Raw genomic sequence first — 230686 nt, 5'->3', positions numbered from 1 at the left:
AATACGACGTCAATCGCTTCTTCATCTGTGCCTGGCTGTCCAGGGAACATGTCGCGGTTCAGCGCTGCCGGAGAAAAAGTCCGCCCCGTCTGTTCAAATTGAAGCATTTTCACGTTTGAAACGGTTTCTGTCAGCTGAGGGCCTCTCACCCACTCGCCTTTTTCTGTAATGTAAATCGGATGTATATCAAACTTTTCTGTATCTAGCGCTTTCGTAACGGCTAATGCAGTTTGCAGGGACACGTTATGCTCCGCAGATTTTCCGCCGTATACCAATCCTAATCTTGTCTTCAATTCGTACTCCCCCCACTGAATTCATCTTTACTATCTTATCACTTTCCCGGGAAAATGATCTAATGATTTTAGAGCAGCCTGAAAAAAAGCATTTATATGTAATTCCATCTCATTTTATATTAAAATGGCATTGAAAAGGAGAGATGGCAATTGAAAAAAATCACTACTGAAGCACAATTTAATGAACTCATCCAATCCGATAAAGAAATCATCGTCAAATTTTACGCAGACTGGTGCCCTGACTGCACCCGCATGAACATGTTTATCGGGGACATTCTCGACGCCTACAAGGACAACGAATGGTATGAACTGAACAGAGACGACCTTCCGGAGCTTGCAGATCAATATCAGGTTATGGGCATTCCAAGCCTTTTGATTTTCAAAAACGGAGAAAAAACCGGACATCTTCACAGTGCCAATGCCAAAACACCTGAAGAAGTGACTGAATTTCTATCAGAACATATAAGTTAATTCGTTTCAAGGCTGCTTTTTATGTCTTTTGGCATGGACAGATTCTGAGTCCATGCCTTATTACTATCATATAAAAGACGGATCCGAACCTGCATTTGTTTCGACAAATAGTATTTCCCGGGAAACCTTAGGTGTCAAAAAAGTGCTTGATTCGATCATTAAATTCGGGTAGAATGTGTTTTGTTCCTATTTTGCAATTATTTTTTCTAGTTGTGTGAAGCCCTTGTCGGCTTCTTTTTTTGCGCGTTTAATTGGATAATAATTCATATTATGGTTTTTTGTTCAATATTCTTTAGGGGATGCCGCTTTACACGGCGCAAGCTGGTTTTGTATAATATTAATAATTGATAATGATTATCAATATCATATAGAATCTGTGAGAGGTGAAGATATGTGCCCCCACAAATGGAAGAACGAAAAATGCAGCTGATACAGCGGTTCATTCAGCTTGGCATATACAAAAAAGCAGAACGCCATCTTTACGAATTGTCTTTGAACGAGCTTGAAAGCGAATACGAATCCATTAAGCTAAGAAAGGCGGAACACCATGTCAAAACGGAAGACTAAAACCTATCATCAGCTTGTCGAAGAATATAAAAAAGAAATCGCCCGAAGCGAGAAGGAAATGGATATGATTTACGACCGCATCGACCGCAAGCATGAGAACAGGCCGCTTGCCGTTGCTAAAGAAAAGCGGTCATAACAATAAGCCGGACGTTAGTCCGGCTTTTCTAGTTTTCGCCAAACGCAATTCCTGCAAGCTTGGCGATTATTGCGTCATCCATCGGCGGGTTGTGAAGCCCGGCTCTGACGTCTCGGTAATATCGCTGAAGCGGATTGGTTCCTGCGAGACTTTTCGCTCCGACGACCCGCATCGCTTTGTCGACAACAGCGATCGCTGTATTTGTGACCGCGTGTTTGACGGCGCCGAGCTCTCCGCCCAAAAGGCCGCGGCGTTTTGGATCATCATAAAGACCGGCGACGTGGTACAAGAAATGACGGGCTTTCATCAGCTCCAAATCGATTTCCCCGATATGCCGCTGAACAGCCGGCACGTCTTTGATCGGCCCTTTCAAACTGTTTGGCGAGTAGGCATTTGCAAAATCAACGGCATAATCCCGCGCCGCTTGGGCGATTCCGAGATAGACGGCCGGTATATGCAAAAGCCAGCCGTTGATTTTATCCGTCCGTTTCCCTGTTTGAAGCTCCACAAGCATTGAATCGTCAAGGCGGACATCTTGCAGCACAAGATCGTGGCTTCCCGTTCCTCTCATCGCGATCATATCCCACGTTTCCTCAATTGACACGCCGTCTGCGTCCTTATGAATCAAAAAGACGCCGATCGTCTGCTTTTCTTCGATCCAAGCGGTGACAAGAAAATAATCAAGGACAGGGGACATCGTCGTAAAGGTTTTTCGTCCGTTTACGATCCAGCCGCCCTCATGTCTTGCGGCATTTGTACCCGGGCGTCCGCCTCTCGTCGGACTGCCGGTCTGCGCTTCGCTGGCCGCCCTGTTGATCAGCGCTCCCTTAAGCGCTTCTTGTGACACTTTCTTAAACACTTCTGGATCCCAGCTGTTTCCTTCAGCCAATTCCCCCATGACGCTCAAATGCCAGCCGATGCTGAGAGCGGTCGGCCCGTCTCCCTTTGCCAGCCTTTCCTGAAACAAAAGCATGTCATACAGCGAAATGCCTTCACCGCCAAGGTTTTTCGCAACGGTCAGCGCTGTATAGCCGGATTCTCGCAATCGCCGAATATTGTCTTCCGGAAAAAGAGCATGTTCATCATAATAAGCGGCCGTTTTCGCAAATTCATCAGCCAGTTTCCCGATCTTACTGAGCCATTCCTGCTGTTTTTCGTTTTTTACAAATAGTGAGCACACACGGCAACCTCCTGACATAATTCCGATCAATTTAATATGATTATAGTTTGAGAAAAGCCGATCTGCAACCGATAACCGCCAGACATCAAAAAAAGCGCGCTCTCAAGGGCGAGGCGCACTTTTCGGTTTATGCGGTTTGACCGCCGCGTCCGTCCGTCTTCATTCCGAGATATATCAGCATGTATGTCAAGTACCCCATCGTGATGACAAGACCGCCGAAGAAAAAGTCGGAGAATAGCGGTTCTTCATAAGCGGCGATGCCGGCAAGCGCGATCCAGCTTGCATACAGATAGCCGATAAAAAAGCGGACGCCGTTTTTTAATTTATACAACATCAACAAACCTGCAAGCGAAAACAATCCGAGTGCAAGCCTAAAATAGACAAGGTGGTCAAAATGAAAAGCAAACGTGACAAATGAAAATGACAGCAGCAGAATTATCGGTAATGCTGTAATGAATTTTCGCATCGTCTGTTCAACTCCTATTTCCTTATTATAAGAAAAATAGGAAAATTAATCTGTACACGCGACATTTTTCACAAAAATGTCATGTCTGCCGTCACATATTTGACAAAGTTCTTATATTTTCACATCCCGCTTACAGAAGCTCCACCAGGCCACACCGATAAAAAACACAAAATGAATGATGATGATAATGACCGAAAACAGCGGTGTCATTCCTGCAAAAACAGATTTTGCGTGTTCGCCGTATTGCGTGAAATCGGTGTTGGCAAACAGCAAAAATTTCCCCCACGGATTTTGCAAATACGCCATGATCGTGACAAGCGCTTTGGCCCCGTACAGCACGACGATCGAAACCATGATGCTGAGCGCGCTGCTTCTGAACAAGGCAGAGCATAAAAACGCAAAGGAAACCATCATAAAAACCTCAAGCCACTGTGAACCGATGATTTGCAACGTATTCAGAAATAACGGCTTTGCCGCCGGATCAAGCTTAATGCCGAAAAAGACGAGTCCGTAAAGCAGTGAAAAGCCGTAATAGACGACAAAGAGCCAAATGCTTGCAAGGACGCTTGTCAAAAACTTGGAAATCAGGATTTTTTCCCTGCTGACCGGTCGGATCAGCAGAAATTTGATCGTCTTTTTGTCGTATTCAAATGAAATAATCGAAGCTGCCACCGCAACCGAAAGCCCCTGCAGGAGTATGTTGAGGTTCGGCGCAAAGGAAAAATAGCCGATGAAATGGTCTTCAGCGCCGGCGCCCGCCAATATCCTTTTCGTTACCAGCGCAAACAGAAATTGAAACGCAGCGATCAGCACCAGCGACACAAACGTTACCCTTCGCTTCAGCAGCTTGACATGCTCATTTTTGATGAGTCTGAACATCAAAATCCCCCTCCTCTTCCATGGCAGCCGTTAACGTCATGTATTCATCCTCCAGCGACTGCTTAAACGGAGCAATCGAATATACATCGATATCGTTCATGACAAGCTGTTTATTTAAAGACGGAATTTTTCTTTTCTCGACTTTAACGGCTACGAGCCCTTTTTCCGTCCAGGCTTCATAGCCGTTCCCTTTCAGCCATTGAAGTGCTTTCTCCTCAGGCTGCACTTCCAAAAGCGCTTTTTCAAGCTTTTCTTCCGCCCCATGTAAGGTGACTGTCGATTTGACTCTTCCATTTTGAAGGATGACGACCCGATCGCACAAATCTTCGACTTCCTTCAACAAGTGGGTTGCAAACAAGATGACAGTTCCTTCCTCTTTGGCCAGCTCGCGAAGGTGGTCGCGGAAATCCTTCATTCCCGCAGGGTCGAGACCGTTTGTCGGTTCGTCCAATATCAGCAGCTTCGGACGGTGCAGGATCGCCTGGGCAATGCCGAGGCGCTGCCTCATGCCGAGCGAGTATGTTTTGACTTTATCATCGATCGCATCTTCAAGGCCGACGCGTTCGACCACCTCATCGAGCCGCTCCTGCGTGATATCTTTGTGCATATTTGCATAATGGATAAGGTTTTCATAGCCTGTGAGGTACGAATAAAATTCCGGGTTTTCCACGATCGCACCCACGGCCTGAATCGCTTTTTCGAATTGGCGGTCAATCGGAAAACCGTTAATGATGATCGATCCGCTGCTCTGTTTGATCAAGCCCGTCATCAATTTGATAAGGGTCGTTTTTCCGGAACCGTTCGGACCAAGCAGGCCGATGATTTCCCCCTTGTTCGCCTCGAGATTGATGTTTTTCAGGATCGTCTTGCCGTCAATGATTTTATCGACGCCTTCTATATGTAAAACAGGTGTCATGGAGGTCCCTCCTTTTGTACAAAAATAAACAGTGCCAAAAGGCACTGTTTGATTATAGCATTTTTCACCGTGTTACACAGACACTTCCGGATGCGGCGCTTCGATATTACCGTGCTTTTTCTCGGTCTCGGTGACAATGACGGCGCATGCCGCATCTCCCGTAGTGTTGACAGCCGTTCTGATCATATCCAGAAGTCGGTCAATTCCCAATATTGAGGCAATTCCAGCGACAGGAAGGTTTACAGATTGAAGCACCATCGCCAACATGATCAGGCCGACACCCGGGACTCCCGCCGTTCCGACGCTGGCCAGCACGGCTGTTAAAACGACCATTAACAGCTGCGGAATCGTCAGTTCAACTCCGTAGACCTGGGCGATAAAGATCGTTGCCACCCCTTGCATGATCGCCGTCCCATCCATATTGATCGTCGCTCCGAGCGGCTGAACGAAACTGCTGATCGGCTTCGGCACTTTCAGTTTTCTTTGCGCCACATCCATGGAAACCGGTAGCGTCGCATTGCTGCTTGACGTACTGAACGCTACGATCATCACTTCTGAGAAGTCATTAAAGAACGTAATTGGGTTCCGCTTTGCAAATAATGCAATCGTCGAACCGTAAGTGACGATCGTGTGTATGACAAGCGCCAATATGACGACGATCATGTACAGTCCCATCGCTTTGATCGCGTTCCATCCCTGGCTGCCGATTGACGTCGCGATCAAACCGAACCTCCCGTACGGTTGACGAGGTACATCATCAATTCGTTGCCTTGCTCAACCACTTTTAGGAGAGCGTCCGCTTTTTTCCCGAGTATCGTAATGCAGAGTCCGACCAGGATCGAGAAAGCGATGATCTGCAGCATATTTCCCTCAGCCATCGCCTGAACCGGATTCGTCGGAATGATGTTCAGCAGCGTATCCGCAATGCTCGGTGCTTCCTCGGCCTTATATTGCGCGGAGCTCGTATCGTAGCTTCCGATTTCACCGGGCTTAATGACCAAAGCCAAAATAAGTCCGATGATGATGGCGACCGCTGTTGTCGATAAAAAGTACGCGATCGTTTCCGCACCGATTCTGCCGAGTTTTTTCGGATCTCCCAGACCTGCTACCCCTAAAGTCAGAGAAAAGAATACAATCGGGACGACCAGCATCTTAATGAGGTTTAAAAAAATTGTCCCAAGCGGTCCGAATACAAACGTGTTAAGCTTCGAGAACAGGTCCGGCGACGTAAGGTTCAGCACAATGCCGACGGATCAAGCCAATGATAATTTTCGTTGCCAGCTTCAATAAAATTCTCCCCTTTCTGAAAAAAAAGTCCATGAGAGAGGTCTCCCATGGACTTTTACAATTTCGTCTGGTTCCACATGACTCTCTTCACGTCGATGAGGTTAGCTGACGGGTTCGGACGAAGAGATGTCCGTTTTTCCGCTAAAACGGAAAAATTCACCCCAAAAGATCGGGTCCCCCACTCCTACTAAAGGATTAAACGCGTGGCGTTATTTCGTTACATTACATTTATACCTGATAATTCGAAATAATTTACAATTTCTTACTTAGAATCAGGCTCTGCGGCCCGTTTTTCGTCCCGGTTTGTCACATCGAGAACATCAAGCAGGAACACAAAAATCGGAATCCCGATAATCAGGCCCCAAATGCCCATGAAATGCTCGGAGAAAATCAGCACGATAAACGTGAAGAATATCGGCAGTTCCGTCTTGGCTGACATCAATTTCGGATTGAGGAAGTATGTTTCAATCGCATGAACGATCAAGATGACGAGCACTAAAGAGACGATGTATGCCATCCCTCCGATGCTGTATGCTATGAAACTTAAAGGAATAAGCGAAATCACAACACCGGCGACAGGAACCAATCCGAGGAAAAATACCATGACCGCAAGGCCGAAAAGCTGAGGAAAACCCATGATTCCGAGGGCAATGGTCGTCAACGCGCAGTTCACGGAAGCGATGATGAACTGCGCTTCAAGCACCTTGCCGAACGTTCGCGTAAACTTCTTTCCGAAAAACGCAATCTCCTCATAAAAAACAGCGACTTTGCTCGTTTTGAATTTATCCATCAATTTCATGACTTTATCTTTTTCTATCAAGAAAAACATACTGAGAATTAAGGACATAATCACCTGGATGCTGAATGTGCCGATGTCCGTGATATATGTATAGATAAAGTTAAGCCCTTTTTCCAAATATGATGTCAGGTTGATATCCCCGAACATGCCGGTGACCATATCGAGAAAAGGAATACTGTCTGGATGAGAAGCAATATATTTGCCCTGTTTAATCAGCTGCTGAATCTGCTTGACGATAACGGGATAGTACACCGCCCCGCCGATCGAAAGACCAAGGACAAGCGCAGCGTATAAACAGGATATAATCAGCCTTTGGCTGACTTTGATAAAACGGTTTAAAAAACTTCTGATCACATTTTCCAAACGATTCATTAAAAACGTAAAAATAAATGTGAGCAGTATCAAATTCATCATGCTGCGGAAAAAGTATAAAACCCCCGCTAAAACAACAAAAACAAAAAAGCGCCTGACCCCAGGATGCTGAAAAAATTTAATCAACGCTGCCATTCGTGCACACTCCCACCAGTACTTTAGTCCTTAACTTTTAGCATATTCACGCTGTATATTTATAAGATGATGTATCATCTGTAAATTATATAACAAAAAAGCGCAGAAATCTCTTTCTGCGGCTTAAATAAATCTTAAAAAATTTTATTTTTCAAAACGTTTTTCAAATGCGAAAGGCGCCGGTTCTCCGGCGCCCCTTTGTTAAACGGCAGTCTTCATCTTTTTCATCTGAGATACGGCTTCCACGCTTTTTTCTTCGTCGAATTCTTTCTCGCTTTTTGCTACCACGATAGTCGCGATTCCGTTTCCGATCAGATTGACGATCGCCCTTCCTTCGCTCATAAAGCGATCGACCCCGAGCAGGAGCGCCAGGCCTTCAAGCGGAATGACCTGAAGGGCGGAAAGGGTTGACGCCAGCACGATAAATCCGCTTCCGGTCACGCCGGCAGCTCCTTTTGACGTCAGCATCAAAACGAGAATGATCGTAATCTGCTGGCCGATCGATAAATCGATGCCAAATACTTGCGCAAGGAAGACGACGGCCATCGATAAATAGATGGAAGTGCCGTCAAGGTTAAAGGAATAGCCCGTCGGAATAACGAGGCCGACCACCGACTTCGAGCAGCCATAGCGCTCCATCTTATCCATCATTCGCGGAAGCACGGATTCAGAAGAGCTTGTGCCGAGAACGATCAGCAGCTCGTCTTTAATAAAGCGCAAATAATTCCATAAACTAAAACCGTACATTCTGCAAATGATGTTCAATACGACAAACACGAATATAAACATCGTCAAGTAAACGGACAGCATCAGCTTTGCCAGCGGCTGCATGGATGCGAGCCCGAAATGTCCGATTGTATAAGCAATGGCGCCGAATGCGCCGATCGGAGCAGCCCTCATAATATAGCCGATAATTTTGAAGAAAACCTGTGATAATTTATCAAAAAAATCGATGATGCTCTGCCCTTTTTTTCCCAATGCGGCAAGGCCGGTTCCGAAAAGAATGGAGAAAAATAAGACTTGCAGAATATCCCCTTTTGCAAAAGCGTCGACCATATTTGACGGCACGATATGCGTGACGAATTCCACCCAGTCTATGCCCTGGCCGCCGTTTTGGGTGTATTGTGAGACATCCCCTTTTTCAAGCTTGCTGTAATCAAGGCCGGCTCCCGGTTTGATAAGGTTGACGACAAAGAGCCCGACAATGAGCGCAAGCGTTGTCACCACTTCAAAATAAATGAATGCCTTCCCTCCGACTTTGCTGACCTTTTTCATATCCCCCATTTTGGCAATGCCGAGGACAATCGTGAAGAAAATGATCGGCGCAATGACCATCTTCACGGCATTAATAAATGTATCACCAAGCGGTTTCATTTGTTTCCCGGCGTCAGGCCATAGGACGCCGACCAATACCCCTAGCAAAACCGCGGTGATGACTTGAAACGTCAAGTTTTTTAATAGTTTTGACAGTTTCATGTTCTCATCCCCCGTTTCGTTGAAAGCTGCTTAAGACTTTCCTGCCATAATGGTAGCGCTTTCAACTGAATGAGAGAAGATTATGGTCATATCGGACATTTTGGTCTTTTTGGTCACGGATTTAATATGTTGCGATATAGCGGTTGACAGGACGGCCTATGCCGCCATATTGGACATCCAGCTTAACCCTCCCTTCTTTTTCTAAAAAGTCCAGGTACCGTCTTGCCGTCACCCTTGCGATGCCGAGCGCGTTTGCGACCTCTTCGGCAGAGTTCGGCTCTGTCTGCCGATTCATATATGCCATTATTTCCTTCAGCGTGAACATATTCAGCCCTTTTGGCAGCTCCTTGACCGGCTCCCTTTCGCCGCTGATATTCAGCATCGCATCAAGCTTTTCCTGCGAAAATGTCTCCGTCTCATGAAGCTTTTGCTTAAACAGTTTGTATTTTTCCAAAGACTTTCTGATCCTTTCCATTTTAAACGGCTTTAAAATGTAGTCGACCGCTCCGTTTTGCAGCATGAGGGCGATCGTTTCTTGATCCTTTGCCGCCGTGACGACGATGCAATCCGTCTCCAGTTTTTGCTTCCTGATCTCCTGCAGCGTTTTGATTCCGTCCTTTTTCGGCATATATACATCCAAAATCACGAGATCCGGCCGCACCTCTTTGATCAGCTTGATCCCTTCTTCGCCGTTTCCCGCCAGAGCCGCAACTTCAAAACCGCTGACGCCTGAGATAAACTCTTTATTTACCTCCTGAACCATCGGGTCATCCTCGATCAGCAAAACACGAATGACATCTTTAGCCGTCATATTGGTCCCCCCTTTATTCCATTGGAATCAAAATTGAAAACGATGTTCCCTGCCCCGGGTGTGATGCTGCGTCGATCTGTCCCATCCCTTTGTCGACGATTTGCTTCACTAAGTAAAGTCCGTACCCCGTTCCGTCCTCTTTATTCATTGTAAATCCCTTTTCATAAATACGGGGAAGATATGCTTCTTCCATTCCGCAGCCATTGTCTTCTATTAAAATCGCCAGCACGTCTTCAGACTGTTCAATGCTGATATCGATCCGTTTCTCTTCCCTTGAAACAGATTCAAAGGAAGCGAAGGCATTCTCGATTAAATTTCCGAGCAGCACGACGATATCATGCTGGTCGATTTTCTTCGGAAAGCGGCGGAGGCTGCTGTTGGCATCGATGTTGACGCTGATGCCGAGCTCTTTTCCCCTCGTGATTTTGCTTAACAGCAGGCCTGCCGCCGCGTCGTTTTGAATCGCTTTGTTTAAAAAACGCGACGCATGTTCCTGTTCCGTCGTCGCCTGAAAAGCCAAATCAAGCGCCTGGTCCGCCTTTCCCAATTGAATCAGGCCGGCGATAGTGTGAAGCTTGTTCATATGCTCGTGATTTTGCACCCTCAGTGCATCGATAAAGTTTTTCACGCCTGTCAGCTCTTCGGCAAGTTTCGCCGCTTCTGTCCGGTCCTGAAAAATCGCGACGGCACCGATCACCTTTTTCTTCATGACGATCGGAATCCGGCTGCTCATGATCACTTTTCCGCTGACCTGGATTTCCTCATTGTAAACGGGCCGGTTTTGATCAACGATCTCAGGAAGCCGCGTATCTGCTAGTACATCAAAGATCAGCCGTCCGACGACGTCTCCGCTCACATTGAAAATCCGTTTTGCCTTATCGTTAAAAATCGTAATGATGTATTGATTGTCAATCGCGATGACGCCTTCATTGATCGAGTGGAAGGTGGCCGTCCGTTCCTCAAGCATTCTGACGATCTCATGGGGCTCCATCTTGAACATTTGCTTTTTGATATGCCTGGCCAATAAAAACGAGCCGACAAGCCCAAAAATCAACGTTAAAAAGACGACGGCCAAAATATCTTTCTTTAAATCTGCTAAAATATCGAAAATGCCCGGCAATGTTCTGCCGACGAGCACGACGCCGATCTGGTTCAGGTTTTCATCCTTGACTGGATAAAACGCGCGAACGGCAGGACCAAGCTCCCCCTCCGCTTCAGAGAAATAAATATGCTCGGCAAACGCCGCTTCCTCATCTTCTCCCAGTGATCGCTTCCCGATCGCCCCTGAGACGGGATGCGAATAGCGAATATGGTTCATGTCCATGACAACGATATAATCCGCTTCATTAATGATCCGTATATCTTCAACAACATCGTTGAGAGAACGGGGACCGGAGTGCTCCAAAGCATTCTTGACGTCAGAGAGCTCTGCGACCGTTCTCGCCGTGTTCATCAGCCTTTTTTTCAACTCGCGTTCTTCCGTCTGCTGAATGTTTCCGATTAAGACGATACCGCCGATACTCAAGGAGAAAATCACAACCAAATACGATAAAATCGTAATTTTCCAGCGGATCGATATCCGATTGATTTTCATTTTTTCCTCCTTCATGGAAAACCTTCATCTTTACGAGCCGTCACCTGAAACAGTATGCTTATCATAGCGGACTTTAGAAAGAGGAGGTTTTAAATGAAAAGCTTGCTTGCATTTTTAAGTATGCTTGTGTTCGGTATTGCAACCGCTTTATATATAGGCTTTCATGACAATTTCCCCAGCCGCGACCGCATATACGATGATGAGCAGGAGGGGCTGAAAGAGCTGGTTGTGTTCAAGTTCAGCCATGTCGTCGCGGAAAATACGCCGAAAGGGCTCGCCGCAAAAAAATTCGCCCAATTGGTCAATGAAAAATCAGCTGGAAAAATAAAAATTGAGGTTTTTCCAAACGGAAGCCTCTATTCCGATATAGAAGAAATCAAAGCCTTAAAAGAAGGCGATGTTCAGTTTATCGCGCCTTCGACTTCAAAGCTCGGCATGCTTTCACCAGATTGGTTCGTTTTGGATCTGCCTTACGCCTTTGCGGATTATGATGCAGTAAGAGAAGGCCTGCACGGGAAAATCGGAGACCAGCTGTTTGCATCGCTGCAAAAAGACCGGATCAAAGGCCTTGCTTATTGGACAAACGGCTTTAAGCAGATTACCTCCAATAAAGGCCCGGTCAAAAACCCGGATGACCTGAAAGGCCAAACTTTGCGCATCATGCAGAGCAATGTCATCGAGGACCAGTTTAAGCTGCTTCATGCGAAAGGCCGGCAGGATTCCTTCAATTCCACCTTTCAGCTTCTCGAATCGAAAAAAGTCGACGGAGAAGAAAATACGATTTCAAATATCTATTCTAAAAAATTTTATAATGTCCAGAACTATATGACAATAAGCAATCACGGATACCTCGGCTATGCCGTCATGACGGATCAGACATGGTGGAACAGCCTGCCAAAGGAGACGAAGCGGATTTTATCAGAGGCGATGAAGGAGACGACCGAATGGAATGAAAAGCACGCCGCCAAGATGAACAAAGATCAGCTTCAACAAATCAGGGAGCATTCGCCCATCCTCATCCATGAATTAACGGATGAGGAGCGAAAAGCATGGATGAAGCGGCTCGATCCCGTCTACGATCAATACAAACCGATCATCGGGGAACACCTGATTCAACAGGTAAGAGACTTACAGAAACAACACTTCACGTCAAACGGGCAGTAAAAAAGAGAAGGACTCAAGGCTCTTGAGTCCTTCTCTTTGTCTTGTTAACCGCTTCTTCTTTGGCGTCCGCCTTTTTCACCGATCTCCCGGTAAAAATCTTTATCATGGTTTTTGCTTGTCGCTTCCCCGCCTTTTTCACCGATTTCCTGGTAAAACTCTTTATCATGGGTTTCGCTTGTTTGCTCTCCGCCTTTTCGGCCGATCTCTTGGTAGAATTCCTTATCATGGTTTTTGCTTGTTGCTTCTCCGCCTTTTTGGCCGATCTCCTGGTAGAATTCCTTATCGTGGTTTTTGCTTGTCGCTTCTCCGCCTTTTTCACCGATCTCCTGGTAGAAATCTTTATCGTGGTTTTTGCTTGTCGCTTCTCCGCCTTTTCGGCCTGCTTCCTCGCGGCTCATTTTGTGATCATTGTTGTTTGCCATTTTGAATTCCTCCTTTTGAAGTGTTTGGTTTATACATTCCACATCTGAAAAAGAGTAAACAAAAATAGCACATTCGCGTGGAGAGCCGGAGAATATTCGGGCTGTTCACGCCCTGCCGTCGACCATCCATCCAGGTTCAGAAACCGTGCAATTGCTTTTCAATGCCTGATTGATCTCTGCCGCGCCTTCGATGAGCGCAACTTCGATTGCTTGAAACGTGCCTGTCTGATTCGTTTTTTCAAAGATCGCATCATGGTCATGCTCCATAAAATTCAAATAATCGTGTTTCGACTCCCACAGCGCCATGATCACGGCCTCCCATCCGTCTTCAGACTGCCGAAAGCCGCCCCATTGCCTGATGAAGCCTTTTACGTTTTGAAGCGGGCTCCATTTCGCCTGCGCTTCGCTGAACGGCTGTTTATGCAGTTCATCTGTTTTGCAGCAAATCAGCTTCAGCACATTTCCTTCGTTAAACATCACGGTTTCCGCGCTCGTTTGTTCCATACACAGATTGACGGTCCTTGCGTTTGCGCGGGTCCGATGAATCACGCCTTTCGGGATGAGCAGCGTATCGTTCGGCTTCAGCACCTCTGTGCCGCGGTCCTTAAAGTCGATGAGAAGCTCCCCCTCCAATACGATAAACAGCTCATCTGTATCGGGGTGGAAATGCCACACGTACTCGCCCTCCAAGACTGCGATCCGCAAGCAGTGGACGTTCACCTCCGATACGATGAAATTGGCATGTTTCTCCTTGATCCCCTTCGTCAAAGAGGAAAAATTCATTTTGTTCATCCGTTTCACCCTTTGAATTTGACATTCTTTTCAACTTATTTTACCATTTGACTTTTGTGCATTCGCCTTTTAAAGTGTTGAATATTGATGAAAAAAGGAGTTTATCGAATGATGCAAACACAAAACGGAAAGGCCTACGGGCTTTTGCCGCTCTTCTTATTTGTCTGTTTATTCGTAGGATCAGGGCTTATCACCGGCGATTTCTACAGCCTGCCGATCGTTTGCGCCGCCCTGATCGCAGCGGTTTTTTCACTCGCCATGAACCGAAAAGAGACGCTGAACCAAAAGATGGAGTGGTTCGCAAAAGGCGCGGGACACCCCGATATTATGATCATGATTATGATCTTCATTTTAGCCGGGGCTTTTTCCTCTGCGACGAAAGCGATGGGAGCGGTCGATTCGACCGTGCATCTGGCGCTGTCGCTCATTCCTGGGCAGTTCATGGTCGCGGGTCTGTTTGTCATCGCCGCTTTTATTTCGATTTCCCTGGGGACTTCGATGGGAACGATAGCGGCTCTCGCTCCGATCGGCGCAGGGATAAGCGGAGAAATCGGGATTTCCGCCTCGATCACGGCGGCTGCTGTCGTCGGGGGAGCGATGTTCGGCGATAACTTGTCCTTTATATCTGACACAACTATCGCGGCAGTCCGCACGCAAAAAACGAAAATGACCGACAAGTTCAAAACGAATTTTCTGATCATCCTGCCCGCCGCGGTTATCACGATTATCCTATTTATGATCTTCACTTCAGGAGGCCATCCAGGGGTTCAGTCAGAGTCGTACAGCTTGGTGAAGGTGCTTCCGTATCTCTGTGTGCTGATTTTTGCGCTTCTCGGGTTTAACGTGATGGCCGTCATCCTTGCCGGAATCGTTTTGGCCGGAATCATCGGAATCGCCGACGGCAGCCTGACCGTACACACCTATTTGACAGCCGTCACCGAAGGAATCAGCGGCATGTCCGAGCTGATCATCTTATCACTTTTGATCGGCGGAATGGCGGAAATGATGAAACGAAACGGCGGAATCGCCTTCCTGCTTGGCTTCGTGTCCCGCCGAATTCGGTCGAAAAAAGGCGCGGAAGCCGGAATTGCCGGGATTGTCAGCACCACAAACCTGGCCACGGCCAACAACACGATCGCGATTATCACATCAGGGCCTCTTGCCAAAGATTTGTCAGATCAATACGGCATTGATCGTCGCAAGTCGGCGAGTATCCTTGATATTTTCTCATGCGCGGTTCAAGGGCTGATTCCGTATGGCGCACAACTCTTGTCAGCGGCGCAGATTGCGAAAATATCACCGATCAGCATCCTGCCTTATTCCTTCTATCCGATTTTAATCGGCGTCTGCGGGATCTGCGCGATTATATTCGGTTTACCAAGATTTACGGAACGGAAAAGCTGACGAGCATAAGCCCTCATACTTGAGGGCTTCATTTTTTTCCGTGTATGTACCATCTTGATAGACTTTGTATAATCCAACGTTTTTCCGTAATGACTTTGATGTTAATTCAATTGTGTAGAAAGAACCATTGCTGTCTGTCTCCAACTCTCCCTCCATATCATCAAATACGATATCATCCTGGTTTTCCATTTTTAATTTACTTTTTAAGTACTCAATGGCAGAACTTCCGGACGTAATGTTAGCGCGATTGGATTGTGAGGAGCTCGATTTTTGATCATCTGAGTCCGTATCTCTGTTCGTTTTTGATGACGCCGGCGATTTCTGGTCGCTGCTGCCGTTTGCCGATGATGTTGAGGAGCTTTGATCATCGCTGCTTGTTATTGTCTGATGATCCCCCGAATTTGAATCGCCTGTTGAAGCATCCTGTTTTTGATCAGTATAAGAAGAATTTGTTTCAGAAGATTTTGTTTTAGCACTTGTATGTTCTGATGATGTCGAAGTCGCCGAATGATTATTGCATCCCGCTGCCATGAATAAAAACACAGCCGGCAAAACGAAAAACACGATTTTTTTCACAAATTTTCCCCCCTTCTCCTTATCATTCTATAACCCGGCTGTCATATAGGGCAAACGGAATCAACATGAATAGAAAAAACCCGCGAAAAATCACAGGTCTTTTTGGTCAGAACGATTTTGCCGTTATCTCTCATCGGCGGGATCTGAGGTCTCCGGATTATTCTTCATATCCTCAAGCCGCTCCAATATCCTCCGCTTCTTATACATCATCATTCCTGCTTCCGCTACACCGTTTATCATCGAACGGTTTGTGACAGCGCCAAACAAAATGCCGGCCACGGGCACCATTTGAAACAGCTTTTTCCAGCCGAAAGAATCGCGGTATGTATAAACGACTTCCCGCCATCCCTGAATCTGCGAAATCATGTTTTGGCGTGCGTCGGGCTGCTTGTGGTATTGGCTGAGCTCCCCGATGATCGCTTTTTTTCCGACGATGTCCGCGGCACTGAGCTGAAGGCATTTGATGATGAACATCCGCTCCGCTTTATCTTTCGGATCGTATCCGTATGATACCGCGATATCTTGCAATGTTTTCAGCGAAAGGCCGAGGATGGCCGGAATATCGATGGCAAGGGTAAACAAACCGCCGACGCCCGTCGTCGCTCCTTGAACGGCCGCCGTGTTCGCCCTGTTTTTCCCCAGTTCTTCGCAAATATGGTCCATGACGGAGATCGGAGCTTTTTTGATATCGTCAATCGATTGAATCGATTCATCCGGAAGTTCTTTTTGAAACTTTCGAATCAGATGTTTTTCAGATGTTAAATATTGGCCTCCGTTTTGAATAAAACCTCCGATTTCATCAAGCAAAAGGCCGATTTTATCTTGGATAAACGCCGGCGTAAGCTTGTCCAGCACTTTAAACGGAATCCGGCCGATTCTTTCCCAAAACCATACTTTTTGCTGCTCTTTTTCCCATTTTTCGATGTCTTTCAGCTGGGCCTCTAAATCCGACTGTTCATTATGCATAGGACGTCTGTCCTCCTTACCGTTTTTTATAGTATACAATGAATCGCCGTTTTTTTAACCGCATGAAACGGGTATGACAAAACCAATAGCGAAAAAGGGGGTATAAAAAGGATGCCTTGGACAATGGAGGACTATCCTGCTTCACTGAAAAATCTGGACAAGCCGGTCAGAAAAAAAGCGATCGAAATAGCAAACGCGATGATTGACGAAGGCTATGAGGAAGGCCGCGCGATTCCGATCGCGACGAGCCAAGCGAAAGAGTGGGCCGAAAACAGAAGCGAACGCGAGATCAACGCGTTTTTGGAAAACGGCCATGAAACAACGCGGGATGGCGGCGATTCGAATCTGGCTGAAAAGTGCGAGCATGTCGTAAAGCATGAAAAAGGCTGGGCTGTAAAGGCCGAAGATGCAAAACGCGCAAGCGATGTAAAGGAGACAAAGGCTGAGGCGGTTAAACGGGCAAAGGAAATCGCCCGGAACAAGGGAAGCTCCGTCATCGTCCATCAAAAGGACGGCAGCGTTCAAAAAAAGATACGGATGAGCTAAAAAAATGACGCTCCGGTATTGGAGCGTCTCATTTTTGCGGGACGAGGCCGAAAATGGCGTCCGCCGCCCGTTTGTAACCGCCGGCATCCCTTAGCGACCGGCCGATGTCCGCGGCGCTTGCAGCATAGGAACTGTTATTGATGATCTCTTTTATTTTTTGCCGCAATACGCTTGAGGAAAGCTCTTTTTTGTCAAGCTTCAGCCCGGCTCCTGTCTTCTCGACCTGAGAGGCGACAAGAAATTGATCTCCTCCCATCGGAATGACGAGAAGCGGCGTGTCGAAATAGAGCCCTTCATTTGTGCTGTTCATTCCTCCGTGCGTGACGAATAAATCGGCGACTTTCAATAGTTCCAGCTGCGGTATATACGGCCTTACGATAAAATGTGAGGGGATCTGGTCAAGATCGGCCGGGTCCGTATATTTGCCGATTGACATCACCACTTTGCCGTCAAAATCTTTTAAGGCTTCAATGCACATATTGTACACCTCTTGTTGGCGATTAAAAATCGTTCCCATCGAAATGACGATGACTTTTTCGCCTTCCAGTTCGGCGAACGGAAAATCGGCAGACTCCTGCCGGCTGGTAACGGACGGTCCCACAAACAAATAATCGTCTCCAAACTGATCCGCCTGCGGCTGGAATTCTCTTGAAGTGAAGACGATCGTGATATCCCCCGGACAGAGGAAAACATCAAACGGATCGTCAAGGCTGATTGGATACCTGTCGTTTAACTCCGCCATCATCTCTTTGAATTTTTCAAAATAAGGCGAGCTTTCGAAGTCACCCTGCCTGTCTTTAAACGACATGCTCATGTCTTTATTAATCGCAAACGTCGTGCACAATGAAATGCCCGGAAGCCCGAGCATCTCCGCAATGATTTTTCCTGCCAAAAAGTGATGGTCAAAAATAACATAGTCGTACGTTTCATGGCGGACTTCCTCATATATTAGGTCAACGATGTCGCCCGCCTTTTTTGCCATGTTGTACATCATTTCGGCGTAGTCCTTGTTTTCATCGCCTGTCATGTTTTTTCCGAAGGATAACGTCTCTCTGAAGTCCGGGTACAAACGGACTTCAGCCCCTGTTTTTTTGATTTTTTCCGCGTATTCTTCGACGGCATAATAAACGATCGTCTCTCCCCTGCTTTGAAGCTCCTTCGTCACACCTAAAGAGGGGTTGATGTGCCCTTCGCCCGGGAAGTTGATCATCAGCGCTTTTCCCATCGTGATCTTCCTTTCGTTTGAAAATTTATAAAGGACTTTACTACAAAAAAGCGGGATCGTAAAGTATTTAATTAAGTTAATAATAAATAAACATAACTATTTTACTATTTATTTTCTCTTTGCATATGTTTCCTTAAAAATCCTCCAGCATGCAAATAAGCGGATATGATTAAGAAAAAGGGCTTTTTATTTCTTGACAGATTCCGTTTCCAAGCCGATTTTACTTTTTTTTCGTTCAAAAACTAAAACCAGGTGAATCGTGACACACTACAGGATAAGAAACACATTACGGAGGGTCTGACACATGGAAGAGAAAACAACCCGGATTGAAAAAGATTTTTTAGGCGAAAAAGAAGTCCCGGCTGACGCTTATTACGGCGTACAGACGATGCGGGCCGTTGAGAACTTTCCGATTACCGGCTACCAGATCGACGAAGAGCTGATTAAAGCATTGGCGATGGTGAAAAAAGCGGCAGCTCTTTCCAATATGGAAATTAAGCGGCTGTACAAAGGCCTTGGCGAGGTGATCGTTCAAGCGGCCGGAGAAATCGTCGACGGCCTCTGGCATGATCATTTCATCGTCGATCCCATTCAGGGCGGGGCCGGAACGTCGATGAATATGAATACAAATGAAGTTATCGCAAACAGGGGATTGGAGCTGTTAGGAAAAGAAAAAGGCGATTATTTCCATTTAAGCCCGAATACGCACGTCAATATGGCTCAATCGACGAATGACGTATTTCCGACAGCCATACACCTGGCAACCTTGAATCATCTGAAAAAACTGCTGGCGACCATGGGGGATATGCTGGATGCCTTCCGAAAAAAAGCTGCCGAATTCGATTTCGTCATCAAAATGGGACGGACTCATCTTCAAGACGCCGTCCCGATCCGCCTCGGACAGGAATTTGAAGCGTATTCGCGCGTGATCGAGCGGGACATCGAGCGGATTAAACAATCCCGGCACCACCTGTATGAAGTCAATATGGGTGCGACGGCGGTGGGAACCGGGCTGAACGCTGACCCGCGATATATTAAAAACGTCGTCAAACATTTATCTGAGATCAGCGGATACGAGCTGACCGGCGCAGATCACCTTGTCGACGCCACCCAAAATACGGATGCTTACACGGAAGTCTCCGCCGCCTTAAAGGTAGGAATGATGAACATGTCGAAGATCGCCAATGATCTTCGGCTGATGGCATCAGGACCAAGAGCAGGCCTTGCCGAGATCAGGCTCCCTCCCCGCCAGCCCGGCTCATCTATTATGCCCGGCAAAGTAAATCCGGTGATGCCAGAAGTCATGAATCAGATCGCGTTCCAGGTCATCGGCAATGATCATACGATCTGCCTTGCATCAGAAGCCGGCCAGCTCGAATTAAACGTCATGGAGCCTGTCCTTGTCTTCAATCTGCTGCAATCGATCAAGATCATGAACAACGGCTTCCGCGTATTCACAGACTATTGCGTGAAGGGGATTGAAGCGAATGAGATCAGGCTGAAAGAATTCGTCGAGAAAAGCGTCGGCGTCATTACGGCGGTCAACCCTCATCTTGGCTATGAGGCCGCCGCGCGGATTGCGAAAGAAGCGATCGCCACCGGCAGATCGGTCCGTGAACTCTGCCTGCTGCACGGCGTATTGACAGAAGAAGAGCTTGACTTGATTCTCGATCCTTATGAGATGACCCATCCAGGCATCGCCGGCGCTTCATTGCTCGAAGATTAGCACCCGATGCGCTTTCAAATGTTTATGTAACTCCCAAGGAGGCTAAACACATAATACAAATCATTTGAAAGAGGGGGAAAAAACAATGTTAGGATTTCTCGTTTCTGTCGTCGTCGCCATTGTGATCGGACTGATCGGGGGAGCCATCGGAGGAAACGGCGCTCCTGGAGGCATCATCGGCTCGATGGTCGTCGGTTTTATCGGCGCCTGGATCGGCCACGGGCTGTTTGGCACATGGGGGCCTGATATTGCGGGCTTTGCCATCATTCCGGCTATCATCGGGGCCGCGATTCTCGTCTTTATATTAAGCTTGATCTTCCGCGGAAGAATGGGATCTGAAGCATAAGCGGCCACGCACGCACGCCAGCATCGTGTCAAAACGATGCTGGTTTTTGTTTGCGTGAAACACTTCCTGCATACACTATAAAATCAAACGGTTGACATTTTATGATGGCAGGCATATGATTAAATTACATTTTGCGCTAAGGAAACTTTTGTGCACAAGGAAAAACAACAGAGAATCTAGGTGAATCAGATGGTCAGTAATGACATGTCCAGACACACTCAAATATCAAAAGAAGCTCAAGACGCATTAGACGGAAAAAGCAGAGGCTTTAAAAGGCTGCTTCCCTTTTTAGGCCCCGCTTTCATAGCGGCCATCGCCTATATTGATCCCGGGAACTTTGCCACGAATATCGCCGCCGGTTCCAAGTACGGGTATTTGCTTTTATGGGTTATTCTTTTTTCAAATATCATGGCGCTTCTCATCCAATCATTATCCGCCAAGCTCGGGATTGCTACGGGGAAAAACCTGCCTGAAGTCGCAAGAGAAGAGTTTCCAAAACCGGTTTCTGTCGGCCTGTGGATTCAAGGGGAGCTCGTCGTCATCGCGACCGATCTAGCCGAATTCATCGGAGCCGCGCTCGGGCTTTACCTGTTGTTCGGCATTCCGCTTCTTGAAGCTTCCCTCATCGCAGCTGTGGGATCGTTTGCGATTTTGGAGCTGCAAAGACGCGGCTTCCGCCCGCTGGAAGCGGCGATTACGGGAATGCTGTTTATCGTCGTGATCGCTTTTGCGCTTCAGACGTTTTTTGCAAAGCCTGATCCAGCTGCGGTGCTTCAAGGTATGCTCATCCCCCGCTTTCACGGGGCTGACAGCATTCTCCTGGCGGCAGGAATCCTGGGAGCGACGGTTATGCCCCATGCGATTTACCTTCACTCCGCCCTCACGCAGCGCAGAGTGGTAGGCAAAACGGAAGCGGAAAAGAAAAAGATTTTTCGCTTTGAATTCATTGATATATTAATCGCAATGCTCATTGCCGGAGCGATCAACGCCAGCATGCTGATCGTCGCCGCTGCCCTGTTCTTCAAAAACGGCATTTTCGTAGAAGACCTGGATGTAGCTTTTCATCATTTCAGCAGCATGGTCAGTCCCCTATCTGCCGTACTGTTCGGCGTCGGGCTTTTGATTGCGGGCTTGTCAAGCTCTTCTGTCGGAACACTGTCAGGGGATATTATCATGCAGGGCTTTATCAATTTCAGGATTCCGCTTTATGTCAGACGGTTCATTACGATTCTGCCGCCTATCGCGATCATCGCATCAGGCGTCAATCCGACGACCGCTCTCGTCCTAAGCCAGGTCGTCCTGTCTTTCGGCATCGCTTTTGCCCTCGTTCCGCTCATTTTGTTTACAAGCAGCGGGCGGATTATGGGAAGCTTGAAAAACGCGAAGTGGGTGACGGCCGTATCCTGGATCATCACGGCGCTTATCGTCTCGCTCAACATCTTCCTTATATTTGATACATTATTTGGTTAAAAAAGCTGACGTATGTCGGCTTTTTTATATTATACTGTTGAAAAAGGAGGATTCTGGATGTTTACACTTACCGTTCATGATGGCTTGTATTTAAAATTGCTTGAACCGAAGGATGCCCGCGCCGTCTACATGCTCATCCAGCAATCGAAAAATCATTTAAGAAAATGGCTGTTTTGGGTCGACGGAACGAAGAAGCTCGAAGACAGCGAAGCCTTTATTGAAGAAAGCATGAAGCAGCAAGCGGCAAACAACGGGTTTCAGGCGGGGATCTGGTATCAAGGCGAGTTTGCCGGCATCATCGGTCTCCACTATATCAACTGGATTAACCGGACGACTTCTATCGGCTACTGGCTCGGGGAACCGTTTCAAGGGAAAGGCATTATGACGGATGCATGCCGCGCGCTGATCGATCAGCTGTTCAATGAATACGAATTAAACCGGATCGAAATCAGGGCGGCCGTAAAAAATGTCAAAAGCCAGGCCATCCCTGAAAGACTCGGCTTTACGAAAGAAGGCTGCCTCAGACAATGCGAGTGGCTCCACGACCATTTTGCCGACCATTTCGTCTACGGGCTTCTGCGTGAAGAATACGCAGCTGCGCAAAGAAAGAGTTAAGGATTTGTCACACGCATTTTCCGCCTCAATCTGGTATGATAGATATCAAAAAATATGGAGTTTTTGGCTATGAAAATTTTATTATTGTTTTATCTATGGATCATTCCTCTTATTGTCGGATTAATCTTTTTCCTTATTGCCCAAAAGGCAAGCTTTCAAAAAAGATTTTATCCGGCTTACACGATGATCGGCCTGGCCGCCCTCGTATTTGCCGTCTGCTACTTGATCGGACAGCCTTATCTCGGCAATTTTTTCGGCGGCACGATGCTGTTCGGAACGGTTCTTCCGTTCACGGCCGCGGGGATGAAGAAAAAGAAATGATCCGATCCGTCATAGATAAAAGCCTGACTTCCGAGCGTTGCGGAAGCAGGCTTTTTTTGATGTTACAGCTCAAACGGCGGGATTCTCCTGCCGTCTATATCCGTAAAATCGTATTCTTCCGCCAAATCGCCGGCTCTCAGCACTTTGCCGCTTTTCTTTAAAATATTCGGGTCGCCGGCCAGACAGACGGCGGCCCGCCCGACATAATAAGGCGTTTCCGACCGCTTTAATTCCTCTATTTCGTGCCAGTGCGCCTCATCTGTACGAAACTCCCGAAGGACAAGCTCCGTTCTCATAAAACCCGGGGACAGCCCCAAAACGGCGATACCGTCCCGCTTGAGCTCTGAAGAGAGACCGTACGCCATCCGGTTCAGTGCATTCTTAGCCAAGTCATAGTAAAAATTCCCGATATACTTGTCCCTGTCCCAAAACGTTGTATGAATGATCACGCCCGCGCCATTCAGGCGTAAGAGCGGAATCGCATAATAATTGGTCATGAGCTGTGCGCGGACACCGGCTGTAAACATATTGTCCCAGTGTCCCTTAGGCTGCTCCCAAAAAGGCTTTGATTCAATTTTCCGCTCGTTACCGCCCCACACGTTGTTGACGAGGATATCGAGGCGCCCTTGTTCCGCCCTGATTCTGTCGATGAGATGCTTCGTTTCTTGATCATTCGTATGGTCGCACACCGCGCCAATCGCTTTTCCACCTGCTTCTTTGATTTGCGATACGGTACCGTCAACAGAGCCCGGCCACCCATTTGTCGTGTTTCCTTTCGCGCTTCGTCCGCTGACATATACCGTTGCCCCGGCCTTTCCCAATTCCTCGGCAATCGCCCGGCCTGCTCCCCTGGATGCTCCCGTTACGAGCGCAATTTTTCCTTTTAATGTTTCCATTGATTTCATCCCTTTCTCATTGTTTGATTCCCAGTATATCCGCTTAATCTTGACACCTTTTGTCATGTTTTATTTAATGAAAGAAATAACACATGAGAAGGTGATCTTTATTGAGAGGAGACCGGCTGATGTCGATCGTTTTGCTGTTGCAGTCCTACGGGCGGATGTCAGCGAAAGCGCTGGCTGAACAGCTCGAAGTATCAGAGCGTACGATTCACAGGGATATGGAGGCGCTGAGCGGTGCTGGAATCCCCGTTTACGCGGAGCGCGGAAAAAATGGCGGATGGCGGCTGATGGAGGACTATCAAACGAAGCTGACCGGTTTAAAAGAACAGGAAATCCGCTCGCTTTTTGTTTCTCCTTCTGCGCAATTGCTGGAAGATTTGGGGCTCTCCCGGCCTTCGCGTGCAGCGCGAACGAAATTAATGGCCTCCCTCCCTCCCGCTTACAGGGAACAGGCGAAAGAAGTATGGCGCCGGATTCACATTGATACAAGCACTTGGCGAAACCAAACAGTAAAAATCGCCGCTTTTGCCGTTCTTCAAGAGGCCATCTGGAAGGAAAACAAGCTCCGGATCACCTATGAACGGGCAGACGGAAAAACGAACACCCGGATTGTGTGTCCGCTCGGTTTGGCTGCGAAAGGGCATGTCTGGTATTTCATCGCATCACACGGCGAAAACATCAGAAACTACAGAGCTTCACGCATCCACTCTGCACAATCGCTTGACGAAACGTTTACAAGGCCTGACGATTTCAATCTTGCACAGTATTGGGAAGCGTCGACGAAATCGTTCATCGACAATCTGCCGGCATACGAAGTGCGCGCATTAGCCGCGCCGTCCATTTTTCCGAGACTGATGTTTACGGGACGGTTCGTAAAAATCGCCCGAAAAGAGGCTGCCGGGGAAGATGGCTGGATTCCGGTTACGTTTTCCTTCAATGCGGAAAAGGAGGCGCTGGAGTATTTGCTCGGGTTTGCCGATCAGATCAAAGTGCTGGAACCCCGCGAAATGCGCAAAGCCCTTTTAAAAGCCGCAGAGGCGGCGGTCGATTTTTACAGACGGGAATACGATTGAAAAACATCACCCCCTTTTGGAACAGAGGTGATGTTTTCAATGCTAAAACAGCCTTCGCAAGTTTTTCTTTAACGGAGGCAAATCGAGTTCTTGCTTCTCAAAGAATTTTTTCATCATATATTTGCTGAAGTTTGCCGCCTGCATGTAAGAGATTTTTCCCGGGAGCGGCGGTTCGTCTTCGATGGCCACATCGATGACGGCAGGTTTTTGCAACGCAAATGCATTTTTCAGCGCAGGGATGAGCTCTTCGTGTTTTTTCACGCTGAAGCCTTTTCCTCCGCACGCTTCCGCAAATACGGCATAATCGACATTTTCAAGCTTTGTGGCGTATTCAATATGGCCTTTTTCCTGCTGTTCATATTGAATCATGCCCAGGTTTTGATTATTTAAGATAACGACGACAATGGGGAGACCGTATTTGACCGCAGTCGGAAAATCGTGCATAGACATGCTGAAGCCGCCGTCTCCGCACACGGCCACCACCTGGCGTTCAGGATATGACAGCTTGGCGGCAATCGCTCCGGGCAGACCGCAGCCCATCGTACCGAGCCAGCTTGAAATGATAAAATCCTGATTGGTCATGTCAAAATGGCGGGCCATCCATACTGTCACATTTCCGACGTCAACAGATAAAACTGCATCGTCCGCAGCCGCATCCTGCAGCCTTGCGATCACTTGCTGCGGCTTGAGCGGGGAAGTCGCCCGCTGTTCGTCCTTTTCGACATGATACCGCCACTTTTTCATATGATCCGTACAGCTCTCCAAAAACGAACGGTTTGCTTTCCGTTCAATGGTCTTTGTCAGCTCTGCCAAGCCTGTTTTTGCGTCGCAGACGAGCCCTGCGGTGACCGGGTAGCGCTTCCCGATTTTCGCCGGATCGTTATCAAGCTGAATCGCAGGCGTATCTTCCGGCAGGTACTCCCGGTAAGGAAACGACGTCGCAAGCATGATCAACAGATCGCATTCTTCCATCGCTTCATAAGCGGGCTTTGTGCCGATATGACCGAGATTTCCGAGAACATGAGGGTGACGGTCGGGAACGGCTCCTTTCGCCGGAAGCGTAATAACGATCGGCGCCGCCGCTTTATCGGCAAATTCCAAAAGCTCCTCCTTCGCCGTTTTCATTCCTCTTCCCGCCAAAATCACCGGTTTTTTCGCTTCGTTGATCAGTTGGGCGCACTGCAAAAGCTGGCTTTTTTTCGGATGCAGCCCGCCCTCGATATAAAGCGCCGACGTATAGGCCGGCTTCCGCTTGATTTTTTCCGCAAACAGGTCGTCCGATACGGTGAGGACGGCGACCCCTTTTTGGCTGTAAGCTGCCCGGATCGCCTGATTTAAAAGGTCGGGGAGCGCCTCGGCCGAATGCACCTGCTGATTAAAAACGGACACATCCTCAAACATTCTTTCGAGACCGATTTCCTGAAACGCATCCCTGCCGATTTGGCTTGAAGCTACCTGCCCCGCAATGGCGAGCACAGGCACGCCGTCTGCTTTTGCATCATAAAGCCCGTTGAGCAGATGAACGGCTCCCGGACCTGCTATTGAAAGGCAGACGCCGATTTTGCCCGTCAATTTTGCTTCAGCGGATGCGGCAAGGGCTGCGGTTTCTTCGTGACGCACCTGAATGAAGCGGAGGCTGTTTCGTTCATGCCGCAATTCGTTGATGAATTCGTTGATGCTGTCTCCCGGCATGCCGTAAATATGATCAATATTCCATTCCTCCAGCAGTTCTGCTGCTATTTTTCCTGCGGTTTTGTTTGCCATGTCACGTCCTCCTTTTTCTGTCTGGTTACCACCTCCCTTTTCTGTTCAAACGTTCCGCGGCATATTGCAGGCAAAAAAAGCTTGCAGAGGTTCATGCTCTGCAAGCTTTTTACTTTTTAAAATGGTATGGGAGCGTGGCGATGACGATGTCTTTTTTCCACAGCAGCCTCAAGCGCAGCAAAAATGCTGACTGATTGTGAAGAATATTGTGCCAGCTTTTTTTCGGAATGAACTGCGGAACGAGAACCATGACAGAATAGTTGTAGCTCGCCGCTTTCGCTTCCACCGTTTCCAGGAATTTTTCCAAAGGATGAATTAAGCTTCGGTATGAGGAGTGCAGGGTAACGAGTCTGACGCCGTTTTGCAGCTCCTCCCATTTTTTTTCGATCTTTTTCTCTTCTTCTTTGTCAAACGATACGTGAACCGCGATGACCTGGTCTGACAACGTTTTGGCGTATTGGATCGACTTTTCGACGACGTGCGTCACACCGGCGACAGGGACGATGACGACGTTCCCTTCGATCGGCTCCAAAGGCTTGCCTGTCATTCTAAGCTGTTCGCCGACGGCATCATAGTGCCTTTTGACCGCATAGAAGATCCAGATGACGATCGGCATGAAGACGACGATCGGCCATACAACCTGAAACTTCGTGATAAACAGAATGAGCAAAACAACTGCAGAGATCGCCGTGCCTGTTGCATTAATGATCATTTTCAATACCCAGCCTTCCGGCTTTTGTCTGATCCATTTCAGGCACATACCCGTTTGAGAAAGCGTAAACGGGATGAACACGCCGACCGCGTATAAAGGAATTAAATGTTCTGTCTGTCCGTTAAACAAAAGAATCAGCAAAATCGAAGCAAAGCCGAGAAAGATGATTCCGTTTGAATAGCCTAAGCGGTCTCCTCTGACCGTAAACATTCTCGGCATGTATTTATCACGGGCCAGGTTAAACGCAAGCTGCGGGAAGGCTGAAAATCCGGTGTTGGCGGCCAATACTAAAATCATCGACGTCGTTCCCTGTATGAAAAAGTAAAGGAATGAGCGCCCGAACGTTTCCGATGCGATCTGGGACACGACCGTTTCTTCGCCTTTCGGCATGATGCCGTAGCCGAAGGCGAGCACCGTAATTCCCGAAAACAGAACGGCAAGCAGGATTCCCATCATCAAAAGCGTGTTTGCGGCGTTTTTCGGCGCCGGATCCCTGAAAGCCGGGATCGCGTTTGAGATCGCCTCAACCCCGGTCAAAGCTGAACAGCCTGATGAAAAAGCTTTGAGCAGCAAAAACAGGGACAATCCGGCGACAGGCGTCCCGATTGCCGCATGCTCAGCGGGTTCAACTTGTCCGGTCATCAATTTAAAAATCCCTACCCCGATGAGAATCAAGAGAGCCGCGACAAACAAGTAAACCGGATAGGCCAAGATCGAAGCCGATTCCGTTAACCCGCGCAAATTTAATATCATGATGAATAGAACAAGGACGACCGCGATGATCAGGTGGTACGGATGCAGAGACGGAAGCGCCGATGTGATGGCATCTGTTCCCGCCGACACGCTGACCGCTACCGTCAGAATGTAATCGACGAGCAGGGACCCGCCTGCGATAAGCCCCGGATTTACCCCAAGGTTTTCCCTTGAAACGACATACGCCCCTCCACCATGCGGATAAGAAAATATAATCTGCCGGTAGGAAAGGATCAAAGCCGTCAAAAGAATCAAAACGCCCACCGCTATCGGCAGCGAATACCATAGAGCAGCCGTGCTGACGGCAGCCAACACGATCAAAATTTGCTCTGTACCGTAAGCGACAGAAGACAAGGCATCAGAAGACAATAAAGCAAGGGCCTTCGTCTTTGTGATCTTTTGTTCTCCCAGCTCTTTTGATTTCAATGGTTTACCGATTAAAAACCGCTTTATTGTACTGTACATGATTTTAACTTCTCCTTTTTACTGTTAATTTCCATATTTTCCCGCACAAAAAAGCACAGAGGCAAAAGCCCCTGCGGAATCGGATTTTATTCCCAGGTTATCTCCCTCTCTCTTAACGCTTACGAGGTTAGCTGACGGATTCGGGCTCACGAGAGTTTGCCCTACCTTTAAAAGGATTCACCCCTAGAGGCAATGTTATGCCCCAAAATGGTTCCCCCGCTCTGATACAGACTAAGCGAATTTGAAATATACGTTTTATAGAGAGATCATACTCCCGTTTACGAGCATTGTAAATACTTTTTTAATATAAAAAAACCGTCGGAAGACAGGCATTCTGACCTATTGATTGTACATCATTCCTTTTCTTAAACCCGGCAGAGCTAAAGAGAAAATCGAGATATCATGCTTCGTGTTCCCAGCCGTGCTCGTCTCGCTTAATATCTCCCCCACCACACTGCTGAACTTGAAGCAGCGCCCGGAAAATCCGAATCGAAACATGAGGATATTCCGGATGATGATCAATGATGAAATCTTCGTCAGCCGTTCTTGTATAAAGGCCGACTCCGCCTTTTGAAAATCGTCCCACACCTTATGGCAAGTAGGTCTGAATGGATTGTTGAATATCTTATTCGTCAGACGGATATGCCCCAAAGCTCCGATTGATCATATCCGGATCTGTCGTTAGGCCTCCGTCTTGGCAGCGATTTTGATTCCGCTCCCTCCGAGGCTCGTATTCCATAGTAAAATGGCCCTCCAAGTTCAAAAAAGAATGCCGGTTTTCATAAAGTAATTCTTCTGCTTCAAACCATCCGATCCTAAACACCACTCATGTAAACCTGCCGCTCATTTTGATATGACCCCAAAAATCAGACAATAAAACGTCATGAAGCAGTTTGCCTGGCATGAATCCGGTATTGTACTGGATTCATGCCTTTTCATTTGATCTTGATCCGTTTGTGATTGAGGTAATCCAAATACTCTGCGAGTTCTTTTTAAAAATATTCGGTCCCCAGTAATAATACGTACTGCACGGTATTCGAGCCGGTTGAAGCAGCGCTGTTAGATGGTGTCCTGGGGTGCAGTTCATTCACACAAGTGTTGAAACTTTTTTAATATTTTAATTGTTATTATTTAGGTTTGAAGTTATAATTTAACAGAAAAACAAACCGAATTTTCATAACTTCAATCCAAGTTAAGGGTTGTTAAATCCTTCGTCAAACACAGGGGTGTTCGTGGCGACACTTTTTTATAATCTTCTTTTATAAAATCGAGCATCACAGGTGTAATCTCGCGGCTGTTGCTCCATATCACTGGATTATTCATCCAATGAGCCTGCACTGATTGGATAGCAGTGCTCGTGCGGAGGTGATTTAACACCTGATGTTCACGAGGATGCTGTCATTGTAGAAATAGTTGATTTGGATATTGCGGTTACACCATTGAACGACTCTGGCATGGCGTTATTCCGTTTGTTTGCATACTTCAACCTGTCATGCGGCAGTGTACAAGGTTGCTCCATTTTAGAAGGACAAGCCGGTCTATCTATTAATGTAGATACCATGACAATCTTAACCCACTTGTTGAGTCTCCTCACACACTAGGAATTCATAATGCTGTAAATTGTCAAGTGCTACGGAAGCCATCTACCTTCGAGATTCGGTTGTTGCGATCTGCAGGTATTTTCACTGAAACTATAGTCGATACACTAAGAATCTTCTTATCTTATGAGTCTTATCCTTAATAACCCTTAATTGTCTAAATTTTGGGCGGAAAGGGGATACACGGATCGTCAAGAGGTAAAGTCCCTCTCTTTTATCAAAAGAATTTAGAATTGGAGGTAATTTACATGTTATCAGAAATTGAAAAGGGGCTTGAGGGCCTGCGTACAAAACTTGATCGTATTGATGAACAATTGTTGGATACATTGAAAGCACGTTTAGAATGCTGCATTAGGATTGGGTTGTACAAACGCGAGTATAATATTCCGATGATGCAGCCGCACCGAATTAACTTTGTCCAGGAACGAGCAGCCCGATACGCTGACGAGAATGGTTTAAGTAAAGAGTTTTTGCGTAACCTTTATGAGCTCATTATTTCTGAAACGTGCAGGGTTGAGGATATAGTAATTGACAATTCAGAAAATCGCAGGCAAGAAATTTCTTCAAGCTTGGTCGGACCAAAAAGGAAAAAGGGAGGAATTGTTTAATGGGGGCAGGGATACAAACACTTCTAATTGACAACTATGACTCATTTACTTACAACCTCTATCAATTGATCGGTGAAGTAAATGGCCGACCGCCAATAGTTGTCCGTAATGATGTAGACTGGTCACAAGTACCGATTGATGAGATTGACAACATCGTGATCTCCCCAGGCCCCGGTCGACCGGAACGGGTTGAGGACTTTGGTATTAATGCAACTGTTATCCTAGAATCTAAGTTGCCAGTCCTCGGGGTCTGCCTTGGACATCAAGGTATAGCTCATTTGTTTGGCGGAAAGGTGAACCACGCTTCTGAGCCCATGCATGGACGATCATCAGTCATACACCATTCAGGGATCGATATCTTTGACGGGCTTCCTCCTGAGTTCTCTGTCGTACGCTATCACTCCCTTATAGTTACTGAATTGGGTGATGATGTGGAAGCGATAGCGTGGACTAAAGATGGTTTGATTATGGGGCTTCGACACCGCAATCTGCCGATTTGGGGTGTGCAATTCCACCCCGAGTCAATCTGTAGTCATTATGGGCACGAGTTGCTTGCCAACTTTCGAGACCTAACTCCGAAGCGCACTAGACGATCAAGACAGTCTCCCAAATTAGAGGAGCCTTCTAATCCTAAAAATGATTTCTACCAGATCCATTTTCGAAAATTATCGGGATTTCCTGACGCACAGTCAAGTTACCAGGCACTATTTGCTGATGCACCTCATGGATTCTGGCTTGACAGTAGCAGTGTCATCGAAGGCTTGTCGCGATTTTCATATCTCGGCGATGGTACCGGAGAGAATGCTGAATATATTACGTATAGCGTAGCAGAAGGTGTTGTAAAAGTACAACGTTCGGGTCAAGAGACGGAGTTCATTCAACAGTCATTTTATGATTATCTTGATGAGCAAATCCGCCGCCGAGCAACATCTACTCCGGAAGGCCTTCCCTTTGACTTCAATCTCGGCTATGTGGGTTATCTTGGCTATGAGCTAAAAGCTGAAACTTGCGGGAGTAACCGGTATCAATCTGAGATTCCGGATGCGGCCTTGCTTTTCGTTGACCGCATGCTTGTTTTTGATCACCTTGAACAGGAAGCCTATCTGTTGTGTCTTTCGACTGGGGATGAGGATAAGCAAGCAATCAACTGGCTAAATGCTACAGAGCAAATCTTGAATGAAATTCCTGTTGCAGCAAATGATTTTGACATGGATTCAGTACTTACGTCCGTGCCAGACCACAATATCCCAATCGAGTTTCGTCATATGCGGCCATCTTATCTTCAACTGATCAACGATTGCTTAGAAGAAATTCGTAATGGGGAATCTTATGAGATATGCTTGACTAATTCCGCCACTGTTTATACCCCTATAGATCCTTGGAATACTTATACACACCTGCGGCGAATCAGTCCGGTTCCCTATGGGGCATTTTTAAACTTTTCGGATGTGGCAGTACTAAGTGCCTCTCCGGAACGGTTCCTCTCAATTGGTACTGATCGTATCGTTGAGTCCAAACCGATCAAGGGTACCCGTATGAGAGGCAGGACTTCTGCTGAAGATCATCAACTACGAAATGAGTTACTAAGTGATGAAAAAGATCTCGCAGAGAACTTAATGATCGTTGACTTAGTCAGAAATGACCTTAACACTGTTTGTGAAATAGGATCTGTTCATGTCCCTAAGCTGTTCGATGTAGAAACATATGCACCAGTCCACCAGTTGATCTCGACGATTCGCGGCACTATACGTCCGGACAAATCAACGGTTGATTGCGTCCGTGCTGCTTTTCCAGGCGGTTCGATGACCGGTGCTCCGAAAATTCGGACGATGGAAATCATAGACCGGCTTGAGAGTGGCCCTCGCGGTGTCTACTCGGGCAGCCTTGGCTGGTTTGGACTGAGTGGCGCCGCGGATCTTAGCATTGTTATTCGTACAGTTGTTGTTACCGATGACAAGGCGACTTTTGGTGTCGGAGGAGCGATCGTAGCATTGTCAGATCCAGAAGAGGAGTTCGAAGAAACTCAGGTTAAAGCGCGAGCTATGGTCTCAGCTATCGCAGCAGCGGAAGTCTCTGCAGTGGGAGGTTCAAGATGAGTCAGGAAATAAGGCAGTGTGTGATTGTGGGGGGATCTGGCGGTGTTGGCGGGATGTTTGCAGACCTCCTTGAAAGATCTGGTGTTGAAGTATGTATTATCGATAAGAATCCTCCTTCCGTTAGTCGACAATTCAAGAAGTGTGACATCACGGTTCCGACTCCGCAGGCCAAAGATATGATCCAGAAGGCGGACATGGTGATGCTCGCTTTACCAGAGAATGCGGCTCTTCAAGCAGTAAAAGTTGTCGGGTCGTTAATGAAGCCTGATTCTCTCTTTGCGCACACTCTTTCTGTACAATCACCCATATTTAAAAAAATACACTCTTTAGGTTTGCCTTTCGAAAGCATAGGCCTTAACCCTATGTTTGCTCCCAGTCTTAGTATCGTGGGTAGACCGGTAGCTGTCATCGTCCAAAACGATGGGCCTAAAGGAAGTCATTTGATTCAGATGATCTTAGATTGGAAAGGACGTCCGGTGCTATTAGAAGCTGAGGAGCATGATCAATTGGTCGCGGCTATGCAGGCACTCACTCATTCGGCGATACTCGCCTTCGGATTGGCGCTCGCAGAATTAGATGTTGACATTGCAAAACTCAGTTCTCTTGCACCCCCTCCGCATGCAACTATGCTTGCACTACTAGCACGGATTAGTTCTGGAACACCGGATGTGTATTGGGACGTCCAATCCGTGAACCACCAAGCAATGACGGCTCGTGCTGCACTAGCTGAAGCAGTTGCATCGTTGGACGAATCGGTGAGGGATAAGTCCGTATTCATCGAACTATTGCGCAAATCCCGAGAGGTATTTGGAAATGAAATAGCCCTTTATCAAGATCTCTGTACTAGTATCTTTGAAGGTCCACTAGCACAACTTAGGACAAGCAATAAAGGAGGAAAGCATAGCCAAACTAACCAACCCGGTTAATTGTGTAGAATCAGGAATTTCGAAAACAACCGATTCCTTTGATCAGGCGATTAAAGAGTGAGGAACTTAACACGTTTTTACATATAGAGGGATAGAAAAAGATTCATCCCTGAGGACAGAGAGGAAGCTGCCCGAGTTTGTTTCTTGCTCATACTTAGGGTCTAGAGGTACATTCTGAGCTTGTAAAGGCTTCAAAAGAGGCGGTGGACAAATTTGGCGTTCTCTTTTTTTTTTCAACAAAGGGATTGCACCAAACATTGATGGATTCACTAGTTGAATATCAATCGATTGATAGAAAGCGTTTTTATTATCATTCCTATCATGAACAGCCAATATCACATGGTATCCTTGGCGGGATTTTGGCCAATTTGCTATGATTTCCCGCTTGAGTATAAGGGTATTTTTCCGCGCGGTGAATCTTCTTCGATCGTCATAACAGCTAGTTTTTGTGATATTTGGTCAAATTAAAACAGCCTGCCGTCCCCGGCAGGCTTCCTGTTTTATTGATCAAGCTTCAGCTTCTTCAGCTGTTCGGCGAGCGCGTTGTTGATCGGCTCATCCTTGTTTTGCTTTTTCATGTAGGAATGTACATCGCGTTTTGACGCTTTTGAATTTTTGTCTTTTGTCCTGCGCTTTTCGAAAACAGAGAGCTTTTCGCGATGGCCGCAGACGCAGGCGAATGTCTGGCCTTCCCCATGGCCGCGCAGCTCCATGCGCTTGTGGCAGACTGGACAGCGGGCGTTCGTCTGTTTGGCGACCGTTTTCCGGTGGCCGCATTCCCTGTCCTGGCAGACGAGCATCGTACCGCGCTTACCGTTGACTTTCAGCATCAGCTTGCCGCAGTCCGGACAGTGTGTGCCCGTGATATTGTCATGTTTGAATGTTTGATTGCTGCTTTTGATTTCCTTGATCGTCTGCTGCGTGTATTCTTTCATTTCCTTGATGAAAGTAGAAGACTTCAACTTGCCTTTTGCGATTCCTGACAGCTTCTGCTCCCATTCGGCGGTCAGCGCCGGAGATTTTAAGTCTGACGGGACAAGCTCAAGGAGCTGTTTGCCTTTTGAGGTAATGAAAATCTCTTTTCCCTTTTTCTCGATCAAAAACGTATTGAACAGCTTTTCAATAATGTCGGCACGGGTTGCGACCGTTCCGAGGCCGCCCGTCTCACCAAGGGTTTTGACGAGGTTTTTTTCCTCGCCCTGCATAAATGCAGCGGGGTTTTCCATCGCGGACAAGAGCGTTCCTTCATTGAAGCGGGCCGGCGGTTTCGTTTCCCCCTTCGTCTCCGTCAATGAACGGACGGAGAGCGCATCGCCTTTTGCGAGCTTTGGAAGGGTCTGGTCCTTTTCTTCCTCATCATCGTCTTCATCAAAATAGTCATAGACGGCTTTCCAGCCTTGAGACTGAACGGTTTTCCCTTTTGCGGTAAACGTTTCGCCTCCGATTTCGGCAATGACCTTTGTTTCCTCATATTCAAACGGCGGCATGAGTACCGCGAGAAAACGCTTCGCAATCAGGTCGTACAGCTTTCTTTCTTTATCGCTTAAAGCGCCGAGCGCAAGCGGCTCTTCCGTCGGAATGATCGCATGGTGATCGGATACCTTTGCATCGTTGACAAAGCTTTTGTTCGCTTTTATGCCGCGCTGCAAAATCCGGGTGACATGCTGGGCGTACGGCTTGACCTGCATCCCTTCCAAACGGTCTTTTAACGTCGGGACGATGTCGTGCGAGAGAAATCTTGAATCCGTCCGCGGATACGTAACCAGCTTGTGCTGTTCATAAAGCTTTTGCAGGACGGACAGCGTTTCCTTCGCGGAAAAGCCGAAGCGTTTGTGGGCATCCCTTTGCAGTTCTGTTAAATCATAAAGGCCAGGTGCAAAGCTCTTTTTCGCCGTTTTTTTCAGATCGGCGATCACGGCCTGCTTGCCTTGGAGCGCTCGTGCAAGCTGCGAGGTAACAGATGCGTTGAATGTCCGGGTCTGCTTCGTTTTTTTGTCCTGCCACGACAGCGTCATGCCGTCAACGGCGGCGCGCAGGCCGTAGTAAGGGACCGGCTTAAAGTTTTTGATATCTTCCTCCCGTTTGGCGATCATCGCCAATGTCGGCGTCTGCACGCGACCGCAGGAAAGCTGTGCGTTGAATTTCGTCGTCAGCGCCCTCGTCGCGTTAATGCCGACGATCCAGTCCGCTTCCGCGCGCGCCACCGCAGAATGGTAGAGGTTTTCAAATTCTTTGCCGTTCTTTAAGTTTTTAAATCCGTCTTTAATCGCTTTATCTGTGACAGATGAAATCCATAAGCGCTTCAAGGGTTTCGTAACCTTTGCCTTGTCGATGATCCAGCGGGCGACAAGCTCGCCTTCACGTCCGGCGTCTGTAGCAATCACGATATCTTTGACGTCTTTTCTGACAAGCTGCGATTTGACTGCCTGGAATTGCTTTCCCGTCTTTTTAATGACGACGAGCTTTAAAGGCTCAGGGATGATCGGCAGGTCTTCAAGGCGCCATGATTGATACTCTTTTCCATAGCCTTCAGGGTCCGCCAATGTGACCAAATGGCCGAGCGCCCATGTCACGATGTAGCGGTCCCCTTCGAGGTATCCGTTTCCTTTTTTATGACACTTCAGGACGCGGGCCAAATCCCGGCCGACTGAAGGTTTTTCTGCTAAAACGACTGTTTTTGCCAAGTCCATCACTTCACTTTCTTATTCATCCATCCTTTTATTATAACAGATGACAAGGGTTCGTCTCTAACGTTCGAAATCCTTCGTTTTGATTTCTGAAAAAATGACATGCGTTACAGTCTGGGCGTAAGGCGATGTTCGATTGATAAACGCTTCAACCTCTTCAAGATTTGCGGCGTTTATTTTCAGCATATAGCATGCCGCCCCTGCGATCCGGTAGCAAAATTCGATATTCGGAAGGCGTTCAATATATGCTTTAAACCTTTCGTATTCCCCGTTTTTCACCGTCGCTTCAATGATGCAGGAGACGGGGAGGCCGATTTTCTGATAATCGATGTCCAATGTGTACCGCTTAATGACGCCGAACGCTTCAAGCCGCCTCACCCTCTCGGTCACAGACGGAGCGGAGAGGGTGATCTTTCTGCCGAGCTCTCTCATCGACAAACGGCTGTCTTTCTTTAATTCTTCTATGATTTTAAAATCGAGCTCATCTATATTCATTTGCAAAGCACCGCTCCTTTTTTCGTTTCATTTTTCAAATATTTTCAGATATATATTTACAAACGAAATTCCTATTTTCGTATCATTTAGATACTATTATGGAGAGGTGATCAGAATATGACAAGAATTAACCCTTCTACAAAAGGAGAGACTCCGTTTCAGCGGCTGCTGGGGCATTCCGATTCCATTCTGTCAGCCTGGACGGCTTTGGCAGACGAGCTTGCCGGGGACGGTTTGTTATCAAAGGAGCTGAAGGAGCAGGTGCGCAGAGTGCTTGCCCAGGGGAACGGCTGCGAATATTGCAAAGCGAAAGGAAAACCTGAGGCTTCAAATCTGGAAAAAACAAGTCTTGCCATGGGGTTTGCAGAAGTATTTCTATCGGAGAGGGACCGGGTCGGAGACAGCCAGTTTAAGGTGTTGAAAGAGATGTTTTCCGACGAAGAGATCTCAGAGCTTATAGCATTTATCTGCTTTACGACGGCACAGCAATATTTCGGGGCTTTAATGAAAATTCCGGCCGAAAAATAAACGCCGGCCTGTTCTATTTGTCCTTTTTTGGTCTATATTATAGAGGTAAAGATTGGACAAAAGGAGGTATTTCATGCTGCAAACGCCGATTGGCCGCCTTCGAGCGATGGGGTTCATCGAGGGCATGTCACTGCTTTTCCTGCTTTTTGTCGCTATGCCTCTTAAATATTGGGCGGGCTACCCGATGGCTGTCACGATTGCCGGCTCGCTTCACGGCGGATTTTTCATCCTTTATCTCATGGTCCTGTTGTATGCGACATTTGCCGTGAAGTGGTCGCTGAAATGGCCTGCCGCAGGGCTTCTCGCCGCATTTGTTCCGTTCGGGAACTTTTTGTACGACCGCGGCCTAAAAACGTATGATCAAAAATAAGATCCGCCGTGTTATTCGGCGGATCACTCGTCAAGAAATTGCTGCAGTGCTTCTTTGTTTTTTTCAAGATCCAAATCCAATACCGCGCCGTACGTCGGGACCGTTTTGTTCGTGAACGACCCGTCGACAGGCAGCCTAAAGCTTTTCGTTTCCTTTGTGTCTCCCAACAAGAAATCTTTACCGACTGAAAAGATGACGCCGTTTGGAAGGTTTGTTTCGACATACGGGTCGACAAGGCCCAAAATCTTCGGAAGCCGCGCGATATTTCCGATATTCACCGCTTCTTTTTCCAGCTTTCCAAAGACTTCCTGCTGCCTTCTCACCCGTCCAAAGTCGCTTTCCCTGTCATGTCTGAAACGGACATATCCGAGCAGTTTGTCGCCGTGCAAAACCTGCTTGCCGGGCTCCAGTGTCATGCCGATTCCGTATGACATCTTTTTCGGCACATTGACTTCAATGCCGTCAGGGGCCACCGCATCGACGATTTTGGCAAACCCTTTAAAATCGAGGACGGCGTAGTAGTTGATGTTCAAACCGAAATTTTCCTTAAGTGTTTTGCGGACAAGCTCAGGGCCGCCGAATGCATATGCTGCATTGATCTTTTGCTTGGGATGCCCCGGTATATCGACATAGCTGTCCCTCATGATCGAAATCAATTTAGGCTGTTTTTGTTTTTTATCATAATGAATGACCATCATCGAATCCGATCTTGAATGCTCTTCCCCTCTGGAATCGATTCCGAGCACGAGAACGTTCACTTCGTCCAAATCCGAGCCTTCTCCGTTGAACTCGAACTGACCGTCATTTTTAAAACTTCCGTCAGACTCTGCTAAGCCTTGTTGATATTCGTATATGCTGTATCCCGTAACAGCAATGATAAGCAGCACAATGAACAGCAGCAGCAGTTTGATGATTTTTCGCCGTTTTTTCTTCTTCTTTTTTACCCTTACTCTTACTCTTTTCACATTATCCACTTTTATCACCGCCACAAATAGACTACCACAGGATGACGCAGCCGACAATTAATAAAAGAAAGCTATAAAAGCATATTCCATCCGAAATATTATTCTCTATTCCACCCTGACTTACAAAACGAAATATTTTGATGCGTTTTTTGATCTTTTCGTTTCATAACACCTACATCCATTTGGTCATCCATGCGATATAGTAAGATGCAGGTATAAACAAAAGCTGTGCGAGAACCGTGCCGGTTACCCTGGATACCGCCATTGTGACAGAGGCCCATTTCAAATAAACATAGCTCCGTTTCCCTTTGGCCACATCATCGGCCAGCACCGAAACCTTCGGATCGACAAACAGCGCAAGGAGCATTGTCGCCACCCCGTTGACAAGACCTGATGCCATCACGGCCGTTGTATGCCTTTCAGGAACGAGAACCCCGGCATAAAGAGCGGCGAGGACTCCGATCGTATAAATCGCGGTAATGACCATGTTTAAGACAAACAGCCGTTTCGGAATATAGCGGAGTTGAAAGCCTTTCATATAATGGACGGACGGTTTTTTCACGTATTGCCTGATGTTTTTCAGGCTGCTTTTTGTCAGCCCTTTCCGAAACATGTGCAGAACGGAGCCGTTTTCCCCTGCCAAATGAACGATCGCCCTCGAAAAAACGGCCACAAATGTCGGCAAGAGCAGCATGCCGCAGATCGTGCCGACCGTCGAGCCGAAGATTAAAAACCGAAACTGCTGCCCCACGAGCGAAAGCGCATGAGCGCCCGCAACATCGACGAGCTTTCCTGTGACGGGCTGCTGGATCATGTTGGACATTCTCGAAACGATTACCATTACGTTAAACAGAGACAAAGCCGATGCGATAAACCCTACCCTTGCCCCGGACAGCCGCGCCGCATATGCCAATGTCTCGATCGAGTGAATCAACAGCAAAAAAAAGAAAATCAAAAGCACTTTAGATGTCAAAAAATCCATTTTCGATTCCTCCAGTCTACAAGTAAGACTGTCTATCGAAGAAAAATGTTTCGCCAATTTAAAAACCGCTTCAGCAAAAGCCGAAGCGGTCCCATTCATTTTATTTTTGAGCAAATAATATATATCTATCATCATAAGATGACATTAGCATCTATCGTTCCGTATGAAAGTAAACACCATGGAATTTCTGAAACCAAGACAACGAAAGCCCTACCTCTCAATCGTCCTTGCGGCTCCGAAGCCGCGCCAGTGTGAATTGTGAAACAAAAAGTCTTTTTTCCCTCTATCCTGTTAAGGGCGGTCAGAGGAAGAAAAACAAGCATCTTCTAAGAAAGAAAAAAGAAGTTTACTTTCCTTTTATTTGCTCCTTAGGCGCTGTCTTGTATTATACTACAGTTCCTCTCATTTGACAAACTGTTCGATTCAGGGATTACAGATCGAGCGTTACCGGCGTGCTTTCCCCCTCATTCATGAGCCTGATTTCTGAAGGATGAATTTCGAGAACGGTTAAGTTCGGATCGTCTTTTCCTTCAAACCAGCGGCTGAGCCGTTCATTCCACATTTGACCTTTCAATTCTTTCGAGCCGTTCAGCTTTGCCGTCCCTTCGATTTCAAGATAGGCGTCGCCAAAGCCGTCGCCGTCATAGCCGAGCAGCACGTGGACATTCGGATTGTTTTCGATTTCCTCGGCTTTATGCGTCTCAACGCTTGTCGGGGTATAAAGCGTCAGCCCGTCGTGGAAAAAGGTCATATAGCGGGAATGAGGCTTGCCGCCTTCTACCGTTGCCAGCGATCCGACTTTGTGATGGTCGAGAATATTCAGCACCTTTTGTTTGATTTGTTCCTGATCCATGTCAGGGTCCCTCCTTTTTATCGTATCCATTGTTACTTTTCCACATCGTCTTGAATATTAAACAATAAACAGGGGGGGCTGATGGACCTGAACATCTTGATTGCATACGACGCAGTAGCGGATATGGGCTGTATATCTTTACTGAACTTCTTTCGGCTGATATCGATCACGATAACCGGATGATCGGCACCGGAAATTGCGAGGCTTGGAAGCTTAACCGGAAAAAAACGAAAGCTTGAACCGGTTTTTTCAGACGGAAAGCGCGGAAAATGAAATATTCATGTCCGGCATCCGGTTTTATTTTGCCGATCGCACCTGCCGTATTCAGCTGTGAAGAAAAAAGCGAATGAGAGCATCTCCCATTCGCTAAATTCTTGGATCTGTAAAAATATCGTGTTCGTCTGTGCTTGTTGATGAAAACTCAGTAATAACCGCGCCATCCTTTCCGGCTTTGAACCAATGCTTTGTATTTGGCGGAATGGTATATTGCTCTCCGGGCGAGAGCCGGATTTCATGCCAGACGGTAAAATGCCCGATGTCTTCGCGGGGCGGAAGAACGGAGGGAGCGCATGTTTTTTCTCCTTCAACATATAGATAGACGCTCCCGTACCTGCATCTGAACGTTTCTTCTTTTCCCTTTTCTCCGTTTACGGGCGGATGGCGGTGTTCAGGACACGTTTGTTCAGGAAATAAAACGAGCTCCTTGGCGCAGTAGCGGTCTGTATTGACGTAGACGAAGAGCTGAAGCCCAAGCTCATCCAGCCTGCCTAAGCCGTAGTCCATGATCTGGATTCGCTCCTTTTCGTCTTCCGTCAGCACGATTCCCGCTTTTTGATAATATTGATTGACCGCTTCCTTTGTTACCTTCACTCTCGCTTCCCTCCTCTTATGTCGAAATGAAGTCTCCTCCGTTTACATGCAGGGTTTGCCCCGTCATATAAGAGGAATCGTCCGAAGCGAGGAGCACGTAGCAGCCGACATGATCGGCCGGCTGTCCCGGACGCCCCATCGGTGTATCCGTGCCGAATGATGCGACTTTCTCTGCTGAAAAGGTCGACGGGATAAGCGGCGTCCAAATCGGCCCAGGAGCAACCGCATTGACGCGGATACCGTCTTTTACAAGCGCCATCGCCATTGACCGTGTAAAGGCATTGATCGCGCCTTTCGTCGCCGTATAGTCGATCAGTTGCGGGTTTCCGCGGTACGGATTGATCGATGTCGTATTGATGATCGCGCTCCCCGGCTCTAAGTAGTCAATTGCTTTTTTTGTAAAATGGAAATACGAATAGAAATTGGTTCGAAACGTTCGTTCGAGCTGCTCGGTGGAAATTTCTTTAATGCTGTTTTTCGGATGCTGTTCAGCCGCATTGTTGACGAGGATGTCGAGCTTTCCCAATTCGTTGACCGTCCGTTCGACCGCATCGCTGCAGAATGCCTCATCCCCGACATCACCGGGAAGCAGCAGGCATTTGACGCCTTCCTTTTCAACTCTTGCTTTCGTCTCCTGGGCATCCTCATGCTCATTCAAGTATACGATCGCAATGTCCGCTCCTTCTTTCGCATAAGCGACTGCGACAGCTCTTCCGATTCCGCTGTCGCCACCCGTGATGAGCGCGACTTTCCCTTTAAGCTTATCCGTTCCGATATGGTTTTCATTTTCGTAGACAGGACGCGGGTTCATCGCGCTTTCGATTCCGGGCTGGCGATCTTGCGTTTGCGCCGGCTGCCCTTCTGTCTGCCGGTTGCGTAAATCCATGATACATTCCTCCTTTTTGATGGTGCTACTACACCATTAACCGCACGAGGCTGTGAATAAACATGCGCGTATGCCAAATAAAAAAACCCGGATCACTTGGTCCGGGCGTCTTCACCATTTTTTATCCTGAAGGAATGTGTGAAACAGAATGTTCAGCCTTCTGTAGAGCAGGTCGGTGTCACCTGTTTCATATGCGGCCAGGCTGTCATCGCTCTCAATGATCGAGGAGCTGATCGAGCTTAAAAGCTCCGCTCCTTCCGGCGAAATATCAGCGGGTGCAAGCATGATGAGCATCCTCATCATCTTGACGGTGCTGCCGTCCATGCCCTTGATGTTATACGGCGCAGTTAAGTCGACGGCTTTGAAAACAGGAACGATTGCCGCTTCCGTTTTTAAATGAAACAGTGCGAACGATGTGCCGGGTATACCGAGGCCCCCCAGTGCTTCGCGCTTCAGAAGTCCCTCAGTCAAATCGCCGGCATCAGTGATCAAGCCTTGATCTTTCAGACGTGCGCACAGGCGTTTAACCGTCTGTTCATGGCTCTCCGCCGTCTCCAGCACATCGACGGAAAAATGGCTTAGGATATGCTGGATCGCCGTCGCATACTGATTGATTTTAGCGGCGGTTCGGAGCATATCCGGGAATGGCGCGGGCTCTTTTTGCCCGGCCCGTTTTTTCTGAAGAATGAGCGGAATTTTCCGGGTGAGCTGGTGCTTGACGTGTTTGACGTCTTCTTCGTCAAGGAGCGGGCTGACGATGACGTAGTCGATCCCATCGTACGGAATCGGCACGGTCGACACGATGATGTCATAAGCGCCGGCATCCTTCGTTTTCAGCTCCATCACCGAAGAGATGTCAAAAGATGCGATTTCAGGAAGCTCTTTTTTCAGCCTTGACGCAAGCATCTTTGATGAACCGATTCCGCTTGAACAAATGACGAGCGCATTGATGTGTATTTTTTCTTTGTTCATTTCGAGCGCAGAGCCGAAGTGGAGGACGATAAACGCAATCTCTTCATCCGGAAAATGCATTTCCGGAAAGAATCGTTCGACGCCTTCTTCGATGGCCATGAATAAAAGGAAATAGTCTTTTTTAATCTGCTCTTGTAAAGGGTTGTGAATCGTCATTTTTTCTTTGATCCGGACGATGGCAGGCTCAAGATGGGCGATCAGCCCTTCATAGAGCGATTGATTGTCATTTAGATTCAGCCCCGTTTTTTCGGATATGAAATCAATCAGCTTTTTCGTGCGCAGGGCGGTGTCAAGCTCGATGTCTTCCGCCCTGTAGTCCTTTTTATAGCTTCGGTTGGCGCTTCTGAGGTGCATCGTAATATAGCCGGCCTCTGCATCGGGTATCTTGACATGGAACGCTTCTTCGAGCGCTTCGGCAATCGCGAGGGCGAGCTCAAATTCTTTCGTGCTTTTCAGCTCCGCCAGTTCCTCTTCGTTCATATTGATGACTTCGCCAAGCTCGATTCGCTCGATTGCAAACGTCAAGTGAACGACGAGGGCGATGTACGCGCTGTCAGAAAGCGAGAGGCCGTGCTGTTCTTTGGCCCGGGACAGCACTTTTTCCGCCTTGAGCAATTTTCCCCTGCTGACGACTCCGAATATTTTTTCCGACGTCTGGTTCTTGCCCTTAATATTCATTTCAACCGTTTCTAAAAATTGCTGTACATCGAGCTTGTCCGCTATTAAATTGCCGACAATTTTTCGCTTGGCATCTTCAGGTCCCCTCAGTTCAATCCCGTAGCCTCTCTTTCTGATCAAGGAAAGGCCGAACGGGGCGATCCATTTCTCCAGCTCATCGAGGTCGTGGCTGATCGTCGCGGCGGTTACCTGCAAATCGTTGGCGATCGTATACAGCTTGATCGGCTCTCCTGATTCAAGCATCGCGCACAAAATCAGGAGCTTTCGTTCATCAGAGGTGTATTCCACACGGCTGTCATGTGAGAGGGCATTTAACAGCCTCTGTTTATCGCGGGAAGAGCCGACGAGCTTCAAGCCTTTGCCCGGCTGTTTATCAAGCTTGAGCTGATATTCTTCAATGACTGATTTAACCGCTTTCAGCTCACGGTGGACGGTGCGCGTGCTGACTTCAATGTAATCGGCGATGTCACCGACCTTTACATAGCGGTTTTGGTGTAACAGATATTTAATGAGTTTTTGTTCCCTTGCTGTCATGTACATAAAGCGCCGCCTCCGGTGATTATCGTTTTCGCGTGCAAGTGGATCACGGGAATGCTGCCGGGGAGAATGACTACCTTATCATAAATCGCTTACAGAAAATCTTCAATTCAAACTAATTAAATTTTTGATAACGGTAAATGGAAGCATCGGCGATGACGATGCTTCCAGGTTAGGCTGTGTATTTTTCCATCTCTTGATGCAGACCCGGCGTGTTCGCAACCCGTCACTATTTCTCCAAATGCTTCAAGATCAGCGGCACCAATGGATCTTCCGCTGCAAGCCCGCACACTTCGCCGAGAACGCCCCTATAGCCTTTTTCACGAATCATGTTTTGGAGCTGGACGGCTTCCTGATCATCCGCGAAATCAAATTGCAGCGCCCGGGCGATTCCTTCGGCTAAATGAACCGCCTTCACATTCAGGCTGCTGAGCTTTCGGGCGGGGCGGATCAGACGGTCGTGTTCGCCAAGCTTGCGAAGCGGCGATCTTGCCACACGGGTGATGTCGTCTGATATAAACTCATTTTCAAAGCGGCCGATGATTTTTTTGATATAGCTCTGATGCTCTTCTTCCGAAAAGCCGTATGTTTGGATCAGATACTGCCCTGTTTCTTCGAGCGCCCCGGTCAGCGTCTCGCGGACTTCAGGATCGCAGACGGCGTCTCTGATCGTTTTAAAGCCCCTTTGATAACCGGCATATGCTGCGATGGCGTGCCCGGTATTTACGGTAAACAGTTTTCTTTCAATATAAGGAGCAAGGTCTGATACATACGTCACTCCTTCTATATCAGGCACTTCACCGGCAAATGCGGTTTTATCGACCGCCCATTCAAAGAAGGGCTCGACAGACACTTTCAGCGGATCATCGTGCTGCTGAACCGGCACGATCCGGTCTACCGCGGAGTTCGGAAATCCGACAAGTACGCTGAGCGCCTCCTGCTCTTCTTCAGCCAAATAAGAGAAAACCGCTTCTTTTAAATGGTCGCTTCCGCCGATCATGTTTTCACAGGCTATGATATTTAAAGTTTTTTTGTTTTTGCTGAGGCGTCTTTTCAGCCCTTCTGCCAAGGACCCGGCAATCAGTTTCAGCACTGAAGGCCCAACGGCTGTCGTCACAAGGTCGGCCTTGGTGATCCATTCGTATAATTCTTCAGTCTGTTTGCCGCTGTTAATCGCCTGTACTGGGCCGATCGTTTCCGTTTGCCTTGATGCATCGGCGAGCTCGACAGGATAGCGGCGTTTTTCGTTCAGTTCATTGATCACCGCTTCGTTCACATCTGCAAAAACGACGTCATACCCCGATTTTGTAAGCAGGGCTCCGATAAAGCCGCGGCCGATGTTACCTGCACCGAAATGCAAGGCGATCATAGCTGGTCACCTTCTTCAAAAACCGCTATCAGGTCAGCTTCGTCTTTCGCATTGATCAGTCGTTCGACGTTGTCGGCGTCAGAGCAGACGATCGCAATCTTTGAAAGAATGTCAAGGTGTTCGTCATTTTTCCCGGCAATGCCGAATACAACTTTCGCAATGTTTCCTTCGCCGTATTCGACGCCTTCAGGAATTTGAATGACCGAAATTCCGGAGTGAAGCACTTCCTGCTTCCCATCCTCCGTGCCGTGCGGAATGGCAATCGCGTTGCCCATATAAGTGGAGGATACTTCCTCTCTCGCAAACATTTTTTCTATATAATCAGCCGTGACATAGCCGTTTTCGACGAGGGCCTCTCCGGCAAGACGGATCGCGTCCTTTTGGGAAGCGGTAGATTGATTTAAGCGAATGTTTTCTTTTGCAAGTACTGGTTTCATTGGGACATCACTCTCTTTCGTACATGTTGTGTGAGAACAGGCTCACGAATTTATTTGCTCAGTTGATCGATTAATTCGTCGTATTTTGGACTATTGAGAAAATTTTCCACCGAGATGTGTTTTGCGTTTGGAAGCTTGGCCTTCGCACGATCTGTCAAATCCTTATGGGTGATGACGATGTCTGCATCATCCGGGAGATTGTTGATCGACGTATTGGTCACTTCTATATCCAGTCCGGCTTTTTTCACTTTATTTCGCAAAATGGATGCGCCCATTGCGCTTGAGCCCATTCCGGCATCGCACGCAAAGATGACTTTGCTGACGTCTTCCGCATCGATTCGCGGCTCTTCAGCTTGCTCTTTTTCGGCATTTGTCAAGGCGGAAACGGCTTGGCTCTTCTTTCCTTTCATCTGCTGCATTTTTTCTGCGGCCGCTGTTAAATCTTCTTCTTCGGCAGCTTTGGATGTCTTTAAAATGAGTGATGCGACGATGAATGAGACAGCTGTTGCCACAATCACGCCCAAGACGATGCCGATGTGATTTCCTTTCGGCGTCATCGCCAGAACCGCGATAATGCTTCCCGGAGAAGGAACGGCGGCAAGACCTGCGTTAAAAATAGAGAATGTCAGAACGCCGCTGGCGCCCCCTGCAATCGCTGCCAAAATCAAAAGCGGTTTCATCAAAATATAAGGGAAGTAGATTTCGTGAATCCCCCCGAGAAAATGGATGATCGCAGCACCAGGGGCAGTTTGTTTTGATGCGCCCCTGCCGAAAATCATGTAAGCCAAGAGAATGCCGAGCCCAGGTCCTGGATTGGCTTCAAGCAGGAACAGAATCGATTTCCCCGTTTTTGCGGCTTCTTCAATTCCAATCGGGCTTAAAATACCGTGGTTGATCGCGTTATTTAAAAACAGAACCTTTGCCGGTTCGACAAATATGCTCGCCAGCGGCAGCAAATTCGCATGTACGATCACTTCAACACCTGCGGCCAATGTTTTATTCAAACCGAGCACGACCGGACCGATCGCCATAAATGCGAGTGCCGTCAGAATAAATCCGACGATTCCTGCCGTAAAGTTGTTAATGAGCATCTCAAATCCGGAACGAACCTTATCTTTAAAGAGCTTGTCTGTCTGTTTGATCAAATAACCGCCGAGCGGCCCCATGATCATGGCGCCGAGAAACATCGGAATATCGGCTCCGACGATGACCCCGATCGCTGCCGTCGCCCCGACGACGCCCCCGCGGTGGTCGTACACCATCTTACCGCCGGTGTATGCGATCAGAAGCGGCAGCAAATACTTAATCATCGGGTCTACCAATGTAGCAAGCGCTTCATTTGGTATCCAGCCTGACGGGATAAATAAGGCGGTAATAATCCCCCATGCGATAAATGCGCCGATATTCGGCATGATCATGCCGCTCAAATGGCTCCCGAACCGCTGAATTTTCACCTTTGCATCTGATTGTTGTTTGTTTTGCATTGCATAACCCTCCTTTATTGTCCTTTCATGGCGTTAAAAAATAATGTCGAATAATGTCGGCCTACTTTTATGTTAAAACGCTTACACCCCTTGGCTCAATTGAAAGAAAGCGCTACTTTGGCATGGGCGGTGTGACAAAATTTAAGAAGCTTTTAAAACAAGCTCCCGGCGGGCGCATAAAAAAAAGACCTTCTTTGTATAGAAGGCCTTTCTTTAACATTCTTCAATTTTCAGCGGTTTATAACCGGATGCTCTCAGCTTTTCCGCAATCGCCTCGTATCCCGCGCTGTTCGGGTGAACTTTGTCAAATGATAAGTATTCCGACTCATGTCCTTTAAAAACCGAATGGATGTCGACAATCTTGACATAAGGTGTCGCTTGCAGCTGTTGTAAATGACCGTTAAAACCGGAAATCCATTTTTCCGCTAATTCGATTTCCGGAAACGGATTGTATAAGTTGAGCAGCCGGATAAAGTACCTCTCATTTTTCTCTTTTAATTCCCTGATCTTTTTCAGCATCGCTGAATAGTTTTTCTGACAGTGTGAGGAAGCTTCCAAAAAAACGTGCTGATCCTTTTCTCTTTTATAAGCTTCGAGAGATTGGATCAGATCGTTTCCGCAGCCCGTTATCGTGATGGCATCCGCTTTTTCGATGTAGTTCCTGATGAAAGGGCGGTCGAGCATGCTGAGAATTTCGGCTGTTGTAAGACCCGATTTAGCGAAGACCGCTAACGTAACGTTCTGCTTCAAATCTTCTTCCATTTTCCTTTTGTAGCGCGGTACGAATCCCGGTTGAAAAAAGCCGGCACCGACTCCGACGGTTAAGGAATCGCCGAGAGCGGTATATACAATTGCCATATCCTTTTCCCCCTCTGATTTTGCCGCATCTGCCGCGGCAGCTACGATATATGTACTCATAGGCGGGTGAAAAGGATACTGCTTTTTCTTTAAAAACCCAATTTCCTTGAAATCTCAAGCGCAGCCTGCCTGACCCTTTCCGTCAAATACGGAAGCCGGTCGTTTTGAAAGCGGGCTTCAAATCCGGCAATGCTGATGCCTGCTGCGATCTGGCGTTTATTGTTAAAAATCGGTGCAGCGATGGCGGAAGTGTAGTCTTCAAGCTCCGAATGACTGACGGTAAAGCCGTTCCGGTACGATTCATCCAGGACGCGTCCAAGCTCGTCCTTATCGCGGATCGTTCCAGAGGCGATCGGCACCAAATCGGTTTTCTTGATATACTCCTCCCGCTCCTCCCGCGGAAGAAACGTCAGGATGCTCCTTGCACAGGCTCCGGCATACAGCGGTGACCGCCTTCCGATTGCCGTGTAGAGGCGGACCGTATGCGTTCCTTCTATTTTTTCTATGTACATCGCTTCATCGCCCTCTCTGACGATTAAATGGACGGCTTCATCGACTTCATCGCGCAGTTTTTTCATGATGGGCAAAGCGATTTTCCGGATATCAAGCCTGTCGGAGACGAGCTGGCCGTACTGCAGAAACAGCAGCCCCAACGCATACATCCCGTCTTCATCCCGGTCAAGAAATCCCATGTCTTCAAGCGAACGGACCATACGGTAAACAGACGTTTTCGGCATGCCTGTAAGCTCAATCATGTCATTGAGAGAGAGCTTTTCCCTCGTCAAAAATAGATTGAGCAGAGTCATGGCTTTGACAACCGTTTTATTCTTGCTTTCCATCCCTTCCCCTCCTGAGATACATCATACCATGTATTCAAGCTTTATTCTGGCAGCAAGTTCAACGATTTTTGTCTCTCTTTCAATGAACAGGCGCTCCGCTTTCTCAAGCGCAACCGGCTGAAATTGCAGCTGCTCTCCCGGCATCAGCTGTGTAACGGCTGAACGGTCGGCAGAAATCACATGGGCGATTCGCGGATAACCGCCGGCCGTCTGCCTGTCTGCAAGCAGAACAATCGGATTGCCGTCAGGCGGTACCTGAACCGTTCCGAAAGATACGGCTTCAGAAATCATTTCAAGGGGACTTTTCAATTCAAGCGGATCCCCTTCAAGACGATATCCCATCCGGTCTGATTTTGCCGTCACTCGGAACGTGCCGGACATCAATCGCTCCTGTGAAGCATCTGTAAACTGATCAAACTGTTCGCCTTTGATGACACGGATCACCGGGCTCTTCTTCAGCGGCAGAAAATAGCGGTGATCGACAGACCAGTTCGGTGCGGCAAATCCGCGGGTTTGGCGGTTAGATGCAAGCCGTTCTTTGATTTTTTCCGCTAAAGGCGTGATCTCCCCGGCCGTTAAGCAGTCGCCTTTTTGCAGCGCTCTTCCTTCAAATCCGCCGATTCCGGCCTTCACGTATGTGCTTTTGCTGTCCATGACGGACGGGACGTCGATTCCGCCGGCAATCGCCATATAAGCGCGGCTGCCCCGCTTCGTCATTCCGAAGTTCAGAACGCTTCCTTCCTCAACGAGGATCGGTCGCCACAGAGGAACTTCTTTATCATTCACCATCAGCGAAAAATCGGCTCCCGCCACCGCTATCAACGTCGTTTCGGCAAAGCGGAGAGACGGCCCCGGCCCCATCAGCGTCACTTCAAGCGCCGCTTCATTCCCGCCGTTTCCAGCCAGGAGATTGGCGATGCGCAGTGAGTCCGCATCCATCGCTCCGCCGACGATTACGCCGTATTTTTGAAATCCGGTGCGCCCGAGGTCCTGAACCGTCGTCATAAGACCGGGCTTCAGCACTTCTATGCTCACGATTCTCCCTCCTTTAATTTGTCGTACTCTTCTTCCGTCACGCGGACAAATTTGACAATATCCCCGGCTCTCAGAAGGGTCGGCGGCTGTTCGAGAGGCCTGAACAGATCAAGAGGCGTATTGCCGATAAGCTGCCAGCCGCCCGGTGTTGACAGCGGATAAACGCCGGTCTGCATGCCTGCTATTCCTACAGAACCGGCCGGAATAGCCGTCCGCGGGGAAGAACGCCGCGGAGCCGCTATTTTTTCAGACATCCCGCCTAAATAAGGAAAACCCGGTGCAAAACCAAGCATATACACGAGATATTCCCCCGCTGTATGGATGTCGATGACGTCTTCAGGAGTCAGGCCGTTGATCCGGGCCACTTCCTCCAAATCCGGGCCGAAGCTGCCTCCGTAGCACACGGGGATTTCGACCGTCCGGCTTTCGGTTTCTTCCTCAGCGGTCATCTCTTCGAGACATTTTTGGATAAAGGCTTTTACTTTTTCATACGGAGAATCTGATGCGGGGCCGTCTTTCATCTGCTGATAGACTTCAAATGGATGATAAAAAACAGTCACGCTCGTAAAGGCCGGTACACATTCAATAAAGCCCGGAAACGGATGATGTTCAATATGTTTTGTTAATGCGCTTACCAGCTGGTGTGTCCGTTCATTGATTTCCGTTCCAAGCTGAATGAGGAGCGCCGCATCCCCGAGCGGTGCCGTTTTAACGTCAGATCGATTGTTCAATTTTACATCACCTTGCCTTTCCTCCCCAAAATCAAAAATCAATACAGAAGCATCGTCCTGTATTGATTGTAAACATGTTATAAAACGCCAAACTGCTCATCCCGAATATCCGTAATCAGCATATGCCCGGGCGCATGCGTGATCACAAGCTCCGGCTTGACATGCATTGCCACAGCCTGAGGCGTGACACCGCATGCCCAAAACACCGGAACTTCCCCTTCTTTGATCGTCACCGCATCGCCGAAGTCAGGATGTGCAATGTTTTTTATACCTATGGCTTCAGGATTTCCGATATGGACCGGACCGCCGTGGACAGCGGGAAACCTTGACGTGACCTGAACGGCCCGCACCACCTGTTCTTCCGGGATCGGTCTCATGCTGACGACCATCGGACCTTGAAACCGCCCGGCTTTGACACAAGGAATATTCGTTTGATACATCGGAACGTTTCGGTTTTCTTCAATGTGTCTGACAGGAATTCCGTTATTGAGTAAAGCTTGTTCAAACGTAAAGCTGCAGCCGATCAAAAAGCCGACCATGTCATCCTCCCATAAGGACGTAATATCTGTCACCTCATCCGTCAGTTCGCCCCGCCTGTAGACGCGGTATCTTGGAAAATCGGTCCGGATATCGGCGCCGGGCGCAACGATGGCCGGAACGGGAGAACCCGGTTCGGTCACATCGAGTATCGGGCACGGCTTTTGATTCCGATGACAAAATAGAAGAAATTCAAACGCCAGCTCTTTTTTTAAAATAACCAAATTGGCCTGGGTGTAGCCTCCGGCCATGCCGGCCGTCGGTTCTGAAAGCTTGCCTGTACGGATCAAGCCGCGGATTTCTTCAGGCTGCATCATTTGTAAAAGTTTCAATTGATCATCCCCATAATTTTGGAATTTCAGTGACCAGTGTATAGCCGCCCATAACTGCCATGATGATCACGACGATAATCCCGGGAACCGTAAGCCAAATCGGATGTCTGTAATCTCCGACAATGTTCTTTTTATAAGCGCCGATTAAAAGAGCGCCGAGTGCGATCGGCAAAATCAAACCGTTCAAAGCTCCGGCAAGCACCAGCAGGTTGACTGGTTTTCCGATTGTTATAAAGCAAAGCGTGGAAATGACAATAAACCCGATGATAATGCTGCGCGAATTCTTTTCGATTTTAGGTGAAAATGTTTTGAAAAAGGATACAGAGGTGTAGGCTGCCCCGACAACTGATGTAACGGCGGCGGCCCACATAACGATCCCGAACATTTTATAGCCGATATTTCCCGCGGCCAGCTGAAAAACTGAAGCAGGCGGATTGTCAGGGTTGATATGCAGTCCCTTTGATACGACGCCGAGAACGGCCAAAAAGAGTGCAATCCTCATAACCGTAGTAATTAAAATACCGGAAATAGAGCTTTTCGTTACTTGAGGAATCGAATCCTTTCCTTTGACGCCTGCATCAAGGAGACGGTGTCCTCCGGCAAATGTGATATAGCCTCCGACAGTTCCGCCGACGAGCGTTACAATCGAAAGGATGTCGATATGATCCGGAACTACCGTTTTCACAAGCGCCTCTCCGGCCGGCGGGTTTGTCGTAATGGCCACATAAACGGTCAGCAGAATCATGACGGCCCCCGCTATCAACGTAAAGCGGTCCATCGCTTTTCCTGCTTCTTTAATTACAAAAATCAGAATCGCGATGACGGCGCTGATGAGCGCTCCTGTCTGCGGAGAAACCCCGAATAATACCTGCAGCCCGAGTCCGGCGCCGCCGATATTCCCGATATTAAAGGCTAGTCCGCCCAAAACGACGAGGACCGCTACAAAATAGCCGAGGCCCGGAAAGACGAGGTTGGCGATTTCCTGTCCCCGTTTTTCAGAAGCTGCGATAATTCTCCATACATTCGTTTGTGCGATAATATCTAAAATAACGGAAATTAAAATGACAAAACCAAAGCTTGCGGCCAAGCTTTGTGTAAATACCGTCGTTTGCGTTAAAAATCCGGGTCCGATTGCAGATGTGGCCATCAAAAAAGCCGCACCTAATAATAATGTCCAGTTGCTTGAAGCTGATTTTGTTTTTTTATTTTGCTCCAATTCGCATTCCTCCTTATGCCATCATCATGTTGAAAAAGCTTTAATTGTAATGTCCGCCTGTTCGAGCTCTTTGCGGATCTTTTTCGCAAATTGCAGGGCGTGTGCCCCGTCGCCGTGGATGCATACCGTATCGGCTTTGAGATTGACATCGGTTCCCTGGCGGCTGCGGACTTTCCCTTCCTTAACCATCCGGATCACCTGGCTGACAGCTTCATCATCATCATGAATCAGCGCATCACCCTGCGTACGCGGAGTCAGCGTCCCGTCTTCCTGGTATGTACGGTCGGCGAACACTTCATGAGCGGTTTTCAGGCCGGCTCTTTCCCCGGCTCGGACGAGCTCGCTCCCTGCCAGGCCGAACAGGATCAGCTCAGAATCTGTATTGTATACCGCTTGAGCAATCGCATCCGCTAATTCTCTGCTTTTTGCCGCCATATTGTAAAGCGCCCCATGAGGCTTTACATGCTGCATTTTGATGCCTTCCGCTTTTAAAAATCCAAAAAGCGCGCCAATTTGATAAACAACGAGATCATAAGCTTCCTGAGGCGTGATCGCCATATTGCGCCGACCGAATCCGGCTAAATCCGGAAGTCCGGGGTGTGCGCCGATTTGAACGCCTTTTTCCGCCGCCATTGCGACGGTTTTCCTCATCACGCTTGGATCTCCGGCATGAAACCCGCAAGCGATGTTAGCCGATGTGACAAACGCCAGGATATCTTTGTCCAAACCGATTTGATAGGCGCCGAAGCTTTCTCCCAGATCGCAGTTCAAATCAACATGATTCATCAAATCCCCCCTATTGATTCGCACAATTCGTCGAAATGTTGTATTTTCCCCTTTTTGTTCCGATTTTCGGAACGTTAATTCCGAATAATCAAACTTAATATTGATTATAACAGGGATTAGCTTTCTTGGCATCACATTGTCAGAAAAGCTCACATAAAATAAATCGTTTTTACTACGCAACATTCCGTCCGAAGAACCGTTTCTTCCGGCGTGTTTGCTTATTTTATACGGAATTCGTTTTTTTAACATGCTCAATAAAAAAAGAGCCGTTTTTCGGCTCTTTTTTATCGTTATCTCAGCACCCAATGCCTGATCGCTTTCGCGACGCCATGTTCTGTATTTGTATCCGTAATCCAGTCCGCCGTCTCTTTGACGATATCCTGTGCATTGCCCATTGCTACGCCCAACCCTGCTTCTTTAATCATGGCGATGTCATTTAAGCTGTCGCCTACCGCCATCACATTATCCATCGTAAAGCCGAGACGCTCGGACACTTTTGCCAAAGCCGCCGCTTTATTGATGCCGATCGCATTGACTTCGATGTTCGTCGGGCTGGAATTGGTGACTTCGAGCTCTTTGTTCTTTTTCAGCTCCTCCAATACCCGGTTCCTCACCTCGTTATCCGGAATGTCAAACCCGAATTTCAGCCATTCATACGAATGGATATCTTCAGGAAATTCCCCTCTCCATACTTTATCAACGCTCGCCGCCCAAAAGTCGGTGTTATGCAGATTCCTTAACTCCCACATCATTTTCACATGATCAGGATGGAGCAGCTGTCGTTCGACCAGCTGAAAGGAGGAATCCCAGATTTCGCTTCCGTTTGCCGTGATCAGGAAAGAAGACAGCTCCAGCGATTCCGCGAATTCACGGCACGTCATCAGCGTCCGTCCGGTGCTGAGCACGACATAAACCCCTTTTTCCTCGGCTTCTTTTATCGCTTTCCGATTTTCTTCCGAAATGGTCTGTTCATCATTCAACAGCGTCCCGTCCATATCCAATGCAACAAGCTTTACATCTACTCGATCTTTTTGACTAACTGCCACGATATAAGATACCTCCACTTTTTTTAGGCTCCTTATATTCTAATATAAAAATCGCCCAGGACAAAGAAATCGTGACAAAAGTCTCTCTCATAGTATATGATCGCGTTTTTGTTGCATGATTGTTAGGCTGACGTTATAAGAAGAGACCGAGTAATAGCCGCATTTCAGATCACCAACATGAAGATCAAAACTTTACTTCATACCTGAAAATACTATTTTGTAAATATTTTGTCATTTTATCTTGATCACCCCATTCCAAAAAACGGTATAATTACTGTCGAGAGTATAATGATTCCATATGAAAAGAGGGAATTTTGTTGAAAAAATGGTTGATGGCAAGTGCGGCAGGTGCAGCGGTTCTTTTCGGTACATTTTCAGCGGGCATTCCAGGCCTTCCCGGTGCAGATGCTCAAGTGGCAGAAGCGGCTTCAAAGCTTCCTAAAGGAATCGGCGGGCGCGCCTATTTGAACAGTACAGGCTCTGTTTTTACGGCTAAGATCCAGCTTCCGAGCAATATTGAAGTTGCAAACGCGACTGCTTATATTTATTCAGGATTCAGCGCAAAAAATGGAACCGAGTCAGATATCGGCCTTCAATACAGCCCCACCTACAAAGTCTGGAAGCCGCTCATGAAAGTCGGTTCAAAAAATGAGGAAACGTATATCGAAGGAAAAGAGCAATTCACATATACGAAAGGCTTCCGCCCCGGAAGCACGGTACAGATGACGATTTATAAAAACCTGAACGGCAATACGCGTGCAACCTTCTGGGGAACGAACAATGACGGCTATACCGGGCGCATCATTATGGAAATTCAAGGAACGAACATCGGCACTCTTTTAAGATGGAAAACGCTTGCCACCGCCGCGGTATCGTCTGAAAGTCAGCGCGATGCCATTAGAGCAAACTTTTCAGCCACTTTTAACAGCATTACAATCGACAATAAAGCGGTCACGCCTGTCGTGGATACGCAGGACTTCGCAACAGTTGCCCCTTCCGGAAACAATGTCACGATCTCTGTCAAAAAATAAAAAAAGGCCGCCGGCAATACCCGGCGGCCTTTCCTGTTATGTTCCGCTCTCCATATAAATCCCCAGTTCGGCTTCTGCAACCTTTTGGCCGTTTACAGACGCCAGTCCTTTCCCGAATAAAAATCCGCGTTTATAGCGGAGCACTTCAAAATAAAGGTCAAGCTTGTCGCCCGGAACCGCCCGGCCGAAGCATTCCGCCTTTTTTACAGAAGAAAGAAAGCCGATTTCCGTACCTTCCGTCAAGGCTGTGAACGCGGCGGTCTGGGCCAGCGCTTCGATGACGATCGAAAACGGCATCTCCTTTTGCGTTTCCGTGATGTACCAGTCATTTTCCGATATTAATTTGTATCCTTTCGCCGATTTCCCCGGCTCATGTTCAACGACGCGGTCTACGAATAAAAAGGGGTATCGATGCGGCAGCGCGCTCATATTCACAGTTATCATCCTTTTTATCTCATTATACCGCTTTTTCTCTCATTCTCCCACGATTTCGGGTATACTAAGTCAAAAGGAGGAGACTGCATGAAAAGCGCAAATCCCTATCTCTTTATAGACGGCTGTAAAGAAGCTATCGCATTTTATCAGGACGCCCTCGGCGGAGAAGTTCAAAACGTTCAGCTGGCCGACGGAATCGAGTCGTTCAAAGGACACGAAGGAAAATATCTGCATGCCGAACTTCATCTCGGAGACAGCGTCATCCATTTTTCTGACGTTTTTGGAAAAGTGACAAAAGGTGACCATGTCAGTGTCACATTGGAGTGTGAAAGCGAGGAAGAAATCCGCCGGGCATACGAAGCGCTGAAAAGCGGAGGACAAGCATCCCTTGAACTGCAAAAAACGTTTTGGGGCGCGCTTCACGCAAATGTAACGGACAAATATGGCGTGAAATGGCTGCTGAACTATCAAATGCCGAAAAGCTGACGTTCTGTTTTCAAAAACAGAACGTCAGCTCTCTATCCGTCAATGCTGCTCCTGAAACACCCGTTTTGCAACGTTCACCGCGTTCAACACACGCGGAAATCCTGTATAAGGAACGCACTGCAGCATCGTTTCTGTTATTTGGAGAGGCGTCAGCCCGACATTCAGCCCGGCATTGATATGGACATGAAGCTGCGCCTCACAGCCCCCTTGAGCGGTCAAAGCCGAAATCGTGATCAGCTCGGGTTCTTTCAGAGTCAAGCCTTCCCGCGAATAAATATCCCCGAATGCGAATTCAACAATATATCGTCCAAGATCAGGCGCTATGTCCTTCAACGAATCGATCACCTTCTTTCCGCCTTCTCCATCAATGGCACGTAAATTTTCAATTCCGCGTGTATATCTTTCTTGATCCATATTGATCCCTCCCTGATATGAATCCTACACGTTAGAGCGCGCTCTAAGGCAAGCTTTTTTAGTATAATAGGGAACATGGATAAAACATTTACTATTCAACAGACTGCACAATTGACAAAGCTTTCGGCCCATACGCTGCGATATTATGAAAAAATCGGCCTTCTTCCAGATATTCGGCGCGACCAAAACGGCAACCGCGAATATACAGAATCAGATATTTCCTGGGTTCATTTTTTGCTTCGCCTGCGGGAAACGGGGATGCCGATCGAAAACATGAAAACATTCTCATCCCTGCGCAGCCAAGGAAATGAAACAGCCGAAAAACGGAGAGACATGCTGAAAATCCACCGCCGGAAAATCGCGGAGGATATCGGTAAACTGCAAGCCAATTTAGAAAAGATCGATGGCAAAATCGATTATTACGAATCTCTTGTGAAAGCTGGGGATCTGAACACTTGAAAAAAGCAGGGGAATGCCCCCTGCTTTTTCTGTTCATTGGCTTTGCAAAACCTCATGATGTTCAAAGTCTTCAAGCGACACAGCTTGCCCCGGGGCACGAACGTGGCGGAATCCGCAGTCTTTTGCCGCTTTTTCCGCCTCTCTGCTGAGGCAGACGGCGAGAATGCGCTTTGCCGCCGTTTCGGGAGACATGCCGATGCTTTCAGCCTCTTTCATAAATAGTTCGACACACTCTCCCGCAGAAAACAAGATCGTATCGATGGGAAACTCTTGGATTTCGCGTTTTATGATTGCAGTGAAACGGGTATCGATCGTTTGGTCGTGCGTTGTGAGTGTTTCACATTGCGGATGCGGTTTGTTTTGTACCGCCCGGCGGCTGCCCACGATCAAGCACGGACCTGAAAGCGGTACGCCTTGCTGTAAATAGGCGAAAAATCCCCGCTCCTCAAGTGCTTCTTTTACCGAAGAATCGGAAGCATAGAGCGTACCCCGTACTTCTCTAATGTCGACCTTCAGGAATGCGAGACGGCTGAAAAACTCATCCGCCGATCTCCTCGACGTGAACAGGACGCTGTCAAAGGTTTCGATCCGTTTTAACAGCGCATCATCCTGAATCGATTTTAGCGGTTTCCACTTTGGCCATTCAATGACTTCAGCGCCTTGTTCCCTCAGTTCGTCTGCCGGCAGGCTTTTTTCCCCGCTTTGAACGGCAAGGATGTTCCGCCCGATCAGCGGCTTTTCCTCAAACCAGCTGCGGCGCCGGAAAGACACGATATTCCCGATGACGATGATCGCGGGATTTTTGATATGATGCTCCGTTATTTTTTGCCGGATATCCTGAAGCGTTCCTTTTACGCTCCGCTGCCTGCCCCATGTGCCCCATTGGATGACCATAACGGGGACGAGGGGAGATTTGCCGTGTTTGACCAGCTGCTCGCATATATAGTCGAGATTTTTGATGCCCATATAAAATACGAGAGTTTGAACGCTTCTGGCAAGCCCTTCCCAGTCCATATCAGGTTTACCTGATTTATCGTGGGCAGTGATCACGGCAAAAGATGAAGCAAAATCGCGGTGGGTCACCGGCAGCCCGGCGTAAAGGGGCGCCGCGATTCCGGAAGTAATGCCGGGCACCATTTCATACGGGATGCCGTATTCGCTGATGGCGGCGGCTTCTTCTCCGACTCTGCCGAATACGCTCGGATCTCCCCCTTTGAGCCGGACGACAGTGAGACCTTTTAAGCCCTTCTCGATCAGAAATGCATTGATTTCATCCTGTTTCATATAATGCCGGTTTGGCAGCTTCCCGCAATAGATGAATTCGCACGAATCTTTCGCATGTTCAAGCAGCCGGGCATTGACCAGCCTGTCATACAAAATGACATCCGCTTTCTCAATCAATGCTTTTCCTTTCAGCGTAATGAGTCCTGAGTCTCCCGGTCCGGCCCCTACAAAAAATACTTTTCCATTCCCCATCAACTGTCATCCTTCCATCTGCCGATTCTGTGAATGCCTTAGCGGTTTAAAAAATGAAGAGGATCACGCGAAATCTGATCCCATGAAGCTCTCAATAAACGATAAACAGGTCTTCCCCGTCAACCACCGTTTCATAGGTTTTGATGCAGCCTGTATCAGGCTCTTGTACTTTTCCGTCTACAAGGCTGATTTTCCAATCGTGCATCGGGCAAAATACGAATTCGCCGCTTACCATTCCTTCGGCAAGCACGCCCCCTTTGTGGGGGCAGCGGTTTTCAACCGCGCGGACGCCGCCGTTCGAAAGCTTGAATACCGCAATTTCCTTATCGTCGACCATCACTGTCTTTCCCAGCCGATCCGGTAGATCGCCGATTTTCGCGACGAAGACCTTTGTCAAATCTTTGTTCACCATGTGAATTCCTCCTCAAAGTGGTTTCCGCTTGCCTTAAGATGTGACAACACTTTCAAACAATTGCTTTGTTGTCTTTTCGTCTTTCAAAAAGTTCCTCCACGGATCTTTGTGGACAGACAGCGCTTCATCCATGCGTTCATTCAATTCTTTGCGCTTCGCTTCATCGTTCAATACGGATTGGACGTGGGACAGGCCGACCCGTTCAAGCCATGCGGAAGTGCGTTCTAAATAGTTGGCCGTTTCCCTGTAATATTGAAGGTAAGCGCCCGTTACTTCGAAAACTTCTTCCTTCGTTTTTACTTTCATCAAAAGATCTCCGGCGCGCAGATGCGTACCGCCGTTTCCGCCGACATAGATTTCCCAGCCTCCGTCGATGCCGACGATGCCGACGTCTTTAATGCCCGATTCAGCGCAGTTTCTCGGACAGGCGGAAACTGCCATTTTGATTTTATGAGGTGCGTAAAGCCCTTCGAATTTTTTCTCAAGCTCGATTCCGAGAGCCATCGAATCCTGTGTGCCGAAGCGGCAGAATTGTTCGCCAACGCACGTTTTGACCGTTCTGAGCGTTTTGCCGTAAGCAAAGCCGGACGGCATGTCGAGGTCTTCCCAAACTTTCGGAAGGTCTTCTTTTTTGACGCCGATCAGGTCGATCCGCTGACCTCCCGTCATTTTCACAAGAGGAATCTCGTATTTGTCGACGACATCGGCAATGCGGCGCAGATCGTTTGCATTGGTGACGCCGCCATACATCCGCGGTACGACGGAATATGTGCCGTCTTTTTGAATGTTGGCATGCATCCGTTCGTTTACAAAGCGCGACTCCCTTTCATCATGGTATTCTTTCGGATTGATCATGCCGAGATAGTAGTTGAGAGCCGGGCGGCATTTTGAACAGCCTTCCTCCGTTTTCCAGCCGAGCACATTCATGACTTCTCTCGTATGCGTAAGGCCCTTTTCCCTGATTTCGGCGACCACTTCATCTCTTGAAAGGTCGGTGCAGCCGCAGATTGCCTCTTTTTGCGCGGATGCGTCAAATTCAGAGCCCAGCGTATGCTGGAGGATTTCCGCAACGAGCGGTTTACAGCCTCCGCAGGAACGGGAAGCTCCCGTACAAGCCTTGATTTCATCGGTTGACGTACAGCCCTGCTCTTTGATGGCCTGAATGATCATGCCTTTTGAGACGCCGTTGCAGCCGCACACGATCTCATCGTCGCTCATCGCGGCCGTAATGCTCATGCCTTCCTCCTGATTCAAAGGCTGCAGGATTGACACTTTCGACGTTTCCGTGATGTCCGCTCCTTTTTGTATCATGGAGAACAATCTGTTGCCGTCGCTGCTGTCGCCGAACAATACGGCGCCGATCACCTGGTTGCCGCGAAGAACGACCTTTTTATAGATCCCATCCTGATCATCAAACACTTTGATCGCTTTTTTGCCTTCATCGTCATCTTCGTTAAAATCGCCTGCAGAAAAGACCTCAACACCCGAAACCTTTAATTGGGTCGATAAAACAGAGCCTTCATACGGCTTCGTCTCTATGCCGCAAATTTTCTTCGCAAGCACCTTCGCCTGTTCATAAAGAGGCGCGACAAGCCCGTATGCGATTCCCCTGTGTTCGGCGCATTCGCCGACGGCATAAATATGAGGGTTTTCCGTCTGCATGTAATCATCAACGATGATGCCCCTGTTCACCGGAAGGCCGCAGTCTTTGCCAAGCTGAACGTTCGGCTTGATTCCGACGGCCATGACGACCAGATCGGCGTCTAGCGTTGTGCCGTCTTTGAATTTTAAACCTTCTACACGTTCGTTTCCGAAAATTTCTTCCGTCTGCTTTTCAAGAAAGAATGTCATGCCCTGCTTTTCGAGCTCTTTTTGCAGAAGACGGCCAGCCGTCGCGTCAAGCTGGCGCTCCATCAAGTACGGAGCAAGGTGGATGACGCTGACGTCCATCCCGAGGTTGAGAAGTCCGCGCGCGGCTTCCAGCCCGAGCAGTCCGCCGCCGATGACGGCCGCTTTTTTATACGTTTTGGAAGCTTCGAGCATCACATCCGTATCCTTGATGTCGCGAAAACCCGTGACGCCTTCTTTATCAGCGCCGGGCAGCGGCAGAATAAAAGGGAGAGAACCTGTCGCCAAAATCAGCTCATCATACGGCTGAATCCTTCCTGAGTCCGTCGTCACCGTTTTGTTTTCCGGGTCGACTTTGACGACTTCTTCACCCGTATAAAGCTGAATGCCGTTTTCTTCATACCAGTTCCAATCGTTCAATGTAATGTCTTGAATGTCCGTATCACCTTGCAGCACTTTGGAAAGAAGAATCCGGTTGTAATTCGGATGCGGTTCTTTTCCGAAAATCGTGATCTGGAACTGTTCGTCTGACACTTTAAGTATTTCTTCAATGGCCCTTACCCCGGCCATTCCGTTCCCTATAAGGACTAGCTGCTTTTTTTCCACTATGATCCTCCCCTTTTCAAAGAGATTTACAAACTCGCTCAAAAGATGTATTTATTTTACATGTTTTAAGTTATCACAAAATATATTTAATTTTGTAAACTTTTTATGACACTTTATGACAGTTTATTCACAATTTTGTCATCTAAGGGGCTTATGCGGACTGCACACACCTTAAAACCCGGCATTTTGCAGGAGGGATCCAAGTCTTCGGCAATGAGGCTATTCACATTTTGCGAATCCGCCCAATGCATCGGAACGAAAACGGTGTCCGGCCTGATCGACTCGGACCATTTGCTTCTGACGATAATTCTTCCCCTTTTCGATTCGATTTTGACTAAGACGCGGTCTGCAATCTGATATTTTGCCGCCGTATTCGGATGGATTTCCACAAATGATTCAAAATGCCGCGCCGCGAGTGAAGCGCTCCTCCTTGTCTGGACGCCTGTTAAATAGTGTGGCATCACTCTCCCCGTCGTTAAATACAGCGGATATTCTTCTGTCGGCCGGTCTTTTTTGACAGCCGGCTCATTGGGAACGGCGCACATTTTCGCTTTTTGATCCGGGTGGGCGAATTCCGTTTCAAACAAACGCTCTGTTCCCGGATGCTCCGTTTCGGGGCACGGCCACAAAATGCCGCCTTCCTTTCTGAGGCGCTTATACGTGATTCCGGAATAATCGGCGATTCCCCCGCGGCTTGCTTTCCTCAGCTCTTGAAAAATCTCCTCCGCGGATTCGTATCGGAAAAAACGGCCTTTGCCGAGCGCGTCTGCAATATCGCAGATGATTTTCCAGTCGTGCCGCGCTTCACCCGGGCACGGTCTTGACGCTTCCCTCAGAGTAACCCTGCCTTCCACGTTCGTCATCGTTCCTTCATCTTCAAGGTACGATGATGCCGGCAAAATGACATCGGCAAGCCTTGCCGTTTCGGATATAAACAAATCGATCACTGCAAAAAACTTCAATTTTTTTAAAGCCGCTTTGACAAAATGGGCGTTCGGGTTGGATACGGCAGGGTTTGAACACATCAGAAACATCCCGGTAATCTCCCCTTCATGAACCTTCTTGATCATTTCATAGGCGGAAACGCCTTTTTTCGGCAGCTCCTCTTCCGCAATTCCCCAGACATCCGCAATATAGGCGCGGTCCCTTTCGTTTTCGATCGACCGATATCCCGGAAGCTGATCGGCTTTCTGACCGTGCTCTCTTGCTCCCTGTCCGTTTCCCTGGCCTGTGATCGCCCCGTACCCGCATGCGAACTTTCCGATTTTCCCAACTGATATTAGAATATTCAGTAAATTTCTGACAGCCGCTGTCCCGTCCGTCTGCTGCTCGACGCCTCTCGCAGTAAACAGCATCCCCGTGTCTTCCTTGGCGAATTTGACGGCGGCTTTTCGTATCTGTTCAATCGGCACGCCCGTCTGCTCAGAAATCTCTTCAAGGCTAAGTGACGCGACATGGCGCTTGACGTCTTCAAAGCCCGCAGCCCGCTGTTTGATGAAAGCTTCATCCGTCAGCCGCTTTTCGATGATGATTTTCAGCATGCCGTTTGCAAGGGCAGCATCTGTTCCGGGCTTTAGCTTCAAGTGGAGATCGGCGATGTTCGCCGTCGCCGTTTCACGCGGGTCAATCACGATGATGTATGCGCCGTTTTCCTTAGCCTCTTCAAAGTACGGCATCATCGTCGGCTGGCATTCGGCGATATTCGTTCCCGCAAGCATGATCACCCTGGTTTTCGGAATCTCCGTGAGCGCATTTGTGAACCCGCGGTCCATCCCAAAGGTTTGATTGGCCGCTGTGGCTGCTGCCGACATGCAAAGCCGTCCATTGTAGTCAATGTGCTTCGTTTTCAGGGCGACACGGGCGAATTTCCCGAGCAGATAGGCTTCCTCGTTTGTGATCGACGCACTCCCGTAAACCGCCACTGCGTCATGGCCGTTTTCAACCTGAATGCTCATCACCCGTTCTTTGATGAACCGAAGCGCCTCATCCCAGGATACGCGGACAAATTCACCGTTTTTTTTCAAGAGCGGATGCGTGATTCGCTCTGAATGAAGCGCATGCTGATGGGCATTCATCCCTTTCATGCACAAGCGGCCTTTTGTCGTCGGATTATCTTTTCCGACAGCCGTATACTTCTTTCTCGTGACAATCGTTTGTTCGATCAGCTGCATTTTGCATTGCATGCTGCAAAATGGACATTGCGTGTCATACGTTTTCTCGGATTGTACTTCTTTTTGCTTTGTGCGAAAGTATTTCAGCAGCAATTCTGTCACATCACATCAGCCCTTTTATCGTTTCTTTCACAAGCAGCCTCTGCTCTTTTTCAAGCCGTTCCAACAGCTGCCCGCGGAGATCGTTGTCAAATAAAACCTCCCTGATATGAATGATGCCGGCACGGTTGATCCACTGCCCGACCCCTTCAAGGTAATTTGCTGTCTCGCGGTAGTATTGAAGAAATCCTTTGATATATTCTCCGGCTTTCTTAAGCGTCTCAGCCACGGAAAACAGCTCTCCGGCCCGGGCGTTTTGCCCGCCGCGCCCGCCGGCGTACAGCTCCCAGCCCCTGCCTGCCTTTAGGACTCCGATATCGTGCACAGTACAATAGACGCAGTCATCCGTGCAGGCAGAAATAGCGATAGAGGTCCTAGCCGGCATGATGAGGGTTTCCGTTTCTTTCTCCAGCTCGACGGCGATGGCCTGAACGCAATCCAGGTTTGTGCACGCGCACGTTTTGATCGGACCGACCGTATGCTTATGAACGGCACAGATCGGCATTTGCAGGTTTTCCTTGACGCTTTGCCCAACTCCCGGGATCTTCAATCGCTGGCCGGGCGTCAAAACGGCGTGCGGTATGCCGTATTTTTCAATCGCATCGGCAATTCTCCTCAGCTCATCAGCTTTTATCAGTCCTCCGTACGTTTGCGGAACGATTGTGCAGCCGCCGTCTTCATGCAACAACGGTTCGGCTGCTGTCACACCCGGTCTGATCATCCTTAAATAGTAATGAATCGCCGGCGCGCATACGGAGCACCCGCTTCCAGTCTTCCACCCTAATTGCGATATGACGTCTTGAACGGAAGAAAGCTGTCTCATTTGGATTTGTTCGACGACTTCGTCTTCCGTTAATGAAGTGCATGAGCACATCGCTTGTGCGCCCGCGGGCTTTTCATATTCGTGTTCAGCGGCATGGATCAGCAGCTCTTCGATGAGCGGCCTGCATCCCCCGCAGGAGCCGGAGGCTTTTGTACAGCGTTTCACATCTTCAGCCGTTTTTAAATCGTGCAATTTGACGGCTTCGATAATCGCCCCTTTTGACACCGCATGGCATTGGCAGATCGTTTCATCAAGTAGCATCGAACTGACGGTGCTTTCTCCGCCCGATTGAAAAAAGGTTTTTTTCACAACCGTGATGTCCCTTTGCTTGACGATGCTTTCCAAAAGTTTCTGCTTGTTTTTTGTATCCCCGTATAAAATCACGCCGGCCATCTGATCAGCCTGAAAAACCGCTTTTTTATAAATTCCCGCCGATTCGTCAATAAGCCGAATCGCCGTTGTTGTATCATCGTCTTTGATTTTTCCCGCTGAAAACAAATCGATTCCCGCTATTTTCAGCGTTGCCGACTGAACCGCGCCCCGGTACGGTTCGCATTCCAGGCCGCAAATGTGCCTGGCCAGCACCTGTCCCTGCTCATATAACGGCTTGATCAGGCCGTACACGACTCCGTTATGTTCGGCGCATTCCCCGACAGCATACACATCCGGGACGTTTGTCTGCATATAGCCGTTGACAATGATCGCGCGGTTCGCGGCAAGCCCGCTCGCTTTTGCCAGCCCGATGTTCGGCCTGACGCCGGCGGCCATGACAATCAGATCTGCCTCAACCTCCGTCCCGTCTTTGAATCGCAGCCCCGTAGCCCGGGATGTCCCCAAAACGGCTTCCGTGTCTTTTTCCAAAAGAAAGTGAATGCCCTGCCGTTCAAGATCGTGCTGCAGCATGGCGGAAGCCGTACGATCAAGCTGGTTTTGCATGATATAGGAAGAATGATGGATCACGGAAACCTCCATTCCGAGATTCACCAGGCCTTTTGCCGCCTCCAGACCAAGAATTCCCCCGCCGATGACGGCCGCTTTGCGATAACGCCCGGCGGCATCTATGAATGCCCGGCAATCTTCTATCGTACGAAAACCGTACACCCCTTCTTTGTCCGCCCCCGGAACCGGAAGGATAAACGGTGAGGATCCCGTTGCGATAATCAGCTTGTCATAAGCGATTTCACGGTTTTTGTCCGTTGACACCGTCCGTCTATCCGTATCGATCTTGACAGCCGTTTCTCCCGTATAAAGAGCGATCCCGTGCTCTTCATACCATGTGCGGCTGTTAAGCGTAATATCTTTTAAACTTGCGTCACCCTGCAGGACGGAAGATAATAACATACGATTGTAATTCGGATGGGGTTCTCTGCCGATGACGGCGATTTGATACGCATCTCCCGCATGCTTTACAATCTCTTCTATCGTACGGACTCCGGCCATGCCGTTTCCTATTAAAATCAGCCTTCGTTTCCCCATATTCTCCCCTCCCCTTTGCAGCAGCTACGCCATCATTATTTCACATTGCTTCACTAAAGCATTCAAACCTGTTACATTTCCTGACATACGATTTCAGAAATGGTTCTGTTTTCCTATAAAACATGCGGTTGTTAAAGTTCAACACATTTTCACATTTTTTATCACTTTTAGCTTGTTTCTTTTCTTTCAATCTAATAGGCTATTCATAGAGGAATAACGAATGGAGGGGGAGAATGTTACCAATCAAACGGAGAGAGCAGATTCTCTCATGGATCAGAGAAGAGGAAACGCTGCGCATTTCAGAGATTTCAAAAAGGCTGGATGTCTCAGAAATGACGGTGTACCGGGATATTAAACCGCTCATCGAAAACGGCCAGGTCATCAAAACGGCCGGCGGCATCGCCTTAAACCGCCCGAAGCAGCAGCCTGGGCAAATGTGTTCAGTCTGCGGAAGAGGGCTGAATCCGAGGCTTTCCGTGCAAATCGTGAAAAATGACGGTCTGATTGAGCAATTTTGCTGCGCCCACTGTGCGATGCTCCGCTACGAAAAAATCAAAGAGGATATATCCCAAATCATCTGCCGCGATTTTTTAGTGGACACGACGATCAGCGCAAAAATGGCCGTCTTTCTGCTCGATGCTGACCTTCATTTGAATTGCTGCCAACCGCAGGCAATCCCTTTTGCTTCAGCGGCCGATGCCGCGAAATTTAAAACGGGGTTCGGCGGGAAGCTGCTTTCTTTTGAAGATGCGGCCCGCGAAATTCAAAAGACCATGAAAGAAAACTGCTGCAGCCTGAAAACATGAAATTATTGATGAAAGATTGGATGAATGTTATGAAAAGAGCAACTCTCTTTGCGGCGCTGGCCGTTCTTTGTCTCATCCTGCTGCCGAAAGCCGCTTTTGCGCACGCATATATCGTCAATTCAAACCCTTCTCAAAACGAGGAGCTGAAAAAAGCGCCGTCTGAAATCAAAATTGAGTTTAACGAACCGATTCAGGAAGGATTCCACTCGATAACGGTAAGAAACTCTTCAGGCGAGCGGGTCGACTCGGGGCAGACGAAGATTGATCCGCAACATCGAAAAATCGTCACGGTAAAGCTGAACAAAAACGTCAAGAATGATATTTACTCGGCTGAATGGAGAGTGGTGTCTGCAGACGGTCATCCCGTTTCAGGAACGATCCCTTTCAGCGTCGGAAACATTCAAGGCGGATTGCCCAAGGACCAACAAAACGCTTCTTCCAACCTTCCGAATGCGGATACTGTGATCGAACGCGTCTTGTTATATACGGGCTTTTCCCTTTTCATGGGGTCTGTGCTTTTTCAACTTGTTTGGCACCGGCCGAAAAACGGATGGTCTTTCGCGATGCGCCGCCGCGTTCAGCGAATGGCGCAGATCGCCCTTCTCCTGATCGGTGCGGCCGTCATCATTCAGCCCTTGCTCCTGACAAAAGCATACGCAGGTGTTTCATGGACTGAAGCTTTTCAGCCAGCCCTTTTAAAAGAAACGCTTCTTCAGACGTCAGGCGGGACGCTATGGGTTGTCAGCATCGTCTTGGTTGCATTGCTTGCCGTTTTCTCAAGCAGCTCCTGGGTCGTATTGAAACTCGTCTTCTTTACAGGCCTTCTGCTTGCCAAAGCATTCTCAGGCCACACCGCATCGACGGATTACAGCTATATGACGGCAGCCATGGATTTCATCCACTTAATAGCGGCTTCTGTATGGACTGGAGGGCTGGCTGCGCTTGCGCTGCTTTTCGGAAAAGATTGGCTCAAACCCGATAAAGAGCATATTTGGGAGACGGTGAGACGCTTTTCCCCTTGGGCTTTAGGTTCAGCCGGACTGCTCGTATTTTCCGGAATGTTCAACAGCTTTTTCATCGTCCACACGCTGGATAACCTGTTTCAGTCCAATTACGGCAAAACGCTTCTTGTCAAATTGGCGCTCGTTCTGCTGATGGCCGGATTTGGTGTGTTCCACTATTTCCGCTCCAGAAAAAAACCGGAACGCTCGCGCGGGAGATCGATCAAGGCCGAATGGGCGATCGGGCTGCTCATTCTCGTGACAACCGCCGTCTTCACAAATATGCCGAGCCCTCCGGCGCCTCTCCCGCAGCCGTTTAACGAAACAAAACAGCTGACAGATGGAGAAACGCTGTCATTGAGAATCAGTCCGAACATGCCCGGCTCCAATACATTTCAAGTCGTTGTCAGAGACCGGAACGGAGACGTGATCAAAGATATCCAAAAAATCGACATAACGGTTTCCAAAACAGGGCTTTTCAGCGACAGCAAGGAGAGCACCTTTACCCTGTCCAAAAAAGAAAAAGGCGTGTTCCAGTCGAAAAATTTAAATCTGAACGAGGAAGGCATCTGGAAAATCCGGGTGCACGGATTAACGGCATCATTTGACGAAATCAGAACGGTATTTAATGCGAAAATCAATAAAAAGGAGTATTGATCAAAATGTTGAAACGAAACATGTTTTTAAGCGTTGTATTTGCAGCGATGCTGCTCATCGCCGCACCGGTCAGCGCCCACGTATCGGTAAAGCCTGACGAATCAGCGGCAGGATCATGGGAAACGTATACAATGAAAGTGCCGGTTGAAAAAGATATCGCAACGACAAAGATCGTGCTCAGCATGCCTGACGGTGTCGAATTCCAGCAGTATGAACCGGTTCCCGGCTGGAAAACGAGCACGAAATCCGGAAAAGAAGGCAAGGTCATCAGGGTGACATGGGAAGCCAAGGACGGAGGCATTCAGCCGGGCCAATTCCAGCAGTTTACCTTCACGGCCAAAAACCCTGACAAAGAACAGAAAGCGGCATGGAACGCCTACCAGTATTATAAAGACGGAAGCATCGTCGAATGGACCGGTGACGAAAACGCCGATACCCCGCACGCGATTACCAACATCGTCGATGCTTCCAAGCTCGGAAAAGCCACGGTTGACGGGCACGGCGCGACAACAAAAGAGAGCCCGGCTGAAGCACAAGGCAGCTCAGGCATTCAAACCGCCACTCTCATTTTGTCAATTCTCGCCGTCGTGCTTGGAGGAACAGGCCTTCTTATGGCAGTACGCAGAAAAAAATCATAAACATTTTCAAAAGAGGCTACCGGCCTCTTTTTTTGCTGCCGTCATTTCAAATCGCTCAAACATGTCTTACAATAGAAGGAAATCTAGCAGGGAGAGATTGAGGGGATAAAGATAGTACATCAATTTGTCCGAAGTTATCGATCGCAAAACGGGCAAGCTCCTCCATCTCCTCCCTCAACGTCACGTCAGTCACTTTATATTCCGCTGTGCCGCCTTGTTTTTCAAGTGCCAGCTTAAGATTCCGCAGACGCTCCTCGCGTCTTGCAGCAAGCACGACCCTGGCGCCGCTGTTTGCAAGCACCTTTGCGGCAGCTTCCCCGATTCCTTTGGATGCCCCCGTTAAAATCACAACTTTGCCTTCCGCATTTATCATATCTGCAACACCCTTTCTTTGTTTAAGATATTGATAGTGTAAGACCTAGAGCGCACTCTAGATCAATGGTTAATTTAAGATTCGGATACAGAAAAAAAGAGCCCTCTTCCATTTGGAAAAGAACTCAATTTCCTTTTTAAAAATAAAGCCTTGAATACAACATGTACACAGAGCCAGTCTTTTATGATTCTGTGAATATCTAAATCTTATTCATCCAGGCCGATCGATAAATATTTCGTTTCCAAATACGGCTCGATGCCTTCCAGTCCGCCTTCGCGTCCGATTCCGCTTTCCTTCATGCCGCCGAACGGCGCCTGAACGGTTGACGGACCTCCGTCATTCCAGCCGAGGATGCCGTATTCGAGGCGCTCTGACAAATAGATGCCGCGGCGGTAGTTTTCCGTGAAGAAATACGCAGCTAAACCGTACGGCGTATCGTTGGCAATCTCAATCGCCTCATCGATCGTTTTGAAAGAAATGATCGGTGCGACCGGGCCGAATGTCTCCTCATGCATAATCGTCATCGATAAATCGACATCCGTCAGCACCGTCGGATGAACAAAATAGCATGCTTTTTCATCATCGCTGTCATATTCGGCTCCGATTAACACCTTCGCTCCTTTATCGACCGCATCATTGATTTGATCGACGATTTTTTGGAAGCCTTTTTTATTGATGATCGGTCCGACTGTAACGCCTTCTTCAAGGCCGTTGCCGACTTTGAGTTTGGCGACTTCCGCGCGGAGCTTTTCGGCAAACTCATCTTTCACCGATTCGTGTACGATCAGGCGGTTGGCACAGACGCAGGTTTGTCCGGCATTTCTGTATTTCGACAGCATCGCCTGCTTCACGGCGAGGTCGATGTTGGCATCCTCGTCGACGATCAGCGGCGCATGCCCGCCAAGTTCCATTGATACGTGCTTCACCGTGTCGGCGCTGTTTTTGATCAAATGCTTACCGACGGGCGTTGAGCCTGTAAACGTGATTTTGCGGATCAGCGGAGAGCTCGTAAAAATGCTGCCGATCTCCTCGCCATCGCCGTTCACGCATTGCAGAACGTCTTTCGGAATGCCGGCTTCATGTCCGAGGCGCACCAGCTCGAGCGCCGTCAGCGGTGTGTCGGGAGCCGGCTTGATGATAAACGTGCAGCCGGCTGCAAGTGCAGGCGCCGCTTTCCTGGTGATCATCGCCGCCGGGAAATTCCATGGCGTAATCGCCGCTACCGGGCCGACGGCCTGCCGCGTCACGACAATCCGCTTATTGGTAACAGAGGCGGGAACCGTTCTTCCGTAAATTCGCTTCGCTTCCTCGGCATACCACTCGATATACCCTGCCGCATATATCACTTCGCCTACTGCTTCCTTGTATGGTTTTCCGTTTTCAAGCGTGATCATTTTGGCCAGTTCTTCTTTATGCTCCAAGATGAGGTCAAACCACTTCTTCAATAATGAAGCTCTTTCTGCGGCAGATGTTTTGGACCATTTCTGAAACGCCTTATGAGAACGCTCGACTGCTGCTTCTACTTCTTTTCGGGACTGTTGGGGAACGGTCTCGATTTTCTCTCCAGTCGCCGGGTTAAAAACTTCTAGCATGCTGGTCATGTTGAATCTCCTCCCCATTTTGTTTTGAATTGCTATTGTATAAAACAATGCCGATCAACGTCCATCCAGCCAATATCAGCCATTCATACGGCCACGCGAGCGCAGCCGGCATGCCGGGCAGATAAAAGGCAAGAAAGATAACACTTAAGAGGATAGCAGATATACCAATCGTTTTCCACCTATTGATCTTGTACGGTCTGTTTAAGTCAGGCTCCGTTTTTCTCAGCTTTATGAACGCCGCCGATACGATCAAGTACCCGACGATAATGCCCGTTCCCCCTGCATTGACGATCCACACGAGGGCCGGCCGCCCTAAAAGCGGTGCGAAAAAAGCGAGCGCTCCAAGAAACAAAATTGCGTGTGTCGGCGTTTTATATGTCGGGTGGATATAGCCGAACCATTTCGGAACCATCCCTTTTTCAGACATCGCATAGAGAATGCGGCTCGCGCCAATGATAAAAGCGTTCCAGCTCGTGATGATCCCCGCCACTCCGCCGAGGACGAGCACCGTTCCGAACAATTGGCCGCCAAGCAGGTTCACCATCGCATCAGCGGTCGCCAAAGAGGACGACGCAAGCTCGCTTTCTGATAACCCCAATGTCACGCCGAACACGATCAAAAGGTAGAAAATGACCGCGCTGATAATTGAGATGATCAGCATTTTGCCGATGATTTTTTTAGGAGCCTTGATTTCTGCGGCAACCTGGGGAATCACGTCAAACCCGACAAACAAAAACGGGATCATGACGAGCACCGACATCATCCCGGAAAACCCGTCTTTAAAGAGCGGCTCGACGTTTCCATAATCGCCGTTGACCAAAGCGCCGCCCAACAGCAAAAAACCCGTAGCGATGATCGCAATCGTAAACACCGACTGAAAGATAGCTGCCGGCTTAACGCCGAAGTAGTTGAGGGCAGTCAGAACGACCGCGCCTCCGGAACCGATCAAAACCCACGTGAAATAGACATCCCAGCCGCCCAGCGTCCACAAAAACCCCCGATGTTCGACAGGCATCACATAGTCGATTACAGTCGGCAGAGCGACCGCCTCGAAGGTAATCACGGACACGTATCCGAACAGCACGCCCCAGGCCGCGATAAATGCGGTTTTCCTGCCAAACGCCCTGAGGACGAAAATCATCCCCCCGCCCGTTTCCGGGATCGCAGAAGAAAGCTCCGCATACGTCAAGCCGATCAATATGACAAGAATTCCGCCAATGATAAACGCGAACGTGCTGCCTAAAAAGCCGGCCGTCGAGATCCAGTCTCCGGACAGAACGACCCAGCCCCAGCCGAGCATAGCGCCGATCGCAAGGAACAGGACATCCATCTGTGACATTGATTTTTTCATTTGCTGTTTTTCCATGAACAACCGCCTCCTTAGTCCAGCTCTGTTTGCAGCGCTTCTTCGATGATGTCGAGCCCTTCGTGAAGCAATTCATCCGTTATGACGAGCGGTGTCAGAAAACGGATGATATTGCCGTTGATTCCTGCCGTAAGTAACAGCAGCCCATGTTCATTCGCATACTTGGCGATGGCAGCTGCCGCAGCTTTATCAGGCTCTCGCGTGTCCTGATCCTTGACGATTTCGATCGCCGCCATCGCGCCGAGCCTGCGGACTTCGCCGATCTTTTGATATGTCTCCTTCCACGCGAGCGCTTTGTCTTCGATCACTTTTCCGATTTCTTCAGAGCGCTTATTCAGCCCTTCCTCTTCGATGATGTCGAGCACCGCGAGAGCGGCAACGCAGCCGAGCGGACTGCCGGCATATGTCCCGCCAAGTTCACCGGGCGCCGCGGCATCAAGCATTTCCGCACTTCCGACCACCCCGCTGAGCGGAACGCCTGCGGCAAGCGACTTTGAGACCGTCACAAGGTCAGGTACGACATCGAAGTGCTCGACCGCAAAGTACTTGCCCGTCCTCGCAAAACCGGTTTGAATCTCATCAGCCACAAAGACGATGCCGTGTTTCTTGCAGAAGGCTGCGACATGCTGGACAAACCGTTTGGAAGGGATGATAAAGCCGCCTTCCCCCTGCACGGGCTCCATGACGACACAGGCGACCGTCTCAGGTGCGACAGCGGAAACAAAGAAATCGTCAAACGCCTGAATCACCATTTCGTCATAGCGCTCATCGCTCATCCCGAGAGGCTTCCGGTAATAGTAAGGAAAAGGAGCCTGATACACCTCGGGAGCGAACGGCCCGAAACCGAACTTGTACGGTTTGACTTTGCTCGTCATGCTCATCGTCATATTCGTGCGCCCGTGGAATCCGCGCGTAAAGGAAACGACGGCTTGGCGTTTCGTATACTTTCTTGCGATCTTCACCGCATTTTCCACGGCCTCCGCACCCGAGTTTAAGAAAATCGCTTTTTTCTCATGATCGCCGGGTGTCAGCCGACACAGCTTTTCCGCCAGTTCCAAGTAGGCCTGATACATCATGACGTTAAAGCCCGGGTGGATCAGCTGATCGGCCTGCTGTTTGACCGCTTCGACGACTTTTGGATGGGAATGCCCGACGTTTAATGTGCCGATCGCTCCGGCGAAATCGATAAAACGCCTTCCGTCAATGTCATATACAAGTGCGCCTTCCCCTCTTGCCGCAATGCTGCGGTTTCCGTTGCTGACGCCTCTGGCCACATACCGGTCCCGCTTTGCCTGCCATTCACCCGTTGTTAAGACTGCTGTGTTAAGACTCATCATCATCTCTCCCTTTGATTTATTTCTTATAATTCTGAATATTTTTTGGTATGATGAAAAGTACCAACTTAACATTTTTGATGGTACCAGCAGGAGGCGTGATGATTACAATTGCGATTGACCGTTCACAGGATGCGGATTTTATTTATCATCAAATTTATCAAAAAATCAAAGAGGAAATTTTCAGCCGAAACCTTATGCCGGGAAAAAAGCTCCCGTCAAAGCGGGAGCTCGCAGGAGCACTCAATGTCAGCATCAATTCCGTCAATGCCGCTTACCAGCAGCTCCTCGCCGAAGGGTATCTTTATTCTGAGGAAAGGAAAGGCTTTTTCGTGGAACAAATCGAGACGTTTCATGCCGCACGGCACACCGGTCCGCTCCGGCTCGATGAAGAATTGCGCGAAGAGGACGACAATAAAGACGGCTGGATTTCGTTTTCCCATATGAGCGTGGATACGGCGCATTTTCCTTTTAAAACGTGGTTTCGCTGCGAACAAAAAGCCGCCGCTTCCCATACCGCCGAATTAGGGGAAATGACGCACCCGCAGGGCGCCTACAAAGTTCGGCAAACGATCGCCCGCTTCATTGCGCTAGCGAGAGGCGTCAAATGCCATCCCGAACAAATCGTGATCAGCGCCGGGACCCAGCCGCTCATTCACACCATTCAGGATCTCCTCCCTGAATCGGCAGTGTATGCAATGGAAGAGCCGGGATACAGCCGTATTTATCAACAGTTGAAAAATGAGCGGAAACGCGTGGTGACGATTGGGCTTGACCATAAAGGAATGCGCATTGACGATATTCACCGCCTGAATCCGGACGTGCTGTTCGTCACCCCTTCACACCAGTTTCCGACCGGAATCATCATGCCGGTGTCGCGAAGGATTCAGCTTTTGAACTGGGTATCTGACGGAGAAAACCGCTATATTGTCGAAGATGATTATGACAGCGAATTTAAATACGGAAGCGACACGATTCCCGCTCTGCAAAGCCTTGACCGGTCTGAGAAGGTCATCTACATCGGCACATTTTCCAAATCGCTTCTTCCGGGCTTGAGAGTCAGCTACATGGTGCTGCCGCAAAAGCTTCTGAAACGGTACAGAAAAAGGCACCATTCCTCGATTCAATCAAGCAGCGTCCTGACGCAGTTTGCGCTTCAGGAGCTGATTGAATCGGGAGAGTATCAACGGCACATCAAAAAAATGAACCAGATCTATGAGGAAAAACGGACAAGATTGATCGGAAGCCTTGAAAAAACCTTCGCGGGCCGGGTCAAGATCAAAGGTGCGAGCGCAGGGCTGCACTTTGTCGCTGATTTTGACACAAAACGGAGCGAGGAAGAGGTTTTGGCGGGGGCAAGGGAACACCTTGTCGAAGTGTACGGGATGAACCGGTTTATATTAAAGAAAAAAAACAACGCAGACGGTCCGGTATCGCTGGTGCTCGGATTTGCCAAAATCGGCATTGATGAAATAGACGAAGGCGTCTCAAAGCTTTATGAAGCGGTATGCGGCTGAAAATAAAAGCACCGGCAGGTTTGGACCTGCCGGTATCATTTTCGTTTACCACTGTTCTTTTTCAACCTGAAGGATCGCGCGGATCAATCCCGGAAACTGCTGTTCCAGCTCCTCTTTGCAAAGCGAATAGTAATGATGCTTCCCTTCGATTCGCACCTTGAGAATGCCGGCTTCCCTGAGCACCTTAAAGTGATGGGACAGGGTTGATTTCGCGACGTTGATGTTCGTACAGGCGCCGCACGTTTTTTCGTCTGTATCAGCCAAAGCTTTGACAATTTCCAGTCTGATCGGATCGCTCAATGCGTGCATAACCGAAGTTAATTTCATGTCTTTTGTATTCATGGGTTAAATGTATCATAATCCTTACTTCAAGACAATTGTCCCGGTTGGTGCAAAATGGTTGCAGCACCACTACCGGGCATGTTACGATGCAATCGTTCGATGGTTTTCGAACAATCACAAACCGTATACAAGGGAAAACAGAAGGTATCCTATATTTTATCTGGAGGTTTTTTACATGATCGTATTGCAGGCTTATATGAAAGTAAAACCCGAGAAGCGCGAATCCTTTTTGGAGAGCGTCCAGCCGCTGTTGAAACATTCAAGGGCTGAGGCGGGAAACGCACAATACCAGCTTTTTGAGGACACCGAGAATGCCAATACATTTGTCATGCTTGAGCAATGGAAGGATCAAGAAGCGCTCGACGCCCATAATCAAACCGAGCATTTCCAAACATTTGTCAAAGCTGCGGGCGATCTGCTGGCAGAACCGCTGAACGTGTTGCGCACTGAAACCCTTTAATATGGAAAGGACGGAGAGTCAAATGAATGAAGTGATGAAAACATTGACAGATCACAGGTCAATCCGCAGCTATACCGATGAGCCTGTAAGCCCTGAACAGCTTGACGCCATCATCCAGGCTGTCCAAGCCGCACCGACTTCGATCAACGGACAGCAGGTCACCGTCATTACGGTTCAGGATCAAAAGCGGAAACAAAAAATCGCCGAGCTTGCCGGAGGACAGAAATGGATCGAAGAGGCTCCCGTTTTTCTTTTATTCTGCGCGGATTTCAACAGAGCCAAAATCGCCCTTGAAAAAAACGGACAGCCGCTTGCGATTACGGACGGAACCGAATCTGTTCTCGTCGGGGCAGTCGATGCCGGCATCGCCCTCGGAACGGCTACTGCTGCCGCTGAATCGATGGGGCTCGGCACCGTACCGATCGGGGCAGTCCGCGGCCGCGCCGAAGAGCTGATTGAGCTTCTCGACATTCCGGAATATGTATTCCCCGTTGCAGGGCTTGTCGTCGGCCATCCGGCGGACCGCTCCGCGAAAAAGCCGCGCCTCCCTGAACAAGCGGTAAGGCACAGCGAAACCTACAACCATGATCTAAAGCCTTTGATCGACGAGTACGATGAAGTCATATCCGAATACATGCAAAAACGGACCAATGGAGCGGATTCAAGAAACTGGTCAGAAGGCATTTCCTCATATTACAGCCGCGTCTATTATCCGCATATACGGGAAATGCTTGAAAAGCAAGGATTTAAGCTTGAATAGGGATCTTCCCTAAGGCTATCGTCAATCGATAGCCTTTTTTTCACTCCACATTTCGATGAACATCGAAGGATATACGATCTACAATGTGTTTAAAAAGGAGTGAAATAAATGAAACAGCTAAAAAAGTTCGAGACTTTTCAACATCTCCATCATCAATCAGCCCCTTTTGTTCTGCCGAATGCGTGGGATGCAGGGAGCGCTGCCGTTTTTGAAAGAACAGGCTTTAAAGCCGTCGGGACGACCAGCGCCGGGATCGCCATGTCGTTAGGCTACAAAGACGGGGAACACCTCCCTTTTGAAACATTGCTTGATGTCCTCACAAACATTGCATGTTCGGTCGCTGTCCCCGTCAGCGCTGATATTGAAGCAGGCTACGGCGCGTTCCCCGAAGAAATCAGCGAAAACGTCCAAAAAATCGCTAAAACAGGTGTCGTCGGAATCAATATTGAAGACGGAACAGGGAATCCCGAACAACCTTTAAGCGACGCTTCATGGCAGGCGGAAAAAATCGCTGCGGTGAAAAAGCTTGACCTCCCCCTTTTTATTAATGCACGCACCGATTTGTACTGGCTCAAGCATTGCAATCCCGCCTTCCGCCTACAGTCGGCCGCCCGGCGGGCAAACATCTACAGGGAAGCCGGTGCAGACTGCATATTCGTCCCCGGAGCTGTTGACACGCAAACCATTCATCAACTAAGGAATGGCATTTCCGGTCCGCTCAATGTGCTGGCGGGTTCCGGCACCCCTTCGGTCAAGCTCCTTTCCGACATGGGAATCGAAAGAATCAGCCTGGGATCAGGACCTTTCAGGGCCAGCCTGACCTTGCTGAAAACGATCGGCGAAGAGATCATCAGCCGCGGAAGCTTCCGGCACATGACAGAAGGCGTTCTTTCCTATGATGATGCGGCAGAATGGATCCATCCGCCAAAAAAGTGAAACAAAATCATTGACGAGGCGGGAGCGCTTCTGCTAATATTTCGTTTATGAAAACTCATGGGTTTTTTCGTGACTCATGAGTTTTATCGTTTGTGAAAGAAGGAGTCAGGATGAAGGATAAAAAAGCAGACATTTTAACAGCTGCCAAAAAACTGTTTGCCCAAAAAGGCTATTCGAATGTTTCTATGCAGGCGATCGCCGAGGAATGCAAGGTGTCAAAAGCTTCGATTTATAAATTGTTTCAATCAAAGGAAGACCTTTTGCTGGCACTAATCAAATACAACCAGCAGGAAATGCTGAAAAGAGGTGCGATGCTGAACGCAGAATCCGCGCTGACGCCAAAAGAGAAATTTGCCAGGAAAATCGCTCTGGAGATTACAGAGTTCAGAGAAAACCGCCAATTTATCAATTTCATTTCCAATGATACATCTCCGCATACAGCAGTCTTCAAGGAACATCTCAAACAGACGAGGTCAATGATCATCTGCTGGCACAGAGATTCGATCCTCCAAGCGTACGGAGAAGACGTGAAGCCGTTTATATGGGATCTCGTCATCATTTTCCACGGTCTGATGAGAGAATTTCTTTTTCTGTCTATCATCAAGAACACGCAGCCGGATATTGAGACGATCCCAAGCTTTATTATGATGGTGATGGATCTGGTCGTTGAGAAAAAAAAGGCCGGCGATCCGAGCACCTCATTAAATGAAGACATTATCGCTTCCTTTAGAAATTCGACGTCATGCCGGATGCCTAATAAGGAAGAACTCTTATCCGGCCACTTGCAGAAGCTGAAGGAGGCGATTGGTTCGCTTTCAAAAGAGGAATATGATGTCGATGAACTGCAGTCTGCCGCCGAATTGCTGAAAGAGGAATTATTCACCAAAGAGCAGCGCTCATTTTTAATTCAGGCTCTCCTTGATTACCTGGGACAAATTGAAAGACTGCAACACTCCATTTCACAAATCAAAACGATATGTATAACAGAATAAGAGGGATAACACATGAGCACAGAAACGGAACACCAGACGTATAACAGAAAAATCATCGTAGGTTTACTTATAGCCGGAGCGTTTATTGCGATTTTGAATCAGACGCTTTTGGTCACCGCACTGCCTCATATCATGGCAGATTTGAACATAGATGCGACACAGGGACAATGGCTGACGACGGCATTTATGCTGACGAACGGCATCCTGATCCCGATTACCGCATTTTTAATTGAAAAATTCTCAAGCCGCGCCCTCGTCATCACCGCAATGGCAATCTTTACAGCGGGAACGGTCGTCGGCGCGTTCGCACCCAATTTCCCGGTTCTCTTGGCTGCGCGCATCATTCAGGCCGCAGGTGCAGGGATTATGATGCCGCTTATGCAAACGATCTTTTTAACGATTTTCCCTGTTGACAAACGCGGGGCTGCGATGGGAATGGTCGGATTGGTTATCGCCTTTGCCCCTGCCATCGGCCCGACATTGTCAGGCTGGATCGTTGACAGCTTTACTTGGAGATACTTATTTTACATTATTTTGCCGATTGCCGTCATTGATCTTATACTCGTCATCATGCTGATGAAAAACGTAACAAAGCTGAGAGAAACGTCTCTCGATATCCTTTCGATTATCCTGTCAACTTTAGGATTCGGCGGTTTGTTGTACGGATTCAGCAGCGCCGGGTCTGACGGCTGGGGAGACCAGACCGTCCTGATTTCTCTTGCAGTCGGCGCTGTATCCTTGATCTTCTTTATTATGAGACAAATGAAGATCAAAAGACCGATTCTCGAATTCCGCGTTTTCCAATCATGGACGTTCAGCCTCACGACATTGCTTGGGATGATCGTGTTTGCCTTAATGATTGGAACAGAAACGATTTTGCCGCTGTACACGCAAAACGTCAGATCGATTTCGGCTTTTGATTCAGGCTTGATGCTCCTGCCGGGTGCGATCGCAATGGGCATTATGTCTCCGATTATCGGCAAAATTTTTGACAAGATCGGCGGGAAAGGGCTGGCGATTATCGGTTTTGCCATCCTGCTGTTAACTTCAATTCCGTTTGCGGATCTGAAAGACGATACATCGATCACCTTCATCGTCATCCTTTACACGATCCGCATGGCCGGAACGTCGATGATCATGATGCCGCTGACGACGGCGGGCATCAATGCGCTCCCGCCGCATCTCATCGCCCACGGAACCGCGATGAACAACACGATGCGCCAAATCGGCGGATCAATCGGTACAGCCGTTTTGATCTCCGTCATGAGCAACTCGACGAAAAATGCAAGCACGACCAATCCGATAAACGCAGTCATTCACGGAATGAACTCCGCCTTTATCGTCGCCGCCGTGTTGGCGCTTGCCGGATTCATCCTCTCCTTCACGCTGAAGCGCAAGGTGCAGAAAGAAGGACAGCCGGCGCGTTGATGTTTGACACCAGTTCACATGTGAACTGGTGTTTTCTTAAATAAGAAAGGCTGCCGGTGCCGGCAGCCTTGTTTTTATTTCAAACCTTTTTCGATTTCTTTCACCATTTCAGACACGGACTCAAGACCGCCGCCGGATAAATACCAGTAGCCCGGGTCAAGGTATGTGATGTGTCCGTTTTTATAGGCGTTTGTCGATTTTACGATCTCGTTTTCGATGACTTCTTTAGCTGTCCCTTTTTCGCCGATGGCCGCGCTCCGGTCGATGACAAACAGATAGTCCGGATTCTTTTCTGAAATATATTCAGAAGAGACGCTTTGGCCGTGAAGCGAAGCTTTAATCTGTTTATCGGCAGGCAGAACGCCGAGTACGTCGTGAACCAGTCCGAATCTTGACCCGCTTCCGTAGGCGCTGATTTGTTTATCGCTCGTCAGCACGACAAGCCCTTTTCCGCCTTTTTCTTTCGCCAGCTTGCTGACTTTTTCTACTTGGCTGTCGATTTTGGAGAGCTCTTGTTTGACCGCGCCTTCTTTGTCGAAGATTTTTCCGATGATCTCGGTGTTTTCTTTAAAGCTGTCCATGTAGTTTTTCTGATCGAGCTCGATGTCGATCGTCGGGGCGATCTTTTTGAATTCATCATATTGGTCTGCCTGTCTGCCTTCGATGATGATTAAATCGGGCTCAAGCTCCGCAATTTTTTCAAAATCGGGCTCCTTCAGACCGCCGACGCTTTCGTATTTTTTATCATTGTATTGTTTCAGGTAAGACGGTAGACTTTGCTTCGGCAGGCCGGCAACGCGGTCGCCGAGCCCCAATTTATCAAGCGTGTCGAGCATTCCGAAATTGAAGACGACGATCTTTTTCGGATTTTTTGGTACATTATCGGTTGTTCCGCTTTTATGTTTGATCGCAACGGTTTCTCCCTTTTTCCCGTCGGTTTGTGCATCCTTGCTTCCGCATGCGGCAATGACTAAAACCGCAATCACAGCCATAAAGAACAATGATAGTTTTTTCAATGCAATCACCTCATCCTTTTTATGAAAAATAGACACAGATTTTTTGATCTCCGATTTGCTGAATAGGTATGTCCATATCGTAAATTTCTTTCAGCACCGGTGTTTGTATGATGTCTTCCGTCGGCCCTTCCTTGACGATCCTCCCGTTTTTGAGGGCGACAATCCGGTCGGAGTAGACGGAAGCAAAGTTAATATCGTGAATGACAATGACAATCGTTTTGCCGTGCTGAACGACAAGTTTTTTCAGAAGCTTCATAATCTCCACGGAATGCTTCATATCCAGATTGTTCAACGGCTCATCAAGCAGGATGTAATCGGTGTCCTGCGCGATGACCATCGCGATGAATGCCCGCTGGCACTGTCCTCCGCTCAATTGATCCAAATGTTTATGTTCAATATCTTTCAGCTTCATATAATCGATCGCCTGATCGACGTGCTTCCAATCTTCCTTCGTCAGCCTCCCCTGCGAATACGGGAATCTCCCGAAGCTGACGAGCTCCCTCACGGTGAGCCTGATGTCGATCTTGTTGGACTGCTTCAGAATGCTGATTTTTTTGGCCAAGTCATTGCTTTTATATGCGCTGATTTCCTTGCCTTCGATCCGAACCTCTCCGGAGTCCGGCGCGATCAGCCTGCTGACCATGGAAAGCAGCGTGCTTTTCCCGGCTCCGTTCGGCCCGATAAAGGATGTGATCTTTCCTTTTTGGATCGATACCGCTGCGTCTTCCACAACGGTTTGATCTCCGTATTGCTTCGTGACATGTGAGACTTCTATCATCATTTACGCTCCTTCAGCAGCAGGTAAATAAAATAAATCCCGCCGATAAAATCAATGATCACCACTAAAGTCGCCGTTAAACCGAACACCTTTTCAACGATGAACTGGCCGCCGACAAGGGCGATGATGCTGAAAAGCACCGCTCCCGGAATCAAAACGCTGTGCTTGTACGTCTTGAAAAACTCGCGCGCAACATTGACAGCGAGCAGCCCCAAAAAGGTAATCGGTCCGACAAGCGCGGTTGATACAGAAACAAGCACGGCGACGATGATCAGCATTTTCTTCACTGTCCGGTCATAGTCGATTCCAAGGTTGACGGCATGGTCCCTCCCGAGCGACAGCACGTCAAAAATGCGGCGAAACCGCCATGCATACGCCAGAACCGCGATGATGACGGCCGAAGCGAGCAGTAAAATGTCCGTATTTACATTGTTAAAGCTGGCAAACATCTTGTTCTGCACAACCTGAAATTCATTCGGATCGATCAGCATCTGCATAAAGGAAGACAGGCTTCTGAACAGCGTGCCAAACACGACCCCCACAAGGAGCAGCAAAAAGATATGCCGTCCCCCGCGGCGGAACATCAGCGCAAACAGCGCGAAGGAAAAGCAGACCATCAGCCCCGTCGACATCAGGAAGTTCGCGTTTTTCCCGAGCTCGGCCAGCTGTGCGGCGCCGAAAAAGTAAATCACCGCCGTTTGCAGCAAAACATAAAGCGAATCAAGCCCGAGAATGCCCGGCGTTAAAATTCTGTTGTTTGTGATCGTTTGGAAGATCATCGATGAATAGCCGATCGCAGTGCCGACTAAGATGATCGCCAATACTTTGGTCATTCTTCGCGGGAGCGCATATTCCCAGACCGACGGCAATGCATAAAACAAAAACAGGCCGGTGCAGACGGCTGCAGCCATGATAAGTACGAACATTTTCCGTTTAGAATCCATAGGCTTTTCTCCTTAAAAGCAAGTAAAGAAAAACGCCGCTTCCGATGATGCCGACCATCAGGCCGACCGAGATTTCATAAGGATAAATGACCAGCCGGCCCAATATGTCACAAAACAGGACAAAGACGGCGCCTAGAACCGCCGTGTGAGGCAGGCTGTTTTTCAAATGGTCTCCGCGATAAATCGAAACGATATTCGGAATGATCAGTCCGAGGAAAGGAAGCGTCCCGACCGTCAAAATGACGACCGACGAGATGACCGAAACAATGATCAGGCCGATGTTGATCACCCGCTGATAATTCAGCCCCAGATTGACGGAGAAGCTCTCGCCCATCCCGGCCACCGTAAATTTATTGGCAAACAGATAGGCGATGATGACGAGCGGAATGCTCAAATATAACAGCTCATACCTTCCTTTCATGACAAGCGAGAAATTCCCCTCAAACCACGCATTGACGTTTTGAATCAGGTTGTACTGATACGCTATGAACGTGGAAATGGCGCTGACAACGCCTCCAAGCATCAAGCCGACGAGCGGAATAAACACCGCGTCCTTAAATCTGACGCTGTCCAAAATCTTAAGAAACAAAAAGCTGCCGAACAGCGAAAAAGCACAGGCAAACACAATCTTTACAACCATGCCCGCTGAAGAAAACAGCATAATCGAAATGATGACGCCGAGCCTTGCCCAATCCATCGTCCCGGCCGTCGTCGGCGAGACGAATTTATTGCGCGTCAGCTGCTGCATAATCAGCCCGCAGATGCTCAGGCTCATTCCCGCAAGCACGATGCTGATCATTCGCGGAAGCCGGCTTATGTACAGCGTCTGAATGTCATCCTCGTTCAACCTGAATAGATCAAGGGGTGACAGTTGTTTGACGCCGATAAAAATTGAACTGAAACAAAGAATGATGAGCAGAAGCAGTAAATACCGCAATTTCATGCTGAATCGCCTCCCTCACGACAAAAAGCATATCCTGCCCCAAAACGCTAATGATTATCATTATCAATAAGGGCTCATCCATCATCTTATCACCTTTTCCGACATAGTCAATATGGTTCTGATCTGGACGAAAGCAAAACCGCCCTCCAAAGTCCTCTTCAAAAACACATTTGTCCATACAGGATAGAAAAATCTTGATTCTTCCTCAAAAAAGCGTAATAATAAAAATTAAATTTATTGTGAAAATTAAACTTTAGGAGATGTAAAACATGAAGGTCGTTAAATTTGGCGGCAGTTCGTTAGCAACGGGCGCTCAGCTTGAAAAGGTTTTTGACATCGTTGCACAGGATCCAAAGCGGAGAGCTGTCGTCGTATCGGCGCCGGGGAAACGGCACACAGCAGACACGAAAGTAACCGATCTGCTTATCGCCTGTGCCGAACGGTATTTATCAAATGGGGAAGCGCCTGAGCTGGTTGAAGAGATCGTCGGACGGTACGCCGATATTGCGCTGGAAGTCGGACTCGGAAATGAAGTCATCGGCCTGATCCGCTCCGATTTGCTCCGCCTGCTTCAAAGCGATAAACAGAGCCCGGAACGCTTTATCGATGCGATCAAAGCGAGCGGTGAGGACAATAACGCCAAACTGGTCGCGGCTTATTTCCGCCATCGGGGAGTTGAAGCCCATTATGTCAATCCGAAAGACGCAGGCCTTTTCGTAACGAGTGAACCGGGAAACGCCCAGGTGCTGCCAGAATCGTATGATAATCTGTTTCAGCTCAGACAAGAGCCGGGCATCATCGTATTTCCCGGATTCTTCGGCTTTAATGAGGAAGGCGAAGTGATTACGTTTTCGCGGAGCGGCTCAGATATTACGGGCTCAATTTTGGCGAACGGCTTAAAAGCGGAGCTGTACGAAAATTTCACAGACGTTGATGCCGTCTACACGGTCAATCCTTCAATCGTTCCGCATCCGAAAGAGATCCGCGAACTGACATACCGCGAAATGCGAGAGCTGTCCTATGCCGGCTTTTCCGTCTTTCATGATGAAGCGTTAATTCCTGCTTTCCGTACGAACATACCGGTGCAGATCAAAAATACGAACAATCCGTCCGCAGAAGGGACAAGAGTCGTCACAAAGCGCGACAACACGAACGGGCCGGTCGTCGGCATCGCCAGCGACAGCGGCTTTTGCAGCATATACATCAGCAAATATTTGATGAACCGCGAAATCGGATTCGGACGACGCGTCCTTCAGATTCTCGAAGACGACGGCCTGACATACGAACATATCCCGTCAGGCATTGACGATATGACGATTATTTTAAGGCAGAATCAGATGGATGATACGATCGAAAACCGGGTCATTAAGCGCCTCAAGGATGAATTGGACGCCGATGAAGTGACGGTTGAGCACAACATTGCCTTGGTCATGGTCGTCGGTGAAGCGATGCGCCACAACGTCGGAACGACGGCGAGGGCGGCAAAAGCTCTGTCTGACGCCCGCGTCAACATCGAAATGATCAACCAGGGCTCATCTGAGGTCAGCATGATGTTCGGCGTCAAAGAAGCTCAGGAAAAACAGGCGGTACGCGCTTTATACCAGGAATTTTTCGCAAAAGTGATTGTCTAAAAAACCCATTTCTCATGGGTTTTTTTGTTATCAAAAAATATTCCGTCCCCCGTTTAAAATCCCTTTAAAAAGCCCGATATATAAAATAAATAAATGACAGGAGCAACTGCCATGAACCTTCTCAAAAATATAAAAATCAGGGGTAAACTGTTTATCATCATCCTGCTTTCCGCGATTGCCTTATTAATTGTCGGCATTCAGGGCATAAACGGCCTCAGCGCAATTTCAAAGGGGTCTGAGCTCATTTATCAAGGACAATTAATCCCCAATCAATTATTTGCGAAATTGAGGGCGAACAGCCTTGAAATAGATGCGAATAACTTCGAATTGATGGTAACCGAAGACGACAGCATCAATGACCAGCTTCAAAAAAACATTGAGGAAAAAAACGAAGATAACAAAACCGCAATGGAGCAGATCGACAAACTGGATTTGCCGGAAAACGTAAAGGAAAAATACGAAACATTTAAAACAGAATATACGAAATTGCAAAACGCCAGCACGAACATGCTCAATTTGACGGTAGAAAATAAAAACAAAGAAGCGTACGCGGTCTACTTAAAAGATGTGGAGTCGCAAAAAACGTCGGTCAATAAGCTGCTTGATGAGATTCAATCATTAAATTCCGAAAATGCGAAAACGATTTATCAGCAGGATAAGAAAGATGCCGGTTCGATTATCATGCTGCTCATCATCGTGATTGCCGCAGCCCTTATCCTGTCCATCTCTTGCGGCCTCCTGATGACAAGATTGATCGTCAGGCCGATTAAAGAGATTCAGAGATTATTTGCGCAAACAGAACAAGGCGATTTTACCGTCGAAGGAACATATCAATCGAAGGATGAAGTGGGCATGCTGACGGCATCCTTTAACCAAATGGTAGCAGGCGTTCGCTCAATTATTGAAACCGTCGGCGAGACATCCCATCAGGTGGCCGCTTCCTCTCAGCAGCTAAGCGCAAGCGCTGAGGAAAGCACGAAAGCGAGCGAATATATTTCCTCGACAATCCAGGAACTTGCCTCAGGCTCTGAAAGGCAGGCAGAAAGCGTTGAAAGCAGCAGAACCATCATTAAAGGGATGACCGAATTCGCCGGAAGAATTTCCTCCAATGCAGAAAAAGCCGCTTCAACAGCCGGCGAATCGGCGCAGATGTCAATCGCGGGAACGAAAGCCATCGAAAAAGTCGGCGCTCAAATGACGTCGATCAACGAAACGGTCGTCTCACTGTCAGAAGCGTTTAAGCATTTGTCAGATCGCTCAGATGAAATCGGCAAGATTACCGAAGTGATTACGAGCATCGCCGAACAAACGAATTTGCTGGCGCTAAACGCGGCAATTGAAGCGGCAAGAGCCGGCGAACAAGGGAAAGGGTTCGCCGTCGTGGCGGATGAAGTCAGAAAGCTTGCCGAGCAGTCAGCACATTCCGCAGAGCAGATCACAAAATTGATCGCCATCATTCAGAATGATACAAAAGAGACGATGAATACCGTCATTTCAGCAACAGGCGAAGTCAAGGAAGGGCTTGTCGTCGTCAATGAAGCAGGGGGCGCGTTCCGGAAAATCGAGAATTCGATTAAAGAAGCGGTTGCCCAAATCAACAATGTCACAGATTTAGTAAGGAACCTGACAGCCGGAACAAACGAAATCGAAACAGCGATTTCAGGCGTACAGGAAGTGGCCGTATCAGCTGCCGAAAGCACGCAAACGGTCAGCGCGGCGACGCAGGAACAGCTTGCTTCAATGGAAGAAATCGCATCCTCCGCGCAAATCCTCGCGCAAAATGCCGAAGAATTGCAGCACTTAATCGAGAAATTCAAAATCAAAAACTAAAAGAAAGAAGCCGCCTTGCATTAAGGCGGCTTCCTTTTTTATTCGTCATCCCTCGATGTCAGCGGCAGACGAATCACAAATTTCGTTCCTTTGTTTTTCTCGCTCGTAAGCTCCACTGTTCCTTGGTGAAGGGCAACGAGCTGTCTGACGATCGACAGACCGAGCCCATACTCTCCATAAGGCGTGTTCGTCCGCGACAAATCTGCTTTGTAAAAACGGTCCCAAATGCTTTCGATATCCTTTTCATCAATGCCGATTCCGGTATCCTCGATTTCGATCACCGTTTCCTTGTAGTCTTCCCATCCTCTCAGCCAAACGGTTCCGTTCGTTGTGAATTGAATGCTGTTTTTCGTAATGTTGACGAGAATTTGGATCAGCCTGTCATAGTCCGCATGCACCATCACATGCTCCTCTACGTCAAGTATCAGTTTGTCGTTTTTCTCCTCCGCTTGAATCGCCAGCTGTTCTTTGATGATTTCAAACACCTCGATCAGCGGATAATGCAGCTTATTGAGCGTGATTTGGTTGGAGCGGATTTTCTCGTAATCAAGATTTTCGTTGACAAGGCGGATCAGCCGTTTCGTTTCTTCCGTAATCAGCTTCAGGCATTTTCCCTGCTGATTTTCCGGAATGGTCTGGCTGTTCAGCCCTTCCACCAAACCGCTGATCGTCGTGAGTGGCGTCTTTAATTCGTGGGACACATCTGTGATAAACTGCCGTCTCCGTTTCTCAAGCCGGTCGATTTCTTCGCTTGAGCTCTTTAATTTCTGTGCCATGACGTTAAAGTCTGCGCCGAGATCGCCGATTTCGTCCATATTGCGGTTTTCGATATGGATGTTATAGTCGCCCGCCGCCACCTTTTTCGTCGCATCGCGCAGCTTTTGGATGCGGCCGACGTGGAATTTTGACGTCAGCCAGCTTAAAAGGAAAGCAAGCAGGATGACGCCTGCCGCCGTACACAGCATAAACCGGTTCATTTGGCTGATCATTTCCTCCGTGCCGCTGATCGGAGCCGTAAGCAGGATGCCTCCCTGGAACTCATTGTTGACGAAGTTCGGGAGCGCCACGACCGAGACTTCCTGATTAAAGCGCTGCAGGTCGGTTTTGACGACGACCGGCTTTCCTTCCTTCAGCTCTTTCCACTCTTCATCTTTCAACAGCAATTTTCGCGGCCGCAAGTGGTCAGGAGTCATCAAAACCTCTTTTTTTGCATTGAAAAGAAAGAAATTGATCTGCCTGCTTTTTAAAATTTCGGCAAAAGGCCTCATGATCGGCTGATCTCCGGGAGGATGCTCTTCCATTTCCCCCATGATGCGGTAGCCGTAGGATGTCAGCTCGCTGACTTTGCTCTGGTAGGCGAAATCTTTGACAAAGTGCGAAAACACCGCGCCCGTGATCGCGAAAGCAAGAATTAAAATACTGATGTGGCTGGTCAGCAGCTGATAAATATACTTAATCCTCATCAAACTTGTACCCTACTCCCCAAACGGTGTACAGAAAAGGCCGCGAATCGCTGCCGAGCTTTTTTCTCAGCCGTTTAATATGAACATCAACGGTCCGCTCATCCCCGTAAAATTGGTAGCCCCACACTTGCTCAAGCAGCTGCTCCCTTGAAAAAACCTGTTTCGGGCTTTGCACCATATAATACAATAAATCAAATTCCTTAGGAGTCAGGTTCTTGATTTGTTCGCCGTTTAAAAAGACCTCTCTCGTTTTTTTGTTGATTTGAAAGCATTCGGTTTCAAGAATGTCCGGATCAGCGGCAGCCGCTTGCTGCTCTGTGCTTTGATACCGTCTGCTGACCGCTTTGATTCTGGCCACGAGCGCCAGCGGGCTGAACGGCTTCGTCACATAATCGTCGGCGCCGAGTTCAAAGCCGAGCACCTGGTCAGATTCCGTATCCTTTGCCGTCAGCATAATAATCGGCACGGTGCTTTCTTCCCTGACCTTTTTGCAGATCGTGACGCCGTCCATCGACGGCAGCATCAAATCGATGATCAGCAAATCCCACTTGTCCGATTTAAATCGGTTATATCCCTCAAGTCCGTCATGGGCGAATTCCGTCTCAAATCCTTCTTTCGCAAAAAACATTTCCGTCATTGTACATACGCTTAGATTATCTTCGATCATTAATATTTTCATGTAAATGCGCCTCCGCTAGACAACGTTAGATTCATTTTACACATGGCTTCTCTATTTCTCAATTGCTTGGCAAATATTTAAAAGACCGGCAATAGTTTGGTCATAATTTTTTCATAAGTACTGGCTAATATGAAATCCGTAAGGCTAAAGTCCTGACGTTTTAATTTAGGAGATTCATAAACATATGAATATGGAGGAATACATGATCATGAATTTTTTCAAACGCGCCTTTTGGAGCATGAAAGCGAAGAAAGGAAAAACACTTTTACAATTATTTGTCTTTACGATGATTTGCGTTTTGGTGCTTACGGGACTTACGATCCAGTCAGCCGCTACGAAATCGGGTGAACTGGCAAGAGAACAGCTGGGAGGCAGCGTTACCCTGAAGGTTGACAGGGAAAAAATGATGAAAAAACAGCAGAAGTCAGGGGACAAGCAAAGATTTGAATCGACTCCGGTTTCCGTCAAATCAGCTAAAAACCTCGCAAGCCTTGACCATGTCAAAAGCTATAATTTCATCTCATCAACGTCAGCTTTAGCGGAAAATTTCGATCCGATTGAAACTAGCAGCAGCGATTCTGATTCATCTGATGCAAACAGCGGACAGCAGTCTGACGGGCCTGAAGGCAAAGAGCAAGGCGGGCAAAAGATGATGCAGGCTGATGTATCGATCGAAGGTGTTACAAGCACATCTTTAGTCGACGATTTTTCTGACGGCACGTCAAAAATCACGAAAGGGCGCGCTTTAACGTTGGATGACGTGAATAAAAAAGTCGCCGTGATCGAAAAAACCCTAGCCGAAGAAAACGATTTGACAGTCGGGGACACGATCAAAGTCAAAGCAAGCACGGATGAAAACACAACAATCAAATTGAAAATCGTAGGAATTTACAAAACGACGTCTTCAGGTGACAACCAGGCGCAAAACTTCTCATTTTTGAATCCGTACAACAAAATCTACACGCCGTATACAGCCGCATCGGCTTTAAAAGGAGACGACTATAAAAACGCGATCGACGAAGCCGTTTACAACATGGACGACGCTTCCAATATCGACTCTTTCATTGCGGCTGCCAAGAAAACAGGCGCCGATTTAGACACATTCACATTGGATGCAAACGATCAATTATATCAGCAGATGGTCGGTCCTATCGAAAACGTAGCTTCATTCTCTAAAAATGTCGTCTATCTCGTCACGATTGCAGGAGCGGTGATACTCGGTTTGATCGTCATGATGTCGATCAGGGAAAGAAAGTATGAAATGGGCGTCTTGATGGCGATCGGCGAGAAGCGCTGGAAGCTGATCGGCCAATTTTTGACCGAAATCTTGATGATCGCAAGTATAGCAGTCGGCCTCTCGGCATCAACCGGCAATTTTATCGCGGGTCAAATCGGGAATCAGCTCCTGGCCCAGCAGTTCGAGCAATCGTCGGACAGCCAGACTGTAAGCGGAATGACCGGCCCGGGCAGCGGTATGCCGGGCGGCGGCTTATTCGGCCAAAGCTCGGCTCAAGTCGAAGCCATTGACCAGCTTAACATTCAAGTATCGTTCGGAGACTTAATGGCGCTTGGCGGCATCGGCCTTCTCATCGCCGTATTCGCAACATTGCTGCCATCGATATCCGTTTTGCGGTTCCATCCGAAAACGATTTTAACAAAACAAGAATAGAAGGAAGGGAACATCATGAACAATATTTTAGAATTTAAAGATGTTTGTTATTGGTATAAAAATCAGGATCAGACGCTGTTTGAAAACGTTAATATCGGATTTAAACAAGGGCGGTTTTACACGATTGTCGGAACTTCCGGTTCCGGCAAAACCACCTTTTTGTCCCTCGCCGGGGGGCTTGATGTTCCAAAAGAAGGAGAAATACTCTATAAAGGCCGGAGCATTTCTAAGATGGGGCTCACCCATTTCCGCAATCAGCATGTGTCAATCGTATTTCAATCGTACAACCTTCTGCCTTATATGACGGCTCTGCAAAACATCACATCAGCGATGGAGATTTCAGGATCACAAATCAAAAACAAAGATCAATACGCATTGGACATGCTTGAAAAAGTCGGCATCAGCGAAGAAAAAGCGCGGCAAAAAGTGCTGACGCTGAGCGGCGGCCAGCAGCAGCGGGTGTCGATCGTCCGCGCATTCTGCTGTGACTCCGATCTGATCGTCGCCGATGAACCGACGGGAAATCTGGATGAAGACACATCAAAAGACATCGTCAAGCTGTTTCAAAACCTGGCCCATCAAGAAAATAAATGCGTGATCATGGTCACCCATGACGAACAAATCGCCAAAGTGTCAGACGTCAACATCAGACTATCAAGAGGCGGCTTCACGGTCAAAGAGCGAAAAACTGCCGGATAAGGCCGCGGCCGCATGTGCGGTTACCTGCATATACCCGCTTTCACACCTAATATGAACGGCGGCGTCCTCAAGTGACGCCGCCGCTTTTTTATGCAGCAAAGGCTTCCGCCGCCGCAAGCATGTAATAGGAAAGCCCGGTTTGCTCGTTTTCGAGCACGCTCCGGTGAAAATCGTCTTCGACGAAAAAACGCGCCTGCATCTTAAAATCGGCCGCCGTTATTCCTAAAAAGCCAATGTGCCGTTTGATCGATTCCCGGACTTGCCTGTGATCGTGCTTCAACCCCGATCTGAGCGCATCTGCCATCCCGCTCATAAACCGGCTCGCTTCCGCGGCCTTTTCATTCATCTCTTCCACATTGACCGGCTTTTCCGTCAATACATCGTAATCATACGTCTCCTGCAAATATTGATTCTGCTCCTTTAGCGCATCCTCCCACTCTTTTCTGCTTGAAAATCCTTTAAACATTTTCGATTGATCCATAGCTTCTCCTTTCCGGGTGTGCCTGATCGATTCCTCAAGCGTCTGAATGAGCTGCTGCATTCTTTTCTGCTTCGCAAGAAAAAGCTTTTTTTGCCCGTTCAAAACCGTCAGTCGATCAGCATCGCCATCCAGCATTTGTTTAATGTCCTTCAGAGGAAATTCCAGCTCCCGATAAAACAAAATCTCCTGAAGACGCTCCAGCTCTTTCCTTCCATACAGGCGATAGCCGGCTTCCGTCACCTTGCATGGATATAGAAGGCCGATTTTGTGATAATGATACAGCGTTTTGATCGTGACGTTTGCCATTTCCGCCATCTGTTTTACCGAATAGAGCACATGAAATCACCTCGTTTGTTATGGTAAGGGGTGCCCTAAGGTTGGGGTCAATGCTTTGCGCTTTTTTTATTTTTGCGTTTTTTAGCAAGCGCAATGAGGCAAATCAAAGCCGGCAGAATGATTTGCATCGGCAAATGGACGTATACAGGGACAAAACTGATTCCTTCTTTAATGTGTTCGGAAATGTTGCTGGCAATGGAAGCCGATAAAAGCAAAATGACGATGCCGACCACATGAACGGCTTTTGACGGCTTCTTCAATTTGAATAATATAGAAAGCCCTTCAGTAACGGCATATATAAAAACACCCATCTTAATGAATCCGCCAGTCACGAGGACAAGCATGAAAAATACATCAAGTCTGTCCAAAAATTCTGCGCCTTGTATCGTTTGGATCGTGCTCAGCAAAGGAAACCGCGAACGTTTATTGAGATCAACGCCGAGCACGCTGATGTTGATGGCTACATTGAGCGCCAAAAGAAAGCCGCTGATGGCGATCGCCGACAATCCGGTTTTTTTGACTTTTTTCGGCTCATTGACATATGGAAGGATTAACGTCAATACGATGATTTCGCCAAATGGAAAAAACAATGTTTGCGTAAACACGGCATGCAGGACAGGCCCCGGCCCGTTTCCCAGGACGGGCATTAGTTCATACGGTTTGATCAACCCGGAACTGACAATCAAAATGAAGCCTATTGCAGATATCACAAACATGATCCCAAATAAAAACTCGCCTGCACGGGCAAGCACTTCAATCCCCTTTCGCACGGTATAAATGCATACCGCGATTAACATTCCATTGACAAAAAGGAGCGGTGTGTTCGGATAAGCAGATGTTAAAACCATTTCGCCAAAATCCCGCAAAATCCTCGCCGCAATATATGCATAATAAATAATATAGAGAAAAGACACCGCCCAGCCGATCGGTTTTCCGAGAACCTTAAACATCGATTCGTAAGCCGTTGACTTGGGATCGAACTGATAAAAATAATGATGCATCAAAAACAGGACGAGACCGCCGGCAGTCCCGGCCAATATCGCGATCCAGGCATCCTGTTCTGCAGATTGTCCGGGGATAACCAAAAGAGAACTACCCAGTTCAAACAAAATGATCAATACGAACAGCTGCTTTGCACTGATTTTTGCCTTTTCCATTTCGCATGTCCTCCTTCTCTTCCCGTCAGCTTCCTTTCAAATTGCCTGGATTGCTTCTTAACCCTGTTCTTCGGACATAAGCGTTTACCGTGATCTCGACATCCAAATCGGGAAAATACTTATCAGCCCACTGATGTTCGATTTTTTTCCATACCTCGGGGTAGCGTCTGTACACGACATCGCCGAATTGAAGGACATCGGTTTTACGTTGCTGGACAAGCTTGACGGCATCCTGCAATTCCTTCTTTAATTTGTCTGACGCTTTTTTTTCGATTTCATTAAGCACTTTCGGATCGTCCAAAAGAACCGGTACTGTCGTTTCTCCGACATCTCCCTCCATATTGACGTATACGGATATCGCCGGCTGATTATTTTTGAGCTTCGCTTTTACTTTCGTGTTTTGCCGAATGACGTCGAATGTAAGGGAGTCCTTTTTATTCATTAGATCGATCGTAAGATAGGATTGACGCACCTTATTCCGCAGCCATAAGACGCTCCTTGCATTCTGCCCTTCAAGCCAATCGGCAAGCTTTCCTTCCTTAAAAACGGCCAAATCGTTTGCTTCAATCTGCGCCGCCGGATCGGTAGACTGAATGCTTTCCATCTTAGGCGCTTTCTTCTTGATGCCGGTCAGCTTAAAAGAGGAAATGACCGGATACCTCGATTGAGACGTGATGCATTTGAGCACATCCTGAATGCTTGTTTTAAAATGCTCTCCCAATTGCTGCTCTGTAAACTGCAGCGTTTTGTTGATTTTATTCGCCGGAATTTTATCAACCGGCGTCAGGGCTTTGATCAAATCTTTCGCCTTTGCGCCGTGGGCAATAACGATCGTTGACGTCGTCCGAAAATTCGTGTCGCGGTCGAGTATATCGAGTATTTTGACGAGGCCCTCGTCTTTCGCCAGGTCTTCATCAACAACAACGAGATTTGTATGCGAATAATACAGTTCCCGCGATATACTAGTTGAAGCATGGCGGCTGATTTCGGTCAAATTGTTGCCGGGCACAGTGATTGTTGTAATGGGGGGCCGGTCTCCCCCTTGGCCGCCTTGGAGACCGCCCGTCACGCTGATCGGATTGACAACCTGAAACGTCGCTTCATACTTTGTATTTTCGCCCTTATCCACCCCGAGAGCGGAGATCAGCGCCAGGTCTGTCAGCTCTCTTTTGTCCCAGCATCCTTGAAGAAGGAAAACGGCTGCCAGTATCAGCAACATTTTAATGCTGCGTTTCATTTCCATCACCCTTTGGCTGCTTTACCTTCATTTCCCGGTCGTCCGGGGGCTGCGGTTTTTGATCGCTCCCCTGGCGGAGCTTATTATCATTGCCAAGCAGTTCCGGCCTTTTCTCATGTGTCCACCAAGGCGTACGGAAAATCGCGTCTCCCCAATTTTTAGGAATAAACGGGGCAAACGGCATCATATAAGGAACACCAAATGAGCGAATGCTGCTTAAATGGACAAACATGAAGATCAATCCGAGAATAATGCCGTAAAACCCTGTCGCTGCCGCGGCTATTATGAATAAAAAGCGAATCATCCGAGCGGAAATAGCCATTGCAAACGCCGGCGTCGCAAAGCTCGATATCGCCGTAATCGCCACGACAATGACCATTGCAGGGGAGACGATCCCGGCCTGTACCGCCGCCTGTCCGATGACGATGGCGCCGACGATCGACACAGCAGACCCGATCGCCTTCGGAAGGCGGATGCCCGCTTCTCGCAATATTTCAAAGGAAATTTCCATGATCAAAGCCTCCACAACGGCCGGAAACGGAACGATTTCGCGCTGGGCGGCAATGACGATCAAGAGCTCCGTCGGAATCATCTCCTGGTGGAACGTCGTTGCTCCTACATAAACGGCGGGGGCGATCAAAGATATAAAGAAAATGAGAACCCGTAAAAAGCGGATAAATGTCGCGATATCAAAACGCGAATAGTAATCTTCGACAGATTGGAAAAACTGAATGAACACGGCTGGAACGAGCAAAACGAACGGAGTTCCGTCAACAAAGATCGCGACCCTCCCCTCAAGCAGATTGCCAGCGACCATATCAGGCCTTTCCGTATGATAAATCGTCGGAAATGTCGTGAATGGGACATCCTCAATCAGCTGTTCTATATAGCCTGATTCAAGGATGCTGTCCATTTCAATTCCTGCGAGCCTTTTTTTGACTTCCTTCACCGTTTTTTCATTGCAGATCCCGTTGATGTACATGATCGCAACATCGGTTTTCGTCACGCTGCCCATGTTCATTTTTTCGACCCAAAGATTTGGATTTTTGATGATTTTTCTGACAAGCGATATATTTGTATCAAGCGACTCGATAAACCCTTCGCGCGATCCGCGAAACGCCCGCTGGTTTTCAGGCTCGTTAATGGAGCGCTTTTCCCCCCCTTTTGTACTGGCGATTATCGCGCACTGCGTTTGATCCACAAAAATGACGGTATCTCCGGCCATCAACGAATTGAGTACCGCTGAAAAGCTCGTTTTCTGCTTTACACCGCCCAGTGAAACGGAGTCGGCGGAAATACAATTGATGACTTCCTGTCCTGTCTCTTTATCATTTAGTTTCTCGGAGTTCGTAATCGATTCAATGAGAAATTCATGAATCGTCTTTTCATCCGCAATGCCGCCGACATAAACAATGGCTGTCTCTACTTTCGATTCGGCGCCGGTCTTCAGCCTGCGGATCACGATATCTGAGCTGTTTCCCGTTTTTTCTTTTATAAGATGAAGATTGTCAGCAAGTGAATAACGGACATCGCCTGCAACATGATCGTTTTCCGGCGTTTCGTCCCCGTTCATAAGAGATTCACGTTTTTGTTTCGCTTGATAACGGCCTTTAAAAAAGAATGGCATAGCTGTCAGAATCCCCTTTTTTTCTTGTTTTTCGTATTTTTCCTAACAACAGATCATTTATACCCGCTGAAGCGCATAGCGCTTTGTGAAAACAGAGAAAATAACGGAAAACGGAGAGTGGTGTTTATGAAAGTCATCGGGGTCGGGTTTTTGCTGTTCATCTGCTTAATGACGTTTTCAATTGCGCTCGATTTTTATCAGGGGATGACGCTGCATGAGGCGGTGGTCAATAATATGTCGTTCACCACTTTAGAGCTGGGTGAATATGTGATCATCCTTTTCTATTTTCTGTTTCTTACGGCAGCGGCGATTTTGAACGGCAGAAAAAAGAAAAAAAGGACATAAAAAAACGGACTCCCTTCGTAAAGGGAGCCTTGTTTTTCACACGACTATATTTCCTTTTACGACATCTGTCTGATGACTGTGAATCGTCCCTTTCACAACCGTGTTTCCGACAATTCTCGATTGTGTTGAGGCATCGGTTTGGATGGCTGTGATTCCGTCTGCCGAACGGCTGTGGATGGTATTGTTCATGATGAGGGATCCTGTTGACTGGCTGATGTAGAGGATGATGGCCGGCCTTTCCTCTCTGATAAGAGAAACGGTATTGCCGATGAATTCATGCGTTCCAAGCGTCATATAAATCGTCACGACAAGAGGAGAATCTTCAATCATATTGCCGAATATTTTCGTTTCCTTTTCCGTCGAGCAATAGATCGCAAAATTTTTAAAACCGGTGATGGTGTTATTCTGAATGACGGCGGAAGCCCGATCTGTGACCGATAATGAATAGGATTCCGGCACGATTCGAAACGAGGCCGGTGAAATGAAGTTGCCTTCGATAACCGCGTTTCCCTGTGAGATCCAGACCCCTCTTGAAAACAGCTTGATAACGTTTTGTTTCAATTGCACGTCTTCGCCCGAGCTTCTTACCGCAAGGATGACGTTTGTAATGGTGTTATTGGAAAAGGTGATGCGGTCTGACTGGGTGACGCTGAAGCCGACGCTTTTCTTTTTTTCCGGAACGCCGTTTTCGATGTCATTCCCTTCAATGAAAACCTGTGATGCCGTATAAACCGAAATCCCCGCATTTTCAAAATCGTTTATCTTATTGCCGGAGACAAGAACGCTTTTGCCGCGGATATCTATACCCGTCGAAAAGCCGGTGATCAAATTTCCTTTAATTACAGCATCACGGTCTTCCCCCAAAGTATCTGTTCCCAGTCCGGCAATGCCCGTTTTCGGCCGCGCCGCATCCGGATTGTTTTCCAAAACGTTGCCGGCAATGATCGTCTTGGCCCCGTATCCATAGGAAATAGTGCCGTCCGCGCGGTTTCCTTCTATTACCACAGAGGCTCCGTTAAAATTGGCGACCGCGCTGTTTACATTGCCTTTGAAGACGTTATTTCGAATGATGACATTGACGGGTTTTTCATAAACGACAGAACCTTCACTGTAACCTTCGATATCGATGCCGAACCGCGGGGCCGTGCCGTTTCCTGTCCCTGCATCCTCAATGTTGCACCCTTCAACCAGTACGCCGTCACAGCCCGTGATCGAGATGTTGTTCCTGCGGGAGCGGCTGATGTTGCAATTCCGCACCGTCACGTCCATTGAAGGTTTGTAGCCTTGACCGCCGGTGCTGATGATGATGCCGTCACCGGTAAAATCTACTAGTCTCACGTTTTCGATCAGCACATGTGACGCTCCCTCGACGCAGATGCCGAACCCCCATTCATGCGTCGGCCTCGGCGTTGGCGTGTAAGTGTGATCATCCCTGTCTCCGATGATTGCGCCTCCGGATATTTTGACGTTCGATTCACCGCCTATATAAAAGACAGAATAGCCCCATGAACCGTTTGGCTTGACCTGCATGACCGCTTCGGCATCCATCTGAATTGCAATGCCGCTTGGTACATTGATTCCCGCGTTTCGAAACGGGAATGCGGGATCGCCGTTTTGCGTCGCATCAATCAAGTATGTTCCATTCGGTATCCATACTGTATGGATGCCCATAGACTTTGCCCATTTCAGACATTCGTTGATTGCGTTTGTGCAATCTGTATTGCCGTCGCCGACAGCGCCGAATTTTGTCACATCGGCAACCGTCATTGTCATTTCCTCGGCTTGCCGCTCTGGCACGGTATATTCAGCCTCCTTTTGAAAAATCTTCTATTCTCTCATCTATATGCCGCTCTATTAACATTCGCTTGTACAAAAATAGATAAAATTTTATCAAAAAATCTTTATATCAAACGCTCCCCGAAAATCTTTTTTCTCACCTTATATAAAGCGCTTTACCAACAGGGTCTTTTTCCTTATTCAATAGATAAATCAATTTAAGGTGTATTGACACGATCATTATATAAGAATATGATTTTTATAATAAGCTCAAAAAATGAAGGAGTATTGCGAATGTCTAATCATCAAAATGAAATTATTCAAAACATTCCGCAAAAGGGGTTTTTTGGACATCCCCGCGGGCTCTTCACTCTATTTTTCACTGAATTTTGGGAGCGTTTCTCATACTACGGCATGAGAGCGATCCTTATCTATTATTTGTATACACAAGTGTCCAAAGGCGGCCTCGGCTTTGATGAAAGCACGGCAAACTCGATTATGGCCGTTTACGGCTCCCTCGTCTATATGTCGGGAATCATCGGCGGCTGGATCGCGGACAGGCTCCTCGGCACGGGAAGAACCGTATTTTACGGCGGCGTGTTCATTATGTTCGGACACATTCTTTTGTCGTTCCCTGGCAGCGTCCCCGCTTTCTTCGCCAGCATGTTTTTGATCATCATCGGGACAGGCCTTTTAAAGCCGAACGTATCAAGCATTGTCGGCGACCTGTACAGCCCTGAAGATAACCGCCGCGATTCAGGGTACAGCATCTACTACATGGGGATCAACCTTGGCGGATTCCTTGCGCCGATTATCGTCGGCACAGTCGGCCAGACGTACAACTATCATCTCGGATTCAGCCTTGCCGCCGTCGGAATGTTCATCGGACTTGTCACATACGTGCTGACGAGAAAGAAAAACCTCGGACAAGCAGGTCAAGCCGTTCCGAATCCGATGACGCCGGCTGAACGGAAAAAAGTATTCGTGTGCTTCGGCCTCGGTGTTTTAATCATCGCGATCATCGTCATTTATTTCATTATGAAAGGCCTTTTGACGATCAACGTGTTTACGATGGTTGTCAGCATTCTCGGCATCTTGATTCCTTTGGTTTATTTCATCGTAATGTTTTGCAGCTCGAAAACGACAAGTGACGAAAAATCCCGTCTTATCGCTTATATTCCGCTGTTTATCGCATCGATGATGTTCTGGGCGATTCAGGAGCAGGGCGCCAATATCTTGGCAACGTATGCAGACAAACGGACTCATTTAGAATTTATGGGGCTGCAATTGCAATCATCTTGGTTTCAATCGTTAAACCCGCTGTTTATCGTCGTGCTCGCGCCGGTATTCGCGTGGCTCTGGATGCGTCTCGGGAACCGCCAGCCGTCGACTCCGACGAAATTTTCACTCGGGCTGATTCTGGCCGGCTTGTCATTCATCGTCATGATTTTCCCTGCCTATATTAACGGCACTCAATCGCTTGCTAATCCTATATGGCTCGTACTGAGCTTTTTGATCGTCGTGCTCGGGGAATTATGCCTCTCCCCAGTCGGCTTATCTGCAACGTCAAAGCTTGCTCCTGCTGCTTTCTCCGCGCAGACGATGAGCCTCTGGTTTTTGTCAAACGCTTCGGCACAAGCCATCAATGCACAGATCGTAAAGTATTACAATACAAATACCGAAATCGCCTATTTCGGAACGATCGGCGGAGTAGCTATCGTATTAGGATTGATTTTATTTATGCTCTCTCCTAAAATTCAAAAATTTATGAAAGGCGTTCGTTAATCGAACACTCTGCAGTCTGTCTATAAGACAGGCTGTTTTTTTTGAGGACTCGCCTTTGGTTTATCGAATAATCGAAATATCAATTTAGGAATGGAGGCTGATACAATGGAAATCACTCCAACGGCAAAATCCGGATTTACCGGAGGCGGCTTTATAAAAACCGTCACATTTGAAGAAGCCGAAGCGAAAAAGCTGCACGGGGTCATTTTGCAATTGAAGAAGCGCTATCGGGAAATAATCGGCATGAAGGATGACAGAGGAATGTGGGCGATTTCGAAACATTTCGGCGAAGAACAATTCGATTTCTGCATTTTGATGGAAACGGCCATCCTGCCTCAAGCTCTCCCGGCGGGAATGATCAGCTTTCAGGTTCCTCCCCTGACATATACGCATACCAGGCATCCGCAGCACGAAAGCCTGTAAGCAACTTATCGAAACATCTATCAGTGGATGAAAAATTAAACGACAAAGCTTTCACACACATGGAGTTTTATCCGATAGACCAGGATCTGAACGCGCCCGAATTTGATATATACGTTCCAAAGAATGAACCTGATCATTGCTCCCCGCAGTAAACCTGGACAAAGTGATTTAAAATCCCCATATGCGAACTATAGAATTCTCCAACTATATCGGATCTTTTTAACAAAAATTAACATTCAATTAAATTTTAACTTACATATATTCGCTATAATAAATTCCAATACAAGGAAGGTGTTATATGAAACATAATCTTTGCAAAACGGCCGCTGCATCAATTCTTGCAGCAGGTATTTTCGTTTCTCCATTGAGCGGGCTTCCTCAAACAAAGGCAGCCGCCGTAAAAGGCTTCACGGTGACTGCCGATATGGAAACGGAGCCGGTGAACAACGCCGATGACGCCGCAGATGATCCGGCTATCTGGGTTGATCCAAAACATCCTGATAAAAGCAGGCTGATCACTACGAATAAACAATCCGGCTTAAACGTGTATGACCTTGAGGGAAAGCAGCTTGCCTCCTATCCATTCGGTCAATTAAACAATGTTGACCTTCGCTACAATTTCCCGCTGGGAGACAGGACGGTCGATATTGTCGGAGCATCCAACAGATCAGCCGGAAAAAACACGATCGAAATATACGCGCTCAACGGCACTAAAGCCGGGTTAACATCGATCGTCAATCCGAAAAAGCCGATTAAAACGGCCATTAATGAAGTCTACGGATTCAGCTTATACCACAGCCAGAAAACCGGAAAGTTCTATGCGATGGTGACGGGAAAGGACGGCGAATTTGAACAGTACGAGCTGTCAGACAACGGAAAAGGACAAGTCGAAGGCAAAAAGGTGCGGGCATTTCAAATGAGCTCGCAAACAGAAGGACTTGCAGCAGATGACGAATACGGCAACATGTACATCGCAGAGGAGGATGTCGCGATTTGGGCATTCAGCGCCGAGCCGAACGGCGGCGAACACGGAAAGATCATCGATCAGGCTGACGGAAGGCATCTGACCGCCGATATTGAAGGGCTGACCATTTATTACGGGGCAGACGGTACGGGATATTTGCTCGCATCAAGCCAGGGCGATAACAGATACGCCATCTACGACCGGCAGGGAGATCACAAATATATCGGCACGTTTTCAATCGCAGACGGCAAAACCATTGACGGGACAAGCGATACGGATGGAATCGACGTCCTCGGCTTCGGGCTTGGCAAGAAATACCCGTACGGAATCTTTGTTGCCCAAGACGGCGAAAATACCGAAAACGGCGCTTTAAGGAACCAAAACTTCAAAATCGTCTCTTGGGAAAAGATCGGGGCAGCCTTGGATTCTTTACCAGCTCTGAAAGATCAGGTCAATCCGCGCAGCCTGAAAAACCGTGCAGAATAAATGGAAAAAAATCCGGAGAATGGTTCTCCGGAATTTTTTTATTCCGCACGATGTCTCCGGCGCAAAATGACTGTTCCGTATGGCGGCAATTTAACGGTTCCCTTCTTGCGGGTTCCTTTCAGCACATCTGTATACACCTCATCCGGGAGGGCAACGTTTTCGTTTTCCTCTGTAAAGTTCAAGAGAAAAATATAGTCATGCTTGCCGTCTGTACGCATCTGAGCCGTCACCCCGTCCGGAAGATCCGTATCGAGCACTTTGGCGATTCCGGTTTCTTCGATGAGCTTTGAAACGAAATCCTTTTGAAAAGACGCTTCATTTCTCGATGCGATATAGTAGGCTTTCCCCGCTCCATACAGATTGACCGTCAGAGCCGGTCGGCCCGCGTAAAAATCTTCTTCGTAAAAGGCGAGCGCTTCGGCGCCTTCCAGATGAATCAAGTCGCAAAGCTCAGCCGCCTCATATCGTCCGCTGAGCCCGAGCCGATTATCGGCGTCCATGACGATCGCGTTCTTCTGTCCGTCGTGAAGGGCATCGATTTCTTCAGACCGGATGCCAAGCGTCTTTCTCAGGCCGCCGGGAAAACCTCCAAGGAAAGCCAGGTCGTTTTCATCGACAATTCCCGACCAGTATGTCGCAACAAAGGTGCCGCCTTCTTGAACAAACCGCTCGATCCGTTCGGCCGTATCCTGTTTCAGCATGTAGAGCATCGGTGCGATCACCAGTTTATATTTCGAAAAATCACCGTCCATATGAATGACATCGACCGGAACCCCCTCCTGCCAAAACGGTTGATAAAACGATTTAACCGTCCGTTCATAGTGAAGACCGATATTGCGCGGACCTTGGGCGTCTTCGAGGGCCCAGCGGTTTTCCCAGTCAAAAATAAGCGCAACTTCCGGTTCCGCCGTCGTACCGGCAATTTCATCAAGCTTGTCCAGTTTTTCACCGAGCTTTTTCACATCCTGAAATACGCGCGTATGCTCAGAGCCCTCATGATCGACGACGGCACCGTGGAGCTTCTCGCTCGATCCGCGGCTTTTTCTCCATTGAAAATATTGGACGGTATCAGAGCCGTGGGCGACCGCCTGCAATGAGGACAGCTCATGCATACCCGGCCGCTTCAGCCTGCTGACGTCGTGCCAGTTTGTCATGCTCGGCGTGCTTTCCATCAGCATGAACGGCTTGCCGCCTTTTAAGGAACGGTTGATGTCATGGACGAAAGCGATATCCGCCCCCAGCTCGCTGTCTGTCTGCTTATTGTTGTGCCACGCCGGATAGGAGTCCCATGAAATGACGTCAAGCAGATCGGTGAACTTCCAATAGTTCAGGCCCGGGAATGTTCCCATGAAATTCGTCGTGACGGGCAGTTCAGGATGAAAGGAGCGGACATGGGCGATTTCGTGGCGGCAAAAATCCACCGTCTGATCGGTGACAAAGCGCTTCCAGTCCAAATTCAGGCCGTGAACGGCGTCTTCGCCGTGGGGAGCCGGCGATTCAATCTCGTCCCAGTCCGTGTAGGTATGGCTCCAAAATCCCGTCCACCATGCATGGTTCAGCCGATCGAGCGTTTTGTATTTTGCCAGCAGCCATTCCCTGAATTTGGCCTGGCACAGATCACAGTGGCATTCTCCGCTGTATTCATTGGAAATATGCCAGCCGATCACAGCCGGGTGATGTGCGTACCGTTCGGCAAGCTTGCCATTGATCACCGCCGTTTTTCGCCGATAAACAGGCGAGGTGTAGCAATGGGTATGCCGCTTTCCATGAAGGCTCCGCACCCTGTCCGCCTCCGTTCTGAGGACTTCCGGATACTTTTTGGACATCCATGCCGGTTTGGCGCCGCTCGGCGTGGCCAAAAACGCATATATGCCGTTGTCCTTGAAAGCATCCAACACGCGGTCAAGCCAGTCAAACGTAAACCGTCCTTCTTCAGGTTCAAGGGAAACCCAGGAAAAAATCCCGACAGACATCACATTGCAGCGGGACAGCTTCATTAAGCGGATATCCTCTTTTAATACGTCCGGGTAATTGAGCCACTGATCCGGGTTATAATCGGCTCCATGCAACAATCGGGGAACTTTCGGGCTGATCGGGGGAAATGATGTAACCATCCGCATTTCATCCTTTCGTCTTCATTTTCATAGAACGTGATGACAGCGGCGTCTCGTTACGTTAAACGATTTCAATATAAAGGTTCGTGTATTGCGGGATCGTCCGTTTGTTAGATTATATACGATTCTTTCCCGCCTCTTTCCTGCCTGCCGATCTGGATTTTATGGAATATTTGTAAAATATATTCTATAATTGTTATCATAAACAAATTCCGGTCCGGCATATACTTGACTAAATCAACTATTCTATTATAATTGACTAAAGCAACGATTTAACGAGAGAGAGGTTTTCATATGACGGAAGTCGACCATTCCATTACTTTAGAATTCAGAAAGTTCAATCGATTTTACACCAATGTGCTCGGTTTTCTGAACGAACATATTTATGACAGCCCGTTTTCTTTAACGGAAACTCGGATATTATTTGAGATCAAAAATACGAGCCATTGCACGGCCAAGATCCTTCAGGATACGCTCGGCCTTGACCGCGGATATGTGAGCAGAATCATCAAACGGTTTGAAAAGGAAAACATGCTCTATAAGGAAAAAAGCGAAGAAGACAGCCGCAACCATTACCTGTATTTAACCGGGTTCGGCGAAACCATTTATAAAAAGCTCGAGGCAAAAGCAAACCAGCAAATTGAATATATGCTGGAACGTGTAGACGCTAAAAGCCAAGGAAAACTGGCTGCCGCGATGGAGACGATCGAATGCATATTGTCGGAGCAGCTCTTGCCTAAAGTATCTGCCGTTTCGATAAGAGACTACTATATTTCAGACGATATCAAGATGATCATTGAAAAACAGCGGCTATTTTATAAAGAGGCGCACGGGTGGGACCATACATTTTTGAACTACCTTCATGAGACGTTTGACGCCGACATCGAAAAGATTTGGATCGCTGAGAGCGCCGGGAGGTTCGCGGGATGCGTCGGGCTCGTCAAACACGATGACCGCACCGTGCAGCTCAGATGGTTTCTGGTCGATTCCGCTTTTCGGGGCAGGGGAATCGGCAGCAGCCTGCTCAGAGCGCTCATGGATTATTGCAGAGAAATGAAATTTGAACGGATTTTTCTTTGGACTGTCAGCTCAATGGCTGAAGCACGCCCTCTTTATGAAAAATTCGGATTCAGACTGACTGAGGTCAAGGATGAGGCGCCGTTATGGGGGCAGCGCCTTCAAGAAGAACGCTGGGACATTGAACTAGCCTGATGAAATGGGAGGAGCTATGAAACGAAAATTACACTACGCTTGGATTATCGTATTTGTGACATTTTTGACGCTGTTGGCCGTTCAGGGAGTCCGCCTTTCTTTCGGCGCCTTTATTCAGCCCTGGGAGGAAGAATTTTCGCTGGACAGGGGCACCATTTCGCTTATTTCCATGCTGAGCTTTATCGTCTATGGGGCCTCACAGCCTTTGATCGGCAGGCTGGTCGACAAGTTCGGCCCGAGGATCATTTTATCCTTCAGCACGCTCCTTGTAGGCTTGAGCATCTTTTTTACATATCTCGTCACCACCCCTTGGCAGCTGTTTATTTTGTACGGGATCATCGCTTCGCTGGGAGTCGGAGGAGCGTCAAATGTCGCTTCAACCGTTATTGTGACCAATTGGTTCAATGAGAAGCGCGGACTTGCATTCGGGATTATGGAAGCGGGGTTCGGCGCGGGGCAGATGCTTCTCGTGCCGGGGTCTTTGATGCTGATTCACTGGTTCAACTGGAAGGTGACCGTCATCGTCCTTGGAATCTTTTTAATCCTGATCGTGTTTCCGATCGTTTTATTGTTTTTACGAAACGACCCCGCAGAAAAAAAACTGCTGCCGATCGGCGGCGCCAATGCGGAAGAAACGAAAGATGAACCATCCGGCAAGGCGAAAAAAGTTCCGTACCGGGCCGTCTTTTTAAACAAAAAATTTTGGTTTCTGATTTTGCCGTTTTTCATTTGCGGGTTTACGACAACCGGATTAATGGATACGCACCTGATCCCTTTTTCGCATGATCATGGCTTTTCAACCGAAGTAACCAGTGCCGCCGTCAGCCTTCTGGCCGGATTTAACATCATCGGCATTTTAATATCCGGAGTCGTCGCAGACCGCTGGAGCAGCCGAAAAATCCTCTGTTTTCTATACGCCGTGAGGGCGCTGTCCCTTGTCATTCTGCTGACAAGCCATCAGCCGCTGCTCCTTCTTGTGTTCGCGGTTTTGTTCGGCCTGGTCGACTTTGCGACTGTCGCGCCGACGCAAATGCTCGCCACGCAGTATTTCAGACAGTATTCTGTCGGCTTTATTCTCGGCTGGCTGTTTCTCAGCCATCAAATCGGTTCGGCGCTCGGGGCTTATCTGCCCGGTGTATGGTACAGCCAGACAGGCAGCTACAATCCGTCCTTCTACTTGTCGATCGTGATTTTGGCGGGAGCAAGCATTTTGAACATCTTGCTGCCCGAACCGCAAAAGGTGAGCCGGATACCGGAAAATCAAACACAGTCCATCAAGCAAAACTGATCATAACAAAAACCTGTTTTTGCCTTATCAAAAACAGGTTTTTACTTTTGCAATTAAAACGAAAGCAGATGGACTTCATTAAGAAACTTTATTTTTATTGTATATATCAAAAGCGACGGCAACGAGAAGAACGAGCCCTTTAATAGCCTGCTGCCAGTCGATGCCGAGGCCGAGCAGGGACATGCCGTTGTTCATGACGCCCATGACGAGGCCGCCGATAATCGCCCCGCCGATCGTGCCGATTCCGCCGTAGGCTGAGGCGCCGCCGATGAAGCAGGCCGCGATGGCATCAAGCTCAAACAGGTTCCCCGCTTTCGGCGTTGCCGCATTTAAGCGCGCTGCAAAGATCAGCCCCGAAAGCGCGGCCAAGACTCCCATGTTGACAAAGACGAGGAACGTCAGCCGTTTCGTTTTGATTCCGGACAGCTCGGCCGCTTTTTCGTTCCCGCCGATCGCATAGATTCTCCGTCCGACGACCGTTTTTTTCATGACAAAGGTATAGCCCGCTATCAGAACAAACAGCGTGATCAAAATGAGCGGAATGCCTTCATAGGTTGCGAGAATGTAAGTAAACAGATTGATGATCGCGATGATAAACAATACTTTGACGGCAAACAGCCCTTTTCCCTGAATATCGAATTGATATGTTTTCTGCATCTTTCTTTGCTGAAGCTGATATATAAGATAAAACACAGATACCCCGATCCCGATTACGATTGTCGTCAGATGAAGCATGCCTCCGTTCAGCCAGTCCGGGATAAAACCGGAGGCCATCCTTTGAAAGGAAATGGGGAACGGCGCGATCGACTTGCCTTCAAGGACGATCATCGTCAGCCCCCTGAACAGGAGCATCCCCGCGAGCGTGACGATAAATGCCGGGATCTTCACATAAGCGATCCAAAAGCCCTGCCAGGCGCCGATCGCGGCTCCCAATAAAAGCGACAGCACGACGGCGGCAGAAAGCGGCATGTCATTCTGGATGATCATCATCGCGGATACGGCGCCGACAAATGCGGCGACCGAACCGACCGATAAATCGATATGTCCTGTGATGATGACGAGCATCATGCCGATCGCCAAAATGAGAATATAGCTGTTTTGCAACACGAGATTGGTAATATTCAACGGCCTGAGCAATATCCCGTCCGTCAAAATTTGAAAGAGCAGCATGATCAATACGAGCGCAATCACCATGCTGTATTTCCTGATATTCTGTTTATACATGTCGGCCAGCAGCTGAATGTATCCGGGCTGCGCCCGGTCTTTATCGGTTTGCACCGGTGTCTGCATACGCCTCTCCCCCTTTCTCCGTTCGGATGGTCATGTATTTCATCAGCCGCTCCTGGTCGGCATCTTCTTTGGCAAATTCCGCAGTGATCGCACCTTCGCACATCGTATAGATCCGGTCGCACATTCCGAGCAGTTCGGGAAGTTCGGATGAAATGATGATCACCGCTTTTCCTTCTTCGGCCAGCTGATTGATGATCGCATAGATTTCGTATTTGGCGCCGACATCAATCCCACGTGTCGGTTCATCAAGGATTAAAATATCGGGCTCTGCAAAGATCCATTTGCTCAGCATGACCTTCTGCTGATTTCCCCCGCTTAAATTTCCCGTTTGCTGATACACGTACGGCGTTTTGATGTTTAATTTTTTGCGGAAGTCTTCTGCTTCATGTTTTTCTTTCCGCTCATCCAACACCATGCGGCGCGACACTTTTTCCAGTTTTGCCAGGGTGATGTTTTCTTTAATGCTGTTCATTAAAATCAGGCCGTTTCCTTTGCGGTCTTCGGTCACATAAACGATGCCGTTTTTGATGGCGTCCCCGGTATTTTTGATGTTCAATTCCCGGCCGTCTTTTGTGAGCGTGCCGGAAATGTTTTTCCCGTAAGAACGGCCGAAGATGCTCATCGCAAGCTCTGTTCTGCCTGCCCCCATCAATCCGGCGATTCCTGCAATCTCGCCTTTTCTGACGGACAGATTGGCGTTCTTGACGACTTTCCGCTCCTGCCTGAGAGGATGATGGACGGTCCAGTCTTTTACTTCAAATATGACCTGACCGATACGTGCGTTTCTACCGGGATAGCGGTTTTGCAGTTCACGTCCGACCATACCCTTAATGATCCGGTTTTCCGTCAATTCCCCGCTTTTCACGTCAAGGGTTTCAATCGTCTGACCGTCCCTGAGCACGGTTATCGAATCCGCTACCTTCGTAATCTCATTTAATTTATGGGAAATCATAATCGAGGAAATCCCCTGCCGTTTCAGCTCCAATAAAAGCTGGAGTAAATTTTCGCTGTCAGACTCGTTCAAAGCGGCAGTCGGCTCATCCAGAATCAACAGCTGCACCTTTTTAGCGAGCGCTTTCGCAATTTCCACCAATTGCTGTTTTCCGACACCGATTTGCGAAATCAGCGTGTCGGGCGATTCGTGAAGGCCGACCTTTTTCATCAATTCGAGCGTTTCCTGCTTTGTTTTCCGCCAGTTGATGACGCCTCTTTTTGCCTGTTCATTTCCTAAAAACAGATTTTCCGCAATGGAAAGCTCGGGGATCAGCGCAAGCTCCTGGTGAATGATAACGATTCCCGCTTCCTCGCTTTGCTTAATATTCTTAAACCGGCAGACTTCCCCTTTGTATAAAATATCACCCGTGTACGTTCCGTAAGGATATACGCCGCTTAACACCTTCATCAGCGTCGATTTTCCGGCACCGTTTTCCCCGCACAGCGCATGGATTTCGCCCGATTTGACGCACAGGTTTACACTTTTAAGCGCTTTGACGCCCGGAAACTCTTTTGTGATGCCTCTCATCTCCAAAATGACATCCGGCATGACGTCACTTCCCTAATTCCGATTCTTTATAGTAACCGCTTTCTACCAAAACCTTTTTGTAGTTCTCTTTATCGACGACGACAGGCTCAAGCAAATAAGACGGGACGACTTTTTTTCCGTTGTCATACGTCTTTGCATCATTGACCTCGGCTTTTTCGCCCTTTAAGACCGATGTCGTCATCTCGACGGCTTTTTTCGCCAGCTCTCTCGTATCTTTAAAGATCGTTGACGTCTGCTCGCCTTTCATGATCGAATTGACCGAAGCAAGCTCTGCATCCTGTCCGGTGATGACCGGCAGCGGCTTTTTATCCGTTCCGCAGCCGGCTCCCTTTAACGATGAAATGATGCCGATGCTGATCCCGTCATACGGCGAAAGCACTGCATCCAGCTTCGCCTTCGTATAATGGGCGCTCAGCAGATTGTCCATCCGCGCTTGGGCGGTCGCGCCGTCCCACCTTAATGTTGCTCCTTGCTCAAACGAGGTCTGGCCGCTTAAGACCTTCAGCTTCCCGGAATCGATATAAGGCTTCAAAACAGACATGGCACCGTCAAAGAAAAAGTGCGCATTATTATCGTCGGGCGATCCGGCGAATAGTTCAATGTTAAACGTGCCTTTTCCGTCTTTTAAGCCGAGCTTTTCTTCGATATATTTCCCTTGAAGCTCGCCGACCTTGTGATTGTCAAATGTCGCATAGTAGTCGACATGCTCGCTGTTCATGAGAAGTCTGTCGTAAGAAATGACTTTGATATCCTGTTTGCTCGCTTTTTCGAGGACGTCTGTCAGCGCTTCCCCGTCAATCGAAGCGATCACGAGGACATTGACGCCTTTCGTGATCATGTTTTCAATTTGTGATACCTGGTTTTCGACCACGTCTTCCGCATATTGAAGATCCGTTTTATACCCAAGCTTTTCAAACTCTTTCACCATGTACTTCCCGTCATACACCCAGCGTTCAGAAGATTTCGTCGGCATCGAAATTCCGACATAGCCTTTCTCTTTCCCTCCGCTCGCCTGATTGCCCGAGCAGGCGGCAACCGTTAGACAAAGCAACAGCAATGCAGTCAACAGCCAGCATTTCTTCACGCTTCATATCCCCCTTTTCATTTCTCCCATCGTGAATCAAGCCAACTGTACCATTTCCCGGCGATATCCGTCTTTTGAATTAATTAACTATTTTTATAAAAATCAGACTTTTTTTAAAGCGCTTACATTACAATTTTCTACCCGTTTGTTCAATTCCCGACATACGGCGGTACTGGTTCGGCGTTACCCCGATCGTTTTTTTAAAAATGGTGCTGAAATAGTGCTGCGTATCATAGCCGGTTTGCTCTGCGATATCATGAATCGGCAATGACGTCGTTTTCAAAAGGTGAACCGCTTTTTGCATGCGCATCTCCGTCAGCAGCTGCACAAACGTCATCCCGAGCTCGCGCTTCATCATCCGGCTCAAATAGACGGCCGAGACTTGCAGGGCATCTGCCGTCTGCATTAAGGAAAAATCCCTTTCAGCAAAATGCTTTTGCATATATTCCTTGGCGCGGGCTACAACCGGTGATCCATTGAAGGACCGTGCGGCCTTTTCCCTGCAAAATTGATACGCTTCAGGTACGGTTTGCTCCATTTCTGCAAGGTTGATGAAGCAGGAGGAAACACCGGCATGTAACCCGCCCTTCATCATCTCCTCAAACGCCCTTTGTTCTTTTTCCGTCATGACGCGCCATAAACAAACTCCTACAAGATGACCGTCTCCGAAAACAACGGCTGCTTCAGGCTCTTCCTTGAAAAAACGTTCGGCTTGTTGTTTCACGTGATCCGGCTCGATCGATACATTTCCGGTGCTGACGACGCCGAGCATGTCCGGTATCCGCGGCGGAAGCCGGAGGCTTTCGAGCTGTGCGCAGACTTCCTCTTCGCGAATCTGCCCTCTTACCCAATGTTGAAAGACATGCTCTTTCAGAAGGCTGAGGTTTTTTTGAATATGCAATTGGTCGCGCTGCTTCTTTTTTTCAGCGGCAAGCGAGCTGCTGATATTCCGAAGCACCTGGTCAAGCTGGCCCGGTTCCACGGGCTTAAGCAAATAATCATCGACCTGTAAGCGAATCGCCTCCTGGGCGTATGAAAACTGATCATAGCCCGTCACGATGACAAACCGGCACAGCGGCAGCGCCTGACGAAGCTTCTTCATCAGCGTCAAACCGTTTACGATCGGCATGTTCAAGTCGACGATCAATAAATCGATCGAATGTTTAAGGGCGAGCTCAAAAGCTTCCTCTCCATTTTCCGCCTCTGCCGCCACCTCCATGCGGTATCGCTCCCATGAAACGGCATCGCGTATCCCCTCCCTGATCCAAGGCTCATCATCGGCAATCAGTACGCGCCATTCTTCACTCAAGTGCATTCACTCCCTTTTAAAATCGGCAGCCGGATCGTAACAGAGGTTCCCGCTCCTTTTTGGCTTTCGACCGTTAAACCGTACGGCTCCCCAAAGGTAAGGAGAATCCGTTCATGAACATTGATCATTCCGTAGCCTTCCGTGCTTTCCCTCATTTTTAACTGCCTGGAAATACGCTCTAATGCAGACGCATCCATTCCGGCTCCGTCATCTTCAACGCGTATGATCAGACAGCCGTCTGCTTCTTCTCCTTTGATGCTGATATGCCCCGGCCCCTTCTTTTCTTTAATGCCGTGATAAATCGCGTTTTCCACAATGGGCTGTAGGACGAGCTTGAGGATAAAGCGCTCACCCTCTATTGCAGGCGGGACAATCGAATAATTCAGCTTATCCCGGTATCTTGCTTTTTGGATTTTCAAATAGTTTTCAACATGGGCGAATTCGTCTGATAAAGGAATGATGTCCCGGCCCTTGCTTAACGATATGCGAAACAGCTTTGATAAAGCCTGCACCAAGTCTGTCACTTCATGCGCTCCTTTTTTTCTCGCCATCCAGTTGATCGTATCCAAGGTGTTATAGAGAAAATGGGGGTTGATTTGCGCCTGCAAAACTCTTAATTCGGCCTCCCGTTTTTGCCGCTCCTGTTTTTCGGTTAATGAAATCAGCTCTTTGATCCTGAGCATCAAGCTGTTGAAGCTTCTTCCCAAAAGGCCGATTTCATCCTGCCTGTCCTCTTCGTAAAGCGTCGAAAAGTCTCCGCCTTCTGCTTTTTGCATAAAAGAATTCAGCTTCAAAATCGGCTTTGACATCGAATGGGACAAATAATAGGAAGCCGTCATTCCCAAAAACGCCGCCGTAAATAAAAACAGCATCACGTATAAGTGGATTTCCTTCACTTCGAAGACCGGTTCACCCGTTTTAAAGACGCCGATCGTCGTCCAGTTCGTAAAACCGGAAGTCTCATAAATAAACTGGTACTCCTCTCCTTTGATCCGCTTCGTAAAGTTCCCTGAGCTTTTCTTTTGAAACCACTCCTTCGGCAAAAACAACTGCGAAGATTCCGGTGAATAAATATTGCCGCCGTTTTCATCCATAATCAGCAAATAACCCGTTTTACCCAAACGGATATTTTTCGTCGCTTCAGCAAGCACCCTCAGCTTCAGATCGATTAAAATGACGCCTTTGACACGCTGCGTCTCCGGATCGATCACGGCTCTGACGGCTGTGACGACTTCGTCTTCCCCGTAGCCGACATGGCTTCTGATATTCCGGTTAACGGGCTTACCGATCATCTTGAAAATCCCTTCATTCTTCACGGCCTCCCGATACCACGGCTCCTCCGTCAAATCGGTCTTTGTCCGTTCATACATCTCATTGCTGATCATGTCCCCTCTGTCATTGACAACGAGAATGCCCGCCGCTTCAGAGTATAAAGAGGTCAGCCCCTGCAAAAACGTCCGCCTCTTATAATCAGCTTCACCGTCTTCTTTTTGATGACGAAAAAACGCTTCCATTTCGTCATTCGTCGAAATCAAATATGTCAGGTTCTGCATGTGGCTGACATAGACCTCTGTCGTCTTATTCACTTCGCCGATTAATTGCAGCGTATGGTCGATCACCTGTTTTTCGATGGTGCTTTCAACCGCCCACCCCGACAGAATGCCAAGACCGATCGACGGCAGCATGCTGATCAAAAGCAAAAGGCTGATCAGCTTATAGCGGATCGGCGCATTGTTGATCACAAGCTTAATCATTCGCATAGTAGGCTTCTACATTTTCCTTTGTGATCATCGTAATGCCCGTATCGATCGACGACGGAAGCGGACGTGCGGTTTTCATATCAGGCGGGAAATGGCGGCTCGAAAGGAACAGCATATGAAGCGACCAGTAGCCCATCTGCCACGTGTCCTGGCCGAGGGTTGCGGCAATCGATCCATCTTTGATGCCGTCCAGCGTTTTTTTGTCTTTATCAAAGCCGATGATACTGATTTTTTCTGTCAATCCGGCGGCTTTCACAGCCTGTGCCACCCCGCTGGCGCCATTCGCTTCAGTCGTGAAAATCCCCTTGATGTGCGGATTTTTCTTCAATAATGCTTCAGCCTGTTTTTTCGAAGCGAGTTCATCCCCTTTTCCGTCGAGAACCGCAGCAACCTTCATCTCCGGATAGCTCTGTTCGATCGTTTTTTTAAAGCCCTTCGTCCTTTCCTGATGATTGTATTGATGAGGCTGAGTGATCACGGCCGTCTCCCCTTTTCCGTTCAAAAGCTTTGCCATTTTATGGGCGGCCGCGGCGCCGGCGTCCCTGTTATTCGTGCCGATGTATGTCGAAGCGTTGCTCCCGGGCGCGTCTGAATCAAAAAGAACGATTGGAATCCCCTGTTCGTGCGCTTTGTTGATAACGGAATCGAGTGCCTTCGGATCAATCGCCGAAACCGCGATCCCCGCCGGTTTTTTGGCGATAACCTGCTCCAGCACGGTCATTTGTTCATGGGCATCATAATGAGCCGCACCTCGATATTCGACAGACACATTGAAAAGCTGTGCAGCATCTTCAAAGCCTTTCAAACCGCTTTTCCAATATTCAATCCCGGATTGAAACGTCACCATCACAAACTTTTCCGACAGACTCCCTGTTAAAGGCCCGCCTCCTTCATTTGAAGCGGCTTTTTCGCCGCGGGAATAATTATAGACATAAACAAACAACAAACAAAGCAAGACCGCATATACCATCAGCAGCTTTTTCATCTTCATCCCCCTGTTGATACAGGAAACAAGACAGCGGTTTCAAACGGTTCGATTTCAGCATTATATTTTCTATAGCTTCTGATACAGACGTTGGAGAAGTCTTTGTCCCCTTTTCCTCTTTGTGTATATGAAACACCTAAACTATTTGACATTTCGGATGAAAAACCTTGTTCGCCCATTTTTTTCTTAACATAACCTTAAATTTCTCGAAAAAGTAAATAAATATCATAACCGAAGAACTAGTTCTTTAGGTCTATCTGTTGGTTGATAGAGTGCAGATCGCTGAATGTTTCAGCTTTTCCATATACCACGCGACTTTCAGGGTTATGGTAACGGTTCATTTTTCCTATTCAACTTATTTATACCATGTAGTAACATTAAAAAGGTCCTTTTTTGAATAAATACCAATATGCCATTTGAATCAAGTCATTAGGAGGTGGCAGATCATGATCATCTGGGAAAAAACGAAGCTATTTACCATGCAAGGCACTCTTAACATCAAAAAAGAAGAGCTGGTACAGCTGAAAAATTGCGAAACCGAACTGACAGGCGTAAGAGAGGAATTCAACGATTCGAAAAGCAGCATAAAAAAGCCCGGACTTTCTTCAACGACGTGGCAGGGCAGTCTTGCCGACTCTTTTAAAAACGTCAGAAACGATATGAAATCAGCCTATGACGATATTTGCGGGAAGCAATTTGATGATCTGTTTAAAAAATTACACGAGCGCATCAAATCATTAAGCAACGAAATCGACTCGCTCGGCAAAGACATCAGCTCGCTTCATAAAAAGATTGAAAAGCTGGAAAAAGAAGAGAAAAAAGCTCATCACTAAAGGAGTCTGAAAACATGAGCCAAGAAATCAAAGTCAAAACTGGTGAAGTCAAACAAGCACTCTCAAAGCTGAAGCATTCGGCACACGCGATCAAGCCAAGTGTTCCGACGGACATTAAAGGCCAAAATAAGCTCGATGTCGCCGACAAAATCGAAGACATGAACAAAGACTTGAAAAAGCTGACAGCAGCCTACGCTTCAGCGCTCTCAAAACAAATCGCCCAAACCGAATCAGCCGTAGAGACGATGAAGGATACAGATAAAAAGCTGGCATCATCCATCAAAACGAAGTAGAAGGAAGGGAATCGCATTGAAAATGTTAGATGTTCAGGGCTTTCAAAACAGCCTTGACCAAACGCTCTCCGAATTGAAAAATCAGAAAGACGACATTTCAAAAGTCAAACAAAGCGTCAAAAGCATCGCCTCTCTCGACGACGCTTTAAAAGGCGCAGGCGGCGAAGCGATCCGTTCCTTCTATGAAGAGTGCCACACGACTTTTCTTCTTTTTTATGAATCTTTTATCTCAGACTATAAAGGAATTTTAGAAAAGACGAAAAGCGCCCTTCACTCCCTGGAACCCAACCAAGACGGATTCATCTCACAGAGCTTTCTCGAAAACGAACTCCATGACGGCGTCAGCCAGGCCGAATCGCTGACAGCCAGACTGACGGCAAAAGCAAATATGACAGCCGCCACCGTCAGCCACATCGTCAGCCTCCCCACCTTAGATGACACCGCCGTCAACGAAAACGCCAAAAAAGCCCAAAGACAAATCAGCGACACGCTCGAAAAACTCCACACCTTTGACCGCGAACAGACGAAAGCGCTGGAAGCGGCGAGGCAGGATTTGGACACGATGATGCAGTATGTCGAGCAGCTGGAGAAGATGTATACGGGGCCGAGGATTGAGATACAGGAGTATCAGAGCGGGTCGGTATTGGCACAAAAGAGTAAAACGGGCGACAGTTCAACAATAGATGGGATTGACGATAGCCCAATGCAACGAATGCTGGAAAAGATCATAAAAAACAGTGATCAAACATCTTCTGAAGATGAAAAAGAAGTTAAAAGCAGTTTAAAAAAGAAAAATGAAAAAATTGAATATACATATGATAAGAGCGGTCTTTTAGGATTCTATGGAGCAGGTAATGTGTATGGATCTGTAAAAGTAGATGGGGGATTAACAATTAAAGGCGAGTTAAGCTTATTCGACACAAATAAAGCATTTAGAGACAAAGGGATGTCCGAAAAGCCTACTTCCTTTAAAGCAATAGATGCGAAGTTCACCACCGCAATCCCCAAACTTCAAGATACACCAAAATATATTTTAGCTGGAGAAACAGTCGGTTTAAAAATAGAAGGTGATATAATAGACGCAGAAATTGGACATGAAAAATCCCCAGTTTCTTTTGAAGCCAAATTTGGTCATGCGCAGGCAAATGCAAACATTTCCGAATACACTGCTTCCATAGGAGGCGAAGCAAGTGTTGCTGAGGCTGAGATAACCGTAAATCCTTTAAATTGGTTTGGTTATGAACCGTTAAAAGAATGGTTCAACATTGATATAGATCCCTATGTTGGTTTAGGTGTTTCTATAGGAAGTGTAGGGGTTGGGGGCAGTGTCGGTTTGGAAAATGAAATCTATGCGGCAGATGGCGTCGGTTTATCATTCAAGTTTGGGGCTAAATTAGAGGAAGAATAGGAGAGTCAAGATGACGAATGATACTGATTTTTTTGCAAAACGAATAAATTCAGCAATCATTGTTGCTTCATTGTTGGGACCATTTGCTTGGTTATGTATGCTAATAATTTTAACTGTACTAACAACTCAAGAGCATATGCCAATTAAAATTTTCATGGATTGTGTATTACAAATATCTTTCTTTTTCTTAGTGATACCTTTATGTCTGCATATCTACAGAAAAAAAGTATTACTTAAAAAACATCCTCATCTAGCTAAGAAAAAACGACAACGTTAGGAGCTTATTAGATGACTCAAGTTAAGCGAGAATATAAGTGGCTGCCAATTGGCAGCATTGTCAAACTAAAAAACATTAAAAAAGCCGTAATGGTGTACGGCCGCGATCAAATTCAATCTTCAAGCAAAAAAAATTTTGATTACGTTTCAGTACCATACCCTGAAGGAAATATTACCGAAGAATTCAATCTATTTTTCAATCATAACATGATTGAAGAGGTATTATTTGAAGGTTTTATCAATGATGAAGAAATCATGATGCAAAAAAAACTAAATAAAAAACGAAAAAAACCTTCAGACGCTGATGAGGTGTAACTTTTGTCTAAATTCCTAATAAAGCGAAGGAATAAGGTTATTCTTATAGTTTATCTTATTTTTTTATTTGGCATTACTGCTTCAGCTTTAGTGATTCCATCACTTGGTTTTAGAGGAAAGATATTTATACTTTGCTTTAATTTTCTTTCAGCCACAGGTTTCGCCTTTCTAATCTACATTGTTTTGAATAGGATAATGAAAGACTGAGCATCTCCACCGGGATGCTTTCTCTTTATGCTGATTTTGAACAGCATAGGAACTAAATTCCTGAAATTAAAAGAAATTTTGAACCAGATACATACGAGGACTCTGCCAACCGTCAATACAAATTATGTTGTTACTTGAAACATATGTTAAAAACAAGAATATTTAACGCTCATGTGAACGATATGAAAAAATGATTTATCTCAACCCTGAAAATCCGTCCCAAAAAATAACGAATCTATTCGTTTTCCTTCTTGTAGGTACCGGTTATTTTGTTTGCAGACGTCTACGCAGATATAACTGGCTCTTAAGAAAACTATATTTCGCTCTTTACCTGCTCGGAAGAGGAATTATAAGTATCGTTATCTTCTGTATTTTATCTTCAATTCTTCATTTTATTTTTAGAGTTTAAACCCAATTCAAGACTGGAGAGATATAAATGCGCAAATTTTTACAAAAACCGAGAAACAAAGCGATCTTTGGCGTCTACCTGTTTTTCGTGTGCGGTTCCCTTATCACCATTCCCCTTAACCCCGAAATGGGCTGGGGGGAAAAACTGTTTATGATCTGTTTTAATATCATTTCAGCGACGATATTCGCGTTTATCTTTTATGTCTTGTTAAATAAACTGATGAAAGATGAAGACCGCAAACACCCGGCAGACCCCGAAAAAAGCGGGATTAATCAGGTTATTTGGAAAAAATACAAAAAGCCGCTGATCCTGTTTGTTTATTTTGGCGGCCTGTTTTCCGTCTGCGCTGTTATTCTTCCCATGCCGATATATACCGTTGCTGAAAAGCTCGTGATCCTTTTAATCGCAGTTGTTTTGATTACAATATTCTGTATCCTGGCTTACAAAGTAACCAATAAAATGCTGCAAAAATAATTGAAAGGACCATGGTTCGCCATGGTCCTTTTCTTCATTTCCTTAATTCCTCCAGCGTTTCCTCCCACCGCTTTAAAACGGCGGCCTCATCCTTTAACTCAATCTGAACCCCGGAGATGATGTCTGCGTATTTTGCAATGTCTTCCCGGGCCGATTCGACGGTGCCTGAGAATCGTGCTCTCGGGTGTTTCGCATCTTTTAATTCGGGCAGTTCGGATAAGGACAGCCTGACATAATGGGCTTTGCCTTTCCAGCATGTGACGAGCATCGCCCGGCCTGTACGGGCGATGTTTGCCGTTGTTGTGGTGCCTTTCCAGAGAGCCAGGCGGACATCGGTTTCGTTCAGGGCGAGGATTTCGCCGGCGCTGATCATGGCGGTGTGGGGCCAGCCGTCTTCTGTGACGGTTTGCAGCATCATCGCTTCGCACCGTTTAGAAGCAAGGTTTTTGCCGTCTAGCAGTTCCAGCAGTTCGCGTGATATTTGAGATGGCATGCCGGACACCCGCCTTTAGTATTTTCGTTTCGGAACGGCCGGGACTTGGACGGCCGTTTCGACTTCGGCCGGATCGATTTTAAACGACGGATTGTATTTTTCCGGGTTTGTGATCGTCTCAGGCTCTGATGATCTCCATGTGAAAAAGCAGTGCTGGCATTGGTAGACTTCCCATGCACCTGCTACCGGAGATTTGCTGACGGTTTCCGCTTTTTTCGAATCACAGCGTGGACATGTATGCATATTGAAACACTCTCCTATCTTATCGATTTAATAGATCCATTAATTTCTTTTCCCATTCCTTCGTGTTGACAGGGGAATCGAGCGGCTGTGAATAGTGCCCTCTTGTTTCCGGTGCAACAGGTGTTGTGGCGTCCAAGATCATTTTGTGGGTAATACCCGCCGGTTCAGAACCCGGATCAAGCGCCAGGACGGATAGATCGGGGATGATCACTGCATCGTGTTTTGGATGCATTTTCGTCGAAAGCGCCCACATCACCTGCGGGAGGTTAAACGGATCGACGTCTTCGTCAACGACGATCACCATTTTGCAGTAGCCGAGGCCGTGCGGAGTTGTCAGCGCGCGCATACCGACTGCTTTAGCGAATCCGCCGTAGCGGCTTTTCGTTGAGACAATGGCGATCAAACCGTGCGTATACATCGCGTTTACCGCGACAATTTCATTCGGATATGCCTCTTTTAGCTGCTGGTAAAGCGGCACACATGTATTAATGCCGACCATGTAGTCAACCTCAGTCCAAGGCATGCCTAAATAAAGGTGTTCAAAAATCGGGTTGTTGCGGTGGTAGACGCGTTTGATTTTGATGATCGGCATGCTGCGTCCGCCTGAATAGTGGCCGGTAAACTCGCCGAACGGACCTTCATACTCGCGTTCGCCCGCCAGAATTTCACCTTCGAGAACCACTTCCGCTCCCCAGGGGATATCTAAATCAGCCAGTTTTGATTTGACGATTTTATAAGGTTCGCCTTGCAATGCGCCTGCCATCTCGTATTCTGATTGATCATATAAAAGCGGTGTCGATGCCGCTGTTGTAATGACCGGTTCACAGCCGAGCGCAATGGTAACAGGCAGGTTTTCGCCGCGTTCTTCAGCCTGGCGCAAGTGGATCGCAATGTCATGCTGAGGGACGGGCTGAATGCCGAGGCGGTCTTTTCCTTTTACCTGTAATCTGTACATGCCGACATTTTGCTTGCCGAAGTGATCCGGATCCTCGACGTCTCTCGAAATGACGCATGCCTTGTCTAAATAAAAGCCGCCGTCGCCCTGATTAATGCGGAAGAGCGGCAGAATATCAAACAGGTTGATGTCTTCTGTGATTTCGTTTTCGTGAAACGGCGCCGTCTCCTCTCTTTGCACCTTGACAGGAAACTGGTCATAGCGGCGTGCAAATTCAAAGAATTGTTCTTTGACGGGCGTGTCTTTTGGAAGGCCCAGCATTAACGCGTGGTTCGGCCAGGAACCGATGACATTCAGCGCGATTTGAGCATTGGTGTAGCCGTAAATGTTGTTGAATAAAAGTGCGGGCGACTTGTCTCCGAGGTTGTTGGCGGCGCGTGCGGCGGCTCCCAAATCGGGTTCCGGCTTCACCTCTTCCTGAACTTCAAGAAGCTGCCCTTCTTTTTTCAGCGTGTTTAAAAAATCTCTAAAGTCTTGATATGCCATTTGTTATCCTCCTTATGTCTTCTGTTTCATTCCTTCCCAGCGCTTCGCATCGGACAGATGGATGCCAAATTGATCCAGCGTCCGGAATACGATATGGTCGACCATTTCAGTCAAGTTTTGGGGATGGTTATAAAAAGCCGGCATGGGCGGGAGAATCATCGCACCCATTTTGGTCAGCTCAAGCATGTTTTCGAGATGGATTTGGTTGAGCGGAGTTTCCCTTGTTAACAGAACGAGTTTTTTCCGTTCCTTTAACATGACATCCGCCGAACGGGTCAAAAGATTGTCAGCCAACCCCGTGCGGATGCCGGCCAACGTTTTCATGCTGCACGGAGCTACAATCATTCCGTCCGTTTGAAAGGAACCGCTCGAAATAAGGGCTCCCTGGTCTTTATGGGAATACGTAAAAGAAGCGAGCGCCTCTAAGTCCTTTACGGTGTATCCCGTTTCATGCCGGATGGTTGCGCCTGCCCACGGAGAGATGACAAGATGCGTCTCAACGCCGGCTTCATTCAGCCATTCCAGCATCCGCACGCCAAAAATAGCGCCCGTTGCGCCCGATATTCCGACAATGATCTTCATATGCGTCCTCCTTTCTCTTCTGTGATGCGTCCAATTCAAATGATACGCCTCTATTTACCATATTGAAAATATCTATAATATCTATATATAATACTTTTAAGGTATAAAAAGGAGTGTTCCCTAAAAATGGATATCCGTCAGTTGAAATACTTTGTCACGATTGCGGAGGAAGGGAAAATTACAGCGGCAGCAAAGCAGCTGCATATCGCCCAGCCGCCGCTCTCCAGACAGTTGAAGCAATTGGAGGAAGAACTCGGAATCGTGTTATTCGACCGCAACAAAAAGAAGAATTTGACGCTGACCTATGAAGGGGAAGTCTTTTATAAAAGGGCGAAAGACATTTTGCATAAGCTTCGGGATTCCATTCTCGAAGTGCAGGAATTGCGCGAGGAAGTCGCCGGAACGCTCGCCGTCGGTTCAACGATCTACTGTGCCGCGCTTTTATTGTCAAAAGTGTCGCAGATCAGAGAGCAATATCCCGGCCTGCTGTTTAATATTTGGGAGGGAGAGCCTTCACGGCTTCACAAACTGCTGGAAAACCGGCAGATTGACGCGGCCATTACGACAACGCCTTTTTACAGCAAAAACGTCGAATCGAAAAGCCTTCCCGATATCCCCTGCAAGCTTGTCCTTCCGGGAAATCAATCATACAGCCTCAGCGGGGAAGCCGACATGAAAGATATTTCAAAACTGCCGTTAATCCTGCTTAGGCCGTCAGATGGAAAAGGAATATACGACAAGGTCGTCGAAGCTTTTCAAAAATCAGGCGCAGAGCCGAAGGTCGTCTGCGAGTGCCATGACTCCACAACGCTCCTCAGCCTCGTCACCTCGGGGTTTGGGGCGACGATTCTGCCGCTATCGATGCTACCTGAGCATTTTGCCCGACACGTTCAGACGCTGGAGATTAAAGATAACCCGTTTATTTTGACACCGTCGGTCGTCTGGCGGGCCAACAGCTTTTTGCCGAAGCCTGTGAAGGAGTTTTTGGCTTTGTTTTAAGGACATTTAGTTACCGATAAATAAAGCCTGTATCGTAGATTACCAAGCAATCTATGATACAGGCTTTTTTCTTCAACTAACACCGAAGCGGCTCTGCCAATATGACAGCTCTGTATTTTTGCATACTGGGGGTTGAGCGGGCGGCTTATATGCGGTTTTTTAATCTTTTTTCCATCAGTTCAGCCATCTGTTTCGAATTTGGATTTCCTTCATTTTGTAATTGATCAATGATATTCATATAATCCGCATCATTTCGGTTCTGACTTAATTTATATGCTGCCTGAATTTCTCCCACCTTAATCTTGAATCCAACAATACCTTTCAGTTGACTTTCTAAGAGTTGAGGAGAAAGTTTGTCCCATAAAATTGGATTTTCTCGATGCTTTTCGTATTTTTCCATCATGATTGTTAATTCTTCTACTAATTCATCTTTCTCTAAAATGCTTGCTTTTCCATATACATGGACGGCTTGATAATTCCATGTTGGAACTTCTTCATGCGCATACCAAGAAGAAGAAATGTAAGCGTGCGACCCCTGAAACATAACAAGCACATCTTCACAGGATTCAAATGTTCTCCACTGGGGATTCCCATAAGCCACATGCCCAGTAATATAGCAATCATCACCTTTTTTATTTAATCCCAAAGGCAAATGAGTGGCAATCGGTTTCCCTTGTTCTGTCGTGACAATCGTGCCAAAAGAGTTTTCTTGTACAAAATCCCAAATTTCATCTGCATTTGTAACCTTATAATATTTTGGAATATACATCATCATCCCTCCCCTTTAAAAAAGTTATATGAGTGTTTTCGTCATGATAAAATCCGTTTGTTCTTCATCACCCATATAAAAAGAATGGGCTCCAGTTTGTACAAACCCCATTTTCTTATAAAAAGCAATAGCATTTTCATTTTTTTCCCATACGCCTAGCCAGACTTTCTTTTTATTACGTTCCTTCGCAATTTCCACAGCTTTATTAAACAAATATTTTCCAAGTCCATGTTTTTGAAAATTGTTCTTTATATAAATCCTCTCGATTTCAAGTGATTCATCACCCATTTCTTCAGACTGGGCATCATTGATATTAACCTTTAAATATCCGGCGACTTCATTATGAAAATAAACAAAAAAGAATTGAGAAGAACGATTGGATAGTTCTGATTCTAACTGACTTAGGTTAAACGCCCTTTCCAAATAGGCATTCATATTTTCGGGTGAATTCTGATGCTTAAATGTCTCATTAAATGTTTCATAACTAATTTCTTGAAGTTTGCGTAAATCTTCAAGGGTACACTTTTTGATATTGATCGTCATTTTAATATGGCGCTCCTTTATATCATCAATAATTTCTCTTATTGCCCTTTTTTACAAATTCCCAGTCTTTTTCTATGTTTTTCCTTACTCTTTGAAGGAGATTGAAAATGGTTTCCGCTTCTCTTTCGGAAAATCCAGCTAATGCGACACGATTCGAATGATCATTTTCTCTTTTTATAAAAGGATAAACATTTTTCCCTTTCTCTGTTGGAAAGAGTTTTTTTATTTTTTTGTTGTGTTCATCATCTTTCTTTTCAATAAAGCCATTCATTTCAAGTTTTTTAATGGCACGAGATGCTGTTGTCCGGTCCACTTTAATTATTTCAGCCAACTTTTCTTGAATGATTCCCGGGTTTTCGCATATTCGGACAAGGTACAAATACTGCCCTTTTGTAAGGTCATGTTCTTTAAACTCGATATTGCTTATAGAATCTAATGCCCTGGCAATCATTCCAATTTCACGAAGAATTTCCTTCATAATGACCTCCTTAGCACATATTTTTGTTGCAAATGCAATAAAAATGACATGCATTAAATATAATCCAAATTTATTGCATTTGCAATAAAAAATCATAATAAAGAGGTCGAATAAAGTGAAATACGTTTTCTATGTATTAGGAATTTTAATACTAACCCTCGGTATTTCTTTCACGATCCAATCAGATCTTGGAGTTTCACCTTTTGATGCACTTTTGGTAGGACTGTCCGTAAATGCGGGGCTGACTGTGGGAAGTTGGGAAATCATCATAGCTCTCATGTTGATATGTTGTAATTCATTTTTAAAAAGACAAAGACCGGAAATTTTGGGATTGTTAACAGCATGTATAACGGGTATCGGCATTGATATGTGGCTTTTTTTATTGCACTTTTTTGTAACGCCTGACCGATGGTACAGCAAAGTTGTTTGTTTTGGAATCGGCTTAGTTGTTATAGGATTAGGAACTGCAACATATTTGCACGCAAATTTTGCACCGATTCCAATCGACCGATTAACATTAATCATACAAGAATTAACTGGAACAAATATATTTTTTTCGAGAACATTCATTTACCTCGTATTCTTGGTAATGGCAATGGTTTTCAATGGACCAATCGGCGTCGGAACTTTGCTAACCGTATGTTTAGGGGGGCTAATACTTAATTACTGTATGCCCTTTACTAAAAGCATATTAACACACACTAGTCCATCACCAAATGATAGAAAAGATAAAAAGCATTTAATCCAGTAGACAAACTCACGTTTTTTTATTTCTTAAGATTTTTAATGAGAAAAAACCCTCCCGTACACATAGCCAAAGGAAAACATTTTGTCTCCCTCAACCGGCAGCGAACCGGCCTTTTGAAGAAAAAATCAAAAAGGCTGTCGATTTTCTCGACAGCCTGAAGCACATGATGGGCTCTTTTTGTTTACAGCAATTTTTTTCCCAGCAGCGACTCGACCAGTTCGACGGCCGCTTCGCCGGTTTTGTTTTTGTGGTCCAATATCGGGTTGACTTCGACAAATTCGGCGGACGTGATGATATCTGCGTCGTAGAGCATTTCCATCGCCAAATGGCTCTCCCTGTAGCTGATGCCGCCGACGACCGGCGTGCCGACTCCCGGTGCGTCGCTTGGATCAAGCCCGTCCAAATCGAGGCTTAAATGGATGCCGTCACAGTCCGCTGACAAATATTCAATCGTTTCCTCGATGACCCGCGTCATCCCTAAACGGTCGATTTCATGCATCGTATACACCTTCATGCCTGTTTTGCGGATATATTCGCGCTCTCCTTCATCGAGGGAGCGGGCGCCGATGATGACGACGTGCTCCGGCTTGATTTTCGGCGCATAGCCGTGAAGGTTGACGAGCTTTTCATCGCCCAGCCCGAGGCTTACGGCCAGCGGCATGCCGTGGATATTGCCGGATGGCGACGTTTCGATGGTGTTTAAATCGCCGTGCGCATCATACCAGATCACGCCGAGCTGTTTATAATGCTTTGCCACGCCGGCCAAAGTCCCGATAGCAATACTGTGGTCTCCCCCTAACACGAGCGGGAAGCGGTCTTTTTCGATGACATGGTCGACAATATCGGCCAATTTTTGATTGCCTTCCAAAACAGATGCCAAATTTTTCAATCCCTCGTCATGTTTAGGCTGATCGCGGTTGATCTGCACATCCCCGAGATCCTCGATATCGTACCCCAAGTCGGTTATCCGTTCGGCAATACTTGCGTAGCGGATAGCGCTCGGTCCCATATCGACACCGCGCCTTGCCTGTCCCAAATCCATCGGCATTCCAATCAGAGAAATCTGTTTGTTCATCAGCCCTCACCTCATCGTTCGTTTTGTTTTTGCAGTACCATATAGCTTTCTTCTTCGTGCGGCTTTGCCGCGCGGTGCTTTTTAACAAAAAAGTGATAGACGATATAGCAACCTGACATAAATAAGGCCCCGCAGATCAATGCCATTCTCTGCTCTGAATCAAAGGCAAGACTCACAAGCACGATGCTGTTTAAAATAAAACCAGCAAGCGGCAAAAACGGGTAGAGAGGCGTTTTGAATTTTAAATCCTCGACCTTTCCGCCTTCTTTTATATACCGTTTCCGGAACAGCAGCTGTGACAGCGTGATCGTGATCCAGCCGATTTGCGCACTCAAGCCTGCCAGCGACAGCAGCCATATATATAATGTTTCTGCAGCGACAAAGCTTGAAATAAGAGACAATCCCGCAAATCCCAAGGTGATCCAGAGCGCATTCATCGGAATGCCTCTTTCATTGACCCTGCTTAAAGCCGGTGCGGCCATCCCTTCTTTTGCCAAAGCGTACAACATCCTCGTAGAGGCGTATAAACCCGAATTCGCGACCGACAACAGTGCGATCAAAATGACAAAATTCATCAAATCAGCAGCATACGGAATCCCGATCTGATCAAAAACGACGACAAACGGACTTTTTACGACTCCCGCCTGTTTCCACGGAACCAATCCCGCAAGCACGAACACAGACAGTCCGAAAAACACAAGCGTCCTCCATACCGTTTGTTTGATCGAGCGGGGCACCGTTTTTTCCGGGTCTTCGCTCTCCCCAGCCGCAATTCCGATCAGCTCCGTTCCCTGAAAAGCAAAGTTGACCGTGATCATCGTTATAAAAATCGCGCCGATGCCGTTTGGAAACACGCCGTCTCCAATCAAATTAGAGAAAAATGGTGCAGGTTGTCCGCCTTTCATGTCAATCAATCCGAACATGGCACCGCCGCCGAGAATAATAAAAAGAAGAATGACGATAATTTTGATGCCCGACAGCCAAAATTCAGATTCGCCAAATGCCTTTGCAGAGAGCGCATTCAGCATAAACAGCAGCACTCCGAATACAAGACACCAAATCCAGACGTCGACATGGGGAAACCATCTTTTCATGAGCTGTCCCGCAGACAGAAATTCCAAAGCGACCGTCACCGACCAGCCGAGCCAGTAAATCCAGCCCACGGCAAATCCCGTGGCGGGCCCGATAAACTTTGTCGCATACGTCTGAAACGAGCCTGAGACCGGCATTGCCACCGCAAGCTCCCCGAGGCAGAGCATCGTCACATACATGATCATCCCTCCGGCTAAATAGGAGAGAATCGCCCCGATGGGCCCCGCTTCATTGATGGTATAGCCGGTTCCTAAGAAAAAACCGGTCCCGATCACACCGCCGAGCGAGATCATAAATAAATGCCTCGATTTCATCGTCCTTTTCAATGTGTGTTGTTGATCTTTTTCATGGTTCAAACCTTTCACACCCTTCAAATACTTCTCCCTGTATTATGCACCCCTTATGCGTCTACCTGATACTAAAATCCCTTAAATCCGACAAAATCATTATTTTTTAAATCTTCTGAATAATTTCCTTATATTTCAATTTTTGACAAGTTTCGCAAACCGGGCAAAAAAACGGCTGAACAACCCCTTATTGCTCAGCCTTTCGCCTTACTTCGACAACACGCGGGAAATCTTTTCGATGGCCCAATCGAGATCCTCTTTGGATATAACGAGAGGAGGCGCAAAACGGATAACCGTCTCATGCGTTTCTTTGCAGAGCAGTCCCTCTTCCTTCAAGCGTTCACAGTAAGGCCGCGCAGCCTCTGAAAGTTCAACGCCGATGAAAAGGCCTTTTCCGCGAACCTCTTTGATTTTCGGATTGTCGATTTGCGAAAGCTTTTCTTTAAAATATTCTCCAAGCTCCAAAGAACGTTCGGCAAGCCTCTCATCTTCCAATACGTCAAGCGCGGCGATAGATACGGCGCATGCGAGCGGATTTCCGCCGAATGTCGATCCGTGGGAGCCTGGATTAAATACGCCGAGAACGTCGCGGTTTGCCGCGATGCATGAAATCGGAAACACGCCGCCCCCGAGAGCCTTCCCTAAAATGTACATATCCGGAACAACTTCTTCCCAATCACAGGCAAACATCTTGCCCGTACGCGCCAAGCCTGATTGAATTTCGTCGGCGATAAACAGGACATTATGTTCCTTGCAAATCTCGGCTGCCTGCTTTAGATAGCCTTCCGGCGGGATGACGATTCCAGCTTCCCCTTGAATCGGCTCGAACAGGAACGCCGCCGTGTTAGGCGTAATCGCTTCTTTCAGCGCCTCGGCATCCCCGTACGGAATCAGCTTGATGCCAGGAAGCATCGGTCCGAAGCCGCGCTTGTATTCTTCTTCTGATGAAAGAGATACGGCAAGCATCGTCCGCCCATGGAAGTTTCCTGTACAAGCGATGATTTCCGCTTGATTGTCGGCAACGCCTTTGACATCATACGCCCAGCGCCGCGCCGCTTTGACCGCAGATTCAACCGCTTCTGCGCCGGTATTCATCGGCAGCACCATGTCTTTTCCCGTCAATGATGCGACCTTTTCATAGAAAGGGCCGAGCTGGTCATTGTGAAAAGCTCTTGACGTCAAGGTAATTTTATCGGCCTGATCTTTCAGCGCCTGAATAATTCTCGGGTGTCTGTGCCCCTGGTTGACTGCGGAGTATGCGCTCAGCATATCCATATATTTGTTTCCTTCAGGATCTTTTACCCATGCCCCTTCAGCCTCGGAAATGACGATCGGCAGAGGATGATAATTGTTCGCACCGTATTGTGCCGTCTGCTTCATAATTTCTTCGGACTTTGATAAAACAGTCATTCTGATTCCTCCTTCTTTTGTGCCGGACAACAGCCAGATGTTGTTTTTCTTTCTCGCTCTTTCATATTTGCAAGTTTCGTGCCAAGTGAGAAAACTGCGAAAATTAAGGAATTTCAGCTAACACGTTGCAAATATTTTTGCGCTTTTTAAAGAGTGCAAAATTTATATGTATAAAAATTTTGCACACTGAAGCGCTCGTGTCTTACAATAAAAGCAGTTTCAAACAAAGGGGGAAATACATGTGCTAAGGGATTTTGAACTGCTGCAGCTGATTTTTCAACGGATTATCAATGAACTTGATATCGGTCTGCATATCGTCGATGAAAACGGCACATCCGTCGTGTATAACAATAAAATGATGCAAATCGAAGGAATGGATATCGAGGATGTGCTCGGCAAAAACCTGCTTGACGTGTTTACGTTTGCCGATCAGCATGACAGTACGCTCGTCCAGGCTCTCCAGTACGGGAAAACGATCAAAAACGTCAAGCAGACATACTTCAATAATAAGGGTCAGGAGATCACGACCGTCAATCATACGTTTCCCATTTTGAAAGACGGGAATATAAAAGGTGCGATTGAGATTGCAAAAGACGTCACAAAGCTGGAGCGGCTCATCAGGGATAATATGAATAAAACGGAAAATGCGAAGTACACATTTGACAGCCTGATAGGCGCGAGTCCGGCGTTTACGGAAGTCTGCGAACACGCGAAGCGGGCGACCCGCACCTCTTCATCCATCCTGATCGTCGGAGACACCGGAACGGGAAAGGAGCTGTTTGCCCAAAGCATACATAATGGAAGCCAGAGGTCAACAGGTCCGTTCATTTCGCAAAACTGCGCCGCCCTCCCCGAAAGCCTTGTCGAGGGCCTTTTATTCGGAACGACAAAAGGAGCGTTCACGGGTGCCGTCGACCGCCCCGGCCTTTTTGAACAGGCTCAGGGAGGCACGCTGCTGCTTGATGAAATCAATTCGCTCGATTTAAATTTGCAGGCAAAACTGCTGCGCGCCATCCAGGAGAAAACAATCAGACGAATCGGCGCTTCAAAAGACACGCCGATCGACGTCAGAATCCTCGCGACGATGAACGAAGATCCGGTCGATGCCATCAGCGCCCAGCGGCTCCGCAAAGATCTGTTTTACAGGCTGAGCGTCGTCACATTGTTCGTCCCGCCGTTAAAAGACCGAAAAGAAGATATCATCCCTCTCGCAAACCATTTTATTGATAAATACAATGTGCTGTTTCAAATGGAGGTCAAAGGATTGGAAAACGATGTCGCCGATTTCCTTCTTTCTTATGATTGGCCGGGAAACGTCAGAGAGCTTGAACATTTGATCGAGGGTGCGATGAATTTAATGACATATGAAGAAAAGATCGATCTCACGCACCTTCCTTTGCAATACCGGACAAAATCGAAAGCGTCGGACAAGCTGCCGAAACATCCTGGCTTCGACCTTTTTGCCCAGCAGCCTTCCGGATCGGCTCCTCCTTTAAAAGAACAGATCGAGAATGCCGAGAAATATTTTATTCAAAAAACGATCAAAAAATGCAACAACAACATATCCCAAGCGGCACGGACGCTCGGAATCAGCAGGCAGAGCCTTCAATACCGTTTGAAAAAATGGGGGATCCGGCCTGAGCGGGAGCGGGGATAAGCTTCTTTATTTTGATCACTAAAAACGTATTTCTTGACTCATACTAAAAAAAGTTTATGCTTTACTTTTGGAAGGCCCTTAAGTAAAATCATATCAAATAAATCCAATAAGAAAAGTGGGGAATAAAATGAAAAAAGCAATATTCGCAGTTCTCATGACGCTTTTGATCACCGTAACTGCAGCTTGCGGAGCCTCCGGTGACAATGCTGACAATAAAAACACAGGCAGTGACAAAAACCTTTGGTCACAAATTAAAGATAAAGGCGTCCTCACCATCGGTACGGAAGGAACGTACGAACCTTTCACATACCATGACAAAAAAGCCGACAAATTAACCGGGTACGATGTTGAAGTGATGCAGGAAGTCGCCAAGCGCCTCGGACTGAAAGCTGAGTTTAAAGAAACGCAGTGGGACAGCATGTTTGCCGGTCTTAACTCAAAGCGCTTTGATGTCATCGCCAACCAGGTTGGAAAAAAAGGCCGTGAAGACAAATACGATTTTTCTGATCCATATACAACATCACAGGCAGTCGTCGTCACAAAAGCCGACAACAACAGCCTGAAATCTGAAAAAGACGTCAAAGGAAAAAAAGCGGCACAATCATTGACGAGCAACTACAACGACCTGGCTAAAAAAGCGGGCGCGAACATCGAAGGCGTTGAAGGAATGGCCCAGTCTTTCCAATTAATCCAGCAGGGCCGCGTTGACCTCACATACAACGATAAGCTTGCAGTGCTCAACTATTTAAAAACATCAGGCAACAAAAACTTAAAAATCGCTTTTGAAACAGGCGAACCTCAGACGACTCATTTCGCTTTCCGCAAAGGCAGCGGCGAGCTGGTTGACAAAGTGAATTCAGCGCTTAAAGACATGAAAGAGGATGGCACGCTTTCTAAAATCGGGAAGAAATGGTTTGGCGAAAATGTTACTCAATAATATACAGACGGCCATCGGTACAGCCATCCCGTGGGATCTTGTACGGGAATCGTTTTGGCCGATTTTTGTAAGGGGAATCTATTATTCGATTCCCCTTGCCATTCTCTCTTTTATATTCGGGATGATCATCGCCCTTATTACGGCGCTGGCGAGAATGTCAAAATCGCGCATTTTAAGGGCGATTTTCGGCATTTATGTTTCAGCGATCCGCGGAACGCCGCTGCTCGTCCAATTGTTTATCATTTTTTACTTATTCCCGGCGTTTCAGGTCACGATTGATCCGTTCCCAAGCGCTGTCATCGCGTTTTCATTGAATGTCGGCGCTTATGCGTCAGAAATCGTTCGCGCTTCCATCCTGTCGGTTCCAAAAGGGCAGTGGGAAGCCGCTTACTCGATCGGAATGACCCAGAAGACGGCGCTCTCAAGAGTCATTTTGCCGCAGGCTGTGCGCGTTTCGATTCCGCCATTATCCAATACATTTATCAGCTTGATTAAAGATACATCTCTCGCATCGCAGATTCTGGTCGCCGAATTGTTCAGAAAAGCCCAGGAAATCGGCGCCGCCAATCTCGATCAAATTTTAGTTATTTATATCGAAGCCGCATTCATTTACTGGATCATCTGCTTTGTGCTGGCGATCGTTCAGCAGCTGGTTGAACGGCGCGTAGACCGGTATGTGGCCAAATAAGGAGGGATCAGCCAATGCTTTCGATCAAGGGGCTTAATAAATCGTTCGGTGAAAACGAAATTTTAAAAAAGATCGATTTGAACATCGAAAAAGGAAAAGTAATCGCCATTTTAGGACCTTCCGGTTCGGGAAAAACGACGCTGCTTCGCTGCCTGAACGCGCTTGAAATTCCAAACCGCGGCATTCTTTCGTTTGACGACTTTACGATCGATTTTTCAAAGAAACAAAAACAGGCCGACCTGCTTCGCCTGCGGAGAAAGTCGGGAATGGTGTTTCAGGCGTATCACCTGTTTCCGCACCGCACCGTACTCGAAAATGTGATGGAAGGACCCGTCAAGGTTCAAAAACGCGATAAAGCGGAGGTCAAAAAAGAAGCGATCCAGCTGTTGCAAAAAGTCGGCCTTAAAGAGAAGATGGACCTTTATCCGTTTCAGCTTTCAGGCGGACAGCAGCAGCGCGTCGGCATCGCCCGCGCCCTTGCGATCAAGCCGGAGCTGATGCTGTTTGACGAACCTACATCCGCCCTCGATCCCGAGCTGGTCGGAGAGGTGCTGAAGGTCATGAAAGACCTGGCAAACGAAGGCTGGACAATGGTCGTCGTCACCCATGAAATCAAATTCGCGCAGGACGTCGCGGATGAAGTCGTGTTTATCGACGGAGGCGTGATCGTTGAACAGGGGCCGCCTGAGCAAATCTTCTCCGCCCCGAAGGAAGAGCGGACCAAACAATTTTTAAATCGGATTTTGAATCCGGTATAAACGAAAAAACAGCCTGACCGGTCAGGCTGTTTTTGTCGTTTATTCGGCTATTTTAAAGCGGGATGCCGCTTTGTTCAGCTCCTCAGACAGAGCTGAAAGCTGCTCGATCGCTGATGCGATCTCCTGCATGCCTGCGCTTTGCTGCTCGGCTGCTGCCGCCACTTCTTCAGAGCCTGCCGCCTGCTCTTCTGTAACAGCGGAAATCTGCTCCATGGCTGAAGAGATCTTTTCATACGATTCCTCCACTTTTAACAGCGATTTCAGCAATTGATCCGTTCTCTCGGCAAATTGAGAAATCCCTTTAAAGATTCCTGAAAAATTCTCATACGTTCCATTGATTAAAATCTGTCCTTTATCGACGGCTTCATTGCCCTCTTCAATGCGCTCCATCACAAGACGGCTGCTCTCCTGCGTTCCCGCCACCAGCTGTGAAACGGATAAAGCGGCTTCAGCCGAGCGTTCGGACAGCTTTCTGACTTCCCCGGCGACGACCGCAAAGCCCTGCCCTTCTTCTCCGACGCGCGCAGCTTCAATCGAAGCGTTCAACGCCAGCAAATTCGTCTGTTCGGCAATTGAAGAAATCATTCCGATGACTTTTTCGATTTCGTCCGTATGGTTCTGCATCTCTTTAGCGGCTTGCTTTGACTCTTCCATGACGTTTTTGATCGTATTGGTTTGCTGCAGCGTTTCTTCCACAAGCTCCTGGCCTGTCTTGGAATCTTTGCTGACGCCTTCGGCAACCTGCTTCATTTCGTTCACTTTTTCGGTCACGTGAGAGATCTGTTTGTCTATTTCAGCAGTGGATGTACTGCAGTCAGTAACCGATGAGACGACCTCGTTGATACCCTCGCTCATGCTGTTCATCGATTCTGCGACCTGAACCGCGCTCTCGCTCGATTCAGAGGAGACATTTTTCAGCTGAAGGCTCGTTCTTGACACCTCTTCGGAAGATGCTGAAATGTGCCCGATCAAATTCCGCAAATTGCCGCTCATCCGCTCAAACGAAGCCGCTAATTTGCCGACTTCATCGCTGCTCTTAACGGTTACTTCAGCTGACAGGTCACCGTCTGCGATTTTTTCCGATGCATTCATCAGCTTCCGAATCGGCTTGGAAATGTATGTACCGAGGAAATAAGCCATCAGCATCCCGATCAGCATCACAAATAACGAAATGCCGAGCGTATACCATTTCGCTTTCTCAGCCGTTTGCGGAATGACGGAAGCATCAAGGTCAATGCCCAATATGCCGGTCTGCTGCCCTTGAGAGTCAGTAAGCGGCAGAAAAATCGATTGATGAATTCCGTACTTGTCTTTATATACATCGCTTACCGTCGTTTTATTTTCAGCCAACGCCTCTTTCATCTCAGTTGAAAAAGCATATGGCGTACCGAAATCATCGGCCGTATCAGATAAAATGATGATTCGTTCTTGTCCTCCCTGATTGGAAAGGATATAAAGATTTTCGAGCTCGTTTTTCTTTTTCAGCTCATCCACCGTTTTTTTCGTCTGCTGATACAGATCGCTGTCAGCAGATGTAATGTCCAGTTTATTGCCTTTTATCCGATTGATTTGGTGTTCCGCAAGATTAATGTCTGTATGAAGACGGTTTTGAAATTGCTGTTTTAATTGCTCTGACAAGTCATTGCTGATCACATTAAAAACGGCCGAAAAGCAGGCGATCGTAATGATCAAGACCAAAGCGACGCCGGCCATGATTTTAACGGAAATGTGTCCTGTCAACTTTTTCTTAAGCGTATTCATCATCCATATCCCCTTTTACTTCGTCAGGGCAGATTCAAACTGCCGGCAGACTTCTTCTATTTTTTCTTTTAAGTAGGCGACGATATGCGGCACGTGCTCAGGCAATGTATAAGGAGAAATCACGAAAAATTTGCTGACGTACAGCGGAACTTCGACCCCTTCCCGCGTCCCTGCGATCAGGTGCTTTTTCGTATCGCCGAAAAACATTTTGTCCCGATGCTCCCCAAGCTTCTCGAATAACTTCTCATTCAGCAGATTGTTCCTCTTTAGCTCCTGAACGCTGCATTCTCCCGACATCTCATCGGCAAATCTCGGCGCTCCTTCAGGATAGATCCGGAACAGCGTCGACATCCCGTGGTTGTCGGGGTTCATAATGTCCGCCTGCGGAATCTGGCGGATGAGCTCCTCGCGGAAATGATGATTGACGTCAAGGAACTGGCCGAGGAGCTTTTGATAGCCTTCGCGCCCAAACGACAACAGCGCACTGTACATGCTGATGGAGCTGGCCATCCGTGAACATTCCAGCGTATAGCCCGTATGATACTCGCCATAGCCGCGGTGGCCGACATAAGGCGTCTCCTCAGGATCGAGGTCAATCCGCTTCAAATCATTGGCATCTTTGACAAGGAACAGGCTTGTGACATAAGGTGTCTGGCCGAGTTTTTGAAAATCAAAGCAAAGCGAGTCGGCTTCGTGCAAGTGCTGCATTTTCTCTTTGATCGGCTTGATCATGCTGAGGACGCCCGGACTGAAGGATAAAGCGTTCTCACCCAGATCATAATCATTAAAAAACGCAAAAAATCCGCCAAGTGCAGAATCGGCGTGAATGTGCGGAACAGGCAGTTCAAAATCGCGGGATACCTCTTCAGCGGCAAGCCGCACGGCACGGACGTCATCGATCCCGATCGCATCCGTTGTTCCCGTCGTGGCGACGATATAAACCGGAATGCCGCCATTTTCGCAAACCTCCCTCATCTTTTTCCGCAAATCGTCCGTGTCCATTGAGTGATCAAGGTTGGTTTTGACTTTGATCAGGCGATCGCTGCCGAGCCCTGTCGCTTCCATTGACTTAAACAAGCTGTAATGCGCAGCTTCTGAACAGAAGGCATAGAAGTTCCCTGGAACGCCTTCCTTAAGTGCAGATGGCGCCATTTTCGCAATCGCGATCCGAAGTCCGGTGAATACCGCGCCTTGTCCGCCCCACGTCGTATAGCCTCCGCTTTTATCAGCATCATAGCCCGCCAGCTTTGACATCATCGCAATGACCTTCACTTCAGCCTCTGCACCGGCCGGCCCGTACACATCCCACAAATTATTGCCGTTGACCATGAAGGCCGTGATCATTCCTAAGATTCCCGGAATGCTGGCCATCGGAAGAATGTTGGTAAAAAAGTATTTTGAATGGTACGGATGGCTGTGCAAAAGCTTCAGCAGCTCTTCATTGACATCTTCCATCTGACGTCCTGAAACAGGAATTTTGCTTTCGGAAATCAATTTTTCATAAAAAAGCCCTTCCCGGTCCTTCACTCCATTGAGGTTGACCTGATCCGGATTTTTCAAATCGTCGACTCCGCGGATCAACTGCTCGATCAGAGATAAAAATTTGCTTCTCTTCGCTGCATTTCCGTCTTCGCTCGGAAACCATTTCTGTACATCTGATGTCTTGCTTTGCTGCATGTTTCTCTCTCCTGACTGTCGTTATGTTTATTTCAAAAAAATACCTCACTCGCCATATCGGGCAATATACCTAATTCTTTAGGATTTCGAGCCAATTTTCTTTAAATTGTTTTATTTTTGCGGTTTTTGCGGTTATAAAAAAACTTCTCAACGCGTTGTTAAGAAGTTTAAGTAAAATTATGTTTAAAAACATGTTCCATCGGCCTATAAAAGGAATTCAGAAGCTTAAACACAAGACAGAGGGGTGCAAACCTGCCGCCTAAAAAGCCTTGAATCTCCTTTAGAAAACCTTTAGTTTCTATTCATTGTACATAAGCGACTGGCTTAACTCCGTAAATTGCTTCTCGATCGGTGTCAGCTGATGGTTCATACGGGTGATCATATACGTATTGACGTATCGATACGAAGGCGGCGCTTCCAAAAACGGCCCGGTCTTAAAGCGTTTTGCAACTCTTTTGGAAACGAGGGAAATGCCCATGCCGATTGAAGCAAGCTGGACGAGCGTCTGCATGTCGCCGACCTCGATCGTTTCGCCGCGGGTGATGTTCATATCCGCGAACATATTGTTCAAGATCGAGAGATACAAACATTTATCTGAAAGGATAAGGACGTTTTTGCCCTTTATATACTCTTCCAATCTCGTCTTTTCTTCAATCCCTTCTCCGATGATAACCATTTCCTCCACACCCGATTGTTCGTAATGGATGTTTTTGTTGTTCATTGACCCGATCGTATATGCAATATCAATATTCCCCAAAAGAAGCTGTTCCTCGATATATTCCGTCGATCCCGTTTTCAGCGTCACCGATAAGTTCGGATACAATTGATAAAGCCTGATTAATGACGAACCCGCCAATTTCGTTCCGCCGACCGATAGCATCGTGCCGACCCTGAGCTGTTCATCGTACATTTTCATTTTGTTTTCTGTTTCTTCCCACAACAGCAGCATTTTTTTAAACTGTCGGTAGAGGATTTTCCCTTCTTTTGTCAATCGAACGCCTTTCGAACTTCTGATGAACAGCTCCTGTCCGTAATGGGCTTCTATTTTTTTAATCTTTGCCGTCATATTGGATTGCAGATGATTCAGCTTGACGGCGGCAGCCGATATGCTTTGCAGCTCCGCCGCGGAAACAAACGCCTTCATGTTTTCTATATCCATTCGGTTCCCCGCCCTCCCATCAAAAAAAATGATATAAGCATCATATATTAACATTTTTCATGATCATCATATCTCATTATACTGGTGAAAAGCACATCATGGAATTGGAGGGATCATTGATGAAACATGGTATGATCAAAACGGGAATCATCGGAGGCTCAATGAATAATCAATGGGCCAGCCGGACTCATATTCCGGTTCTGACGGAACATCCGGATTTTCAGATTACGGCGATCGGAACGTCCAACATGGAATCCGCAAGATTGAGCGCCGCGGAAATCGGCGCACCGCTTGCGTTTGCAGATCACCGGGCATTGGCGGAATCTAAGGATGTCGATTTAGTCGTTGTCAGCGTAAAGGTTCCGTTTCATGATGAAGCGGTCACCGCAGCCATTCAGGAGCAAAAGCACGTATATTGCGAATGGCCGCTTGCGATCGACACAAACCAAGCGAAGAAGCTGACGGAATTGGCAAAGAAAGCGGGCATCCGCCATGCCGTCGGACTGCAGGCAAGGCAATCCCCGGAAATCAACTGGTTAAAGCAGGCGGTTCAAAAAGGCGACATCGGAAGGGTGCTGTCTTGCACGATGCACGTCTCCACCCACGGAAAAGGCGGGGTAACGGACGAGAAGAGCATCTATCTGCTGCAAAAGGAAAACGGCGCTGATCTGCTCGCCATCAACGGCGGTCATTCGCTTGATGCACTTTGTTATATACTTGGCGGCTTCAAAGAACTGTCCGCGTTGATGAATAACAATTATCCGGAAGCCGTCATCACCGAAACAGGCGAAACGATTGCCAAAAATACCGCAGATCAAATCGTCGTCAACGGAACGCTTGCAAGCGGCGCATCAGCGTCCGTTCATATTCAAGGCGGCGTGTATCCGGGTTTTTGTTTAGAAATCCAAGGGGAAAAAGGCGCTTTCCGGCTTTCGCAGCAGCGTTCACTCGGACATGTGCAATTCGGCGGCCTTACACTTGAAAAAATGGCCTATCCCGACGGTTCAGCTTTGTTAACAAGCACTGGCCATATCCGTTGGCAGCACGTCAGACAGTCAGCAGAAAAAGACGCTCACCCGGCTGGATATGTTGAAAAAGCGTATCGCGTGCTGGCGAAAGATATTCTTGAAAACGAGCGGAACATTCCCGACTTTGATGATGCCGTGAAGCTGCACATGCTGTTGGATGCGGTTCGGAAGTCTGCTGAAACGGGGCAAACCGTCGTTTTGAATTAGCCAAAAAGCTTGTTTCACAGGCATTCGGTCGATAATTCCTATTCTGATCGGCATCGGATTGTGTTACAATAACACTCGATTGTTTTTTTCGGAAAGAGGGGAATCGATTGAAGCGGGAATTCGTTCTGCGCTGGCTTTTTTATTTTGTCGGATTAATTGTGTTGTCTTTTGGGGTTTCTCTTACAATTGAAGGAAAAGCGCTCGGCATCGGTCCGTGGGACGCGTTCCATTATGGGCTGTTTGTCCTTTTGGGGCTGTCCGTCGGCCAATGGTCGATCATTGTCGGAGCTGTCATCGTCGGTTTAACCTCGCTGTTTACAAAGGCTTGGCCGAAAATCGGCGCCGTGTTAAACATGCTGTTGATCGGTATTTTTATAGATTTTTTCACCTTCATCCTTCCAGACCCTGAAACTCACGTCTCAACAGCCGTCATTTTTCTTTTAGGCATCGTTTTCACCGGTTATGGCGTCGGCATTTACGTGTCAGCCAATCTCGGCGCGGGTCCGCGCGACTCCCTGATGCTTTTGATCTCTGAGAAAACGGGCTGGAATGTGCAATGGGTCCGCAACGGCATGGAGCTGACGATTTTGTTTATCGGCTGGCTGCTCGGCGGCCCGATCGGCATCGGCACCGTGCTGACCGCAATTTTGACAGGCGTGATTTTGCGCTTTTCGCTGCCGCAGTCCAAACGGCTCCTTGCATACACCGTATCAGGACGCCGGGTGGAAGCGGCCCGGCCTGTTCATTTTTCATTGAAAAAAAACGGCTGAAAAAAGAGGAAACCAGGACGAATGCTCCGGTTTCCTCTTTTCTTTACCGCCGGCTGTTCGGGTATAGATATCTTAACTGCCGCTTCTTCATCTCATCGTATATTTCCTCAATCTCGCATTTTTGGCGGATGGTCAGTGTGGAAAAGAATAAATCAATCGTCATTTCTTCACGATCGGTATCCAAATCTGCGTGACATGGTCTTCAGCCATGATATTTCCGTCTACCGGGTAAGTTTCTAATTCGGGGCCGTCTGCGTGTTCATAGCCTGTAGCCGCAAACCACTCCGAGAAAATCCGCTCCCATGTTGCTTGAACGGCTTGATTCACGGGACCGACGGCATCGAACACGGCCCACGTTGATGCGGGGATTTCTTTCACGATACAGCCCTCCGGGAGGTCTTCGGTCGTTTTTTCGACGCCGATAACGTAGGTGAATGTGTCGGCTTGTTCGTTAAAATCCATGCATACGCCGAGATAGCCGAGCGGTCCGGCGAACGGTTTCAATGATTCTGTAAAGCCGTTTCGGTTTAATTCATCCCAAAACACCGGAATCTCGACTTTGTTTTGCTCCATATTCACAGTCGTCTGAATGGCTTTGCCCATGATGTGAAACGATTCTTTCTGGGCGATCTTATAATTCATATCCTCTGCTCCCTTGATTTGAATTTGAAAGGAAAGACGGGGAAACGCCTTGAGCGTCCGGCCTTTTTCTCGCGCCTGTGAAGGGCTCATTCCGTGAAGCTTGCTGAACGCTTTAGAAAACGATTCAGGCGTGTTGTATCCATACTTCAAAGCGACATCAATGACTTTTGCATCTGCTGAAGCCAGTTCCTGGGCAGCAACGGTCAGCCTCCGTTTGCGGATGTAGTCGGCGAGCGTACCGCCCGTCAGCATGTAAAACATGCGCTGAAAATGAAATTTTGAACAGCAGGCGACCTTTGCGACATCTTCATGACGCAAGTCCTTGTCAAGATTCTGTTCGATAAAATCAATGCTTTCAGCCAGACGATTCACGACTTCCATTGTTGTTTCTCCTTTCAGTTTCCACCATATCAGTCAAAGGTCAGGAATTCCTGTCATTCTGTGCTTTGTTGTGACAGAAAAGGCCGGCTGTCTGCAAACAGCCATTTGACCGCTTCCGGAAAACGCTTCGCAAACCGCTCGAATCTGTGCGCTCCTCCTTCATCAATGACAAATTTGAGATGTTCCCCTGACAATCCGCTTTCTGATAATATGCGGAAGGCTTCCTTTGTTCTCGGAATCATCTCTTTCTGAAGATTGTCGCGGTCTGTTCCTTCCGTGCTCCCCACATCCATATAAATGCGCAGATCCGGATTTAGAAAGGTGCGTCCGCGCATATATTCAATCATTCCTTTAAACCAAAAGGAACCCGACAGGCTTCCGATTTTCCCGAACGTTTGCGGCTCCAAATATGCCGTATACATCGAGATGAGCCCGCCGAACGACTTCCCGATGGTCCCGGTGTTTTCGCGGCTCCCATCTGTCAAATACTTCCGGTCGATAAACGGCTTTAGCTGCCTGGCCAAAAATTCGGCGTAATGAGCGCCGTTTCCTCCGTATGTATGATCCGTCTTTTTTAAGTGAGGCTGCGGAAAAGGGGTATACTCGTTTTCCCTGTCTTCCGAAGCCACGCCGATCATGATCAGTTCCGGCATTTCCCCGCGGCGGCAGAAATGTTCAATGATCTCTAAGCTATCGCTAAGGCCCGGATCAAACAGATCCCCCCTGTCATGAACGTAAAGCGCCGGATAGCGTTTTCGGCCAATCTGATATGAAGGTGGCAGATAGATCAACAGCTCTCTGCCGGAAAACGTGTCGTTTATCAGTGTTCCATTCATCGTTTTTTAACTCCTTTCGTCTGTCTTTCATGTTTGCTACAATCAAAATAGATTAAATTTCATGTAAAGAGGTTGCACGTGATGAAGATTTACGCTGTTTCTATGAATGAGCTTCCGAATTCAGGCCAGTTCGAACGAATGATGGCCATGGTGTCTGAAGAAAAGCAGGACAAGGTGAACCGATACAGATATCCGGAAGACGCCAATCGAACGCTGATCGGGGAAGTCCTCATAAGAAAGATCATCAGCGAAACGTTCGGCTTGGCGAATGAACAAATCGCATTTTCCTCCGGCCGGTATGGGAAGCCGTCTGCTCTCGGCTTGCCGAACTTTCATTTCAATATCTCCCATTCCGGAAAATGGATCTTGTGCGCAGCCGGAAACTCCCCGGTCGGAGTCGATGTAGAAAAAATCAAACCGGTCAATTATGATATCGCGAAACGTTTTTTTTCCTTTGAAGAATATCGCGACCTGATGGAAAAAAGCGAGCCTGAACGCCTATCCTATTTCTATCATCTATGGACGATGAAAGAAAGCTTTGTCAAACAGGCGGGAAAGGGCCTGTCTTTGCCGCTTGATTCGTTTTCCGTCAAGCTCGCAGAAGATGGCCGCGTTTCACTGAAGCTTCCTTCAGGCCACCCGCCTTGTTATATGAAAACGTATGAACTTGACCCCGATTATAAAATGGCGGTCTGTTCCGCTGAGCCCGATTTTCCCGGCAAAATTGAAATTAAAGGGTATGATGAGCTGTAAAAGGTTGTGATCTAAAGAATCACAGCCTTTTTTTAATAATGCGATGTGCAGATTGTCTGTTTTAACAGCTCGATACCGCGCGGAATGTCTTCTTCTTTTACATTGGTGGTATTGATTTTCAACAGATTTCGTTTTTGAAAACCTGCTAAATAATGGGCATCGACAGGGTCCAGCAACACGCCGCGCTTTCTCATGTTTTTGATGATCCGGGACGCCGGGAGCTTGCGGTCCAGGACGAGATGGGTATGGACGCACGGCTGATCAGGAGGGTGAAAGTCAACAAGTTCTCCCGCTGATCCGGCGAGCTCCTCCAGCAAGCCATGCAAAAGGCGCGACCGTTTTTCGTATGAAGCGCGGATTTTTTGCTTATGCCTTTCGAACATTCCGCTTTTCAAATAGATTTCCAGAGCGGCCTGCGACAGCATCGAACTGTCGATATCCGTCAGCCGTTTGTATTGATTAAACGTCTCTGTCAAAGAATCCGGCAGCACGGCAACACCGACGCGCAGCCCGGGAAAAATGATTTTGGAAAAACTCTTTAAATAAATCACGCGCGAGGAGATATCATAGGAAAACAGCGGATCCGCCTTCTGATTTCCCTCCAAATCTCCTAAAAAATCATCCTCGACGATGAAAACGCCGTACCTCTCCGCCAGCCGGACGATGCTCTTTTTTTCTTTTTCGGTATAGGAGCTTCCGAGCGGATTGTGAAACCTTGGCATCGTATAGAAAAACTTAATGTCTTCCGTGCGAAAAAGCAGCTCTAACCGCTGCAAATCGATTCCTTGCGCCGTCCGTTCAATGCCGATCACCGGAAGCTGATGGACTTCAAGATATTTGAGCAGCAAATGGTAGGTTGGCTGTTCAATCAGGATTTTCCGCTTCTGATCGGGAAAAGGGATCGAAGCGAGCAATGACAAAGCCTGCTGAACGCCTGACGTGATGAAAATATTGTCCTGCTTCGTAAAGACCTGTGCATTTGCGAGCTCTTTTTGGACGACTCCGATCAAAGACGGAAGGCCTTTCGGCGTTCCGTAAATAAATAAATCGTTTTTGTACGTATCGATAGCTTTGTTGATGCAATGCTGAAAATCGAGGTACGGAAATACATCAGGATCAGGGGCCGATGCCGCGAAATCAATGGTGCTCCTCTCCCTGTCCAGCAGCTTGTTCGTCTTTTTCACGACGTAATAGCCGCTTTTTGGCACCGAGTAGATCATATGCCGCTTTTCCAGCTCGCTGAGCGCCCGGATCACCGTGCTTTTGCTTACGCGAAACTTCCCGGCAAGCGTCCGGATAGACGGGAGCTTATCCCCCTCATGAAACGAGCGTTCCTCGATCAACGCCTCCAGTTCATTCATCAGCCCGACGTATTTTTGCATGCTCTTCTCCTTCTCCGAATCTGTATCGGTACAGATCTGCTTTTTTTGTATTGTATCAAACTTTTCCGCCGTATAAGATGACAGAGACCGGTCAAATCACATGTATTGCATGCATACGCTCGGGGAGATGATCATGTTTGCATAAATCTGCTTATCTTGCAGCTTTGTTATACGCCTTTATCATCGGTTTTTCATTTTTGTTTGTAAAATTAGCGCTCGCGGCGGCGGGACCGCTTGACCTGCTCGCACACCGCTTTACCGTCGCATTCTGCGCCGCGCTTATTCCCCTTTTGTGCGGCTGGGTCAAGATCGGCATCCGCGCGAAGGACGTGCTGTTGATTTTGCCGCTCGCTTTATTTTATCCGATGATGTTTTTTGGTTTTCAAGCCTTTGGGCTCGTCTATACGTCTTCCTCGGAAGCGGGGATTATTCAAGCCTCGATCCCGATTTTGACAATGCTGTTGGCTTCATATTTTTTAAAGGAACGCTTCAGCAGGCGGCAGTTCTTTTTCACAGTTTTGTCAGCGGCTGGCGTAGCTTTCATTTTCTTAATGAAAAGCGCGGGCGTCAGCAGCACCAATGTGAAAGGAGCCGTACTGATTCTGCTGTCGGCGCTTTCTTCAGCAGGCTACAGCGTCTTGGCCAGAAAGATGACAAAAAGATTCAGCTCACTGGAATTAACGTATGTGATCACGGCCGCGGGCTTCGTTTTTTTCAACGGAATCGCCGTGTTCGGCCATATGGCGGACGGGACGCTTACCGATTTCTTCGCGCCATTCCGGGCGTGCTGTCATCGTTTGCGACATCCTTTTTATCAAACTACGCTTTATCAAAAATTGAAGCTGCGAAAATCAGCTTGTTTAATCATTTGGCCACATTGGTGACGATTTTGGCAGGTGTTGTTTTGCTGCGGGAAACGCTCGCATGGTATCATATCGTCGGTTCGATCGTGATTATTGCCGGGATCATCGGCGCTACAAGAAAAGAAAATCGCCCGCAATTAAAAAAACGGAAAATCGGCTGATCATCGCCGATTTTCCGTTTTATCGTATTGTTTGACCCGCTTCCGCGAGGATCGACCTGATGCGTGCTGCGACCTCCTCCGTTTTTGAGAGGAGAAACATATGCCCGCCTTGAAACGTATGAAATTCGGCTTTCCGAACCCACTTTTCCCAGCCGGAAGCGTCTCTCATGCATTTCTCGTCTTTATCGCCGTTCAATATGTATACTGGCGAGCTGACAAGCGAATGATCGGTGTGCAGAAACGACTCCAGCGCACGGTAGTCGGCTCTGAAGGACGGGAGGAAATAGTTGATGACCTCCCTGTTCCTGACGAGCTCATCGGGAATTCCGCCAAGCTGGATGATATGATCGAGAAAGGCATCATCATCATAATGGGACACCTTTTTCCGCTTGCAATCAGGCGGCTGAATCGCCGAAATGATGACGGCGCTCGGAAAGATCCCCTCCTTCTCGAGCCTCTGCGCCAGTCTGTATGCGACCATCCCCCCCATGCTGTAGCCGAACAGCACAAACGGACGGGTCAGCTTCGGCTCAAGTGCCGCCTTGTACATCCCGACGAGCGTCTCCAAATCATCGACAAGCTCCATTTGATTCGTCCCGTGGCCGGGCGGTTCGATCGCCATCATGTCACAGTCCGTTTTTAAGCGGTCATAAAGCGGCCGGAATGATGCGGAATAGCCTCCTGCAAACGGAAAACAAATCAATTGCATGCCGCCCGATGACGGCACGAAAGTTTTCAATACATCTGTCACGATTATACACCCCCGTTTACCACGGCACGCTCGTTTAAAGCCCGTCTGACTATCTCCGCGTTTTGTTTTACAAAGCAGTCAGCGAGCATTTCATCATGCGTTCCATACCCTTGATATTCTCGATAAGACGCCTTTGTTCCTTCTTTCCACGAAGAAAGCCATGCCGGGAGCGGTTTTTGCGACTCGGATTGAATAAAGTGAATATCTGAGTCAACCTGTCCTTGATGGATCAAGCCGACAAAATACGAATAGTACGCTTCAAGCTTTCTGGCAATGCCTTCTGCAACCGCTTCGATTTGCATGTATTCGTTGTCTTTGTTGACCTCGAGCAGCGCGGCGACATCATCTTCGACAGCGCGGCCCTCCAAATCGCTGACATTGTTTTTCATATACGAATCGATCATGATCAGCTTGTCGACTTCACGGCCGCTTTTTTCAAGCTGCTGCGCCACTTCAAAAGCAAGACCGCAGCCTGCCGAGTAGCCGAGCAATGTCAGCGGACCTTCAGGCTGAAGCTTCGCGATCGTGTTCGCAAAACGATCAACTCTGTCTCCCGCTTCGATAAAATCAAAGGCACAAATCTTATATTCCGGCAATTGTTCGGCAAGCCTGCCGTACATGATGCCGTATCCGAGGACGGGCGGGAAGGCGAATACGTTTCGGCCGGCTTCCGGATTGAACACGGTTCTTTCCGCTTCATCCGTTTTGCCTCCGCCGTCTATATACGCAGCCATTGCCGCGATTGTCGGAGATTCGAACATGATGTTCACCGGAACTTCCGCCCCCAGCTCCTTCAATATCCGGGAGATGACAGCCATCGCCTTCAATGAATGGCCTCCGATTTCGAAAAAGTTCTCGTCTATGCCGATGTGCGGACGGCCGAGCACCTCTGACCAAATCCTCTCCAGCTTGGCCTCCGTTTCATTGCGGGGTTCCCTGCGCTCCGCTCGTACCGAGGCTTCTCCTGCTTCCGGAAGAAGGCGCCGGTTCACTTTTCCATTCGGCGTCAGCGGCAGCTCTTCAAGTATGAAATAGACAGGCGGCACCATATAGGCCGGCAGCTTTTGCGCAAGGCGGCCGCGAAGCGTTTCTTCCGTGACGCCGCCGGAAGCCGGAACGACATAAGCTGTCAGCGTTAAATCGCCGCTTCCGCTTCGTGCAGCAAGAACAACAGCTTCTTTTACGCCGGGACAACGGGTAAGCTGTTCCTCAATCTCGCCAAGCTCAATGCGGTGCCCGCGGATTTTCACCTGATCGTCAATTCGTCCGGCAAATTCGATATTGCCGTCCGGAAGCCAGCGGGCCAAGTCCCCGGTCCGGTACATGTTTTCGCCCGGGATAAACGGGTGCGGGACAAATTTCTCCGCTGTCAGATCGGGTCTGTTCAAGTAGCCGAGCGATACGCCGGCTCCGCTCAGGCACAGCTCGCCGACCGCTCCGATCGGCTGAAGCTCATTTTTCTCCGTCAAAATGAAAGCCGCAGTCTGATTCAATGGCTTGCCGATCGGAATCGAAACTGCTTCGCTTCTCACGCTGTCGACGGAATAAAATGTCGCAAACACGGTCGTTTCGGTCGGGCCGTATACATGGATGATCCTGCCCGGCCCCATTTCCGCCAGCGCCTTTTTAACATGGCTGACAGACGAGCGTTCGCCTCCGAACAGCACTTTGCGGAGTCCTTTCATCCAGCCGGTCCCTGAGTCGACGAGAAGATTAAACAGCGCCGTTGTCACAAACATAACGGTAATCTTTTCTTTCTCTATCGTTTCCGTGAGCCTGCTGATATCGAGAATGGTGTCCTGACCTGCGACCACAAGTTTTCCGCCGTTCAAAAGAGCGCCGTACAGGTCAAACGTAAATCCGTCGAATGCATAGTTAGACAGGGACAGCAAGGTGTCCTGCCGGGTGATGTCGATGTAATTCGTGTCTTTGACGACCCTTGTAATGTTGGCGTGTGTCGTCATGTTGCCCTTCGGTGTTCCGGTGGTTCCCGATGTATACATGATATACGCAAGATCGTCGGGGTCAATGGCCGTCTCAAGGTTTTCCCCGCTTTCACCGGAAACGGCCGGATCATTGATCACCACCGTTTCGTTTTTAAAGGAAAGCGACGCGGTCCGTCCGGCGAGCTCCTCCTGAGTCAGCAGGCACAGCGCACCGCTGTCTTCAAGCATGTATTGGATGCGGTCCTCGGGATATTCCGGATCGATCGGCACATAAGCCCCTCCCGCTTTTAAAACGGCGAGAATCGCGATGACCATGTCCGGTGAGCGGCGGAAAAAGAGGGCTGCCGCCTTCTTTCGGCCCACTCCTTTTTTTCTCAAGTAACGGGCGAGCCGGTTGGCCCGTTCGTTCAATTCACGATATGTAAGAGTGCGGCCTGCGGCCGACACGGCCGGTTCACCGGGCATGTATTCTACAAAACGCTCAAACCATTGCGGGATCGCCAGGGCGGTTTTTGCTTTCTCCGCAGGGACATTAAATTCATACAGCAGATTGTTTCTTTCGTTTTCAGGAACGATGGTGATGTCATCAAGCTGCTGATTCGGATTGCCGGCAATCCGGCTGATCGCTTCTATGAGCTGATCCTTTAAGCGCTCCACAAACGATGTATCAAAGACATTCCCGTTGTAAGCGAACTTCAGCATCATTTCTTCGCCCGGCGATGCAAGCAGATTCAAGTCATAGTTCGATTTTTCAAACACGCTGACACGGCCCATTGTAAAGCCGAGATCGTCTTCCTCCTGCTGTTTGTTCGCTTTCTGGAGCGGATAGTTTTCAAACACGATGATATGATCGATCAGATCAGGCGACGCCGTTTTGCTTTGGATATCGTAAAGCGGCACGTATTGGTGCGGCTCTGATTCGAGCGTCTGCTTCTGCAAGCGGGCGATCAGCTCCGGAAAGGTCGTTTTGTCGCCGAATGTGACCCGCTTCGGAACAACATTAATAAATAAGCCGACCATATGCTCGACGCCTTTTATTTCGGCGGGACGCCCCGAGACCACGGTTCCGAATATCAAGTCGCGCGATCGCTGATAGCGGCTCAAGAGCACCGACCATACCGCCTGAAGCGCCGTGCTCAGCGTCGTATTGTGGGCTTTTGCGAGTTTTGCAAAAGCTTCCGTTTCGGCTTTCGGCAATGTAAACAGCAGCTCTTCAGGCTGATAGCCTGTTTGATTCGTTTTTTTCCGCTGTTCGGCAAACGTCGTCTGCCCCTCAAATCCGGCTAAATATTCTTCCCAATAGGAAAGCGATTTTTGTTTATCCTGATGTTCGAGCCAATTGATATATTCTTTGTACGGTTTGACCGGTTTCAGGCTGTAAGGCTTGTTTTTCCGGAGTGCATTGTACACTTTGAACAGCTCTTGAACAACAATGCCGAAGCACCAGCCGTCAAGCAGGATGTGGTGGTAGCTCCACACCCATTCATACACACCGGCTCCCTTTTTGAAAATCGCCGTTCGCATCGGGATGTCTTTTGACAGGTTAAAGCCTTTTCGTTTGTCTTCCTGTTTATAATCCTCGATACGCTCTTTCTGCTCCTCTTCGGAAAGCCCTGATAAATCGACTTCTACCACATGAAAATGCCTTTCTTTTAAGACGACTTGAACAGGCCTTTTCATTTTTTCATGAACGAATACGGTCCGGAAGATATCATACCTTTCGACGATCACGTTCATGCTTTTTTCCAATAGATCCTTTCGAAAAGAGCCTTTTACCTGCATGCTGATCTGTTCAATATAAAAGCTCTGCCCCGGATGCAGCAGAGTATGAAACAGCATCCCTTCCTGCATCGGAGATAAATAGTAAATATCCTGCACATGTTCCTTTTTAAACTCGCTCACGTTTTGTCCCCCTTTCACGGAGTTGCCCGCTTGGGTGAAGCGGGCAACTCGTACAATGTTTATTTCAAATTTTCTTCAAGCACATCAAACAAGTCGCCCATCTCTTCCATTTCAAGACCGCCGGCGCTGAAGTCGCTAGGCGTGAACTCCCGCTCCTTTTTGGCCGTGCAATGGTCGATCAATGAAAGCAGATGATGCTTAAACCGTTTGATCCTTTCCTGGACGGTCCGCCTGTCAAACTCCTTTGTATTAAAGGAGCAGGACATGATGAGTATTTCATTGCTGATGATGCCGCTGAAGCTCAGGGCGTAGAGGGCTTCCGATTCTTCTGAAACCTGACGTCCCATATCGTATGGAGACGGACCGAAAAATTCCGTCTGCACTTCATTGTCTATCTGCCCTAAATAGTTAAAGCTGATCTCCGGCTTGATGGAGAAATCGATAGCGGCTTTTTGCCGGTCTGTTACATACCGGAGAATGCCATAGCCGACTCCCTTATCAGGGATCTGCCGGAGCGTTTCTTTTACGGTTTTAATAAGCTCCGGTAAACCTTCCTCACCGTCTTTTAACATGACCGGATATTGGGCGGTGAACCATCCCACTGTTCTAGAGATATTCATATTCGGCATGATTTCTTCCCTGCCGTGTCCTTCCATATTGATACAGACCCCCGATTGATTCGTCCATTCCCGGATCGTCAGGCTCAAGGCGGAAAGGAGAATATCATTGATATCCGTACCGTACGGCTCATGAACTTTCGTTAATAAGAGACGCGTTTCTTCCTCGGTCAGCTCGAACTTGGCAGCGGCTGTGTCTTTTGTTTTTCTCTCGCTGACAATGCGGTCTTTCGGCAATGCCGGCACCCGTTCTTTTTCCAGTTCGCGCCAATAGCCGCACGTCTTGAGGAACTGTTCGGACTGCGCATAAACCGCAAGCTCTTCGGCCCAGTCTTTAAACGAATTCGTTTTATCAGGGAGGACAATATCCTGATTCTTTGCGGCTTGCTGATAGCCTGCTGCAAAGTCTTCCAGCAAAATCCGCCATGACACGCCGTCCACGACGAGATGGTGGATGACGATCAGCAAATGGTCCCCATCAGCCGTCTGATATTGCTCTGCTTTCATCAGCGGGCCTTTCGCGATATCAAGGCTTGCCTGCAACCGTTCGGCTTGGGCAGCGATCTCCGCTTGGGCGTCTGAAACGTACTGGAGGTTCACCACTCTGAAGGCAAAAGCCTTCTCACCCGGTCCGCGATTGTATTGAATGACCCGGCCGCCTTCTTTTCTGTAAACCATGCGCAGCGCGTCATGATGACCGGCTAATGATTGCAATGTTTGTTGAACAATCTCAGGGTCGAAGCCTGACGGCGCGTGAAGCATAACCGACTGATTCCAGTGGTGCTCATTCGAAAACGCACGTTCGAAGAACCAGCGCTGGATCGGCGTAAGCATCACTTCGCCTTCGACAGGACCCTGGTCGACCGGCTTTCCTTCTGTCGATTCGATGTACGAGCTGATCCCGCCGATCGTCGGGTGCTGGAACAAGTCTTTCATCTCAAGCTTCAGGCCGTGCTGCTGAAGGCGGCTCGCCATTTGAATCCCTTTGATCGAATCCCCGCCGAGCGTGAAGAAATTGTCGCTGATGCCGATTCGTTCGACGCCGAGAACCTCCTGCCAAACATCCGCCAACAGCTGCTCGGTCTCACTTCGCGGCGCTTTATATTCGGCCGTCTGCACAGTGAGATCCGGCTTTGGAAGCGCGCGTTTGTCGACTTTTCCGTTCGCCGTAATCGGCAGCTCGCTGAGCTGCACCCAATATGCCGGCACCATGTAATCAGGCAGCGTCTTCGCTAATTGGTCCGCGAGGCGTCCTGTATCAAGCGTTTCGGCTGATGTCACATAGCCGCAAAGCGCTTTGTTGCCATGCGCGTCCTCGATGTCGATGACGGCTGCTTCTTGTACTCCTTGGAGCTTCGCGAGCTGTACCTCGATTTCAGAAAGCTCGATCCGGAAGCCGCGGATTTTCACCTGCTGGTCGATCCGCCCGATATATTCGATCCGGCCGTCCGGAAGCCACTTCACGGCATCGCCCGTCCGGTACATCCGTTCGCCCGGTACAAACGGGTCTTTCGTAAAACGCTTCGCCGTTTCTTCCGGCTTGTTGAGATAGCCGCGCGCAAGCCCGCGGCCTGCGATGCACAATTCACCCGTGACACCGGCAGGCTGTACTTCGTTGTGCTCTCCGAGCACATAAACCCGGGTGTTGGCGATCGGTCTGCCGATCGAAAGCATTCCTTCGTCAGGGTCAATCGCCGTGCTTGTCGCCACGACCGTGTTTTCCGTCGGGCCGTAGTTGTTGACGAGCGTGTAGCCGCGCTTTTCGACCCGCTTCAGCTTGTCGCCGCCCGTCAGAAGCACGCGCAGCGATTTGTTGTCAAGCTCCATAAACTGTTCGCACAGCTGAGTCGGGAGGAACGTGATCGTGATGCCGTGTTCTTCAAAATATTGATTCAGGCGGACGATATCCATCCGGATCGCTTCATCGATTATGTGCAGCTCGCTTCCGGCGATCCAGTACGGGAACATCTCCCACACGGACGCATCAAAGCCGAAGCCGGCGTATTTCGCGCTCTTGTCGTGTTCAGTGACAGTGAATTCGTGATTGTGCCAATAGCACAAGTTCACAAGCGAGTGGTGCTCGACCATGACGCCTTTCGGCCGGCCCGTCGTACCTGAGGTGTAGATTAAGTAAGCCAGGTTGTCAGGTTTCGCCCCTGTCTGCGGATTCACTTCATCTTCTGAAGTCACTTCTCCGGTTAACACGGTATCAAGCAGAATCGTTTCCCCGCAGAAGCCGTCAGGCACGGCTGCACCCGTTTGCGTCAACAGGAGCTCCGCTCCGCTGTCTTCCAGGATGTATTTGATCCTTTGTTCCGGATAGGCGGGATCGATCGGCACATAAGCCGCTCCTGCTTTCAAAACCGAAAGCACTCCGGCCGCCATTTCGAGAGAAGGCTTGACCATGATGCCGATTCTCCGTTCCGGCCGCGCTCCTTTTTCGATAAGCAGGCGGGCCAGGCGGTTTGCGCGGGCGTTGAGCTCCCGGTATGTCCAGCGGCGGCCGTTGAATACCGCTGCCCCGCGGTCAGGCGTGCGGCTGACCTGTGCTTCGAACAGCTCGTGGATCGTTTGGTCTGACGGAACGTCAAGCGCCGTGTCGTTCCACGCTTCGACGATCCGGCGTTTTTCCGCTTCATCGAGCAGGGAGAGTTCTGAAAGGCGGATATTCGGATTGTTCGCAACCGCTTCGAGCAGATTGAGCAAATACCCGCTCCACCGCCTGATCGTTTCTTTCTTAAACAAATCTGTCGCATATTCGAATTGCAGACCGATTTCGCCGTCTTTCTCAAACGCTCCCAGCGTCAAATCGAACTTGGCAGCGGCGTGCGATATGTCATACGGCTTAATGGTTACACCGTCCAAATCGAATGTTTCCTTATCAGGATCTTCCACCGTCAGCATGACATTGAAAAGCGGGTTCCGGCTCATATCGCGGGGCAGATCGAGCTTGGCAATCAGCTCTTCAAACGGATAGTCCTGATGATCAAGCGCAGCCAGGCTTCTGTTTTTAACGTCTTCCAAAAACTCGCGGAATGTCGCGTCCTGCGGCACATGGTTTTTAAGAGCCAGCGAGTTGACAAACATGCCCGGCATGTCCTTCAATTCGGCATGTGTTCTGCCGGCAGTCGCAGACCCTACGACAATATCTTTCTGGCCGGTGAGGCGGTTTAAAAAGATATTGAAGACGGCCAGCATGACGATATTCAGCGTCGTTTTCGTCTCCGCCGCAAGCCTCCGGATGTTGAGCGCTGCGGGCTTCGATGTTTTAAAGTGAACCTGATCCCCGCTAAAGCTTTGCACCGGAGAGCGCGGGAAGTCCAGCGGCAGGCCGAGTTCCGGCACGGCTTCTGAAAACTCGTTCAGCCAGAATTGCTCCTGCTTCCGAATGGTTTCCCGCTGCGCGGGCCCGGTTTGCCATACGGCGTAATCTTTGTAATGCAGCTTACGCTCAGGCAGCGATTCGCCTCTGTAGAGCCTTGCGATTTCTTTCACAAAAAGGCTTCTCGAAACGCCGTCGGCAATAATGTGGTGCGTATCGATCAACAGCAGGTGGCGTTGTCTGCCGACTGACAGCAGCTCGGCGCGGATAAGCGGAGCGCTGCTTATATCAAACGGCCTGATAAAGCGGCTGATTTCTTTTTCGGCTTCGCCTTCTTGAACAGGCGTGACCTTCAGCTCGATGTCCGCTTTGTCATGGACTTTTTGGACAGGGCTGCCGTCGATTTCGGCAAACGATGTACGCAGCGGCTCATGGCGATCCACCAATGCCTGCAGCGCCCGTTTTAAGCGCTCGATATCAAGGTCGCCTTCCATCATGAACACTGACGGCATATTGTAGCCGGTGCCGTTTTTTTCGAGATGATGAAGGACGTACATCCGTTTTTGTGCGGATGATACCGGATACCAGTCGCTTTTTTCAGCAGGCTGTATCGCGCTTTGTACGGATTGGTCTTCAGACGACTCGATATAGCGGGCAAGACGGCGCACTGTCGGATATTCGAAAAGCGCTTTAAGCGGCACCTTTTTGTGCAGCTTGGCTTGAATATCTGTGGTCAGCATCATCCCTTTCAAAGAATGGCCGCCCAGGTCGAAGAAGTTGTCTTCGGCACCGATCGGCCTGATGCCGAGAACGCCTTCCCAAATGAGGCACAGCTCTTTCTCAAGCTCTGTTGACGGCGGCTCATAAGAATCGCTTTCGCCGTTTGGCGCCTGCGGCTCAGGCAGAGCATTGCGGTCGACTTTGCCGTTGGCCGTCAGCGGAATCGCATCGACGGTGACAAAGTATGACGGCACCATGTACGAAGGCAGCCTTTCGGAAAGATGCTCCCTCAGCTCGGAAGATGCGATTGTTTGCTTTGACTGAATATAGGCGCACAGCTCCTCCAATCCCGAATCCGGCGCAAAGGCGAGGACGACCGCTCTTTCCACATCCTTGCACTCTTTCAGGGCGTCTTCGATTTCCTTCAATTCAATCCTGTATCCGCGGATTTTCACCTGATCATCGGTACGTCCTAAAAATTCGATCTCCCCATTCGGAAGACGGCGGACGAGATCGCCCGTTTGATACATGAGAGTCCCCGGTGCATAAGGGTTTTCCATAAACCTCTCGGCTGTCAGCTCCCGTTTGTTCAAATAACCGCGTGCAAGCCCTTTTCCCGTTATATAAAGTTCGCCTGGCGCTCCGGCGGGGACGAGGCGGCGAGAGGCATCCAGCACGAAGGCGCCTGCACCCGGAATCGGGCGCCCGATCGTCGGACGTTTGACAAATTCGCTAAGCCCGTCTGCATCGATCGGTTTGGCGATCGTGCCGATCGTCGTCTCCGTCGGCCCGTAATGGTTGATAAAACGGGCTTTCGGATAATGAGAATAGTACCGCTCCACATCGGCCGGATTGATCTTTTCTCCCCCGAGTACGATCAGTCTCAGCGGCTCAAGCGCATTAGATAAAGCAAAGCTTTGCGGCTGCACGATCGTATGGAACAGCGACGGCGTCAGCTTGATATATGTGATCGCTTTTTCATTGATATAGCGGCATAGCCGGTCCGGTTCCGTGTATGTTTCTTTCGGGACGATATGAAGCTCCCCTCCGGCAAGAAGGACCGGGAACAAGCCCGTATACCCGAGATCGAACGCGAAGGATGACAGGAGCACCGACTTATCCGATTCAGCAAGCTCCGCTTCGCTGACAAACCAGGAAACATAGTTCACGAGATTGCAATGTTCAAGCTGAACGCCTTTTGGAGCGCCCGTCGTTCCCGATGTGTAAATGATATAGGCGAGACTGTCCCCGCTATTGACCGAATCAGGACGTTCCTTCTTTACACCCGGCTCAATGTCTTTCTCAATATCTATGAATATCCCTTTATATATGTCAGACAGGAATGATTGATAGGCTGATTCCGTAACCAGCAAGCTGGCTCCGCTGTCTTCAAGCATATATCGGATCCTTGCAGGCGGCATTTCCGGATCGATCGGCAAAAATGCGCCTCCGGCTTTCATGACGCCAAGGATGGAGACGATGACATCTGCGGAACGGTCGAGCATAATGCCGATGACATCTTCTTTGCCGGCGCCTTTTCCGCGAAGAACGTGTGCAAGCTGATTGGCTTTTTCATCAAGCTCCCGGTATGTGAGTTTTGTGTCTCCGCACACGACGGCCGTCCGCTCAGGCGTTTTTTCAACCTGCCGTTCAAACAGTTCATGAAACGGTGCGTCTTCCCGCCGGTCTGCCCTGCTATGTACTGCTTCAGCAAGCAGCGTCTTCCGTTCGTTTTCAGAAAGCGGATCGATATCCGCAAGCTTGACGCCGGGGTTTTCACAGATCGTTTTGACCACGTTCAGGAAGTGGCCGCTCCAGCGCCTGATCGTTTCTTCCTTAAATAGAGCCGTCGCATAATCAAAGCTCAAACCGATTTCCCCGTCGTGTTCAACGGCTTCAAGAGACAGGTCGAACTTTGCGGTGCGATGGCGCACGGAATAGGAAGAAATCTGCAAGCCTCCCAAACTCAAAGCAGGCACGTCCATGTTTTGCATGTTGAAAAATGCGCTGAACAGCGGGTTCCGGCTCGTGTCTCTCGCCAGAGGCAGCTTTTCGATCAGCTCTTCAAGCGGGTAGCTTTGCTCGGCAAACGCTTGAAGGCTCTTTTCTTTGACCTCCTGCAAAAACTCTTTGAACGTTTTTTGCCCTTCTGGACGATTGCGAAGGGCGAGTGTGTTGACAAACATGCCTGGAATGTCATTCAGATCGGGATGGGTTCTCCCGGCAACAGGCGATCCGACAATGATATCGTCCTGTGACGCATACTTCGCCAAAAAGATATTGAACGCAGCAAGCAGAAACATATAAAGCGTTGTATCAGACTCGGAAAGGAACCTCTGAATCTCGCTTGCAAGCTTTTTATCAATTCCAAAGACAACCCGCTCTCCTTCAAAGCTGCGTTTTGCAGGACGCGGATAGTCGTACGGGAGATCCAGCACAGGGAGCTCGCCTTTGAATACGTCAAGCCAATATTGCTCCTGTTTTTTAAGCTTGCCCGTTCGTTCCTGTTCGTTTTGCCAGACGGCGAAATCTTTGTAATGCAGCTTTTGGACCGGCAACACGCCGCCATGGTACAGCTGCGCGAGATCGCGGATGAAAATGCCTGTCGAGCTTCCGTCCGTAATAATATGGTGCATATCGATCAACAGCAGATGGCGCTTTTCCTCCAATTGAACGAGCTCCGCCCGGACGAGCGGCGCCTGATCCAGTTGAAACGGGCGGATAAACCCGCCGATTTTCGTCTCGGCCGCCGCTTCTTCCGCTTGTGAAACCGTTAGCGTAAACGGCACGTCCTCATGAACGTGTTGGACGATGTCCCCGTCTATGACGGCAAACGAAGTCCGGAGTGTTTCATGACGGCTGATTAAAGCCCGAAACGCAGATTCGAGACGGTTTTTGTCCAAGTTGCCCTCCAGCAGCAGCACCGCCGGCACATTGTAGCTTGTGCTCGCTTCTTCGAGCTGATTGAGAATGTACATCCGCCTTTGCGCGGAGGATACCGGATAATGAGAGCTTGACGGAGCTGGTTCGATCGGATGGACGACTTCCTCTTTTGATCCCCCTTGAAGAAATTCGGCAAGCCCTCTGATCGTGGGCTTTTCAAACAATATCTTGATAGGAACCTCTTTTTGCAATTGCTCTTGAATTTTGGCCGTAAGCATCATCGCTTTCAGCGAATGCCCGCCGACTGAGAAGAAATTGTCATCGATGCCAGGACGCTTGATGCCGAGAATCTCTTCCCAGATCGCGGCGAGAATTTCTTCCGTTTCATTTTCAGGCGGTTGGTATAGGGCATCCGTTTCCTCTGCAGCCGGCTCCGGAAGCCGGCGTTTATCGACCTTTCCGTTTGCCGTAAGCGGCATCGCCTCAAGCTGGGTGAAATGAGACGGGATCATATACTCCGGAAGCGACTTGGACAGCTCTGAGCGAACGTCAGCCGCTGACTGATCGCCGGTATAATACGTGCAGATTTCGTTCTCGCCCGCACCGTTTTCCCGGATGATGGCCGCTGCTTCACGAATGCCGTCAAGCTGCGCCAACCTCGCTTCGATTTCGCCTAATTCGATCCGGAAGCCGCGCACCTTCACCTGATGATCAATCCGTCCGAGAAATTCGATGTTTCCGTCGGGGAGCCGTCTTGCCAAATCGCCTGTCCGGTAGATCCGCCCTCCTTCTTTAAATGGATCGCTGACGAATTTTTCGGCGGTCAGCTCAGGCCGGTTCAAATACCCTCGCGCCACCCCGTCTCCGCCGACACACAGCTCGCCGGGCACGCCAATCGGGAGAAGCTGTTGTTCGTCATCAAGAATATAGGCCGTTGAATTTGCGATCGGCTTTCCGATCGGTATCGCGTGCTCATATTCCCGGTCGATGCAAAAGCATGTCGAAAATGTCGTGTTTTCCGTCGGGCCGTAGCCGTTCCAAAGGGAGAGAGCGGGACATGCGCGCTTGACCTTATTGACGATACCCGGTACGAGCGCATCGCCGCCGATGATGACATCTTTTACAGTATTGAACATGTTCGGATCTTGATGTGCGAGCTGATTGAAGAGCGGAGAGGTCAGCCACATCGTCGTGATGCCGTTCTCTTCCAAAAACGCTTTGAACGCTCTCGCATCAAGAAGCGTTTCTTTCGGAACAGGAAAGAGGGTCGCTCCGTTCAATAATGCGCCAAACACCTCGAACGTACTGGCATCAAAGCTGACCGCTCCCGTCTGCGCCATGTTCACTTCGGCATGAAGCGGAATATATCCGGCGTTTTTGACGAGGCGGACGATATTGCGGTGCTCGACCATGACACCTTTCGGCTTCCCCGTCGAACCCGATGTATATATGCAGTACGCGAGATCATCAGGATTCGCGATCGTTTCAAGATTGGCGGAATCTTCACGTTCAAGCGATTTATCATCAGCCGCAATCGTTTTATACCCGTCGAAAGAGCGCTTTGTTCCCTGCTTGATGACGACGATGTTTGCACCGCTGTCTTCCAGCAAAAAGCGGATTCGATCTTCGGGGTAGTCCGGATCAATCGGCACGTATGCGCCGCCTGCTTTCAGCACCGCCAGCATGCCGACGGCCGATTCAAGCGACCTCTCCATCATGACCGCTGCCCTTCCCCCATGCCTCAGGCCGTTTTCCTGCAAGCGCCGCGCAAGCTGATTGGCTTTTTCATTGAGCCTGCGGTACGTGATGCTCGATCCGTTGTAAACGACAGCCGCTCTTTCAGGCGTCTGTTCCGCCTGTTCCTCAAACAGTTCCGGAATCGACTTGTCCCGCGGATAGTCCGTTTTTGTATCATTGAAGGCAAGCAGCGCTTTTTGTTCCTCATCTGATAAAAGCCCGGCCCGCCTTGCCGGTGATTCCGGATCGGACACGGCGATCCTGGCAAGGCTTGTCAGGTGCTCCGCCGCCTTCTCAATGAAAGAGGCGTCATAAACCGAACTGTTGTATTTCAGCTTGAGCGTCCATTCTGTTCCCGGGTATACGATCAGGTTAAAATCGTAGTTTGTTTGTTCAAAGGCCTCTCCCGCTTTGATGGAAAAGCCGAGGCGCTCCTTCATCGCCCCGTTTTCAAACTCTTTATCCAATGGGTAGTTTTCAAACGCAACCAGATGGCTGATGAGACGGCCCTCTAAAGCGGAGCCCTTTTGAATCTCATACAGCGGGAGATAATCGTACTGCTCCGCTTCGATCGCATGCTGCTGCGCCTGCTTGAACAGTTCGGCAAATGTAGCGTTTTTTCCGATTTTTAAGCGGACCGGGATCGTATTGATAAATAAGCCCGCCATATGTTCGATGCCGTTGACCTCAGACGGGCGTCCGGACACAACCGTGCCGAACACCACGTCATCTGCGGCATTGTATTTGGCAAGAACCGCTCCCCACATCGCCTGAAACAGATTAGGCGCCGTAACGTTATAGCGGTTGGCCGCCCTTTGGACGGCATCGACCAAATCCCGTTCCCAGACCAATGTGAACTCTTCATTCTGATAGACCCCTTCGGCCTCTCCCGCTTTTCGGCCCGGGATGACGCTCGGGCTTTCCACATCGCCAAGGCGCTTTTCCCAGTATGCCCCGGCTTCTTCCTTGTCTTGCCGGCCGAGCCATTTGATATAGTCGGCATAAGGCCTGCCTTGATCAAGCGGAGCCGGACGGTTTGAACGAAACGCTTCATAGTTTTCAAAAAGCCGCTTCATCAATATGCCCATGCTCCAGCCGTCCATCACGATATGATGATTGCTCCAGATGAGCCGATATTGCTGATCGGCAAGCCGGAAAACCGCCACTTTAAAGAGCATATCTTTCGCAAGGTTAAATCCGGTTTTCTGAACGTCCTGTTTATATTGTCCAATGCGCACGTTTTGCCGCGCTTCATCCCATCCTGCGATATCCTCAAAATGAACCTTCATTCCGCGCTCAGCCAGGACGACTTGACGCGGCTTTTGCAATTGCTGATAAACGAAAACCGTTCTGAGAATATCGTAAGAACGCACGAGCTGATTTACGCTTTTTTCAAAGATCTCTAAATCAAAATCCCCGTCTATGAAAAGCTCCAGCTGTGTGAAGTAAGAGGAAGATTCCGGATCAAGCATTGCGTGATACAGCATCCCTTCCTGCATCGGTGTCAAAGGATATACCTTTTGAATCTTTTGTTTCCCCATAAGCCACCTCGTATGTTTTGTTAGAAAATTTCCATCAATTTATCAAGTTCTTCAAGTGTCAAATCGTCGTCTCCAAGATCACTCGGGGTTAACTCGTCTCCGTCTTGAGTCAGACAATGATCGATCAATTGCAGCAAATAAGCTTTAAATCTGCCGGCGACAGTTGAGATTGTGCTTTCTTTAAATTCCAATGAATGATAAGCGATCGACATCGTCAGCACGCCGTCCTCGATAAAACCGACGATGTCAAGAGCGTTCGGCTTCTCAGTATCGGGGCTCAGGGGATCGCCGGACGGCAGTTTCGACCGGGTAAACCGACCCGATTCAGACATTTCCGTGAACTGGCCTAAATAGTTAAAGCTGATCTCCGGTTTGACCCGCCCGCTTTTTTTGCCTTCCTCTGTTAAATAGCGATAGATGCCATAGCCGATTCCTTTATTCGGGATGTGGCGCAAATCTTCTTTGACCTGTTTGATTTGATAGCCCATATCATCGGAATGGCGCATCTGAATCAGTGCAGGGAACTGGCTCGTAAACCAGCCGACGGTTCTCGACATATTTAAGCCGTCAATGATGTCCTCACGCCCGTGTCCCTCCAGCGTGACGATGAAATCACTTTGTCCTGTCCATTCTTTTACGGCAAAGCCCAACGCCGTAAGCAAAATATCATTTATTTCCGTGTTGTACGCTTCGTGGACTTTTGTCATGAGCTGTTCCGTTTCTTCTTTCGTCAACGAGAATTCAACCGTTTTCGTATGGCGCATCCGCTTATCGTCTGCTTCGGCATCTTTAGGGAGCGGCGCGGCCGACGTCTTCTCGATTTCCTCCCAATAGCCGATTTCCTTGGCAAACGTCTTGGAACCGGCATACTCACTCAATCGTGCCGCGTATTCTGCAAAGGAATGTGATTTTTCCGGAAGGACGATCGGCCCGCCTTTTTCAGCTTGAAGCAATCCTGCCGCAAAGTCCTCCAGCAAAATCCGCCATGACACACCGTCCACGACAAGATGGTGGATGACGATCAGCAAATGGTCGCCTTGGCCGGTTTTGAAGATTGCAGCTTTCAGCAGATGTCCCTGCGACAAATCGATGCTGCCTTGAATTCGATTGGCCTCTTCCAAAATGGAAGCTTCCAATTCAGCGCCCGATTGGTGCAGGTGAATGACCTCCGGCTGAACCTCCGAGGCTTCAGGCCCTCTGTTGTACTGAATAACGCTCTCTTCATCCCGTTTATAAATGATGCGCAATGCATCATGATGCTCCATCAGCTTGCTTAAAACCCGTCCGGTAATCTCAGGATCGAAGCCTGACGGTGCATGAAGCATAACCGACTGATTCCAGTGGTGCTCATTCGAAAACGAGCGTTCGAAGAACCAGCGCTGGATCGGCGTCAGCATCACTTCACCTTCGACAGGCCCCTGATCGATCGCTTTATTATCAGCCGTCTCTACATAAAAACTGATCTGTTCGATCGTCGGGTGCTGGAATAAATCCTTCATCTCTAGCTTCCAGCCGTGCTGCTGAAGGCGGCTCGCCATTTGAATCCCCTTGATCGAATCTCCGCCGAGTGTGAAGAAATTGTCGCTGATCCCGATTCGTTCAACGCTGAGAACGTCCTGCCAAATATCTGCCAACAGCTGCTCAATCTCGGTCCGCGGCGCTTTGTATTCGGCCGTCTGTGCCGTGAGGTCAGGCTTTGGAAGCGCGCGTTTGTCGACTTTGCCGTTCGCCGTAATCGGCAGCTCGCCGAGCTGCACCCAATATGCCGGCACCATGTAGTCCGGCAGCGTCTTCGCTAATTGGTCCGCAAGGCGTCCTGTATCAAGCGTTTCAGCCGATGTGACATAGCCGCAGAGCGCTTTGTTGCCATGCGCATCCTCAATGTCGGCAACGGCCGCTTCATTCACGCCCGGGAGCTTCGCGAGCTGCACCTCGATTTCAGAAAGCTCGATCCGGAAGCCGCGGATTTTCACCTGCTGGTCGATCCGGCCGATATATTCGATCCGGCCGTCCGGAAGCCATTTGACGGCATCGCCCGTCCGGTACATCCGCTCACCCGGTACAAACGGGTCTGCCGTAAAGCGCTTCGCCGTTTCTTCCGGCTTGTTGAGATAACCGCGCGCAAGCCCGCGGCCGGCGATGCACAATTCACCCGTGACACCCGCAGGTTGTACTTCGTTGTGCTCTCCGAGCACATAAACCCGGGTGTTGGCGATCGGTCTGCCGATCGAAAGCATTCCTTCGTCAGGATCAATCGCCGTGCTTGTCGCCACGACCGTGTTTTCTGTCGGGCCGTAGTTGTTGACGAGCGTATAGCCGCGCTTTTCGACCCGCTTCAGCTTGTCGCCGCCCGTCAGAAGCACGCGCAGCGATTTGTTGTCAAGCTCCATAAACTGCTCGCACAGCTGAGTCGGGAGGAACGTAATCGTGATGCCGTGTTCTTCAAAATATTGATTCAGGCGGACGATATCCATCCGGATCGCTTCATCGATCATGTGCAGCTCGCTTCCGGCGATCCAGTACGGGAACATCTCCCACACAGACGCATCAAAGCCGAAGCCGGCGTATTTCGCACTCTTGTCGCGTTCAGTGACAGCGAATTCGTGATTGTGCCAATAGCACAAGTTCACAAGCGAATGGTGCTCGACCATGACGCCTTTCGGCCGGCCCGTCGTACCTGATGTGTAGATTAAGTAAGCCAGGTTGTCCGGTTTTGCCTCTGACTGCGGATTCACTTCATCTTCTGAAGTCACTTCTCCGGTTAACACGGTATCAAGCAGAATCGTTTCCCCGCAGAAGCCGTCAGGCACGGCTGCATCCGATTGGGTCAACAGGAGCTCCGCTCCGCTGTCTTCCAGGATGTATTTGATCCTTTGTTCCGGATAGGCGGGATCGATCGGCACATAAGCCGCTCCCGCTTTCAAAACCGCAAGCACCCCGGCCGCCATTTCGAGGGAAGGCTTGACCATGATGCCGATTCTCCGTTCCGGCCGCGCTCCTTTTTCGATAAGCAGGCGGGCCAGACGGTTCGCGCGGGCGTTGAGCTCCCGGTACGTCCAGCGGCGGCCGTTGAATACCGCTGCCCCGCGGTCAGGCGTGCGGCTGACCTGTGCTTCGAACAGCTCGTGGATCGTTTTGTCTGACGGAACGTCAAGCGCCGTGTCGTTCCACGCTTCGACGATCCGGCGTTTTTCCGCTTCATTGAGCAGGGAGAGTTCTGAAAGGCGGATATTCGGATTGTCCGCAACCGCTTCGAGCAGATTGAGCCAGTACTTACTCCAGCGACTGATCGTTTCATCTTTGAAAAGAGCTGTATTATACTCCATTTCAAACCGGACAATATCGTCTTCTTCGGCCGCGGCCAGCGTCAGATCAAACTTGGCCGTTTTGTGTTCAAACTCGTATGGGCGAAGGGTGACGCCTTCCATTGACAATGTCCGCAAATCGGCATTTTGCATCGAGAATACGGCATCGAACAATGGATTTCGGCTCATATCGCGCCGGACTTCCAATTTTTCAACCAGTTCTTCAAACGGATAATCCTGATGTTCATAGGCACCAAGCGAAGTTTCCTTGACTTCCTCTAAAAACGCGGCAAACGTTTTTTCTCCTTGCGGATGCGTCCTTATCGCCAGCGTATTGACAAACATCCCGATGATCTTGTCCAGATCAGCGTGCGATCTTCCCGCTGCCGGCGATCCGACCACCATTTCCTTCTGTCCGCTGAGCTTCGACAAAAACGCGCTGTAGGACGCAAGAAGAACCATATACAGAGTCGTTCCCGTTTCTTGAGCAAGCTTTCTCAAAGACCGGACAAGTTTCTGATTGATCGTAAAGGCGATGCGGTCGCCTTCAAACGTCTGAACGGACGGACGCGGATAATCGGTCGGCAGCGCGAGAACCGGCAGTTCGCCGCCAAGCTTTTTCAGCCAATATTCTTCAAGCTTTTTATCGCGTCCGTTCTGCAAAAATGCCCGCTGCCAAACGGTGTAATCCTTATACTGAATGCGAAGCGGTTCAAGCGTCTCCCCGGCATAGAGCCTTGCCAGTTCATCGATCAGCACGCTGACGGACGCGCCGTCTGAAATGATGTGGTGCATATCGACAAGCAAAAGGTGTTTCTCTTCTGCAAGGCGGATGAGATTCATCCTGAACAGCGGCGCTTCGGTCAAATCAAACGGCCTGATGAAGTCCTGGATCAGCTTTTCGGCTTCGCGCTCCTCAGCGTCAATTACATCAACCGTAAAGCCGGTATCCTTCCGTATCCGCTGTACAGGCTCTCCATCCTCGATGTGAAACGATGTCCTGAACGCTTCATGGCGCATGACGAGCATTCGTGCTGCCTCTTCCAGCCGTTTACGATCAAGCTTTCCTTCCAGCTGAAGAACAGATGGCATGTTATAGCTTTTCTCGGCGCCCTCAAGCTGCTGAAGGACATAGATCCGTTTTTGAGCAGACGATACCGGATAAGTCTCCCCCTCTTCTGCGGGCTCGATATAGACGGACGATGTTTTCTCCGCCTGTGCCGCGGTTTTCGCCAGGCTTTCAACCGTCGGCGACTGGAACAGATCTTTCAGCCGCAGCTTGACATTCATCTCCTGCTGAATGCGGGCGATGAGAGCCATACCGAGCAAGGAATGGCCGCCGAGTTCAAAGAAATTGTCGCGCACGCCGACTTTCGAAACGTTGAGCACCTCTTGCCAAAGCCCGGCAAGCTGTGCTTCTGTGCGATTTCTCGGCGCTGTATATTCCGTTTGCGCAATTTGCGCTGCATCCGGTTCAGGCAACGCCCTTCTGTCGACTTTTCCGTTGCCTGTCAGCGGAAGCTCCTGCAATTGCATAAACACCGACGGAATCATATAGCCCGGCAGACCAACGGCTGCGTGCTCGCGAAGTTCGCGGTTTGAGAGCTCCTTGTCGGCAATGATATACGCGCAGATCATTTTGTCTCCCGCTGTCCCATCGACAGCCAAAACGGCGGCTTCCTGAATCGCATCATGAGTAAGCAGATGATGCTCGATTTCGCCAAGCTCGATTCTCTGCCCGCGGATTTTGACCTGTTGGTCGATCCGGCCGATAAATTCGATGCTTCCGTCGGACAGCCATCTTGCCAGATCGCCTGTGCGATATATCTTTTGGCCCTTTTTAAACGGATGCGGAACGAATTTTTCCGACGTCAGCTCCGGCCGGTTAAAATAACCGCGGACAAGCCCGTCCCCTCCGACGCACAGTTCTCCCGCAACACCTCTCGGCTGTACGTTTCCTGACGAATCGAGAATCAAAACCTCCGTATTGCTGACAGGCTTTCCGATCGGCACGGCCTGCGCATTTTCAGGCACATCATTGACTGGATGATAAGTCGTGAAGACAGTGCTCTCAGACGGCCCGTACATATGAAGGAGCTTTCCTTTTCCGGCCGCCTTAAGCGCCCTTTTGACATGGTCGACCGACGCCCGTTCGCCGCCGAACAGCACCCTGCGCAGGTTCTTCATACTGCCGGGGCGCATATCTGTCAGCAGATTGAACAATGCGGTCGTAATCATTAAAACGGTGACGTTTTCTTTTTCGATTGCATCCGCGAGCCGCTCCGTATCAAGGATCGTCTCCTTAGGAACAATGACCAGCTTGGCGCCGTTTAAAAGCGACCCGAAGACATCAAACATAAAGGCATCAAACACATAATTTGAAATGGACAGTACGATATCGGTACCCATGATCTCCATATAGTTCGTATTTTTCACCGTACGCAAAATGTTCCGGTGAGTTACCATGTTTCCTTTCGGCATTCCCGTTGTGCCTGATGTGTACGTCAAGTTCGCCAGCGTTTCAGGAGAAACCGGTACATTCAGGTTGCGTGCGTCTCCCCGGTAGAGATGTTCATCATCAAGGATGATGGTTACGCCCGCAAATTCCGCTGCCTCGGCCAGCGGTTTCAGCGACTTTTGCGTTAAAAGAACAGAAGCTCCGCTGTCATGGAAAAAGTGTTTGATCCGCTGCTCCGGATGATCCGGATCAATCGGCACATAAGCCGCTCCGGCTTTTAGCACCGCAAGAATGCCGACGACCATTTCGGCCGATCTGGCGGTGAGAATAGCGGCTGTCGTACCATTTTCCACCCCGTTGTCCCGCAGGTGTCTTGCCAATTGATTCGCTCTCTCGTTAAGCTCTCCATAAGTGAAGACGGTACCTTCAAATTGCAGCGCCGGACGGTCTCCCGCTTTTTCCGCCTGTTCTTCAAACTGCTGAACGATCGTTTTCTCTCTCGGATAATCGCTTGCGCCCGGATTAAACTCGACGAGCTGCCGATTCGTTTCTTCCTCTGTCAGCAAGCCGTACTCCCCTATCTTCCGGGACGGGTCGGCCGTAATTTCCCGAAGCAGATGGAGATAATGTTTCAGCATCCGTTCAGCCGTGTCTTTTCTAAACAGCTTTGTGCTGTAATCCAAATCGATGACGATTTCTTCCCGCTCTTCTTTCGCCTGGAGCGTCAGATCAAATTTTGCGATCTTGACATTCGTCTCATGGATTAACAGGCGCAAGTCGCCGATCAGCGGAATGTCATCCATTGCATTCTGCAAAATAAACATCGTGTCAAAGATCGGATGGCGGCTTAAATCGCGCGGGACATTCAGCTTTTCGGCAAGCCATTCAAACGGGTAGTCCTGGTGTTCAAAGGCATCAAACACCGTTTGCCGCACATCGTGAAGCAATTCGGTAAACGTGTGCTGCCGGTCTACTTTCGAACGGATCGCCAGCGTATTGACAAACATTCCGACGATGCCTTCGAGGTCAGAGTGTCTGCGGCCCGCTGTCGGCGTCCCGACGATTACGTCATCCTGTCTGGTATATTTGGCAAGCAGTGCATTGTAAGCGGCAAGCATGACCATATACAATGTCGCACCGTTTTTCTCGGCCAGTCCGTTCAATTTATCCTTCACCGCTTTCGGCAGTACGGCTGACACCCTGTCTCCTTCAAAGCTTTGGACAGCCGGTCTCGGCTCATCCGTCAAAAGCTGCAATACAGGGAGTTCGCCGGAAAAGACGTTTTTCCAGTACTCCTCTTCCTTTTGAAAGCCGCCTTCCGCCTCATCCCTTTGCCAAGAAGCATAATCTTTATAATGGAGACGCACATCCGGCAGCTGTTCGCCGTTATAGAACTTGGCAAGGTCATGCAGAATGATCGAGATGGACACCCCGTCTGAAATCAGGTGATGCATATCAAACAAAAGCATGTGTCTTGTGTCTTCAATACGGACGAGCCCTACCCTCATCAAAGGCGCTTTTTCAAGATCAAAACGGCGGACGAATGATGTCAGCATCCGTTCTTCATCCAAGCTTCCGCTTTCGATCATCTCGAGTTTGAACCGGACCTGTTGATGAATTTTCTGCTTCGGCTCCCCATTGACCGATAGAAATGAAGTGCGAAGCGCCTCATGCCTGTCGACGAGCTTTTGAAACGATTCTTCAAGACGATGGAGGTCAAGCGTTCCTTCAAGCATGGCGGCGGCCGGCATATTGTAGCCGATTCCCGCATCCTCCAGATCACTCACGATATAGATCCGCTGCTGAGCCAATGACAAAGGATAATGTTCGCTTTCAGCCGCAGGCTTAATTTCGGCAAACCCTTTCCGCTCAGCTTCAGCAATATACTCACTAAGACCGGCTACAGTCGGTTTTGCAAACAGGACGTTGAGCGGAACTTCGACGCCGAACGTTTTATGGATTTTTGCCAGCATCGTCATCGCTTTCAGCGAATGTCCTCCCAATTCAAAAAACTGATCATGAATTCCGACTTGTCCAGCTCCGAGCACGTCCCGCCAAATATCAGCGATTTTTTGCTCGCGATCGTTTCTCGGCGCGGTATATTCGGTTCCGCCTGATACCGTCACTTCATGGCGGAGCAGCGCTTGCCGATCCACCTTGCCGCTCGGCGTCAGCGGCATGTCGTGAAGCTCGACAAAATAAGAAGGCAGCATATAATCAGGCAGATGTTTGGACAAGTGCTCCCTTAATGCAGGCGCTGAAACCGCGCCGCCTTTTTTCGGAACGACATATCCGCAAAGCTCATCGCTTCCGCCTGCGCCGGGGCGAGCGAGCACAACCGCTTGTTCGATATGTTCCATCCCTTGCAGAACCGACTCGATTTCCCCAAGCTCAATCCGGTATCCGCGAATTTTCACCTGATCATCTTTCCGGCCGAGAAATTCTACCGTGCCGTCGGGAAGCCATTTCACCGCATCACCCGTTCGATACATGATGCCTCCCGGAACAAACGGATCAGCCGAAAATCTTTCTGCAGTCAGCTCCGGAAGTTTCAAATATCCGCGGCCGACTCCGGCGCCTGCTATATACAATTCGCCTTCCGCACCGTCCGGCAAAAGCGCCCCGTTTTCATCCAATATGTAAAAACGGTTGTTGCCAAGCGGCTTGCCGATCGGGACATAGGCGGTGTCAAAACGGACGTGTCCGTCATTTGGAATCGTAAACGCCGAAGCATCTACACACGTTTCCGTCGGTCCGTAGACGTTCGTGATGAGCGGCCTGGATTCGGCCGTTTTCGCAAACAATTGAAGCAGCTTCTCAACCACGGTCCATGACAGCGCTTCTCCGCCTGTGAGGATATGTTTCAGCTTGATTCCATGCAGATCATCCGCCGCAAGCAAAAGCTGCAAATGAGACGGTGTACAGTCTGTAATATCAATATGATGGCGGCGGTAATAAGCGGCCAACGCGCGGCCGTCGGAAACGGTCTTTTTCGGAACGATGTACAATGACTTACCTAGTATAAGGGACGAGAAAATCTGCTGAACCGAAGCATCGAAATGAAACGGAGCCAAAAGCGCCAGCTTCAAATCCTCCTCCTTCAATGTATCAACCGCCTGCTGAAGCCCCCTGACAAGGTGGTGAACCTGCCTGTGCTCAATCATGACCCCTTTCGGGCGGCCGGTTGTACCGGACGTATAAATGATGTATGCGAGATGCTCCGCCCCTGCCGAAGAAGGCTGATTTCCGGCCTCTTCCGTTTCGGCGACCGCTTCGGCAAACAGCAGCGTTTCAGCTGTCTCAGCGTGAAATTCGCCGTCGGTAATGACCACTTTGGCATTTGAATCTTTGAGCATAAAATGAATTCTTTCTTCCGGAAAACCGGGATCGATCGGCACATAAGCGCCCCCTGCTTTGAGGATGCCCAAAATGGCAGTCAGCGTCTGTTCAGACCGCTCCATCAACACGGCGGCCGGCGTATCCGGACCGATTCCCCTATTGCGAAGCGCCTTTGCCAGGCGGTTTGCCTGCTCGTTTAACTCCCGGTATGAGAGGTGTTTCCCTTCATAGAACACCGCTGTTTTATCGGGAATCTCGGCTGCTTTTTGTTCAAACAAGCCGTGCAGCGTCATCTCTTTTTCATTTTTCAAAAGAGAAGCGGATGACCGCTGCAGAAGCATTTCTGTTTCTTCATTCGAAACCACGGCAAGGTCGTTAATTCGTTTATGCGGCGAAGTCAAAGCATCCTCCAATAACGTCATGAGCCGCTCGTACAAAGCGGACATTTCACGGCTGCTGAACAATTCGCTTCTGTAGTCAAAGTCGATCGCAAGCGTTCCCGTATCCCATCTTTCCTTCACATGAATGGAAATATCATTCACTTCGCTTCCGCTGAAAATCGGTTCGGTCAAAAACGAAACCGTTTCTTTTTGCTGCCATTGCATGACCTGATACTCAAGCGAGACGGCGAACAGCCTGTTGATATTCGGCTCTCTTTCCCGCAGATCATTGATCAGCAGATTGTACGGATATTTTTGATGCCTGATGACTTTGAGCTGATCTTTCATCCTTTCCTGCACAAATGCAGTAAAATCCTGGTGCGCATCAATGTGCGCTTTCATCGGAATTGTCGAAACGAACATCCCGAGCATCTGCTTTTCTTTTGCATTTGTCCGGTTTCCAATAAAGGTGCCGAGCACGATATCGTTTTGGCCGGTTACTCTGTGCATATAAATGTGTAAGATTGACAGGAACAAGGAGAGTACGCTTATGTTGTTTTCTTTACAATACGTTTGAATTTTTTTATGCAGGGAAGGAGAAATCTCTTTCGAAAGACGAACCGCCTCCAGACAGGTTTGGTAAGAATCGCTTTGCTTCAGAGATACGGGTTCAGGAATCGATTCATATTGAGCGTTCCAGTACGCCTTATCTTTTTCGAATCGTTTGGAACGTTCGTATTCCAGTTCACTCTGAATGTGCTCCGTAAATGATGCCTGAACGGCTTCGAAGTCTTGTTCCCCTTTCTCAAGTTTCAAGTAGATGTCTGTGATGCGGTTTCCCAGGAGCGTCATAGAAATGCCGTCTGCAATGGCGTGATGAACTTTTGTAAAAAACCAGCTTTCTTCCGGACTGATGCGAACGACGGCAAACGTAAACAACCGGCTTTCATACAGCGGTATAGGCCGCTGCGCTTCAGCTTGTCCCCAGCTCAAAACCTCGTCCACACCGCCGTATTCTTCAGCATCAATATATTCGATATCAAAAGGTTCATATGCGGCTATATACTGCTTGGGTTCGCCCCCTTCAGCCAGCTTCAGCCTGAAGCGCATCGTTTCATTCGTGCGGACGAATTGCCGGATAGCTTCGGTCAATAAGCCTGCATCTATTCCCGATTCCGATTTCAGCTTCCCAAAGCCGCTTAAATTCGACACGCTTGTCCCCGGATAAAACGTCTCTGTATACCAAATTCGTTTTTGAGCATGTGTCAGCGGGTAATACACCGTGTTGTCCATTCTCATGTTCCTCCTTCATATGTTTTATGTATCACGGCTTAATGGCACCGCAACCCACATTGCGGTGTGCCGTGAGTGAAAAAAGCTGCCACAGATTCGCCATATCCATTAAAATGTTACTTTTCCAATAAAATGAAATAGTCCACCCGAATAAAAAACGGGTGGACTCCCTGTTTATTCGGCAACCTGTCAACCGTAGCACCGTCTGTGCCTTAGGCCATGGCTTTGCGTCCCTGCGTTTCCGCAGGTTTGCCTTTATCTGTTTTTACTGAAATAAATTCATTTTCTGCTCACAGTTCACTTTAAATGAAAATATTGTTTTTTTCACCGAAAAATAGGTGAAAAGTTTCATGCGGAATACCGAAATCTAGTCGAAAAGATTGATGCGCGATTCCGAAATTTCAAACAAATTATGCGGTAAAACGAAAAAATATCGCTTAAAACCGCAATTTTTAATCAGGAAGTAAAGAGTTTATGAACATTCCATAAATTTTCGATAGGTATTATGATGGTAATATATTTTTAGGAAAATCTTATTTTAAAAAATCATTAAGCTGAATTACACAATGTTTTAAGGAAATTTACAAATTTACCAAAAATAAAATGATATTAATATAATTTTTCTAGTTTGCCATTTTTTTAAAGATAGACCGCAAAAACCAGTGCAGGCCTTGCGCCGTGTCCGCTTTATGCTGATTTTCCAATATCGATCGGCAATCAGCCTTTTCATTGCGGCATAAAAAGACCGACCCGGCGCAGGGTTCAACATTTGAACCAGGGCGGCCGGAGTCTTTTGAACAGGTACTGCGGCTGTTCCTTTGTCAACAGGCACATGCCTTTCTCTCCGAACACCTGCATCGCAGCGATTTTGTCCCGCTTGGCAGCTTCATTCATTTTCACGCAAAAAAAACAAGCAGGCGAAAAAACCTGCTTGCTACAAGAGCGGTAGACCGCAACTTACATCGTCTTTGACAGCCCGATCGTTCGCTCGATGATGACGAGCGCGATCACAGAGACCGCAATGAAGATGACGGAAATCGCATTGACGCTCGGATCAAATGTCTGTTCAATATAGCTGAACGTCCTGACCGGAACGGGCGTGACTGCCGGAGAAGAGACGAACAAACTGATAGAAATCTCTCCAAACGACGTCACGGCGGAAAATACGGCGCCTGCCACCATCCCCGGTTTGATCAAGGGCAGAGTCACCCTTAAAAAGGTTTGAACAGGACCCGCTCCGAGGTTCATTGACGCAAGCTCAAGCTTCGGATCTAAATTCGATACGCTGACGCCGACCGTCCGCACGACGTACGGGAGACTGATCAGCATATGCCCGATCACCAGCCCCGTCATGGTTCCGTTTATCCCCATCATCGTAAATAAATAAAGAAGAGCCACTCCCAGCACGATTTGGGGAATCATCAGCGGGGAGAGTATAAAAGATTGAATGGCGTTTTTTCCCGGAAACCGCAGCCTTGCCAAAGCATAGGATGCCGCGGTTCCAACGATGACCGTCACCGGCGTCACAATCACGAGCAAAATCCCGCTGACCCAAAGCGATTCCATCCATTCCGTACTGCTGAAAATCCCTTCAAACCAACGAAGCGAAAAATCCGTCGGCGGGAACTTCGGATACTCTGAAGGACTGAATGCCGACAGAACAATTACGGATACAGGCAGCGTCAAAAAAAGATAAACGACAAGGCCGGCTGTCCAAACGCATATATCAATCCACTTTCCTGAAGACTTGCGGCGAAATCTGCTACTAGCCATTCATTCTCGCCTCCCAGCGCTTGAGAATCATTCCGAGAAGGCCGACGATCAAACATACAGCGACCAATAAAGTAAAGGACATGGCAGCAGCAAGCGGCAAATTAAACACTTGCAGCACCTGCTGGTATATCGAGAGCGGAAGCAGGGGCTGCATCCGACCTCCAACCAGTAGAGGCGTAATATAGCTGCCGGCGGCAAGCGAAAACACGATGACCGCCCCTGTGATCATTCCGGGGATCGAGAGCGGAAGCGTAATACAAAAAAATGTCCGCAGCCTTCCCGCGCCTAGACTCATTGAAGCATGCTTCACATTCGGACTGATGTCGCTCAAAGAAGTCGCGATCGGCAATACCGCAAACGGCAGCATCACCTGAACGTATGCAATGATGACCGCGTTCATATTCCACAACAGCGGGAGCGGCTTTTCGATCACATTCATGCTGATCAGCGCCTCATTGACAAGCCCGTTTTGCGAAAGAAGCACAATCCACGAAAACGTCCGGATGACGACGCTGGTCAACAGAGGAGAAACGAGCAAAATATAAAATAATGCGCGCCATTTGCGGTTTGGCGCGTAAACGAGCAAATAAGCCGCCGGATACGCCATCAAAAGGCACAGGACGGTTGTTTTTAATGCCGTCCAAAGCGTAGTGCCGATCGTTTTCAAGTAGACGTCTGACGTAAACACCTCAATATATTGTGAAAAGCCGTACGTTTCCAGCGTATTCATCATCGCGTCGACGTCCCTGAAGCTTAAGATCAGTAAAAGCACAAACGGAAACACGAGAAACACGCCGAGAAACAAAAGGGCCGGCAGCAGCAAAAACCAATGAAACCGCTTCTGATGATCAGCCGCCATTTTCATCACCCTTTATTTCAAGAGGTACAAGGTCTTCCGGCTCCCACGAAATATATACCCTTTCCCCCGGCTTCGGCAGCTCAGGAAACTGCGGATCCGGGGCCTCAATGATCAGCTCTCCCTTTGCCAAAGACGCCTTCAGCCGAAGAGCGTTTCCGATATAGCTGACATCAGTCAGTGTCACATGCTGCACATTCACCCGGGCTTCCGGCTTATCAAGGGAAACCGAAATCCGCTCGGGGCGCAGCATGAATAATACGGAGGAATAGGGCTCCTTTACAACACTCCGGCCGACCTCAAACAAAAGCGGAACACCTTCCCGCACTTCAAAGCCTGAAGCCGCATAACGATACCCGCCTGTCGGCTCCCGCTTGTCTTCAGCCCGGGCTTTAATAAGATTGACCTGTCCGATGAATTCTGCGACAAACCGGTTGGCCGGCGTACGGTATACGTCAAGAGGGGTTCCAAGCTGCTGAAGTTTTCCATCGCCGAGAATCCCGATTCTGTCGGACAGGCTTAAAGCCTCCTCTTGATCGTGTGTCACCAGAATCGTTGTTATACCGACGCGTTTTTGAATGCGTCGCAGTTCAAACTGCATGTCTTTTCGAAGCTTTGCATCCAGATTGCTTAACGGCTCATCAAGCAGCAAAACAGAAGGCTGAATCGCCAAAGCGCGGGCGATCGCCACCCGCTGGCGCTGACCTCCGCTAAGCTGGTGCGGCATCCGTTTTGCATACTGTTCGAGCCTCACCAAAGAAAGGCTTTCCATCACCCTCTCTTTAAGCCTCCGGCGCGGCACCTTTTGAACCTTTAAACCGTATGCAACATTTTCAAACACATTCAAATGCGGAAATAATGCATAATCTTGAAAAACCATTCCGCAGTTTCGATGATAAGGCGGCAAATCAGTTACGTCCTTTCCCCCTATAGAAATAAGTCCGGAGGTCGGTTTTAGAAATCCGGCTATGATATTAAGGAGAGTGGACTTTCCGCAGCCGCTCGGGCCAAGGAGAGAGAAAAACTCCCCTTCCCTGACTTCAAGCTGTACGTCTTCCAATGCGATGTTATTCCCGAAATGCCGGCTGACATGCTGTATCTGAATCGCGCTCATGATTGTCACCTATTTCCCGCCAAGTACTTGATTCCAGCGATTTGTCCAATTGCTTAATTCCGCTGCTGCTGTTTCATAGTCGACCCATTTTAGATTTTTGTAATAATCTTCGCCGACTTTGACTTTTCCTTTCAGCTTATCGCTATATTTCACTTTTTTATTGGTCATGCCGTAAAATGTCCTGTCAGAAAAATCACTTTGGACTTCCGGACTGATCAAATGGTTTAACAGCTTGTACGCGTTTTCTTGATTAGGGCTCCCCTTCATCACAGCCCAGCTGGCAAGGGCTGCAACCGCGCCTTCCTCGGGATAGGCAAATCCAAGGTCTAAACCGGAATCCTCAAGGGAAAAGGCCCGCCCGTCCCAAAACGGCACAACCCATGCATCGCCGCGCTCGAGAAGCGTCTGAATCGATCCCGGATTATCGGGAAATGCCGTCGCATTTTTCTTCAAATCCGCTAAACTGTTAAACGCTTTATCTACATCTTTTTTATTGGATTCCAAGCCGCCTTGCGCATTAATTAACCCGGCAAAGAACTGAAGTCCGGCCGAATAAGTCGGAGAAGAGATGGCGACATGCCCCCTGTAGCTGGCGTTCCAAAGATCGGTCCACCGCTTCGGCTCCTGCGGAACGAGATCTTTGCGGTAGGCGATTCCAAGCTGCCCCATGCTGAAGCCTGCCGCATACTGCTCGCCGCCTTCAGTGAATCGGTTTTGAACGGTATGATACAAATCCTTTACATTTGGAACCTTCTTTTCATCGATCGCCTGCAACAGTCCTGCTGCTTGAGCTCTTTGAATCGTATCCGGCTGCAAAATCAAAAGGTCGTACGGCGGATTCTTCCCATTGGACGCTTTGACCTTTGTAAACCACTCAGAGTCCGTTCCAGATACGACTTTAACTTTCAGACCCGTATCTTTTTCAAACGATTCGATGCTCGGCTTGATATGTTTTTCCCAATCGCCGCCGTACACACCGATCACAACGGTATCGGACTTTTTGCCGCCCTGGCCGCCGCCCCCGCATGCCGAAAGAAGAAGCATACTGATAAGAGACAGAATAAACAAAGCAGATATTTTTCTTTTCATTGTTTCCTCTCCATTTTCGCATTATTTTTGCCTGATCAGTTTCTCAAAAACGGCTCTGACAGCCTCTTCACTGATCGGGCCACAGTCTTCTTTTGAAACATAATCGTGTACGAGATGTTTAACATGCGATCTTTGATTTGCCGGAAGCTTTCGCAGCAATCTGGCGAGGGCGGAGCTGGCTTCTTCAGTCCAGCGGCGTTCATATTCCTCTCTCGCCTTGCCAAAGTCCCAAGGCTTTCTGGCTTTGGCGGCTTTTTCTTTTCTGATTTGATCCGTTTTTTCACGATCAACGCTGAGGCTGCCGTCATCATGCCTCTCCAGCATGACGCCGTATTCTTGCAGAGCGGCTTCCTCGCTCAGCAGCTCTTCTTCAACTTCTTTCAGAACGAGATCGGCATCCCTGTTGAACGGATCGCCCCATCCCCCGCCGCCGGGTGAATGAAGGCTGACGATGTCTCCTTGCTCCAGCCTTAAAACATCGATCTTCGGCATCGATTTTTCGTGCGGCTGATCCGGATGAAGTCGGACACGTCCCAGCGCCCCCGCCCTTCCGCCGGCAAGGCCCCAAGGCTGAAAACGCAGGCGCTCCATCCCCCTTGCGGTTACAATCGACTCCGGCGCCGCCGCTTCAAAATCGAGACCGATCGCGTGGCCGCCGCGGTGCAGGCCTGCCCCGGCGGTATCCTTGATAAGCTCATAACGGTGAACATAAATATCAATATGCTGTTCAAGGCTTTCGATCGGCGTGTTTTTTAAAAATCCGGATGCATGGTCGATTCCGTCCGCGCCGTCCATATCATGCTGTCCGCCTCCACCGCCGCCCATCGGTTCGACCACCGCCATCTTCCTGCCGCCCGAAGATTCATCAGGAACAGACAAAACGACGATCGCCGACTGGCCGGCGCCCGCTGCGGGGACGGCTTCAGGAAGCGCTTTGGCAAGCGCGCCAAGCACGGCATTATACAGCCTCATGGTGATCGAATGGCGGATACCGACCGCCGCCGGATATTCCGGATGAACGAGCGTTCCTTTCGGCGCGATTACTTCAATCGGCCTCGTAAGCCCGCCATTAACCGGAATAAACGGATCTTCACTAATGATAAAATTAATCAGACCTTGGAATAAAAATGAATGTTTTGATCCATTTGTAACGAGGTTAAAAGCCGTCTGTACCTGCGGATCGCAGTCCGAAAAATCAAGGGCGATCCTTCCGGCGGAGACTTTTGCCGAAACAGCAAGCCGTATCGGTACGTCAGAGATCATGTCATCATCAAGATAATCCGAAAAGCTGTACGTTCCCTCCGGAATGCGGCCGATGACTTGAGCGGCTCTCATCGACGCCTGTTCGAGCAAGTCGTCCATTCCCTGCCGGACGTCTGCTTTTCCAAACTTCCCGATCATCGCCTTCAAACGGCTTTCACCTGTATTGACCGCCGCAATCATAGCATTGATATCTCCTTCATTTAAATCCGGAACCCTGCTGTTGGCCCGGAGTATTTGCAATATTTCACGATTTTCCCGGCCCGCTTTGTAAACCTTCACAGGGGGTATTCTCAGCCCTTCCTGATGGATGTCCGTCGCGGTTGGCGAAATGCTGGCCGGTACCATTCCCCCCACATCGCTGCAATGGACGAAAGCCCATGCATAGCTGATGATCTCGCCATCGATAAAAATCGGTTTGAAAACGTGAATATCAGGCAGGTGAGTCGCCAACCCGTCGGTTGAGTAAGGATCGTTCGTGATGACGATGTCACCGGGTTCAAACGGGCCGCTTTCTTCAATTGCCCGCTTTAGCGACAGCCCTAAAAAAATCGTCACGCCAACCGTCTTCGGATAAACGAAAAATTCTCCTTCAGGCGTTGCCAGCGCGGTCGCAAAATCAGCAGACTCCTTCACAAACGTCGTAAATGAGGTCCGTTCGATGACATGGCCCATTCCCGAAGCGATAGCGTTAAAATAGCTTCTCATCATTTCAAGCCGTGCAGGATCTGTACGCATTACCGTCCGCTCTCCTTCCGTTCGATGATCAGATTGCCCGCCTGATCTGCAGTGCCTTGCCAATTTGGCAGAATCAGCGTCGTTGTGTCATCCTGCTCAATAACGGCGGGGCCATCGACCTTATGTCCGCACTGCAGGCTGCTGCGGTCAAAAACATCCGCCTGATGCGTTCTCCCTTTTATCACGATCGTTCTTCGGCCTGAAGCTTGCGCGTGTGAGCCGGCGGGCCGGCTAATTTTTTTCATCGGCGGCTTCGGCGTCTTTCCTATGATCCTGACGCGCATATTCATCAGTTCGATGCTTGTGTTTTCGTCGCTGTGTCCGTATTGGCGGCCATGGAGCAAATGGAAGGATTCCGCGATTTCCCCGGCGCTGCTTGCTTCGAGCCATTCCGGCGAAACCGGCAGTTCGATCTCATATGCCTGTCCCTTATAGCGGGCGTCAAGCAGGAACAATAGAGAGGCGCCCGCGAGCGTCTTCACACGCTGTTCATCAAGCCATTTTTCGGCTTGCTTCGAAAGCTTTGCAAACTCCTCTTTTAATTCGGCCATCGTCACTTCTTCAAGCAGCACCTGTCTTGAAAAGACGGCATCATAGACAAAATCTGCAGTCAATGCCCCCAAGGCGGATAGCGTCCCTGGACTCGGAGGAATCAGCACGTTCTTTGCCTGAATTTCCTCTGCGAGAAAATTTGCCGTCACAGGTCCTGCTCCTCCAAACGCCAGCAGGCTGAATTCCCGGGGGTCGAACCCCCGCTGCTCCATCACATTGCTTAATTCTGTGTACATATTGGCTACAGCCACCTGGATCATTTGGTCAGCAGCCCCGCGCACATCAGTGTCCAAATAATCTGCGATCGGCAGGAGCGCCTCTTCTGATTTTTCGCGGTAAAGCTTCATATTTCCCGAAGCAAACCGGCCGGGATTCAAATAGTCGCAAACGAGAAATGCATCTGTAAGCGCGGCCTTTTTTCCCTTTCCATAGCAGGCCGGCCCCGGATCTGAGCCGACCGATTCCGGCCCGACCTTCAGGAGGCCCCCTTTATCGATCCAGGCAAAGGAACCGCCGCCCGCTCCAATCGAATACATCGCAACAGACGGGATGGTGACGGGAAAGCCCGAAATCTGGTTCGACTGCGTCAACGCCGCTTTTCCTTCTTCAACGATCGAAATATCGGCGCTTGTTCCTCCGACATCAAACGTGATCACATTTCGCATACAAGCTGATTCCGCAGCACGGATCGCTCCGATGACCCCTGCGGCCTGCCCGGAAAACAGGGTTTTGACAGGCGCCTTTGCAGCCGTTTCAATGTCCATTAATCCGCCGTTCGACTGGGTGATATACGGGGTCGCCGGAATTTCTGCCGACGCGAGCCTCTCGTTCAGCGTGTCAAAATAGTGCCGTACATTGGGCTTTATGTATAAATTTGCGACAGCCATCACCGTTCGCTCATACTCTCTCATTTGCGGCCACAGCTCAGAAGATGTGACCACTTCAAGCTCGGGAGCTTTCAGTTTGATTCGCTCAGCAGCCTGGTGTTCGTGCAAAGGATTGCGGTAGCTGTGCAAAAATGATACAACGATGCCTTCCAAGCCTTCTGCCAAAACTTTTTCGACCGCATGATCAATCTCTTCCAAATGGAGCGGAATTTTTTCTGATCCGTCGTGAAGCATTCTTTCTTTAATCGGAAATACATATTTGCGGGGAATGAGCGGCTCCGGCATACGAGACCTGAAATCGTATGGAATCGGAAGACGCAGGCGCTGAAGGGAGAGAATATCGCGAAATCCCTCGGTCACAAACAAAGCGATGCGCGCTCCTTTTCGCTGCAGCAGCGTATTCAAGCCTATCGTCATGCCATGGACAAAATAATGAATCTGTGAGGGATGAATCTTCTTCTCCTTTAAAAGGGCTAAACCATTTAGGATGCCCCTGGCCGGGTCATCGGGGACTGTCGGCGTCTTGACCGCGGTCAGGCTGCCATCCTGGGGATTTAACAAAGATAGATCGGTAAAAGTTCCTCCAATATCGATTCCAAGGCGGTATCCATCTTCATTCAAAGCTGTATCCTCCCTTTACTAGACAATTTTCGACAAAAATCCCTCGATTTCTAAAATATGTGACTATAATATTAATAAAGTGAAGGAAAGTAGTCAAATTCATTTTTTTCATTTTTCCAAGTCTTTTTTCTTTTAAGATAGCACAAGAATCCAATTCTAATAGTGTTGTTCACAGTATTTCACATTTTTACTGAATGAAAAACTGCTTTCTCCAAGCGTCATTGGACTTCGAAATAACTAGGCATAACGACTTCCCGCCCGAATATCAGGACAATAGAACTGAAAATCCGTAATCTAAAGGATTCATTTCCATAAAAATTCAGGATTTATTCACCATCTGCGTGATGCAAAGTGGTAAACTCATCACAAAAGGATTGAGAAAGGGCATGAAGCATGAAAGTCTATGAAGCAAATTCTCTATTAGCAGCTATGAATAAGCGGTTGGAAGAGTACCAAAGTTTTAGAGAAGGACTTGTCAGCTTGAAACACGCTTTTCAAGGTGTTGCAGATTTGGATGACGAATTTCAAGGAAAAGGCGCGGACAACATCAAAGCGTTTTACAGCGGCCAAGCCGGGATCGTCGACGACTGGCTCGATCTGGTCGATATGCAGATCCAGTTTTTGAATGGCGTATCAGGCGCCATGGCGGATGCCAGGCTTTCCGGCGGCACGTTTGTCGACATGGAATTTCTTGAGAACCAGCTCGTTCTTGCCTGCACGAATTCCAAAACGATGGTGTCGGAACAGAAAAAAGAGCTTACAGGCATTTTAGAGAAAATCGAAGATTTAATTACCTTGCATACCTTTTCGGCGCCTGAATTCGAACAGCATATACACGCTGCTTACAAGGTGCTTACAGATACAATTCAAGCGGTCCATGATCTTGACCGGCTTCTCATGAAGGAATACGAAGCATCCGAGATCGCACAGCAGCTGATCAAAAAAGACCACGCCGCATTAATCGGCGCAACCGGCAAAGGAAAAAGCGCCTCTCCCATCCGTTACAACACAAAAGCTTATCAGGAGACGGAAGCCTATCGACTGAAAAAAGACATCCATAAACGGGCCGAAAACTATATCAAAATAAAAAAAGACGAGGCAAAGGCCCGGATGACGGCAAACATACATGAAGAGCCCGCTAATGGGACAACGGGATAAACTTCATACACTCCATTTTACAGCTCCGCAGATCAGCGGAGTTTTTTTGTTACCCTCTGTCAAACCGGGCCGTTTTATCCGATAAGTGAAATACACCGGAAATTCAGGAAGGAAAGGACATTTCGGAAACGAGGCATCAATCCGTCCATGAGAGCGGATAAATTATTGAACTGCTGAACACCCGATCCAATTAAATCGGAAGCATTTCCAACGCGATTACCCAAATCGCTGATCAAAACAACCTGCTCGCTTTAAATGCCTCAATCGAAGCAGCAAGGGGCAGGGGAACGCGGAAAAGGATTTGCAGTCGTGGCCGATGAAGTCCGAAAGCTTGCAGAAGAGTCCCAGCAATCGGCAAGCCAAATTTCCCATCTTATATCAGGCATTCAGTCGGAAATTGTGAGCACAACCGATTCGATTAAAGGAATAAAAGAGGTAGCGGTCAATGGCGTGAAAATGATCGAAAGAAATAAAAAGACATTTGAAGAGATCGTCGGCTTAATGGAGGAGTTCAGCAGCAGAATCGATGAGCTGTCATCTTTCGCACAGCACATATCCCGAAACATCCAGGGCATTACGGCGTCGTTTGCCGATATTTCAAAAGAAGTCAGGAAAACTTCCGAACATTCCCAGCAAGTCGCAGGTCTTACGGAAGAACAAATTGCCGTGATAGAAGAGGTGACAGCCTCTGCAAACGAGCTTGCCAAACTGGCCGATGATCTGCACCGCCTCAGAAGTGAAGATGAAATAAACCGAAGCTGCCGGTCAAACGGCAGCTTTATTTGATTTTGCATTGAGAAAAATATTCACGCAGCTTCCGGGTATCCTGGTTACGGTCGGCAAGGCCGATGTACCCGTCCGGCCGTACAAGGTAGAGGGCGTCCTTCAGAAACCCCGCCTTATCGCAGGCCCGGCTCCACTGAAATTCGTGCAGGGCCAGTTTAAGATTTTTAGCCGTTTCACGCATTCCCTCACCCGCCTTGCCATATATGTGAATCTGCCAGTCGGCGGTTTTTAGAGGCGCAAAGTTGTCTATCTCTTCAACCCATGGCAAACGATCCCCTCCGTGAAGCTTTCCGGCCTTTCCCGTACTCAAAAAGCTGTCCCGATAATGAATGCGGATTTGCGACACGGTGTTGAATGCAGCCTTTTTCACCGGCCGAAACCCGAGGAGAAACGGCCCAGCATAAGGCATCAGCACGGTCCGGACAAGCCTTCCGGCGGGATGTCGGCCGATGATCGCCTGAAAGGCCTTGTCTGTCGTGTTTACGAGCAGCCTTGCAAAAGCAATCCGTTCCGTTTCATAGCTGTCCAAAACGGCTTCACCGGCCCGTCTGTGAAACACCGCGGCCAGCTTCCAGGCTAAATTAACGGCGTCACCGATGCCTGTATTCATTCCCTGACCGCCGACCGGACTATGAATATGGCCCGCATCCCCCAAAATAAAAACGCGTCCTTTGCGGAATTTTTCAGCCACCCGATGATGAACACGGTATGTTGAAAACCAGTTCACACCGTGCACCTTGACTTTCAGCAACCTTTCTATGAAGGGAGCAATATCTTCAAATGCAAGCGTTCCCCGGCCTTCCTGAACGGGCGGCACGATCCCGATGAACCGGTTCAATCCCGTGTTCCTGACGGGGAAAACGATACAAAATTCTTCTTCACCGAGGCACACATTCAAATCTGTAGTTGAAGCGGCATCACCCGACGCTTCCGCATCGGCAACATAAAAGGTATGATCATACGTGCCCCCCTGAAAATCCAAATCCAAGCCGCGCCGAACGGTGCTGTGTGCGCCGTCACACCCCAACAAATAAGAGGTTTCGACGATTTCCGTCTGATCTTTTTTCTTTAGCTCCACCGCAACATACCCGCCTTTATCTACAAAAGAAACGAGCTCTGTCTCCCATTCGACTTCGATTCCTTCCGCTTTAAGCTTTTCAAGCAGAAAGCGTTCATGTTCATCCTGCGGAAAACTGAGCGCAAAAGGATAAGGGCTTAAACCTTTCCCGATATCCCCAAGCTTGAAATGCCCTTTTTCTTTCCCCTTCCTGCGAATGCGGACCCGGTTGACCATGATGCCTTTTTCGACCGCTTCATCGGCAATATCAAGCTGGCGGTAAAATTCAAGCGTGCGGGCATGAACAACCATAGCCCGGGACGTCCGGCCCGGTCCTGAATTCTTATCGATGATGCGAAACGGCACACCCTGCCTTGCAAGACAGAGCGCGAGCACCAATCCCGTCGGTCCTGCTCCGATGATCAAAATTGAATTCATTGGCGACCATCCCTTTTGATTACAGATTTTCTTTTATCACCAGCCGGGGAGACAGGTTGGACTCCAGATCGGCGATGATATCCAGGGCGCTATTATACGGAGGATCAATCTGCAGCATTTTGCGCAAAACGGCTTTCAGCCCTGCGGAAATAGAAAGCTCTTCTTCCCAGCTTTTTTCTTCCTTTGTCTTTGGTATATACCCTGAATACAGAAGAAAAAGCGCAAAATGCCCCAACGCGTAAAAATCGCTTTTTACCGAAACCGACCGCATCAGCTTTTTTTCCGGATGCCGGTAAACTGTCTCCCCGACCTCAGTCAAGCTGCAGGCAAGCCCGTAATCGATGATGCGGATGCCTTCTTTCGATTGAAGAATATTCGGGATTCTCAGGTCGCGGTGAATCATCCCGCGGGCATGAAAAGAAGAAACGATTCGAAGCACTTCAAGCAATACCAGGACGGTTTCCCGCTCATCGAAGATGCGTCCTTCATCAAAAATCAAATCTTCAAACGTTTTTCCGTCTATATATTCCATCACGATAAAGCACTCCCGCCCGCTGCCGAGCACATCATACAAGCAAGGCGCAGCTGGAGAGCCCAGTGTTCGCAGAATCTCCGCTTCCCTGTCAAAGGACTTTCGGCCGCCGGATGTCCATGACTTTGTTCTTCGCAGCTGCTTGACAACACAAGGACCGGATCCGTCAAGCCTTTCGGCAAGATATGTGATGCCGTAGCTCCCCATCCCGAGAACATCCTTGATTCGATATTGTCCGGAGATCTCCGTCCCTTTACTTAACGGGCGGTCAAACACCCATCTCAGGATCGTTTTCACGTCAGATCAGCTGCTGTAAAAACGATGATGCTTTCGTTTATAATGATGGTGCCCATGGCCCTTTTTCCGATAATCGCTGCTGCTGTATTTTTTGTATGGGCGCTTTCCGTAATCGCTGCTGCTGTATCGGCGGTAACCGCTGTTTTTCAATGAATTCAACAATTTGCGTAGCAATTCAATCACTCCTTATCCGGTTATTTTATAACATTCGTTCAGCAAACTTTTCTATAGGGGGTTTTCTTCGTTATGAGAAAATTAGATTTTTCATTTTAAATACCTTCTTTTCTCTTAAAGAAATTTTTAATTCAACGGAGATTGTGTCAACATTACTAATTTTTAAAATAGAAAAGCGCACTTGTCCGTCCTTTATTTTTTGGTGATCTTTAGGATAAAATTACTTCAGAGGCGGAAAAAAAGGCGCTGACTCCGTCCAGCGCCCATTCCTTACAGCTTCTCTCCGTTTGACCTAATCACGTCTTGATACCAATAAAAGCTTTTCTTTTTGATCCGTTTTAAATCCCTGACATTTTCTTCATCGCGGTTCACGTAGACAAATCCGTATCTCTTTTGATATCCGTTGAGCCAGCTCAATAAATCGGTAAACGACCAGCTGCAGTAGCCGATTAACTCAACTCCGTCGTTCACCGCCTGTTTGCACTGTTCCAGATGTGCGCGTAAATAAGCAATTCTGTAGTCATCCTGAATCGTGCCGTCTTGCTCAACCTTGTCAAATTCGCCCAGTCCGTTTTCCGTAATAAAAACAGGAAGCTTGTAGCGGCTTGATATCCTGCGCAGGCCGATTCTGAGACCGATTGGATCAATGGCCCAGTCCCAATTGGACGTCTCTACATGAGGGTTTCTTTTTGTTTTATATAAACCCGGAATACCCGTTTCCTGATTGCTGCCTTTTTGACCTGTGGTGTTCATTTTCCCATCTGACACACCGTCAAGAGGATTCATTTCATAAGTGATTGTCTGATAGTAGTTCACTCCGACAAAATCCGGTCTGCCTTTCGCCAACAGCTCCAAATCCCCGTCCTTAATCGTCGGCGCCCATCCTTTTTCCTTCAAATATTGAAAAGGAATATCCGGATATGTTCCCCGGCAGTACACGTCAAGCCACCAATGATTCATAAATTCCTCGGCGTTTTCGAAAGCGAGGATATCGTCCGGACGGCTGGACAGCGGATATGCCGGCGAATAAGCAAAGCTCGGCCCGATTTTTCCGTCCGGAACGTATCGGCGGAATGAATCGATCGCCTTGGCATTAGCTAAAAATGCGTGATGATTCGCTTCATAAAACCGCTTTCTGTCCTTGACTCCCGGAGGGTGCATGGCCGTGATAAAACCATGATTAAAGTTGTAATTTTGTTCATTGAGGGATACCCAATATTTCACCCTGTCCCCATAACGCTTGTAGAGCGTCACACAATATGCGTCAAAATCTTCGATGATCCGTCTGGATTCGACCCCCCCGTACTCTTCCATTAAAGCCTGGGGAAGATCCCAATGATAAAGCGTTAAAACAGGCTCGATACCGAAAGCCAGCAATTCGTCAATCAGCCTGTCATAAAACGCTAAACCCGCTTCATTGACCTCTCCCCTGCCTTGAGGAAAAATACGGGGCCAGCTTACCGAAAAGCGGTATGCTTTCAATCCCATTTCAGCCATCAAAGCAACGTCTTCTTTAAAGCGGTGATAATGGTCGACCGCAACATCTCCGTTGCTGCCTTTAAACGTTTTTCCCGGAATTTTCGTGAATACGTCCCAAACCGAGGCGCCTTTGCCGTCCTCGTTCCAGGCTCCTTCCACTTGATAGGCGGCAGAAGCCGATCCCCACAAGAAATGTTTTGGAAATGGTTTCAGATCCTGATGAATCATAATGGTTTCACTCCTGTTTCGATGTTTGCACTTTATCATATCGTATGAAACGCGTTTCACATCAAACATCTTCTGAAAACAATTCGGCAAGAAGCTTTTCGCGGTGCTGGAGGAAATATTTCGTTAACGTGTAATGATCGGTATTCTCATAGCTTACTTCAGCGATGGTGTCACCGTCGAAGCTGAAAATCTCCGCATCCGGATAACCCAATAATATCGGGGAGTGGGAAGCGATGATGAACTGGGCTTCGTTATTGCGGGTCAAATCATGGATGATTTTTAAGAAAGCGAGCTGCCTCGCCGGTGATAGAGCGGCTTCAGGCTCATCGAGAAGGTAAATTCCTCTTTGATTGAAGCGGTGCTTGAAAAGCGATAAAAAAGATTCGCCGTGAGACTGCTCATGAAGGGACCGGCCTCCGTAATGGACGAAGCCTGTATTATCCACCTCTTCAAGATGAGTCGCAAAGTGATAGAAGGATTCCGCACGCAGAAAAAAACCGTTCGTTATTTTCGGGAGCCAGGAAAGTCTGAGGTAGTCACCCAGGGAAGACTCTGATGCATGCACTTCATATGTATTATTCCTTCCCCCGCCGGCCGTGTTGAATTCGCATTTATCCGCAATCGCTTCAAGCAGCGTCGATTTTCCCGAGCCGTTTTCCCCGACAAAAAAAGTAACGCTTTTTTGAAAGGTCATTTCTCTTAAATGTTTAATAGCCGGAATAGAAAAAGGATACTTTGAATCGTGAGGAATTTTTTCTTGAAGCAATGTCAGCTTTTTTAAAAACATAGGCATCACCTGCTTGAACTTTTACTATAACTGTAACATGCCTTCTATCAAAACGAAAAAAGAGGTTTGCGCCTTCAAGCACAAACCTCATCCAGTCATATTTTGCGCCGCTGCGAGCGCTCTGCCGCATAATCCGGTCGGCAGGCACATCGGTTTCTGGTCGACGGGGCTTTTCATGATGCAGCACTCAAGTCCAAAAACGTCGCGAAACAAGGATGGTGTAAACACTTCTTCAGGCGCTCCTGCGCTGTATACTTTTCCGTCCAATATGCTGATTAAATAATCGGCGTATTGGGAAGCCTGGTTCAAATCGTGCAATACCATCACAATCGTGCGGCCATAATCGCGGTTCAAATGTTTTAACAGCTCCAAAACTTCTATTTGATGGGCAATATCCAAAAATGTCGTAGGCTCATCAAGCAAAAGCAAGTCTGTACCTTGCGCCAAAGACATTGAAATCCAGGCTCTTTGTCTTTGTCCGCCGGAAAGGGCGTCAAGCGTCCGATTTCGCAGCTCCGCCATCCCCGTCGCTTCTAAAGCCCAATCAACCATTTCATGGTCTTCTTTTGTATGCCTGGAAAGCAGTTTTTTATGAGGGTGTCTTCCGAAGTAGCACAGCTCCTCAACGGTTAGCCCTTCCGGTGCTTGAGGCGATTGGGGCAAAATTGCCATTTTTTTCGCTATCTCTTTTGACGGCTGCCGGTGAATGTCTTTTCCGTCCAAATAAACAGAGCCGCTTTCAGGCGCCATGATCCTTGCAAGAGATTTCAATATGGTGGATTTTCCGCATCCGTTTGAGCCGATCAGAACGCTGATCTTGCCCTCCGGTATTTCCAAGTCAATCTCATTGATGATTGTCGATGTATCGTAAGAAAGGGTCAGCTTTTGCGCCGATAGTTTCACCTTCATCATCCTCCACTCACTTTTTTGCAGATTCCGCTTTTAATAAATATAGAAAATATGGAGCCCCTATGATGGCGGTCAATATGCCGGCCGGTATTTCCACAGGCGGCATCAAGCCTCTGCCAAGGCTGTCGGCTGCCAGGAGGATAATCGAACCCGCAAGCCCTGAAGCGGGAAGCAGATATTTTGATTTTGTTCCGACAAGCCTTCTGGCAATGTGCGGAGCGATTAACCCGACAAATCCGATTGAACCGACAACTGCAACACAGCTGCCGGCAAGACCGACAGCGACGAATATTAACATAAACCTGAGGCGCGCCGAACGTTCTCCCAAACCGTCGACAAGCTCATCACCGAGCGACATTAAATCAAGCTTGGCTGCCAGGAGAAAGAGAATGGGCAAGCATAATGCAAGCCATGGAGCAAGGAGCTTAATCTCATCCCAGCTCCTCCCCCACAGACTCCCGGTGACCCAAATGAGGGCGGCATTCACATCCCCGGGGAACTTGACCATCATATATTGCATGCCGGCGTGACAGATCGCACCCAATGCGATACCGACTAACGCGATCGTCGACGGCCGGGCATTTTTTTTACGTACGAATACCATTAACAATACAGCAACAAGACCTGCCCCGGCAAATGCGGACAAAGGCAGGACAATGAGAGGCGCTGCAGGAAAAAGCAGAATGACGACCATCGCCGCCAAGCTGGCGCCCTTTGTTATTCCAATGACATCAGGTGATGCAAGCGGATTTCTGATCACTCCCTGCAAAATCGCACCGGATACTCCGAGACCCGCTCCGGCAAGCACTGCCAGAATCACCCTTGCGAGCCGGTATTTCTGAATAATAAATTGATAGTCGCTGCTGATTCCGAACAGATTTTTGATCACATCGCCGGGTGCGATATAAAGCGCCCCGAAGCCTATGCTGATGATGACGCAGACGAGCATGACAAGAAAAAGAAGAATGATCATCATAAAAGGATGTTTGATATGAAGACTTTTTTTCACCTTGCATTCCTCTCTTTCCTCGCCAAATATAAGAAAAACGGGGTTCCGAGAATGGCGGTCACGATGCCGACCGGAGATTCATACGGAAATGCGATCCATCTTGCAAGCACATCAGCGTAGACGAGCAGCAGAGCCCCGAACAATGCGGAAAACGGGATGACGAATTTATAGTTCTCGCCAACCAGCTTTCGGACGATATGCGGCACAATCAGGCCGACAAACCCGATCGGACCGGCAACGGCAACAGAAGAGCCGGCCAAAATGAGAATGACCAGGCTGACGAGCGTTTTGATCGCTTTTGTATTTTGCCCAAGCCCCTTTGCCGTCTCTTCTCCTAATCCAAGAATCGAAACCGTTCCCGAGCATATGACAGCGAGCCCGACGCCGACGAGCGTAAACGGCAATATGACCGTTACATCTTTCCAGTTGCTCCCGTCAATCGCACCGGTCATCCAGTACAGGACATCACCCGCTGATTCGTTCAGGATGATAATCCCCTGTGTGAATGAAGATAGAAAAAGGTGGACCGCCATGCCGGTCAGTGCAAGCTTTACCGGCGTCATTCCCCCTGAGGAAGAAAAAGAATAGACAATCAAGCCTCCTGCCGCCGCACCGACGAGAGCAAATCCGACGGAAGAAAAAGCGTTCAAATGGGGAAACAGCACAATCGACGCTACCACCGCCAATGATGCCCCCGCATTCACCCCGAACAGCTGCGGGGATGCAAGAGGATTTCTCGTCATTGCCTGCATCAGAGCTCCTGCTACCGCCAGATTGGCGCCGACAAAGACGGCGATGAGCGTCCTCGGGAGGCGGAGAGTCGTGATAATCAGCTGTTCCTTTGAGTGGTCCCACACTACAAGCGATTTCAAGGCTTTGGCAAAGCTGATATGAGACGCCCCGACAGACAGGTTTAAACCGATGCCTAAAATAAATAAAATGAAAGCCGTTATCAAAATAAGAAGTCTGTTTGCTGAAACATTCAAATGGCCCACTTCCTTACAGAACCCTGTTGATAAAACAAGAAGAAGCAAGGAATGACTCCCGCTTCTTTTTGGTTTTGATTATTTACCGTACACTTTTTGAATCAGGTCTTTTGACAGCTTTTCGCTTGAGCTGATTCCGCGGAATCTTGTCCAAAGATCGCGATCGGCGTCATATACTTGGCCGTTCTTCACCGCTTTAAGGTTTTTCCAGATCGGATTGCTTTTCCAGTCATCAACAATCGTGTGTCCCTCGTTGCTTGATACGAAAAGAATATCCGGGTTGATTTCACTCAATTGCTCCAGGCTGACATCTTTATACGCCTCTTTGGATTGCAGTGCGTGCTTAAACCCGAGAATTTCCATAATCTCTCCGTCATATGATGATGACGTGTGGACGTTAAAAGAGTCGGTCCGGGCAACGCCAAGCATAATCGTACGATTTTCTTTTTTCGGCAGTTTGCTTTTCAGACTGCCCATCTGCTTCTGATGGTCTGCCAGGTCTTGTTTTCCCTCTTTTTCTTTATTAAGCGCTTTGGCGATCGTTTGAAATCCGTCAATCGTTTCCTGGTAAGTTGCCTCTCTGCTTTTTAGCACAATCGTAGGCGCGATTCCCTTTAGATCCCGGTATACGTTTTTGTGCCGCTCAGCGTCGGCTATGATTAAATCGGGCTTTAGAGAACTGATGATTTCCAAATTCGGCTCGCTGCGGGTGCCGACAGAGGTATATTCAATCGGTCCGCCAACAAGCTTTTCAATCATGTCTTTTTTCTTGTCGTCTGCTATTCCAACGGGCTTCACGCCCAATTTTGTCACCGCATCAACAAACGAATTCTCCAAAACGACAACCCTTTTGGGCGTACCGCTGATATGGGCTGTCCCAAGTTCATGCTTTATTTCTCTTCCTTTTCCTTTTGATGCTCCGCTGTTTTCTTTTTGGCCGGAGGAACATCCGGATGCGATGATCAGCATCAGCGCTAAAACACCGAAAAGTACGGTTAATTTCCTGCTGTATTTCAACATCATTCTCTTCCTTTTCCGATTAATTTAAAATGAGAATCATTATCACATATAAAAAATATCTAATTTTTAAATAAAAATCTAGGTTTTTTTAATAAAAAAATTAAATTTAAAGCATTTTTCAAACAAGAAAATATAACCGGGCACATTGGATCACAATTTCCAGCGCTTATACATTACATCTGAAAACAGCCGCCCATTTGAAAGAGAATGAAATCATTTTTTGATATGCCAGTAAAGGCTGCACATCTTTTTCTTTTAAATCGGTCCATTTACCGGAATAAGCGCGGGAAATTTAAGCAAAGCTATCACGTATAATCGTTTCCCTATTCTTAATTAACGATCCCTCGTTACCCTCCAGATAGTAATTATGATTGCCAAATGCAGAGCAACTATTTTGCTGCCCTTCAGTAAGCTTCACTCATTGCTGCAATGGGACATGCTCCGCAGCGACTTTAGCAACTATCGTACCTGTATCCCGATAGACAGTTGTCAAACACCTTGCTGCTGAACCAGTGACTTCCGACCGTATTGGACGGAAGTGCGATATACAGTATGTCCGCTGCAACAACAGAGCGGATGACGAAATTGGCAGCTGATTGGGACAGACGCTTGCAGTGAATGAAACGCGAAGAAACGAACAAACATGACCTATCCCATTGCTATTGCGACAAAAAATAAATGTTCAGCATTCCATTTTACAGATGGAATCTATAATAATCTGTAAAGGATGATGATTGAGTATGAATACTCAAGTAACTACGAAATTAAAAATAAACAAACCGGCCAATGAAGTTTTCGAAGCTTTCACAGACCCTTCAAAAATCGGTAATTTTTGGTTCACTTCGAGTTCTGAAAGATGGGAGCAAGGCAAGACAGTTACATTAAGATATGATGAATATAATGCGGAAGGGGCTATAGATGTACTGGAAGTCGAGGATAATAAGAAAATCGTATTCTCGTGGGGAGGATATGATCAAGAAACGGTTGTTACAATTACATTAACAGAGGCTGATACGAGTACAATTATAGAAGTAAATGAATCAGGCTTGAAAGAAGATGATCCTGAGGTTGTGGCTAAAATGATGGGCCAAAAAGAAGGTTGGGTATACACGTTAACTTGTTTAAAGGGGTATATGGAAAATGGCGTTAATACGTTGAGAGCATCGTTAATTCATTGAAGGTAGCGAGTGGACAATGTCCCATAGTCATCAGATTTGTAAATGTCTGTAATCTGCAATGTTTAATGAGTCGGCAAAACTTTAACAAAACTCTTAAGGTCTTGGTCATAAATCTCTGCTCGAAAGTGCAATGGCGTTTCTGAATAAGATCTTATACACGTCTGCAACACCGTTTTTTTAACATCGTATGTTTCCCCTAACCTGTCCGCCATCGCCGTAAAAACCGTATGATTCAGTTCCCCTCTCGCATGCGGATACGCCTCATATCCGTTGATCATTAAAATATGTTTCATCATTCCTCATCCTCCTTATATGGCCCAATATCTTTTTCATTTATTTTTTCCCAATACAAAATAACTTATTGCCTGTTTGCCTTCTATAGTGCTAATGTTTTCTTGACTACACGAATGGCAGGAGGATATTTCAGTGAAAAACGTTCGCATTTATACATTGATTCTTATCGCGGCGGCATTCGCATTTTTAACCGCTGCGTGCAGCAACACGACTCAAAACGGCCAAAAAACGGCCTGGGAGCAAATCAAGGAAAAAGGGAAGATCGTTGTGGCGACTTCGGGAACCCTTTACCCTACTTCATACCATGACACGGTTTCCGGCAAAGACAAGCTGACCGGCTATGAAGTTGAAGTCGTCCGCGAGGCGGCGAAGCGGCTCGATTTGGATGTCGAATTTAAAGAAATGGGCTTTGACGGCATGCTGACAGCGGTCAACAGCGGACAGGCCGACGCTGCAGCCAACGATATTACAATGACAAAGGACCGCAAGAAAAAGTTCTTGTTCTCAACGCCTTATAAGTATTCATACGGTACGGCAATCGTCCGCAAGAAGGATTTATCAGGCATCCGCACACTGGATGACCTGAAAGGGAAAAAGGCGGCGGGAGCGGCAACGACCGTTTACATGGAAATCGCCAGAAAATACGGGGCTGAAGAGGTTATTTACGACAATGCAACAAATGAACAATATTTAAAAGACGTGGCGAACGGCAGGACAGACGTTATTTTAAACGACTATTATCTGCAAAGGCTGGCGCTTAAGGCAATGCCTGATTTGGATTTGACGATTCATCCCGATCTTAAATATTACCCGCACCAGCAAGGGATGATCATCAAAAAAGGAAATACCGAACTAAAAGAACGGTTCGATCAAACGATAGAAGACATGCTGAAAGACGGAACGATTAAGAAGATTTCAAAACAATTCTTTGGCGGCGCCGACGTTTCAAAAAAACAGGATATCGACTTTACTGACGTCGATGTAGACAAATAGAGGAATGTGACGTGGGCTCGATTCAATGGGAATATATTTTCAATGCAGAATTAGCCGCTAAATCGTTTCCTTATGTCATGCAGGGCATATGGAATACGCTGCTGATTTCGTTTGCCAGTATGTGTTTCGGCCTGATTCTCGGCTTTTTCATCGCGCTTGGCCGCATGTCCAGGTTCGCTTTGCTCAGATGGCCGGCAAAAGTCTATATCTCATTTATGAGAGGCGTCCCGATATTGGTCATTTTATTTATTCTTTACTTTGGCTTTCCGTACATCGGAATTCAGTTTCCGGCATTAACGGCTGCCTTGATCGGCTTTAGCGTCAACAGCGCCGGCTATATTGCCGAAATCATCCGTTCAGCCTTGTCTTCTGTTGACAGAGGCCAGTGGGACGCTGCAAAATCGATCGGATTTTCTTATTGGCAGACGATGCGGCACGTCATCGTCCCCCAATCGGTGAGAATCGCCCTCCCGCCGCTTACCAACGTGATGCTCGACCTTGTGAAAGCATCTTCCCTTGCGGCCATGATTACCGTACCTGAGCTGTTTCAGCAGGCAAAAATCGTCGGCGGCCGGGAATTCGATTACATGACGATGTATATTTTAGTTGCCTTGATTTACTGGGGGATTTGTTCGCTGATCGCTTTGTTTCAGGACTACTTGGAGAAGCGGACAGAAGTTTACCTGAAAAAATAGAAAGAAAGCCGCCGGCTCAAAGCCGGCGGTTCTCTATCCTAAAAAGGAGGCGGTTTTATGAACAGAGTCAGGTCAACCCATTTCCACGCAGAGGACCGTTATGTCATAAACAGAAACAAAGCCCAATACAAAACAGATCCGTCAGGACACTTTAAAGCCTCGTATACATATCGTAATGAAACAGATCAGGCGGATCATATTCACATCTCGGTAATCTTTGAAGAATACGCGGAACCCGTCCAAACCCTTCAATTGACAGTACCTCCCCGTTCCTCAAAAAGCACCTATATCAATCTAAAAGATATTCCTTCAGGGAGGAGCCGCATCGTCTATATCATCGCCCAGACATCCCTATTCGATTTAAAAACTGAACAAGATGATTGGAACACCGAATATGCTGCTGTCTATTATTTTGAATTGATATCTTGCACGGCATCTTCCGGCCAGCTGGAGCGCCCGCCTTTCGTTCAACCCGTCCATCAGAAGAGAAGCAGCGGAGAACAGGTACGGCTGATTTACCTTTCTGACAGGAAAGGACACCGGATCAGAAGGTTAGATGATCAACATATGTATATTTCCTTGATCAATGAAGAGACATATAAACTAAAAGGTTGCTTATATCATTTTCAAAATGGAAATTGGCAATCGTTTCAGATCAATCAAGATTCAGCCCGCGCATTTTCGTATGAGCTTGAGCCGGAATCTGTACAGACGTACCGAATCAGCCTTAGCCAAAACGGCTATTCGCGATTTTTTGCCACTGCTGTTATACCAGCTGATGCGCTTCAGGATGTTCCATTTACGCCCAGAATGGTTTCCCCTTCCGAGCTGTATATCATTCCGTCCAAACATTGCACATAAAAAAGAAGCCCGCTCCCGCACACCTATATAAAGATCTCCTCATTTTTCCATCCGTTTGTTACAATAAAATGGAAAAGGAGGTGATTTTTGATGAAACGTTTTTTTCTGGCAGCAATTTTGACGCTGGTTTGCGGATTTTTCAGCTTTGGAGACAGTGCTAAAGCTTACACATTCCCGCACAAATTAAACATTTCGTTTACGGGAACGCATGTGGAACTTATTCCTCACGTCGACTCAGACGCATACGACTGGAACGTAGGTTATAAGTTTACGATTTTCAATGCGGAAAACTGTAAAACAACCATTAAAATCCAGATGATGCACCTGTCCGGCAGATTTATGAGTTTGAGCATAAAAGACTATGTCGGCAACTGGCCGGATCGAACGGCCCAAGACGTGATTACGCCGTCAATTCTCCGCACATACAGGCTGTATTTTGAAAATACGGAAGGCGAATGCAAAAACATTCGCATTAAGGGAACCTACGGAGCCGTTCCCGAAATTCATGATTTTTCTGCTTTCAGCCAAAGATAGCTTTTTGAAGAAACAAGCATCCGCCCCAGCCGCATAAACCGAACACGAAAGAAACAGCAAGCGGAAGCGAGGATTTTAAGCAGACAGCTACGATCAGGATAAGCGCTGCGGTTGCCGGAAGCCCCCACAACACGCCTGCCGCGAATTGGCTTAAATGCTTCAGAGACTCTCCTTGGACAGAAAGCCAAAATAAACTCAGCAGACTGACAAGCGGAAGCGCGGCGACGATTCCTCCAGTCTCCGGCGACCTTCTGGCGATTTCAGTAATAATGCCGATGACAACGGCAGAGACGGCAATTTTAACGATTAAAAACACGATTTTGCCCCCCGGCTTAATATGGAAAACGCCGTTTTTACCATTTCGGCTTCATTCTCGTGTAAATGTTCGAGTACCTTTTTCAGCTTGTCCGGATCAAGCCGGGTATGCCGTTTTACGGCAGCTTCGCCTTCAGCCGTTAATATGACATAAACCTTTCGTTCATCCTTGGCGTCCCTCTTTTTTTCAACGAGCTTTTTCTGAATGAGCCGCTTCGCATGCTCTGATGCGGTATTGTGGGATACCCCCAAAAGGCTTGCCAAATCGCCGATTGTGGCGTACCGGTTTTTTTCGAGATGCTGCAGCAAACGGACGGCCTGGTGTGACAACCCGTCTTGATGCTTATAGTGCAAATGGTAATAAATATCTGTCCAGTCTTGATTGATTGCTTCAATTACTTCGTTCATCAAATCATCACCCTTTTATATCTTACCATACGATATATTCTTTGATCAAGATATAAAATAGCACCCGGCAAATCTTCAGCCGGGTGCCTACATTTTCATTTTAAATGCTTTCTCAAAAACGCCAGTTTTTCAGTTTGGAACGCCGGAATGAATTCATGGCCAAAATAGCGGTACACTTTCAGCTCTTTTTCAGTGTTTAGATGATTGTATGCCGCAAAAACGGTCGATGGCGGCGTGATGGTGTCCACTAAGCCGATTGACATGAGAACGGGCGCCTTCACCGATTCGGCGAGATTTATAATATCGAAATATGACAAGGTGTTCATCGCTTTCCTCTCAATGTCCGGGCTGCCGTTCCTTTTGAAAAAGGAGTTGATTTCAAGATACGGCTGGTCTATCGCTGTATCGATCGCCCTTTGGAAATTGCTTAAATACGGATATTCAGAAACGGCTGCTGCCGGAATATCAGACAATGCGGAAGCCGCGATCGCCAGTCCGCCGCCTTGACTCGCGCCGATGACGCCGATCCGTTTTTCATCGACTTCGGCAAACCCTTTGACGACCTCGAGCGCCCTTACGGCATCCAGATACACATATCTGTAATAATACGTTTTCGGGTCGAGGATGCCTTTTGTCATCCAGCCCGGCACGTGTCCGTGAGGGGAGCCGCTCGTATCCTCGCTGCCGTTCTGTCCGCGGACAAGCATCCCGAATGTTGCATAGCCATGCAGCGCCCAGTTGACGATGTCATGAATGTCCCCGTCATAGCTCGCGTTATAGCCGTGATACTTGACGATTGCAGGATGCGGGCCTTTGCGGTCGGGCACCGCATACCATCCTTTAATATGCGCCCCGCCTATGCTCCGGTATGTCAGCCAGTACACATTCACGCCGTCTGCCGGGTAATCGTACCTTTCAAGCTGCGGCTCGGCTTTTTCTTTTGCAAGCTCCCCCAGCGATTCCTCCCAGAACTCTTGAAAATCGTCCAAAGCGGTTTTTTCTGGTTTATATTGATATAACTGATCCAATGGTAAATCATAAGGTTGCTGCATGACTCTCGTCCCCTCTCATTAATTGTACGAATATTCTATCACAACATTCATCTTTCATTCATGATATGTTTACGTTCAACCTCTCTGCCATTGAATCGTACAAACCGTTGCCAGGCCAAGGCCGATTGCATTCGTGACAACGGTCTCGACTGTCAATGGAGCGGTGAATGCCGCACCGTTCAGCTTTTTTAACGCAGTCAGCATCCGTCAGACTTAAAACAGGGATGCCGTGAAATCGAGTGAATTTGCCGTTCATATCGTCGATGAGGATATGGTTTGAGACACGAAATCAGACCGCCGCTTCTCTGCCTGCACATGAAAGCAGGCCCGGTTTGACCGGTCTACACATCGTGTGGCTGTTCCCGCCATCCGGGTAGCGCGGATCCGCTTAAAATGCAGGTTGGAGCGTCATCTCACATTCGAAAATGACCATGGCGAAACCGCCAATGATCTGTTGATCGGAAGGGTCGTCTGCATTTATTTTGCGATGACGTATACGATCCTGAACACGGATATATCCGGATAGAAGCATTGGCCCCACCGCCCGGCCTTGCGGAAACGACTATGCGGCATTGGGTGAGATCGTTACGGCCAAACGCCCATCCTGATGCCTTTCATGCGGACAGACCAAGCCTGTCCGCATTCAGCTTGCCTCATGAGAAGCCAGCCCGCCAAATATACTCATATCCCCCCCCTCCATTACGTTATGATATAATCCTATTTTGAAATAAAAAATGCAGCCCTCGGAGGTTTTTTATGGCTTCACAGTTTCTGCAGCTCAATTCAATCTTTATCAGTATATTAATAGAAGCAATTCCGTTCGTATTGATCGGCGTTTTTATCTCTGGTCTGATTCAAATGTTTGTCACGGAAGAAATGATCGCAAGGGTCATACCGAAAAACCGCTTTCTGGCCGTGCTGTTCGGCATATTCGCCGGCATGCTGTTTCCGGCTTGTGAATGCGGCATTGTTCCGATCGCCCGGCGCCTGCTTTTAAAGGGCGTGCCGCTTCATGCGGCTTCAGCCTTTATGCTGACGGCTCCGATCATCAATCCGATTGTATTGTTTTCGACGTTTATCGCTTTCGGAAACAAGTGGGACGTCGTCCTTTACCGCGGCGGGCTGGCGTTCGCTGCCGCCCTTATTACCGGGGTTATCATTTCTTATCAATTTAAAGGTAATCAGCTTCTTGAAGGCGATTCACACCATCATCACGGCCATTCCGGAAAGACATTTCTGAAAAAGCTGGGCGGTATGCTCGGCCATGCGGTTGATGAGTTTTTTTCAGTCGGAAAATATTTGATCATCGGGGCTTTTGTGGCGGCTGCGATGCAGACGTATGTAAAAACATCGACACTTCTTGCAATCGGACACAATGATGTATCTTCATCGCTTGTGATGATGGGCTTGTCCTTTGTTTTGTCACTTTGCTCACAGGTTGATGCCTTTATTGCGTCATCCTTCAGCAGCACGTTTTCTCTCAGCTCGCTCATCGCCTTTCTCGTATTTGGAGCGATGGTCGATATCAAGAACCTGCTGATGATGCTCGGCACTTTTAAAAAGCGGTTTGTATTTGTGCTGACCGCCTATATCGCCGTTATCGTTCTGGCCGGATCACTTTTGGTGAAGGGGTGAGATCATGTTTCGTACATTCATTTTAATGTTTTTTACGTTTTTCTTTTTTCAGCTTCACGCCTCAGGCAATTTAACGAAATATATTAATATGAAATACGCGTATTTGTCGTATATCGGGATGTTTCTGCTTGCCGTTTTGACCGCTGTTCAATTCTATCAGTATATAAAGGGGCAGGATGGGTCCGATTGCGGTCATGACTGCGGGTGCGGACATGATCATGATCACGAAAAACATAAACCGTTCTTTAAAAGAATGTTTATTTATCTCGTATTCCTGTTTCCTTTATTCACCGGGCTTTTCCTGCCGGTGGCGACGCTTGACTCAACAATCGTGAAGTCGAAGGGCTTTTCATTTAAGGCGATCGATACGCCTGATCATTACGCCCAAACCCAGTATTTGCGCCCTGATACGAGCATTTACTACGGACAGGAAGACTATGACGAACTGATGGAAAAAGCCCTCAAGGATTATAAAGGGAAAAAACAGATATCGTTTACGGATCATGATTTTCTAAAAGGCATGGAGACGATCTATAATTACCCGGGGGAATTTCTCGGCAAAACGATTGATTTCAACGGTTTTGCGTTTAAAGGCGAATCGATCAACAAGCGGCAGCTTTTCGTTCTCCGCTTCGGAATCATCCACTGTATTGCCGATTCGGGCGTCTACGGCATGCTGGTGGAATTCCCTGATGATATAAAGGCAAAAAATGACCAATGGATTCATGTGAAAGGAACGTTGTCATCCGAATACTATCAGCCATTTAAATCCGTCATTCCCGTTTTAAAGGTGAAAAGCTGGTCCAACATCAAAAAGCCGAAAGATCCTTACGTATACAGAACATACTAAAGAAAGCCGGTGCAGCATGTACCGGCTCTTTCTGTCGCTGCCGGGGTTGCTTAAGATTTATATCCGGCTTTTTTCATCAGCATCAGATCGATGAACAATTGGCATCTCGTATGAAAATCGTTCAGATCGATCGAGGTCATGTCCAATATTTGCTTAATGCGGTAGTTTAGCGTATTCTGGTGGATAAACAGCTGTTCTGCGGATTGTTTGACTTTGCAATTGTTCACAAGATAGATTTCGAGCGTCCTTAAAAATTCGGTTTGGCTCTCTTTATCTTTTTCCTTCAAAAGGAGCAGATCGGGATTTGAATAGTGGAGCTGGTCGTTTTTTGCGGCGATTTGGTCAAGGTATCTGAAAAGTCCGAGTTTTTGATATTCATAGGGAATATGCTCCTGGCTTCCGGTGATTTCCGCAGCTTTTGTGACTTGCAGAGCTTCCCTGTAGCTCTTGCCGAGAAAGAGCGAACTGCTGTATTCGTTGCCGACTCCGATGAATATAGGCGGCAGCGTTTGTGAGCGCAAATGGGTTAAAAGCCGGTTGATCAGCTCTGATGATGCGGCAAGGGCGGAACGTTTGCGCGACACGCTGCCGACGATAATCGCGATGTTGGAATGATCCTCCACCACATGGCTGATGTTGTCTTTCAGATTCAGATAGGATCTGATCGTTTCTTTCAAATCGTCGAGCAGCTCGTTCTCCCCGTCAATGATTTGAAGCACCATTACGGTAAACGCGGAGGGCAGTGCAACATTCGCTTTGTCAGCCGCAGCCTTAAGCTCTTTTTCCGTTTGAAACTGTTCGTGGAGCGCCTGCCTGTACAGCTCTTCCGCCTGCTCCTCTTTTTCCTGCTTCAGCCGTTTCTGTCTGTAAATGATCTTTCCGACATGAAAGGAAGCTTGATATAGAAAGTCGAGTTCTTCATCAGACAGCTCGTTTTCGATCTCCTGAATCCAAATGTAGCCCATGATTTCGTTTTTATGTTTGGCGCTGACGACCACCCGCTGGTTCAGGCCGATCTCTTCAATCTGCTTCACCCGAAAAGGAGTCGGAATGGTTTTCAATTGATCTATGATTCCTTCTTCGACAAATTTCTCAAAAATCGAAAGCGGACATTTTTTGGAGAAAATCGTTTGTTGATTCGCTGCGTCAAAGTGGTTAATGTAATACGAATTATAAGCTAATAGGAAAAAATCCGCGCTTTCCAGTATGACCGGTTTTTTCAGCTCATCGCTGATAAAATCAATGATCTGGTTGATGTCTGAAAGAGAAACAACTTGTTCTAATAGCTCTTCCATATCCTTTCTCCTACCCGTTTTTAACTTAATCATACTTCTCCTTTGCATTCTTGTATAGATATACTTTTTGACATTCAAGCAGCCCCTGCCCAAAGGACAGAGGCTAGGATCCAGAATCACATATTGATATTTTCGAATTGATCGGCAACGTGCTGATCCGGCTTTGACGTCACGATGCTGACTACATACACGGATAACAGGCTTACCGCGAACCCCGGTATCATTTCGTATAGAACACCGGAAAGCCCTGCTGCTGCCCAAATCACGACGGTGACGGCTCCGGCAATGATACCGGCAAGCGCACCCCATTTCGTCATCCGCTTCCAATATAAGCTTAAAATAACGACCGGGCCGAATGAAGAGCCGAACCCCGCCCAAGCGTAGCTGACTAATCCCAAAATTGAATTGTCTTTTGACCAGCCGAGCCACAGGGCGATAATCGAAACGACCAGAACGGACAGACGGCCGAAGAAGACCAGTTCTTTATCAGAGGCGGAACGTTTGAAAATCGTTTTATACAAATCTTCGGTTAAAGAGCTTGAAGTAACAAGAAGCTGTGAAGAAATCGTGCTCATAATCGCGGCTAAAATGGCCGAAATTAAAAAGCCGGTAATGATCGGATGGAACAGAATATTGCCCAATTGAATGAATATCGTTTCCGGATCGTCGAGGTGAAGGCCTTTTTTGGAGTAATATGCAAGGCCGATCAGCCCCGTCAGCAATGCGCCGGCAGTTGAAAATATCATCCAGCCCATGCCGATCCGGCGCGCTTTTTTGATTTCTTTTACTGAGGAAATTGCCATAAAACGCACGATGATATGCGGCTGGCCAAAATAGCCGAGCCCCCATGCGAACATAGAAATAATACCCAGAACGCTCGTCCCTTTAAATACGTTGAGAAGATCGGGATCAATCGAGCGGATTTCCGTAAAGGCTTCGGCAGGTCCGCCGGCTTGTATGAGCGTCACGATCGGAACGAGAATCAATGCTGCAAACATGATGATTCCTTGTACGAAGTCCGTCCAGCTTACGGCCAAAAATCCGCCGAACAGCGTGTAGCATACGACAACGGCCGAAATGATCCATAAACCGGTATGGTAATCCAGATGCAAAATGCTGTTAAATAAAACACCGCCGGACACCATTCCTGATGATACATAAAACGTGAAAAACGTAATAATGACGATGCTGGAAAAGATGCGGAGAATTTTCGTTTTGTCTGCAAAACGGTTTTCCAAAAATGACGGAATCGTAATCGAATTGCCGGCGGCTTCCGTATAGCTCCTTAACCGAGGTGCGACATAAAGCCAGTTTGCCCATGCACCGAGCACAAGACCGATGACGATCCACGCACCGCTTAAGCCGGTGGCGAACATCGCACCCGGCAGGCCCATCATCAGCCACCCGCTCATATCGGACGCACCCGCGCTGAGTGCCGTAACCGCAGGGCCGAGCGTGCGTCCGCCAAGCATGTAATCCGTCAGATTTGATGTCCGTTTATACGCATAATATCCGATCAGAAGCATGCCGATCATATAAATCGCGATTGAAATGATCAATTGTACGTTTTGGATAAGAATCCCCCCAGGATGCCGTTTTTTCTAAATTTTTCGACTTCTCTTTTCTTTTTTGAAGGCAGCCTTTAAAGACTGCCTTCTCTCCCCCCGATTGATTGCCGATTAAAACATTTCGCTGATCGTTTTCGCCTGCATGTGAAGCGCCAGATAATCCGGTCCGCCTGCCTTTGAATCGGTTCCTGACATTTTAAATCCGCCAAACGGATGGTAGCCGACGATCGCGCCTGTACAATTCCGGTTAAAGTACAGGTTCCCTACATGGAACTCCTGTTTTGCCCTGTTGATATGATCGCGCTTGTTTGTGATGACAGCTCCGGTCAGTCCGTATTCCGTATTATTGGCAACTTCAAGAGCCTCGTCAAAGCTGCTTACTTTCGAAAAGGCAACGACCGGGCCGAAGATTTCTTCCTGCATTAAGCGGGCTTTCGGGTCCAAATCGGCGAAGATAGTCGGATCGATGAAATACCCTTTTGAATCATCGCCGTTTCCTCCGCTGACAAGGCGGCCTTCTTGTTTTCCAATCTCGATATATTCCATGATTTTGTTATATGACGCCTGATCGATGACAGGTCCCATGTAAACATCGGCACTGTCCGGCGCGCCCACTTTTTTCGACTCCGTGATTTCGATGACGCGCTTAAGCACCTCGTCATACACTTTTTCGTGAACGACGGCACGCGAACCGGCTGAACATTTTTGGCCGGCAAAGCCGAAAGCGGATGTGAAAATCGATTGCGCCGCCAATTCGATGTCGCAGTCCTCATCAACGACAACCGTGTCTTTTCCGCCCATTTCCGCGATCACCCGTTTGAGATGGGTCTGTCCCGGATGAACCTTTGCCGCACGTTCATAAATGCGCGTTCCGACTTCCCTTGAGCCGGTAAATGTGATCAGGCTTGTTGTCGGATGATCAACGAGGTAGTCTCCGACCTCAGCGCCGCTTCCCGGAACATAGTTCACGACCCCTTTCGGAAGACCCGCTTCTTCAAGCACTTCGACGAACCTCGCGGCAATGACAGGCGCCGCACTTGCCGGCTTCAGCACTACCGTATTTCCCGTAACGATCGGCGCCACCGTTGTTCCCGCCATGATCGCAAACAGGAAGTTCCAAGGCGGGATGACGACCGTTACGCCGGTCGGCGTATACACGTATTGATTTCGTTCGCCTTCGCGGCTGTTGACAGGCTTTCCTTTTGCAAGCTCAAGCATTTGCCGCGCGTAGTATTCCATAAAATCGATCGCTTCAGCCGTATCCGCATCAGCCTCATTCCACGGTTTGCCGGCTTCTTTGACCAAAAGCGCCGAAAATTCATGCTTATTGCGGCGCACCTTTGCTGCCGCACGGAATAGCACAGCCGCTCTTTCCGCAGGATCGGTGTATCTCCACGTTTCAAACGCTTTTGCCGCCGCTTGAATGGCTTTCTCTGCATGATCCTGAGTCGCTTTTGACACCGTACCGACGACTTCGTCTTTCTTGGCCGGGTTGACCGAAACGATTTTGTCTTCAGTTTCGATTCGTTCCCCATCGATAACAAGAGGGTATGATTGACCCATCCATTCATTTACCTTATCCAATGCTTGTTGAAACGCCGCCCGGTTTTCTTCTTTCCCGAAATCTGTAAATGGTTCGTGTTTGTAAGGTGTTGTCATTCTCATTCTCCCCTTTTTATCGTTTTATTTCTTGGTCATTCCCTTAAATGCGAAGGCGATGTTGGCAGGCCGCTCGGCAAGCCGCCTCATGAAGTAGCCGTACCAGTCATCTCCATACGGAAGGTACACGCGCATGTTGTAGCCTTCTTTCACCAGTTCAAGCTGGGTTTTATTGCGCATGCCGTACAGCATTTGAAACTCGAAGCGGTCCTTTCCGATGTTGTGCTCATTCACAATGTCTTTGGTGAATTGGATCATCTTGTCGTCATGAGTTGCGATGGCTGTATAATGGCCGTTAAGCAGCTGCTTTTTAATGAGCTTTTTGTAATTTTCATCAACATCCTTCTTATCCGGATATGCCACCTCAGGCGATTCCTTGTAGGCGCCTTTTACAAGACGGAAAAACGGATTGTACTGGTTGAGCTCCTCCAGATCGCGTTCCGTCCGGTACAAATAAGCCTGTAACACGGTACTGACATATTCGTACCTCTGTCTGAACTCCTTAAACAGATCGAGCGTCTTTTGACAGCGGACTTCGTCTTCCATATCGATCGTCACCATCACCTGGTGCTGTTCCGCGGTATCCAGAATGCTGGTCATGTTTTCCCTGACAAGATCAAGGTCGATGTCAAGCCCCAGCGAAGTCATCTTTAAGGATACATGCGACTCAAGCTTTTCCTGGGCGATCGTTTGAATAGCCCGAATGCATTCCTGTGTACGCTCCCTCGCCACTTCTTTGCTGTCCACAAACTCGCCTAAATGATCGACGGTAACCGTCAGCCCCTGCTCATTCAGCCCTCTGATAATCGGTATCGAAGATTCGAAATCCTTTCCTCCGATAATTTTTCCGGTTGCGATGGAACTTCCCCAATTTCTCGCCAGACGATTCAGGATGCTGCTTTTCGATAAGAATAAAAAAAAGTCTCTTGTGATCACTTCCATTATCACACCCCGCCATCTCATGAAATATGTCTTTATATTCTTAATTTTATAAGAGCTGATAGCCGATTCACAATATTTCGAAAAAACAAAAAAGCTGACGATTTTTGTGTTTTTTCCACAATGTTTGACATCTGCCTGCATCATAAGCGAAACTTTTAACCTACAAATGATAAAGCTATACGACAATAGAATTAGAAAAAAATTGAAAACGTTTTCTCTTTTACTGAACCATTTCCCTCGAGAAACAAAGAAAAAACCCTTTAAGACATTTCTTAAAGGGAATATATATTATGCCCACACCTCGTCAAGCGTTTCTCTGAACAGCTTGTCAAGCTCGGGTGTCAAGTCTTCACGGCTGATTTTAAACGACTTTGCCGCCGGCTTCAGCCTCTCAAGTTCTTTCTCAATGAAATCGTGAATGATGGGGTTTTTAGGCTCAAGAAGAAATTCCTCCCCCTTCTTTTTTCTGTCAAGCAAATAGCCGATTTCCGTTTTAAGCGGTCCATCTTCAACGAGCTCCTCAAGCAGCACCGGAAACTCAATCGGCGGAACCGTTTGATGATTCTCAATCCACCGGCATGCCAGAATGGGGCGAAGAACGTAAAAATACTTTTTGACCTTAACCTGTTCCCTCTCCAGATAGTGGCGGAAGTTTCCTGAAGCCATATTTAAATAATGATACATGCAGGATACCGGCGAAAAAGCCCTCAACTTAAGCTTCCTCATGTTTTCCGCTAAAGAATAAGCTTCATAATAGACCATTCCTGAAGACAGCCATTCAAGCAGCGGGGGGTTAGATTTCCGGAATAGTCTTAAGGTTTTTGTCAGTTCCCAGCCGCTGATATCGAGCAAATCATTAATCGGCAGCTCGATGACATCGCGCTTTTCGTCTATGGAAAGATACCAATCCTTTTGATGAACATAAATAAATCTGACGTCATAATCGCTGTCTTGCGACGGAAACCCCCAGGCCCTGCTTCCGGATTCTACTGCATAAAGGATTTTGACGCCGTATGTAGCTTCAATGTTTTTCAGTTCTTCTTGAATTCGCTGTTTCAAGATATGTGCACCGCCCGTCCATGTTTTCTTGTTACATTTATTATAAGACCGCAGAGATGAATAAACGACTTCTTTGACAATTGATTTCTATTTAGAACTTTTACTCGCGATTACATGAGCGGAGTTTCCGGCCACTAAAGTGATTCGTCCCTCATTTCAAATAGCGCCTTTAATACGTACAGCATTACTCAGTTCCGGCAGGACGGTTGGTTTATCTAAAATTATTCATAAGATATTGTCTAAGGTAGTAAAACATAGTCCCGGCAAAAATGAAAATGCTTTTCTTACTGTTGAGGTAAAAGTTTAGATGAATTGATGTCTGAAATTAATTGCCCCAACATTGTAATCGAGCAAATTGAAAAGTAAAAAATCTCCGCACTAAAGGGGCAGTTAATGAATTGTCAAAAATACGGTTGCGATACTCCATATGTTGTTAAAAAGGATAGATGAAAACAGATTTTCCCGCCTGTTCATCTATCCTTTTTCAACAATTTAATATACATCTCTACAGCTTGTGCACCGATGATATGCGCCCTTTCGGCAGCTAAACTTTTCAATATACGCCTGAAACATTTTTGGCAGAAAACCGAGGCTTAATTAAACGTTTGTTTAAGGCTGATAAAGCTCACTGTCCGGCTTCAGCGTGTCTGCAATACAGTCGGCGACTTCTTCGGCGGAAAGATTATCTGTTTCAATTCTTAAGTGGTGAAAGGCATAAATGCTCTTTCTTTCATTGAACAGCTGTTTTACTTGTTCGATTGAGCGGTTGTGAAGAATCGGCCTGTTTTCAAGCAGCAAATCTATCCGCTGCTTCCAATTCTCCCATGTTAAATCAAGGAAAATGACGAAGCAGTGTTCAAGGCATTTCTTTCTAATTTCCTCCTGCAGAAAAGAGCCGCCGCCGAGAGAGACGATTTTGCTCTTTTTATGTTCACACATTTGAACAATATATTCTTTTTCCGTCTTCCGAAAAAACGCCTCCCCTTTTTGATTAAACATCTCGGGAATGCTCATCTGAAAGTCTTTTTCAATTTCTTGGTCAATATCAATAAAATCGCGGCACAGTTTTTTGGCCGCCAGCTTGCCGATCGTCGTTTTGCCGACGCCCATAAATCCGATCAGCACGATGTTTTTTTCTCCCACAGGGGTGGATCTTTTGACATTCATCTCCAGGCTTTACTCCTCCTCGTCTAAAGGAATCAACAATTATATTCAGTATATGACAAATCTGATTTTAATGAAATAGAAGAAGCCCGGGACAGAAACTGAATATACAAAAGAGGCTGAGTTCATTACAGCCTCTTTCCTTCTTTATTTCCACCAGTCGTCAAACATTGAAGCAGGCACCTGGCGTTTGTGCTCTGACGATTTGTAGCGTTTTTCAATCGCTTCGGCCACATCGCTTGATACGGTTTTCCCTTCAAGGTAGTCGTCGATATCTTCGTAGGTGAGCCCGAGCTCTGTTTCGTCAGCCTGCTGAGGTTTTTCATCAAGCAAATCCGCCGTCGGCGATTTCGTATAGAGCCGCTCCGGTGCGCCGAGCTCCTCGAGCAGGCTCCGGCCTTGGCGCTTTGTCAGCCCTGTCAGTGGCAAAAGATCGGCACCGCCGTCGCCATATTTGGTGAAAAAGCCCGTGACTGCTTCTGCCGCATGGTCCGTTCCGATCACCAATAATCCGTTTTGGCCGCCGATTGCATACTGGGCAATCATCCGCACCCTTGCCTTTACATTGCCTTTATGAAAATCTGCAAGCGTCTCGCCCGTCACATCGCGGAACTGGGAAACAAACGAGCTCACCGTCGGTGCAATGTCAAAAGCAAGCGATTTGTCAGGCTTGATAAATCGAAGGGCAAGCTGGGCGTCATCTTCATCCTGCTGGACGCCGTGCGGAAGCCGAACCGCGATGAATTCCGCTTCCGTGCCTTCAGCTCTCAATTCTTCCACTGCAAGCTGGGCGAGTCTCCCGGCAAGCGAGGAATCCTGTCCTCCGCTGATGCCTAAAACAAAACCTTTTGCTCCTGTTTTTTTCATATAGCTTTTTAAAAATCCGACCCTTTTTTCAATTTCCTGTTTCGGATCAATGGAAGGTTTTACGTTCAGTTCTTTCATAATCTTTTCCTGCAAAGTCATCGGTCATTCCTCCTGATTATTATGGTCCTTTGACTGAATGAGCCGTTTGATTCAAATCTTATTTAACTATAGCACAATTATAGTTTTAAAGTGAACATGAAGGAGCATACACGCTTCTTTCAAAAGAATAAAAATCCGCTTGAAGACACAATAACGATTAGATTAGAGGGGTTGAAGCGATGAAAAAACAAGGAAATTTAAAATGGTGGCAGCTGTCAATGATCGGTGTCGGCTGCACGATTGGAACGGGATTTTTTCTAGGATCAAGCATCGCCATTAAGAAAAGCGGTTTTTCCGTATTAGCCGCTTTTCTTCTCGCTGCACTCGGAACGTTTCTCGTTTTTCAGCAGCTCGCCAAGCTCACGGCCGACCATCCTGTGGAAGGATCTTTTTGCTCCTATGCCAGGGAGGCGTTTGGCGACTGGGCCGGTTTCAGCAACGGCTGGGTGTACTGGTCATCCGAAATGCTGATTATCGGGAGCCAATTAACCGCGATCTCGCTTTTTACGCGCCATTGGTTTGAACAAATTCCGATGTGGGTGTTTGCCTCCATCTACGCGATTCTCGGGCTGATTATCATTTTCACGGGACGGAGCAGCTTTGAAAAAACGGAACACATGCTGGCCGCCCTGAAAACGGCGGCGATTGTCATGTTTATCATCATTGCAGTCCTTGCCTTATGCGGAATGCTTCCCGGAGAAACACCCGATGCACAGCTTCCCGACCGTTTTCATGAATTGTTTCCGTTTGGCTTCATGGGGCTTTGGACAGGCTTGATTTATACGTTTTATGCCTATGGCGGCATCGAGGTGATGGGGCTGATGGCGATCCATTTAAAGGATCCGAAAGAATCGGGCAAATCGGGCAGTCTGATGCTGGCCACGCTTGCTTTGATTTATGTCGTCTCTATCGGGCTTGCCATGCTCCTGATTCCAATCGGCGCGTTTAATGAAGAGAACAGCCCGTTTATTACTTCTCTTAAGCCGTTCCATCTGGATGTGATCATGGATATTTTTAACGGAATTTTCATCATCGCGGGATTCTCAACTTTGACAGCTTCCCTATTCGCGGTGACGACACTGATGGGAACGATGGCGAAAAACGGCGATGCGCCGGCCTGCTTTTCAAAAAAAGAAAAAGCGAAAGTGTCGTGGCCGGCGCTCGGGCTGACCGTCCTCGTCCTCGCAGCTTCGATCGTTCTGTCTCTCTTGCTTCCAAAGCAGCTGTACGAGCATATGACAACGGCAGCCAGCTTAATGCTGCTTTACAATTGGATATTTATCCTGTGCTCAAGCAAAAAGCTGACAAAACCGGAGCTGAAAGGAAACATTCAGATTATAGCGGCGTTCATCCTGATTTTATTCGCCGTATCAGGCACACTATTTGAGAAAAACAGCAGACCGGGCTTTTTCGTCAGCCTGCTGTTTCTCGCCATCATCGCCATCGTGACGTTGCTGCTGAAAAGAAAAAGGGCCCGCACGCGCTGACGGTCAGCGGGCCGGGCGAATCAGTTCATGAATTCCCTGGAAGCCGAAATATAGGCCGAAGACGATTAACGTAATGCCCGCGATCCACGATGTCACCAGAATCATTCTCGGGCTTAAATACGTTCTGAATGTCCCCGCCACAAAAGACATGGCCAGGTCCCATAAAAAAAGGCCGATCAAAATGCCCGAGCTGCACAACAGGAGCTGATATGAAGCATATGTCTCAATCGTCTTCGCCAGGATGCTACCGTAAATGCCGAGCCAAAACATAATGCTGAGAGGATTTGAAAGCGAAATAACCAGCCCGGATAAGAACGATTTACGGTAGGATTCTTTCTCCCTCCTGCCTCTCATGAGCGAGACTTCCTTTGCTTTGGCCAGGCTCTCGATTCCCGTATAGGTTAAAACAAAAAAACCGAACAGCCATAAAAACGTTTTTAAAAATGGCGCCGTTAAAAACTGAGCAACGCCAAAGTAAATCAGCGCCATGTACAAAACGTCGGCCGTCACGGCTCCTAGACCGAAAAGCCAGGCATGGAAAAAACCGCCTTTCATGCCCCTGTCGATCTGCGCCGCATTGACCGGGCCGACCGGCGCGGCCAGAGACAGCCCTAAAAACACATAGCTGAGAAAAATGTTCAACATACCGCGCTTCCCCCTTCGCGATAACTTGTACAATGTATTCAAAAAGAGGAACGGTTAGAACACATCAAAAAGCCTTTTCCCAAGTTTTTAGGAAAAGGCTTTTTTCCTATAATCCGAGCTTTGACAGCACAAACGTCCAAATACAGATGATGAGAAGCAGAACGAGACTGTATTTTACCGTTTGGCTGAACAGTTTTGATTCCCGGCCGGCCTCTTGAACCGCCGCAGCTGCAATCGCAATCGACTGCGGGGAAATGAGCTTCGCCATCACCCCGCCGGCCGTATTTGCGGCAAGGAGAAGCGCCGAACTCGTACCGATCTGAGCTCCTGTGACTGCCTGCAAATGGCCGAACAGAGCGTTATTGCTGACAACCGATCCGGTGATGAAAACGCCGATCCAGCCCAGTACGGGACTGACGAACGGGAAAACATCCCCCGCTTTTGCAAGAGCCAATCCGATCGAAGAGCTTAGCCCCGCGTAGTTAGCCAGGTTGGCAAACCCCATAACAAAGCAGATTGTAATAATCGGCAGCCACAATTCCCGGCCTGTTTCCTTCAGGCAGGACAGCCCGCCCCGGAAATTGATGTTTCGGCTGAACAAAATCGTGATGATCACCGCGAGCAGAATGGCGGTGCCCGTCGCGGAAATCAAGTCAAGCTTCAGCACGGCATCAAGCGGTGCCGCCTGCGCTGCAATCGGCGGGGTTTTCAGAATTTCCTGATGCAGAAAAGGCATCTTTAATAAAACCGTTGTCTGCTTGAGCAAGCCGCCCTCTTGAAACAGCGCTTTAAAAGCGGGAAGGCTCCACAGGGCAATGACGCCAGTAAGGATGTAAAACGGAGACCAGGCTTTTGCCACCTCTCCCCAGCTGTATTTGACAGCGGACTCCTGTTCGTTCCCGTCTTCCCTGTAGATCCGGCTCGGCTGCCATTTTCTCAGGAACAGTGCGAGAGCTCCCATGCTGATTAATGCCGCCAAAATATTGGCCAGCTCAGGGCCGAGCACAATCATTGTAAACGTCTGCACCGCCGTATAGCTCCCGCTTACAACGAGGAGGGCGGGCAGCGTTTCTTTAATGCCCTTGAGCCCGTCCAAAATGAAAACGAGCAGGAACGGGATGAAAAATGTGATCCCCGGAAGCATCCAGGCGAGTGTGCCGGAAAGTTCGAGAGGGGTCAAATCCCCCATCTGCGCCCCCGTAATGACCGGTATGCCGATCGCTCCGAACGCGCCTGATGCCGCGTTTGCGATTAAACAGAGAGAGGCCGCTTTCAACGTTTTAAAACCGAGCTCCACGAGCAGGACCGCACTGATTGCGATCGGCACTCCGAAGCCCGCGGCTCCTTCCAAAAAAGCGTTAAAGCTGAACCCGATCAAAAGCAGCTGAAGCCGCTGATCGGATGAAATGCCGGCAATGCTCGCCCTGATGACTTTAAATTTTCCCGTTTTGACAGAAATCTTATAAAGCCAAACAGCCATCAGCACGATATATCCGATCGGCCACAGCCCGCTTGCGATTCCGAGAAAAACGGCGGAAATCGCTTTGGCTACCGGCATATGAAAACAGAACACCGCTACAATAAAGCTGACCGCAAGGGTTAAAAATGCTGCGAGAATTCCTTTCATTTTAAACACGGTCAGCGCCAACAGAAAGAATAAAATCGGCAGGATTGCAACTAAAGCGCTGATATACTGATTCCCAAACGGATCGTAAACCTGCTGCCACATCGTCATCAGCCCTCTTCTATGTCTTTTTTAGTTAAGCAAAATGAGGTTTTAAAATATCTTTCAGCACGCCTGCACTATGCTTGAATTGCTCTTTTTCTTTTTCGTTCAGCTCAAGCTCGATCACTTTTTTGACCCCGCTGCGGCCGACGACCGCCGGAACGCCGATATATACATCATCTTCCCCGAATTCGCCGTCAAGATACGTGCTCACGGTTAAAATCGCTTCTTCGTTGCGGAAAATCGCTTTTGTGATTCGCGCCAGGCTCATTGCTACACCGTAGTATGTCGCACCTTTTTTCTCAATGATGTGGTAAGCCGCATTTTTCACATCGTCAACCAGTTCATCTAGCTCCTCCGCTTTGTAGTTCTCATTCTTTTTCAGAAGCTCGCTCACGGGAACCCCGGCAATATTTGCATGGCTCCAGACTGGAAGCTCCGTATCACCGTGTTCGCCGATGATATAGCCGTGAACGTTGTGGGCAGCGGCGCCGAAGTACTCGCTCAGCATGTAGCGGAACCGGGCAGTGTCAAGAGTCGTACCGCTTCCGATTACCCGTTCTTTCGGAAGGCCGCTGAACTTCCACGTAGCATAGGTCAGGATGTCGACCGGGTTTGTGGCAACGAGGAAAATTCCGTCAAATCCGCTTGCCATGACTTCCCCGATGATTCCTTTAAAAATCTTAAGGTTTTTCTCGACCAAATCGAGCCGTGTTTCGCCGGGCTTTTGGTTCGCCCCCGCACAAACGCAGACAACATCAGCGTCTTTGCAATCTTCATATGTGCCGTACCACGTTCTTACTGGATGGGGCGCAAATGCTTTTCCGTGGTTTAAATCCATAACATCGCCCATTGCTTTGTCTTTATTTAAATCAATGATCACGAGTTCGTCTGTGATTCCTTGGTTAATTAACGTAAATGCATAGCTGCTGCCTACAAAACCAGCACCGATTAAAACTGTGCGATTGACTTTTTGATTAGCCATTATTCATCATCCTTTGCCGTTAGTTTGAATTCTAAGTTGTTTGTGAAGTATTTCACATTTACATTGTGCAATACTTCACATAGTTTTTCAAGACTTATGCATTTTTATTTTTGTCTTTTTTGTGTCTCCACTCATTTTCTCCTTGAACTTAAACATTTTCTGGAAAAATTACCTTTTGCGTTCATTATTTTGCCCAAAAATCTTACTACCCATCCATGAATATCCACACGATGAATGAAGAGGCTGTTTTGTACTAGACCAGGCAGTTGAGCAGCATGAAGCCGGAAAGTTTTCTCATTCAAAAAACCACATGGTTAGACATGCCTGTGATATATTATTTTCGTTGCACATTTTTGCTGAAGGGCTCAGCTTTCTACATTCTATTACCAAATACATTCGTTCCAACGGCAAAATCAGATTGGAATGCGATAGAAACACGCGGAGGGTATGATATGAATCAAAAAACAAAAAGACGCAATGTGACGATTGCATTGATGGTCGCCACTTTTTTGGCGGCAATCGAGGGAACGATCGTCAGTACGGCGATGCCGACCATCGTGAGCGACTTGGGCGGCATCAAGTTGATCAGTTGGGTGTTTGCCGCCTATTTGCTGACATCTGCGATCACGACGCCGATATATGGCAAGCTCGCAGATTTGTACGGACGCAAGAACATATTTACCATTGGGACGATCATCTTTTTGATCGGCTCAATGATGTCAGGCGCGGCGCATACGATGACCGAATTGATTTGTTTCCGTGCTTTGCAGGGCATCGGGGCAGGAGCGGTTTTGCCGACGACCTTTACCATTATCGGCGACATTTATTCGTTTGAAGAACGCGCCAAAATTCAAGGGTTGTTCAGCGCCATCTGGGGCATATCCGGCATTCTTGGACCGCTGGCGGGCGGCTCGCTGGTCGACAACATTTCCTGGCGCTGGATTTTTTACTTTAACCTGCCGTTTGGCATCGCTTCAATTATTATGATCTGGATCTTCTTACAAGAGAATTTTGAAAAGAAAAATAAACACATCGATTACTTAGGGGCTATTACGTTTACGATCGGCATGGCTTCCCTTCTATACGCTTTCATCAGCGCCGGATCAATATATCCGTGGAATTCGTGGAAGATCATCGGCCTGCTGGTCATCGCGGCGATCGCGCTCATCGCCTTTATTTGGATCGAAGCAAAGTCTCCGGAACCGATGCTGCCACTGAAGCTGTTTCGCATCCGCGAGATTTCCGTTTCCAACCTGGCGAGCTTTTTAATCTCTGTGATTTTGATCGGCATCACGACTTATTTGCCGATGTGGATGCAGGGAATTTTCGGAATCGGCGCGACAAACTCCGGGTTGACGCTGACGCCGATGTCGATCGGCTGGCCGATCGGGGCGACCATTGCCGGACGGCTGATGCTGAAGCTCGGTTCGCGTAATACTTCTACGATGGGCTTGGTATTTCTGATCATCGGTTCCACCGGTCTGGCGATGGCAACGATTCACACACCGCATTGGTTCTTTGTCGCGGCGATGCTGGCGGTTGGATTTGGCTTTGGCTTCTCGATGACCTCCTTTACGGTATCCGTACAGTCGGCTGTCGGCTGGAACATGCGCGGAGCTGCCACCGCTTCGAACACGTTTGTGCGGACGCTCGGCCAAACGGTCGGTGTCGCGATTCTGGGAACGCTATTCAATAACTCCATTGCGAGCTACATGACCTCGCACGCGTCAGGAGCAAACAACATCGACATGAACAAACTGCTGAATCCCGAGACGGCCCGGCACATTCCCGAATCCATGCTGTTAATGATGCGGAAGGGTCTGATATCCGGCTTGCACAGCATTTACCTCGTCCTGCTATTCGTCGCAGCAGCCGGACTGATCGTCGTATTCTTCTTGCCAAAGAAGCAGCAGCAGCAAATACAGAAGAAAGCGAGTTAGTGATCAACCTTTTAGTCCGGGCTGTCAATAAGGATCAGGGCAATTTCCTATCCATCATGGGGCATCATCGGCCGATGGGCTCCAGCCGCCCAGGCCGAAATATGCACACTGATGACTGTAGTAATTCCGTGACAAGCGGAATACCACGATTTATGACTAAGAAAATGACGGGAGCGATCTTGCCCCCATCCACCATGATAATTTTAAAAAAATTCGAACTTTTATCTGTGAGTAAAGCTGACAAAAATACTGCCAACCCGAGTTCATTTTGTCATCATAAATTTTAAGAATTTATCGATGGGGAGTGTTGCATGTGAAATTGGCGGATTTGAGAAAGAGCGGACACGCTCCTTCTCTGCTATCATCTTTTTTGTATTTCGATGTCAGCTTTATGATTTGGGTCTTGCTCGGCGCGCTCGGCGTTTATATTACGGCTGATTTTGACCTTTCGCCGTCCCAGGTAGGATTGATCGTCGCCATCCCGACTCTGGCCGGCTCGGTTTTCCGCATCGTATTAGGCATTTTAACAGACCGCTTCGGCCCGAAAAAAACGGCCGTCGGCGGAATGCTCGTGACGATGATTCCTCTCTTGTGGGGATGGCTGTTCGGCTCTACCGTTGTTGAATTGTATATGATCGGCATTTTGCTGGGAGTGGCGGGGGCCAGCTTTTCAGCTTCCCTGCCGATGGCGAGCCGCTGGTACCCTCCGCATCTTCAAGGTCTTGCCATGGGGATCGCCGGGGCGGGTAACAGCGGTACTCTGCTTGCCACGCTGTTCGGTCCGCGCATCGCTGAGCATACCGGCTGGAACGGTGTGATGGGACTGGCTCTCATTCCTTTAACGCTCGTCCTCATCAGCTATTTACTGATGGCCAAGGAGCCGCCGAACCAGCCTTCCCCTAAGCCTGTAAAAGACTACTTCGCCGTCTTTAAAGAAAGGGACACCTGGTATTTCTGCCTTTTATACAGCGTCACATTCGGGGGCTTTGTCGGCCTTTCAAACTTTTTAAGCTATTTCTTCGCATCACAGTATTCCGTTCCACCGGTGAGGGCCGGGGAGTTCGTCACCCTTGTCGTGGCATCGGGCAGCTGCCTTCGGCCTGTCGGCGGATTGATCGCCGATAAAATAGGCGGCGTGCGCCTGCTGCAAGTTTTGTTCGTCGGAGTGGCTCTTTGTATGTTCACGGTCAGTACGCTGCCGTCGCTTACGGCCGTCACAACCGCATTGTTTATCGGCATGGGCTGTCTCGGCATGGGAAACGGCGCCATTTTTCAGCTCGTGCCCCAGCGCTTTCAAAAAGAAATCGGGATGGTGACGGGAATCGTCGGGGCCGCCGGGGGAATCGGAGGGTTCTTTCTCCCGACTATCCTCGGAACGCTAAAACAAGTCACAGGCACTTATTCGAGCGGGTTCCTCACATTTTCCGCGATCGCTTTTATTGCATTGGGACTGCTTTTGTTCGCTCAAACAGGCTGGAAAAAACAATGGAAAGCCGCCGGTAAATCGATTCGAATTTAATAGAAAAGCCGTTATGCGCGTTCATGGCATAGCGGCTTTTTTGCTTAATACGGGCCCCAGCCTGTCATCACTCCGATGCAGATGAACACCAATCCGATTACGAACCAGATCAAAGCGAGGGGAACCATGAACCTGAGCCATTTCACATAGGGGATGCCGCTTGCGGCCAATACGGCCATCAGCACGCCCGATGTCGGATTGATGCAGTTGACGACGCCCTCGCCGAGCATGACGGCTTCGACGGCAACCTGTCTCGTAATGTCCATCAGGTCGGCAAGCGGGGCAAGAATCGGAATAAAGACAACCGCCTCGCCTGATCCCGAGGAAATGAGAAAATGCAGAAGGCCGCTGGCAACATACATGCCGACCGCACCGGCCACAGGACTGAAGCCGTCCAACAGACTGGCCAGCCCGTTGACAACGGTATCAAGCAGCCTCCCCTGTTCAAGGATAACCGAAATCGTCCTTGCCATACCGACGATCAATGCGCCGTATACAAGGCTTTGACAGCCGTTGATAAACGTTTTAGCGATGTCGTTAGCGTTCATGCCCCCGATGATCCCCGCGGCAATGGAGATAAAGATAAACATGCCGGCCATTTGATTATCCGTCCAGCCAAGCTTCAAAGCTCCGTATAAAAAGCCGAGCAGCGACAGTCCGGCTACGGCTAAGATCAGCTTATGGCGCCGGGTAAATGAGGCCTGTCCCATGTTCGCCTCGCTGCCAAGCCCTTTTCCCGGAAACCAGTCCTTGCCGAGAATGCTCGCCTCAGGCGATTTTTTTAATTTTCTCGTGTACAAATAGATGTAGATCAGACTTGAAATGACAAAACACAAGTATATCGCAATCCGCAATCCAAGGCCTGAAAACAATGGGAGGTCGGCGATCTTTTGCGAAAGTCCGAGCGGCGAGGGCGATAATATCGTCGCATTGAATCCGGCGTAGCAGCCGATATAGATGACGGCAGCCCCGGCAGCCGCGTCCCATTTCAACGACCTTGCAACGATAATGCCGAGCGGGATAAAGCCGATGACGGAATTTACGACAACCCCCGTGGTCCCGAGAATCGAGAAAAGTCCGCCGACAATGCAGATGAACAGCAGCTGCTTCGTGCGGAAACGGCTGATGACATGGTGGATTAAGCCGCCGACGGCCCCCGTTTTTTCTAAAATGGCGAGCGCTCCGCCGGTGAATAAAATTAAAAAAATAATCGATGAAGACCCGACCATTCCTTCCTGAATCGCCGTAAAAAAGCTTACAATCCCCACCGGGGACTGATCTACCACATGATAGCTCCCGGGTACGGCAGTTGTGACTTCGCCTTTTGTCACTCTGTCAAATTCTCCGGCGGGAATGATGTAAGTCGCGAGGGCGCAGAAGACAGCCACCATAAACAGCAGCACATACGCATCAGGCATTTTCAATCGAAACGGTTTCTTCTTAGTCGAGGGCGGTGTTTTGACAGCTGGTACGTTCATATGTTCCATCTCCTCTTTACATGAATAGCAAAACCTTTTTCTCAAATATTCAATTATTCAGAAAAATCTGTACGTGTGCTATATTATAGACAACCTTATTCCGGGGTTTCAATATGTTTTTCATTAAAAGTATTAGATAAAACAATATAGGAGGTTTGACGATGGCATTAACGGACTCTATCAAACAAAAGATGATCAGCATTTTTGAACACCTTCACAATCATCCTGAAGTCAGCTGGAAGGAATACGAAACAACGGCATTTCTCAAAAATCAGTTGGAAGAAAACGGATGCCGAACACAAACATTTGCGGACTGTACCGGGGTCATCGGCGAAATCGGCGAAGGGTCTCCAGTCGTCGCCGTCAGGGCTGATATTGACGCCCTCTGGCAGGAAGTCGACGGAACGTTTCAGGCAAATCATTCCTGCGGGCACGATTCCCATATGACGATGGCGCTCGGGACATTAATGACCCTGAAAGAGCAAACAGAGCTGCCGAAAGGAACGATCCGCTTCATCTTTCAGCCTGCTGAAGAAAAAGGCGGAGGAGCTTTGAAAATGATCGAAAAAGGCATTCTCGACGATGTTGATTACCTTTACGGCGTTCACGTCCGCCCTGTGCAGGAAACATTGAACGGAAGATGCGCCCCGGCGATTTTGCATGGCGCAAGCTGCCACATTGAAGGTACGGTCATCGGCGAAGAAGCCCACGGCGCCCGTCCGCATCTTGGGAAAAACAGCATCGAGATTGCGGCGACGCTCGTCCACAAGCTCGCCCATATCCATATCGACCCGATGACGCCGCATACCGTTAAAATGACAAAGCTCCAGGCCGGCGGAGAAAGCTCCAATATCATTCCGGGCAAAGCCAGCTTCAGCCTTGACTTAAGGGCTCAGACGAACGAAGCAATGGAAGCCCTTGAGAGGGAAACAGTAATAGCCTGCCAAGCCGTGGCTGAATCATTCGGAGCAACCATCGAACTGCATAAAGAAGACAGCCTCCCGGCAGCAGTTAAAAACGAAGCGGCGATCGCCATCATGGCAGAGGCGATCAGCAGCGTAATCGGCGCAGGGAACCTCGATAAGCCGCTCGTTACAACAGGAGGAGAAGATTTTCATTATTATTCTGTGAAGCGCCCTCATCTAAAGGCGACGATGCTCGGGCTCGGCTGCGGCCTCACCCCCGGCCTCCATCACCCGATGATGACCTTTGACAGGGATGCCCTGTTTACCGGAGCTGACATTTTAGCCGAAGCGGTGCTGAAGACGTTTGAAAAAATCGGCAATGAAATGGAGGTCAGCATCAGCTAAGCCACGAAAAAAACCTCTCAGCCGGAGCTGAGAGGTTTTGTTTATTTCTTCAGATCTTCAATGGAGTTGACGTTTTTCATGTACTTCGGCACGACAAGCCCCATCTTTACGCCTGTCAAGCTTGTGCCGACGTCGTCAAATTTGCCTTTGTACTTAGCCGCGTATGCTTTGTGGGTGTTTGGCAGCCAAGCTGACAGGGAAGCATCCGCGCTGCCGGTTGCAATGGCCGTCCACATCGGCCCTGCTTCGACCTGAGTCAATTTCACATTGTAGCCCAAATCTTCGAATACTTTTCCGACAACGTTTGTGCTGGCAATTTCACTGTCCCATGCGACATAAGCGAGGTTGATTTTGTCTCCCTTCACTTTTTTGACGCCTTTTGTCCACTCAGCGATCTGATCGCGGTGCTTTTTCACATAGCTGGCCGCCGCTTTTTTCGGATCTGTTCCGTTTTCTACTTGAATCATCACTTCCGCCATGTCATCTTCTGTCCATTTGAACTGGCTGAGAAGCTTAGTCGCATTAGGCTGTTCATTTCCAAAGCCTTTGCGGGTAATCGTATGAATCTGCTCGGCAGTACCGTACGATTTTTTAGGGTCGTCCAAATATTTCAGATCGTATCTCGAAAACATCCAATGCGGAGTCCAGCCCGTGATAATGATCGGCTTTTTTCTGTCGTATTTTTTCTTTAGAGTGGCGGTCATAGCCGCGCCTGACGATTTGATGACCGTCCAGTCATCGAGATTGTAATCTTTTATCGCCTTATCGGTAAGCGCCATGATTCCGGAGCCAGGGTCGATCCCGATGATTTTGTGATTGACCTGTTCTCCGGCCGTAGCATTCTCATCCGCTGTTGGAGCGCAGGCCGCAAGCGAGAAGAACAGAGCGGCGGCAGTGCCGATGCCGATGATTTTTTTCAACATCAGGCATTCCTCCCCGTCTTCTTCACCCGGATATTTTGCGTAATGCGATCCAATGTAATCGCGACAATCACGATTGCGATTCCGGCTTCAACACCTACGCCGGTCTTGAGCTGTGTAACCGCGCTGTATACTTTTTCTCCGAGGCCCGGCGCTCCGACCATAGCTGCAATAACAACCATTGACAGCGCCAGCATGATACTTTGGTTGATACCCGCCAAAATCGTTTTCGCGGCGAGCGGCAGCTGCACTTTAAACAAGCGCTGCGACGTTGTAGAGCCGAATGCCTCTGTCGCTTCGATCAAATCTTCCGGCACCTGCTGAATACCGAGAACCGTCATGCGGATCGTCGGCGGCATTGCAAAAATAACAGAAGCGACAACGCCAGGCACAACACCGATATTAAAGAAAAAGATCGCAGGAAGCAGGTAAACGAAAGCCGGCATTGTCTGCATTAAATCCAAAATCGGCGTCACAATCCGGCGAACCGTATTTTGCTGGGACGCCCAGATGCCGACCGGCACACCGACAATGATCGAGATGACCACAGATGTGACGACGAGCGCCAACGTTTGAAGCATAGGGTCCCAATAACCAAGGTAATCGATAATAAGAAAACCGATTAATGTGAAAAGTGCGATACCCCGTGTACTGATGAACCAAGCGACAGCAGCGAAAATGACGATAAGCAAAATGGACGGGATGGCTCCCAATCCAATGACTATGCCGTCAACGATACTCTCAAGCCCGTTGGCGATCCCGTCAAACACTCCGCCAAAGGTTAAGGTCAGCCAATCAACAAAACGGTCAATCATTTCTGCTAATGGAATTCTAGGCAGTGCACTCATCTTAGTTCACCTCCTCAACGATGGCATCTTCTTCAGATGCGCTTTGTTCGTTTGGCAAGTTGATATATTGGTCGTCTCCGGCAAGAGCGCCGATCAATGCGCCTCTTACGACAATGCCTTTCATTCTGTTTTTGCCGTCAACTACGGCGATCGGAATGTTGGCATCAGAGACAAGTTCGAAAATCTCCGTCAATACCGTCTCTTCATGAACGGTCGTCATTTCTTTCTGAAGAACGGATTCCAAATCGGCTCCTTTTTCGGCCGCTTTTTTGGCGGATTCCGCAGAAATGACGCCCAACAGCCGTTTATGTTTATCTACGGCATAGATAGACGAGATCCCCAGGTTTTTCATGAGCGTCAGCGCAACCCTCGGACCTTTGTCGATGCGAACCGTTTCGGCCCGTTTCATAATATGTCCGGCGGTTAACACTTTCGATAAATCGACATCTTCTACGAAACGTTCAACATATTCGTTTGACGGATTCATTAAGATTTCTTCAGGCGTGCCGATCTGCACGATGTTTCCGTCTTTCATCAACGCGATTCGGTCGCCGATTCTGAGCGCTTCGTCAAGATCGTGCGTAATAAAAATGATCGTCTTCCCGACAGAATCGTGAAGCTCGAGCAGTTCATCCTGCATATCTTTTCTGATCAGCGGATCAAGCGCGCTGAACGCTTCGTCCATCAGCAAAATATCGGGATCGTTTGTCAGCGCACGGGCAAGGCCGACACGCTGCTGCATTCCTCCGCTCAATTGGTCGGGAAATTGATCCTCATACCCTTCAAGTCCGACAAGACGAAGGGATTCAAGCGCTTTTTGCCTTCTTGTTTCTTTATCAACACCCTGCAGTTCCAAACCGTATTCCGTGTTATGGAGAATCGTGCGGTGGGGAAATAAAGCAAACTTTTGAAAGACCATGCTGATTTTTTTACGCCGCACCTCGCGCAGCTGTTCCTTTGACATATTTGTTATCATGTCACCATCAATGTATATTTCCCCAGCGGTCGGATCAATCAACCGATTCAGCATTCTCACTAAAGTGGATTTTCCGCTTCCTGATAGACCCATGATGACAAATATCTCTCCGTCGTATACATCAAAGTCAGCCTGATTGACTCCAACGGTCGCACCGGTTGCTTTTAAAATCTCTTTTTTTGTTTTTCCGTTTGCCAGCATCTGCGCGGCTTTTTTTGTCTGCTTCCCGAAAATCTTAGATACTTTATTGACTTTAATTTTTATATTTTTATCTTCTACACTCATTCTATCCCTCCATTTTAAAGCATCCTTTTAACCGTAACATGTTTTTACCGTTTCATTCAAACAGCATATTCAGCTTAAATTGTACAAACTATACTGATAAGGTATTTCCATAGTCAATAAAAGCTATAAATACTCCAAAATCCTCCTATATACTTATAAATCCTCCTTGAATGATAAAAAACGCAAGAAGGAACGAACAGGCCAAAACGCTTAAACGGAGCCTATTCTCAACAGTTTTGACTATTACCATGCCTCATCATTATAGTATTGCTTCTGATTAACGTTTTATGAAAATATTTATGAAGCCGTCCTTTACACGGACGGCTCCTTCTCTCATGATCCACTCAGCGCGGCCCTTTTCATATTGTCCTGAAGCTCCAAAATGCGCTTGGATCCTTCTTCCCGCAGGCGTTTGTTTTCTTCTTCAATCTGCTTTGTCTCCTGCATTCCTTTGACAATCGTATTCCACGATTGTTCGATCGTTTCAATGTCGATGCTTGGTCTGCCGGACATTCTCGCGATTTCCACGGATTGATTTGAAATGTTTTCGGCGTTGCGCTTCAGCATTTCATTTGTACGGCGGTCGAGTTCGCTCATTGAATCGGCGACAAGCTTTTGCCGCTTGGCCGTAACAGCCTGGATGATGCCGTTTTTGAAAATCGGAATCGTAATGATGAACGCGGAGTTGATTTTTCCGATCAGCTTCGTGTTTCCGCGCTGAAGCAGACGAATCTGCGGCGCCGTTTGGATGGCGACCATCCTCGCCATATCCAGGTCGTAGACGCGTTCTTCCAGCGCCTGAATGCCACCCTTCAGCGTATCAAGCTCCATCTGCGCCATCTGGTTGCCGCTTGCCGCTTGCGCTTCATATTGAGGGACAAGCTGCTTCAATTCTTCGATTTTCATCTGGCCGGCCACGACGTATTTTTCAAGCTCAACATAATAATTAAGGTTGTTCTCATACATTTCGTCGAGCGTGATCGTCGACTTTGTCATTTCATCCTTATATTTCGAGATCTCGACGTTAATTTTTTCGATTTCTCCGCCAAGCGTTTGATATTTTTTAAAGATTTTCTCGATCATGCTGTTTCCGCGCTTGAAGATTTTCGACAGCAGGCCTTTCGGTTCTTCAAAATCGTTTTTGTCAAAGCGGTCCATAATTTTTCCGAGCTGCGTCAGCATAGCCCCGGAATCTGTCACGCTGTTTGTTCTCATCATCGAGAGGATGCGGTCTGAGAACTTGGAAATCTCCTGTGCCGGTTCCTTCCCGAATTCCAAAAGCGCCACCTGGTTTTTGACGTCAATCTGCTGGGCGAGGCTTTGTACCTCCGGCTCCTGGCGCAGCTTGGCGCGGATATCCTCCGCTTTTTCAATCGAAATTTCTTCTTTGTTAATGTTAACGAGGCTTGTTTCCGTTGTGTTTGCCATTTGGATGGCCCCCTTGTTAGAAAATTTTATTGATGAATTTCCGTACGATTGACGGCTCTTTGAATTCCTGATTAAAGGACATCTCATCAAGCCAATGAGTGTCAAACTGCTGGTCTTCAATATAATGATCGATACACTTGTAACCGGGCGGATTATAAACGATGATATCGATGCCGATTTCGTTTAACAAGAGCAGCGCCGCGGCGTCTGAACGCGATAATGCACCCGTCTGTTCGGTATGGTACAGAATCAGCTTCGGCACGGTCTGCGCATAGTCAAACGTTTGGATCAAGTTCAAAAGCGCAGAAGGGAGATTGACGGCCTGAGTGAACAAATACAGCTTGACATCCGCTTCGCTTTCGCCGTTTTGCGGCAGGAGCTTTGCGTGTTTGCACAATCTCGAGACGGCCTGTGCGATGCCGTCCTGAATTCCCTCCGGCAAATGCTTGCAGCGCCAAATATTGCTCTCCTTTAGACGGACGGGATCGATTTGCCCCGTCTGATCGAGGGCATGGTTGTAATGGAACTGATAATTGGCTTTCACTTCCTCTGTAAACGGGAAGCGCCTGATCGTATGGGACTCCTTGTACTCGGTCAATGTCTGCAGCCGGTCCCAGTATTCTTTTTCATTGGCGGTGATGCCCATAATCATGGCAAACAAATTCGGAATCTCGACAGTTGTATTGTCCGCCCGGAAATTCGGCCGGATAAACGCGCGTTCTTTTGCAATTAAAAACAGCTCATCATACGTCGTTTTCAGCGTCACGGAGACCGGCGTGTGCTCTCTGAATTGCCAAGGTTTATACATCATGGACTCTTCATTGTGGAGCACGCTGTCCAATTCCTTCGTCGACCTGTATGCCACCGTTGATTTTCGCTGCGGCTTTTCCGTCGGGAACGGTTCGGGCGCCGATGTTCCCGGATATGCGTATACAAAAGAAAGCCTTTGATCCGGGTCGATCTCGTTAAATTGATCCTTTCCTTCCGGATGAAAAATCAGTACATCGCACCCGATGAGCATCAAATAATATAAAAAATAGAGCTGGCTTTTCGTGGCGTCTCCGTACCAAATAACGCGCGGCATTTCTTTCTCAATATCGGCATCTTTCAGCCAAGGTTCAAGATGATTTCCCATCCATTTCACAAGATCCAAAAGAATCCTGCGAAAATCGGGATGATTGAAGCCTTGCTCATGGTGAGACTGAAAAGTTTTCAGCACATCGATAAAAGCTTTTCTCAAATTCCTGTGCATCCCGGGATGGGGATGTTTCACAATAAGCTGCTCTCCGTCCAGAAAGGCGGCAAACCTGTTGACCGACAACCCTTTTTCCTTCTGGTTGATCATATGGATGTGCTGGACGGCCTGAAACTTTTTCTGATCGATCGTCTTATCCAACGTCTCGCTTAAAACGTGAACGTCCGGCGATTCGTACAGCTCATGCAAATGAATATAGTAATCTGTTTCATCGTGCGGCGTCCCGAGAATCCGGCCCGCAACGTTAGCGATCGTTAATTGTCCGCCTGTTTCATAAGGGGTTCTTTCTGAAAGCTGCTGATGGATCACCTGTTTCCATTCATCATCTTTGATCGGTGTCCTTTGAATATTGACCTGCTGATTCATAGCGCTTCGCTTCCCCCCCTTTTTCCGCTAGATGCTCATTGCTGGTGCCAAAAACGGCGCACATGCCGGCCCGTGTCACCGCATAGGTCGTCCCAAACTTTCTGATCGTTCCTGCGGGGAAATCGTGGACTCTTTTGCGAAGCGTTGATGAGTCGATTCCCCATTCTTCACAGGCCTGCTGGGAACTAAGAATCTCGCGGCTGGTAAGATCGATTATTTTAATCATAACTGATCATCCTAAAATATGGTTTGATTTCTTCGTTCACAATGCGCTCTGTGATTTCATCCGCCGCCTTCATGCCCCAATGCGCCGTCGCATGGAGATCAGGGTGGTGATGCAGCACCTCTCCGTGAGCGGGCGAAACACCGCAGTCAGCTTGGGCGATCAGCTCAAAATCGAGCAGCGAATCACCCGCCGCGTAAACCTTATCGATGTTCAGCTCGCGCTTCAAATAATCGACCGCTTTCCATTTATTCAGCGGCTCCGGGATAAAATAGAGCTTCCTCCCTTGCAGAGATGCCTGCCACCCTTTCTCGGCGGCCCACGCTTTTGCATAAGCGGCGTCGATTCCGCTGATGCCTTCTTTGCTCAAAATCAAATAAACAAAATAATGATGAGCCGTCCGGATTCGTTCCGCTGATCTCGACAATGGAAGCTTTGCGATTTCCTCACATATGTCTTCGATCGGCGTGCAAGATTGAAGCCGGCTTTCGATAAAGTTTGACCATTCCCTGATCGGGCGGCCGTTCTTTAAAATGCAGGCTCCATTGGTCGTAATCGCGTATTCAGGAATGACGTCTTTTTGAAAAAACGTAATTCGCTCGTATTGTTCCGTCGTCCGGGTCGTAACCGGGATAAAATACATGTCTTGATCGATCCTGCGCAGATTTGCGGCCGTCGCGGCCGATATATAGGAAATCTCTTTGCCGCCGAGAGTTTCGATCAGCTCATAGCCGGCAGATGCCCCGTATGCTTCAATCATTTTTTTTGAATAAATCAATGTTCTGTCCAAATCGCTTGCAAAAGCTTTCATTTGCCCCTCCCGACCGGACGGATCAATCCGCAGCAGCTGTAAGACATATCGGTATACTCCTCAATTGGAACGCCCCTCTCTTCTGCAAGGAGCATGATATGCTTGAGCCTGTGCTTCGAACCGGGCTGAATTAAGATTTTCCAGGGCACTCTCCGCAGCAATACCCTCGTCGTCTCACCCACTCCGGGTTTGATGAAATGCGTGTTATCAATGCCGAAGTCGTTCTGGATGCTTTTAATTGCTGCCAGGCCGCGCCAATCGGGCTCCTCCCTTTTTTTGAGAAGCCGCGCAGCCGTTTCTGCGGCTTGTTTTTCAGCGGCGGGAAATTCAGCGGCAACCGTATCGACATAGAGATTTGAGACATCTTCCTCTCGCAAGTCCGCGTAATATTTCGCCCCGTGAAAATCTTCTTTTCCGATCCATTTCCCGTTTAAAACGGTTCTGCTGACAAGACCCGATACGGTCGAATTCAAACAGGCGCTCGGAATGAGGAAATCCTCCCTCGTTCCAAACAAAGATGAACAATAACCCGGATCGGCAAGAACCGCGAGCTCTGCGGAAAGCTCAGTGCCATTTGCTTCATTAAAAGTTCTTACAGCACGCGTCAATTCGTTTGTAATCGCGCCCTTTCCCGTCCAGCCGTCTATAAATGCAACCCCAGATCCGGGATGATGACGGAGGATGTAGTGCAGGGCGTTTTCGTCAATTCCCCTGTCCCTGATAATCGAGATGCTGTAGTGGGGAAGAGCAATTTCATATTTACGTTCAATATAGCGTTTGATGAGGACGCCGATTGGCGTACCGGCGCGTGCCAGACTGCAAAGCACGGTATTCAGCCCCCGCGTCTGGACGATTTGTTCAGCGACAGTCCCGACGGCCACCGCCACTTTGCGTTTTTCTTCTTCAAGCGAAGCGTAAAACAGCTTCATGTACTCTTCGGTCGGTTTATACTCGACAGGGAGCATTTCTGAATAATGCATGCCGCCTTGAATCAGGCTTTCCCTTTCACGCGTGCTTTTTTCAATCGAAATGCCTGACAGGTCTTTTAAAAGAAACGTCACATCCGACTCGGGATAGCTGCCCATTCCCGCAGCAACATGAGCCATGCCGATCACTCCCTTTGGAAAACGTCACAACGGTGACATCGTTAATTTGCCGATCGCTGAAAATACGAAACATCGGCAGCAAAGATCGCGCTGCAACGGATTTTTCGATAAATACAAACACTTCGTCATAACCCCGTTTCGGAAGGTTATAGATAAAATGCTTCACAGTCTCATTTTCCGGGTTTGGAAAGCCGAAGCCGTTCTTAACGTCATATCCTTCTTCACCGGACGGGTGAATCGGGCTTCTTGTCGTTGAATGATAGAAAACGTGTTCACCCATAAGAGACGCGATTTTCATCGGAAGATACATAAATTCGCCCGTTCCCAGGCACAGCACGCGCTTTCCTTTTCGCAGGGCATTGAGGCGTTCGGCCGCTTTTTGACAGGCGGCTTCGACACCGCGTTTATCGCCTGCAGCAAGTCCGAAACGGCCTGTCTCTTTGACAAATGGAGCATCCCCTGTTTGTTCTGATAGATGCGGAAGCGCCGTGAAGCAATCGCTGAGGTCGATCCAGCGGACGGAGACGTCTTCTTCGTCACCGCGCGGCCGATCATCGTATGACGATTGATCAAGCGTTTTCCCTTGATATGCGACAGCTCCCGATAACAAAGCGCTCGTCGAAATGGTTACACCCAGTTCAGCCTCCGCTTTCCTGAATTCTTCTTTATGCTCACTTGACCGCCAGTCTAATAGAGAAAGAACGGCATACTCCCTGCGCGGATGCTTTTTCTGAATATCCCTGATGATGTTCAGCGCCGTTTTGCCGGTTGTGAGTTCATCGTCTACGAGAATCACGGGCCTCTCGGCAGCGGAGAAAATAGGTTCATCCGTGTAGCAGAGCTGATCAACAGCGTGGGAATGCTCTTCTTCAAACGTCAGGACGGGATCGGCGTCTTTTAACGTTTCTCTCGTTGTATGGATAAAGGAAGCCCCTTCAATAGAGTCGTACACACCATGGCCGAGAGCAGTCGCCGTCTCTGCAAAGCCGATGACAATCGGAGAGACCGGCAGCGCAAGCCGCTGTTTTTCGAGAAGGTCGCAGGCCTTTTTCATGCTCTCATGATCCTCCGCCAAAAATCCTTTGATCACTTCAGCCTTTATATCTGTCATCAAGCCGAATGTTCGTTCCGCATACTCGATCGCCAACAGTCCTGAAGCGAGGAGCGGCTTCAAAGGACTTACCGGAATGTGCTTGCCGAGTACCTTGCTGACAAACAAAAATCCCCTCTTTTTATTGACCCTGGCCGCCATTTCAAATAGCGTCTCGGGTGGAATAGACAGCGGATTGCCGGCAACCGACAGGTCAACTTCCATATGATCCAAGATTTGAAAGCGGCGGTTTGTCTGCCGTAAGGATGTCGATGTAGCTGCGGTTTTCATGATACACCCCGTATATTTCAGATTTTAATAATATTTTTTTCGCCCAGCTTAAGTGCGGCTTGATTTCGTTCATCTTATTGGAAAAAGAGCTTTTCACAATACCGCGCGTGCCGTCAGCGCTTTCGACTATGCTTAAGGCATCCAAGTACTCTTCGATTGAAATGACATGCAGGCTTTGCACAGCTCTTATATGTGTCGGGTGAATCACGGTTTTGCCGTGAATGCCGTTGGCCAGGTCAAGAAGCGTTTCATTGATCAATCCGTCCGTATACGGATTGAGACCTTCGCCTGTAAGCCCCTCCCAACCAGAAGCCCGCCGCGGAAAAGATCCGGCCGTTTTCGAG

General features: G+C 48.3%; 196 protein-coding genes, 6 pseudogenes and 3 riboswitches (2 of these 205 only partly in view). Of the genes and pseudogenes, 68 read left to right on the top strand and 134 right to left on the bottom strand.

Annotated features, from left to right (window positions below; translation table 11 throughout):
• On the bottom strand, positions 1–293 hold the 5' end (the start) of the coding sequence (locus AB447_RS01875) for a D-alanine--D-alanine ligase (RefSeq protein WP_048356041.1). 793 nt of this gene lie to the left of the window's left edge; the window shows 293 of its 1086 coding nt (coding positions 1–293); its start codon is at positions 291–293; the stop codon falls past the left edge of the window.
• 150 nt (positions 294–443) lie between these two features.
• On the opposite strand from AB447_RS01875, the gene AB447_RS01870 reads away from it, so the two are divergent.
• The 3 genes from AB447_RS01870 (at position 444) to fbpB (ending at position 1467) form a co-directional block, all read left to right on the top strand.
• Positions 444–764, top strand: coding sequence for a thioredoxin family protein (locus AB447_RS01870; protein ID WP_046132206.1), 321 nt, complete (start codon positions 444–446; stop codon positions 762–764).
• A 405-nt stretch (positions 765–1169) separates the two neighbouring features.
• Positions 1170–1331 (top strand): Fur-regulated basic protein FbpA, encoded by a 162-nt coding sequence (locus AB447_RS01865; protein ID WP_048356040.1) that lies wholly within the window; start codon positions 1170–1172, stop codon positions 1329–1331.
• Positions 1312–1467, top strand: coding sequence for a Fur-regulated basic protein FbpB (gene fbpB, locus AB447_RS01860; RefSeq protein ID WP_048356039.1), 156 nt, complete (start codon positions 1312–1314; stop codon positions 1465–1467). The genes AB447_RS01865 and fbpB overlap by 20 nt, the downstream gene beginning before the upstream one ends.
• 28 nt (positions 1468–1495) lie before the next feature.
• On the opposite strand, the gene AB447_RS01855 is transcribed toward fbpB, so the two are convergent.
• The 9 genes and pseudogenes from AB447_RS01855 to AB447_RS01815 all read right to left on the bottom strand — a co-directional run bounded on the left by AB447_RS01855 (position 1496) and on the right by AB447_RS01815 (position 11382).
• Positions 1496–2665 (bottom strand): acyl-CoA dehydrogenase family protein, encoded by a 1170-nt coding sequence (locus AB447_RS01855; RefSeq protein WP_048356055.1) that lies wholly within the window; start codon positions 2663–2665, stop codon positions 1496–1498.
• Positions 2666–2774: 109 nt separating this feature from the next.
• Positions 2775–3113: a hypothetical protein gene (locus AB447_RS01850; protein ID WP_048356038.1), complete on the bottom strand. Its 339-nt coding sequence runs from the start codon at positions 3111–3113 to the stop codon at positions 2775–2777.
• Between the two features lie 111 nt (positions 3114–3224).
• Complete coding sequence (locus AB447_RS01845; RefSeq protein WP_048356037.1) at positions 3225–3992, bottom strand: ABC transporter permease; 768 nt, start codon at positions 3990–3992, stop codon at positions 3225–3227.
• Positions 3970–4908, bottom strand: coding sequence for an ABC transporter ATP-binding protein (locus AB447_RS01840; protein WP_048356036.1), 939 nt, complete (start codon positions 4906–4908; stop codon positions 3970–3972). Before AB447_RS01840 ends, AB447_RS01845 begins: the two co-directional genes overlap by 23 nt.
• Positions 4909–4980: 72 nt before the next feature.
• Positions 4981–6195 (bottom strand): annotated as a pseudogene (locus tag AB447_RS01835) (dicarboxylate/amino acid:cation symporter).
• 76 nt (positions 6196–6271) lie between these two features.
• Positions 6272–6407: riboswitch (cyclic di-AMP (ydaO/yuaA leader) on the bottom strand.
• Between the two features lie 50 nt (positions 6408–6457).
• Positions 6458–7501, bottom strand: a complete 1044-nt coding sequence (locus AB447_RS01830) for an AI-2E family transporter (protein WP_048356035.1) — start codon at positions 7499–7501, stop codon at positions 6458–6460.
• Positions 7502–7702: 201 nt separating this feature from the next.
• A complete protein-coding gene (dctP, locus tag AB447_RS01825) occupies positions 7703–8977 on the bottom strand; it encodes a C4-dicarboxylate transporter DctP (protein ID WP_057957411.1) in 1275 nt (424 codons plus the stop codon).
• A gap of 121 nt (positions 8978–9098) precedes the next feature.
• Positions 9099–9788, bottom strand: a complete 690-nt coding sequence (locus tag AB447_RS01820) for a response regulator (protein ID WP_048356034.1) — start codon at positions 9786–9788, stop codon at positions 9099–9101.
• Positions 9789–9801: 13 nt separating this feature from the next.
• Positions 9802–11382: an ATP-binding protein gene (locus tag AB447_RS01815; RefSeq protein ID WP_048356033.1), complete on the bottom strand. Its 1581-nt coding sequence runs from the start codon at positions 11380–11382 to the stop codon at positions 9802–9804.
• 93 nt (positions 11383–11475) lie between these two features.
• On the opposite strand from AB447_RS01815, the gene AB447_RS01810 reads away from it, so the two are divergent.
• Positions 11476–12546: a TRAP transporter substrate-binding protein gene (locus tag AB447_RS01810; RefSeq protein ID WP_048356032.1), complete on the top strand. Its 1071-nt coding sequence runs from the start codon at positions 11476–11478 to the stop codon at positions 12544–12546.
• A 44-nt stretch (positions 12547–12590) separates the two neighbouring features.
• Here the strand turns inward: AB447_RS01810 and gsiB are convergent, their stop codons facing one another.
• From gsiB to AB447_RS26580, 3 genes and pseudogenes are all read right to left on the bottom strand, one after another.
• Entirely contained in the window at positions 12591–12968 is a 378-nt protein-coding gene (gene gsiB / locus AB447_RS01805; RefSeq protein ID WP_048356031.1) for a glucose starvation-inducible protein GsiB, read from the bottom strand.
• Between the two features lie 105 nt (positions 12969–13073).
• Positions 13074–13412: pseudogene (locus AB447_RS26585) on the bottom strand (YdbC family protein); the annotation flags it as partial.
• A gap of 21 nt (positions 13413–13433) precedes the next feature.
• A pseudogene (locus tag AB447_RS26580) lies at positions 13434–13760 on the bottom strand (cupin domain-containing protein); the annotation flags it as partial.
• 111 nt (positions 13761–13871) lie between these two features.
• On the opposite strand from AB447_RS26580, the gene AB447_RS01795 reads away from it, so the two are divergent.
• A complete protein-coding gene (locus tag AB447_RS01795) occupies positions 13872–15164 on the top strand; it encodes a Na+/H+ antiporter NhaC family protein (protein ID WP_048356054.1) in 1293 nt (430 codons plus the stop codon).
• Here the strand turns inward: AB447_RS01795 and AB447_RS01790 are convergent.
• Positions 15135–15740, bottom strand: coding sequence for a hypothetical protein (locus tag AB447_RS01790; RefSeq protein ID WP_048356029.1), 606 nt, complete (start codon positions 15738–15740; stop codon positions 15135–15137). The genes AB447_RS01795 and AB447_RS01790 overlap by 30 nt on opposite strands.
• Positions 15741–15863: 123 nt before the next feature.
• Positions 15864–16706 (bottom strand): EcsC family protein, encoded by an 843-nt coding sequence (locus tag AB447_RS01785; RefSeq protein ID WP_048356028.1) that lies wholly within the window; start codon positions 16704–16706, stop codon positions 15864–15866.
• Positions 16707–16817: 111 nt separating this feature from the next.
• Here AB447_RS01785 and AB447_RS01780 point away from each other — a divergent pair, with 111 nt between their 5' ends.
• Entirely contained in the window at positions 16818–17252 is a 435-nt protein-coding gene (locus AB447_RS01780; RefSeq protein ID WP_048355432.1) for a DUF2188 domain-containing protein, read from the top strand.
• Between the two features lie 28 nt (positions 17253–17280).
• On the opposite strand, the gene AB447_RS01775 is transcribed toward AB447_RS01780, so the two are convergent.
• The gene (locus AB447_RS01775) at positions 17281–18477 is read right to left on the bottom strand and encodes a macrolide family glycosyltransferase (protein WP_048355358.1); all 1197 of its coding nucleotides are present in this window, start codon (positions 18475–18477) and stop codon (positions 17281–17283) included.
• Positions 18478–18781: 304 nt separating this feature from the next.
• Between AB447_RS01775 and aspA the strand changes: the two genes are divergently transcribed.
• The 5 genes from aspA (at position 18782) to AB447_RS01750 (ending at position 22955) form a co-directional block, all read left to right on the top strand.
• On the top strand, positions 18782–20203 hold the full coding sequence (aspA, locus tag AB447_RS01770) for an aspartate ammonia-lyase (RefSeq protein WP_048355359.1): 1422 nt from the start codon (positions 18782–18784) through the stop codon (positions 20201–20203).
• 85 nt (positions 20204–20288) lie between these two features.
• On the top strand, positions 20289–20549 hold the full coding sequence (locus AB447_RS01765) for a GlsB/YeaQ/YmgE family stress response membrane protein (RefSeq protein WP_048355433.1): 261 nt from the start codon (positions 20289–20291) through the stop codon (positions 20547–20549).
• A gap of 189 nt (positions 20550–20738) precedes the next feature.
• Positions 20739–22019, top strand: a complete 1281-nt coding sequence (locus tag AB447_RS01760) for an Nramp family divalent metal transporter (protein ID WP_048355360.1) — start codon at positions 20739–20741, stop codon at positions 22017–22019.
• 57 nt (positions 22020–22076) lie between these two features.
• The gene (locus AB447_RS01755) at positions 22077–22634 is read left to right on the top strand and encodes a GNAT family N-acetyltransferase (RefSeq protein WP_048355361.1); all 558 of its coding nucleotides are present in this window, start codon (positions 22077–22079) and stop codon (positions 22632–22634) included.
• A 69-nt stretch (positions 22635–22703) separates the two neighbouring features.
• Positions 22704–22955, top strand: coding sequence for a hypothetical protein (locus AB447_RS01750; RefSeq protein ID WP_048355362.1), 252 nt, complete (start codon positions 22704–22706; stop codon positions 22953–22955).
• 62 nt (positions 22956–23017) lie between these two features.
• Here the strand turns inward: AB447_RS01750 and AB447_RS01745 are convergent, their stop codons facing one another.
• Positions 23018–23851, bottom strand: coding sequence for an SDR family NAD(P)-dependent oxidoreductase (locus tag AB447_RS01745; protein WP_048355363.1), 834 nt, complete (start codon positions 23849–23851; stop codon positions 23018–23020).
• A gap of 110 nt (positions 23852–23961) precedes the next feature.
• Here AB447_RS01745 and AB447_RS01740 point away from each other — a divergent pair, with 110 nt between their 5' ends.
• Complete coding sequence (locus tag AB447_RS01740; RefSeq protein ID WP_057957410.1) at positions 23962–24930, top strand: helix-turn-helix transcriptional regulator; 969 nt, start codon at positions 23962–23964, stop codon at positions 24928–24930.
• Positions 24931–24972: 42 nt separating this feature from the next.
• Here AB447_RS01740 and AB447_RS01735 read toward each other — a convergent pair whose 3' ends face one another.
• The 3 genes from AB447_RS01735 to AB447_RS01725 form a co-directional block, all read right to left on the bottom strand.
• On the bottom strand, positions 24973–26694 hold the full coding sequence (locus AB447_RS01735; RefSeq protein ID WP_048355364.1) for a pyruvate oxidase: 1722 nt from the start codon (positions 26692–26694) through the stop codon (positions 24973–24975).
• A 109-nt stretch (positions 26695–26803) separates the two neighbouring features.
• Entirely contained in the window at positions 26804–28624 is a 1821-nt protein-coding gene (locus AB447_RS01730; RefSeq protein ID WP_048355365.1) for an APC family permease, read from the bottom strand.
• A 100-nt stretch (positions 28625–28724) separates the two neighbouring features.
• Positions 28725–28872, bottom strand: a riboswitch (cyclic di-AMP (ydaO/yuaA leader).
• Positions 28873–29024: 152 nt separating this feature from the next.
• On the bottom strand, positions 29025–29210 hold the full coding sequence (locus AB447_RS01725; protein WP_048355366.1) for a hypothetical protein: 186 nt from the start codon (positions 29208–29210) through the stop codon (positions 29025–29027).
• Between the two features lie 1260 nt (positions 29211–30470).
• Between AB447_RS01725 and AB447_RS01715 the strand changes: the two genes are divergently transcribed.
• Genes AB447_RS01715 through AB447_RS01705 form a run of 3 tightly spaced genes read left to right on the top strand, consistent with a single transcriptional unit; the run spans position 30471 to position 33852 of the window.
• Positions 30471–30830 carry a chorismate mutase family protein gene (locus AB447_RS01715; RefSeq protein WP_048355368.1) on the top strand — a complete coding sequence of 120 codons (360 nt, stop codon included), beginning with the start codon at positions 30471–30473 and terminating at the stop codon, positions 30828–30830.
• The gene (gene pabB / locus AB447_RS01710) at positions 30830–32926 is read left to right on the top strand and encodes an aminodeoxychorismate synthase component I (protein ID WP_048355369.1); all 2097 of its coding nucleotides are present in this window, start codon (positions 30830–30832) and stop codon (positions 32924–32926) included. The genes AB447_RS01715 and pabB overlap by 1 nt, the downstream gene beginning before the upstream one ends.
• A complete protein-coding gene (locus AB447_RS01705; RefSeq protein WP_048355370.1) occupies positions 32923–33852 on the top strand; it encodes a prephenate dehydrogenase dimerization domain-containing protein in 930 nt (309 codons plus the stop codon). The genes pabB and AB447_RS01705 overlap by 4 nt, the downstream gene beginning before the upstream one ends.
• Positions 33853–33918: 66 nt before the next feature.
• On the opposite strand, the gene AB447_RS26475 is transcribed toward AB447_RS01705, so the two are convergent.
• The 3 genes from AB447_RS26475 to AB447_RS01695 form a co-directional block, all read right to left on the bottom strand.
• Complete coding sequence (locus AB447_RS26475; RefSeq protein WP_193787106.1) at positions 33919–34185, bottom strand: hypothetical protein; 267 nt, start codon at positions 34183–34185, stop codon at positions 33919–33921.
• Between the two features lie 167 nt (positions 34186–34352).
• Positions 34353–36536: a DNA topoisomerase III gene (locus tag AB447_RS01700; RefSeq protein WP_048355434.1), complete on the bottom strand. Its 2184-nt coding sequence runs from the start codon at positions 36534–36536 to the stop codon at positions 34353–34355.
• Between the two features lie 63 nt (positions 36537–36599).
• Complete coding sequence (locus tag AB447_RS01695) at positions 36600–37034, bottom strand: transcriptional regulator LrpC (protein ID WP_048355435.1); 435 nt, start codon at positions 37032–37034, stop codon at positions 36600–36602.
• Positions 37035–37151: 117 nt separating this feature from the next.
• Between AB447_RS01695 and AB447_RS01690 the strand changes: the two genes are divergently transcribed.
• Together AB447_RS01690 and AB447_RS01685 are read left to right on the top strand one after the other, a co-directional pair.
• A complete protein-coding gene (locus AB447_RS01690) occupies positions 37152–37562 on the top strand; it encodes a carboxymuconolactone decarboxylase family protein (RefSeq protein WP_048355371.1) in 411 nt (136 codons plus the stop codon).
• A 73-nt stretch (positions 37563–37635) separates the two neighbouring features.
• Positions 37636–37932 (top strand): DUF3817 domain-containing protein, encoded by a 297-nt coding sequence (locus tag AB447_RS01685; RefSeq protein WP_048355372.1) that lies wholly within the window; start codon positions 37636–37638, stop codon positions 37930–37932.
• A 23-nt stretch (positions 37933–37955) separates the two neighbouring features.
• Here the strand turns inward: AB447_RS01685 and AB447_RS01680 are convergent, their stop codons facing one another.
• The 17 genes from AB447_RS01680 to AB447_RS01600 all read right to left on the bottom strand — a co-directional run bounded on the left by AB447_RS01680 (position 37956) and on the right by AB447_RS01600 (position 55345).
• A complete protein-coding gene (locus tag AB447_RS01680; protein WP_048355436.1) occupies positions 37956–38897 on the bottom strand; it encodes an LCP family protein in 942 nt (313 codons plus the stop codon).
• Between the two features lie 172 nt (positions 38898–39069).
• Positions 39070–39879, bottom strand: a complete 810-nt coding sequence (locus AB447_RS01675; RefSeq protein ID WP_048355373.1) for a lipid II flippase Amj family protein — start codon at positions 39877–39879, stop codon at positions 39070–39072.
• A 430-nt stretch (positions 39880–40309) separates the two neighbouring features.
• Entirely contained in the window at positions 40310–40732 is a 423-nt protein-coding gene (locus AB447_RS01670) for a pyridoxamine 5'-phosphate oxidase family protein (protein ID WP_048355374.1), read from the bottom strand.
• Positions 40733–41098: 366 nt separating this feature from the next.
• The gene (locus AB447_RS01665; RefSeq protein ID WP_048355375.1) at positions 41099–41602 is read right to left on the bottom strand and encodes a cupin domain-containing protein; all 504 of its coding nucleotides are present in this window, start codon (positions 41600–41602) and stop codon (positions 41099–41101) included.
• 16 nt (positions 41603–41618) lie between these two features.
• Entirely contained in the window at positions 41619–42488 is an 870-nt protein-coding gene (locus AB447_RS01660) for an SDR family oxidoreductase (protein WP_048355376.1), read from the bottom strand.
• 111 nt (positions 42489–42599) lie between these two features.
• On the bottom strand, positions 42600–44678 hold the full coding sequence (locus AB447_RS01655) for a BglG family transcription antiterminator (RefSeq protein WP_057957409.1): 2079 nt from the start codon (positions 44676–44678) through the stop codon (positions 42600–42602).
• A 226-nt stretch (positions 44679–44904) separates the two neighbouring features.
• Complete coding sequence (locus AB447_RS01650) at positions 44905–46044, bottom strand: mannitol-1-phosphate 5-dehydrogenase (protein WP_048355377.1); 1140 nt, start codon at positions 46042–46044, stop codon at positions 44905–44907.
• Entirely contained in the window at positions 46041–46481 is a 441-nt protein-coding gene (locus AB447_RS01645; RefSeq protein WP_057957408.1) for a PTS mannitol transporter subunit IIA, read from the bottom strand. The genes AB447_RS01650 and AB447_RS01645 overlap by 4 nt, the downstream gene beginning before the upstream one ends.
• A gap of 50 nt (positions 46482–46531) precedes the next feature.
• On the bottom strand, positions 46532–47965 hold the full coding sequence (locus AB447_RS01640; protein WP_048355378.1) for a PTS mannitol transporter subunit IIBC: 1434 nt from the start codon (positions 47963–47965) through the stop codon (positions 46532–46534).
• Positions 47966–48178: 213 nt separating this feature from the next.
• The gene (locus AB447_RS01635; protein WP_048355379.1) at positions 48179–48823 is read right to left on the bottom strand and encodes a GDSL-type esterase/lipase family protein; all 645 of its coding nucleotides are present in this window, start codon (positions 48821–48823) and stop codon (positions 48179–48181) included.
• A gap of 89 nt (positions 48824–48912) precedes the next feature.
• Positions 48913–49662: an IclR family transcriptional regulator gene (locus AB447_RS01630; RefSeq protein WP_048355380.1), complete on the bottom strand. Its 750-nt coding sequence runs from the start codon at positions 49660–49662 to the stop codon at positions 48913–48915.
• A gap of 21 nt (positions 49663–49683) precedes the next feature.
• Entirely contained in the window at positions 49684–50697 is a 1014-nt protein-coding gene (locus AB447_RS01625) for a 5-oxoprolinase subunit C family protein (protein ID WP_048355381.1), read from the bottom strand.
• Positions 50694–51428, bottom strand: coding sequence for a 5-oxoprolinase subunit PxpB (pxpB, locus tag AB447_RS01620; RefSeq protein WP_048355437.1), 735 nt, complete (start codon positions 51426–51428; stop codon positions 50694–50696). Before pxpB ends, AB447_RS01625 begins: the two co-directional genes overlap by 4 nt.
• 77 nt (positions 51429–51505) lie before the next feature.
• Positions 51506–52282 carry a putative hydro-lyase gene (locus AB447_RS01615; protein WP_048355438.1) on the bottom strand — a complete coding sequence of 259 codons (777 nt, stop codon included), beginning with the start codon at positions 52280–52282 and terminating at the stop codon, positions 51506–51508.
• A 19-nt stretch (positions 52283–52301) separates the two neighbouring features.
• On the bottom strand, positions 52302–53513 hold the full coding sequence (locus AB447_RS01610; protein WP_048355382.1) for an NRAMP family divalent metal transporter: 1212 nt from the start codon (positions 53511–53513) through the stop codon (positions 52302–52304).
• Between the two features lie 24 nt (positions 53514–53537).
• Entirely contained in the window at positions 53538–54299 is a 762-nt protein-coding gene (gene pxpA / locus AB447_RS01605) for a 5-oxoprolinase subunit PxpA (protein ID WP_048355439.1), read from the bottom strand.
• Positions 54300–54589: 290 nt separating this feature from the next.
• Positions 54590–55345: a Cof-type HAD-IIB family hydrolase gene (locus tag AB447_RS01600; RefSeq protein WP_048355440.1), complete on the bottom strand. Its 756-nt coding sequence runs from the start codon at positions 55343–55345 to the stop codon at positions 54590–54592.
• Positions 55346–55659: 314 nt separating this feature from the next.
• Here AB447_RS01600 and AB447_RS01595 point away from each other — a divergent pair, with 314 nt between their 5' ends.
• Positions 55660–56376 carry a YrpD family protein gene (locus AB447_RS01595; protein ID WP_156183567.1) on the top strand — a complete coding sequence of 239 codons (717 nt, stop codon included), beginning with the start codon at positions 55660–55662 and terminating at the stop codon, positions 56374–56376.
• 36 nt (positions 56377–56412) lie between these two features.
• Here AB447_RS01595 and AB447_RS01590 read toward each other — a convergent pair whose 3' ends face one another.
• Positions 56413–56811, bottom strand: coding sequence for a 3-hydroxyacyl-ACP dehydratase FabZ family protein (locus AB447_RS01590; protein WP_048355384.1), 399 nt, complete (start codon positions 56809–56811; stop codon positions 56413–56415).
• Positions 56812–56898: 87 nt separating this feature from the next.
• On the opposite strand from AB447_RS01590, the gene AB447_RS01585 reads away from it, so the two are divergent.
• A complete protein-coding gene (locus AB447_RS01585) occupies positions 56899–57297 on the top strand; it encodes a VOC family protein (RefSeq protein ID WP_048355385.1) in 399 nt (132 codons plus the stop codon).
• 39 nt (positions 57298–57336) lie between these two features.
• Here the strand turns inward: AB447_RS01585 and AB447_RS01580 are convergent, their stop codons facing one another.
• Entirely contained in the window at positions 57337–57711 is a 375-nt protein-coding gene (locus tag AB447_RS01580) for a carboxymuconolactone decarboxylase family protein (RefSeq protein WP_048355386.1), read from the bottom strand.
• 75 nt (positions 57712–57786) lie between these two features.
• On the opposite strand from AB447_RS01580, the gene AB447_RS01575 reads away from it, so the two are divergent.
• Positions 57787–58170, top strand: a complete 384-nt coding sequence (locus tag AB447_RS01575) for a MerR family transcriptional regulator (RefSeq protein ID WP_048355387.1) — start codon at positions 57787–57789, stop codon at positions 58168–58170.
• A gap of 33 nt (positions 58171–58203) precedes the next feature.
• On the opposite strand, the gene cobA is transcribed toward AB447_RS01575, so the two are convergent.
• The 5 genes from cobA to nirB (AB447_RS01550) form a co-directional block, all read right to left on the bottom strand.
• A complete protein-coding gene (gene cobA, locus AB447_RS01570; RefSeq protein WP_048355388.1) occupies positions 58204–59646 on the bottom strand; it encodes a uroporphyrinogen-III C-methyltransferase in 1443 nt (480 codons plus the stop codon).
• 91 nt (positions 59647–59737) lie between these two features.
• On the bottom strand, positions 59738–60058 hold the full coding sequence (gene nirD, locus AB447_RS01565) for a nitrite reductase small subunit NirD (protein WP_046131613.1): 321 nt from the start codon (positions 60056–60058) through the stop codon (positions 59738–59740).
• Between the two features lie 33 nt (positions 60059–60091).
• Positions 60092–62512 carry a nitrite reductase large subunit NirB gene (gene nirB, locus AB447_RS01560; protein WP_048355389.1) on the bottom strand — a complete coding sequence of 807 codons (2421 nt, stop codon included), beginning with the start codon at positions 62510–62512 and terminating at the stop codon, positions 60092–60094.
• Between the two features lie 113 nt (positions 62513–62625).
• Complete coding sequence (gene nasC / locus AB447_RS01555) at positions 62626–64785, bottom strand: assimilatory nitrate reductase catalytic subunit NasC (RefSeq protein ID WP_048355390.1); 2160 nt, start codon at positions 64783–64785, stop codon at positions 62626–62628.
• A gap of 1 nt (position 64786) precedes the next feature.
• Positions 64787–67081, bottom strand: coding sequence for a nitrite reductase large subunit NirB (nirB, locus tag AB447_RS01550; protein WP_057957407.1), 2295 nt, complete (start codon positions 67079–67081; stop codon positions 64787–64789).
• A 233-nt stretch (positions 67082–67314) separates the two neighbouring features.
• Here nirB (AB447_RS01550) and AB447_RS01545 point away from each other — a divergent pair, with 233 nt between their 5' ends.
• Genes AB447_RS01545 through AB447_RS01535 form a run of 3 tightly spaced genes read left to right on the top strand, consistent with a single transcriptional unit; the run spans position 67315 to position 70183 of the window.
• Positions 67315–67887 (top strand): DeoR family transcriptional regulator, encoded by a 573-nt coding sequence (locus tag AB447_RS01545; protein ID WP_057957406.1) that lies wholly within the window; start codon positions 67315–67317, stop codon positions 67885–67887.
• Positions 67888–67907: 20 nt separating this feature from the next.
• A complete protein-coding gene (locus AB447_RS01540) occupies positions 67908–69545 on the top strand; it encodes a copper resistance protein CopC (protein WP_048355441.1) in 1638 nt (545 codons plus the stop codon).
• A 5-nt stretch (positions 69546–69550) separates the two neighbouring features.
• Entirely contained in the window at positions 69551–70183 is a 633-nt protein-coding gene (locus tag AB447_RS01535; protein WP_048355391.1) for a YcnI family copper-binding membrane protein, read from the top strand.
• A 55-nt stretch (positions 70184–70238) separates the two neighbouring features.
• Here AB447_RS01535 and AB447_RS01530 read toward each other — a convergent pair whose 3' ends face one another.
• The 4 genes from AB447_RS01530 to gabT form a co-directional block, all read right to left on the bottom strand.
• Positions 70239–70556: an SDR family NAD(P)-dependent oxidoreductase gene (locus AB447_RS01530; RefSeq protein ID WP_082634602.1), complete on the bottom strand. Its 318-nt coding sequence runs from the start codon at positions 70554–70556 to the stop codon at positions 70239–70241.
• Positions 70557–70762: 206 nt separating this feature from the next.
• The gene (gene gabD, locus AB447_RS01525) at positions 70763–72157 is read right to left on the bottom strand and encodes a succinate-semialdehyde dehydrogenase (protein WP_048355392.1); all 1395 of its coding nucleotides are present in this window, start codon (positions 72155–72157) and stop codon (positions 70763–70765) included.
• Entirely contained in the window at positions 72132–73523 is a 1392-nt protein-coding gene (locus AB447_RS01520; protein ID WP_048355393.1) for an APC family permease, read from the bottom strand. Before AB447_RS01520 ends, gabD begins: the two co-directional genes overlap by 26 nt.
• Positions 73524–73537: 14 nt before the next feature.
• Positions 73538–74857, bottom strand: a complete 1320-nt coding sequence (gene gabT, locus AB447_RS01515) for a 4-aminobutyrate--2-oxoglutarate transaminase (protein ID WP_048355394.1) — start codon at positions 74855–74857, stop codon at positions 73538–73540.
• Positions 74858–74958: 101 nt separating this feature from the next.
• Between gabT and gabR the strand changes: the two genes are divergently transcribed.
• Positions 74959–76374: a MocR-like transcriptional regulator GabR gene (gabR, locus tag AB447_RS01510; protein ID WP_048355395.1), complete on the top strand. Its 1416-nt coding sequence runs from the start codon at positions 74959–74961 to the stop codon at positions 76372–76374.
• Between the two features lie 45 nt (positions 76375–76419).
• On the opposite strand, the gene AB447_RS01505 is transcribed toward gabR, so the two are convergent.
• Complete coding sequence (locus AB447_RS01505; protein ID WP_048355396.1) at positions 76420–76716, bottom strand: ArsR/SmtB family transcription factor; 297 nt, start codon at positions 76714–76716, stop codon at positions 76420–76422.
• Positions 76717–76891: 175 nt separating this feature from the next.
• On the opposite strand from AB447_RS01505, the gene AB447_RS01500 reads away from it, so the two are divergent.
• From AB447_RS01500 to AB447_RS01480, 5 genes are all read left to right on the top strand, one after another.
• Entirely contained in the window at positions 76892–77176 is a 285-nt protein-coding gene (locus tag AB447_RS01500; RefSeq protein WP_048355397.1) for a putative quinol monooxygenase, read from the top strand.
• Positions 77177–77198: 22 nt separating this feature from the next.
• Positions 77199–77936, top strand: a complete 738-nt coding sequence (locus tag AB447_RS01495) for an NADPH-dependent oxidoreductase (protein WP_048355398.1) — start codon at positions 77199–77201, stop codon at positions 77934–77936.
• A gap of 108 nt (positions 77937–78044) precedes the next feature.
• Positions 78045–78872, top strand: coding sequence for an isocitrate lyase/PEP mutase family protein (locus AB447_RS01490; RefSeq protein WP_057957405.1), 828 nt, complete (start codon positions 78045–78047; stop codon positions 78870–78872).
• 110 nt (positions 78873–78982) lie between these two features.
• Complete coding sequence (locus AB447_RS01485) at positions 78983–79864, top strand: TetR/AcrR family transcriptional regulator (RefSeq protein ID WP_048355400.1); 882 nt, start codon at positions 78983–78985, stop codon at positions 79862–79864.
• Between the two features lie 12 nt (positions 79865–79876).
• A complete protein-coding gene (locus AB447_RS01480; protein WP_048355401.1) occupies positions 79877–81292 on the top strand; it encodes an MDR family MFS transporter in 1416 nt (471 codons plus the stop codon).
• Positions 81293–81366: 74 nt separating this feature from the next.
• Here the strand turns inward: AB447_RS01480 and AB447_RS01475 are convergent, their stop codons facing one another.
• Genes AB447_RS01475 through AB447_RS01460 form a run of 4 tightly spaced genes read right to left on the bottom strand, consistent with a single transcriptional unit; the run spans position 81367 to position 84973 of the window.
• Positions 81367–82308, bottom strand: a complete 942-nt coding sequence (locus AB447_RS01475) for a siderophore ABC transporter substrate-binding protein (protein ID WP_048355443.1) — start codon at positions 82306–82308, stop codon at positions 81367–81369.
• A gap of 19 nt (positions 82309–82327) precedes the next feature.
• The gene (locus AB447_RS01470; protein WP_048355402.1) at positions 82328–83086 is read right to left on the bottom strand and encodes an iron ABC transporter ATP-binding protein; all 759 of its coding nucleotides are present in this window, start codon (positions 83084–83086) and stop codon (positions 82328–82330) included.
• A complete protein-coding gene (locus AB447_RS01465) occupies positions 83086–84030 on the bottom strand; it encodes an iron chelate uptake ABC transporter family permease subunit (RefSeq protein ID WP_057957404.1) in 945 nt (314 codons plus the stop codon). Before AB447_RS01465 ends, AB447_RS01470 begins: the two co-directional genes overlap by 1 nt.
• Positions 84020–84973: an ABC transporter permease gene (locus AB447_RS01460; protein WP_048405893.1), complete on the bottom strand. Its 954-nt coding sequence runs from the start codon at positions 84971–84973 to the stop codon at positions 84020–84022. The genes AB447_RS01465 and AB447_RS01460 overlap by 11 nt, the downstream gene beginning before the upstream one ends.
• Positions 84974–85242: 269 nt before the next feature.
• Here AB447_RS01460 and AB447_RS01455 point away from each other — a divergent pair, with 269 nt between their 5' ends.
• A complete protein-coding gene (locus tag AB447_RS01455; RefSeq protein ID WP_048355404.1) occupies positions 85243–86604 on the top strand; it encodes an aspartate kinase in 1362 nt (453 codons plus the stop codon).
• A gap of 111 nt (positions 86605–86715) precedes the next feature.
• A complete protein-coding gene (locus AB447_RS01450) occupies positions 86716–88434 on the top strand; it encodes a methyl-accepting chemotaxis protein (protein ID WP_048355405.1) in 1719 nt (572 codons plus the stop codon).
• 38 nt (positions 88435–88472) lie between these two features.
• On the opposite strand, the gene AB447_RS01445 is transcribed toward AB447_RS01450, so the two are convergent.
• Both AB447_RS01445 and AB447_RS01440 read right to left on the bottom strand, forming a co-directional pair.
• Positions 88473–89897, bottom strand: coding sequence for a sensor histidine kinase (locus tag AB447_RS01445; RefSeq protein ID WP_048355406.1), 1425 nt, complete (start codon positions 89895–89897; stop codon positions 88473–88475).
• On the bottom strand, positions 89887–90576 hold the full coding sequence (locus tag AB447_RS01440) for a response regulator transcription factor (protein WP_048355407.1): 690 nt from the start codon (positions 90574–90576) through the stop codon (positions 89887–89889). The genes AB447_RS01445 and AB447_RS01440 overlap by 11 nt, the downstream gene beginning before the upstream one ends.
• 208 nt (positions 90577–90784) lie before the next feature.
• On the opposite strand from AB447_RS01440, the gene AB447_RS01435 reads away from it, so the two are divergent.
• Together AB447_RS01435 and AB447_RS01430 are read left to right on the top strand one after the other, a co-directional pair.
• Positions 90785–92245 carry an ABC transporter permease gene (locus AB447_RS01435; protein ID WP_057957414.1) on the top strand — a complete coding sequence of 487 codons (1461 nt, stop codon included), beginning with the start codon at positions 90785–90787 and terminating at the stop codon, positions 92243–92245.
• Between the two features lie 15 nt (positions 92246–92260).
• Positions 92261–92944 (top strand): ABC transporter ATP-binding protein, encoded by a 684-nt coding sequence (locus tag AB447_RS01430; protein ID WP_048355408.1) that lies wholly within the window; start codon positions 92261–92263, stop codon positions 92942–92944.
• Positions 92945–93032: 88 nt separating this feature from the next.
• Here AB447_RS01430 and AB447_RS01425 read toward each other — a convergent pair whose 3' ends face one another.
• The 4 genes from AB447_RS01425 to AB447_RS01410 are packed head-to-tail and all read right to left on the bottom strand — an operon-like array spanning position 93033 to position 97782.
• The gene (locus AB447_RS01425) at positions 93033–93761 is read right to left on the bottom strand and encodes a MerR family transcriptional regulator (protein WP_057957403.1); all 729 of its coding nucleotides are present in this window, start codon (positions 93759–93761) and stop codon (positions 93033–93035) included.
• A gap of 47 nt (positions 93762–93808) precedes the next feature.
• Complete coding sequence (locus AB447_RS01420; RefSeq protein ID WP_048355409.1) at positions 93809–94918, bottom strand: GerAB/ArcD/ProY family transporter; 1110 nt, start codon at positions 94916–94918, stop codon at positions 93809–93811.
• Between the two features lie 25 nt (positions 94919–94943).
• Positions 94944–96155: a Ger(x)C family spore germination protein gene (locus AB447_RS01415; protein WP_048355410.1), complete on the bottom strand. Its 1212-nt coding sequence runs from the start codon at positions 96153–96155 to the stop codon at positions 94944–94946.
• Positions 96139–97782, bottom strand: a complete 1644-nt coding sequence (locus AB447_RS01410; protein ID WP_048355411.1) for a spore germination protein — start codon at positions 97780–97782, stop codon at positions 96139–96141. The genes AB447_RS01415 and AB447_RS01410 overlap by 17 nt, the downstream gene beginning before the upstream one ends.
• Before the next feature lie 126 nt (positions 97783–97908).
• Here AB447_RS01410 and AB447_RS01405 point away from each other — a divergent pair, with 126 nt between their 5' ends.
• The gene (locus AB447_RS01405; protein ID WP_048355444.1) at positions 97909–98127 is read left to right on the top strand and encodes a YczF family membrane protein; all 219 of its coding nucleotides are present in this window, start codon (positions 97909–97911) and stop codon (positions 98125–98127) included.
• 36 nt (positions 98128–98163) lie between these two features.
• Here AB447_RS01405 and AB447_RS01400 read toward each other — a convergent pair whose 3' ends face one another.
• Entirely contained in the window at positions 98164–99900 is a 1737-nt protein-coding gene (locus AB447_RS01400) for a right-handed parallel beta-helix repeat-containing protein (protein ID WP_048355445.1), read from the bottom strand.
• A 297-nt stretch (positions 99901–100197) separates the two neighbouring features.
• Between AB447_RS01400 and AB447_RS01395 the strand changes: the two genes are divergently transcribed.
• The 3 genes from AB447_RS01395 to AB447_RS01385 all read left to right on the top strand — a co-directional run bounded on the left by AB447_RS01395 (position 100198) and on the right by AB447_RS01385 (position 103561).
• Positions 100198–101688 (top strand): peptide MFS transporter, encoded by a 1491-nt coding sequence (locus AB447_RS01395; RefSeq protein ID WP_048355412.1) that lies wholly within the window; start codon positions 100198–100200, stop codon positions 101686–101688.
• A gap of 105 nt (positions 101689–101793) precedes the next feature.
• Positions 101794–102111 carry a hypothetical protein gene (locus AB447_RS01390; protein ID WP_048355413.1) on the top strand — a complete coding sequence of 106 codons (318 nt, stop codon included), beginning with the start codon at positions 101794–101796 and terminating at the stop codon, positions 102109–102111.
• A gap of 298 nt (positions 102112–102409) precedes the next feature.
• On the top strand, positions 102410–103561 hold the full coding sequence (locus AB447_RS01385) for a phytase (RefSeq protein WP_048355415.1): 1152 nt from the start codon (positions 102410–102412) through the stop codon (positions 103559–103561).
• 38 nt (positions 103562–103599) lie between these two features.
• Here the strand turns inward: AB447_RS01385 and AB447_RS01380 are convergent, their stop codons facing one another.
• Entirely contained in the window at positions 103600–105675 is a 2076-nt protein-coding gene (locus tag AB447_RS01380; protein ID WP_048355416.1) for a beta-galactosidase, read from the bottom strand.
• Between the two features lie 294 nt (positions 105676–105969).
• Between AB447_RS01380 and AB447_RS01375 the strand changes: the two genes are divergently transcribed.
• Together AB447_RS01375 and AB447_RS01370 are read left to right on the top strand one after the other, a co-directional pair.
• On the top strand, positions 105970–106887 hold the full coding sequence (locus tag AB447_RS01375; protein ID WP_048355417.1) for a bifunctional helix-turn-helix transcriptional regulator/GNAT family N-acetyltransferase: 918 nt from the start codon (positions 105970–105972) through the stop codon (positions 106885–106887).
• Between the two features lie 16 nt (positions 106888–106903).
• Positions 106904–108175, top strand: a complete 1272-nt coding sequence (locus tag AB447_RS01370) for an MFS transporter (protein ID WP_057957402.1) — start codon at positions 106904–106906, stop codon at positions 108173–108175.
• A gap of 78 nt (positions 108176–108253) precedes the next feature.
• Here the strand turns inward: AB447_RS01370 and mmsB are convergent, their stop codons facing one another.
• From mmsB to AB447_RS01340, 6 genes are all read right to left on the bottom strand, one after another.
• Positions 108254–109465 (bottom strand): multiple monosaccharide ABC transporter permease, encoded by a 1212-nt coding sequence (gene mmsB / locus AB447_RS01365; protein ID WP_057957401.1) that lies wholly within the window; start codon positions 109463–109465, stop codon positions 108254–108256.
• Positions 109440–111008, bottom strand: coding sequence for a multiple monosaccharide ABC transporter ATP-binding protein (mmsA, locus tag AB447_RS01360; protein ID WP_048355418.1), 1569 nt, complete (start codon positions 111006–111008; stop codon positions 109440–109442). Before mmsA ends, mmsB begins: the two co-directional genes overlap by 26 nt.
• 4 nt (positions 111009–111012) lie before the next feature.
• Positions 111013–112092 (bottom strand): multiple monosaccharide ABC transporter substrate-binding protein, encoded by a 1080-nt coding sequence (gene chvE, locus AB447_RS01355; RefSeq protein ID WP_048355419.1) that lies wholly within the window; start codon positions 112090–112092, stop codon positions 111013–111015.
• 127 nt (positions 112093–112219) lie between these two features.
• Positions 112220–113407, bottom strand: coding sequence for a response regulator transcription factor (locus tag AB447_RS01350; RefSeq protein WP_232517624.1), 1188 nt, complete (start codon positions 113405–113407; stop codon positions 112220–112222).
• On the bottom strand, positions 113398–115161 hold the full coding sequence (locus AB447_RS01345; protein ID WP_048355421.1) for a cache domain-containing sensor histidine kinase: 1764 nt from the start codon (positions 115159–115161) through the stop codon (positions 113398–113400). The genes AB447_RS01350 and AB447_RS01345 overlap by 10 nt, the downstream gene beginning before the upstream one ends.
• Positions 115148–116146 carry a substrate-binding domain-containing protein gene (locus AB447_RS01340; protein ID WP_057957400.1) on the bottom strand — a complete coding sequence of 333 codons (999 nt, stop codon included), beginning with the start codon at positions 116144–116146 and terminating at the stop codon, positions 115148–115150. The genes AB447_RS01345 and AB447_RS01340 overlap by 14 nt, the downstream gene beginning before the upstream one ends.
• A 449-nt stretch (positions 116147–116595) precedes the next feature.
• Between AB447_RS01340 and AB447_RS01335 the strand changes: the two genes are divergently transcribed.
• The 6 genes from AB447_RS01335 (at position 116596) to AB447_RS01305 (ending at position 120361) form a co-directional block, all read left to right on the top strand.
• On the top strand, positions 116596–116979 hold the full coding sequence (locus tag AB447_RS01335; protein WP_048355446.1) for a YwqH-like family protein: 384 nt from the start codon (positions 116596–116598) through the stop codon (positions 116977–116979).
• A 14-nt stretch (positions 116980–116993) separates the two neighbouring features.
• Complete coding sequence (locus AB447_RS01330; protein WP_048355422.1) at positions 116994–117272, top strand: YwqI/YxiC family protein; 279 nt, start codon at positions 116994–116996, stop codon at positions 117270–117272.
• 22 nt (positions 117273–117294) lie between these two features.
• Positions 117295–118680: a ribonuclease YeeF family protein gene (locus AB447_RS26575; protein WP_232517736.1), complete on the top strand. Its 1386-nt coding sequence runs from the start codon at positions 117295–117297 to the stop codon at positions 118678–118680.
• A 10-nt stretch (positions 118681–118690) separates the two neighbouring features.
• Entirely contained in the window at positions 118691–118957 is a 267-nt protein-coding gene (locus tag AB447_RS01320) for a hypothetical protein (RefSeq protein WP_046133062.1), read from the top strand.
• An 11-nt stretch (positions 118958–118968) separates the two neighbouring features.
• On the top strand, positions 118969–119271 hold the full coding sequence (locus AB447_RS01315; protein WP_057957399.1) for a DUF4176 domain-containing protein: 303 nt from the start codon (positions 118969–118971) through the stop codon (positions 119269–119271).
• Positions 119272–119914: 643 nt separating this feature from the next.
• Complete coding sequence (locus AB447_RS01305) at positions 119915–120361, top strand: hypothetical protein (protein WP_048355425.1); 447 nt, start codon at positions 119915–119917, stop codon at positions 120359–120361.
• 34 nt (positions 120362–120395) lie between these two features.
• On the opposite strand, the gene AB447_RS01300 is transcribed toward AB447_RS01305, so the two are convergent.
• From AB447_RS01300 to AB447_RS01285, 4 genes are read right to left on the bottom strand one after another with little or no spacing between them, the layout of a single operon-like run.
• Positions 120396–120854, bottom strand: coding sequence for a pyridoxamine 5'-phosphate oxidase family protein (locus AB447_RS01300; protein WP_048355426.1), 459 nt, complete (start codon positions 120852–120854; stop codon positions 120396–120398).
• A gap of 15 nt (positions 120855–120869) precedes the next feature.
• Complete coding sequence (locus AB447_RS01295; protein ID WP_048355427.1) at positions 120870–121097, bottom strand: non-oxidative hydroxyarylic acid decarboxylases subunit D; 228 nt, start codon at positions 121095–121097, stop codon at positions 120870–120872.
• A 19-nt stretch (positions 121098–121116) separates the two neighbouring features.
• Entirely contained in the window at positions 121117–122538 is a 1422-nt protein-coding gene (locus AB447_RS01290) for a non-oxidative hydroxyarylic acid decarboxylases subunit C (RefSeq protein WP_048355428.1), read from the bottom strand.
• A 12-nt stretch (positions 122539–122550) separates the two neighbouring features.
• Complete coding sequence (locus AB447_RS01285) at positions 122551–123120, bottom strand: non-oxidative hydroxyarylic acid decarboxylases subunit B (RefSeq protein ID WP_048355429.1); 570 nt, start codon at positions 123118–123120, stop codon at positions 122551–122553.
• Positions 123121–123246: 126 nt separating this feature from the next.
• Between AB447_RS01285 and AB447_RS01280 the strand changes: the two genes are divergently transcribed.
• Entirely contained in the window at positions 123247–124119 is an 873-nt protein-coding gene (locus AB447_RS01280; RefSeq protein WP_048355430.1) for a LysR family transcriptional regulator, read from the top strand.
• Positions 124120–124264: 145 nt separating this feature from the next.
• On the opposite strand, the gene AB447_RS01275 is transcribed toward AB447_RS01280, so the two are convergent.
• Genes AB447_RS01275 through AB447_RS01265 form a run of 3 tightly spaced genes read right to left on the bottom strand, consistent with a single transcriptional unit; the run spans position 124265 to position 125909 of the window.
• A complete protein-coding gene (locus tag AB447_RS01275; protein ID WP_048355431.1) occupies positions 124265–124888 on the bottom strand; it encodes an FMN-binding negative transcriptional regulator in 624 nt (207 codons plus the stop codon).
• Positions 124889–124912: 24 nt separating this feature from the next.
• Positions 124913–125431, bottom strand: a complete 519-nt coding sequence (gene paiA, locus AB447_RS01270) for a spermidine/spermine N(1)-acetyltransferase (RefSeq protein ID WP_048405906.1) — start codon at positions 125429–125431, stop codon at positions 124913–124915.
• Between the two features lie 25 nt (positions 125432–125456).
• Complete coding sequence (locus AB447_RS01265; protein WP_048405907.1) at positions 125457–125909, bottom strand: MarR family winged helix-turn-helix transcriptional regulator; 453 nt, start codon at positions 125907–125909, stop codon at positions 125457–125459.
• 115 nt (positions 125910–126024) lie between these two features.
• Between AB447_RS01265 and AB447_RS01260 the strand changes: the two genes are divergently transcribed.
• Complete coding sequence (locus AB447_RS01260) at positions 126025–126660, top strand: YczE/YyaS/YitT family protein (protein WP_048355214.1); 636 nt, start codon at positions 126025–126027, stop codon at positions 126658–126660.
• Between the two features lie 178 nt (positions 126661–126838).
• On the opposite strand, the gene rocF is transcribed toward AB447_RS01260, so the two are convergent.
• From rocF to AB447_RS01245, 3 genes are all read right to left on the bottom strand, one after another.
• Positions 126839–127732, bottom strand: coding sequence for an arginase (gene rocF, locus AB447_RS01255; RefSeq protein ID WP_048355213.1), 894 nt, complete (start codon positions 127730–127732; stop codon positions 126839–126841).
• A gap of 11 nt (positions 127733–127743) precedes the next feature.
• Positions 127744–129138: an amino acid permease gene (locus AB447_RS01250; RefSeq protein ID WP_156183571.1), complete on the bottom strand. Its 1395-nt coding sequence runs from the start codon at positions 129136–129138 to the stop codon at positions 127744–127746.
• Positions 129139–129378: 240 nt separating this feature from the next.
• Positions 129379–130581: an ornithine--oxo-acid transaminase gene (locus tag AB447_RS01245; RefSeq protein WP_048355212.1), complete on the bottom strand. Its 1203-nt coding sequence runs from the start codon at positions 130579–130581 to the stop codon at positions 129379–129381.
• A gap of 241 nt (positions 130582–130822) precedes the next feature.
• Here AB447_RS01245 and AB447_RS01240 point away from each other — a divergent pair, with 241 nt between their 5' ends.
• The 4 genes from AB447_RS01240 (at position 130823) to AB447_RS01225 (ending at position 134621) form a co-directional block, all read left to right on the top strand.
• Positions 130823–132238: a sigma-54 interaction domain-containing protein gene (locus AB447_RS01240; protein WP_048355211.1), complete on the top strand. Its 1416-nt coding sequence runs from the start codon at positions 130823–130825 to the stop codon at positions 132236–132238.
• A gap of 127 nt (positions 132239–132365) precedes the next feature.
• Positions 132366–133175 carry a cystine ABC transporter substrate-binding lipoprotein TcyA gene (tcyA, locus tag AB447_RS01235; protein WP_048355210.1) on the top strand — a complete coding sequence of 270 codons (810 nt, stop codon included), beginning with the start codon at positions 132366–132368 and terminating at the stop codon, positions 133173–133175.
• Positions 133162–133863 (top strand): amino acid ABC transporter permease, encoded by a 702-nt coding sequence (locus AB447_RS01230; protein ID WP_046130956.1) that lies wholly within the window; start codon positions 133162–133164, stop codon positions 133861–133863. The genes tcyA and AB447_RS01230 overlap by 14 nt, the downstream gene beginning before the upstream one ends.
• A gap of 14 nt (positions 133864–133877) precedes the next feature.
• Complete coding sequence (locus AB447_RS01225) at positions 133878–134621, top strand: amino acid ABC transporter ATP-binding protein (RefSeq protein ID WP_048355209.1); 744 nt, start codon at positions 133878–133880, stop codon at positions 134619–134621.
• 39 nt (positions 134622–134660) lie between these two features.
• Here the strand turns inward: AB447_RS01225 and AB447_RS01220 are convergent, their stop codons facing one another.
• From AB447_RS01220 to AB447_RS01210, 3 genes are all read right to left on the bottom strand, one after another.
• Positions 134661–136382: a methyl-accepting chemotaxis protein gene (locus tag AB447_RS01220; RefSeq protein WP_048355677.1), complete on the bottom strand. Its 1722-nt coding sequence runs from the start codon at positions 136380–136382 to the stop codon at positions 134661–134663.
• A gap of 15 nt (positions 136383–136397) precedes the next feature.
• Positions 136398–138059, bottom strand: a complete 1662-nt coding sequence (locus tag AB447_RS01215; protein WP_048355676.1) for a pyridoxal phosphate-dependent decarboxylase family protein — start codon at positions 138057–138059, stop codon at positions 136398–136400.
• 298 nt (positions 138060–138357) lie between these two features.
• Positions 138358–139218, bottom strand: coding sequence for a LysR family transcriptional regulator (locus AB447_RS01210; RefSeq protein ID WP_048355675.1), 861 nt, complete (start codon positions 139216–139218; stop codon positions 138358–138360).
• A 119-nt stretch (positions 139219–139337) separates the two neighbouring features.
• Here AB447_RS01210 and AB447_RS01205 point away from each other — a divergent pair, with 119 nt between their 5' ends.
• Together AB447_RS01205 and AB447_RS01200 are read left to right on the top strand one after the other, a co-directional pair.
• Positions 139338–140453 (top strand): Gfo/Idh/MocA family protein, encoded by a 1116-nt coding sequence (locus AB447_RS01205; protein ID WP_048355674.1) that lies wholly within the window; start codon positions 139338–139340, stop codon positions 140451–140453.
• 107 nt (positions 140454–140560) lie between these two features.
• Positions 140561–141223 (top strand): YczE/YyaS/YitT family protein, encoded by a 663-nt coding sequence (locus tag AB447_RS01200; RefSeq protein ID WP_048355673.1) that lies wholly within the window; start codon positions 140561–140563, stop codon positions 141221–141223.
• A 43-nt stretch (positions 141224–141266) separates the two neighbouring features.
• Here AB447_RS01200 and AB447_RS27370 read toward each other — a convergent pair whose 3' ends face one another.
• From AB447_RS27370 to AB447_RS01190, 3 genes are read right to left on the bottom strand one after another with little or no spacing between them, the layout of a single operon-like run.
• Positions 141267–141386 (bottom strand): YrzI family protein, encoded by a 120-nt coding sequence (locus AB447_RS27370; protein ID WP_326075976.1) that lies wholly within the window; start codon positions 141384–141386, stop codon positions 141267–141269.
• On the bottom strand, positions 141383–142246 hold the full coding sequence (locus tag AB447_RS01195) for an AraC family transcriptional regulator (protein WP_048355672.1): 864 nt from the start codon (positions 142244–142246) through the stop codon (positions 141383–141385). Before AB447_RS01195 ends, AB447_RS27370 begins: the two co-directional genes overlap by 4 nt.
• Before the next feature lie 53 nt (positions 142247–142299).
• A complete protein-coding gene (locus tag AB447_RS01190; protein ID WP_048355671.1) occupies positions 142300–143082 on the bottom strand; it encodes an alpha/beta hydrolase in 783 nt (260 codons plus the stop codon).
• Between the two features lie 81 nt (positions 143083–143163).
• On the opposite strand from AB447_RS01190, the gene AB447_RS01185 reads away from it, so the two are divergent.
• Positions 143164–143835 carry a 4'-phosphopantetheinyl transferase family protein gene (locus tag AB447_RS01185; RefSeq protein WP_048355670.1) on the top strand — a complete coding sequence of 224 codons (672 nt, stop codon included), beginning with the start codon at positions 143164–143166 and terminating at the stop codon, positions 143833–143835.
• Positions 143836–143867: 32 nt separating this feature from the next.
• Here the strand turns inward: AB447_RS01185 and AB447_RS01180 are convergent, their stop codons facing one another.
• Entirely contained in the window at positions 143868–145217 is a 1350-nt protein-coding gene (locus AB447_RS01180; protein WP_057957398.1) for an aminotransferase-like domain-containing protein, read from the bottom strand.
• A 137-nt stretch (positions 145218–145354) separates the two neighbouring features.
• Here AB447_RS01180 and AB447_RS01175 point away from each other — a divergent pair.
• Positions 145355–146241: pseudogene (locus AB447_RS01175) on the top strand (DMT family transporter).
• 19 nt (positions 146242–146260) lie between these two features.
• On the opposite strand, the gene AB447_RS01170 reads toward AB447_RS01175, so the two are convergent.
• From AB447_RS01170 to AB447_RS01125, 11 genes and pseudogenes are all read right to left on the bottom strand, one after another.
• On the bottom strand, positions 146261–146992 hold the full coding sequence (locus AB447_RS01170) for a thioesterase II family protein (RefSeq protein WP_048355669.1): 732 nt from the start codon (positions 146990–146992) through the stop codon (positions 146261–146263).
• A 2-nt stretch (positions 146993–146994) separates the two neighbouring features.
• Positions 146995–150840 (bottom strand): non-ribosomal peptide synthetase, encoded by a 3846-nt coding sequence (locus AB447_RS01165; protein WP_057957397.1) that lies wholly within the window; start codon positions 150838–150840, stop codon positions 146995–146997.
• Between the two features lie 59 nt (positions 150841–150899).
• Positions 150900–161660 carry a non-ribosomal peptide synthetase gene (locus tag AB447_RS01160; protein ID WP_057957396.1) on the bottom strand — a complete coding sequence of 3587 codons (10761 nt, stop codon included), beginning with the start codon at positions 161658–161660 and terminating at the stop codon, positions 150900–150902.
• 20 nt (positions 161661–161680) lie between these two features.
• Positions 161681–172435 (bottom strand): non-ribosomal peptide synthetase, encoded by a 10755-nt coding sequence (locus AB447_RS01155; protein WP_057957395.1) that lies wholly within the window; start codon positions 172433–172435, stop codon positions 161681–161683.
• 177 nt (positions 172436–172612) lie between these two features.
• A riboswitch (cyclic di-GMP riboswitch) is annotated at positions 172613–172699 on the bottom strand.
• 325 nt (positions 172700–173024) lie between these two features.
• Positions 173025–173267, bottom strand: a complete 243-nt coding sequence (locus AB447_RS25630; RefSeq protein WP_156415955.1) for a hypothetical protein — start codon at positions 173265–173267, stop codon at positions 173025–173027.
• 125 nt (positions 173268–173392) lie between these two features.
• Complete coding sequence (locus AB447_RS01150; protein ID WP_048355349.1) at positions 173393–174208, bottom strand: ABC transporter permease; 816 nt, start codon at positions 174206–174208, stop codon at positions 173393–173395.
• The gene (locus tag AB447_RS01145; RefSeq protein ID WP_082634601.1) at positions 174201–175067 is read right to left on the bottom strand and encodes an ABC transporter permease; all 867 of its coding nucleotides are present in this window, start codon (positions 175065–175067) and stop codon (positions 174201–174203) included. The genes AB447_RS01150 and AB447_RS01145 overlap by 8 nt, the downstream gene beginning before the upstream one ends.
• On the bottom strand, positions 175057–176178 hold the full coding sequence (locus tag AB447_RS01140) for an ABC transporter ATP-binding protein (RefSeq protein ID WP_048355357.1): 1122 nt from the start codon (positions 176176–176178) through the stop codon (positions 175057–175059). The genes AB447_RS01145 and AB447_RS01140 overlap by 11 nt, the downstream gene beginning before the upstream one ends.
• A 9-nt stretch (positions 176179–176187) precedes the next feature.
• Complete coding sequence (locus tag AB447_RS01135) at positions 176188–177267, bottom strand: ABC transporter substrate-binding protein (protein WP_048355347.1); 1080 nt, start codon at positions 177265–177267, stop codon at positions 176188–176190.
• A pseudogene (locus AB447_RS01130) lies at positions 177264–179265 on the bottom strand (hydantoinase B/oxoprolinase family protein). The gene AB447_RS01135 and the pseudogene AB447_RS01130 overlap by 4 nt, the downstream one beginning before the upstream one ends.
• Complete coding sequence (locus tag AB447_RS01125) at positions 179265–181325, bottom strand: hydantoinase/oxoprolinase family protein (protein ID WP_048355346.1); 2061 nt, start codon at positions 181323–181325, stop codon at positions 179265–179267. Before AB447_RS01125 ends, AB447_RS01130 begins: the two are co-directional and overlap by 1 nt.
• Positions 181326–181718: 393 nt before the next feature.
• Between AB447_RS01125 and AB447_RS01120 the strand changes: the two genes are divergently transcribed.
• Positions 181719–182483 (top strand): LXG domain-containing protein, encoded by a 765-nt coding sequence (locus AB447_RS01120; RefSeq protein ID WP_057957394.1) that lies wholly within the window; start codon positions 181719–181721, stop codon positions 182481–182483.
• Between the two features lie 212 nt (positions 182484–182695).
• Positions 182696–183269: pseudogene (locus AB447_RS24850) on the top strand (methyl-accepting chemotaxis protein); the annotation flags it as partial.
• On the opposite strand, the gene AB447_RS01110 reads toward AB447_RS24850, so the two are convergent.
• From AB447_RS01110 to AB447_RS25625, 10 genes are all read right to left on the bottom strand, one after another.
• Complete coding sequence (locus tag AB447_RS01110; RefSeq protein WP_048355344.1) at positions 183262–184764, bottom strand: FAD-dependent monooxygenase; 1503 nt, start codon at positions 184762–184764, stop codon at positions 183262–183264. The pseudogene AB447_RS24850 and the gene AB447_RS01110 overlap by 8 nt on opposite strands.
• A gap of 19 nt (positions 184765–184783) precedes the next feature.
• Positions 184784–185593: a serine/threonine protein kinase gene (locus tag AB447_RS01105; RefSeq protein WP_048355343.1), complete on the bottom strand. Its 810-nt coding sequence runs from the start codon at positions 185591–185593 to the stop codon at positions 184784–184786.
• 6 nt (positions 185594–185599) lie between these two features.
• Positions 185600–185767 (bottom strand): hypothetical protein, encoded by a 168-nt coding sequence (locus tag AB447_RS26070; protein ID WP_172796304.1) that lies wholly within the window; start codon positions 185765–185767, stop codon positions 185600–185602.
• A 270-nt stretch (positions 185768–186037) separates the two neighbouring features.
• Positions 186038–187474 (bottom strand): glycoside hydrolase family 1 protein, encoded by a 1437-nt coding sequence (locus AB447_RS01100; RefSeq protein ID WP_057957392.1) that lies wholly within the window; start codon positions 187472–187474, stop codon positions 186038–186040.
• A 61-nt stretch (positions 187475–187535) separates the two neighbouring features.
• Positions 187536–188261 (bottom strand): AAA family ATPase, encoded by a 726-nt coding sequence (locus AB447_RS01095; protein WP_048355342.1) that lies wholly within the window; start codon positions 188259–188261, stop codon positions 187536–187538.
• Between the two features lie 87 nt (positions 188262–188348).
• A complete protein-coding gene (locus tag AB447_RS01090; RefSeq protein WP_048355341.1) occupies positions 188349–189170 on the bottom strand; it encodes an ABC transporter ATP-binding protein in 822 nt (273 codons plus the stop codon).
• Positions 189171–189180: 10 nt separating this feature from the next.
• Positions 189181–190179, bottom strand: coding sequence for a FecCD family ABC transporter permease (locus AB447_RS01085; RefSeq protein ID WP_048405915.1), 999 nt, complete (start codon positions 190177–190179; stop codon positions 189181–189183).
• On the bottom strand, positions 190176–191174 hold the full coding sequence (locus tag AB447_RS01080; protein WP_156415954.1) for a FecCD family ABC transporter permease: 999 nt from the start codon (positions 191172–191174) through the stop codon (positions 190176–190178). Before AB447_RS01080 ends, AB447_RS01085 begins: the two co-directional genes overlap by 4 nt.
• A gap of 69 nt (positions 191175–191243) precedes the next feature.
• Positions 191244–192185 carry an ABC transporter substrate-binding protein gene (locus AB447_RS01075; RefSeq protein WP_048355339.1) on the bottom strand — a complete coding sequence of 314 codons (942 nt, stop codon included), beginning with the start codon at positions 192183–192185 and terminating at the stop codon, positions 191244–191246.
• A gap of 452 nt (positions 192186–192637) precedes the next feature.
• Positions 192638–192826, bottom strand: a complete 189-nt coding sequence (locus AB447_RS25625; RefSeq protein WP_156183569.1) for a hypothetical protein — start codon at positions 192824–192826, stop codon at positions 192638–192640.
• 99 nt (positions 192827–192925) lie between these two features.
• Here AB447_RS25625 and AB447_RS01070 point away from each other — a divergent pair, with 99 nt between their 5' ends.
• Positions 192926–193363 carry an SRPBCC family protein gene (locus tag AB447_RS01070; RefSeq protein ID WP_048355338.1) on the top strand — a complete coding sequence of 146 codons (438 nt, stop codon included), beginning with the start codon at positions 192926–192928 and terminating at the stop codon, positions 193361–193363.
• A 62-nt stretch (positions 193364–193425) separates the two neighbouring features.
• Here AB447_RS01070 and AB447_RS26570 read toward each other — a convergent pair whose 3' ends face one another.
• A complete protein-coding gene (locus AB447_RS26570; protein WP_048355337.1) occupies positions 193426–193659 on the bottom strand; it encodes a hypothetical protein in 234 nt (77 codons plus the stop codon).
• Positions 193660–193789: 130 nt separating this feature from the next.
• Between AB447_RS26570 and AB447_RS01060 the strand changes: the two genes are divergently transcribed.
• From AB447_RS01060 to AB447_RS01045, 4 genes are all read left to right on the top strand, one after another.
• Entirely contained in the window at positions 193790–194650 is an 861-nt protein-coding gene (locus AB447_RS01060; protein ID WP_096891978.1) for a transporter substrate-binding domain-containing protein, read from the top strand.
• An 11-nt stretch (positions 194651–194661) separates the two neighbouring features.
• Positions 194662–195345: an amino acid ABC transporter permease gene (locus tag AB447_RS01055; RefSeq protein ID WP_048355336.1), complete on the top strand. Its 684-nt coding sequence runs from the start codon at positions 194662–194664 to the stop codon at positions 195343–195345.
• Between the two features lie 57 nt (positions 195346–195402).
• A complete protein-coding gene (locus AB447_RS01050) occupies positions 195403–196206 on the top strand; it encodes a hypothetical protein (protein WP_053075423.1) in 804 nt (267 codons plus the stop codon).
• A 90-nt stretch (positions 196207–196296) separates the two neighbouring features.
• Complete coding sequence (locus tag AB447_RS01045; protein WP_048355335.1) at positions 196297–196740, top strand: hypothetical protein; 444 nt, start codon at positions 196297–196299, stop codon at positions 196738–196740.
• On the opposite strand, the gene AB447_RS01040 is transcribed toward AB447_RS01045, so the two are convergent.
• The 4 genes from AB447_RS01040 to AB447_RS27155 all read right to left on the bottom strand — a co-directional run bounded on the left by AB447_RS01040 (position 196727) and on the right by AB447_RS27155 (position 198719).
• On the bottom strand, positions 196727–197056 hold the full coding sequence (locus AB447_RS01040) for a DUF3147 family protein (RefSeq protein WP_048355334.1): 330 nt from the start codon (positions 197054–197056) through the stop codon (positions 196727–196729). The genes AB447_RS01045 and AB447_RS01040 overlap by 14 nt on opposite strands.
• Complete coding sequence (locus AB447_RS01035) at positions 197047–197463, bottom strand: MarR family winged helix-turn-helix transcriptional regulator (RefSeq protein ID WP_048355333.1); 417 nt, start codon at positions 197461–197463, stop codon at positions 197047–197049. The genes AB447_RS01040 and AB447_RS01035 overlap by 10 nt, the downstream gene beginning before the upstream one ends.
• A 95-nt stretch (positions 197464–197558) precedes the next feature.
• Positions 197559–198515 (bottom strand): acetylxylan esterase, encoded by a 957-nt coding sequence (locus AB447_RS01030; RefSeq protein WP_048355332.1) that lies wholly within the window; start codon positions 198513–198515, stop codon positions 197559–197561.
• A 75-nt stretch (positions 198516–198590) separates the two neighbouring features.
• The gene (locus AB447_RS27155) at positions 198591–198719 is read right to left on the bottom strand and encodes a hypothetical protein (RefSeq protein ID WP_269430223.1); all 129 of its coding nucleotides are present in this window, start codon (positions 198717–198719) and stop codon (positions 198591–198593) included.
• A 552-nt stretch (positions 198720–199271) separates the two neighbouring features.
• Between AB447_RS27155 and AB447_RS01020 the strand changes: the two genes are divergently transcribed.
• Both AB447_RS01020 and AB447_RS01015 read left to right on the top strand, forming a co-directional pair.
• Positions 199272–200150, top strand: coding sequence for a permease (locus AB447_RS01020; RefSeq protein ID WP_057957391.1), 879 nt, complete (start codon positions 199272–199274; stop codon positions 200148–200150).
• Positions 200151–200154: 4 nt separating this feature from the next.
• Positions 200155–201000: a TIGR03943 family putative permease subunit gene (locus tag AB447_RS01015; RefSeq protein WP_048355331.1), complete on the top strand. Its 846-nt coding sequence runs from the start codon at positions 200155–200157 to the stop codon at positions 200998–201000.
• A 50-nt stretch (positions 201001–201050) separates the two neighbouring features.
• On the opposite strand, the gene AB447_RS01010 is transcribed toward AB447_RS01015, so the two are convergent.
• The 7 genes from AB447_RS01010 to nadE all read right to left on the bottom strand — a co-directional run bounded on the left by AB447_RS01010 (position 201051) and on the right by nadE (position 209653).
• Positions 201051–202295, bottom strand: a complete 1245-nt coding sequence (locus AB447_RS01010) for a PucR family transcriptional regulator (RefSeq protein WP_048355330.1) — start codon at positions 202293–202295, stop codon at positions 201051–201053.
• A 116-nt stretch (positions 202296–202411) separates the two neighbouring features.
• A complete protein-coding gene (putP, locus tag AB447_RS01005) occupies positions 202412–203854 on the bottom strand; it encodes a sodium/proline symporter PutP (RefSeq protein WP_082142399.1) in 1443 nt (480 codons plus the stop codon).
• A 120-nt stretch (positions 203855–203974) separates the two neighbouring features.
• Positions 203975–205522 carry an L-glutamate gamma-semialdehyde dehydrogenase gene (pruA, locus tag AB447_RS01000; RefSeq protein ID WP_048355329.1) on the bottom strand — a complete coding sequence of 516 codons (1548 nt, stop codon included), beginning with the start codon at positions 205520–205522 and terminating at the stop codon, positions 203975–203977.
• A gap of 24 nt (positions 205523–205546) precedes the next feature.
• Positions 205547–206458 carry a proline dehydrogenase family protein gene (locus AB447_RS00995; RefSeq protein ID WP_172796309.1) on the bottom strand — a complete coding sequence of 304 codons (912 nt, stop codon included), beginning with the start codon at positions 206456–206458 and terminating at the stop codon, positions 205547–205549.
• A 294-nt stretch (positions 206459–206752) separates the two neighbouring features.
• A complete protein-coding gene (locus tag AB447_RS00990; RefSeq protein WP_048405918.1) occupies positions 206753–207523 on the bottom strand; it encodes a nucleotidyltransferase domain-containing protein in 771 nt (256 codons plus the stop codon).
• A gap of 609 nt (positions 207524–208132) precedes the next feature.
• Positions 208133–208690: a shikimate kinase gene (locus AB447_RS00985; protein ID WP_048355328.1), complete on the bottom strand. Its 558-nt coding sequence runs from the start codon at positions 208688–208690 to the stop codon at positions 208133–208135.
• 144 nt (positions 208691–208834) lie between these two features.
• A complete protein-coding gene (gene nadE / locus AB447_RS00980; RefSeq protein ID WP_048355327.1) occupies positions 208835–209653 on the bottom strand; it encodes an ammonia-dependent NAD(+) synthetase in 819 nt (272 codons plus the stop codon).
• Between the two features lie 179 nt (positions 209654–209832).
• Between nadE and AB447_RS00975 the strand changes: the two genes are divergently transcribed.
• Positions 209833–211140: an amino acid permease gene (locus AB447_RS00975; RefSeq protein WP_048355326.1), complete on the top strand. Its 1308-nt coding sequence runs from the start codon at positions 209833–209835 to the stop codon at positions 211138–211140.
• A 3-nt stretch (positions 211141–211143) separates the two neighbouring features.
• Here the strand turns inward: AB447_RS00975 and AB447_RS00970 are convergent, their stop codons facing one another.
• The 3 genes from AB447_RS00970 to AB447_RS00960 all read right to left on the bottom strand — a co-directional run bounded on the left by AB447_RS00970 (position 211144) and on the right by AB447_RS00960 (position 214496).
• Positions 211144–211782 (bottom strand): LysE family translocator, encoded by a 639-nt coding sequence (locus AB447_RS00970; protein ID WP_048355352.1) that lies wholly within the window; start codon positions 211780–211782, stop codon positions 211144–211146.
• Positions 211783–211891: 109 nt separating this feature from the next.
• Positions 211892–213514 (bottom strand): L-lactate permease, encoded by a 1623-nt coding sequence (locus tag AB447_RS00965; RefSeq protein ID WP_048355325.1) that lies wholly within the window; start codon positions 213512–213514, stop codon positions 211892–211894.
• Positions 213515–213545: 31 nt separating this feature from the next.
• Complete coding sequence (locus AB447_RS00960; protein WP_048355324.1) at positions 213546–214496, bottom strand: L-lactate dehydrogenase; 951 nt, start codon at positions 214494–214496, stop codon at positions 213546–213548.
• A 452-nt stretch (positions 214497–214948) separates the two neighbouring features.
• On the opposite strand from AB447_RS00960, the gene AB447_RS00955 reads away from it, so the two are divergent.
• Both AB447_RS00955 and AB447_RS00950 read left to right on the top strand, forming a co-directional pair.
• Positions 214949–216436: an MDR family MFS transporter gene (locus AB447_RS00955; protein ID WP_048405956.1), complete on the top strand. Its 1488-nt coding sequence runs from the start codon at positions 214949–214951 to the stop codon at positions 216434–216436.
• Between the two features lie 313 nt (positions 216437–216749).
• Positions 216750–217955: a nitrate/nitrite transporter gene (locus tag AB447_RS00950; RefSeq protein WP_048354431.1), complete on the top strand. Its 1206-nt coding sequence runs from the start codon at positions 216750–216752 to the stop codon at positions 217953–217955.
• A 44-nt stretch (positions 217956–217999) separates the two neighbouring features.
• Here AB447_RS00950 and AB447_RS00945 read toward each other — a convergent pair whose 3' ends face one another.
• Positions 218000–219433: a YfcC family protein gene (locus AB447_RS00945; RefSeq protein ID WP_048354432.1), complete on the bottom strand. Its 1434-nt coding sequence runs from the start codon at positions 219431–219433 to the stop codon at positions 218000–218002.
• Between the two features lie 161 nt (positions 219434–219594).
• Between AB447_RS00945 and AB447_RS00940 the strand changes: the two genes are divergently transcribed.
• Positions 219595–220743, top strand: a complete 1149-nt coding sequence (locus tag AB447_RS00940; RefSeq protein WP_048354433.1) for a M20 peptidase aminoacylase family protein — start codon at positions 219595–219597, stop codon at positions 220741–220743.
• Between the two features lie 41 nt (positions 220744–220784).
• Here AB447_RS00940 and AB447_RS00935 read toward each other — a convergent pair whose 3' ends face one another.
• From AB447_RS00935 to AB447_RS00890, 10 genes are all read right to left on the bottom strand, one after another.
• Positions 220785–221666 carry a glycine betaine ABC transporter substrate-binding protein gene (locus AB447_RS00935; RefSeq protein ID WP_048354434.1) on the bottom strand — a complete coding sequence of 294 codons (882 nt, stop codon included), beginning with the start codon at positions 221664–221666 and terminating at the stop codon, positions 220785–220787.
• Positions 221666–222511 (bottom strand): glycine/proline betaine ABC transporter permease subunit OpuAB, encoded by an 846-nt coding sequence (gene opuAB, locus AB447_RS00930; RefSeq protein ID WP_048354435.1) that lies wholly within the window; start codon positions 222509–222511, stop codon positions 221666–221668. Before opuAB ends, AB447_RS00935 begins: the two co-directional genes overlap by 1 nt.
• Position 222512: 1 nt before the next feature.
• Positions 222513–223772 carry a glycine/proline betaine ABC transporter ATP-binding protein OpuAA gene (gene opuAA / locus AB447_RS00925; protein WP_048405921.1) on the bottom strand — a complete coding sequence of 420 codons (1260 nt, stop codon included), beginning with the start codon at positions 223770–223772 and terminating at the stop codon, positions 222513–222515.
• Positions 223773–224105: 333 nt separating this feature from the next.
• On the bottom strand, positions 224106–225200 hold the full coding sequence (locus AB447_RS00920; protein ID WP_048354436.1) for a toxic anion resistance protein: 1095 nt from the start codon (positions 225198–225200) through the stop codon (positions 224106–224108).
• Between the two features lie 16 nt (positions 225201–225216).
• Positions 225217–226821, bottom strand: coding sequence for a YceG family protein (locus tag AB447_RS00915; protein WP_048354437.1), 1605 nt, complete (start codon positions 226819–226821; stop codon positions 225217–225219).
• Positions 226778–227047, bottom strand: coding sequence for a helix-turn-helix domain-containing protein (locus AB447_RS00910; protein WP_048354438.1), 270 nt, complete (start codon positions 227045–227047; stop codon positions 226778–226780). Before AB447_RS00910 ends, AB447_RS00915 begins: the two co-directional genes overlap by 44 nt.
• On the bottom strand, positions 227040–227855 hold the full coding sequence (locus AB447_RS00905; RefSeq protein WP_048354439.1) for an HAD family hydrolase: 816 nt from the start codon (positions 227853–227855) through the stop codon (positions 227040–227042). Before AB447_RS00905 ends, AB447_RS00910 begins: the two co-directional genes overlap by 8 nt.
• Positions 227852–228961 (bottom strand): cysteine protease StiP family protein, encoded by a 1110-nt coding sequence (locus tag AB447_RS00900; RefSeq protein ID WP_048354440.1) that lies wholly within the window; start codon positions 228959–228961, stop codon positions 227852–227854. The genes AB447_RS00905 and AB447_RS00900 overlap by 4 nt, the downstream gene beginning before the upstream one ends.
• Positions 228876–230276: a phosphoribosyltransferase family protein gene (locus AB447_RS00895; RefSeq protein ID WP_082634600.1), complete on the bottom strand. Its 1401-nt coding sequence runs from the start codon at positions 230274–230276 to the stop codon at positions 228876–228878. The genes AB447_RS00900 and AB447_RS00895 overlap by 86 nt, the downstream gene beginning before the upstream one ends.
• Positions 230266–230686: the end of an HpcH/HpaI aldolase/citrate lyase family protein gene (locus tag AB447_RS00890; RefSeq protein WP_048354441.1), read on the bottom strand. 767 nt of this gene lie beyond the right edge of the window; 421 of the gene's 1188 nt are visible here — the last part of the coding sequence; its start codon lies off the right edge, out of view; its stop codon occupies positions 230266–230268. The genes AB447_RS00895 and AB447_RS00890 overlap by 11 nt, the downstream gene beginning before the upstream one ends.

It is taken from the genome of Bacillus glycinifermentans (assembly GCF_001042475.2).
GTDB classification, from domain to species: domain Bacteria; phylum Bacillota; class Bacilli; order Bacillales; family Bacillaceae; genus Bacillus; species Bacillus glycinifermentans.
The sequence above is the reverse complement of the archived record's forward strand: the minus strand, read 5'-3'. Positions and strand labels throughout refer to the sequence as shown.

Bases quoted from the DNA above. Each gene is read 5' to 3' on its own strand.
- AB447_RS01865 (WP_048356040.1), top strand. From the start codon at position 1,170: ATGGAAGAACGAAAAATGCAGCTGATACAGCGGTTCATTCAGCTTGGC.
- fbpB (WP_048356039.1), top strand. From the start codon at position 1,312: ATGTCAAAACGGAAGACTAAAACCTATCATCAGCTTGTCGAAGAATAT.
- AB447_RS01855 (WP_048356055.1), bottom strand. From the start codon at position 2,665: ATGTCAGGAGGTTGCCGTGTGTGCTCACTATTTGTAAAAAACGAAAAA.
- AB447_RS01850 (WP_048356038.1), bottom strand. From the start codon at position 3,113: ATGCGAAAATTCATTACAGCATTACCGATAATTCTGCTGCTGTCATTT.
- AB447_RS01845 (WP_048356037.1), bottom strand. From the start codon at position 3,992: ATGTTCAGACTCATCAAAAATGAGCATGTCAAGCTGCTGAAGCGAAGG.
- AB447_RS01840 (WP_048356036.1), bottom strand. From the start codon at position 4,908: ATGACACCTGTTTTACATATAGAAGGCGTCGATAAAATCATTGACGGC.
- AB447_RS01830 (WP_048356035.1), bottom strand. From the start codon at position 7,501: ATGGCAGCGTTGATTAAATTTTTTCAGCATCCTGGGGTCAGGCGCTTT.
- dctP (WP_057957411.1), bottom strand. From the start codon at position 8,977: ATGAAACTGTCAAAACTATTAAAAAACTTGACGTTTCAAGTCATCACC.
- AB447_RS01820 (WP_048356034.1), bottom strand. From the start codon at position 9,788: ATGACGGCTAAAGATGTCATTCGTGTTTTGCTGATCGAGGATGACCCG.
- AB447_RS01815 (WP_048356033.1), bottom strand. From the start codon at position 11,382: ATGAAAATCAATCGGATATCGATCCGCTGGAAAATTACGATTTTATCG.
- AB447_RS01810 (WP_048356032.1), top strand. From the start codon at position 11,476: ATGAAAAGCTTGCTTGCATTTTTAAGTATGCTTGTGTTCGGTATTGCA.
- gsiB (WP_048356031.1), bottom strand. From the start codon at position 12,968: ATGGCAAACAACAATGATCACAAAATGAGCCGCGAGGAAGCAGGCCGA.
- AB447_RS01795 (WP_048356054.1), top strand. From the start codon at position 13,872: ATGCAAACACAAAACGGAAAGGCCTACGGGCTTTTGCCGCTCTTCTTA.
- AB447_RS01785 (WP_048356028.1), bottom strand. From the start codon at position 16,706: ATGCATAATGAACAGTCGGATTTAGAGGCCCAGCTGAAAGACATCGAA.
- AB447_RS01780 (WP_048355432.1), top strand. From the start codon at position 16,818: ATGCCTTGGACAATGGAGGACTATCCTGCTTCACTGAAAAATCTGGAC.
- AB447_RS01775 (WP_048355358.1), bottom strand. From the start codon at position 18,477: ATGGGAAAAGCGCTGATGATCAACTTCCCGGGCGAAGGGCACATCAAC.
- aspA (WP_048355359.1), top strand. From the start codon at position 18,782: ATGGAAGAGAAAACAACCCGGATTGAAAAAGATTTTTTAGGCGAAAAA.
- AB447_RS01765 (WP_048355433.1), top strand. From the start codon at position 20,289: ATGTTAGGATTTCTCGTTTCTGTCGTCGTCGCCATTGTGATCGGACTG.
- AB447_RS01760 (WP_048355360.1), top strand. From the start codon at position 20,739: ATGGTCAGTAATGACATGTCCAGACACACTCAAATATCAAAAGAAGCT.
- AB447_RS01755 (WP_048355361.1), top strand. From the start codon at position 22,077: ATGTTTACACTTACCGTTCATGATGGCTTGTATTTAAAATTGCTTGAA.
- AB447_RS01750 (WP_048355362.1), top strand. From the start codon at position 22,704: ATGAAAATTTTATTATTGTTTTATCTATGGATCATTCCTCTTATTGTC.
- AB447_RS01745 (WP_048355363.1), bottom strand. From the start codon at position 23,851: ATGGAAACATTAAAAGGAAAAATTGCGCTCGTAACGGGAGCATCCAGG.
- AB447_RS01735 (WP_048355364.1), bottom strand. From the start codon at position 26,694: ATGGCAAACAAAACCGCAGGAAAAATAGCAGCAGAACTGCTGGAGGAA.
- AB447_RS01730 (WP_048355365.1), bottom strand. From the start codon at position 28,624: ATGTACAGTACAATAAAGCGGTTTTTAATCGGTAAACCATTGAAATCA.
- AB447_RS01715 (WP_048355368.1), top strand. From the start codon at position 30,471: ATGTTATCAGAAATTGAAAAGGGGCTTGAGGGCCTGCGTACAAAACTT.
- pabB (WP_048355369.1), top strand. From the start codon at position 30,830: ATGGGGGCAGGGATACAAACACTTCTAATTGACAACTATGACTCATTT.
- AB447_RS01705 (WP_048355370.1), top strand. From the start codon at position 32,923: ATGAGTCAGGAAATAAGGCAGTGTGTGATTGTGGGGGGATCTGGCGGT.
- AB447_RS01695 (WP_048355435.1), bottom strand. From the start codon at position 37,034: ATGAATATAGATGAGCTCGATTTTAAAATCATAGAAGAATTAAAGAAA.
- AB447_RS01690 (WP_048355371.1), top strand. From the start codon at position 37,152: ATGACAAGAATTAACCCTTCTACAAAAGGAGAGACTCCGTTTCAGCGG.
- AB447_RS01685 (WP_048355372.1), top strand. From the start codon at position 37,636: ATGCTGCAAACGCCGATTGGCCGCCTTCGAGCGATGGGGTTCATCGAG.
- AB447_RS01675 (WP_048355373.1), bottom strand. From the start codon at position 39,879: ATGGATTTTTTGACATCTAAAGTGCTTTTGATTTTCTTTTTTTTGCTG.
- AB447_RS01670 (WP_048355374.1), bottom strand. From the start codon at position 40,732: ATGGATCAGGAACAAATCAAACAAAAGGTGCTGAATATTCTCGACCAT.
- AB447_RS01660 (WP_048355376.1), bottom strand. From the start codon at position 42,488: ATGGATTTACGCAACCGGCAGACAGAAGGGCAGCCGGCGCAAACGCAA.
- AB447_RS01655 (WP_057957409.1), bottom strand. From the start codon at position 44,678: ATGTACATGACAGCAAGGGAACAAAAACTCATTAAATATCTGTTACAC.
- AB447_RS01650 (WP_048355377.1), bottom strand. From the start codon at position 46,044: ATGATCGCCTTGCATTTCGGTGCAGGTAACATCGGCCGCGGCTTTATC.
- AB447_RS01645 (WP_057957408.1), bottom strand. From the start codon at position 46,481: ATGAAACCAGTACTTGCAAAAGAAAACATTCGCTTAAATCAATCTACC.
- AB447_RS01640 (WP_048355378.1), bottom strand. From the start codon at position 47,965: ATGCAAAACAAACAACAATCAGATGCAAAGGTGAAAATTCAGCGGTTC.
- AB447_RS01635 (WP_048355379.1), bottom strand. From the start codon at position 48,823: ATGGCAATTGTATATACCGCTCTCGGCGATTCCTTAACCGTCGGAGTC.
- AB447_RS01630 (WP_048355380.1), bottom strand. From the start codon at position 49,662: ATGGAAAGCAAGAATAAAACGGTTGTCAAAGCCATGACTCTGCTCAAT.
- AB447_RS01615 (WP_048355438.1), bottom strand. From the start codon at position 52,282: ATGATGCAGCCTGAAGAAATCCGCGGCTTGATCCGTACAGGCAAGCTT.
- pxpA (WP_048355439.1), bottom strand. From the start codon at position 54,299: ATGAATCATGTTGATTTGAACTGCGATCTGGGAGAAAGCTTCGGCGCC.
- AB447_RS01585 (WP_048355385.1), top strand. From the start codon at position 56,899: ATGAAAAGCGCAAATCCCTATCTCTTTATAGACGGCTGTAAAGAAGCT.
- AB447_RS01580 (WP_048355386.1), bottom strand. From the start codon at position 57,711: ATGGATCAAGAAAGATATACACGCGGAATTGAAAATTTACGTGCCATT.
- AB447_RS01575 (WP_048355387.1), top strand. From the start codon at position 57,787: ATGGATAAAACATTTACTATTCAACAGACTGCACAATTGACAAAGCTT.
- cobA (WP_048355388.1), bottom strand. From the start codon at position 59,646: ATGGGGAATGGAAAAGTATTTTTTGTAGGGGCCGGACCGGGAGACTCA.
- nirD (WP_046131613.1), bottom strand. From the start codon at position 60,058: ATGGTGAACAAAGATTTGACAAAGGTCTTCGTCGCGAAAATCGGCGAT.
- nirB (WP_057957407.1), bottom strand. From the start codon at position 67,081: ATGGGGAAACGAAGGCTGATTTTAATAGGAAACGGCATGGCCGGAGTC.
- AB447_RS01545 (WP_057957406.1), top strand. From the start codon at position 67,315: ATGTTACCAATCAAACGGAGAGAGCAGATTCTCTCATGGATCAGAGAA.
- AB447_RS01540 (WP_048355441.1), top strand. From the start codon at position 67,908: ATGAATGTTATGAAAAGAGCAACTCTCTTTGCGGCGCTGGCCGTTCTT.
- AB447_RS01535 (WP_048355391.1), top strand. From the start codon at position 69,551: ATGTTGAAACGAAACATGTTTTTAAGCGTTGTATTTGCAGCGATGCTG.
- AB447_RS01530 (WP_082634602.1), bottom strand. From the start codon at position 70,556: ATGATAAATGCGGAAGGCAAAGTTGTGATTTTAACGGGGGCATCCAAA.
- gabD (WP_048355392.1), bottom strand. From the start codon at position 72,157: ATGACCAGCATGCTAGAAGTTTTTAACCCGGCGACTGGAGAGAAAATC.
- AB447_RS01520 (WP_048355393.1), bottom strand. From the start codon at position 73,523: ATGGAAAAACAGCAAATGAAAAAATCAATGTCACAGATGGATGTCCTG.
- gabT (WP_048355394.1), bottom strand. From the start codon at position 74,857: ATGAGTCTTAACACAGCAGTCTTAACAACGGGTGAATGGCAGGCAAAG.
- gabR (WP_048355395.1), top strand. From the start codon at position 74,959: ATGATTACAATTGCGATTGACCGTTCACAGGATGCGGATTTTATTTAT.
- AB447_RS01505 (WP_048355396.1), bottom strand. From the start codon at position 76,716: ATGAATACAAAAGACATGAAATTAACTTCGGTTATGCACGCATTGAGC.
- AB447_RS01500 (WP_048355397.1), top strand. From the start codon at position 76,892: ATGATCGTATTGCAGGCTTATATGAAAGTAAAACCCGAGAAGCGCGAA.
- AB447_RS01495 (WP_048355398.1), top strand. From the start codon at position 77,199: ATGAATGAAGTGATGAAAACATTGACAGATCACAGGTCAATCCGCAGC.
- AB447_RS01490 (WP_057957405.1), top strand. From the start codon at position 78,045: ATGAAACAGCTAAAAAAGTTCGAGACTTTTCAACATCTCCATCATCAA.
- AB447_RS01485 (WP_048355400.1), top strand. From the start codon at position 78,983: ATGAAGGATAAAAAAGCAGACATTTTAACAGCTGCCAAAAAACTGTTT.
- AB447_RS01480 (WP_048355401.1), top strand. From the start codon at position 79,877: ATGAGCACAGAAACGGAACACCAGACGTATAACAGAAAAATCATCGTA.
- AB447_RS01470 (WP_048355402.1), bottom strand. From the start codon at position 83,086: ATGATAGAAGTCTCACATGTCACGAAGCAATACGGAGATCAAACCGTT.
- AB447_RS01465 (WP_057957404.1), bottom strand. From the start codon at position 84,030: ATGGATTCTAAACGGAAAATGTTCGTACTTATCATGGCTGCAGCCGTC.
- AB447_RS01460 (WP_048405893.1), bottom strand. From the start codon at position 84,973: ATGAAATTGCGGTATTTACTGCTTCTGCTCATCATTCTTTGTTTCAGT.
- AB447_RS01455 (WP_048355404.1), top strand. From the start codon at position 85,243: ATGAAGGTCGTTAAATTTGGCGGCAGTTCGTTAGCAACGGGCGCTCAG.
- AB447_RS01450 (WP_048355405.1), top strand. From the start codon at position 86,716: ATGAACCTTCTCAAAAATATAAAAATCAGGGGTAAACTGTTTATCATC.
- AB447_RS01445 (WP_048355406.1), bottom strand. From the start codon at position 89,897: ATGAGGATTAAGTATATTTATCAGCTGCTGACCAGCCACATCAGTATT.
- AB447_RS01440 (WP_048355407.1), bottom strand. From the start codon at position 90,576: ATGAAAATATTAATGATCGAAGATAATCTAAGCGTATGTACAATGACG.
- AB447_RS01435 (WP_057957414.1), top strand. From the start codon at position 90,785: ATGAATTTTTTCAAACGCGCCTTTTGGAGCATGAAAGCGAAGAAAGGA.
- AB447_RS01430 (WP_048355408.1), top strand. From the start codon at position 92,261: ATGAACAATATTTTAGAATTTAAAGATGTTTGTTATTGGTATAAAAAT.
- AB447_RS01420 (WP_048355409.1), bottom strand. From the start codon at position 94,918: ATGGAAAAGGCAAAAATCAGTGCAAAGCAGCTGTTCGTATTGATCATT.
- AB447_RS01415 (WP_048355410.1), bottom strand. From the start codon at position 96,155: ATGAAACGCAGCATTAAAATGTTGCTGATACTGGCAGCCGTTTTCCTT.
- AB447_RS01410 (WP_048355411.1), bottom strand. From the start codon at position 97,782: ATGCCATTCTTTTTTAAAGGCCGTTATCAAGCGAAACAAAAACGTGAA.
- AB447_RS01405 (WP_048355444.1), top strand. From the start codon at position 97,909: ATGAAAGTCATCGGGGTCGGGTTTTTGCTGTTCATCTGCTTAATGACG.
- AB447_RS01400 (WP_048355445.1), bottom strand. From the start codon at position 99,900: ATGACAATGACGGTTGCCGATGTGACAAAATTCGGCGCTGTCGGCGAC.
- AB447_RS01395 (WP_048355412.1), top strand. From the start codon at position 100,198: ATGTCTAATCATCAAAATGAAATTATTCAAAACATTCCGCAAAAGGGG.
- AB447_RS01390 (WP_048355413.1), top strand. From the start codon at position 101,794: ATGGAAATCACTCCAACGGCAAAATCCGGATTTACCGGAGGCGGCTTT.
- AB447_RS01385 (WP_048355415.1), top strand. From the start codon at position 102,410: ATGAAACATAATCTTTGCAAAACGGCCGCTGCATCAATTCTTGCAGCA.
- AB447_RS01380 (WP_048355416.1), bottom strand. From the start codon at position 105,675: ATGGTTACATCATTTCCCCCGATCAGCCCGAAAGTTCCCCGATTGTTG.
- AB447_RS01375 (WP_048355417.1), top strand. From the start codon at position 105,970: ATGACGGAAGTCGACCATTCCATTACTTTAGAATTCAGAAAGTTCAAT.
- AB447_RS01370 (WP_057957402.1), top strand. From the start codon at position 106,904: ATGAAACGAAAATTACACTACGCTTGGATTATCGTATTTGTGACATTT.
- mmsB (WP_057957401.1), bottom strand. From the start codon at position 109,465: ATGCAGACACCGGTGCAAACCGATAAAGACCGGGCGCAGCCCGGATAC.
- mmsA (WP_048355418.1), bottom strand. From the start codon at position 111,008: ATGCCGGATGTCATTTTGGAGATGAGAGGCATCACAAAAGAGTTTCCG.
- AB447_RS01350 (WP_232517624.1), bottom strand. From the start codon at position 113,407: ATGCACTTGAGTGAAGAATGGCGCGTACTGATTGCCGATGATGAGCCT.
- AB447_RS01345 (WP_048355421.1), bottom strand. From the start codon at position 115,161: ATGCGAATGATTAAGCTTGTGATCAACAATGCGCCGATCCGCTATAAG.
- AB447_RS01340 (WP_057957400.1), bottom strand. From the start codon at position 116,146: ATGAAAAAGCTGCTGATGGTATATGCGGTCTTGCTTTGTTTGTTGTTT.
- AB447_RS01330 (WP_048355422.1), top strand. From the start codon at position 116,994: ATGAGCCAAGAAATCAAAGTCAAAACTGGTGAAGTCAAACAAGCACTC.
- AB447_RS26575 (WP_232517736.1), top strand. From the start codon at position 117,295: ATGTTAGATGTTCAGGGCTTTCAAAACAGCCTTGACCAAACGCTCTCC.
- AB447_RS01320 (WP_046133062.1), top strand. From the start codon at position 118,691: ATGACGAATGATACTGATTTTTTTGCAAAACGAATAAATTCAGCAATC.
- AB447_RS01315 (WP_057957399.1), top strand. From the start codon at position 118,969: ATGACTCAAGTTAAGCGAGAATATAAGTGGCTGCCAATTGGCAGCATT.
- AB447_RS01305 (WP_048355425.1), top strand. From the start codon at position 119,915: ATGCGCAAATTTTTACAAAAACCGAGAAACAAAGCGATCTTTGGCGTC.
- AB447_RS01300 (WP_048355426.1), bottom strand. From the start codon at position 120,854: ATGCCATCTCAAATATCACGCGAACTGCTGGAACTGCTAGACGGCAAA.
- AB447_RS01295 (WP_048355427.1), bottom strand. From the start codon at position 121,097: ATGCATACATGTCCACGCTGTGATTCGAAAAAAGCGGAAACCGTCAGC.
- AB447_RS01290 (WP_048355428.1), bottom strand. From the start codon at position 122,538: ATGGCATATCAAGACTTTAGAGATTTTTTAAACACGCTGAAAAAAGAA.
- AB447_RS01285 (WP_048355429.1), bottom strand. From the start codon at position 123,120: ATGAAGATCATTGTCGGAATATCGGGCGCAACGGGCGCTATTTTTGGC.
- AB447_RS01280 (WP_048355430.1), top strand. From the start codon at position 123,247: ATGGATATCCGTCAGTTGAAATACTTTGTCACGATTGCGGAGGAAGGG.
- AB447_RS01275 (WP_048355431.1), bottom strand. From the start codon at position 124,888: ATGTATATTCCAAAATATTATAAGGTTACAAATGCAGATGAAATTTGG.
- paiA (WP_048405906.1), bottom strand. From the start codon at position 125,431: ATGACGATCAATATCAAAAAGTGTACCCTTGAAGATTTACGCAAACTT.
- AB447_RS01265 (WP_048405907.1), bottom strand. From the start codon at position 125,909: ATGAAGGAAATTCTTCGTGAAATTGGAATGATTGCCAGGGCATTAGAT.
- rocF (WP_048355213.1), bottom strand. From the start codon at position 127,732: ATGAACAAACAGATTTCTCTGATTGGAATGCCGATGGATTTGGGACAG.
- AB447_RS01250 (WP_156183571.1), bottom strand. From the start codon at position 129,138: ATGAAATCGAGGCATTTATTTATGATCTCGCTCGGCGGTGTGATCGGG.
- AB447_RS01245 (WP_048355212.1), bottom strand. From the start codon at position 130,581: ATGACTGTTTTATCAAAGTCCGAAGAAATTATGAAGCAGACGGCACAA.
- tcyA (WP_048355210.1), top strand. From the start codon at position 132,366: ATGAAAAAAGCAATATTCGCAGTTCTCATGACGCTTTTGATCACCGTA.
- AB447_RS01230 (WP_046130956.1), top strand. From the start codon at position 133,162: ATGTTACTCAATAATATACAGACGGCCATCGGTACAGCCATCCCGTGG.
- AB447_RS01225 (WP_048355209.1), top strand. From the start codon at position 133,878: ATGCTTTCGATCAAGGGGCTTAATAAATCGTTCGGTGAAAACGAAATT.
- AB447_RS01220 (WP_048355677.1), bottom strand. From the start codon at position 136,382: ATGAATACGCTTAAGAAAAAGTTGACAGGACACATTTCCGTTAAAATC.
- AB447_RS01215 (WP_048355676.1), bottom strand. From the start codon at position 138,059: ATGCAGCAAAGCAAGACATCAGATGTACAGAAATGGTTTCCGAGCGAA.
- AB447_RS01210 (WP_048355675.1), bottom strand. From the start codon at position 139,218: ATGGATATAGAAAACATGAAGGCGTTTGTTTCCGCGGCGGAGCTGCAA.
- AB447_RS01205 (WP_048355674.1), top strand. From the start codon at position 139,338: ATGAAACATGGTATGATCAAAACGGGAATCATCGGAGGCTCAATGAAT.
- AB447_RS27370 (WP_326075976.1), bottom strand. From the start codon at position 141,386: ATGACGATTGATTTATTCTTTTCCACACTGACCATCCGCCAAAAATGC.
- AB447_RS01195 (WP_048355672.1), bottom strand. From the start codon at position 142,246: ATGGAAGTCGTGAATCGTCTGGCTGAAAGCATTGATTTTATCGAACAG.
- AB447_RS01190 (WP_048355671.1), bottom strand. From the start codon at position 143,082: ATGAATGGAACACTGATAAACGACACGTTTTCCGGCAGAGAGCTGTTG.
- AB447_RS01185 (WP_048355670.1), top strand. From the start codon at position 143,164: ATGAAGATTTACGCTGTTTCTATGAATGAGCTTCCGAATTCAGGCCAG.
- AB447_RS01180 (WP_057957398.1), bottom strand. From the start codon at position 145,217: ATGCAAAAATACGTCGGGCTGATGAATGAACTGGAGGCGTTGATCGAG.
- AB447_RS01160 (WP_057957396.1), bottom strand. From the start codon at position 161,660: ATGGGGAAACAAAAGATTCAAAAGGTATATCCTTTGACACCGATGCAG.
- AB447_RS01155 (WP_057957395.1), bottom strand. From the start codon at position 172,435: ATGGACAACACGGTGTATTACCCGCTGACACATGCTCAAAAACGAATT.
- AB447_RS01150 (WP_048355349.1), bottom strand. From the start codon at position 174,208: ATGGCTAGTAGCAGATTTCGCCGCAAGTCTTCAGGAAAGTGGATTGAT.
- AB447_RS01145 (WP_082634601.1), bottom strand. From the start codon at position 175,067: ATGGCGGCTGATCATCAGAAGCGGTTTCATTGGTTTTTGCTGCTGCCG.
- AB447_RS01140 (WP_048355357.1), bottom strand. From the start codon at position 176,178: ATGAGCGCGATTCAGATACAGCATGTCAGCCGGCATTTCGGGAATAAC.
- AB447_RS01135 (WP_048355347.1), bottom strand. From the start codon at position 177,267: ATGAAAAGAAAAATATCTGCTTTGTTTATTCTGTCTCTTATCAGTATG.
- AB447_RS01120 (WP_057957394.1), top strand. From the start codon at position 181,719: ATGAAAGTCTATGAAGCAAATTCTCTATTAGCAGCTATGAATAAGCGG.
- AB447_RS01110 (WP_048355344.1), bottom strand. From the start codon at position 184,764: ATGAATTCAATTTTGATCATCGGAGCAGGACCGACGGGATTGGTGCTC.
- AB447_RS01100 (WP_057957392.1), bottom strand. From the start codon at position 187,474: ATGATTCATCAGGATCTGAAACCATTTCCAAAACATTTCTTGTGGGGA.
- AB447_RS01095 (WP_048355342.1), bottom strand. From the start codon at position 188,261: ATGTTTTTAAAAAAGCTGACATTGCTTCAAGAAAAAATTCCTCACGAT.
- AB447_RS01090 (WP_048355341.1), bottom strand. From the start codon at position 189,170: ATGAAGGTGAAACTATCGGCGCAAAAGCTGACCCTTTCTTACGATACA.
- AB447_RS01075 (WP_048355339.1), bottom strand. From the start codon at position 192,185: ATGTTGAAATACAGCAGGAAATTAACCGTACTTTTCGGTGTTTTAGCG.
- AB447_RS01070 (WP_048355338.1), top strand. From the start codon at position 192,926: ATGAATACTCAAGTAACTACGAAATTAAAAATAAACAAACCGGCCAAT.
- AB447_RS26570 (WP_048355337.1), bottom strand. From the start codon at position 193,659: ATGATGAAACATATTTTAATGATCAACGGATATGAGGCGTATCCGCAT.
- AB447_RS01050 (WP_053075423.1), top strand. From the start codon at position 195,403: ATGAACAGAGTCAGGTCAACCCATTTCCACGCAGAGGACCGTTATGTC.
- AB447_RS01045 (WP_048355335.1), top strand. From the start codon at position 196,297: ATGAAACGTTTTTTTCTGGCAGCAATTTTGACGCTGGTTTGCGGATTT.
- AB447_RS01035 (WP_048355333.1), bottom strand. From the start codon at position 197,463: ATGAACGAAGTAATTGAAGCAATCAATCAAGACTGGACAGATATTTAT.
- AB447_RS01030 (WP_048355332.1), bottom strand. From the start codon at position 198,515: ATGCAGCAACCTTATGATTTACCATTGGATCAGTTATATCAATATAAA.
- AB447_RS27155 (WP_269430223.1), bottom strand. From the start codon at position 198,719: ATGCTGACTGCGTTAAAAAAGCTGAACGGTGCGGCATTCACCGCTCCA.
- AB447_RS01020 (WP_057957391.1), top strand. From the start codon at position 199,272: ATGGCTTCACAGTTTCTGCAGCTCAATTCAATCTTTATCAGTATATTA.
- AB447_RS01015 (WP_048355331.1), top strand. From the start codon at position 200,155: ATGTTTCGTACATTCATTTTAATGTTTTTTACGTTTTTCTTTTTTCAG.
- AB447_RS01010 (WP_048355330.1), bottom strand. From the start codon at position 202,295: ATGGAAGAGCTATTAGAACAAGTTGTTTCTCTTTCAGACATCAACCAG.
- pruA (WP_048355329.1), bottom strand. From the start codon at position 205,522: ATGACAACACCTTACAAACACGAACCATTTACAGATTTCGGGAAAGAA.
- AB447_RS00985 (WP_048355328.1), bottom strand. From the start codon at position 208,690: ATGAATGTCAAAAGATCCACCCCTGTGGGAGAAAAAAACATCGTGCTG.
- nadE (WP_048355327.1), bottom strand. From the start codon at position 209,653: ATGACTTTGCAGGAAAAGATTATGAAAGAACTGAACGTAAAACCTTCC.
- AB447_RS00975 (WP_048355326.1), top strand. From the start codon at position 209,833: ATGAAAAAACAAGGAAATTTAAAATGGTGGCAGCTGTCAATGATCGGT.
- AB447_RS00965 (WP_048355325.1), bottom strand. From the start codon at position 213,514: ATGTGGCAGCAGGTTTACGATCCGTTTGGGAATCAGTATATCAGCGCT.
- AB447_RS00960 (WP_048355324.1), bottom strand. From the start codon at position 214,496: ATGGCTAATCAAAAAGTCAATCGCACAGTTTTAATCGGTGCTGGTTTT.
- AB447_RS00955 (WP_048405956.1), top strand. From the start codon at position 214,949: ATGAATCAAAAAACAAAAAGACGCAATGTGACGATTGCATTGATGGTC.
- AB447_RS00945 (WP_048354432.1), bottom strand. From the start codon at position 219,433: ATGAACGTACCAGCTGTCAAAACACCGCCCTCGACTAAGAAGAAACCG.
- AB447_RS00940 (WP_048354433.1), top strand. From the start codon at position 219,595: ATGGCATTAACGGACTCTATCAAACAAAAGATGATCAGCATTTTTGAA.
- AB447_RS00935 (WP_048354434.1), bottom strand. From the start codon at position 221,666: ATGTTGAAAAAAATCATCGGCATCGGCACTGCCGCCGCTCTGTTCTTC.
- opuAB (WP_048354435.1), bottom strand. From the start codon at position 222,511: ATGAGTGCACTGCCTAGAATTCCATTAGCAGAAATGATTGACCGTTTT.
- opuAA (WP_048405921.1), bottom strand. From the start codon at position 223,772: ATGAGTGTAGAAGATAAAAATATAAAAATTAAAGTCAATAAAGTATCT.
- AB447_RS00920 (WP_048354436.1), bottom strand. From the start codon at position 225,200: ATGGCAAACACAACGGAAACAAGCCTCGTTAACATTAACAAAGAAGAA.
- AB447_RS00915 (WP_048354437.1), bottom strand. From the start codon at position 226,821: ATGAATCAGCAGGTCAATATTCAAAGGACACCGATCAAAGATGATGAA.
- AB447_RS00910 (WP_048354438.1), bottom strand. From the start codon at position 227,047: ATGATTAAAATAATCGATCTTACCAGCCGCGAGATTCTTAGTTCCCAG.
- AB447_RS00905 (WP_048354439.1), bottom strand. From the start codon at position 227,855: ATGAAAGCTTTTGCAAGCGATTTGGACAGAACATTGATTTATTCAAAA.
- AB447_RS00900 (WP_048354440.1), bottom strand. From the start codon at position 228,961: ATGGCTCATGTTGCTGCGGGAATGGGCAGCTATCCCGAGTCGGATGTG.
- AB447_RS00895 (WP_082634600.1), bottom strand. From the start codon at position 230,276: ATGGAAGTTGACCTGTCGGTTGCCGGCAATCCGCTGTCTATTCCACCC.